This window comes from Serratia proteamaculans (assembly GCF_004684015.1).
GTDB lineage: Bacteria > Pseudomonadota > Gammaproteobacteria > Enterobacterales > Enterobacteriaceae > Serratia > Serratia proteamaculans_F.
Genome location: NZ_SRIA01000016.1, coordinates 171,988 through 402,673, shown reverse-complemented (window position 1 = coordinate 402,673; position 230,686 = coordinate 171,988). Strand labels below are relative to the sequence as shown.

The 230,686-nt window shown below is 54.6% G+C and carries 205 protein-coding genes (2 of these 205 running past the window's edge); 105 read left to right on the top strand and 100 right to left on the bottom strand.

Going from position 1 to position 230,686, the window contains the following annotated elements; genetic code table 11:
* The 4 genes from E5C26_RS12840 to E5C26_RS12825 all read left to right on the top strand — a co-directional run.
* On the top strand, nucleotides 1–119 hold the final stretch of the coding sequence (locus E5C26_RS12840) for a GGDEF domain-containing protein (RefSeq protein ID WP_206194270.1). Its footprint begins 1,324 nt before the window's first position; only the last 119 of its 1,443 coding nucleotides appear in the window; the start codon falls outside the window, past its left edge; it ends in the stop codon at nucleotides 117–119.
* Between the two features lie 114 nt (nucleotides 120–233).
* Nucleotides 234–587 carry a DUF1428 domain-containing protein gene (locus E5C26_RS12835; protein WP_135316652.1) on the top strand — a complete coding sequence of 118 codons (354 nt, stop codon included), beginning with the start codon at nucleotides 234–236 and terminating at the stop codon, nucleotides 585–587.
* 13 nt (nucleotides 588–600) lie between these two features.
* Nucleotides 601–1,071, top strand: a complete 471-nt coding sequence (locus tag E5C26_RS12830; RefSeq protein ID WP_135316651.1) for a VOC family protein — start codon at nucleotides 601–603, stop codon at nucleotides 1,069–1,071.
* A gap of 215 nt (nucleotides 1,072–1,286) precedes the next feature.
* On the top strand, nucleotides 1,287–2,624 hold the full coding sequence (locus tag E5C26_RS12825) for a D-serine ammonia-lyase (RefSeq protein ID WP_135316650.1): 1,338 nt from the start codon (nucleotides 1,287–1,289) through the stop codon (nucleotides 2,622–2,624).
* Here E5C26_RS12825 and E5C26_RS12820 read toward each other — a convergent pair.
* Together E5C26_RS12820 and E5C26_RS12815 are read right to left on the bottom strand one after the other, a co-directional pair.
* Nucleotides 2,621–3,454 (bottom strand): IclR family transcriptional regulator domain-containing protein, encoded by an 834-nt coding sequence (locus E5C26_RS12820; RefSeq protein ID WP_135316649.1) that lies wholly within the window; start codon nucleotides 3,452–3,454, stop codon nucleotides 2,621–2,623. The genes E5C26_RS12825 and E5C26_RS12820 overlap by 4 nt on opposite strands.
* A gap of 23 nt (nucleotides 3,455–3,477) precedes the next feature.
* A complete protein-coding gene (locus tag E5C26_RS12815) occupies nucleotides 3,478–4,122 on the bottom strand; it encodes a TetR family transcriptional regulator (RefSeq protein WP_135316648.1) in 645 nt (214 codons plus the stop codon).
* 416 nt (nucleotides 4,123–4,538) lie between these two features.
* On the opposite strand from E5C26_RS12815, the gene E5C26_RS12810 reads away from it, so the two are divergent.
* The gene (locus E5C26_RS12810) at nucleotides 4,539–5,900 is read left to right on the top strand and encodes an MFS transporter (protein ID WP_409513907.1); all 1,362 of its coding nucleotides are present in this window, start codon (nucleotides 4,539–4,541) and stop codon (nucleotides 5,898–5,900) included.
* Between the two features lie 2 nt (nucleotides 5,901–5,902).
* Here the strand turns inward: E5C26_RS12810 and E5C26_RS12805 are convergent, their stop codons facing one another.
* Genes E5C26_RS12805 through E5C26_RS12785 form a run of 5 tightly spaced genes read right to left on the bottom strand, consistent with a single transcriptional unit; the run spans nucleotide 5,903 to nucleotide 11,956 of the window.
* The gene (locus E5C26_RS12805) at nucleotides 5,903–7,021 is read right to left on the bottom strand and encodes a DUF4056 domain-containing protein (RefSeq protein WP_135316646.1); all 1,119 of its coding nucleotides are present in this window, start codon (nucleotides 7,019–7,021) and stop codon (nucleotides 5,903–5,905) included.
* Nucleotides 7,021–8,151: a BamA/TamA family outer membrane protein gene (locus E5C26_RS12800; RefSeq protein WP_135316645.1), complete on the bottom strand. Its 1,131-nt coding sequence runs from the start codon at nucleotides 8,149–8,151 to the stop codon at nucleotides 7,021–7,023. The genes E5C26_RS12805 and E5C26_RS12800 overlap by 1 nt, the downstream gene beginning before the upstream one ends.
* On the bottom strand, nucleotides 8,151–9,152 hold the full coding sequence (locus tag E5C26_RS12795) for a hypothetical protein (protein WP_167796646.1): 1,002 nt from the start codon (nucleotides 9,150–9,152) through the stop codon (nucleotides 8,151–8,153). Before E5C26_RS12795 ends, E5C26_RS12800 begins: the two co-directional genes overlap by 1 nt.
* 51 nt (nucleotides 9,153–9,203) lie before the next feature.
* Nucleotides 9,204–10,346, bottom strand: a complete 1,143-nt coding sequence (locus E5C26_RS12790; RefSeq protein WP_240776015.1) for a BamA/TamA family outer membrane protein — start codon at nucleotides 10,344–10,346, stop codon at nucleotides 9,204–9,206.
* A complete protein-coding gene (locus E5C26_RS12785) occupies nucleotides 10,343–11,956 on the bottom strand; it encodes a mechanosensitive ion channel family protein (protein WP_135316644.1) in 1,614 nt (537 codons plus the stop codon). Before E5C26_RS12785 ends, E5C26_RS12790 begins: the two co-directional genes overlap by 4 nt.
* A gap of 411 nt (nucleotides 11,957–12,367) precedes the next feature.
* Between E5C26_RS12785 and E5C26_RS12780 the strand changes: the two genes are divergently transcribed.
* The 4 genes from E5C26_RS12780 (at nucleotide 12,368) to pcaC (ending at nucleotide 16,792) form a co-directional block, all read left to right on the top strand.
* Nucleotides 12,368–13,723, top strand: coding sequence for an MFS transporter (locus E5C26_RS12780; protein ID WP_135316643.1), 1,356 nt, complete (start codon nucleotides 12,368–12,370; stop codon nucleotides 13,721–13,723).
* 10 nt (nucleotides 13,724–13,733) lie between these two features.
* Nucleotides 13,734–14,912 carry a 4-hydroxybenzoate 3-monooxygenase gene (locus E5C26_RS12775; RefSeq protein WP_135316642.1) on the top strand — a complete coding sequence of 393 codons (1,179 nt, stop codon included), beginning with the start codon at nucleotides 13,734–13,736 and terminating at the stop codon, nucleotides 14,910–14,912.
* A gap of 133 nt (nucleotides 14,913–15,045) precedes the next feature.
* The gene (locus tag E5C26_RS12770; RefSeq protein ID WP_135316641.1) at nucleotides 15,046–16,410 is read left to right on the top strand and encodes a 3-carboxy-cis,cis-muconate cycloisomerase; all 1,365 of its coding nucleotides are present in this window, start codon (nucleotides 15,046–15,048) and stop codon (nucleotides 16,408–16,410) included.
* Nucleotides 16,403–16,792 (top strand): 4-carboxymuconolactone decarboxylase, encoded by a 390-nt coding sequence (gene pcaC, locus E5C26_RS12765; RefSeq protein ID WP_135316640.1) that lies wholly within the window; start codon nucleotides 16,403–16,405, stop codon nucleotides 16,790–16,792. Before E5C26_RS12770 ends, pcaC begins: the two co-directional genes overlap by 8 nt.
* Here pcaC and E5C26_RS12760 read toward each other — a convergent pair.
* The 3 genes from E5C26_RS12760 to pcaH form a co-directional block, all read right to left on the bottom strand.
* On the bottom strand, nucleotides 16,789–17,724 hold the full coding sequence (locus E5C26_RS12760; RefSeq protein ID WP_135316639.1) for a LysR substrate-binding domain-containing protein: 936 nt from the start codon (nucleotides 17,722–17,724) through the stop codon (nucleotides 16,789–16,791). The genes pcaC and E5C26_RS12760 overlap by 4 nt on opposite strands.
* A gap of 94 nt (nucleotides 17,725–17,818) precedes the next feature.
* Nucleotides 17,819–18,442 carry a protocatechuate 3,4-dioxygenase subunit alpha gene (pcaG, locus tag E5C26_RS12755; protein ID WP_135316677.1) on the bottom strand — a complete coding sequence of 208 codons (624 nt, stop codon included), beginning with the start codon at nucleotides 18,440–18,442 and terminating at the stop codon, nucleotides 17,819–17,821.
* Entirely contained in the window at nucleotides 18,442–19,170 is a 729-nt protein-coding gene (gene pcaH, locus E5C26_RS12750) for a protocatechuate 3,4-dioxygenase subunit beta (protein ID WP_135316638.1), read from the bottom strand. Before pcaH ends, pcaG begins: the two co-directional genes overlap by 1 nt.
* A 702-nt stretch (nucleotides 19,171–19,872) precedes the next feature.
* Between pcaH and E5C26_RS12745 the strand changes: the two genes are divergently transcribed.
* Nucleotides 19,873–20,208: a hypothetical protein gene (locus E5C26_RS12745; RefSeq protein WP_135316637.1), complete on the top strand. Its 336-nt coding sequence runs from the start codon at nucleotides 19,873–19,875 to the stop codon at nucleotides 20,206–20,208.
* 77 nt (nucleotides 20,209–20,285) lie between these two features.
* Here E5C26_RS12745 and E5C26_RS12740 read toward each other — a convergent pair whose 3' ends face one another.
* The 4 genes from E5C26_RS12740 to E5C26_RS12725 all read right to left on the bottom strand — a co-directional run bounded on the left by E5C26_RS12740 (nucleotide 20,286) and on the right by E5C26_RS12725 (nucleotide 25,017).
* Nucleotides 20,286–21,722 (bottom strand): 6-phospho-beta-glucosidase, encoded by a 1,437-nt coding sequence (locus E5C26_RS12740; protein WP_135316636.1) that lies wholly within the window; start codon nucleotides 21,720–21,722, stop codon nucleotides 20,286–20,288.
* A gap of 119 nt (nucleotides 21,723–21,841) precedes the next feature.
* Complete coding sequence (locus E5C26_RS12735; RefSeq protein ID WP_135316635.1) at nucleotides 21,842–22,576, bottom strand: MurR/RpiR family transcriptional regulator; 735 nt, start codon at nucleotides 22,574–22,576, stop codon at nucleotides 21,842–21,844.
* Between the two features lie 88 nt (nucleotides 22,577–22,664).
* Complete coding sequence (locus E5C26_RS12730; RefSeq protein ID WP_135316634.1) at nucleotides 22,665–23,972, bottom strand: MFS transporter; 1,308 nt, start codon at nucleotides 23,970–23,972, stop codon at nucleotides 22,665–22,667.
* Between the two features lie 94 nt (nucleotides 23,973–24,066).
* Nucleotides 24,067–25,017: a 2-hydroxyacid dehydrogenase gene (locus tag E5C26_RS12725; protein ID WP_135316633.1), complete on the bottom strand. Its 951-nt coding sequence runs from the start codon at nucleotides 25,015–25,017 to the stop codon at nucleotides 24,067–24,069.
* Between the two features lie 373 nt (nucleotides 25,018–25,390).
* On the opposite strand from E5C26_RS12725, the gene E5C26_RS12720 reads away from it, so the two are divergent.
* The 4 genes from E5C26_RS12720 to E5C26_RS12705 all read left to right on the top strand — a co-directional run bounded on the left by E5C26_RS12720 (nucleotide 25,391) and on the right by E5C26_RS12705 (nucleotide 30,894).
* Nucleotides 25,391–25,864: a (2Fe-2S)-binding protein gene (locus E5C26_RS12720; protein WP_135316632.1), complete on the top strand. Its 474-nt coding sequence runs from the start codon at nucleotides 25,391–25,393 to the stop codon at nucleotides 25,862–25,864.
* Complete coding sequence (locus tag E5C26_RS12715; protein ID WP_135316631.1) at nucleotides 25,861–28,146, top strand: xanthine dehydrogenase family protein molybdopterin-binding subunit; 2,286 nt, start codon at nucleotides 25,861–25,863, stop codon at nucleotides 28,144–28,146. The genes E5C26_RS12720 and E5C26_RS12715 overlap by 4 nt, the downstream gene beginning before the upstream one ends.
* On the top strand, nucleotides 28,143–29,441 hold the full coding sequence (locus E5C26_RS12710; RefSeq protein ID WP_135316630.1) for a c-type cytochrome: 1,299 nt from the start codon (nucleotides 28,143–28,145) through the stop codon (nucleotides 29,439–29,441). Before E5C26_RS12715 ends, E5C26_RS12710 begins: the two co-directional genes overlap by 4 nt.
* A gap of 292 nt (nucleotides 29,442–29,733) precedes the next feature.
* Complete coding sequence (locus E5C26_RS12705) at nucleotides 29,734–30,894, top strand: RNA-guided endonuclease TnpB family protein (RefSeq protein ID WP_135316676.1); 1,161 nt, start codon at nucleotides 29,734–29,736, stop codon at nucleotides 30,892–30,894.
* 256 nt (nucleotides 30,895–31,150) lie between these two features.
* Here the strand turns inward: E5C26_RS12705 and E5C26_RS12700 are convergent, their stop codons facing one another.
* Nucleotides 31,151–32,056 (bottom strand): DMT family transporter, encoded by a 906-nt coding sequence (locus tag E5C26_RS12700; RefSeq protein WP_135316629.1) that lies wholly within the window; start codon nucleotides 32,054–32,056, stop codon nucleotides 31,151–31,153.
* Between the two features lie 129 nt (nucleotides 32,057–32,185).
* Here E5C26_RS12700 and E5C26_RS12695 point away from each other — a divergent pair, with 129 nt between their 5' ends.
* Nucleotides 32,186–32,755 carry a helix-turn-helix domain-containing protein gene (locus E5C26_RS12695; protein ID WP_135316628.1) on the top strand — a complete coding sequence of 190 codons (570 nt, stop codon included), beginning with the start codon at nucleotides 32,186–32,188 and terminating at the stop codon, nucleotides 32,753–32,755.
* Between the two features lie 10 nt (nucleotides 32,756–32,765).
* On the opposite strand, the gene E5C26_RS12690 is transcribed toward E5C26_RS12695, so the two are convergent.
* Nucleotides 32,766–33,323 (bottom strand): GNAT family N-acetyltransferase, encoded by a 558-nt coding sequence (locus tag E5C26_RS12690; protein ID WP_135316627.1) that lies wholly within the window; start codon nucleotides 33,321–33,323, stop codon nucleotides 32,766–32,768.
* A gap of 195 nt (nucleotides 33,324–33,518) precedes the next feature.
* Here E5C26_RS12690 and E5C26_RS12685 point away from each other — a divergent pair, with 195 nt between their 5' ends.
* Nucleotides 33,519–35,456: a DUF3857 domain-containing protein gene (locus E5C26_RS12685; protein WP_135316626.1), complete on the top strand. Its 1,938-nt coding sequence runs from the start codon at nucleotides 33,519–33,521 to the stop codon at nucleotides 35,454–35,456.
* A gap of 33 nt (nucleotides 35,457–35,489) precedes the next feature.
* Here the strand turns inward: E5C26_RS12685 and E5C26_RS12680 are convergent, their stop codons facing one another.
* A complete protein-coding gene (locus E5C26_RS12680; RefSeq protein WP_135316625.1) occupies nucleotides 35,490–36,404 on the bottom strand; it encodes a LysR family transcriptional regulator in 915 nt (304 codons plus the stop codon).
* Nucleotides 36,405–36,503: 99 nt separating this feature from the next.
* Between E5C26_RS12680 and E5C26_RS12675 the strand changes: the two genes are divergently transcribed.
* Nucleotides 36,504–36,902, top strand: coding sequence for a GlcG/HbpS family heme-binding protein (locus E5C26_RS12675; RefSeq protein WP_099063023.1), 399 nt, complete (start codon nucleotides 36,504–36,506; stop codon nucleotides 36,900–36,902).
* Nucleotides 36,903–36,988: 86 nt separating this feature from the next.
* On the top strand, nucleotides 36,989–37,885 hold the full coding sequence (locus tag E5C26_RS12670; RefSeq protein ID WP_206194269.1) for an SDR family oxidoreductase: 897 nt from the start codon (nucleotides 36,989–36,991) through the stop codon (nucleotides 37,883–37,885).
* Nucleotides 37,886–37,932: 47 nt separating this feature from the next.
* On the opposite strand, the gene ggt is transcribed toward E5C26_RS12670, so the two are convergent.
* Both ggt and E5C26_RS12660 read right to left on the bottom strand, forming a co-directional pair.
* The gene (gene ggt / locus E5C26_RS12665) at nucleotides 37,933–39,606 is read right to left on the bottom strand and encodes a gamma-glutamyltransferase (RefSeq protein ID WP_135316624.1); all 1,674 of its coding nucleotides are present in this window, start codon (nucleotides 39,604–39,606) and stop codon (nucleotides 37,933–37,935) included.
* Between the two features lie 152 nt (nucleotides 39,607–39,758).
* A complete protein-coding gene (locus tag E5C26_RS12660) occupies nucleotides 39,759–40,622 on the bottom strand; it encodes a LysR family transcriptional regulator (protein ID WP_135316623.1) in 864 nt (287 codons plus the stop codon).
* 148 nt (nucleotides 40,623–40,770) lie between these two features.
* On the opposite strand from E5C26_RS12660, the gene E5C26_RS12655 reads away from it, so the two are divergent.
* A complete protein-coding gene (locus E5C26_RS12655) occupies nucleotides 40,771–41,898 on the top strand; it encodes an agmatine deiminase family protein (protein WP_135316622.1) in 1,128 nt (375 codons plus the stop codon).
* A gap of 37 nt (nucleotides 41,899–41,935) precedes the next feature.
* Here E5C26_RS12655 and E5C26_RS12650 read toward each other — a convergent pair whose 3' ends face one another.
* Nucleotides 41,936–42,631 (bottom strand): TetR/AcrR family transcriptional regulator, encoded by a 696-nt coding sequence (locus tag E5C26_RS12650; protein WP_135316621.1) that lies wholly within the window; start codon nucleotides 42,629–42,631, stop codon nucleotides 41,936–41,938.
* Between the two features lie 43 nt (nucleotides 42,632–42,674).
* On the opposite strand from E5C26_RS12650, the gene E5C26_RS12645 reads away from it, so the two are divergent.
* The 5 genes from E5C26_RS12645 (at nucleotide 42,675) to E5C26_RS12625 (ending at nucleotide 50,666) form a co-directional block, all read left to right on the top strand.
* Nucleotides 42,675–44,189 (top strand): MDR family MFS transporter, encoded by a 1,515-nt coding sequence (locus tag E5C26_RS12645; protein WP_135316620.1) that lies wholly within the window; start codon nucleotides 42,675–42,677, stop codon nucleotides 44,187–44,189.
* A gap of 148 nt (nucleotides 44,190–44,337) precedes the next feature.
* Nucleotides 44,338–45,492 carry an efflux RND transporter periplasmic adaptor subunit gene (locus E5C26_RS12640; RefSeq protein WP_135316619.1) on the top strand — a complete coding sequence of 385 codons (1,155 nt, stop codon included), beginning with the start codon at nucleotides 44,338–44,340 and terminating at the stop codon, nucleotides 45,490–45,492.
* Nucleotides 45,493–45,494: 2 nt separating this feature from the next.
* Nucleotides 45,495–48,650 carry an efflux RND transporter permease subunit gene (locus E5C26_RS12635; RefSeq protein ID WP_135316618.1) on the top strand — a complete coding sequence of 1,052 codons (3,156 nt, stop codon included), beginning with the start codon at nucleotides 45,495–45,497 and terminating at the stop codon, nucleotides 48,648–48,650.
* 1 nt (nucleotide 48,651) lies between these two features.
* Complete coding sequence (locus E5C26_RS12630) at nucleotides 48,652–50,106, top strand: efflux transporter outer membrane subunit (protein WP_135316617.1); 1,455 nt, start codon at nucleotides 48,652–48,654, stop codon at nucleotides 50,104–50,106.
* Nucleotides 50,107–50,288: 182 nt separating this feature from the next.
* Nucleotides 50,289–50,666 (top strand): DUF1493 family protein, encoded by a 378-nt coding sequence (locus E5C26_RS12625; protein WP_135316674.1) that lies wholly within the window; start codon nucleotides 50,289–50,291, stop codon nucleotides 50,664–50,666.
* An 85-nt stretch (nucleotides 50,667–50,751) separates the two neighbouring features.
* Here the strand turns inward: E5C26_RS12625 and E5C26_RS12620 are convergent, their stop codons facing one another.
* Nucleotides 50,752–51,321 (bottom strand): DJ-1/PfpI family protein, encoded by a 570-nt coding sequence (locus tag E5C26_RS12620; protein WP_017892877.1) that lies wholly within the window; start codon nucleotides 51,319–51,321, stop codon nucleotides 50,752–50,754.
* A 213-nt stretch (nucleotides 51,322–51,534) separates the two neighbouring features.
* On the opposite strand from E5C26_RS12620, the gene E5C26_RS12615 reads away from it, so the two are divergent.
* Nucleotides 51,535–53,073 carry a long-chain-fatty-acid--CoA ligase gene (locus E5C26_RS12615; protein WP_135316616.1) on the top strand — a complete coding sequence of 513 codons (1,539 nt, stop codon included), beginning with the start codon at nucleotides 51,535–51,537 and terminating at the stop codon, nucleotides 53,071–53,073.
* A gap of 56 nt (nucleotides 53,074–53,129) precedes the next feature.
* On the opposite strand, the gene E5C26_RS12610 is transcribed toward E5C26_RS12615, so the two are convergent.
* The gene (locus E5C26_RS12610; RefSeq protein ID WP_135316615.1) at nucleotides 53,130–54,404 is read right to left on the bottom strand and encodes a Glu/Leu/Phe/Val family dehydrogenase; all 1,275 of its coding nucleotides are present in this window, start codon (nucleotides 54,402–54,404) and stop codon (nucleotides 53,130–53,132) included.
* A gap of 619 nt (nucleotides 54,405–55,023) precedes the next feature.
* Here E5C26_RS12610 and E5C26_RS12605 point away from each other — a divergent pair.
* Nucleotides 55,024–56,481 carry an amino acid permease gene (locus E5C26_RS12605; RefSeq protein WP_135316614.1) on the top strand — a complete coding sequence of 486 codons (1,458 nt, stop codon included), beginning with the start codon at nucleotides 55,024–55,026 and terminating at the stop codon, nucleotides 56,479–56,481.
* A gap of 141 nt (nucleotides 56,482–56,622) precedes the next feature.
* Nucleotides 56,623–57,588, top strand: coding sequence for a bifunctional helix-turn-helix transcriptional regulator/GNAT family N-acetyltransferase (locus E5C26_RS12600; RefSeq protein ID WP_135316613.1), 966 nt, complete (start codon nucleotides 56,623–56,625; stop codon nucleotides 57,586–57,588).
* On the opposite strand, the gene E5C26_RS12595 is transcribed toward E5C26_RS12600, so the two are convergent.
* Genes E5C26_RS12595 through E5C26_RS12580 form a run of 4 tightly spaced genes read right to left on the bottom strand, consistent with a single transcriptional unit; the run spans nucleotide 57,560 to nucleotide 61,960 of the window.
* The gene (locus E5C26_RS12595; RefSeq protein WP_135316612.1) at nucleotides 57,560–59,011 is read right to left on the bottom strand and encodes an NAD-dependent succinate-semialdehyde dehydrogenase; all 1,452 of its coding nucleotides are present in this window, start codon (nucleotides 59,009–59,011) and stop codon (nucleotides 57,560–57,562) included. The genes E5C26_RS12600 and E5C26_RS12595 overlap by 29 nt on opposite strands.
* Nucleotides 59,008–60,054: an aldo/keto reductase gene (locus E5C26_RS12590; protein ID WP_135316611.1), complete on the bottom strand. Its 1,047-nt coding sequence runs from the start codon at nucleotides 60,052–60,054 to the stop codon at nucleotides 59,008–59,010. The genes E5C26_RS12595 and E5C26_RS12590 overlap by 4 nt, the downstream gene beginning before the upstream one ends.
* 10 nt (nucleotides 60,055–60,064) lie before the next feature.
* Entirely contained in the window at nucleotides 60,065–60,568 is a 504-nt protein-coding gene (gene fae, locus E5C26_RS12585; protein ID WP_135316610.1) for a formaldehyde-activating enzyme, read from the bottom strand.
* 30 nt (nucleotides 60,569–60,598) lie between these two features.
* A complete protein-coding gene (locus E5C26_RS12580) occupies nucleotides 60,599–61,960 on the bottom strand; it encodes an MFS transporter (RefSeq protein ID WP_135316609.1) in 1,362 nt (453 codons plus the stop codon).
* Between the two features lie 240 nt (nucleotides 61,961–62,200).
* Here E5C26_RS12580 and E5C26_RS12575 point away from each other — a divergent pair, with 240 nt between their 5' ends.
* Nucleotides 62,201–63,118, top strand: a complete 918-nt coding sequence (locus E5C26_RS12575) for a LysR substrate-binding domain-containing protein (protein WP_135316608.1) — start codon at nucleotides 62,201–62,203, stop codon at nucleotides 63,116–63,118.
* A gap of 93 nt (nucleotides 63,119–63,211) precedes the next feature.
* Entirely contained in the window at nucleotides 63,212–63,781 is a 570-nt protein-coding gene (locus E5C26_RS12570; RefSeq protein ID WP_012145193.1) for a glycerol-3-phosphate responsive antiterminator, read from the top strand.
* On the opposite strand, the gene E5C26_RS12565 is transcribed toward E5C26_RS12570, so the two are convergent.
* Together E5C26_RS12565 and E5C26_RS12560 are read right to left on the bottom strand one after the other, a co-directional pair.
* Nucleotides 63,770–65,230, bottom strand: coding sequence for an FGGY-family carbohydrate kinase (locus E5C26_RS12565; protein ID WP_135316607.1), 1,461 nt, complete (start codon nucleotides 65,228–65,230; stop codon nucleotides 63,770–63,772). The genes E5C26_RS12570 and E5C26_RS12565 overlap by 12 nt on opposite strands.
* A 25-nt stretch (nucleotides 65,231–65,255) precedes the next feature.
* A complete protein-coding gene (locus E5C26_RS12560; RefSeq protein ID WP_135316606.1) occupies nucleotides 65,256–66,539 on the bottom strand; it encodes an MFS transporter in 1,284 nt (427 codons plus the stop codon).
* 373 nt (nucleotides 66,540–66,912) lie between these two features.
* On the opposite strand from E5C26_RS12560, the gene E5C26_RS12555 reads away from it, so the two are divergent.
* Together E5C26_RS12555 and E5C26_RS12550 are read left to right on the top strand one after the other, a co-directional pair.
* Nucleotides 66,913–67,698 (top strand): SDR family oxidoreductase, encoded by a 786-nt coding sequence (locus E5C26_RS12555; RefSeq protein WP_135316605.1) that lies wholly within the window; start codon nucleotides 66,913–66,915, stop codon nucleotides 67,696–67,698.
* Between the two features lie 68 nt (nucleotides 67,699–67,766).
* The gene (locus E5C26_RS12550; protein ID WP_135316604.1) at nucleotides 67,767–69,221 is read left to right on the top strand and encodes an FAD-binding oxidoreductase; all 1,455 of its coding nucleotides are present in this window, start codon (nucleotides 67,767–67,769) and stop codon (nucleotides 69,219–69,221) included.
* Nucleotides 69,222–69,239: 18 nt separating this feature from the next.
* Here the strand turns inward: E5C26_RS12550 and E5C26_RS12545 are convergent, their stop codons facing one another.
* Nucleotides 69,240–69,611, bottom strand: a complete 372-nt coding sequence (locus E5C26_RS12545; protein ID WP_135316603.1) for a winged helix-turn-helix transcriptional regulator — start codon at nucleotides 69,609–69,611, stop codon at nucleotides 69,240–69,242.
* A gap of 105 nt (nucleotides 69,612–69,716) precedes the next feature.
* Here E5C26_RS12545 and E5C26_RS12540 point away from each other — a divergent pair, with 105 nt between their 5' ends.
* The gene (locus tag E5C26_RS12540; RefSeq protein ID WP_135316602.1) at nucleotides 69,717–70,271 is read left to right on the top strand and encodes an NAD(P)H-dependent oxidoreductase; all 555 of its coding nucleotides are present in this window, start codon (nucleotides 69,717–69,719) and stop codon (nucleotides 70,269–70,271) included.
* A gap of 40 nt (nucleotides 70,272–70,311) precedes the next feature.
* Here E5C26_RS12540 and E5C26_RS12535 read toward each other — a convergent pair whose 3' ends face one another.
* Nucleotides 70,312–71,088 (bottom strand): NAD(P)H-dependent oxidoreductase, encoded by a 777-nt coding sequence (locus E5C26_RS12535; RefSeq protein ID WP_135316601.1) that lies wholly within the window; start codon nucleotides 71,086–71,088, stop codon nucleotides 70,312–70,314.
* An 86-nt stretch (nucleotides 71,089–71,174) separates the two neighbouring features.
* Here E5C26_RS12535 and E5C26_RS12530 point away from each other — a divergent pair, with 86 nt between their 5' ends.
* Nucleotides 71,175–72,071 (top strand): LysR family transcriptional regulator, encoded by an 897-nt coding sequence (locus E5C26_RS12530; protein ID WP_135316600.1) that lies wholly within the window; start codon nucleotides 71,175–71,177, stop codon nucleotides 72,069–72,071.
* Nucleotides 72,072–72,074: 3 nt separating this feature from the next.
* Here E5C26_RS12530 and tehA read toward each other — a convergent pair whose 3' ends face one another.
* The 4 genes from tehA to dsdC form a co-directional block, all read right to left on the bottom strand.
* Nucleotides 72,075–73,058 carry a dicarboxylate transporter/tellurite-resistance protein TehA gene (gene tehA / locus E5C26_RS12525; RefSeq protein ID WP_135316599.1) on the bottom strand — a complete coding sequence of 328 codons (984 nt, stop codon included), beginning with the start codon at nucleotides 73,056–73,058 and terminating at the stop codon, nucleotides 72,075–72,077.
* Between the two features lie 134 nt (nucleotides 73,059–73,192).
* Nucleotides 73,193–75,187, bottom strand: a complete 1,995-nt coding sequence (locus E5C26_RS12520; RefSeq protein WP_409513906.1) for a TonB-dependent copper receptor — start codon at nucleotides 75,185–75,187, stop codon at nucleotides 73,193–73,195.
* Between the two features lie 329 nt (nucleotides 75,188–75,516).
* Nucleotides 75,517–75,969, bottom strand: coding sequence for a DUF2946 domain-containing protein (locus E5C26_RS12515; protein ID WP_135316597.1), 453 nt, complete (start codon nucleotides 75,967–75,969; stop codon nucleotides 75,517–75,519).
* A 296-nt stretch (nucleotides 75,970–76,265) separates the two neighbouring features.
* Nucleotides 76,266–77,207: a DNA-binding transcriptional regulator DsdC gene (dsdC, locus tag E5C26_RS12510; protein ID WP_135316596.1), complete on the bottom strand. Its 942-nt coding sequence runs from the start codon at nucleotides 77,205–77,207 to the stop codon at nucleotides 76,266–76,268.
* A gap of 206 nt (nucleotides 77,208–77,413) precedes the next feature.
* On the opposite strand from dsdC, the gene dsdX reads away from it, so the two are divergent.
* Nucleotides 77,414–78,751, top strand: a complete 1,338-nt coding sequence (gene dsdX / locus E5C26_RS12505) for a D-serine transporter DsdX (protein ID WP_135316595.1) — start codon at nucleotides 77,414–77,416, stop codon at nucleotides 78,749–78,751.
* Between the two features lie 51 nt (nucleotides 78,752–78,802).
* On the opposite strand, the gene E5C26_RS12500 is transcribed toward dsdX, so the two are convergent.
* Nucleotides 78,803–79,858 carry an NAD(P)/FAD-dependent oxidoreductase gene (locus E5C26_RS12500; protein ID WP_135316594.1) on the bottom strand — a complete coding sequence of 352 codons (1,056 nt, stop codon included), beginning with the start codon at nucleotides 79,856–79,858 and terminating at the stop codon, nucleotides 78,803–78,805.
* A 124-nt stretch (nucleotides 79,859–79,982) separates the two neighbouring features.
* Between E5C26_RS12500 and E5C26_RS12495 the strand changes: the two genes are divergently transcribed.
* Nucleotides 79,983–80,423, top strand: a complete 441-nt coding sequence (locus E5C26_RS12495) for an NUDIX hydrolase (protein ID WP_135316593.1) — start codon at nucleotides 79,983–79,985, stop codon at nucleotides 80,421–80,423.
* A gap of 250 nt (nucleotides 80,424–80,673) precedes the next feature.
* On the opposite strand, the gene E5C26_RS12490 is transcribed toward E5C26_RS12495, so the two are convergent.
* Complete coding sequence (locus tag E5C26_RS12490) at nucleotides 80,674–81,063, bottom strand: nuclear transport factor 2 family protein (RefSeq protein ID WP_135316592.1); 390 nt, start codon at nucleotides 81,061–81,063, stop codon at nucleotides 80,674–80,676.
* A 101-nt stretch (nucleotides 81,064–81,164) separates the two neighbouring features.
* Complete coding sequence (locus tag E5C26_RS12485; RefSeq protein WP_240775992.1) at nucleotides 81,165–81,422, bottom strand: LysR substrate-binding domain-containing protein; 258 nt, start codon at nucleotides 81,420–81,422, stop codon at nucleotides 81,165–81,167.
* Between E5C26_RS12485 and E5C26_RS12480 the strand changes: the two genes are divergently transcribed.
* A complete protein-coding gene (locus tag E5C26_RS12480; protein ID WP_206194267.1) occupies nucleotides 81,321–81,719 on the top strand; it encodes a hypothetical protein in 399 nt (132 codons plus the stop codon). The two genes, E5C26_RS12485 and E5C26_RS12480, sit on opposite strands and share 102 nt — an antisense overlap.
* A 98-nt stretch (nucleotides 81,720–81,817) precedes the next feature.
* Here E5C26_RS12480 and E5C26_RS12475 read toward each other — a convergent pair whose 3' ends face one another.
* Both E5C26_RS12475 and E5C26_RS12470 read right to left on the bottom strand, forming a co-directional pair.
* The gene (locus E5C26_RS12475; protein WP_135316591.1) at nucleotides 81,818–82,750 is read right to left on the bottom strand and encodes an alpha/beta hydrolase; all 933 of its coding nucleotides are present in this window, start codon (nucleotides 82,748–82,750) and stop codon (nucleotides 81,818–81,820) included.
* A complete protein-coding gene (locus E5C26_RS12470; RefSeq protein WP_135316590.1) occupies nucleotides 82,750–83,670 on the bottom strand; it encodes an alpha/beta hydrolase in 921 nt (306 codons plus the stop codon). Before E5C26_RS12470 ends, E5C26_RS12475 begins: the two co-directional genes overlap by 1 nt.
* Before the next feature lie 135 nt (nucleotides 83,671–83,805).
* On the opposite strand from E5C26_RS12470, the gene E5C26_RS12465 reads away from it, so the two are divergent.
* The 5 genes from E5C26_RS12465 (at nucleotide 83,806) to E5C26_RS12445 (ending at nucleotide 88,308) form a co-directional block, all read left to right on the top strand.
* Entirely contained in the window at nucleotides 83,806–84,708 is a 903-nt protein-coding gene (locus E5C26_RS12465; RefSeq protein WP_135316589.1) for a LysR family transcriptional regulator, read from the top strand.
* Between the two features lie 101 nt (nucleotides 84,709–84,809).
* On the top strand, nucleotides 84,810–85,274 hold the full coding sequence (locus tag E5C26_RS12460) for a MarR family winged helix-turn-helix transcriptional regulator (RefSeq protein ID WP_135316588.1): 465 nt from the start codon (nucleotides 84,810–84,812) through the stop codon (nucleotides 85,272–85,274).
* Nucleotides 85,271–87,208 carry an FUSC family protein gene (locus E5C26_RS12455; RefSeq protein WP_135316587.1) on the top strand — a complete coding sequence of 646 codons (1,938 nt, stop codon included), beginning with the start codon at nucleotides 85,271–85,273 and terminating at the stop codon, nucleotides 87,206–87,208. Before E5C26_RS12460 ends, E5C26_RS12455 begins: the two co-directional genes overlap by 4 nt.
* Nucleotides 87,102–87,422 carry a DUF1656 domain-containing protein gene (locus E5C26_RS12450; RefSeq protein WP_312847928.1) on the top strand — a complete coding sequence of 107 codons (321 nt, stop codon included), beginning with the start codon at nucleotides 87,102–87,104 and terminating at the stop codon, nucleotides 87,420–87,422. The genes E5C26_RS12455 and E5C26_RS12450 overlap by 107 nt, the downstream gene beginning before the upstream one ends.
* 7 nt (nucleotides 87,423–87,429) lie before the next feature.
* A complete protein-coding gene (locus tag E5C26_RS12445; protein WP_135316585.1) occupies nucleotides 87,430–88,308 on the top strand; it encodes an efflux RND transporter periplasmic adaptor subunit in 879 nt (292 codons plus the stop codon).
* Nucleotides 88,309–88,450: 142 nt separating this feature from the next.
* On the opposite strand, the gene E5C26_RS12440 is transcribed toward E5C26_RS12445, so the two are convergent.
* The 7 genes from E5C26_RS12440 to E5C26_RS12410 form a co-directional block, all read right to left on the bottom strand.
* Nucleotides 88,451–89,281 carry an alpha/beta fold hydrolase gene (locus tag E5C26_RS12440; protein ID WP_135316584.1) on the bottom strand — a complete coding sequence of 277 codons (831 nt, stop codon included), beginning with the start codon at nucleotides 89,279–89,281 and terminating at the stop codon, nucleotides 88,451–88,453.
* Nucleotides 89,282–89,554: 273 nt separating this feature from the next.
* Nucleotides 89,555–91,216 (bottom strand): alpha-keto acid decarboxylase family protein, encoded by a 1,662-nt coding sequence (locus E5C26_RS12435; protein WP_135316583.1) that lies wholly within the window; start codon nucleotides 91,214–91,216, stop codon nucleotides 89,555–89,557.
* A 33-nt stretch (nucleotides 91,217–91,249) separates the two neighbouring features.
* Nucleotides 91,250–91,990, bottom strand: a complete 741-nt coding sequence (locus tag E5C26_RS12430; protein ID WP_135316582.1) for an SDR family oxidoreductase — start codon at nucleotides 91,988–91,990, stop codon at nucleotides 91,250–91,252.
* Between the two features lie 188 nt (nucleotides 91,991–92,178).
* Nucleotides 92,179–93,213, bottom strand: coding sequence for a methyltransferase (locus E5C26_RS12425; RefSeq protein ID WP_135316581.1), 1,035 nt, complete (start codon nucleotides 93,211–93,213; stop codon nucleotides 92,179–92,181).
* 679 nt (nucleotides 93,214–93,892) lie between these two features.
* Nucleotides 93,893–94,210, bottom strand: a complete 318-nt coding sequence (locus tag E5C26_RS12420; RefSeq protein ID WP_012145173.1) for a cupin domain-containing protein — start codon at nucleotides 94,208–94,210, stop codon at nucleotides 93,893–93,895.
* A 121-nt stretch (nucleotides 94,211–94,331) separates the two neighbouring features.
* Nucleotides 94,332–95,306: a Dyp-type peroxidase gene (locus E5C26_RS12415; protein ID WP_135316580.1), complete on the bottom strand. Its 975-nt coding sequence runs from the start codon at nucleotides 95,304–95,306 to the stop codon at nucleotides 94,332–94,334.
* A gap of 172 nt (nucleotides 95,307–95,478) precedes the next feature.
* Nucleotides 95,479–96,972, bottom strand: coding sequence for a PAS domain S-box protein (locus E5C26_RS12410; RefSeq protein WP_135316579.1), 1,494 nt, complete (start codon nucleotides 96,970–96,972; stop codon nucleotides 95,479–95,481).
* 238 nt (nucleotides 96,973–97,210) lie between these two features.
* Here E5C26_RS12410 and E5C26_RS12405 point away from each other — a divergent pair, with 238 nt between their 5' ends.
* Together E5C26_RS12405 and E5C26_RS12400 are read left to right on the top strand one after the other, a co-directional pair.
* A complete protein-coding gene (locus E5C26_RS12405) occupies nucleotides 97,211–98,185 on the top strand; it encodes a hypothetical protein (protein WP_135316578.1) in 975 nt (324 codons plus the stop codon).
* Complete coding sequence (locus E5C26_RS12400) at nucleotides 98,182–98,421, top strand: hypothetical protein (protein ID WP_135316577.1); 240 nt, start codon at nucleotides 98,182–98,184, stop codon at nucleotides 98,419–98,421. Before E5C26_RS12405 ends, E5C26_RS12400 begins: the two co-directional genes overlap by 4 nt.
* A gap of 64 nt (nucleotides 98,422–98,485) precedes the next feature.
* Here the strand turns inward: E5C26_RS12400 and flhA are convergent, their stop codons facing one another.
* The 6 genes from flhA to hypA all read right to left on the bottom strand — a co-directional run bounded on the left by flhA (nucleotide 98,486) and on the right by hypA (nucleotide 104,205).
* A complete protein-coding gene (gene flhA, locus E5C26_RS12395; RefSeq protein WP_135316576.1) occupies nucleotides 98,486–100,552 on the bottom strand; it encodes a formate hydrogenlyase transcriptional activator FlhA in 2,067 nt (688 codons plus the stop codon).
* 90 nt (nucleotides 100,553–100,642) lie between these two features.
* A complete protein-coding gene (gene hypE, locus E5C26_RS12390; protein ID WP_135316575.1) occupies nucleotides 100,643–101,656 on the bottom strand; it encodes a hydrogenase expression/formation protein HypE in 1,014 nt (337 codons plus the stop codon).
* Nucleotides 101,653–102,780 (bottom strand): hydrogenase formation protein HypD, encoded by a 1,128-nt coding sequence (gene hypD, locus E5C26_RS12385; protein WP_135316574.1) that lies wholly within the window; start codon nucleotides 102,778–102,780, stop codon nucleotides 101,653–101,655. Before hypD ends, hypE begins: the two co-directional genes overlap by 4 nt.
* Nucleotides 102,767–103,060 carry a HypC/HybG/HupF family hydrogenase formation chaperone gene (gene hypC / locus E5C26_RS12380; protein ID WP_135316573.1) on the bottom strand — a complete coding sequence of 98 codons (294 nt, stop codon included), beginning with the start codon at nucleotides 103,058–103,060 and terminating at the stop codon, nucleotides 102,767–102,769. Before hypC ends, hypD begins: the two co-directional genes overlap by 14 nt.
* Nucleotides 103,051–103,845, bottom strand: a complete 795-nt coding sequence (hypB, locus tag E5C26_RS12375) for a hydrogenase nickel incorporation protein HypB (RefSeq protein WP_135316572.1) — start codon at nucleotides 103,843–103,845, stop codon at nucleotides 103,051–103,053. Before hypB ends, hypC begins: the two co-directional genes overlap by 10 nt.
* A 15-nt stretch (nucleotides 103,846–103,860) precedes the next feature.
* A complete protein-coding gene (gene hypA, locus E5C26_RS12370) occupies nucleotides 103,861–104,205 on the bottom strand; it encodes a hydrogenase maturation nickel metallochaperone HypA (protein ID WP_135316571.1) in 345 nt (114 codons plus the stop codon).
* A 262-nt stretch (nucleotides 104,206–104,467) separates the two neighbouring features.
* On the opposite strand from hypA, the gene hycA reads away from it, so the two are divergent.
* From hycA to E5C26_RS12305, 13 genes are all read left to right on the top strand, one after another.
* Complete coding sequence (gene hycA, locus E5C26_RS12365) at nucleotides 104,468–104,935, top strand: formate hydrogenlyase regulator HycA (RefSeq protein WP_135316570.1); 468 nt, start codon at nucleotides 104,468–104,470, stop codon at nucleotides 104,933–104,935.
* A gap of 87 nt (nucleotides 104,936–105,022) precedes the next feature.
* Nucleotides 105,023–105,637, top strand: coding sequence for a 4Fe-4S dicluster domain-containing protein (locus E5C26_RS12360; protein ID WP_135316569.1), 615 nt, complete (start codon nucleotides 105,023–105,025; stop codon nucleotides 105,635–105,637).
* On the top strand, nucleotides 105,637–107,505 hold the full coding sequence (locus E5C26_RS12355; RefSeq protein ID WP_135316568.1) for a proton-conducting transporter transmembrane domain-containing protein: 1,869 nt from the start codon (nucleotides 105,637–105,639) through the stop codon (nucleotides 107,503–107,505). Before E5C26_RS12360 ends, E5C26_RS12355 begins: the two co-directional genes overlap by 1 nt.
* 10 nt (nucleotides 107,506–107,515) lie before the next feature.
* Nucleotides 107,516–108,451: a respiratory chain complex I subunit 1 family protein gene (locus E5C26_RS12350; RefSeq protein WP_135316567.1), complete on the top strand. Its 936-nt coding sequence runs from the start codon at nucleotides 107,516–107,518 to the stop codon at nucleotides 108,449–108,451.
* Between the two features lie 22 nt (nucleotides 108,452–108,473).
* Nucleotides 108,474–110,177: a hydrogenase large subunit gene (locus E5C26_RS12345; protein ID WP_135316566.1), complete on the top strand. Its 1,704-nt coding sequence runs from the start codon at nucleotides 108,474–108,476 to the stop codon at nucleotides 110,175–110,177.
* A gap of 12 nt (nucleotides 110,178–110,189) precedes the next feature.
* On the top strand, nucleotides 110,190–110,735 hold the full coding sequence (locus E5C26_RS12340) for a formate hydrogenlyase complex iron-sulfur subunit (RefSeq protein WP_135316565.1): 546 nt from the start codon (nucleotides 110,190–110,192) through the stop codon (nucleotides 110,733–110,735).
* Complete coding sequence (locus tag E5C26_RS12335) at nucleotides 110,732–111,529, top strand: NADH-quinone oxidoreductase subunit B family protein (protein WP_135316564.1); 798 nt, start codon at nucleotides 110,732–110,734, stop codon at nucleotides 111,527–111,529. The genes E5C26_RS12340 and E5C26_RS12335 overlap by 4 nt, the downstream gene beginning before the upstream one ends.
* A complete protein-coding gene (locus E5C26_RS12330) occupies nucleotides 111,526–111,942 on the top strand; it encodes a formate hydrogenlyase maturation HycH family protein (RefSeq protein ID WP_135316563.1) in 417 nt (138 codons plus the stop codon). Before E5C26_RS12335 ends, E5C26_RS12330 begins: the two co-directional genes overlap by 4 nt.
* Nucleotides 111,935–112,405 carry a hydrogenase maturation peptidase HycI gene (hycI, locus tag E5C26_RS12325; RefSeq protein ID WP_135316562.1) on the top strand — a complete coding sequence of 157 codons (471 nt, stop codon included), beginning with the start codon at nucleotides 111,935–111,937 and terminating at the stop codon, nucleotides 112,403–112,405. The genes E5C26_RS12330 and hycI overlap by 8 nt, the downstream gene beginning before the upstream one ends.
* Nucleotides 112,406–112,567: 162 nt before the next feature.
* Nucleotides 112,568–113,110: an electron transport protein HydN gene (gene hydN, locus E5C26_RS12320; protein ID WP_135316561.1), complete on the top strand. Its 543-nt coding sequence runs from the start codon at nucleotides 112,568–112,570 to the stop codon at nucleotides 113,108–113,110.
* Between the two features lie 11 nt (nucleotides 113,111–113,121).
* Nucleotides 113,122–115,278, top strand: coding sequence for a formate dehydrogenase subunit alpha (gene fdhF / locus E5C26_RS12315; protein ID WP_135316560.1), 2,157 nt, complete (start codon nucleotides 113,122–113,124; stop codon nucleotides 115,276–115,278).
* Nucleotides 115,279–115,346: 68 nt separating this feature from the next.
* Entirely contained in the window at nucleotides 115,347–117,644 is a 2,298-nt protein-coding gene (gene hypF / locus E5C26_RS12310) for a carbamoyltransferase HypF (protein WP_135316559.1), read from the top strand.
* A gap of 1 nt (nucleotide 117,645) precedes the next feature.
* Entirely contained in the window at nucleotides 117,646–118,689 is a 1,044-nt protein-coding gene (locus tag E5C26_RS12305; protein WP_135316558.1) for a HoxN/HupN/NixA family nickel/cobalt transporter, read from the top strand.
* A 22-nt stretch (nucleotides 118,690–118,711) separates the two neighbouring features.
* Here the strand turns inward: E5C26_RS12305 and E5C26_RS12300 are convergent, their stop codons facing one another.
* The 7 genes from E5C26_RS12300 to E5C26_RS12270 form a co-directional block, all read right to left on the bottom strand.
* On the bottom strand, nucleotides 118,712–120,586 hold the full coding sequence (locus tag E5C26_RS12300) for a diguanylate cyclase domain-containing protein (RefSeq protein ID WP_135316557.1): 1,875 nt from the start codon (nucleotides 120,584–120,586) through the stop codon (nucleotides 118,712–118,714).
* A 258-nt stretch (nucleotides 120,587–120,844) separates the two neighbouring features.
* Complete coding sequence (locus E5C26_RS12295; RefSeq protein ID WP_135316556.1) at nucleotides 120,845–121,675, bottom strand: phosphodiesterase; 831 nt, start codon at nucleotides 121,673–121,675, stop codon at nucleotides 120,845–120,847.
* Nucleotides 121,676–121,695: 20 nt separating this feature from the next.
* On the bottom strand, nucleotides 121,696–122,670 hold the full coding sequence (locus tag E5C26_RS12290; protein WP_135316555.1) for an ABC transporter ATP-binding protein: 975 nt from the start codon (nucleotides 122,668–122,670) through the stop codon (nucleotides 121,696–121,698).
* Nucleotides 122,667–123,464: an ABC transporter permease gene (locus tag E5C26_RS12285; RefSeq protein WP_135316554.1), complete on the bottom strand. Its 798-nt coding sequence runs from the start codon at nucleotides 123,462–123,464 to the stop codon at nucleotides 122,667–122,669. The genes E5C26_RS12290 and E5C26_RS12285 overlap by 4 nt, the downstream gene beginning before the upstream one ends.
* Nucleotides 123,461–124,345: an ABC transporter permease gene (locus E5C26_RS12280; protein WP_135316553.1), complete on the bottom strand. Its 885-nt coding sequence runs from the start codon at nucleotides 124,343–124,345 to the stop codon at nucleotides 123,461–123,463. The genes E5C26_RS12285 and E5C26_RS12280 overlap by 4 nt, the downstream gene beginning before the upstream one ends.
* The gene (locus tag E5C26_RS12275) at nucleotides 124,345–125,361 is read right to left on the bottom strand and encodes an ABC transporter substrate-binding protein (protein ID WP_135316552.1); all 1,017 of its coding nucleotides are present in this window, start codon (nucleotides 125,359–125,361) and stop codon (nucleotides 124,345–124,347) included. Before E5C26_RS12275 ends, E5C26_RS12280 begins: the two co-directional genes overlap by 1 nt.
* Before the next feature lie 31 nt (nucleotides 125,362–125,392).
* A complete protein-coding gene (locus tag E5C26_RS12270; RefSeq protein ID WP_135316551.1) occupies nucleotides 125,393–126,409 on the bottom strand; it encodes a substrate-binding domain-containing protein in 1,017 nt (338 codons plus the stop codon).
* A 496-nt stretch (nucleotides 126,410–126,905) separates the two neighbouring features.
* Between E5C26_RS12270 and E5C26_RS12265 the strand changes: the two genes are divergently transcribed.
* A complete protein-coding gene (locus E5C26_RS12265; protein ID WP_135316673.1) occupies nucleotides 126,906–128,297 on the top strand; it encodes a diaminobutyrate--2-oxoglutarate transaminase in 1,392 nt (463 codons plus the stop codon).
* A gap of 5 nt (nucleotides 128,298–128,302) precedes the next feature.
* The gene (locus E5C26_RS12260) at nucleotides 128,303–129,775 is read left to right on the top strand and encodes a pyridoxal phosphate-dependent decarboxylase family protein (protein ID WP_135316550.1); all 1,473 of its coding nucleotides are present in this window, start codon (nucleotides 128,303–128,305) and stop codon (nucleotides 129,773–129,775) included.
* 115 nt (nucleotides 129,776–129,890) lie between these two features.
* Here E5C26_RS12260 and E5C26_RS12255 read toward each other — a convergent pair whose 3' ends face one another.
* Both E5C26_RS12255 and E5C26_RS12250 read right to left on the bottom strand, forming a co-directional pair.
* The gene (locus E5C26_RS12255; protein ID WP_135316549.1) at nucleotides 129,891–130,787 is read right to left on the bottom strand and encodes a PhzF family phenazine biosynthesis protein; all 897 of its coding nucleotides are present in this window, start codon (nucleotides 130,785–130,787) and stop codon (nucleotides 129,891–129,893) included.
* A gap of 178 nt (nucleotides 130,788–130,965) precedes the next feature.
* Nucleotides 130,966–131,673: an SDR family NAD(P)-dependent oxidoreductase gene (locus E5C26_RS12250; protein ID WP_135316548.1), complete on the bottom strand. Its 708-nt coding sequence runs from the start codon at nucleotides 131,671–131,673 to the stop codon at nucleotides 130,966–130,968.
* Between the two features lie 137 nt (nucleotides 131,674–131,810).
* Here E5C26_RS12250 and E5C26_RS12245 point away from each other — a divergent pair, with 137 nt between their 5' ends.
* From E5C26_RS12245 to E5C26_RS12225, 5 genes are all read left to right on the top strand, one after another.
* Entirely contained in the window at nucleotides 131,811–132,743 is a 933-nt protein-coding gene (locus E5C26_RS12245; RefSeq protein ID WP_135316547.1) for a LysR family transcriptional regulator, read from the top strand.
* A gap of 745 nt (nucleotides 132,744–133,488) precedes the next feature.
* The gene (locus E5C26_RS12240; RefSeq protein WP_135316546.1) at nucleotides 133,489–135,924 is read left to right on the top strand and encodes a glucose/quinate/shikimate family membrane-bound PQQ-dependent dehydrogenase; all 2,436 of its coding nucleotides are present in this window, start codon (nucleotides 133,489–133,491) and stop codon (nucleotides 135,922–135,924) included.
* Nucleotides 135,925–136,206: 282 nt separating this feature from the next.
* Nucleotides 136,207–138,300 carry a bifunctional diguanylate cyclase/phosphodiesterase gene (locus tag E5C26_RS12235; protein ID WP_135316545.1) on the top strand — a complete coding sequence of 698 codons (2,094 nt, stop codon included), beginning with the start codon at nucleotides 136,207–136,209 and terminating at the stop codon, nucleotides 138,298–138,300.
* 60 nt (nucleotides 138,301–138,360) lie between these two features.
* Complete coding sequence (locus E5C26_RS12230; protein WP_135316544.1) at nucleotides 138,361–140,895, top strand: heavy metal translocating P-type ATPase; 2,535 nt, start codon at nucleotides 138,361–138,363, stop codon at nucleotides 140,893–140,895.
* 210 nt (nucleotides 140,896–141,105) lie between these two features.
* Complete coding sequence (locus tag E5C26_RS12225) at nucleotides 141,106–142,032, top strand: ABC transporter substrate-binding protein (RefSeq protein ID WP_135316543.1); 927 nt, start codon at nucleotides 141,106–141,108, stop codon at nucleotides 142,030–142,032.
* Between the two features lie 43 nt (nucleotides 142,033–142,075).
* On the opposite strand, the gene E5C26_RS12220 is transcribed toward E5C26_RS12225, so the two are convergent.
* Nucleotides 142,076–143,872, bottom strand: a complete 1,797-nt coding sequence (locus E5C26_RS12220; protein WP_135316542.1) for a sigma-54-dependent Fis family transcriptional regulator — start codon at nucleotides 143,870–143,872, stop codon at nucleotides 142,076–142,078.
* A 280-nt stretch (nucleotides 143,873–144,152) separates the two neighbouring features.
* Here E5C26_RS12220 and exaC point away from each other — a divergent pair, with 280 nt between their 5' ends.
* The gene (gene exaC, locus E5C26_RS12215) at nucleotides 144,153–145,673 is read left to right on the top strand and encodes an acetaldehyde dehydrogenase ExaC (protein WP_135316541.1); all 1,521 of its coding nucleotides are present in this window, start codon (nucleotides 144,153–144,155) and stop codon (nucleotides 145,671–145,673) included.
* Nucleotides 145,674–145,862: 189 nt separating this feature from the next.
* On the opposite strand, the gene adhP is transcribed toward exaC, so the two are convergent.
* Together adhP and E5C26_RS12205 are read right to left on the bottom strand one after the other, a co-directional pair.
* Nucleotides 145,863–146,876: an alcohol dehydrogenase AdhP gene (adhP, locus tag E5C26_RS12210; protein WP_135316540.1), complete on the bottom strand. Its 1,014-nt coding sequence runs from the start codon at nucleotides 146,874–146,876 to the stop codon at nucleotides 145,863–145,865.
* 152 nt (nucleotides 146,877–147,028) lie between these two features.
* Complete coding sequence (locus E5C26_RS12205; protein ID WP_017892824.1) at nucleotides 147,029–147,229, bottom strand: hypothetical protein; 201 nt, start codon at nucleotides 147,227–147,229, stop codon at nucleotides 147,029–147,031.
* Between the two features lie 226 nt (nucleotides 147,230–147,455).
* On the opposite strand from E5C26_RS12205, the gene E5C26_RS12200 reads away from it, so the two are divergent.
* The 5 genes from E5C26_RS12200 to E5C26_RS12180 are packed head-to-tail and all read left to right on the top strand — an operon-like array spanning nucleotide 147,456 to nucleotide 152,580.
* Nucleotides 147,456–148,559, top strand: coding sequence for an ABC transporter ATP-binding protein (locus tag E5C26_RS12200; protein ID WP_135316539.1), 1,104 nt, complete (start codon nucleotides 147,456–147,458; stop codon nucleotides 148,557–148,559).
* Nucleotides 148,560–148,593: 34 nt separating this feature from the next.
* On the top strand, nucleotides 148,594–149,880 hold the full coding sequence (locus E5C26_RS12195; RefSeq protein WP_135316538.1) for an ABC transporter substrate-binding protein: 1,287 nt from the start codon (nucleotides 148,594–148,596) through the stop codon (nucleotides 149,878–149,880).
* Between the two features lie 11 nt (nucleotides 149,881–149,891).
* Nucleotides 149,892–150,803 (top strand): carbohydrate ABC transporter permease, encoded by a 912-nt coding sequence (locus tag E5C26_RS12190; RefSeq protein ID WP_135316537.1) that lies wholly within the window; start codon nucleotides 149,892–149,894, stop codon nucleotides 150,801–150,803.
* Complete coding sequence (locus tag E5C26_RS12185; protein WP_135316536.1) at nucleotides 150,800–151,642, top strand: carbohydrate ABC transporter permease; 843 nt, start codon at nucleotides 150,800–150,802, stop codon at nucleotides 151,640–151,642. Before E5C26_RS12190 ends, E5C26_RS12185 begins: the two co-directional genes overlap by 4 nt.
* Before the next feature lie 17 nt (nucleotides 151,643–151,659).
* Entirely contained in the window at nucleotides 151,660–152,580 is a 921-nt protein-coding gene (locus E5C26_RS12180) for a metallophosphoesterase (protein ID WP_135316535.1), read from the top strand.
* A 56-nt stretch (nucleotides 152,581–152,636) separates the two neighbouring features.
* On the opposite strand, the gene E5C26_RS12175 is transcribed toward E5C26_RS12180, so the two are convergent.
* Nucleotides 152,637–153,230, bottom strand: a complete 594-nt coding sequence (locus E5C26_RS12175; RefSeq protein ID WP_135316534.1) for a hypothetical protein — start codon at nucleotides 153,228–153,230, stop codon at nucleotides 152,637–152,639.
* A gap of 86 nt (nucleotides 153,231–153,316) precedes the next feature.
* Here E5C26_RS12175 and E5C26_RS12170 point away from each other — a divergent pair, with 86 nt between their 5' ends.
* Entirely contained in the window at nucleotides 153,317–153,994 is a 678-nt protein-coding gene (locus tag E5C26_RS12170) for a helix-turn-helix transcriptional regulator (protein WP_135316533.1), read from the top strand.
* A 16-nt stretch (nucleotides 153,995–154,010) separates the two neighbouring features.
* On the opposite strand, the gene E5C26_RS12165 is transcribed toward E5C26_RS12170, so the two are convergent.
* Entirely contained in the window at nucleotides 154,011–155,117 is a 1,107-nt protein-coding gene (locus E5C26_RS12165; protein WP_135316532.1) for a succinylglutamate desuccinylase/aspartoacylase family protein, read from the bottom strand.
* A gap of 14 nt (nucleotides 155,118–155,131) precedes the next feature.
* On the opposite strand from E5C26_RS12165, the gene E5C26_RS12160 reads away from it, so the two are divergent.
* Nucleotides 155,132–155,587, top strand: coding sequence for an Lrp/AsnC family transcriptional regulator (locus tag E5C26_RS12160; RefSeq protein ID WP_085116755.1), 456 nt, complete (start codon nucleotides 155,132–155,134; stop codon nucleotides 155,585–155,587).
* 6 nt (nucleotides 155,588–155,593) lie between these two features.
* Here E5C26_RS12160 and E5C26_RS12155 read toward each other — a convergent pair whose 3' ends face one another.
* From E5C26_RS12155 to E5C26_RS12120, 8 genes are all read right to left on the bottom strand, one after another.
* The gene (locus E5C26_RS12155; RefSeq protein WP_135316531.1) at nucleotides 155,594–156,316 is read right to left on the bottom strand and encodes an ABC transporter permease; all 723 of its coding nucleotides are present in this window, start codon (nucleotides 156,314–156,316) and stop codon (nucleotides 155,594–155,596) included.
* Nucleotides 156,316–157,008, bottom strand: a complete 693-nt coding sequence (locus E5C26_RS12150) for an ABC transporter permease (RefSeq protein WP_135316530.1) — start codon at nucleotides 157,006–157,008, stop codon at nucleotides 156,316–156,318. Before E5C26_RS12150 ends, E5C26_RS12155 begins: the two co-directional genes overlap by 1 nt.
* Nucleotides 157,009–157,044: 36 nt before the next feature.
* Entirely contained in the window at nucleotides 157,045–157,818 is a 774-nt protein-coding gene (locus tag E5C26_RS12145; protein WP_135316529.1) for an ABC transporter substrate-binding protein, read from the bottom strand.
* A 27-nt stretch (nucleotides 157,819–157,845) separates the two neighbouring features.
* Entirely contained in the window at nucleotides 157,846–158,607 is a 762-nt protein-coding gene (locus E5C26_RS12140; protein ID WP_135316528.1) for a dimethylarginine dimethylaminohydrolase family protein, read from the bottom strand.
* A gap of 137 nt (nucleotides 158,608–158,744) precedes the next feature.
* A complete protein-coding gene (locus E5C26_RS12135; RefSeq protein WP_135316527.1) occupies nucleotides 158,745–159,938 on the bottom strand; it encodes an MFS transporter in 1,194 nt (397 codons plus the stop codon).
* Between the two features lie 200 nt (nucleotides 159,939–160,138).
* Nucleotides 160,139–161,062 (bottom strand): substrate-binding domain-containing protein, encoded by a 924-nt coding sequence (locus E5C26_RS12130; protein WP_135316526.1) that lies wholly within the window; start codon nucleotides 161,060–161,062, stop codon nucleotides 160,139–160,141.
* Between the two features lie 94 nt (nucleotides 161,063–161,156).
* Nucleotides 161,157–161,936 carry a TIM barrel protein gene (locus tag E5C26_RS12125; RefSeq protein WP_135316525.1) on the bottom strand — a complete coding sequence of 260 codons (780 nt, stop codon included), beginning with the start codon at nucleotides 161,934–161,936 and terminating at the stop codon, nucleotides 161,157–161,159.
* Nucleotides 161,936–162,952 (bottom strand): Gfo/Idh/MocA family oxidoreductase, encoded by a 1,017-nt coding sequence (locus tag E5C26_RS12120; protein WP_135316524.1) that lies wholly within the window; start codon nucleotides 162,950–162,952, stop codon nucleotides 161,936–161,938. The genes E5C26_RS12125 and E5C26_RS12120 overlap by 1 nt, the downstream gene beginning before the upstream one ends.
* Before the next feature lie 194 nt (nucleotides 162,953–163,146).
* On the opposite strand from E5C26_RS12120, the gene E5C26_RS12115 reads away from it, so the two are divergent.
* The gene (locus E5C26_RS12115; RefSeq protein ID WP_135316523.1) at nucleotides 163,147–165,105 is read left to right on the top strand and encodes a sigma-54-dependent Fis family transcriptional regulator; all 1,959 of its coding nucleotides are present in this window, start codon (nucleotides 163,147–163,149) and stop codon (nucleotides 165,103–165,105) included.
* 59 nt (nucleotides 165,106–165,164) lie between these two features.
* Here the strand turns inward: E5C26_RS12115 and E5C26_RS12110 are convergent, their stop codons facing one another.
* Nucleotides 165,165–167,522 carry a TonB-dependent receptor domain-containing protein gene (locus E5C26_RS12110; RefSeq protein WP_135316522.1) on the bottom strand — a complete coding sequence of 786 codons (2,358 nt, stop codon included), beginning with the start codon at nucleotides 167,520–167,522 and terminating at the stop codon, nucleotides 165,165–165,167.
* A gap of 320 nt (nucleotides 167,523–167,842) precedes the next feature.
* Nucleotides 167,843–169,315 (bottom strand): serralysin family metalloprotease, encoded by a 1,473-nt coding sequence (locus tag E5C26_RS12105; RefSeq protein ID WP_135316521.1) that lies wholly within the window; start codon nucleotides 169,313–169,315, stop codon nucleotides 167,843–167,845.
* A gap of 303 nt (nucleotides 169,316–169,618) precedes the next feature.
* Between E5C26_RS12105 and E5C26_RS12100 the strand changes: the two genes are divergently transcribed.
* The 14 genes from E5C26_RS12100 to E5C26_RS12035 all read left to right on the top strand — a co-directional run bounded on the left by E5C26_RS12100 (nucleotide 169,619) and on the right by E5C26_RS12035 (nucleotide 187,615).
* Nucleotides 169,619–170,113, top strand: a complete 495-nt coding sequence (locus tag E5C26_RS12100; protein WP_012145114.1) for a TIGR00645 family protein — start codon at nucleotides 169,619–169,621, stop codon at nucleotides 170,111–170,113.
* Nucleotides 170,114–170,365: 252 nt separating this feature from the next.
* Nucleotides 170,366–170,821 (top strand): 3-hydroxyacyl-ACP dehydratase FabZ, encoded by a 456-nt coding sequence (fabZ, locus tag E5C26_RS12095; protein WP_135316520.1) that lies wholly within the window; start codon nucleotides 170,366–170,368, stop codon nucleotides 170,819–170,821.
* A 37-nt stretch (nucleotides 170,822–170,858) separates the two neighbouring features.
* Nucleotides 170,859–171,647 carry a spermidine synthase gene (locus E5C26_RS12090; protein ID WP_135316519.1) on the top strand — a complete coding sequence of 263 codons (789 nt, stop codon included), beginning with the start codon at nucleotides 170,859–170,861 and terminating at the stop codon, nucleotides 171,645–171,647.
* 56 nt (nucleotides 171,648–171,703) lie between these two features.
* Nucleotides 171,704–171,898: a ribbon-helix-helix protein, CopG family gene (locus tag E5C26_RS12085; protein ID WP_037415083.1), complete on the top strand. Its 195-nt coding sequence runs from the start codon at nucleotides 171,704–171,706 to the stop codon at nucleotides 171,896–171,898.
* A gap of 601 nt (nucleotides 171,899–172,499) precedes the next feature.
* Nucleotides 172,500–173,024 carry a hypothetical protein gene (locus E5C26_RS12080; RefSeq protein ID WP_135316518.1) on the top strand — a complete coding sequence of 175 codons (525 nt, stop codon included), beginning with the start codon at nucleotides 172,500–172,502 and terminating at the stop codon, nucleotides 173,022–173,024.
* 89 nt (nucleotides 173,025–173,113) lie between these two features.
* A complete protein-coding gene (locus E5C26_RS12075) occupies nucleotides 173,114–174,715 on the top strand; it encodes a Hint domain-containing protein (RefSeq protein ID WP_135316517.1) in 1,602 nt (533 codons plus the stop codon).
* Between the two features lie 3 nt (nucleotides 174,716–174,718).
* Nucleotides 174,719–176,470, top strand: coding sequence for a hypothetical protein (locus E5C26_RS12070; RefSeq protein WP_135316516.1), 1,752 nt, complete (start codon nucleotides 174,719–174,721; stop codon nucleotides 176,468–176,470).
* Nucleotides 176,467–177,891 (top strand): hypothetical protein, encoded by a 1,425-nt coding sequence (locus tag E5C26_RS12065; protein WP_135316515.1) that lies wholly within the window; start codon nucleotides 176,467–176,469, stop codon nucleotides 177,889–177,891. The genes E5C26_RS12070 and E5C26_RS12065 overlap by 4 nt, the downstream gene beginning before the upstream one ends.
* A 21-nt stretch (nucleotides 177,892–177,912) precedes the next feature.
* Nucleotides 177,913–180,054, top strand: a complete 2,142-nt coding sequence (locus E5C26_RS12060) for a hypothetical protein (RefSeq protein WP_135316514.1) — start codon at nucleotides 177,913–177,915, stop codon at nucleotides 180,052–180,054.
* A 66-nt stretch (nucleotides 180,055–180,120) separates the two neighbouring features.
* On the top strand, nucleotides 180,121–181,956 hold the full coding sequence (locus E5C26_RS12055; RefSeq protein WP_135316513.1) for a hypothetical protein: 1,836 nt from the start codon (nucleotides 180,121–180,123) through the stop codon (nucleotides 181,954–181,956).
* Nucleotides 181,957–181,965: 9 nt separating this feature from the next.
* Nucleotides 181,966–183,627 (top strand): hypothetical protein, encoded by a 1,662-nt coding sequence (locus E5C26_RS12050; protein WP_135316512.1) that lies wholly within the window; start codon nucleotides 181,966–181,968, stop codon nucleotides 183,625–183,627.
* 10 nt (nucleotides 183,628–183,637) lie between these two features.
* On the top strand, nucleotides 183,638–185,551 hold the full coding sequence (locus E5C26_RS12045) for a hypothetical protein (RefSeq protein ID WP_135316511.1): 1,914 nt from the start codon (nucleotides 183,638–183,640) through the stop codon (nucleotides 185,549–185,551).
* Nucleotides 185,532–186,953: a hypothetical protein gene (locus E5C26_RS12040; protein ID WP_135316510.1), complete on the top strand. Its 1,422-nt coding sequence runs from the start codon at nucleotides 185,532–185,534 to the stop codon at nucleotides 186,951–186,953. The genes E5C26_RS12045 and E5C26_RS12040 overlap by 20 nt, the downstream gene beginning before the upstream one ends.
* Nucleotides 186,954–187,180: 227 nt before the next feature.
* A complete protein-coding gene (locus E5C26_RS12035; RefSeq protein WP_206194265.1) occupies nucleotides 187,181–187,615 on the top strand; it encodes a DUF3757 domain-containing protein in 435 nt (144 codons plus the stop codon).
* A gap of 100 nt (nucleotides 187,616–187,715) precedes the next feature.
* Here the strand turns inward: E5C26_RS12035 and E5C26_RS12030 are convergent, their stop codons facing one another.
* Complete coding sequence (locus E5C26_RS12030) at nucleotides 187,716–189,143, bottom strand: MFS transporter (protein WP_135316509.1); 1,428 nt, start codon at nucleotides 189,141–189,143, stop codon at nucleotides 187,716–187,718.
* 181 nt (nucleotides 189,144–189,324) lie between these two features.
* On the opposite strand from E5C26_RS12030, the gene E5C26_RS12025 reads away from it, so the two are divergent.
* The gene (locus tag E5C26_RS12025; protein WP_135316508.1) at nucleotides 189,325–190,188 is read left to right on the top strand and encodes an alpha/beta hydrolase; all 864 of its coding nucleotides are present in this window, start codon (nucleotides 189,325–189,327) and stop codon (nucleotides 190,186–190,188) included.
* Between the two features lie 57 nt (nucleotides 190,189–190,245).
* On the opposite strand, the gene E5C26_RS12020 is transcribed toward E5C26_RS12025, so the two are convergent.
* Complete coding sequence (locus E5C26_RS12020) at nucleotides 190,246–190,380, bottom strand: AcrZ family multidrug efflux pump-associated protein (RefSeq protein WP_017892788.1); 135 nt, start codon at nucleotides 190,378–190,380, stop codon at nucleotides 190,246–190,248.
* 548 nt (nucleotides 190,381–190,928) lie between these two features.
* Here E5C26_RS12020 and E5C26_RS12015 point away from each other — a divergent pair.
* From E5C26_RS12015 to E5C26_RS12005, 3 genes are all read left to right on the top strand, one after another.
* Complete coding sequence (locus E5C26_RS12015; RefSeq protein ID WP_135316507.1) at nucleotides 190,929–191,222, top strand: hypothetical protein; 294 nt, start codon at nucleotides 190,929–190,931, stop codon at nucleotides 191,220–191,222.
* A gap of 398 nt (nucleotides 191,223–191,620) precedes the next feature.
* A complete protein-coding gene (osmB, locus tag E5C26_RS12010; protein WP_135316506.1) occupies nucleotides 191,621–191,833 on the top strand; it encodes an osmotically-inducible lipoprotein OsmB in 213 nt (70 codons plus the stop codon).
* A gap of 438 nt (nucleotides 191,834–192,271) precedes the next feature.
* Complete coding sequence (locus E5C26_RS12005; RefSeq protein WP_135316505.1) at nucleotides 192,272–193,510, top strand: hypothetical protein; 1,239 nt, start codon at nucleotides 192,272–192,274, stop codon at nucleotides 193,508–193,510.
* A 32-nt stretch (nucleotides 193,511–193,542) separates the two neighbouring features.
* Here the strand turns inward: E5C26_RS12005 and E5C26_RS12000 are convergent, their stop codons facing one another.
* Nucleotides 193,543–195,261, bottom strand: a complete 1,719-nt coding sequence (locus tag E5C26_RS12000) for a penicillin-binding transpeptidase domain-containing protein (RefSeq protein ID WP_135316504.1) — start codon at nucleotides 195,259–195,261, stop codon at nucleotides 193,543–193,545.
* Between the two features lie 102 nt (nucleotides 195,262–195,363).
* Nucleotides 195,364–197,289, bottom strand: a complete 1,926-nt coding sequence (gene mrdA, locus E5C26_RS11995) for a penicillin-binding protein 2 (protein ID WP_167796645.1) — start codon at nucleotides 197,287–197,289, stop codon at nucleotides 195,364–195,366.
* A 283-nt stretch (nucleotides 197,290–197,572) separates the two neighbouring features.
* On the opposite strand from mrdA, the gene E5C26_RS11990 reads away from it, so the two are divergent.
* Nucleotides 197,573–197,854, top strand: coding sequence for a YjcB family protein (locus tag E5C26_RS11990; protein ID WP_012145083.1), 282 nt, complete (start codon nucleotides 197,573–197,575; stop codon nucleotides 197,852–197,854).
* Between the two features lie 51 nt (nucleotides 197,855–197,905).
* On the opposite strand, the gene E5C26_RS11985 is transcribed toward E5C26_RS11990, so the two are convergent.
* From E5C26_RS11985 to E5C26_RS11965, 5 genes are read right to left on the bottom strand one after another with little or no spacing between them, the layout of a single operon-like run.
* The gene (locus tag E5C26_RS11985; RefSeq protein ID WP_135316503.1) at nucleotides 197,906–198,853 is read right to left on the bottom strand and encodes an oligopeptide/dipeptide ABC transporter ATP-binding protein; all 948 of its coding nucleotides are present in this window, start codon (nucleotides 198,851–198,853) and stop codon (nucleotides 197,906–197,908) included.
* Nucleotides 198,843–199,847: an ABC transporter ATP-binding protein gene (locus E5C26_RS11980; RefSeq protein ID WP_135316502.1), complete on the bottom strand. Its 1,005-nt coding sequence runs from the start codon at nucleotides 199,845–199,847 to the stop codon at nucleotides 198,843–198,845. The genes E5C26_RS11985 and E5C26_RS11980 overlap by 11 nt, the downstream gene beginning before the upstream one ends.
* Entirely contained in the window at nucleotides 199,847–200,734 is an 888-nt protein-coding gene (gene ddpC, locus E5C26_RS11975) for a D,D-dipeptide ABC transporter permease (RefSeq protein WP_135316501.1), read from the bottom strand. Before ddpC ends, E5C26_RS11980 begins: the two co-directional genes overlap by 1 nt.
* A gap of 5 nt (nucleotides 200,735–200,739) precedes the next feature.
* Nucleotides 200,740–201,756 carry an ABC transporter permease gene (locus E5C26_RS11970; protein WP_135316500.1) on the bottom strand — a complete coding sequence of 339 codons (1,017 nt, stop codon included), beginning with the start codon at nucleotides 201,754–201,756 and terminating at the stop codon, nucleotides 200,740–200,742.
* A gap of 48 nt (nucleotides 201,757–201,804) precedes the next feature.
* Nucleotides 201,805–203,355, bottom strand: a complete 1,551-nt coding sequence (locus E5C26_RS11965; protein WP_135316499.1) for an ABC transporter substrate-binding protein — start codon at nucleotides 203,353–203,355, stop codon at nucleotides 201,805–201,807.
* Between the two features lie 106 nt (nucleotides 203,356–203,461).
* Here E5C26_RS11965 and E5C26_RS11960 point away from each other — a divergent pair, with 106 nt between their 5' ends.
* Nucleotides 203,462–204,592: an RNA-guided endonuclease InsQ/TnpB family protein gene (locus tag E5C26_RS11960; RefSeq protein WP_135316498.1), complete on the top strand. Its 1,131-nt coding sequence runs from the start codon at nucleotides 203,462–203,464 to the stop codon at nucleotides 204,590–204,592.
* Nucleotides 204,593–204,679: 87 nt separating this feature from the next.
* On the opposite strand, the gene ddpX is transcribed toward E5C26_RS11960, so the two are convergent.
* From ddpX to E5C26_RS11945, 3 genes are all read right to left on the bottom strand, one after another.
* On the bottom strand, nucleotides 204,680–205,243 hold the full coding sequence (gene ddpX / locus E5C26_RS11955) for a D-alanyl-D-alanine dipeptidase (RefSeq protein ID WP_135316497.1): 564 nt from the start codon (nucleotides 205,241–205,243) through the stop codon (nucleotides 204,680–204,682).
* Between the two features lie 18 nt (nucleotides 205,244–205,261).
* On the bottom strand, nucleotides 205,262–206,134 hold the full coding sequence (locus E5C26_RS11950; protein ID WP_135316496.1) for a MurR/RpiR family transcriptional regulator: 873 nt from the start codon (nucleotides 206,132–206,134) through the stop codon (nucleotides 205,262–205,264).
* Between the two features lie 246 nt (nucleotides 206,135–206,380).
* Nucleotides 206,381–207,244 carry a GNAT family N-acetyltransferase gene (locus E5C26_RS11945; RefSeq protein ID WP_135316495.1) on the bottom strand — a complete coding sequence of 288 codons (864 nt, stop codon included), beginning with the start codon at nucleotides 207,242–207,244 and terminating at the stop codon, nucleotides 206,381–206,383.
* 131 nt (nucleotides 207,245–207,375) lie between these two features.
* Between E5C26_RS11945 and E5C26_RS11940 the strand changes: the two genes are divergently transcribed.
* The 3 genes from E5C26_RS11940 to E5C26_RS11930 all read left to right on the top strand — a co-directional run bounded on the left by E5C26_RS11940 (nucleotide 207,376) and on the right by E5C26_RS11930 (nucleotide 209,304).
* Nucleotides 207,376–207,609: a type II toxin-antitoxin system Phd/YefM family antitoxin gene (locus tag E5C26_RS11940; protein WP_135316494.1), complete on the top strand. Its 234-nt coding sequence runs from the start codon at nucleotides 207,376–207,378 to the stop codon at nucleotides 207,607–207,609.
* A 21-nt stretch (nucleotides 207,610–207,630) separates the two neighbouring features.
* Nucleotides 207,631–207,963 (top strand): type II toxin-antitoxin system RelE/ParE family toxin, encoded by a 333-nt coding sequence (locus tag E5C26_RS11935; protein WP_135316493.1) that lies wholly within the window; start codon nucleotides 207,631–207,633, stop codon nucleotides 207,961–207,963.
* Nucleotides 207,964–208,083: 120 nt separating this feature from the next.
* Complete coding sequence (locus E5C26_RS11930) at nucleotides 208,084–209,304, top strand: multidrug efflux MFS transporter (protein ID WP_135316492.1); 1,221 nt, start codon at nucleotides 208,084–208,086, stop codon at nucleotides 209,302–209,304.
* A gap of 7 nt (nucleotides 209,305–209,311) precedes the next feature.
* Here the strand turns inward: E5C26_RS11930 and E5C26_RS11925 are convergent, their stop codons facing one another.
* Nucleotides 209,312–209,749, bottom strand: coding sequence for a glyoxalase (locus tag E5C26_RS11925; RefSeq protein WP_135316491.1), 438 nt, complete (start codon nucleotides 209,747–209,749; stop codon nucleotides 209,312–209,314).
* An 18-nt stretch (nucleotides 209,750–209,767) separates the two neighbouring features.
* Nucleotides 209,768–210,637 carry a helix-turn-helix domain-containing protein gene (locus E5C26_RS11920; protein ID WP_135316490.1) on the bottom strand — a complete coding sequence of 290 codons (870 nt, stop codon included), beginning with the start codon at nucleotides 210,635–210,637 and terminating at the stop codon, nucleotides 209,768–209,770.
* A gap of 179 nt (nucleotides 210,638–210,816) precedes the next feature.
* Here E5C26_RS11920 and E5C26_RS11915 point away from each other — a divergent pair, with 179 nt between their 5' ends.
* Nucleotides 210,817–211,731 carry a DMT family transporter gene (locus E5C26_RS11915; RefSeq protein WP_135316489.1) on the top strand — a complete coding sequence of 305 codons (915 nt, stop codon included), beginning with the start codon at nucleotides 210,817–210,819 and terminating at the stop codon, nucleotides 211,729–211,731.
* Here E5C26_RS11915 and E5C26_RS11910 read toward each other — a convergent pair.
* Entirely contained in the window at nucleotides 211,691–212,938 is a 1,248-nt protein-coding gene (locus E5C26_RS11910) for an alpha/beta fold hydrolase (RefSeq protein WP_135316488.1), read from the bottom strand. The genes E5C26_RS11915 and E5C26_RS11910 overlap by 41 nt on opposite strands.
* 126 nt (nucleotides 212,939–213,064) lie before the next feature.
* Between E5C26_RS11910 and E5C26_RS11905 the strand changes: the two genes are divergently transcribed.
* Nucleotides 213,065–213,940 carry a LysR family transcriptional regulator gene (locus E5C26_RS11905; protein WP_135316487.1) on the top strand — a complete coding sequence of 292 codons (876 nt, stop codon included), beginning with the start codon at nucleotides 213,065–213,067 and terminating at the stop codon, nucleotides 213,938–213,940.
* Between the two features lie 129 nt (nucleotides 213,941–214,069).
* Nucleotides 214,070–214,390 carry a hypothetical protein gene (locus E5C26_RS24795; protein ID WP_240775981.1) on the top strand — a complete coding sequence of 107 codons (321 nt, stop codon included), beginning with the start codon at nucleotides 214,070–214,072 and terminating at the stop codon, nucleotides 214,388–214,390.
* Here the strand turns inward: E5C26_RS24795 and E5C26_RS11895 are convergent.
* Nucleotides 214,331–215,389, bottom strand: a complete 1,059-nt coding sequence (locus tag E5C26_RS11895; protein WP_135316486.1) for a hypothetical protein — start codon at nucleotides 215,387–215,389, stop codon at nucleotides 214,331–214,333. The genes E5C26_RS24795 and E5C26_RS11895 overlap by 60 nt on opposite strands.
* A 228-nt stretch (nucleotides 215,390–215,617) precedes the next feature.
* On the opposite strand from E5C26_RS11895, the gene E5C26_RS11890 reads away from it, so the two are divergent.
* Nucleotides 215,618–216,625, top strand: coding sequence for an alpha/beta fold hydrolase (locus tag E5C26_RS11890; protein WP_135316485.1), 1,008 nt, complete (start codon nucleotides 215,618–215,620; stop codon nucleotides 216,623–216,625).
* Between the two features lie 28 nt (nucleotides 216,626–216,653).
* Nucleotides 216,654–217,154, top strand: a complete 501-nt coding sequence (locus E5C26_RS11885) for a GNAT family N-acetyltransferase (RefSeq protein ID WP_135316484.1) — start codon at nucleotides 216,654–216,656, stop codon at nucleotides 217,152–217,154.
* Here E5C26_RS11885 and E5C26_RS11880 read toward each other — a convergent pair.
* Nucleotides 217,138–217,860, bottom strand: a complete 723-nt coding sequence (locus E5C26_RS11880) for a 2-phosphosulfolactate phosphatase (protein ID WP_135316483.1) — start codon at nucleotides 217,858–217,860, stop codon at nucleotides 217,138–217,140. The genes E5C26_RS11885 and E5C26_RS11880 overlap by 17 nt on opposite strands.
* A 479-nt stretch (nucleotides 217,861–218,339) precedes the next feature.
* On the opposite strand from E5C26_RS11880, the gene E5C26_RS11870 reads away from it, so the two are divergent.
* Complete coding sequence (locus E5C26_RS11870) at nucleotides 218,340–218,699, top strand: AprI/Inh family metalloprotease inhibitor (protein ID WP_135316481.1); 360 nt, start codon at nucleotides 218,340–218,342, stop codon at nucleotides 218,697–218,699.
* A gap of 40 nt (nucleotides 218,700–218,739) precedes the next feature.
* Here the strand turns inward: E5C26_RS11870 and E5C26_RS11865 are convergent, their stop codons facing one another.
* Together E5C26_RS11865 and E5C26_RS11860 are read right to left on the bottom strand one after the other, a co-directional pair.
* Entirely contained in the window at nucleotides 218,740–219,261 is a 522-nt protein-coding gene (locus E5C26_RS11865) for a chromate transporter (RefSeq protein WP_135316480.1), read from the bottom strand.
* On the bottom strand, nucleotides 219,258–219,830 hold the full coding sequence (locus E5C26_RS11860; RefSeq protein ID WP_135316479.1) for a chromate transporter: 573 nt from the start codon (nucleotides 219,828–219,830) through the stop codon (nucleotides 219,258–219,260). The genes E5C26_RS11865 and E5C26_RS11860 overlap by 4 nt, the downstream gene beginning before the upstream one ends.
* A gap of 99 nt (nucleotides 219,831–219,929) precedes the next feature.
* Between E5C26_RS11860 and E5C26_RS11855 the strand changes: the two genes are divergently transcribed.
* Together E5C26_RS11855 and E5C26_RS11850 are read left to right on the top strand one after the other, a co-directional pair.
* Nucleotides 219,930–220,841: a LysR family transcriptional regulator gene (locus E5C26_RS11855; protein ID WP_135316478.1), complete on the top strand. Its 912-nt coding sequence runs from the start codon at nucleotides 219,930–219,932 to the stop codon at nucleotides 220,839–220,841.
* Nucleotides 220,842–221,185: 344 nt separating this feature from the next.
* Entirely contained in the window at nucleotides 221,186–222,355 is a 1,170-nt protein-coding gene (locus E5C26_RS11850; protein WP_135316477.1) for a cupin domain-containing protein, read from the top strand.
* 37 nt (nucleotides 222,356–222,392) lie between these two features.
* Here the strand turns inward: E5C26_RS11850 and E5C26_RS11845 are convergent, their stop codons facing one another.
* From E5C26_RS11845 to E5C26_RS11835, 3 genes are read right to left on the bottom strand one after another with little or no spacing between them, the layout of a single operon-like run.
* Nucleotides 222,393–223,697 carry a cytochrome c gene (locus E5C26_RS11845; protein WP_135316476.1) on the bottom strand — a complete coding sequence of 435 codons (1,305 nt, stop codon included), beginning with the start codon at nucleotides 223,695–223,697 and terminating at the stop codon, nucleotides 222,393–222,395.
* Between the two features lie 11 nt (nucleotides 223,698–223,708).
* Entirely contained in the window at nucleotides 223,709–224,167 is a 459-nt protein-coding gene (locus E5C26_RS11840) for a (2Fe-2S)-binding protein (RefSeq protein WP_135316475.1), read from the bottom strand.
* Between the two features lie 13 nt (nucleotides 224,168–224,180).
* The gene (locus E5C26_RS11835) at nucleotides 224,181–226,388 is read right to left on the bottom strand and encodes a xanthine dehydrogenase family protein molybdopterin-binding subunit (protein WP_135316474.1); all 2,208 of its coding nucleotides are present in this window, start codon (nucleotides 226,386–226,388) and stop codon (nucleotides 224,181–224,183) included.
* Nucleotides 226,389–226,626: 238 nt separating this feature from the next.
* On the opposite strand from E5C26_RS11835, the gene E5C26_RS11830 reads away from it, so the two are divergent.
* Both E5C26_RS11830 and hpxO read left to right on the top strand, forming a co-directional pair.
* Nucleotides 226,627–227,121, top strand: coding sequence for a DUF1003 domain-containing protein (locus tag E5C26_RS11830; RefSeq protein WP_135316473.1), 495 nt, complete (start codon nucleotides 226,627–226,629; stop codon nucleotides 227,119–227,121).
* Nucleotides 227,122–227,250: 129 nt separating this feature from the next.
* Nucleotides 227,251–228,408 (top strand): FAD-dependent urate hydroxylase HpxO, encoded by a 1,158-nt coding sequence (gene hpxO, locus E5C26_RS11825; RefSeq protein WP_135316472.1) that lies wholly within the window; start codon nucleotides 227,251–227,253, stop codon nucleotides 228,406–228,408.
* Between the two features lie 37 nt (nucleotides 228,409–228,445).
* On the opposite strand, the gene E5C26_RS11820 is transcribed toward hpxO, so the two are convergent.
* Nucleotides 228,446–230,581, bottom strand: coding sequence for a peptidase domain-containing ABC transporter (locus E5C26_RS11820; protein ID WP_135316670.1), 2,136 nt, complete (start codon nucleotides 230,579–230,581; stop codon nucleotides 228,446–228,448).
* A 2-nt stretch (nucleotides 230,582–230,583) separates the two neighbouring features.
* Nucleotides 230,584–230,686, bottom strand: partial view of an HlyD family secretion protein gene (locus E5C26_RS11815; protein ID WP_135316471.1) — the 3' portion only. It continues 1,166 nt past the right edge of the window; only the last 103 of its 1,269 coding nucleotides appear in the window; the start codon falls outside the window, past its right edge; the stop codon is at nucleotides 230,584–230,586.

The window sequence follows — 230,686 nt, the reverse complement described above, 5'->3', positions numbered from 1 at the left end:
GGCAGGATCTCGATAACTTGCTGAAAATCGCCGATCTGGCAGTCTATAAAGCCAAAAATAGCGGCCGCAACCGAGTCGCCACGCCAGAACTCCTGCCGCAGCATTCCCCCGAAATCTAAAACCCGGCCGCCCTCGTTAATGGTTGACCCCGCTAATGGGGTCTAAAATGGAAGAGGGCGTCGGCAGTTCCGCCGGTGCCAACCCGACTGTCTAATCGACAAGAGGACACTCCGATGAAATATGTTGATGGTTTTGTAGTGGCGGTGCCGGCCGCCAATAAGGAGGCGTATAAAAAACTGGCCGCCGCGGCTGCACCGCTGTTTAAAGAATTTGGGGCTACGCGGATCGTCGAATGCTGGGGCAATGATGTTCCCGAGGGAAAACTCACCGACTTTCGCGGTGCGGTTAAGGCTGAAGCCGACGAAGTGGTGGTATTCAGTTGGATCGAATATCCGTCAAAAGAGGTTCGCGATGAAGCCAACCAGAAGATGATGGCCGACCCGCGCATGAAAGCGCTCGGTGATCAAATGCCGTTTGACGGCAAACGAATGATCTTCGGCGGCTTCGAACCTATCCTGGACCAGTAGCGGAGGGGCGATTGTGAAAATAACCCAAAACCTGTGGTTTGAGAAAGATATGGAAGCGGCGTTGCGTTACTACATAGCGCTGATCCCGGGATCTTCCCTGAACTGGCAATCCACCTTGCCGGCCGATAGCCCCAGCGGTCCGGCCGGTAGCGTAAAACTGGCGTCTTTTACCCTTGGTGATCAGCGCTATGCGGCGTTCGAGGCTGGCCCATTGGATGCCTTTAATCACAGTTTTTCCATTATGGTCGAATGCGCCGATCAGGCAGAAGTCGACCGACTCTGGCAAGCGCTGAGTGACGGTGGCCAGGTTGAGCAGTGCGGTTGGCTGCGCGATCGCTGGGGACTGAGCTGGCAGATAGTGCCCAAGCGTTTGGCCGAGCTGATGAGTGATCCCGACAGTGCGAAGGTGCGCAGGGTCACTGAAGCGATGCTGCAGATGGTCAAACTGGATATCGCCGGGCTGGAGGCGGCGGCGCGCGATTAAGAATACGCGGGTTGATGCCCCGCAGTTTCTTCCTGGCTGCGGGGCGCTCTTAGGGTGATGCAGCATCACCCAAGACGTCGATGTAAGTGATAAATTGAAGTAAATCATATTTTTGAATCAATCCTGCTCACTCAAGGCTGAATTATTATCATTTGTCAGCCTGGGTAAATCGCTGCACCCTAGGCATAACCTTATATGCAGCGCAGAGAACAACCATGGAAAAGACACAGATTCAGCAGTTGGTTACGCAATTCCCGCTGGTGCAGGAACTGATCGAGTTAAAACCTGTGGCCTGGTTCAACCCACGCGCGACCACTTTGCAGGTCGGGCTGCCGTTTGTAGGGCTCGGTGCCGCAGACGTGACCGACGCAGAACAACGTCTGGCGCGTTTCGCCCCTTATCTGAGTGCCGCCTTTCCGGAAACCCGCGCCACAAATGGCGTGATTGAATCTGAAGTGGTCGCGCTTCACGCCATGCAAACTGCGCTCGACCAGCGTTATGGCTTGCCGCTAGCCGGGCGTTTGCTGTTGAAAAAAGACAGCCATTTGCCGATTTCCGGTTCGATCAAGGCGCGCGGCGGTATCTACGAGGTGCTGGCGCATGCGGAGAAACTGGCGCTGGAGGCCGGGCTGTTGCAACTGACGGACGACTACGCCAAGTTGTTCTCGGCGGAATTTCGCGAATTCTTCAGCGGTTACCGCATTGCCGTTGGATCTACCGGCAATCTGGGCATGTCGATTGGCATCATCAGCGCCCGGCTGGGGTTTAGTGTCAGCGTGCATATGTCAGCGGACGCACGCCAATGGAAAAAACAGAAGCTGCGCGAGAATGGCGTCAACGTGGTGGAGTACGAGCAGGACTATGGCGTTGCCGTTGAACAGGGCCGTTTGCAGGCGGCGAGCGATCCGCGCTGTTTCTTTATCGATGACGAGAACTCTCAGACGCTGTTCCTGGGCTATGCCGTGGCCGGTGGCCGCCTGAAACGTCAGTTTGCCGAAAGTGGTGTCCAGGTTGATGCTCAGCACCCGTTGTTTGTGTATCTGCCTTGTGGCGTTGGCGGTGGGCCTGGTGGGGTGGCCTTTGGGCTGAAACTGGCCTTTGGCGACCACGTGCACTGTATCTTTGCCGAACCGACGCATTCGCCTTGCATGTTGCTTGGCGTGCATACCGGCCTGCACGATGGTATCGCGGTACAGGATCTGGGCATTGATAACCAGACCGCGGCGGACGGGCTGGCGGTGGGGCGTGCATCCGGTTTTGTCGGCCGTGCTATGGAGCGTTTGCTCTCCGGCTTTTACACCCTTGGCGACCGCGAGATGTTTGCACTGTTGGGGCTGTTGGACAGTCATGAGCATATTCGGCTTGAGCCTTCAGCATTGGCAGGTATGCCAGGGCCGTGGCGGGTTACGGCGGCCAGTGAGTGGTTGGCGGCCCAGGGGCTGAATGCACAACAGATGAGCAATGCTACCCACCTGGTGTGGGCGACCGGTGGTGGCATGGTGCCCGAGACGGAAATGGCCAAGTATCTGGCCACCGCGCAGCAGTCGCTTTAATGGTTTAGCAGCGACAGCTCCTGCGCGCCTTCGAGCAGGATCGGCAGGATACGTTCGGTCAGTTCGCCAAGCGGAACATGACCTGCCTGCACCCCAACGTTTAACGCGGCAGTGACGCCGCCATTAGCCGAGGCAATCGGCACTGCGATGGAACGCAGGCCGATTTCCAATTCCTGATCGTTAATCGCGTAGCCCTGGGCGCGCACCTTATCGAGTTCCTCACGCAGTTTATCGACCGAACCAATGGTGTATTGCGTGTAGCGCATCAGGGTGATGCGTTGCAGGTAATCCTCCCGCTTATCAACCGGCAAATGGCTCAACAGCACCCGGCCCATTGAGGTCGCGAACGCCGGCAGGCGACTGCCAATATTCAGATCTATCGTCATGATGCGCTCGGCAGAGGCACGGGCAATATACAAAATATTGTCGCCGTCCAGCGTGGCGATAGAGCAGGACTCATTCAACAGCTGGCTGATATGTTTCAGTACCGGCTGGGTGGCTTTCGCCAGCGGCGTGGCACCGAGATAGGCATGGGCCAGCGTCAGGATCCGTGGGCGCAGTTCAAAGTTTTTGCCGTCCTGCGCGTAAACAAACCCCAGCTTGTTCAGGGTATACAGGCAACGACGCACCGCTGCGCGTGGAATGCCGGTTTTCTGGCTGATTTGTGAAATCGACATCAGACGACGCTGCGGAGTAAAAGCCTGGATCACCTCCAGGCCCCGGGCCAGCGAGGCCATAAAATTGGGGTCGCCCTTGAAGGGATCGCCGCTGGCGGCGGACACTAAGCTATCAGGTGCCGTCTTCTCTTCACCGACTGAGGTCTTGGTCATCGCAATCTCCCAAAAAGCCGTGTTTACCGCGCCAGATAGCGCAGCGTCGCCGCGACGGCCAACTGACGAATATGGCGAACCTGTTCTTCCGGTGTTTCATGGCTTTCAAACAGGGCATTGAAGGTGTACTGGTTGGCAACGTAGTGGAAACACAGGCTGCTGATCAAGCGATGCACGTCGGCGGCGCTGGCGTCCGGCGTGAACAGTTTTTCTTGCTTGCCGCGCTGCAATATCTCTTCCAGCAGGGTCAAGGCACTTTGATTTAACGCCTTAATACGCGACGACTGGCGGATATACTGGCCGCGCATCATGTTTTCCATGCAGATCACCCGAATGAAGTCGGGGTGCTCCGCATGGTAATTAAAGCTTTCCTCTACCAAATGAGTCATGGCGGCGACGGGCGCCAGGGCTTGCAGATCCAACCCGGTTTCGTGTGCGCGAATATGCTGATACACGTGTTCCAGCACCTCCAGGTACAGGGATTCCTTGGTTTTGAAATGATAAACCACCATGCGTTTGGTGGTGGCTGCGTGCTCGGCAATATTCTCCATGCGGGCACCTTTCAGACCGGCCTCGGCAAACTCGGTCAGCGCCGCAGCGAAAATACGTTGTTTCAGCCCGACAGGATCGTTTTTGCGTTTAGTCGCGGGGATATCATCATTGTTCAAAACATCAGTCACTTATCTTGGAGGAACACCGGTTAAGAGTAACTGGGGTCACCCGGTAATACAATCCGCTGCCGCTGCGCTTTTGTGAACGACGTCAAATTGCTCACATGTAAACCCTGACGGCGGTAATCGCAGGGTTGGGAAGATCCCTCTCACAATTTGACAACATTATTTTTCACGTGCCTGGGGGCTATTTCCGGGCAGTAAAGGGGATTTATGGCTCAATCTCAGCGTATTGTCTTGTCGGTAAAAGATGCAGTGGTTTTTTTGATGGTGAGAGAACGTACCATTGGGTTCAATGAGCGCCAGGTTATCGATAATCTCCGTTGCCGAGCCGCACGGGAGTTCTTACAGTAGAGCCACCTGTCAGTTCGTTCCTCGAACATTGGCTTTTTTGGCGTCGGTAGCAAGGAAAAATTGTGGCTTCAAACGAAATTGATGTTCGAACGCTGATCAACGATCGTCCCATCTGCGGTTATCAAAAACTGATTATTTTGCTCGGCTTTATCGTTATCGCGCTGGATGGTTTCGACATTACCCTGATGGGGTTTATCGCCCCTGAGCTGAAAAGCCAGTGGGGCGTCAGCAATCAGCAATTGGGCATGGTGATCAGTGCGGCGCTGGTCGGTCTGACGATAGGTGCACTGCTGGCCGGGCCGCTGGCGGACTGGCTCGGGCGTAAAGTGATCATTATTAACAGCGTGTTCTTTTTTGGCATCTGGACGCTGGTTACTGCGTTTTCGCACAATATTGATCAAATGATATTTTTCCGTTTTATGACCGGGTTGGGGCTGGGGGCGGCAATGCCGAACGTCGGCACTTTAATCTCCGAATATGCGCCGGAAAAGAAACGCTCCTTCATTATCACCGTGGTGTTTTGCGGTTTTACCTTCGGTGCTGCGCTGGGCGGGTTCGCGGCGTCATGGGTCATTCCGCAAATGGGTTGGCATGCGCTGCTGTTGCTCGGTGGCATATTGCCGCTGCTCAGTGTGCCGCTGTTGATGGCCAAACTGCCTGAATCGGTACGATTCTTGGTTACCAAACGCGCCAGCAATCAGCGTATTGGCAACATTGTGGAAAAGCTGGCACCGGGCAGTACCGATGCCAACACCCGTTATACCCTGCCGCCGCTGGTGGCTCCCGGTAAAGGGGCCATGCAGATTGTGATCTCGCGGCAGTACCGTTTTGGCAGCCTGATGCTGTGGCTGGGCTATTTTATGGCGCTGTTTCTGGTTTATCTGCTGGGTAGCTGGCTGCCGACGCTGGTGAAAGGCATTGGCATGAGCGTGGCGCAGGCGGCAGTGATCACCGCGCTGTACCAGGCGGGTGGCACCTTTGGCTCGCTGTTCGCCGGCTGGCTGATGGATCGGGTAAATCCACACCGGGCGCTGGGCATGATTTACCTGCTGGGGGCGGGGCTGACACTGCTGATCGGCCTGGCGTCCCACAGCAGCCTGATGCTCGGCGTATTGGCACTGGCCTGTGGTTTTTGCCTGAACGGTGCCAACACCGGCATGAACGCGCTATCGGCGCATTATTACCCGACCGAGGCGCGTGCCACCGGGTCTAGCTGGATGCACGGCGTTGGGCGTATTGGTGCCATCCTGAGTGCCTTCGCCGGGGCGGAAATGCTGGCGCTGGGCTGGGGATTCGACCGTATTTTTGCCATTATCGCCATTCCGGCGTTGATCACCGCCTGCGCCATCTTTATCAAAGGTGCCAGAGGGTATAACCGTCAGGCGCAGTTGGTCAGCCAGGAAACCGCCAAAGGCCTTTAAGCTCAATGGCTGAGGCGTTGCAATTGGACTTGATCGGCCTGCCGCGCCTGCTCTGCCAGTGAGGAAAACTGTGCCGGGCGATAGAATGTTTTGGGGGCCGGCAGGCGGCGCATATCGCTGCCCTTATGAATTTGCAGTTCTCCCAGATGGCTTAAGGTTAACCCCGCCACTTTCACCGGCATGGTCAAGCGGTACGGTATCGCTGTTTCAAAAGGCACTGGGGTAGGAATGCGGTTTTCACTGAGATCGTAATTACGATTAAGGACTAAGAATTTATCGGGCACCCGGCGTTTGCTATTCCACCAATCGCCGTCGACTTCGCGGAACTGGCGTTCGGTTTCGGCCTTATTGACGGCCTCAAGATTAATTAACGCCTGGGAAAGCGCCTGGTCCATCGCCAGATTGTAATTCTCCACAGAGCCGCCGTGGCCCTGCAAAATCACATTGACGGCGAGCCTGGCCCCCAGCAAATTGGCGTAGAGATCTTCCGGTGAGAAGGCGGAGATTTCCTCAGAAAAGCCAGGCACCGACTGAAAACCGTACCACTGGGCGATCTCATGCCACTGCGCCAGTTGAAATGCCACATGCCCGGCCAGCCACACCGCCAAATTGTACCTGTCCACCATCGAAGCCGGCAGGGTAAACGTATGGAACTGAGCGCGTCTTAACCCTAATTCTTCACTGTAAAACAGACGCCATTCCCGACCCAATTGCGGGTACAGCCGGGTGAAGAGGTAGAAGGTGTTATCGGCAGTATCGCGCACATGGGCGATATCAATAAACCCACCGCGTCGCGTATAGATAAGGCCGTTAGCTTCATCACTCAGGCCAATGATATTTTTTACCGCGCCCAGCGCACTGTCATTGTAATGATGGTGGCCTAGTGTGCTGAGTGAAAGCACGTTGCCAATTTGATACACGGGGATCGGAATGCCTGCCGCGCGCACCTGGAGGTTGTAGCCAAATGCACAGCAAGGGCGCAACGATTCAGGTGCGGCAAGGTTTTGCGCAACAGGCCAAACGCGTCTTGCCTGCTCAACCGGTAAAATATCGCCTTTACCCGATTGCGCATGGCTAAACGTGGTGACACCCAACAACAAGGCGAGAAGAAAACAACGCATTAAAAGGCCTCCGCGACCTGAAAATAAAACCCTGCGCTCTCGCGTCCAACGCCGAGATCGAGCCGCAGATTCATATCTGGTTTAATTTCAAAACGATACCCTATACCTACCGTGGGTAAAATAGGATGTTGCCCCATTTCATTCGGGTTGCCACCCAAGGTTCCCGCCCCTAACCAGAGCACATAGCCGTGCCGCCAGTTCAGTTTCTTGCGGTATTCAATTTGGGTGCTGATGACATCGTTGTCGCGGTAGCGTCCCTGAAAATAGCCGCGCAACCGCCGGTCGTCGCCGGCTTGTGAAAGACGATCCCAGGGTACCTCTCCCTGGGCAAAACGCCCCCAGGCATCAAACGCCAGCACGTCATGCTCGTTAAGCGGGAAGTAGTAATTGTATTGCAACTGCAGGGCGGTGAAATGGGTATCCGAACCCAGCGCCGGGTCAAAGACACTGTATTGTACGCTGGCATACTGCCCTTTTTTTGGCTGCGTGATGGCGTCGCGGGTGTCGTAATTGAGGGCGAAGGTTGCGCCAGAGCTCAGTGGCGACGTTGAGTCGGTATAGCGGGAAAACGTGTCGCCAGGCTGCGGATCATCAATTTTGGCATTCAACGTAGAAAAATCCCAGCCCACACCGGCATAAAGATTATCGACCAGCCGATAAAAGACCTGCGGATGAATGCTGAACGAATCCTGTGTATATTTCTGGCCGGAACCCTGCGCCGCGTCGTAGCCCACACCCCAAAATTCCGTTGGGACTTTCGTCACCGAGCCTTCAACAAACAGCCGCCACTGGTCGTCCTTAAAGAACGTGTAATTATTCAGGCCAAGACCCAAAGCGCCGCTGGTGCTGATAAAACCGGTAAAGGAGATGGAGGAGTTTTGCGTCAGCGTATCGTTGGGATCGACACGGTACAGCCCGGCGACTGCCGCCCCCAGGCCCAGCTTTAACTCCGGTGTATAAAAAGGCCCTGGCAACACCGTCCAGTTCACGCCTTTGCCCGCGTTGAATTGATCGTCAGCCCCCATGGTACCGAGAAACTGGTCGATGGATTCACGCGTGAGCAACTGCGCATCAACAGGGCCCGCCAACAGGCCCCATAGTCCGCCCAACAGCAGCACATGTCGCTTCATTAGAATCGATATTCACCCGCCAGGAAAAAACTGTTGCGCTCATTGAAACCGACTTCGGCCAACACGTTGAAGTTCTGCGTAAGTTCGTACTGCGCCCCAATCAGGGTATTCCACGGTGAAGAGAGGTGCTGTTTGACATCAAAGCGCCCGCCGTTGTCCTTATTCACTGAGTCAATCAGTGGCTGAAGATTCGCCGGCATATGCAAATCCGAAAGGTTGCCTTTAAATTCCTGATCCACATTTTGATACATGCTGCCTATCCACAGGCTCAGGTGAGAGGGGCCGGAGATGGCTGGCATGTCAAAGCGATAACCCACACGCGGCGAAACCGTGATGGCTGAAATTTTGCCATCCAGAATGTCAAAGTCCGTGCGGGTATAGTTGGTGTCGACCAGGGCAAACCATTTCTCATAACCCCCCGCAAGGGTAAACCCGGTGCCCCAGGTGGTGCCTTTAAAGTCGAGAGCAAAGTCAATATTTTGAAGATCGCCACTTTGATTAAGGTTATGTACCGCAGAGGCGATGATCCGGTCGATGCCGGTGTATTTAGACGGGTCGGCATCGACAGAAACCTGGGATAAAGATGACCCTCTGGTGTGCCCGACCAAACCATAGATGTTCAAAAACGGGAAGACCCACATATCCAGCCGAAGGTTCTCGCTTTTGCTGCGCTGGCGTGTCTTCCCGACATCAATATTGAACAGATCGCTGGGGATCGGGTGATCGCCGAGTTTCAGGCCGGAAAACGTAATGCTGTCGACGTCAATATTCTGGCGTATGTTCATGTAACTGAGATTGACGCCGAACGGCAGCGGAATGCTATAGCCGCGGGCGCGGGCTTCATCTCCCCAAATGGGAAAGGTACTGTCACTTTGGTTTGAGTCGTTAGTGGTGCCCCCGATGGCGGCGCCCGATAAAAACAGCAGGGAAAAAACCACTCGTTTAGCGTAACGAAGTGAGATGTTTTTGCCGCCTGCCGGGCAAAGCCCATGATTTTTCATTTTTTGGTTCTCCACGTTAGGCAAAGTGAGAGAAGGCCGGTTTAAACCGGCTTACAGCCCAGATCCAATATTAAAATAGAGCGCCTGATCGCTGCCGCTAAAGGCGACGTCAATCCCGGTATGCAAGCCAAACTTTCGCGCGATCAGATAGCGAAAGCCGCCGCCCCAGGCTATTTCGGTCTTGTCGAAAAGCGTTTGGCTATCGCGGCTGGCGCTGCCGGCTCCGACAAATCCTTGCACCACCCAACGCGGCGTCATTTGCCACTCTAATTGAGTTTGTCCAACAGCCACGTAGTCACCCTGATAGCGATAACTCGGGATGCCACGCAGTTTGATGTAGGGGCGCGCCAGCGGGGGTAAATGGCTTTCGTTATTTGATAATGACTGGTAGTTACCGGCGAGAGCCAGGGTGAAATCACGGCCCAGCGGATGGAAATATTTACCGTCCAAAGTCAGGGTGTCATAGCGGTAATTGCCGCCGAGAAAATCCGTGAAAAACTGGTATTCCGCCGAGGCGGATAAGCCATGACGGGGGTAAAAAAAGTTGTCTGTCGTGTCATATTCCAGCACCAGTCCCAGCGCGGAACTGGTGCTGGACTCCCCCAGCAGCTTATGCAACGCCTGATTGATGAAAGGTTTATCGGCAGAGATTGTGGTATTGGCGTAAAACTGTGAAGCGCCGACAAAGAACGGCGTATCGTCAAGGCGGAACAGCAGTTTCTGCATTCCGCCGTAGCCTTTGGTTTGAGTGCTGACTCCATGACCGCCGCCAAAACCGGCAATATCGCCGCTGTAAATATCCAGATTGATATCCGCATAACCGGCGGCCGCAAGATAACGAATGCTGTCGTTATTCCAGGTATGCCGATGCCCTCCACCGACAAACCAGGTGCCATTTTGCGTAGCGCCGCCACCAAAGGCGCTGATTGGCGGTGGCGCGCTGCGCCTTTCGGCACGGGGCGTGGCATTTTGTTGGCCGCTATCGTGCAAAAAAAGCCCAAACATGCCGCCGCCATAGCCCACGGCCGGTTCGGTGATCACCACCGGGACCGGCAAAAAACCGTAGTGGTTATCGCTCATGTTTTCGCCCATATCCAGCATGCCATCTTCCGCGTCTGTCATCCCTGCGGCCTGAACGGCAAAGGGGAAGGCAAGGCAGGAAGCCAGAGCCAGCAGGGCGCCCAATTTGGTCATGGCTGCTTATCCGGTTGCGCCGCCGGCGCGGTGTACCAGTTTTCTCGAGCGACCATCACGGCGTTTTCGGGCTGAAGAACGAAGTTCGGCGACATAATCTGGACGTTAAATTCGTTGAATACATCCTGAATATGGCTATGCAATTCGCTTTTGACGCTGGGCACCGATTCGCCGGCACCGAGCCTGACCTGCAATTCATAGGCGATGTACCAGTCCATTAAATTGAGCTGGCGAACCAACGGGCGAACCCGGTTGTCGATGCCCTTGGTACGATTGGCCGCCAGTTCCAGCATCGCGTGAACCTGCCGCCAGGGGGTGTCGTAACCAATCGTCACGCTGGTGGTGAGATTAATGCCATCACCGGGGTTAAGGGCGCTGAGATTGGTGATTTTACCGCTGACGACCACTGCATTGGGTACGGTGACAATGTAACTTTCACGTGTGAGGATTTTGGTCGCCAACATCCCGACTTCGCTGACCAGGCCTTCATTGTCCCCAATCCGGATAAAGTCACCTTTGCGCAACGCGCGTGAATAGGTCAGTACCAGCCCACTCATGGCGTGATTCATCAACCCCGCAGAGCCGAGAGTTAACATCAGCCCAAAGAAAACGCTGACGCCTTTAAATGCCAGAGAGTTGGCACCCGGTAAAAAGGGATAGGCGGCCGACAGGGCAAACAGCCAGACCATCACCGAAATCAGTTTACGCGTGGCACCTACCGTTTCAGGATGCAGGCCGGGCACCACCAATCTTCCACTTTCGACGCGTTTTAACAGCGCTTTGAGCAGCTTGAGAATGAAACTCGTCAGTAAAAAGATGATGGCGACAATCACCAGTCCAGGGAACGCGGAAACAATGGATAAGGTGACTTGCTGTATCACGCCGACGGACCAGTCACCCAAGGACTCGCCCCAAATGCGCGTCCACGGAAATAACCGAAACAGCCAGCTCAACCAAATATAAGAGGCGCCAATGCTCAGCAAAATCATCAGCAGGGCATACAAGCGGGATTCAAACGCGCCGAGCAGCACGCGCCAGCTTTGCGGAACCCAACCCTTTTTAAGGGCTATTCTGGTGGCATAAAACTTTTTAACGCGCTGCCAGGATTTGAATGCAGCGTAAAATACCAGCGCCAGTGCCAGGGTTCCGGCCAGACCTTTCACCACCGCAATGGCCAGATAAGAAGACGAATATTGTTCTATCAGCGCTGCGCGCTGGGTATTGAGTCTTGTCAGCACCCGAAGGGAAGCCTGATCGAGCGTGAGATCATCCCCTTCATCCAGATCCCCCTGCGTTAATAACATCAAGGGTTTACCGTTAATGGTAAACAGCCGTCCTTGTTGGTTATAGCGAGTTATCACATGGACTTGCACCGGTTGGCGAATGTCGTCCTCTGTGAGGGAGCGCAACATGCCACGGATACGCAGCACGCGTTCTTCCGGAGTGGTAAAACCGAATTTTGCCTGCAGCATGACGATCGGCTGATGAAAAATATAAAGCGTGCGCGCTTTTTCCTGGTCGGTAGCAAGTTGACGTGGTTCAGCGCCAAAGCACAGGGATGACATCAGAAATAATAGACAGCAAACAATACCACTCACGCTTTTGCTCATGGATACCTGCCCAGTCAGTAACTAATTGTTATTTTTACCCTCATCCGTTTCAGCTTAGCTGAGAAGACTGCGCTTTCAAGGGACTGTGACCGGGCAAATTCCGCTTCTGAGAATATCGGCAAGGTATGTTTCGTCAATGTTAGTCAGATCACAGAACCCCAACGGCACCATTTCACGTAAAAGCAAGCTATTAAACTGATAATAAAAGCCTTCCTGCAATATCGTAATTTTCTCGTTCGGTTATCGCACGCTAATTAATTTAACAATATTGAAACTTATTGTTGGCGATGCTTTGATGGAAAGGCGATTAACGAACCAAGTTTCGATAATCGCACAAATTGCGACTTTGCCAGCTAACGCCTGGCCGTTACCGCCGGGTTTATCTCGCCAGGCCAACCTAGGAAGCGCTCTATGACCCAGCAAAACACCATAGAAATTCAGTCGTTTATCAATAACAAACCTTTCTCGCGTTATCAGTGGCTGATCCTTGTCTTGTGTTTTCTCACCGTGGCGCTGGACGGTTTCGATACCGCAATCATCGGTTTTATCGCTACCTCACTGGTACAGGACTGGGGAATAGAGAAGACATCGTTGGGGCCGGTGATGAGTGCTGCTCTGGTGGGGCTTGCCGTTGGCGCACTGACGGCGGGCCCTCTGGCGGATCGCATTGGCCGTAAGAAGGTACTGGTGCTATCGCTGCTCCTGTTCGGTGGTTTCAGTCTGTTAACGGCGTTCGCCACCTCATTATCCATGTTGACGCTGTTGCGTTTTCTGACCGGTCTGGGTCTGGGGGCGGCGATGCCCAATGCGGCCACCCTGATGTCGGAATATGCGCCGGAACGTAAACGTGCGCTGTTGGTAAACCTGATGTTCTGCGGTTTTCCGCTCGGGTCGTCGATGGGCGGTTTCGTTTCCGCCTGGTTGATCCCGCATTTCGGCTGGCAGAGCGTGATGGTGCTGGGCGGCGTGATGCCGCTGCTATTGGCCGTAGTGCTGATTGTTGCACTACCGGAATCAGCACGTTTTATGGTGGTGCATGGGTACCCGGCGCAACGCATCGCCGCCGTGCTCAAACGCATTGCACCGCTCAATTTGGCCGAGCCGTTACGTTTTAGCCTGAACGAAGAAGGCCAGGTGAAGGCCAAATCGGCACTGGGGGTGATTTTCTCCCCGCGTTATCTGCTGGGCACCCTGATGCTGTGCCTGACCTATTTTATGGGCCTGATGATCTTCTATCTGCTGACCAGTTGGCTGCCGCTGTTAATTCGCGAAACGGGGGCTTCCATTCGTCAGGCTTCGTTGATTACCGCGCTATTTCCTCTGGGCGGTGGCATCGGCGTGTTGATCATCGGTTGGCTGATGGACCGCATGAATCCGCACAAGGTGGTGGCAGTGGGCTACCTGTTAACCGGGTTGTTCGTCTGCGCCATTGGCTATGTCTACAGCGACCCGATACTGATGGCGCTGACGGTATTTATCGCCGGTACCTGCATGAACGGCGCGCAGTCATCCATGCCCGCGTTGGCAGCCGGATTTTACCCTACCCAGGGACGGGCGACCGGCGTCGCCTGGATGCTCGGGTTGGGGCGCTTCGGCGGCATTCTGGGCGCGATGAGTGGCGGGGTGCTGATGCAAATGCAACTGTCTTTCAGCACCATTTTCACCCTGCTGGCGATCCCGGCGTTGGTGGCGGCGGTCGCGCTGATGGTCAAACACTTTTCTGCCAGGGCGGCGGCATTGTCCGGCCCGCTCAACAAAGCCCTATAAGGAGATAACCATGCGTACACAAATAGCGATTATTGGCGCCGGCCCGGCCGGATTGATGCTGTCACATCTGCTGCATCTGCAAGGCATTGAGTCGGTGGTATTGGAAACGCGTGGCCGGCAGGCCGTGGAGTCCACCATTCGCGCCGGCGTGCTGGAGCAAGGAACGGTCGATTTACTCAATCAAACCGGGCTGGGCGAACGCATGCGCAAAGAAGGGGTACAGCACCAGGGTATCCGACTGGCGTTTGGTGGTCAGCAGCACCGTATCGATCTGACCGAACTGACCGACCGGGCGATCACCGTTTATGCCCAGCATGAGGTGCTGAAAGATCTGATTGCCGCACGGCAGGCCGCGAACGGCCAACTGCATTTTGAGGTGGAACAGGTGGAACTCAAGGCGCTGGACAGCGAGCGGCCACAGGTGCATTACCGTCATCAGGGCGAACAACAGCGCATTGACTGCGATTTTGTCATTGGTTGCGACGGTTTTCACGGCATCAGTCGGGCGGCGATGCCCGGCGGGCTGCGTCAGGACTATACCCGGGTTTATCCTTTCGGTTGGTTCGGCATTCTGGTAGAGGCCCCGCCGTCCAGCGACGAATTAATCTACGCCCGGCACCCACGAGGGTTCGCGCTGATCAGCACCCGTTCACCGGGCGTACAGCGGATGTATTTCCAGTGCGACCCGAAGGAAAATGTCGACCAATGGTCGGACGATCGCATCTGGAACGAGCTGGAGAGCAGGCTGGAGAATCACGACGGTTGGTCGCTAAAAAAGGGCCGTATATTCCAAAAAAACGTGGTCGGCATGCGCAGCTTTGTCACCGAACCCATGCGCTGCAAACGCCTGTTGTTGGCGGGGGACTCAGCACACATTGTGCCGCCGACCGGGGCGAAGGGGCTGAATCTGGCGATGGCGGATGTTTGCCTGCTGTCGCAGGCACTGGAGGCGTTTTATCGCCACCAGCGCTGGCAGAGGCTGGACAGCTACAGTGACGACGCACTGCAACGCGTCTGGCGGGCGGAGCATTTCTCCTGGTGGATGACCAACATGCTGCATACTCATCATGACGACAGTGCCTTCCAGCAACGCTTACAGTTATCGGAGTTGCAATACACCGTGAAATCGCGCAGTGCCATGCGGGTACTGGCGGAAAACTATGTCGGCTCGCCGTTTTTGATGATGTAACCCCGGCGATATCACAGAAACCAACAAAATTGCTCTTTGTTTCGATAATCGGCCAAGCTCGCGGTTGTCGTTCTTGACGCTGCCGACCGCGTCGCGCCATCATCGGGAAATCGCCTTTTTGCCCGGAGGAACTATGGAATTACTGACGCCGCTGTTGCGATCTTCAGCGGTGACCCCTTGCTTTAGCGATTCCGCCACCCTGCAGGGGATGCTGGATTTCGAGGCGGCGCTGGCCGCCGCACAGGCCGGGTTGGGCATCATCCCCGTTGATGCCGCGCAGTACATTGGCGCGGCTTGCCACAGCCATATATTCGATGAGCCTGCTCTGGCGCGGGCGGCAGCGCAGGCCGGTAATCTGGCCATTCCGTTGGTGAAACAGCTAACCCATAATGTGGCACAGCATAATGCCGAAGCCGCGCGCTTCGTTCATTGGGGCGCGACCAGTCAGGATGCCATCGACACCGGGTTGATACTGCAACTGCGGCAAGCCATCGCGGTAACGCACCGTGACCTGAACCGGCTGATCGCCGCGTTGGTACCACAAATTACGCGTCATCAGGATTGTGTGCTGATCGGCCGCACCTGGATGCAGCACGCTTTGCCCACCACGCTGGGGTTAAAGCTGGCAGGCACGCTGGATGCCTTGTTGCGCTACCGGCAACGGCTGGAAGAAATGCGTCCCCGGGTGTTGGCGCTGCAATTAGGCGGGGCGGCCGGAACCCTGGCTTCGCTGGGTGAACAAGGCAGCCAACTGGTGGCTGCATTGGCCGCCAGGTTACAACTGACTGCCGCCGACACCCCCTGGCACAGCCAGCGCGATCGCCTGCTGGAGATTGCCGGCTGGTATGCCGGGTTATGCGGCACGCTGGGCAAACTGGCGCGCGATATCTCACTATTGACGCAAACCGAAGTGGCAGAGGTGGCTGAACCGACGGCGGCTGGGCGTGGCGGCTCCTCGACGATGCCACATAAACGCAATCCGGTAGCCTGCGCGGTGATCCTGGCTGCGGCCAATCGGGTACCTGCGCTGGTTGGCGGGCTGTATGCCGCCATGGTGCAGGAGCACGAACGCGGGTTGGGCGGTTGGCACGCCGAATGGGAAAGCCTGCCGGAACTGGTGATGTTGACGGCGGGTGCCTTGCACACCGCCGGTGATCTGATTGACGGGCTGCAGGTGTTTCCACCACAGATGGAATATAACCTGAAGTTAACTCACGGCCTGATCATGGCCGAGGCCGTCACCATGGCGCTGGGCGAAGCGATTGGCCGTCAGCAAGCGCATCAGCATATCGAAAAACAGTGCCATCAGGCGCTGGCGCAGCGGCTCACTTTACATGAGGTATTGCGGGATGACCCTGTCGTCATGGCGCATTTATCTGCTCAGCGGTTGGCTGAGCTGCTGGATCCCCGGCAGTATCTTGGCAGTGCCAGAACCTTTACCCAGCGGGTGTTGGAGCAAGCCACGACGGCAATTTCAGGAGTAAATCACCATGAATGACGAACAGCGTTATCAGCAGGGCATCGAAGTGCGCAGGGCGGTGCTGGGGGATAGTCACGTCGATCGCAGTCTCAGCCAACTCACCCCACTGAACGAAGAGTTCCAGGATTTTATCAGTCGCTATGCCTGGGGGGAGATCTGGACCCGGCCTGGGCTGGCACGTCATACCCGTAGTTTGATTACCATAGCGATGCTCATTGCCCTGAACCGTGAGGCCGAGTTGCGTATGCACCTGAAGGCGGCGGTAAACAATGGCGTAACTCGTGAAGAAATTAAAGAAGTGCTGATGCAAAGTGCGCTGTATTGTGGTTTGCCGGCGGCCAACTCGGCATTTCATCTGGCGGCGGCCGTGTTCGCCGAACAGGACAAGGAAGCTGACTAAGCGGAGCGTGCCGCACCGGCTATGCGGCGCACGGTGGCGATAAACGCCAGCACCGCCTCGCTCAACTCACCGTCGTTGCGGGTCAGAATGCCCACGGCTTCTTCCATGCCCTGGGTAGGCAGCGGCAGCGGGATCAACTGACCGCCTGCGATATCGGCCTTTACCGCGCTGGATGGCACAAACCAAAGGTAGTCAAACTGTAGTGTCATCTGGCGTGCCAGCGAGGCAGACAGCGTTTCAATTAACTGGCTGGGCAGGCTGAAGCCCTGAGTCGAAAGCAGACTCTCGGTGTTGTGGCGCGGCACTGTGCCCTTTGGCGAGACAATGGCCGGGTAATGTAGCGCGCGTTCCAGAGTGATGGTCTCACTCAACAGTGGATGGCCCGGTCGGGTCACCATTAATAGCGACTCCAACAGCAACAGTTCGAAAGCCAGCCCGCTCATCATTTCCGGGTCGGCCATGCGACCTATCGCCACATCTATTTCACCTGCCTTGAGCTGTGCCAGCAACTCGGTATTTTTGCCGGTGACCACCTGAATGCGAGAGTGAGGGTGCGCCTGCTGATATTGTCCGATCGACTGCGGCAACATGCCCAATGCAGTGGTCGGCAGTGCGCCGATACGCAACACCCGCGCAGGTTCATCGTCGAGACGCTCGAGCGCGTTGCCGGCTGCGGTCAACGCCTCCAGCACCCGCGTGGCATAGCCAAGAAACTGCTCACCCTGTTCGGTCAGCAGGGTACCCTGGCGGTTACGCACCAGCAGGCGGTTGCCGGTCAGCGCTTCCAGCTCGCTCAGCGTTTTTGACAGTGCAGGCTGACTTAGGCTCAGTTTATCGGCCGCACGGCTCAGCGAGCGTTCCTGTGCCACGGCGACAAAGCCGTTGATGTGGCGTAAACGCATGCGTTGGATAAATAAATTGGCTTTTTTCATCCCCCAGTGTAGGGAGTTTTCCCCAAGGGTCACAAGTGATGGCGGCCGCATATTTGCACTGGCGTACAGTTTTTGCGGCCGCAGGCAGGCGGGTTTACAGATCGAAGAATACGGTTTCGCCTTCGCCCTGGATAACAATGTCAAAGTGGTAGACCAACTCATCACCCCGGCGTTCTGGCTGGGCAATCAACGTTTTACGCCGCACCTCCAGTTCAATCAGATTCAGCACCGGATCCTGCTGATTGGCCGCCTCTTCATCGGCAAAGTACAGCCGGGTATGCAGGCCGATATTGATGCCGCGTGCGACAATCCACAGGTTAATGTGCGGTGCCATCATCCGGCCATCGCGGCCACAGACTGCGCCCGGCTTGATGGTTTCAAAACGATAGAGACCGGTTTCAAAATCGGAACAACTGCGCCCCCAACCCCGGAAGGCGGCATCCAGCGGCTTGTTTTGTTGCTGGTCGCCTGGGTGGTTGTAGCGACCGTGGCTGTTGGCCTGCCAGATTTCCAGCAGGACGTCGCGGATAAGGCTGCCGCTGCCGTCGAATACCCGGCCTTCCAGGGTGATGCGCTGGCCTTGCGTGTCCGGCTGGGTCAGCACCTGGCCGAAGTTATTTTCAAAAATCTCAAAACCGGCGGCCAGAGGAGCCAAACCAATATGGACGTAGGGGCCGGCGGTTTGCGACGGCGTTTCCGACAGGTAGTTGTGCGGCATCATGCTTTCCCCTGCAGACGGTTTTCAAACAAGGTGGCGCGGTGACCGCGTAACACCAGATCGAAACGGTAGGCCAGACTGTCCAGCTGTACTGCAGCAGTTTTGTCCAGTCCGGCGATCAGCGTGCGTACCGCATCGTCATTTTTGATGGCGCGAACTATGGGGCAGCTGGCAATCAACGGGTCGCCCTCAAAATACATTTGGGTGATCAGCCGTTGGGCGAAAGCGCTGCCGGACAGCGAAAAGTGAATATGCGCCGGTCGCCAGTCGTTGACCCGGTTGCGCCAGGGATAGGGGCCGGGCTTGATGGTGCGGAAGTAGTAATAGCCGTTGTCGTCGGTCAATACCCGACCACAGCCGCCAAAGTTGGGGTCTATCGGTGCCAGATACTGATCCTTCTTATGGCGATAACGGCCCCCGGCGTTGGCCTGCCATACTTCAACCAGTGCATTGCGCATCGGCAGGCCATTTTCATCGCGGACGTAGCCGTGCACGATAATTCGCTCGCCGATCGGCAAGCCTTGTTTGGCGTAATTAAGGATCAGGTCATTATCAAGGCGGCCGAGTTCATGCTGACCAAATACCGGGCCGGTGATCTCGGACAGTGAATTCTGCAGCGATATCAGCGCATTTTTCGGTGATCGCAGCACGCTGGTTTTATATTCCGGTGCCAGCACCGGCGGATGGCGATCGTAGTTACGTTGGTAAAGTTCATCTATCTGGCTCATGCGGAAATCCTCATGGCGTAGGCAGGGTGCAGAGGGCTGATCTGTTTTGATTTAATGTCAGCACGAAGGGGAGAATAGCTTTCCCTATCCCGAGTCTCGCAAGCCAGAGTGTTACGATAAAGTGAAATTTAGCGGTGTTTTACATAACCTGAGGTTATGAGGTGGGTGGTGTTTGCAAACGTTTATGGCTTTATAACCTGAGATACCTGCTCACTGTTCATCTTGCTATTCAAAGGAAAGCAAGTGATAGACTGGTTCAGTTCCTTTTTAGAATTCATACATATTATTAATGTGTGAAATACTAGATTTAAATTATTGACATTTTATTTGTGATAATCAATATTACAAAAAAATAGGGATGATAATCATTTCACCATCTGCGCATAGGAAAGTAATAAAGTACTTTAATCCTACGTGTAACTCACTTGTATAAATTCGACGTCATTCGTCAATAGAGAATCGATTATAAAATGAGGTAACTCATGACTAAAAGTCTTAAAGAAGTATTAAATTATGCTTATATAATGATTACATCCATATGTACCCTGAAATACATTAATTCCATGAATGGATTTGAAGGTTTTTTAGCGTTTTCAATAATGTGTTTATTTTCTCTTTTTATTGGTATTTGCGTTGTTTTTATTGAGCGAGTGAGAGTGTCAAAAAAAGGCGTTTGATTATCCAACAATATGGAGGTTTGAAATGAAGGAAATTAATACTAATGATTTAAAGTTTATTGGTGGAGCAGGTGGAAGAGATCTCGCTCAGTGGGGGGCTGGTGGTGCAGTTCTCGCCCTTACAAAAAATGGCCAGGCATCACTTGCCGCTGGTTATGTTGCGGGTGAACTTTATGATGGTATTTCAAATGGATACCAAACTGCACCAGGGGTAACTCAAGGCGTTGGTTCTTATAACCCTAATTATAACCCCAGTTTGCTCGGTCCATGGCAGCCATCTGGTGGAGCCAGTAGTTTTTCATTGGCGGATATCATAAGCATTGGTTGGAATAGATTTCAAAGAGATGTTTGGGGCATTTAACGTGCAGATGTTTTAACAATAACACCATAAAAATGAGCCACAGGAATGTGGCTCATAATGGATTATTGGGCAGATGATTAAAGCTGTTCGCCGTTGCTGGCGATCACGGTGCGGTACCAGTCGAAGCTTTTCTTGCGTGAACGTTCCAGCGTGCCGGTGCCGTCGTCGTGTTTGTCGACGTAGATAAAACCGTAGCGCTTGCCGTATTCACCGGTGGTGAAGGAAACGCAGTCGATGCAGCCCCACGGGGTGTAACCGATCAGATCCACGCCGTCTTCGATCACCGCTTTTTTCATCTGTTCGATATGCGCGCGCAGATAATCGATGCGGTAGTCATCGTTGATTTGACCGTCGGCCTCGACCTTGTCGAAGGCACCAAAGCCGTTCTCAACGATAAACAGCGGCTTCTGGTAGCGCTCGTACAGCACGTTCAACGAATAACGCAGGCCAACCGGGTCAATCTGCCAGCCCCAGTCGGAGGCTTTAACATGCGGGTTAGGCACATTGCCGGGGAAACCGAACATCGGGTCGCTGCTGCTCACCGCATCCGCCTGCAGGGCGTTACTCATGTAGTAGCTGAAACCGATGTAATCTGCGCAACCTTCACGCAGGGTTTGTTCGTCCTGTGGCTGCATTTCAATCTGCAAGCCCTTGCGCTGCCAGTCACGCAGCAGGTACGACGGATAGTAACCGCGTACCTGAACGTCGGTGTAGAGATAACGCTGGTGCATGGCTTCAACACTGTACATCACGTCATCGGGCTTGCAGGAGAACGGGTAGAAGGGCACGCAGGCCAGCATGCAACCGATTTTGAAGTCCGGGTTAATCTGGTGGCCGAGTTTTACCACTTTGGCGCTGGCGACGAACTGGTGGTGCAGTACCTGATACAGGGTTTGTTCCGGGTTTTGTTCTTCGCTGTAGACCACGCCGGAGCAGCAGTAACCGAACAGCGGGTACTGGTAGTTGCTCTGGTTGTTGATTTCGTTAAAGGTCATCCAGTATTTAACTTTGTGCTGATAGCGGCGCATTACCACTTCACTGAAACGCACAAAGAAATCGACAACCTGACGGTTTTTCCAGCCGCCATACTCTTTCACCAGGTGATAAGGCATTTCAAAGTGGGACAGGGTGATCACTGGCTGAATATTGTATTTCAGCAGTTCATCGAACAGATCGTCATAGAATTGCAGACCGGCCTCGTTTGGTTCCAGTTCATCACCCTTAGGGAAAATGCGCGTCCAGGCAATAGAAGTACGGAAGCATTTGAAGCCCATCTCGGCGAACAGCGCGATATCCTGCTTGTAGCGACCATAGAAATCCACGGCCTCATGGTTAGGATAACGATAACCCTCCAGTACGCCATCGGTCATGACGCGATCCACACCGTGCGCGCCGCCAGACAGTACGTCAGCAATGCTTGGGCCTTTACCGCCCTGATCCCAACCACCTTCAACCTGGTGCGCGGCGACTGCGCCACCCCACAGAAAATCTTTCGGTAACTGTTGCTGTTTCATCGTTGGTTTCTCATTCGCTTATTAAAGGTAATGAGAAGATACTAGCAAGCTGGAATAGAATGTCACGATATAACAAATTGCCGATCGGGTAACTTGTCACATTAAAAAAACAGCTTGTTTTATTCGCCGGCGTTTATATGGCTCAGGCGTTTGCCGATAGTTTCAATAATGTAAATAACCGGGATTTGGGTGGTGATATTATGTTGCCCGGCGATCAGCTGTGGGGGAACGTGATAGGAGAGGTTGAAGTCCGCCATACGTGCCAGCGACGAGGTTTCGTTGTTGGTGATGCTGACGATTTTGCAGTGGTGCAGGCTGAACTGGCTGGCCAGGCGCAGGATCTCTTCGGTCTCACCGGAAACCGAAAGTATAATTGCCACCGCGCTTTTATACATGTCGCTATTGATCGGATAATAAGGGTCATCAATATGGGTGCTGAACTTTCCCACGTTGGAAAAGAATCGCGCGCCATATTTACCCAATGTCCCCGAGGTACTGACACCGACAAAAATAATGCGCTCGGCGGCGGCAATATGTTGCACCGCCTGGTCAAGCAGCTGATTAAATTCGTCGTTGTTGATGCTCTTAAAGAAACTGATTATTTCGCTGGTACCAAAATCTACCGGCGGTGCTTCTTTTTGTTCAAGATATAACTTAAAGCGAATACGGAATTCGGAATAACCCGCGCAGCCCATTTTCTTGCAAAAACGCAGCACGGTGGTGGTGGAGACGCCGGCGGCTTCGGCCAGCTCGCGGATGGTCATATACATCACCGCGTTTTTGTTTTTGATGACGTAGTTATAAATCATCAACTCCAGCGAATTGAGTTCGGCAATGGCTTTATGGGTAAACATAGACCTATCCGGCGAGTAACAACAGACCTTAATCAGCGGGCTAACATAGCAAATTTTGCTGTTGCCCGCTCGTGGTTTTCGTTGTTATTCAGGCGCGTTTGGCCTTATCCAGCAGTGCATCATGCGCCGGCTCACTGCTGGTCAGGTCGCATTCCTTCGGCAAGCGCCAGGCGATGATGCCGGCGATGATCAGCGATACCGCTAACGCGCAAACTGCGATGTTTTGACCGTACAGGTAGATCATCACTCCCACCAGATAGGGCCCACAGAAACCGCCCAGATTGCCCAGGCCGTTAATCACGCCACGTGCGCCACCGGCCACCTCCGCCGAAGCGATACGGCCGGGCATTGACCAGAACGGGCTGGTTGCCGCCTTCAGGAAGAAGCCGCAAACCACCAAGGCGATATAGGCCGCTACCACGTTATGGCGCAACACCACCGAGGCCAACAGCGCGGCGGCAAAGCAGAATAGGGAAACCATCACCCACAGGCGACGCTTGCCGGTTTTATCGGTCAGCACCGAAATCAGGTAAATCCCCAGCAGGGTGGCGACGAATGGCAAAATGGCCAGGAAACCGACCGAGGCCATATTGCCACCGGTCAGGTTTTTCAGAATGGTCGGTAGCCACAGGGTGTAACCATAATCACCGGTCTGGTAGAAGAAATTCAGCAGTACCAGCTTCATCAACCCTTGGTTGCGGAACACGTCCCTCAGTGGCGCATTGCTGACCGGCTGGGTTCTGCTGCGAGCCTGACGTTCGCGTGTCAGTTCAGCTATCAGATACTCGCGCTCGCGGGCTGGTAACCAGCGCGCCTCCTGCGGACGATCGCTGATCAACAGCCACCAGACGGCCAATACCACCAGTGACAGCAAACCTTCGAGGATAAACAGCCAGCGCCAGTCAAGCTGGTTAATGATGGCGCCAGAAATGGGGGCGGTGAGCATGCCGCCCAGCGGGGCGAACATCATGACGAAGGCGTTGGCGCGGCCCAGTTCTTTTTCCGGGAACCAGTTGCTGATCATGGTCAGCACCACCGGCAACATCCCCCCTTCGGAAATACCCAACACAAAGCGCAAGATCAGCAGTTGATAGTGGTTAGTGACAAAACCGGTCGCCACCGAAACCACCGCCCAGGCACACAGCGACCAGGCGATAAAACGTTTGCCGCTGCCGTTAACCGCAATGCGCCCGCCGGGAACCTGCAAAAACAGATAGCCGATAAAGAAGATGCCGCTGGCCAAACCGGCCATCTGGCTGGTGATGCCCAAATCACTTTCCATCCCGCCGGGCAGGGCAAAACTGATATTGACCCGGTCCATAAAGGAAATAATGCAGGCGATCAGGATCGGGGCAATAACCCGCAGCCAGCGGGTGTTGGGTATTTTATTATCCATGGCGATCTCTCTTTATAAGGCGCAGGGAGAACCTCTCAATTCAATAAAGAGGTTCTGTGATACGGCGATAATAAATTCGAAAGAAACGGCTTAATTACTCAATGGCGTGGGGCAGCGGCGCCTGGTTAAAAAAGGCTTCAACATTGGTAAACACAATGTCGCTCATTTTCTGCCGGGTTTCCTGCGTGGCGCTGGCGATATGCGGCTGCAGCACGACATTATCCATGGCGATCAGCTCGGCAGGCACCTGTGGCTCGTGGGCATAAACGTCCAGCCCGGCACCGGCAATATCACCGTTTTGTAACGCGGCGATCAGGTCTTTTTCGTTGACGATGCTGCCACGGGCAATGTTGATCAGTAGTGCATGCGTCGGCAGTGCGTCGAACACCGTTTTGTCCACCAGGCCTGCGCTGTCCTTGCCACCGGAGATGGCGATCACCAGAAAATCGCTTTCCCGTGCCAGCGCCAACAAGTCCGGGTAATAAACATAGGGCAGCGTGGTGTCCTGATGATGGCTGGCATATTGGATACGCATGTTGAAACCGGCTGCGCGTTGGGCGATGGCGCGGCCGATGTTGCCCATGCCAAAAATCCCCAGTCGCTTACCGCTGACCTGCACCGACAAGCCCGGCGCCTGTTGCAGCCAGTGCCCGTCACGGACAAAGCGGTCATTGAGGCAAAGCTGGCGGGCGGTCGCCAGCAGTAAACCCAGCGCCATATCGGCCACGTCTTCGGTCAATGCGCCGGAGGTGATTGTGACCGCGATGTCGCGTTGACGGGTGTAGCTCAGGTCAATGGCGTCGGTCCCTACGCCGAATACCGCTATCAGGCCCAGCCGGGGCAGTTGTTCGAGAACCGGGGTGGCGACCCCGACATCCCCACGGGTGATAACTGCGCGGAGGGTCTCCCCCCTGGCGGCCAGAAAAGCGACCGGGTCAGCCTGCTCATACAGCCGATGTACCACAAAGTTGGCTTCCAGGCGGGCCTGCAGGTTTTCCATCACTGGGGCAATTAACAGCACTTCATTGGATATGGCGGTCGTCATGGTGTCACCTGTTTAAATAGCGTTGATGCGTTATGGCTATCAAAGCGGTTTTCCGCAGGTGGTTTTGCGACAGATATCACGCTGAAGGATGTTAAAAAAGGGTGTTACCCGGAATGTGATCGACGGGGGAAAAGCGGTAACAGCAAGCCGTAACATGCCGGAGCGAAAGGTAAAACTTTCGTATTCGGATTGGTGAATACGATTACGGACATCTATCAGAATTTAATAATAAATACCCACTTTTCGGTAAAGCAATTTGCGCTACATCACCTTAACATTGCTAAGTCTTTTAATGATTATAATTAGCAGGCTGTGAATTATTCATCGCAGTGATATTACGGAGAAATCCGTTTGGTTAAGGATATATTTCACCATGGAAATCAAAATAAACGGCCGGATGGTCGCCCTTGACGACGTCTCGCCCGAGACGCCTTTACTCTACGTGTTACGCAACGATCTTGGCCTAAACGGCCCCAAATACGGCTGTGGTTTGGGGGAGTGTGGTGCCTGTACCGTGTTGATTGATGGCATTGCTGCCCGTTCTTGTTCCATCCCGCTGAGCGGGGTGCTCAATAAATCCATTACTACGCTGGAAGGCCTCAGCGAAGCGGGGCAACTGCATCCGGTTCAGCAGGGGTTTATCGATGAACAGGCCGCGCAGTGCGGTTATTGCACCAACGGCATGATCATGACCCTGGTGGCGCTGTTTGAGCGCAACCCGCAGGCCGACGAGCAACAAATCAAAAGCGAACTGGCCTATAACCTGTGTCGCTGCGGCACCCATATTGAGATCTTGCGCGCCGCCGCCAAAGCCAGACAGCTGTTGGCTGAAAGGGGGCAGGCATGAACCACCTGGAAATAACCCGCCGCCGTTTGTTACAGGCTGGGGGCGTGGTGATGGTCAGCAGCTTGCTGCCGGTTTCACTTGATGCCCTTGCCGCCGCATCGGCCACCCAGGGCAACTTGCCACTGGATCGCGTGGACAGCTTTATCGGCCTGACCGCCGACGGCCGGGTTACCGCCTTTAACGGCCATGTGGATCTAGGTACCGGCATTCGCACGGCGTTGGCGCAAATCGTTGCCGATGAAATCAGCGTCCCTTTTGACCATGTTACGGTCATTCTGGGGGATACCCAGCGCACGCCGGATCAGGGCCCCACCATCGCCAGTGCCACCATTCAGGTGACCTCAATACCGTTGCGTCAAGCGGCGGCTCAGGTGCGGCAATTGCTGCTAGGGCTGGCCGCTCGCGCTTTCGCGTTGCCGGTGGATAAGTTGCGTGCAGAAAATGGCCGGGTGTTCGCGGTGGATAAACCCCATGTCAGCCTGAGTTATGGCGATCTGGCCAGCGGACAAAACTTACAGGTGGCGCTGGATAAAACGGTCAAGCTGAGAAGCGTGGCGGAGAGCCGTTACGTCGGCAAGGCAGTGCCACGGGTGGATATCCCGGCCAAGGTTACCGGCCAACTGACCTATGTGCACGACCTTCGCCTGCCGGGCATGCTGCACGGCAGAGTGGTGCGGCCGCCTTATACCGGGGCGGACAGCAGCGCCCCCCTGGGCAGCGGGCTGCTGTCGGTGGACAGAGCTTCTATCTCTCATCTGCCAGGCATCGTAAAACTGGTGGTGATTAACGATTTCATCGGCATCGTGGCCGAGCGCGAAGAGCAGGCGATCGACGCCATGCGCCAATTGAAGACCGTATGGCGACCCTGGTCCGGGCTGCCGGATCTCTCGGGGGATGGGCTGCATGCGGCGTTGGTGGCTAACCCGAAAACCGACCGCGTACTGCGTGACGATGCTGGCGTCGATGCCGCGTTGGCTTCGCTGCATACCGAGGTTAATGCCGATTACGTCTGGCCCTATCATCAGCATGCCTCCATCGGGCCTTCCTGTGCGGTGGCCGATGTCACCAGCGAACATGCAGAAATCTGGTCGGGCACGCAAAACCCTCATGACCTGCGTAAAGACATTGCCCATTTGCTCGACCGGCAACCGGAGCAGGTGCATATCCATCGCATGGAAGCTTCCGGCTGTTATGGCCGCAACTGTGCCGACGACGTGTCGGCAGACGCCGCGCTGTTATCGCAGGCGACCGGTAAACCGGTCAGGGTGCAGTTGATGCGTGAGCAGGAGTCGGGTTGGGAGCCCAAAGGTACCGGGCAGTTAATGCAGGTGCGCGGGGGGCTGGATCAGCACCGGCAGGTGGCGGCCTATGAGTTGAAAACCAGTTATCCCTCCAATAATGCAGTGACGTTGTCACTGGTGTTGACCGGCAAGGTAGCCAATCGGGCCGACGTACAGCAGATGGGCGACAGAACCGCCATTCCGCAGTATGAATATCCGAATATGCGGGTGATTTGTCAGGACGCTGCGCCGATCGTGCGGGCTTCCTGGATGCGAGGGGTTTCGGCGCTGCCCAACGTGTTCGCCCACGAGTCGTGGATTGATGAACTGGCATGGCATGCCGGGCAGGATCCGATCGCTTTCCGCCTGCAGTACCTGAAAGACCCGCGCGCGGTCGCGTTGATCAATGCGCTGAAGAAACAGGCTAACTGGCAAGAGGGTCCGTCGCATCGCAACCCGGCACCCGATACGCAGGCGTGGGTCAGTGGGCGTGGCTTTGCCTATGCGCGTTACTTCCACAGCAAATTCCCCGGTTTCGGCGCCGCCTGGGCGGCCTGGGTGTGTGACCTTAGCGTCAATCGCCACAGCGGCCAGATCAAGCTCGATAAAATCTTCGTTGCCCATGACTGCGGACGCATCATCAACCCGGCCGGAGTGCGCCATCAGGTGCATGGCAATATTCTGCAGTCCGCCAGCCGGGTGCTGAAAGAGTTTGTCACCTTTGACGCTTCGGCGGTGACGTCGCTGGACTGGGGCGGCTACCCGATCCTGCGTTTTGATGAATTGCCGCAGGTGGATGTTCAACTGCTGGATTACCCCGATGAGCCGCCGATGGGAGCGGGAGAATCGGCCTCGGTGCCGAGTGCAGCCGCCATCGCCAATGCATTATTCGATGCGTTGGGGGTACGTCTGAGGGAAGTGCCGTTTACTCCCGAGCAGGTGCTGAAAGCGTTAAAACAGCAGGCTCCCGGCAACGCAGCAACCAGGGATAAGTCATTATGAGCAAATTAAAAAAAGTCGCCGGATGGGGCAGCCTGGCCGTCATCGCCGTAGCGGTCGCCGGTGCTATTATCAGCTGGCAGCCGGAAATTGCGCCGCGTGATGCAAACGAGACCCACGTTTTTAATCAGCAACAGATTGCCCGTGGCAAAATGCTGGCCGATCTCGGCGACTGTTCGGTTTGCCATACCCGGCCGGGCGGTAAACGCAATACCGGTGGACTGGCGATGGAGATCCCCTTCGGCACCATTTACACCACCAACATTACCCCGGATAACGAAACCGGCATTGGCAAATGGTCGTATGCCGCCTTTGAACGGGCAATGCGGCATGGGGTCGATCGCCAGGGGCGCTATCTCTATCCTGCCTTCCCCTATACCGCCTTTACCCGTACCAGTGACGAAGATCTGCAGGCCTTATACGCCTACCTGATGTCACAACCGGCGGTGAGCTACCAGCCACCCGTTACCGCACTGAGTTTCCCGTTTAACATTCGCCAGGGCATAGTGACCTGGAACTGGCTGTTCCTGACGCCGGGCGCGATGAAAACCAACCCTGAGCAAAACGCCGAATGGAACCGGGGAGCCTATCTTACCGAAGGGCTCGGTCATTGCAGCGCCTGTCACTCACCGCGCAATCTGATGTTTGGCGAAAAAGGCGGCAGTGCGCACTTGACCGGCGGTGTGGCGGAGGGCTGGACTGCGCCCTCGCTTACCGGCAGTTCTGCGGCACCGCTGGATTGGACCCGGCAGGATTTGCTCAGCTTTATGCGCAGCGGATATTCGGCCAATCACGGCGTAGCGGCAGGGCCGATGGCACCGGTAATCGAAGAGGGGCTTTCACGCCTGCCGGAGCAGGACCTGCAGGCCATTGCCACCTATCTTCGCAGTTATCACCCGCAGCAACCCAGGGTCGCAGAGGCTCAACGGTTGAATGACTGGGCCGAGTTAAAAACGGAACCGTTAACCACCGAAGGGGCGCGTATTTTCTCCGGTGCCTGCATGGCTTGCCATGCTCAGGAAAAGGGCGCGCAAATGGCCGGGATCCGGCCTTCACTGGCGCTGAACACCAATCTGTTTGCCGATACGCCAGACAATGCGATACGGGTGGTGCTGGACGGGATCCAGCGGCCGGCCAATATCAATCTGGGATATATGCCGGCATTCCGCCATAACCTGAACGATGGGCAGATTGCGGCGTTGCTTGATTTCCTGCGGCAAAGTTACGCCGGGAAAGCGCCGTGGCCTGACCTGCAGGCGCAAGTCAGCCGCATACGCAGCGAAACTGAAGATAGATAAATTGGCGGGGGCCATTGCAAGCCCCCGATTTAGCATTTGCCCCGTAAACTCTCGCCCCCTCGGGCGGGGATATAAGGGGAGCTAATCAGGTATTTTCTGCGATGGTACATAGGTTTTCAGTGTTTCGATTGTTGCGCTGCAGTGAGATAAAAACTCGTCCAGAATGGACAACTCATTTGCTGCCCCAATGGCAACGGCGAAGATAACCGGTCAACTTATAGTGATGCACATTTTCTGGTCAAAGGCTTCCTAAGGTCATACAGTACAAGCTGATTATCGGTGAGCGTCCATGATGAAAAGAGCCACTAAAGTACGCCTGTACCCGACGACCGAACAGGAGGCATTCTTGAATGCTCAGTTCGGCGCGGTGCGTTTTGCGTACAACAAAGCTCTGCATATCAGCCGCCACAGGTACCAGCGGCACGGCGTATCGGTCAGTGTTAAGCGAGACCTGAAACCATTACTGGCGGTAGGAAAAAGATCCCGTCGTTACCATTGGCTGAAAGACTATGATTCACTGGCGTTACAGCAGGCGGTGATTAATCTTGATACCGCATTTGGACACTTTTTCAGGCAACGTGCTCGTTTCCCCACCTTTAAGCACAAGCATGGCAAACAATCCAGCTATCACCCCAACGGCAAAGTGTTAACTGATGCTATTCAGTTGCCAAAAATGGCACCGATTAAAGCCATCATTCATCGCGGTATTATCGGGAAGGTGTCCAGCATCACCGTCAGCCGTGGCACGACAGGAAAATATTACGCCGCCATACTCTGTGACGATGGGCTGGCCGCGCCAGCCAAACCCGCACTGATAACCAGCGTAACCGGTTGTGATTTGGGGCTGTCCCATTACCTCATTCAGTCTAATGGCGAAAAAACAGCCAACCCGCGTCCCCTGGTACGCGCCAGCCGTAATCTGCGGCGCAAACAAAAGTCGCTATCCCGGAAAATAAGAGGCAGTGCAAACCGGGCAAAAGCGCGTTTACTTGTGGCGAAATGCCACGAGCATGTGGCGAATGCCCGCGCTGACTTCCAGCATAAATTGTCTCGTACACTGGTTGACGAAAACCAAGCGGTCATTGTTGAGACACTGAAAGCAGCAAACATGATAAAAAATCACAAGCTGGCGCGGCACATTGCGGATGCGTCGTGGTCTGGGTTTGTGATGAAACTGGAATACAAAGCGGAGCAGGCTGGCAAACATCTGGTGAAAATCGATCAATGGTTTGCCAGCTCTAAAACCTGCCATTGTTGCGGTTATAAAATGGCGGAAATGCCGCTGAATAAACGTATCTGGCCATGCCCGGCGTGTGGTGTTGAGCATGACCGCGATATTAACGCGGCCATTAACATCCAACGCAAGGGTATAACGGATTTGCAGGCGGCGGGACTCGTCGTTTCTGCCCACGGAGGCCAGCGTAAATCTGTCATATCGACAGTAGTGGCCTGAGAAGTGGGAAGCCTCGCCGTTTACGGCGGGGAGCAGTCACTGAGTCACGCACAGCTCATTCCAGTAGCTGAAACGGACGCGCTGTTTCAGTCGGTTATTCCACAGATAAAGCGTCATCGTTTGTTCCTCCGCCATGTCTGTCTTAATAAATAACAGCTATTTCTGAACGGGGCGAATACGTTAATTTGCTGAGATTTTGATATTTCTGGGATAACCGTGCCTGGGTTTATCGGTGATAAATTCGGTTTAAGGCAGGTTAACTCTCGTCTGCCAGACAGGGCTTTTTCTTCGCCCGCATCAACCGCCAACCAAAGTTCATGCCCGCCGCCGCCAGCAAGATGGCCGCAGCGCCCAACAGTTGCATCAGGCTCAGGCGGTGGCCGAACACCGCCCAGTCGACGATAATTGCGACTATCGGATAGATAAACGACAAAGCCCCCACCAGGCTGGTCGGGATTTTCTGGATTGCGCTGTACAGCAGCGAGGACATCAACCCGGTATGTACCAGGCCAAGGGTTGCCAGCAGCAGCCAGGCATTGGCCGTTGACGGCAGGGCGCCGAGCCCGGCGAAGGGGGCCAACAGCACCACGCCCACGGTAAGCTGAATCAACACGATCAAATGCGGTGGCACCCCTTTTAACTGTTTGACGATCGCGGCCGCGACTGCATACATAAAAGCCGCGCCCAGCGCCAGCATCACACCGGTAAAGTAATGGGAACCGGGAGCACCGCCATTATGTTTACCGGTAATGATCAGCAGCATGCCGCCAAAGGCCAACAGCAGCCAGCCGATTTTGTTCGCCGTCAGTTTTTCACCAAAGAACAACACTCCCAGTCCGACCAACATAAAGGGCTGCACGTGGTAAGTGACCGTTGCCACGGCGATAGAGGCGTAAGAATAGGCAGCAAATAGCAGCGTCCAGTTCAACACCAGCGCGATCCCACCCAGTACCGCTATTGCGGCCTGTCGCCGGGTTAACCGGTCTTTTTTCAGCAGCCCGAGCAGGGCGCAGGCAACCAGCATTGCCAGTGCGCCAAAGGCACAACGCCAGAAGACCACCGTAGTAGCCGGTTGCCCCAGCATCACCACCGGCCAGCCTACGGTGCCGGAAATCATCATGGCGAGCGTCATCTGCCATACGCCGCTGGTTTTCACTTTCATTTACCCTATCTCCGTTTGCGCTCATCGCTTGCCGACACCGGCGGTTACCATTAAAATGAACAACTGAACATTATGATGAACAGGTTGCAATCGTTCGTCAAGTCGAACAATCGGATGATATGGTGAACAATGAGCGATAATACCGGCAGTAACCTCACCCCCATTGGCCTGCTTTCCAGCGCCATTCGTCGCGAACGTGAGCGGCTGGGGCTGTCGGTTACCGAGTTGGCCCGGCGGGCGGGTATAGCAAAATCGACGCTTTCGCAGCTGGAAACCGGCAACGGCAACCCCAGTCTGGAAACGCTGTGGGCGTTGGCGATGGCGCTGGATGTGCCGGTTAGCCGGTTAATCTCCCAGCCACGTCAGCACGTTCAGGTGATCCGCGCCAATGAAGGGGTGACCACCGTTTCCGAGCAGGCCAATTACGCCGCAACCTTGTTGGCAACCTGTCCGCCGGGCGCGCAGCGCGATATTTACCGCCTGAACGTGCAACCGGGCGAAGCACGCATTTCGCGCCCGCATATGCCGGGCACCATTGAGCACGTGATTATCAGTAGTGGCAGGGCGCTGGTCGGGCCGAAGGACCATGCGGTGGAGTTAAGTCCAGGGGATTACATCAGCTACTCCGCCGATAGGGAGCACATTTTCGAAGCCCTGGCAGCGGATACCACGGCGGTGATGCTGATAGAACAAGGCTAGTCCCATTGGCTCACTCAAGCGGGGGTTCTGTGTAAAAGGTCATCTTTTCGTAGTGGTCGTTGAGCAGATTAACCTCCGCCGTCACGTTGAACCCCAGCGTTTGATACATTTTGCCCAGATAGGGTTTGTTCTTGTCGGCCAGCAAGCCGACCTTTTGGAAACCCTGTTTTCTGGCTTCATCAGTGACCTGAACAATCAGCCGCTTTGCGATCCCCTTACCCCGGCATTCCGGTAACACCGCCAAAGAATCTATATAGATTTCATCCGGATCCGACTCATTTTCCATCTCGGGCAGAGATTCAGTGATGGACTCAAAGCCGGACTCATCTTCACCGCGAAAGTAGAGGATACAGCCCAGGATCCCGCTCTGGCTGCGGGCGACAAAGATGTTTCTGTAACTGAAGTAGATATCATCACGACTGAAATTTATTTCATACTGATGGAGGGCATCGTTAATATCATCCTTACCGGAAAGCGCCAGTACGGCATCTTTATCTGCCAGGGAGATGAGCCTTACAATTTCTGCGGCATCGGTTTTTTTCGCTTTTTCGATAATGATATTTTCCATAGATAGCCTTCCTTTTGAAACGTGGCCTTTGTATTTTGAAACTTGCAGCCCTGAATGATACCTCGGATCCTGTCAGGCGAACCGGCATTTTATTGAAAACGCTTCTCATTTATACTACTGTGCCCGCCCATTGCGACGGTGACCCACGCCTGATTAAGGCCATCGTCATGGTTTAAAAACCTTCAAGGAATGAAGATGAAAACTGTTATTCCCTCAATATTGTTACTTGCCGGTCTGACTGCCGCGCAACCGGCAACGCTGCTGGCCGCAGAGGCCACGACGACTACCGCGCAGGAAAACGCTGCCCGTAATGACTTTAGCTTTGTGCGTTACCGCGCCGATTATCAAGTGCGGGCCAACGCCAGCAACGTGAAGACCGAGAGCTACGAAGTCCTGCTCAAAACCAAAGCCGCGGTCGAAAAATTCAGCCAAATTCGCCTGAGTTACAGCGAGAAAATGGAAACGCTGGAGGTCGTCTCCGCCTATACACTGACTGCCGATGGCCAGCGGCATGATGTGGCCCCGGATCGTATCTATACCCAGGAAAGTTATTCCAGTGCCTCGGCTCCCTTGTATGCCGATCGCAAGGTGCGGGTCATCGTCTTCTCCAACCTGGCACCGGGTTCGCGCGTGGTGTATGAACTGCGTCGCACGCAAAACACGCCGTATTTCCCGGACTACTTCGGCCTGTGGGAAACCTTCAGCGTATTCGATCAATTTGATGACGCGGAAGTTAACCTGCAGGCGCCGGCAGATTTGCCAATGCATGTGTTTACCCGTGGCGTGGAAGGTGGCAATGCACCGCAGGTGCGCGATGGCCAGGCACACTGGCGTTGGCATTATCAGCGCAGCGATCCGCTGAAGGCCCAGAACTGGTCGGCGAACAGCTGGACGTTCAGCCCAACCATCATGGCCAGCACCTACCGCGAATGGCCACAGTTGGCCAAAGCCTACCAACTAAAGGCCAGCCAGGCGGCGAAAGTCACCCCGGCAGTGCAAACCCTGGCGGACAAAATCACCAGCGGTATCAGCGATCGTCGTGAGCAGACGGCGGCGATCTACCGCTGGGTGGCACAAAATATTCGCTACGTTGCCGTGTATTTGGGCAACGGCGGGCTGGAGCCCAATTCGGCGCAGAGCATCCTTGATAACCATTACGGGGACTGCAAGGATCACGTAGTGCTGCTGGAGGCATTGTTGGCGGCCAAGGGCATCGTCAGTTCGCCGGTGCTGATCGGCATGGATGAAGGGCCAACTCTGCCAACGGTGCCGCTATTGGGGCGCTTCAACCATGCGATCACCTACGTGCCGGAATTCAAGCTGTATCTGGATTCCACCAATCCCTGGGCCCGATTTGGTCAACTGCCGGGGGCTGACCTCGGGGCGCCGGTATTGCTCACGCGCGAAGCGAAATTAGCGCGCACCCCGGATAATGACGAACTGCGCAATAACACGTCACTCAGCGTGGACTTTGTTTTCGATAAAGCGGGCAATATGCGTGGGCAGACGGAGCGCAAACTGGGTGAGGTGGATGAGATTGACCTGAGGGGCTATTTTTCCCAACTCAACCAGCAAAACCAGGCGCGGGTAGAAGAAACCATTATGGCTTCCTCCGGTATTGATGGCCGTGGGGAAATTGCGTTACACGGCGATCCTTTCGATCTCAAAAAGCAGTTTGGTTACAGCTATCGTTTCAAGGCCGAGGATTATGTCGATTTTGGCGTGGTAGGCGGGATGACGGTGCCAACGCCGCCAGGGGGGAAATCTTTCCGTACCCTTTACTCCACGACGTCGGCACCGACCAACGAAACGCCGTTCTATTGCACCGCACAGCGCTATGACGAAACCTACCGGCTGAATTTACCCGCTGGCGTGCCGATCATTGCGGTTCCAAAGAACCAGCAGTTCAATAATACCGCCGGTGAATACCGGGTGACATGGCAGCTGGAAGGGCGACAGGTGGTGGTTAACCATCGGTTGCAGATGAATGCCATTCGCGGCAAGGATGCACTCTGCCAGCCGCAGGATTACCCGGCATTCCGCGAGCTGTTCCAGCAGGTACGGCGTGGTTTCCGTGGGCAGGTGGTTTATGGCGAATTGTCGAATGCTGCGCTGAATAAAGCCGGCGGATAACCCTGAGCATGCCCCGTCATGACGGGGCATGCTTCACCACGACAGCGTCTGACTGTGGCGTTTTAATTCATCAATAAAGACCCTGACTTTTTTTGGCACGTATTTACGGTTGGCGTAATAAACCCACATCGGTGGCAGTGGGCGACAATATCCCGACATTATTTCGATCAATGTTCCCGCCTCAAGCTCTTTTTTTATCCTGTGACGTAAAAATACATGAGCAATGCCAATTCCAGCTCGAGCGGCCTCGATAATAGCCTCGGTATTGTCGGTAATAAAAACTCCTGGCAGGTCAATATCATGATCTTGCTCACCATCGGTCAGCGACCATTTATGCAATATGCCACGATCGGGGAAACGAAAGCGTATGCAACGATGCTGTTGCAATTCCGAAATATTCGTCGGGGCCGCATGCTTTTCAATATAATCGCGTGAGGCGATAAGGGCACAAGGCAGTGCTGGAGTTATTTGTACGCCAACCATACCGGGCTGCAATTTATCTGCCAGCCGAATACCCACATCGATTCGTTCCTGAATAATGTCTATCAAATGGTCTTCGTAATTTATTTCCAGGGTGATTTGTGGAAAGCGCCGATTAAACTCGGCCAGCAAAGGTGCCTTAAGCAATTCTTTTGCCATTTGTACGGCGGTAATGCGCAGATGGCCAGAAGGCAGGTCCTGGCTCTGATGCAGGCCTTCGCGGGCATTAAGTATATGTTGATAAAAAGGCGCCACACTTTGATAGAACCACTCACCGGCTTCACTGAGACTAACGCTACGCGTCGAACGATGAAACAGCTTCACCGCCAGTTCGGTTTCCAGTTGCCCAATTCTCAAACTGACTGCGGCCGGCGTAACGCTGAGCATGGCAGCCGCTCTGGAAAAATTGCCGGCTTCGACCACGGTCAAAAACAGGTGAATGCCGTTAAGCGGATCTTGTCTATTCATAAGATAAACTAACAACTGTTGTCAGGTGAGTGGGTATTGTTCACATCCTAGCGCAACTTTATAGTTTTCCCCAGTTTCGTATTAACGGGGTTACTTGCCATGTCAGGATCGTTCTCGTTGGATTATGCCCGGCAAATTATTGCCAAAGGGATCAGCACCGCACAGCAGCAGGGGCTGGCGGTCTGTATTTGTGTCTATGATGACGGCGCCAATATGATCGCCTTTGCCCGCATGGATAATACCCCGCTGGGGGCCATTGATTTAGCCCAAAGGAAAGCGAAAACATCGGCACTATTTCGTATTCCCAGTGCCGATTTGGGTCGGCTCTCAGGTTCAGGACAAGAGTTGTGGTCGATTGAACACAGCAACCAGGGGCTGGCCTCTTTTGCCGGCGGACTGCCAGTCTATTCATCTGCGAATGAATTTATTGGCGCAATTGGCATTTCCGGCGCCAAATCCCATGAGGATGCTTATATTGCAGAGAGCTGTTTGAAATAAACGCAGTGCCCATATTTAACTGCATTCATTAAATCAAATGCTAATTAATAAAATAGACCATTCTGCCTCTGGCAGAAGGAGGCTGTATGCCTGAAATAACCCGCAGGAAATTTATCATCAGCAGCGGCGTGGTAGCGGCGTCGTCGGTATTACCCGCTATGACCGTGAGTGCCAACCCAATTAATGTGAACAAAGGAAATCATCAGATGGTTAATAAAACAATATTAGTGACAGGCGCAGGATCCGGCTTTGGCCGGGAAGTTTCGCTGGCGCTGGCGGCCCGTGGGCATAAGGTGATCGCCGGTGTCCAGCTCACGCCCCAGGTCACCCAGTTGCTTGAGGCCGCCAAACAGCGCGGCGTTACGCTGCAGGTTGAAAAGCTGGATATTTTAGACCGCCGGGATCGCGAGTTCGCGTGGAAATGGGATATTGACGTGTTGTTCAATAATGCCGGTATTGCCGAAGCGGGCGCGGTGGCAGAAATGCCTATCGACGTGCTGCGATCCCAGTTTGAGACCAACGTGTTTTCCAGCATGGCGCTGACTCAGGGCTTTATTAAACAAATGGTGGGGCGCAAGAGCGGCAAGATCGTGTTCGTTTCTTCCGTTGCCGGTTTACTGACCGGTGCTTTTACCGGCGCTTACTGTGCGTCCAAACATGCATTGGAAGCGATAGCCGAGTCTTTGCGTATGGAACTGGCCGATTTTGGCGTGAAGGTGGCTACGGTCAATCCCGGGCCTTATTTGACGGGTTTCAATGATCGCATGATGGAAAGCTTCAGAGTGTGGTACGACCCCAAGGTGAACTTTATTGATCACAGCAAGCTCAAGTTTCCTTTCGATCAGTTCGATCCGCAGGAGATGGTGGACAAAATGGTCAGCGTTATCGAAGAAGAGAACGGTTTATTCCGTAATCTGCTGCCTGAGTCCTTCATTGAAGTGGTGAAGAGTGACCAAAAGGACGGGTGGACGCGTAAGCAATAACAGCATGTTGGCCGGCCGGTTGTTGTCACCGGACCGGCCATTTTCAATTACTTTTTCACCACCAATCCCATCCCGCGGCCACGAGGATCAGACGCCGTCTCTGGCGTATCGCCGTTGACGCGGATCACCTGAATATCCCCCATATACCAGCCCTGATCTTCCAGCTTATAGCCCATGGCTTTCAGTTGTTCCGCCACTTTGCCGGTCAGTGGGGCAAAGCTGTCGAAGAAGATGGTGTCTTTTGGCAGCAGTTGGTGATGAACGCGCTGGGCAGCCACGGCCTTGTCCAATGGCAGTTGATAATCATAGATGTTGTTGATTACCTGGAAAATCGAGGTAAAAATACGCGATCCGCCGGGGGTACCAATCACCAGGCTGACCTTACCGTCACGGGTGATAATGGTCGGACTCATGGACGAAAGCATGCGTTTGCCCGGTTCAATGGCATTGGCATCGCTGCCGACCACGCCAAAAGCGTTGGCCACGCCCGGTTTGGCGCTGAAGTCATCCATCTCGTCATTCAGCAGGAAGCCGGCACCTTTCACCACCACGCCGCTGCCAAAGTCCCAGTTCAGCGTATAGGTGTTGCTGACCGCATTGCCCTGAGCGTCAACAATCGAGAAATGGGTCGTCTGGTGCGGTTCTAAGCCAGGACGCACTTTTTCGGTTGGTGAAATGGCGGTGGGGTTGATCTCCGCAGCGCGTTTTTGCAGGTAGTCCGGCGCGACCAGTTGAGCTACCGGGACCTTGGCGAAGTCCGGGTCGCCGAGATAATCGGCGCGATCGGCAAACACGCGTTTCTCAATTTCCGACAGCAGATGAATATAACGTGCCGAATTGAGTTCTACGCCTTTGAAGTCGGCGGCGCGGTCTTCTTTGATGCCCAGCAACTGAGCCAGCGCAATGCCACCAGAGCTGGGCAGCGGGGCGGTGTAAAGGGTGTTGCCGCGCCAGGAGATTTGCATTGGGTCACGCCATTTCACCCGGTAGTCAGTGAGATCGGCCTGGGTAATCAGGCCGCCATCGTGCTGCATCTGGGCCACCAGTAATTTGGCCGTTTCCCCCTGATAGAAGTCTTCGGCGCCCTTATTGGCGATACGCTCCAGCGTTTTAGCCAGCTCCGGTTGTTTAAACACCGCGCCGGGTTTCATACTGCCAAAATAATCACCAAAGTTGGTTTTTCCGGCAAACAGCTTGTTGGCGTCTTCACGGTACTGATATTGCTGGTCAGCGACCTTAAAACCCTGCTGCGCGTAACCGATGGCCGGGGTCAACAACTCCGCCCAGGGTAATTTACCAAAGCGTTTATGTGCCTCCCATAGTCCCAGCACCGTGCCCGGTACACCGGCGGCCTTGGTTCCCACCAGGCTGAGGTTTTCAATTACCTCGCCTTTATCGTTCAGGTACATGGTTTTGGTGGCCGCTTTGGGGGCGATTTCACGGTAGTCGAGGAAATAGGGCTTGCCGTCGACGTACAGCGTCATAAAGCCGCCGCCGCCAATGTTACCGGCTTCCGGGTAGGTCACCGCCAGGGTAAAAGCGGTGGCGACGGCCGCATCGACCGCGTTACCCCCGGCCTGCAAAATTTGAGCGGCCACTTTGGCACCGTATTGATCCGGTGCCGCTACGGCGCCGGCATTCAGATTTGCGGCCAACACCGAGGGGCTAAGGGTGGCAAGTGCCACGCTGAGTGCTAAGGTTTTCAATAAGCCAGAATGCATAGCGGTTCCTTTTCGAATTGAACGATGGCAGGTGACTTCAATCTCAACAATTACTTAGCGCCATTTTGTGCAGGTTTTCGGGCGCCTGATTGAAGGTAGCACCGCTCAATCCGCCATGCTTTATCCGCAGCATGGATCCGTGAGCTGGAACATTAAACGGTGGACGGTAATTGTGTTAGCAACCACTCACAAAACTGCCGGGTATGCGGGCTATGTTCACTGTCGCGATGAACCAGCCAGGCCCAGTTGGGGCCGCGCACGCTTTGTTCCGTCAGCGGTTGCAACACGCCTTTTGCCTGTGCCTGCTGTGCCAGCAATTGGCTGACCAGCGCGATACCCAGGCCATCGCAGGCGGCGTCCAGTAACAGGCCAGGGTCTGAGAAATTCAGTCCGTGGCTGCTTTGACCCACATTGACGCCGCCCTGAACGGCCCAATGGCTCCAGTCCATCTCGCGTTCACCGTGCAGGGTGGTACGTTGCTCAGCTGCCAGTTTCAGAAGGTCAGGATGGCAAGCCGGATAGAGTCTGTCCTGATGTAATACCTGGAGGCTGCATTCGGCTTGCGCGCTGAGATCGTCACGGATCGCCAGATCGACGGTTTCCGTCGCCATCTCCGGCGGCTCAAAGGTGGTGAACAGCCAAAGGTCGATAGCCGGGTGCTGCCGATGAAAGCTCTTCAGGTTCGGCACCAGCCAGTGGCGGGCAAACGCCGGAGTGGTATTGACGATCAGTTGGTTGGGTTTGCGGTATTGATCCAGACGGCGGATGCCGACCGCCAGTTGTTGCAGCATCACCTGGGCGGTGCTGTAGAGATCGTGTCCGGCGTCGGTCAGGCTGACGCTGCGACCACTGCGGAAAAATAGCGGTTGTTCCAGATAGGCTTCCAGGCTGCGTATTTGCTGGCTGATTGCCGACTGGGTGAGGTGCAGCTCGTCGGCGGCCTGGTGGAAACTGCCCAGGCGGGCAGCGGCTTCAAAACCACGTAACGCGTTCATCGGGGGCCAGTGTTTTAGCATTATCGATAAGCCTATCTAATCAGGTGTCTGCTAAATGTATCCTTTGTTATGGCAGTACTGGAAGCTTTAACATGTATTACATCGACATCACGCCGTCTTTCACTGAACAGAATATCTTATTTCAATGACGGCAATACAGGAGCAAACCATGTCAACGCGTCGTGAATTTATTAAGCAGGCATCCCTGATTGCCGGCATGAGCCTGACGGCATCCATGGGGCTGACATTACCGACCCATGCCGCACCAGCGGTGCGGGGGAAAGGCTGGCGCATGCCTGATGAAGGCGAAGAGCAGCAACGCGCTTTTATCGCCTTCGGGGCGCAGCGGGCCATTTGGGCTGATTATACCGCGGGTGTGCAGGATGCTTTGGGGCGCATCGCGCGTGCTATCGCTCAGTATCAACCGTTAACCGTATTTTGCCGTGAGAGTGAACGTCGGCTGGCGGAAGAGAAATGCGGTAGCCACAATGTGACCTTTATTGTCACCGAGCTGGATGATATTTGGATGCGTGACATTGGCGCCAATTTTGTCGTCAATCAGGCGGGCAAATTGGGGGCGGTGGACTTTAACTTTAACGGCTGGGGCAACAAACAGCAGCACAAATACGATGCGCGTTTGGCGGCGTTTGAAGCCAGTCATTACGGTGTGGCCAACATATGGCGTAGCGGACTGGTGGGGGAAGGCGGCGGCATCGAAGTGGATGGCCACGGCACCGGGATCATGACCGAGAGCAGTTGGGTCAACAAGAACCGTAACCCAGGCTGGAGCCGTGATCGTGTGGAGCAAGAGTTGAAAGAGATGCTCGGGCTGCGCAAAATTATCTGGTTGCCGGGGATTAAAGGGAAAGATATCACCGACGCCCACGTTGATTTTTACGCCCGTTTTGCCAGTCCGGGAGTCGTGGTGGCCAATTTGGACACCGATCCCGACTCTTACGACCATAAAGTGACCCAGGCGCATTTGGCGATCCTCAAACAGGCGACCGATGCCGATGGCCGCAAGTTGCAGGTACACACCATGTCGCCGCCGATGGATCCGCGCCGTAGCCGTTTCAGCAAGGGAAATCCGGATTTTGCCGCGGGTTATATCAATTACTTTGTGATCAACGGCGCGGTCATCGCCCCCGAATTTGGCGACCCGGAAGCGGATGGCGAAGTGTTGCGATTATTAACCGAGCTTTATCCGGATCGTGAAGTCGTGCAGTTGAATATCGACGCCATTGCCGCAGGCGGCGGGGGCATTCACTGTGTGACCAATCAACTGCCGGCGGTCTAAGTCAGGTAACCACGCAGGGCTGGTTCTGGCCCTGCAATCACACTTGTGGCCCCAGGCCGTGGGTCAGCAGCGTAATGGCGTGACGGGCGATAACATCGGCGCTCAGAGGATTACTGTCATCACGGTGCCATTTGGGTGCGGTGGCCAACGGCAGCAGCGTCATGCCAAACAGGGTGATAAACAGCAAAGAGGGTTCCAGTCCGGCATTCAATTTCCCTTCCGCCTGCCAACGGATGATCGATTGCAGCGCACCTTTGCGCTGGGTATCGCCAAAACGCTCGTTCATGCGCTGCTTCAGTACACCGTTATCACTCATCACCTCACGCAGCCACAGCGGGGGAAACCACGGATGCTCGCTGGAAATATCAATAAATCGCTGCGCCAATTGGGTAAATGCGGCCACCGGATCGTCGGCATTGGCGTCAAAAACGCTGCTGGCAGCGAGCCTCACCGGCAGAAAACGCTCGTCGATCAACACATCCAGTAACTGTTCACGGTTATGAAAGTAGTAGTGCAGCATGGCTGGGGTCACGCCGGCCTCACGGGCGATGGCGTTCAGTGAGGTTTCGGCAATGCCCTGACGGGCAAACATATTCAGCGCCGTGTTGAGCAGGTGTTCGCGCTTTTCTACGCCATTAGCGCTGCCGCTGGGGCGACCGGGGCGGCGTGGTTTTTGAACGTTTTGTGCTGTCATCGCGGTGAGATCCATTGACCGGGGAAAAGAATAACCCATATATTAATTACTCGATTAATTAATTACAAGCAGGCTCGGCTAAATGGGTATTGATAACGTAGCAGGCAACGAAGATAGCGGCAGGGCGTCTGAACAGGCGCCCTCAATCCGTTTGCTGTTCTCCGCTCTGCTGCTGGTTATGCTGCTGGCAGCACTCGATCAGACCATTGTGTCTACCGCATTACCAACCATCGTCGGTGAATTCGGCGGTCTGGAGAACCTGTCGTGGGTAGTGACCGCCTATCTGTTGGCATCCACCATCGTGGTGCCGCTGTATGGCAAGTTTGGCGATCTGTTCGGTCGCAAGATCGTGTTGCAGATCGCCATTGTGGTGTTCCTGCTCGGTTCGGTGCTGTGCGGGTTGGCGCAGAATATGACGGAACTTATCCTGATGCGTGCGCTGCAAGGGCTGGGCGGCGGGGGTTTGTTGGTGGTGACCATGGCGGTGGTTGGCGATGTGATCCCACCGGCCGACCGTGGACGCTATCAGGGGCTGTTTGGCGGGGTATTTGGCCTGGCGACGGTAGTCGGCCCGCTGATCGGCGGATTGCTGGTACAGCATTTCTCCTGGCGCTGGATTTTCTATATCAATCTGCCGCTGGGGATTTTCGCGCTGCTGGTGATTGGCGCGGTGTTCCAGTCGAAGGTCAATCGGGTAAAACATGAGATTGATTTTCTCGGGGCCAGTTATCTGGCGGCGGCACTGACCTGCATCATCCTGTTCACCAGCCAGGGCGGTACGGTGATGGCCTGGTCGGATGGCCAACTGTGGTGCATTCTGGCCTTTGGCCTGGTGTCGATAGGCGGGTTTATCTACGAAGAACGACTGGCGAGTGAGCCTATCATTCCGCTCGGTCTGTTCCGTAACCGCACCTTTGTCTTGTGCGCCCTGATCGGTTTTATCGTCGGGATGTCGCTGTTTGGATCGGTGACCTTCCTGCCGCTGTATCTGCAGGTAGTGAAGGATTCCACGCCTACCCAGGCCGGGATGCAGCTGCTGCCGCTGATGGGCGGGATTATGCTCAGCTCGATTATCAGCGGTCGGCTGATCAGCAAGCGCGGCAAATACCGCATTTTCCCGATTATCGGCACCCTGTGCGCCCTGGCAGGTATGGTGTTGCTGGGGACGTTGAAAAACTCGACCCCGGTGCATTTGCTGTACCTCTACATCAGCCTGCTGGGGTTGGGGCTGGGTATGGTGATGCAGGTGATGATCCTGGCGGCGCAAAACAGCGTAGAGCCAAAGCATATGGGGGTCGCGACCTCCAGTGCCACGCTGTTCCGCTCTATTGGCGGCTCTATCGGTGTGGCGGTGTTTGGCGCGATTTTTACCAATGTGCTGCACAGCCGCCTGGCTAGCTTACTGCCCGAGGGCGCAGAACTGCCGCGTTCACTGGGGGCTGATGCCGTGCACCATTTGCCGATGCAATTGCAAAACGACTACTTGCAGGCTTTCGGAGGTGCGATCCACTCGGTTTACCAGATTGCGGCGGGGGTGATGGCGCTGGCCTTTGCCTTGACCTGGCTGTTGAAAGACGTGCCTCTGCGCAAGAAATAAACCCTGAGCCGGTGCGTGAAATGCGTGCGCACCGGCTTTCCACATGCTCTGCGATGCACTTTTACTGAATCCTTACGTAACCCTGTCAGACTAAAAACGTCACTTTCTATATATTGAGAATAAACGTTCTCAATAGGATAGAAAGTCGATGCAAAGGAACAAGGTTTTACTGGTCAGTCTGTTGTTGCTGCTGGCTGGCTGTGATGGCCAGACCGGCAAAGCCCCCAGCGGGGCTGGCAACATACAGGAGGTTGGTGTGGCAACATTGCACAGCCAGCCGGTCACGCTGAGCAGTGACCTGACGGGTCGGGTCAATGCCACCATGACCTCGGATGTCCGTCCGCAGGTAGAAGGCATTATCAAAGCACGCCTGTTTACCGAAGGTGCGGAGGTCAAAGCCGGGCAGGTGCTGTATCAAATCGATCCCGCGACCTACCAGGCCAGTTACGATCAGGCCGCTGCCCAGTTGAAAAGTGCCCAGGCCACGGTGAAGTCCAGCCGCCTTAAGGCGCAGCGCTACGCCGCTCTGGTGAAGGAAAATGGCGTCTCCAAACAGGATGCAGATGATGCGATGGCAACCTATCTGGAGGCCGTTGCCGCCGTCGCGCAGTATCAGGCAGCGCTGGAGACCAGCAAAATCAATCTTGCCTATACCCAGGTACGCGCGCCGATTTCTGGCCGTATTGGTATTTCTTCGGTCACGCCGGGGGCGCTGGTCACCGCCAGCCAAACCGATGCACTGGCAACCATTCGCGCACTCGATCCTGTCTATGTCGATCTCACTCAGTCCAGCAGTCAACTGCTCAAATTGCGCAGGCAGCAGGCTTCATTGCAGCGTGACAATGTCACGCCTGTCGCGATCAAACTCGAAGATGGCACGCCCTACAGTCACCCCGGCAAGCTGGAACTGACGGAAGTGTCGGTGGATGAATCTACCGGTTCTGTCACCCTGCGTGCCGTGTTCCCTAACCCTGAGCACGAATTACTGCCAGGCATGTATGTTCATGCCACCCTGGACAACGGGGTCGATCCCAAAGGCATTCTGGCACCGCAACAGGGCATTACCCGCAATGCCAAGGGCGAGGCGACTGCGCTGGTAGTAAACGCGCAAAACAAAGTGGAACAACGCACCCTCACCACCGGACAGGTTATCGGTAGTAGTTGGCTGGTCAGCAAAGGGCTGAATGCCGGCGACCGACTGATCGTCGAAGGCACCAGCAAGGTGGCCGTTGGCGTTGAGGTCAAGGCAGTTGAAGTCCAACAGCAGGCAAATACGGCTGCGACTAACGGCGGGGACCAATAACCATGGCGCAGTTCTTTATTCGCCGTCCGGTATTTGCCTGGGTGATTGCGATCATCATCATGCTGTGTGGCCTGATGTCGATCAACTCGCTGCCCATCTCGCAGTATCCGGACGTCTCCCCACCACAGATCTCCATTTCCGCCACCTATCCGGGGGCCGATGCGGAAACCCTGGAAAACAGCGTTACTCAGGTGATTGAGCAGCAACTGACCGGCCTGGACGGGCTGCTTTATTTTTCAGCGACCAGCAGCTCCGACGGTTCGGTGAGCATTAATGTGACCTTTGATCAGGGCACTGACCCGGATATTGCTCAGGTGCAGGTGCAGAACAAGGTGCAGCAGGCGGAAAGTCGTTTGCCGACCGAGGTGACCGCGCAAGGGGTAACGGTCAAGAAATCCCAGAGCAGCTTCTTGCTGATCGTCGGGCTGTATGATGAAACCGACAAGGCCAGCATGGCGGACATTTCCGACTATCTGGTGAGCAACATTCAGGATCCGCTGTCGCGCATTGACGGCGTCGGCGACGTGCAGGTATTCGGGTCAGAATACGCGATGCGTATCTGGCTGAACCCGACCAAACTGGCGTCCTATTCGCTGATGCCGTCCGATGTGGAAACGGCGATTGAGGCGCAAAACACCCAGGTTTCTGCCGGTAAAGTCGGCGATTTGCCTTCCGGTGTCGATCAGCAACTGACCGCCACGGTGAAGGCGCAGTCGCGGCTGCAAACACCGGAGCAGTTCCGCAACATTATCCTGAAAAGCGACAGCAGCGGGGCGTTGGTTCGCCTGGGTGATGTGGCGCGGGTTGAGCTGGGCAACGAGGATTATTCCTCCAGCGCCCGCTTGAATGGCCACCCGGCCTCAGGGATTGCCGTCAAGCTGGCCGCCGGGGCCAATGCGCTCAATACCGCCAAACTGGTCAAGGCCAAGGTGGCGGAATACCAAACTTCGATGCCGAACGGCTACAAGGTGGCCTACCCAAAAGACAGCACCGACTTTATTAATATCTCGATCGAAGAAGTGGTGAAAACGCTGATCGAGGCGGTGGTGTTGGTGGTGATCGTGATGTTTGTCTTCCTGCAGAATTTGCGTACCACGCTGATCCCGACCATTACCGTGCCGGTGGTGCTGTTGGGCACCTTCGGCGTGCTGGCCGCCTTCGGCTATTCAATCAACACCCTGACGCTGTTTGGCATGGTGCTGGCAATCGGGCTATTGGTGGATGACGCCATCGTGGTGGTGGAGAACGTCGAGCGCGTAATGCGGGAAGAGAAACTGCCGCCGCGTGAGGCAACCGAAAAATCGATGAAGGAAATCACCGGCGCACTGGTCGGTATTGCCATGGTGCTGTCGGCGGTCTTCCTGCCGATGGCGTTTTTCGGCGGTTCCACCGGGGTGATCTACCGCCAGTTCTCGGTCACTATCGTGGCTTCTATGGTGCTGTCGGTGATCCTGGCGTTAACGCTGGCCCCGGCACTGTGCGCCACCTTGCTGAAACCTGCGCACGATGATCTGACCAACAAAGGGCTGCTGGGCAAATTTAACCGCGGCTATAACCGCCTGCAGGAGAAATATGCCGATAAGGTCGGCAGGGTGATCCACAGCCCAATGCGCTATCTGTTGCTGTACGGCTTGTTATTGATTGCCGCCGCTGTGATGTATATGCGGTTGCCGACCGGCTTTCTGCCCAATGAAGATCAGGGGGTGGTGATGGTGCAGTACACGCTGCCGGCCGGTGCCACCAATGCCCGTACCTCGGTGGTCAGCGATGAAGTAAAAGATTATTTCCTCAACAATGAGAAGGCCAACGTCAGCACCATTTTCACCATTAACGGTTTTGGTTTCAGCGGCAGTGGGCAAAACGCCGGTATGGCCTTTGTCAGCCTGAAAGACTGGAGTTTACGCTCCGGCAGTGCCAATACCGCCGATGCCATTGCCAAGCGTGCGATGGCGCACTTCGCCAGGATCCGTGACGCACAGGTGTTCTCGATGAGCCCGCCGGCGATTGACGGTTTTGGTCAGTCTGACGGGTTCACCTTTGAACTGCAGGCCAAAGGCGCAACGACCCGCGCAGAGCTGCAGGTGATGCGCGACCAGATAGTGGCAGCCGCGGGGAAAAACCCGAGTCTGAGCGCGGTACGCGCCAACACCCTGCCGGATACCCCGCAGCTGCAGGTGGAGATCGACAATGACAAACTGCAGGCGTTGGGGCTGAGCAATAGCGACGTCAGCAGCACGCTCACCAGCGCCTTCGGCAGCACCTATGTCAACGACTTTATCGACCGCAACCGGGTGAAAAAAGTCTATATGCAGGGGGATGTCGAGTACCGCTCAAAGCCGGAAGACCTCGATAAATGGTTTGTACGTGGCACTTCCAGCAGCGGTACCACCAGCATGACGCCGTTCTCGGCCTTTGCCGCGTCACACTGGATCTACGGGCCGGAAAACCTGTCGCGCTATAACGGCCTGTCGTCGTTTGAGATCACCGGCCAGGGCGCGCCTGGCACCAGTTCCGGCAGCGCAATGGATGAGATGGCAAAGCTGGCTGCGAAGTTCTCTTCTGCCAGCAGTTTTTCCTGGAGCGGTCTGTCTTATCAGGAGCGGTTGACCAGCGGACAGGCTGGATCCTTGTATGCCATTTCACTGGTGGTGGTGTTCCTGTGCCTCGCGGCCCTGTACGAAAGCTGGTCAATTCCGTTTGCCGTGATGATGGTAGTGCCGATGGGCGTGGTTGGCTCGTTGTTGGCGATCACGCTGCGTGGCCTGGAAAACGATATTTACTTCCAGGTGGCACTGTTGACCATCATTGGTTTGTCGGCCAAAAACGCCATTTTGATCGTCGAATTCGCCGAAGAGAAATACCAGCGGGGTGAAACCTTGATCGCTGCGGCGGTTGAGGCATCCCGCATGCGTTTGCGCCCGATTCTGATGACCTCTCTGGCGTTTACCGCAGGCGTGCTACCACTGGCCGTGTCCAGCGGTGCCGGCGCCAACAGCCGCATCGCCATCGGTACCGGGATCATTGGCGGCACCATCACGGCGACGTTACTGGCGATCTTCTTTGTTCCGTTGTTCTACGTTTTGGTGCGCCGGATGTTTTCACGCAAAACCATCGTCGCCAAACCGCTGGAAAGCACTGCGCCACAGGCAGGAGAGTAATGTGTTGCAACGTTTAATCATTCTGACATTCCCGCTGTTACTGGCGGGATGTATCTCGCTGGATCCGAACTATCAGCGCCCGCAGGCACCGGTACCCAGCACCCTGCCACAGGGGGCGGCTTATACTGCGCCTTCCGGTAAATTATCACTGAGCTATCCGGACATTGCGTGGCGTGACTATGTGGTCGACGCCAAACTGCGGCAGGTAGTAGAGATGGGGCTGAGCAGCAGCCGCGACTTGCGCGAAGCTATTGCCAATATTGAATCGGCGCGGGCGCTCTACGGCGAGCAACGCTCCGATTTGTTCCCGACCATTAACGCCGGTGTGGACGGCAGCCGTGGGCGGGCACTGACCGGTAACGGTAACGCCACCGCGATCAGCCAGAGCTATGAAGCCACGGCCGGCACCAGTGCATTTGAGTTGGATTTGTTCGGCAAGAACCGTAGTTTGTCACGCTCGACCTTTGAAACCTATCTGGCGGAGTCGGAGGCGGCCAAAAGCACCCGCCTGACGTTGATCGCCGATATCGTCACCGACTGGGTTAACGTAGCGGCTGAGCGCAGTAACCTTGCGGCCGCCAAAGGCACCATGGAAAGCGCCAAATTGTCGCTGGCGGTGACGCGCAAAAACCAACAAAACGGCATTCTGTCGATGGTTGATGTCGCTACTGCAGACACGGTGTATCAGCAGGCTCGCTCGGACGTGGCCAGCTACACCACCAGCGCCGCACAGGCGAAAAATGCTCTGGATCTGGTGGTGGGGCAAAGTGTACCTGAGAGCCTGTTGCCCACGGATATCGCAGCATTGTCCGGCATAATGAAAGATATCCCGGCGAATCTGTCATCCCAGGTATTGCTGAACCGCCCGGACGTGCTGGAGGCCGAGCATAACCTGAAGGCGGCCAACGCCAATATCGGTTCTGCCCGCGCGGCATTTTTCCCGTCTATCAGCCTGACGGCCAGCGGTGGCATAGGCAGCGGGGAATTGTCATCACTGTTCAGCAAGGGGGCGGGTGTCTGGTCATTTGCACCGAGTATCAGCCTGCCGATCTTCACCGGCGGCTATAACACCGCCCAGTTGAATTACACCAAGGCGCAGAAAGATCTGTACGTTGCCACCTACGAGAAAGCGGTACAGACGGCATTTCAGGAGACCGCCGATGCCCTGGCGCGTAAAGGCACTATTCAGGAACAGTTAGCGGCGCAAACCGGCTATGTGGCGGCTTCACAGGAATATTACCGCCTGGCAGAGCTGCGTTATCGCCACGGGGTGGATACCTATCTGACGATGCTCGACGCGCAGCGTACCTTATATAGCGCCCGTCAGTCGTTGATTACCACCCAGCAAACCGAATACCAAAACCTGATCACGCTGTATAAGGTGCTGGGCGGTGGTATTAGCGCAGAGAAGCAGGGCGATGGGGTTATTGCCAATAATGGCACCCTGATCCAATAAGATTTACTGCAAGCAACAAGGCTAATACGCAGGATGGTGACAACATTCTGCGTATTTTTATATTCACTCTGTGGTGAAAGTGTAAAGAAAAGGAAAATAACTTTCCCATGCAGAACTCGCCACATGAAGCAAGGTCTGAATATTATTGCATCATTCTCGCGGCCAAACAGTTTGAGGTTGAAATGGAAAGTGATATTCAGCAGCAGGTCATTTCAGTGGTCGACCGCTATAATGCACCGGGCCTCCTCAAAAGGGGCATAGACGTAACTCTCAATACCGAAATAAACAAAGAGCTAAACCTGTCTTTGCCGATGTCGGAGACGCTGATGCATGGCTACTTCGTTGCCTTCCAAATAGACAGCTGTAATTACAATCATGAGCTGTATTTTCGCCAGGAGCCTAAATCGGCGTTATTGTTTTCCTCCGCCAATCGGCGAAATAAGCATTGGGATCTTGAGATGGAAAGGATCCGACCCTTGTATGTTTATATGCTGGTGCGATCTGCCCGCGCAAAACGTTGGCTCTATGATATTCACTTTCTGATTGAACAATTAAAGTAAAACTGGGTGGTTGGCGGAATAATTAACCGCCGAACAGTCAACATAAAATATTGGCCCGCAGTTGATTACGGGCCTTTTTATTGCGTTACTCCGCCAGCAGTTCGGCAAATTTCGCCAGCCATTGCGGATGTGCCGGCCAGGCCGGGGCGGTCACCAGGTTGCCATCAACATGGGCCTGATCGATGCCAATGTCGGCAAAGTGTCCGCCAGCCAGTTGAACCTCGGGCGCACAAGCCGGGTAGGCGCTACAGGTTCTGCCTTTCAACACGCCAGCGGCGGCCAGCAGTTGCGGCCCATGGCAAACGGCAGCAATTGGCTTGCGTGCGGCGTCAAAGGCTTGCACCAGCTTGATGACCTGCGGGTTCAGTCGCAGATACTCTGGCGCTCGGCCTCCGGGGATCAACAAGGCGTCGTAGTCAGCTTCTTTGGCTGCCGAAAAATCGGCGTTCAGGGTGAAACGATGACCCGGTTTCTCACTGTAGGTTTGTGCGCCGTCAAAGTCATGGATCGCCGTCATGATGTAGTCGCCTATGGCCTTATCGGGGCATACGGCATCCACCTGGTGGCCAATCATTTGCAATGCCTGAAACGGCACCATGGTTTCATAGTCTTCGGCGTAATCGCCAACCAGCATCAGGATCTTTTTCTTGCTCATCAGAGGCTCTCCGGGAGGGAAACGATCCCTAACATATAGCCCATCGGGACGTGGAGCGCGAACCTTTACACTGGTGTGACCTCTTCTATACTCATTTTTGCCGTGGTCATTTTCGCCGCAGGCTGTTCAGGGAGAGCAACCTCAGCGAGGTAGCGCAGTATCTCATCCATTGATTCACCGGAGGCTTCCGGTTTCTGCTAACGAGATAATCACATGCTAAATTTGGCTACATTACTTGAAGAGAGTGCGCGCTCATTTCCCGACCGTTTGGCGCTGGTGCAGGAAGATATCCAGTTTAGCTATGCCACGTTGAATCAACGTGCCAATCAGGTCGCTAATTTGCTGATTGCCCGGGGCGTGCAGCCCGGAGAAAGGGTGGCGCTGGCTTGTCCGAACAGTTGGGAGTTCCCGGCTATCTATTATGGCATTCTCAAAGCCGGTGCCGTGGTGGTGCCGTTGAACACCTTGTTAAAAGCGGGGGAATTTGAGTATTACCTGCAAGATTCTCAGTCGGTGCTGTTCTTCTGTTTTGAGGGCGGTAATGGATTAACTCTGGGAGAAGAGGCGCGACGTGCGTTCGAGACCACAGAACATTGCCGTGATTTTATTATTATCGGCGACAGCCTGCCGCTGTCGGGTGATCGTTTCCGCCAGGCTATCAGTGCTCAATCCAGTGATTTTGATACGGCGGTCACGCTGGAATCCGATACCGCCGTCATCCTTTACACCAGTGGCACCACCGGCCGCGCTAAAGGGGCGGAATTGACCCATGCCAATCTGGTGTTGAATGCGTTGGGTTCGGTGCAGTTGTTCAACAGCTCGGTGGAACACCCCGATCGTCATTTGGTGACGCTGCCGCTATTTCATACTTTTGGTTCCACCGTACAGATGAATGCCGGTTTTGCTTTGGCGGCGACGCTGGTGCTGGTACCGCGTTTTGATGCCAAACAGGCCATTGCGCTGATGCAAAAGCATGCCATCACCTTTTTTGCCGGTGTTCCCACCATGTACTGGGCATTGCTGAATGCGCTGGACGAGACGGCGGATCTTGCCCTGTTACGTAAAAATCTGCGCATGGCGGTTTCCGGCGGTGCCAGTTTACCCGTACAAATCATCGAGGACTTTGCCCGGCGCTTCGGCGTCAATATTCTGGAGGGCTATGGTTTATCGGAAACCAGCCCGGTTGCCACCTTTAACCATCCGGGCCGGGTCAATAAAGTCGGCTCCATCGGCCAGCCTATCTGGGGCGTAGAAGTTCGCCTGGTTGATGTCACCGGTAAAACGGTAGCAGGCATCGATCAGGTTGGCGAGATTGCAGTGCGTGGCCATAACGTGATGAAGGGCTACCTTAACCGCCCTGAAGCCACGGCCGAGGTGCTGGAAAAGGGCTGGTTCAGAACCGGTGATCTGGCACGCCGTGATGCCGATGGCTTCTATTTTATCGTCGACCGGTCGAAAGATGTGATAATCCGTGGCGGATTTAACGTCTACCCGCGTGAAGTTGAAGAACTGATGATCCGCCATCCGGCGGTGTCATTGGTGGCGGTGATTGGTGTTCCGCATCCGTCACTCGGCGAAGAGATCAAAGCGGTGGTGGTGTTGAAGGATGTGGACGAGCCGGTGAGTGAAGAACAACTGATCGCCTGGACCAAAGAGCGGCTGGCGGCGTTCAAGTATCCGCGAATCGTTGAGTTTGTCGAACGGTTACCGATGACCAGTACCGGCAAGGTGATGAAGCGATTGCTGCGTTGAAGGGAAGCACTTTGAGATAATCCCGGCCTGCAGCGCAAGCCGGGAGAGATAACGCATTAACCTGGGTAAATGCCACGCTCTTTACGTGCGGTCAGAATACGTTCACAGGCGACGATATAGGCCGCTGTGCGCAGGCTGCATTTTTTCTCTTCTGACTTGTTCCAAACGTGGATCATGGCGTCGGTCATGATCTTGTCCATACGCTCGTTGATTTCGCTCTCGCTCCAGAAGTAGCTGGCCATGTCCTGCACCCATTCGAAGTAACTGACTGTTACGCCGCCGGCGTTACAGATAACGTCAGGTACCACGGTGATGTTGCGTGAACGCAGCACGTCGTCCGCATCCGGGTAGGTTGGGCCGTTAGCGCCTTCCAGAACCAGTTTGGCGCTGAGGATTTCTGCACGTTGACGGGTAATCTGACCTTCCAGCGCGGCCGGGATCAGGATGTCCATGTCAACCGACCAGAAAGCTTCGCTTTCGATTTCGCTGGCACCAGGGAAGCCGGCGATTTGCTTGTTCTTGGCCTGCCATTCGGTCAGCGCAGCCAGATCGATGCCGTTGGCGTTGAACAGGGTAGCGGAGTGGTCCTGAATCACTACCACACGCGCACCGATACCAACAAACAGGCGGGCCGCTTCGCTGCCCACGTTACCAAAGCCCTGAACCGCAACCTTGGCACCTTCGATTTGCACGCCCAGACGTTTCGCCACTTCACAGCCAGTAACGAACACGCCGCGACCGGTGGCTTTCTCACGACCCAGGGAACCGCCCAGGTGGATGGGCTTGCCGGTAACCACGCCGGTGATGGTAGTGCCCTGGTTCATGGAGTAGGTATCCATCATCCAGGCCATCACTTTGGCGTTGGTGCCGACGTCCGGTGCCGGGATATCTTTCTGTGGCCCGATGATAAAACCGATTTCGCTGGTGTAGCGGCGGGTCAATCTTTCCAGCTCGCCTTCAGACAGTTTGAAAGGATCGACGCGGATCCCCCCTTTGGCGCCACCGTAAGGCAGGTTGACTGCCGCACATTTGATGGTCATCCAGGCTGACAGCGCCATGACTTCATCGAGATCAACGTCTGGGTGATAACGGATACCGCCTTTACCCGGGCCGCGCGACAGGTTGTGCTGAACGCGGAAACCTTCGAAATGGCGGATTGAACCGTCGTCCATCTGCAGTGGGATATCAACGATCAGCGCACGCTTCGGGTGACGCAGGGTATCAACCCAACGCGACAGATCACCCAGGTAAGGCGCAACGCGGTCGATTTGTTGCAGATAGGTGGCCCAGGCCGTTGTGCTGCTTTCTGAAGCGTAGGATAGCTTTTCCATAACCAACCTTTTTTATATAGAGGTGTTTATTTTGTTTAACCGTGGATTACTAAGTGCATAACACTTTTGCGACGCCAAATTTACCATTAAAAACGCGGCTTGTTAGCCCCCCCATAGCGGGCTGCGGGCCGGTTTCCAGCGGGGTTTTCGACGCAAAAATGAATAGTTAATTACTTTTTCAGGAGGGGCTTGCTGACTACGCATACTTTATGCATAAAAAATGCATAAAATCCGTTTTTATCTATTTTTCAGAACCTTGAATGTGATCAAAAAGTTTCATTTTATTTAAGTGTCGTGTTGACAATGCCGTTTCCTGACGCCAGAGTTAAATTCATGTTAAATCTTGGTTGGTCGCGTTTTTTCCTTGAATGGGAATAATCACAACCCACTGATATCAAGGTCTTTATCCTCCATGCTCATGCTTCGCATGCTAAATGTGGGCTAGCGCTCAGTTCGAACAGTCGTTTTCTGAGAAGGACAGATATTTACTTCCCTTTAACAAAAGGGCAGGCAGCGTTTGACCTGAATTTCTTTTTTGCCGGTAGAACGCCAACGGCGTTTCACTCCTGCTGCAGCGGTGAAAGCTGCTTAATCGCCTTAATGACGGACAGGTAACACCATGACAAAAAGTAAGCAACATCGGTTGAATCCCCCTTCAACCGAGGGGCACGACTGCGCCCAAACATTGCAGCGAGGTCTGAGCGAACGTCATATTCAGCTTATTTCCATCGGCGGTGCCATTGGCACCGGGTTGTTTATGGGCTCGGGTAAAACCATCGCGCTTTCCGGCACTTCTATTGTTTTGACCTACGTCATTGTCGGCTTCTTTATGTTTATGGTGATGCGGGCGATGGGCGAGTTATTGCTGACCAAACTCGACTATCGCTCGTTTGCCGATTTCGTCTCCGACTACCTCGGGCCTAAAGCCAGCTTCTTCCTCGGTTGGTCTTACTGGTTGAGTTGGGTGGTAACCTGCATTGCCGACGTAGTGGTGTGCGGCGGTTACGTGCAGTACTGGTACCCGGAAGTTTCACCCTGGCTGCCAGCGTTGCTGACACTGGGTCTGCTGTGCCTGTTCAATATGCTGTCGGTGAAAATGTTCGGTGAAGCGGAGTTCTGGTTCGCCATCATCAAAGTGATTGCCATCATCGCGCTGATCCTGACCGGTGGCTGGATGGTGTTCATTGGCTGGACCTCGCCGGACGGGGTTAAAGCTTCGGTCAGTAATATCACCGACCCGAATATCTTTATGCCGCACGGCATATTCGGCTTCTTTGCCGGTTTCCAGATTGCCATCTTCTCCTGCACCGGCATTGAGCTGCTGGGCACCATGTCGGCTGAGACCAAGAACCCGCAAAAGGTGCTGCCCAAGGCAATCAACGTGATCCCGGTGCGGATCATCATTTTCTATGTGTTCTCAATGCTGGCGATTATCGCCGTGACCTCATGGAGCCACGTTTCGCCGGATAGCAGCCCGTTCGTGATGTTATTCGATCAGGCCGGTTTACCTGCGGCGGCGGCGGTGATTAACTTTGTGGCGCTGACCTCGGCCATGTCTTCGGCCAACAGCGGCGTTTATTCCAGTACCCGCATGCTGTATGGCCTGTCGATGGAGAAACACGCGCATGGACAGTTCAAAATACTGTCACGCACCACGGCTATTCCGATCCGCAGCCTGATGTTCTCCTGCTTCTGTATGGTGGTGGGCACCATGCTGTTGATCCTGATGCCGAATGTGATGACGCTGTTTACCATTGTTTCTACCGTGGCGGCGATACTGGTGGTTTACAGTTGGGGCATGATCCTGGTGGCCTATCTGGTTTATCGTAAACAACAACCCGAACTGCACGCCCGTTCTAGCTTCAAGATGCCGGGCGGGGTGATCATGACCTGGCTGACGTTGGCGTTCTTCGCTTTCACGCTGGTGCTGATGGTCTTTGACCGGGATACGCTGATAGCGCTGTGCAGTATGCCGCTGTGGTTTATTGCCCTGGGCATCGTTTGGCGCTTCAGAATCAAAAATAGTCTGGCCCAAGACGATTACGTTTATTACCAAAGTAGCCGCGAGGCCGAGTAATGAATAAGCCCAACGGGCATTGACCGATAATTGACCCGCGATGGCTATCGCGGGTCTTTTGCTGGCACGCCCCAAAGTTCGCTTGAACTCTTGGATTAATTCGATATAGTTGCAATATACAACCATATCAGAGCGCCCTGTATGCCAATAACCAAACCGAATCCGTATTTGCAACCTATCAGGGATGCCTCGCGCCATCTGGTGCGTGAGCTGGGCTTTATGGGCAATACCCTGGCCGGCACAGACTTGCCGCCGTCTGCGGTACACGCATTGATTGAAATCGGCGATCGACATGTCGATACCGCCGCCGATCTTTGCAACGTGCTTAATCTGGAAAAATCCAGCGTCAGCCGGATGCTGACCAAGCTGATCAACGCCGGAGAACTGGTGACTTTGCCCAGTGAACGCGATGCGCGGGAAAAAATCCTACGGTTAACGGATAAAGGGCGACAGACTCTGGCGGGGATTAACCGGTATGCCGATCATCAGGTGATTAACGCGCTGCACCAACTGCCGGTTAATGCCAGCGTCGGCATTGCCGAAGGGTTACAGAGCTATGCTGCGGCGCTACGCGCCCACCGTTTGGGTGAAGAGTCGATTTCTGCGCCGTCAATCGAGATTGTCAGCGGTTATCTGCCCGGATTTACCGGCAGAACGCTGGAAATGCACATGCAGTATTACTCGCGTACTGTGGGTTTCGGTGTTTTTTTTGAAGCTGCCGTTGGCGCGGCGCTGGCCGATCTCGCCGGGCGACTGTCCCATCCGCTAAACCAGACCTGGTCTGCATTGAGCGGTAAACGCATTGTCGGATCGGTTTCAATTGATGGGGAAACCCTGGGGGAAAATCGCGCCCACCTGCGTACCTTTATCATCGATGACAGCGTGCGTGGCAGCGGCGTCGGCCGCCAACTGTTGAACCGGGCGGTCGGTTTTTGCGATCAACAAGGCTTTGATGAAACCCATTTGTGGACCTTCAAAGGGCTAGATGCGGCCCGGCATCTGTATGAAAGCGTTGGTTTCACGCTGGCAGAAGAGCAGCCGGGCACACAATGGGGTCAATTGATGACCGAACAGCTATTTATTCGCCCTCAAGCTGCCCGAGGTTGACGTATTTGGTTTCGAGGTACTCATCAAGTCCGACAGCGGCGCCTTCCCGGCCCAGCCCAGACTCTTTGACGCCGCCAAACGGGGCGACTTCGGTCGAGATGATGCCTTCGTTGATGCCAACCATGCCGCTTTCGAGCTGGCGCGTCACACGGAATGCACGCGCCAGATCTCGGGTATACAGATATGCCGCCAGTCCAAAGGGCGTGTCATTGGCGCGGCGGATCGCCTCATCTTCATCGTGGAAGCGGAAGCAGGCGGCCAATGGGCCGAAGGTTTCCTCATGCGCCAACTGCATCCGTTCGTCGGCGTCGGCCAACACCGTTGGCTGAAAGAACGAGCTTCCCAACGGATGCCGTTCGCCACCACACATCAGACGTGCCCCCAGGTTTAAAGCGTCCTGCAGATGAGCCTCCACTTTTTCTACCGCTTTCAGGTGGATTAACGGGCCTTGCTGCGCGCCTGGCGTCATGCCGGGAGCCACTTTCAATGCCCGCGCGGCATCGGTCAGCCGCTGGACAAAGCGGTCGTAAATGCCGTCCTGAATGTAGAAGCGGTTGACGCATACGCAGGTTTGGCCGCTGTTACGGAATTTGGCCGCCATGGCGCCCGCTACCGCGGCATCCAGATCGGCATCGTCAAACACGATAAACGGCGCATTGCCGCCCAACTCCAGCGACAGTTTTTTCACCGTATCCGCCGCCTGGCGCATCAGCAGCTTTCCAACTGCCGTGGAGCCGGTAAAGGACAGTTTGCGCACCAGTGGGCTGGCCATCAGTGCGCTACCGATGGCCGGGGTATCACCGGATACTGCATTGATCACGCCTGGCGGAACCCCGGCCTGTTCGGCCAGTACGATCAGCGCAAAGGCGGAAAGTGGTGTTTCGTTAGCGGGCTTGATCACCGCGGTGCAACCGGCCGCCAGTGCGGGGCCTAATTTTCGCGTCAGCATTGCCAGCGGGAAATTCCACGGAGTGATGGCAGCAATCACGCCGACTGGCTCTTTAAAGGTGATGATTTGGTTACCGGCTTTGGTTGCCGGAATCGTCTGTCCATAAGCGCGTTTGGCTTCTTCGGCAAACCATTCGATAAAGCTGGCGGCATAGGCAACTTCACCCATCGCCTCACTCAATACCTTGCCTTGCTCGGTCACCATCAGCTCAGCCAGTGCCGCCTGATTTTCCATGATCAGTTGAAACCAGCGCTGCAGAATTTGCGCCCGTGCCTTGGCGGGCAAGGCACGCCATGCCGGCAGGGCCGCCGCAGCCGCAGCAATGGCGGCGTTGGTCTCGGTGCTGCCGACAGAGGCAACCTCGGCGACCGATTCACCGGTGGCAGGATTGCTGACCTGATAGTGCTGTGTACTGGTGCGCCATTGGCCGTCACAGTACCAACCGTTGCGCAGTAAAGAAGAATAGTCAGTCATGCAATGTTCCTTGTGTCGGTATTGTCCAGGGTAAATAGCCCGTTGGCTGGGCGGCTCTCACGCGCGATACGCTTGCCGGCGGTGTAATCATTGATGACATCGCAGGGGGTATAGTGGCGTTCCAGTTCGTAGCGCTCATCCTCACTGAGCGGGGTAGACAAGGCACTGACGGCGCTGTCTATTTGCTGCACCGTATCGGCCCCGACCAGCATGCAGTCGACCCCCGGGTGGCTGAGCACCCAGGCCTGGGCAACCTGCGCCGGCGGGATACCCCGTAGCGACGCCACCAGGCTGACCGATTGAGCGACATTGCGCGAAGTGGCGTCGGCATACATTTCCTGGGTGAAGAAATCCGTCTGGTTGCGCACCGAGTTGAAATCGCAGCTTAATAAACCGCGCGCCAGCGGGCTGAATACCGATACACCCAATCCCTGGTCACGACACAGGGGGATCATCTCCCGTTCCTCTTCGCGGTAGGCGCAGTTGAGCTGCAATTGCATGTTGATCGGTTTGACGAAGCCGTGGCGTTCGCAGATCCACAGAATTTTGGCCAACTGCCAGGCGTACATGGTCGATACGCCGACATATCGGGCTTTGCCGGAGCGGACGATATCGTTCATCGCCGCCCAGGTTTCTTCGATCGGCGTGTTTACATCAAAGTAATGCAGCATGTAAATGTCGACATAATCGGTCCCCAGGCGGCGCAGGCTGGCGTCGATACTCGCCATAATATGTTTGCGCGAATGCCCCTGATTATTGGAGCCACTCCCTATCGGATAACCGACCTTGGTGGCCAGCACCAGTTCGTCGCGCGGAGCCAAACGCGCAACGATATTGCCCACCACTTCTTCACCCGCGCCGCTGGAGTAGAAATCCGCCAGGTCAATAAAGTTGATGCCTTGTTCCAGTGCATGGCGGATCAGCGGTTCACTTTGCTGTTCGTCGAAGATCCAGGGTTTCCACTGTTTGCTGCCCATGTTCATGGTACCGAGACACAAACGGGAGACTTTCAGCCCGCAATTGCCAAGATTGATGTATTCCATGGGGTTCTCCTCAGGCACGTGGCGTATAGAAGGGGTTAGCCAATTGCGGCAGGGCGTCGGCCAACTGGCTGCGGTTGGGCAAGCGATTCATTGCGGCATGGATCGCCTGACGGCAAGCGCGGTAGTTATTGCGGTACACCTCGTCCAGATTGTCGCAGGCCGGGTTGACCCAGTTGGCGGTTACGATGCACCACTGGTCTTCGGCCTCCGGCGGCAAAATACCTTCCAGCAAGGCTTCGGCCACCGCTTTGGCGATCGCCGCCTGAGAGGCGCCCCAGGTGGCGTTGCCATGCAGTTCACCGCTGATTTCAGCCTTGTTGACATACAGGGTCATCGGCTTGGTCGGCACATTAGGCTTTACCACCACCATAAATGGGCAATGCCCCTGGCTGGGGGACGCCAGGCTGGAAGAGAATGCCTGGCCGACCACGCCATTACGCGGCCCGATCATAATATTGATATGCGAGGCGTTTATGCCATTTCCCTCAAACCCTTCACCGATATACATTTCCACGTCATTACTCCTGTTTTCAGTAAGATGGTGTTATTTAGCTGATGTCAGCAAAGCATTTTCTGCGCGCTGGGCTGGATCCTGGCTGGCATCAACCAGGGTTAACCCTTTGGTTTCCGGCGCCCAGGCAATGGAGACCAATGCGCCAATAATTAAAATTACCGCCAGAATGCCGGTGGTGGCGGGCATGCCATAGTGGACAATCGCCAGCGGCAACAGACCGGTGCCGATAGCCGATCCCAGGCGGCTCATTGAGGTGGCGAAGCCGACGCCCATCGAGCGCACTTCCGTCGGGAAGCTTTCCGCCGGGAAAACGCCGACCAGATTGCTGACTGCCGACATCACCAGTGTGAAGGCCGCAAACAGGGCAATCAGCCAGGCCGATTGGCTACCGGGAATAATACTCAGCAGCACCAGACAGGCAGCCAGGAACACGAAGGCGCCAATCAGGAAACCCCGTCGTGAGCAGAACATCGTCAACACAATGCCAAGCAGCGCGCCGACAATCAGCAGACCATTGAGCAGCAGGTCGGTAGAGAAGTTTTGATCCAGGCCCATCACCTGCAAAATGGACGGTAAGAAGGTATAAATCGCGAAGTACGGGATCACCAAACAGACAAAGAACAGGCTGTTGAACGCGGTGCGGCGACGATAAAGGGGGCCAAACAGCGACATAAAGCGCGGTTTGCTGAGGGTCGGCGCTTCACCGACCAGCATCACATTCGGGCCGAAATAGCGGTGAACAATCGCCATGGCCTGTTCGCGACGGCCTTTGCCCAGCAGCCAGCGGGGGGATTCCGGCGTGCCGATACGCATGATCAGGATGATGAATGCCGGCACAGCGGAGGAAGAAAGTAGCCAGCGCCAGGCATCCGGCCCCATTGCCGTCAAGAAGTGACCGGCAAATCCGGCCGCGACATAGCCGAAGGTCCAAATCACGCTAAAAGATCCCAGCAGTACGCCTCGATGTTTACGCGGGGAAAACTCGGCCAGCATGGTGTGGCCGACAGAGAAGTCTCCGCCCAATCCAATGCCCACCATGACCCGTAACAAGAACAGTTGCTCCGGCGTAGTGGCAAAGAACTGCAGCGCCGAGGCGAGGGTGATCACCACAAAGCTGAAGCAGAATATTTTTTGCCGTCCGATGTGATCGGCGATCCAGCCGAGGGCCAGGCTACCGATAAACAGCCCGATCAACGCTGAGCTACCGAGCATGCCTTCCCAAAAGGCGGAGATCCCCATTTGTGGCTTGATTTGTGCCAGAGCGAAACCAATGACGCCCAGTACATAACCGTCAGTGAAGTGGGCACCAAACGTCAGCCCGGCGATTTTGATATGGAATCGGTTTAAAGGGACGTCATCCATACGAATTTGTTGCGATGTCAGATTTTGCATTGACCTGTCCTCCGGTAGGAGCGGTGTAGGGTTATTGTTAGATTTTTGTTTTGAATGCGTGAACAATGTGGCAGCAGAACGGGGTATTCGGCGAGTGCGTTTTAGTCATACCCTCAGGTGGAAAATGCATGTGATCGGCTTCTGGTTTTACAGAAATAAGCGCCACAGAGGCTGGCGAATAACTGCAAATTAGCAACATATAGTTAACAGGCAGGTTGCTGAACAGAGGCGCTGTGGATTGTGAGAAAACTTCCGTCACTCAGTATGTTGCGTGTATTTGAAGAAACCTGCCGTACGCTGAGTTTCAGCAAGGCGGCAGAGGCGTTGTTTATTACTCAAAGTGCGGCCAGCCGTCAGATCAAACAGCTTGAGGCGTTTCTGGGGAAATTGCTGTTTATCCGCAGCTACAGCGGCCTGGCATTGACCCAGGATGCAATTTTGTTGTTGCCGCGGGTACGCCAATCGTTGGATATCCTCGAAGAAGGGATCCAACAGGTACAGTTGCACAATCCGTTGCAGCATCTGCGGTTACAGGTAGCGCCGACCTTCGCTACCCGCTGGTTGGCACCGCGACTGGTGGCGTTACGTCGTCGTAACAGTCAGTTGCAGATCGCCCTGATCAGCGAGACCCGACAAAAATACTGCGATTTTGACTGTGCCATTCGTTTTGGCGAACCGGCAGATTGCGCCACCAGTGGGGAATGGCTATGCCATGAACGCCTGGTGCTGGTTGGTAGCCCTTTATTGATGGTCAATGAGGTCTTCCCGCCGTTGCATACTCAGACGCAGTTGCACATTCTGAACGGCGATATCCGGCTGGATAACTGGGCGTGCTGGCTGGCGGCGGCGGGGCAAGTGATTGCCGGCCAGCAGAGCGGGCTGGAGTTCAGTACTCAGGATCAGGTGATTAACGCCTGTATTACCGGTGCTGGCTATGCGGTGCTGGATCGGTTAATGATCCGCAATGAGCTGCAAAGCGGGCTGTTGGTGTTACTGTCACCATTGGAGTTGAAAAGCCGTAACGGTTACTGGCTGGAAATTCCTGCCGGCAAGCGCGATTTGCCCCGTGTAGGTTACTTTCATGACTGGCTACAGGAGGAAATTGTGCAGTTATCACAGCTTCCTGAACCGATGGCAGGCATGATGGCGGTGGTATGAGCAGACGTGGGGATACCGGTGTGTGGGTGTGTTATCTTATTGTTAATGAACATTGCCCGTTACCACTCCTGACGGGCCTACCAGGGGAAAGACGTGTCTTCAATTGTTGAGTTGTTAAAACTGCATCCGGTGATTGCCGCAGTAAAAGATAATGAAAGCCTGCAGGCCGCAGTGAAGTCGGATTGCCGGATTATTTCGGTGCTCTACGGCAACATCTGCAATATCGGGCGCATCGTGCAGCAGATTAAAGAAGCTGGGAAATACGCCTTTGTGCACGTTGATCTGCTGGAAGGCAGTTCCAACAAAGAAATCGTGATTAACTTTCTGAAGATTGTGACGGCTGCCGACGGCATCATCAGCACCAAAACCTCAATGGTGAAAGCCGCGCGTCAGCAAGGGTTCTATGCCATTCACCGGTTGTTTATCCTCGACTCCATCTCCTTTAATAACGTCGACAAACAGGTGGCGCAGTCCACGCCGGACTGTATTGAGATCCTGCCGGGCTGTATGCCGAAAGTGTTGGGATGGGTGGCAGACAAGATTGATCTGCCGATCATTGCCGGTGGTTTGGTTTGTGATGAAGACGACGCCCAGACGGCATTAAAAGCCGGGGCGATTGCCGTCTCCACCACTAACCATGACGTGTGGAAATTAAAGCTTTAACTCATCAACCAAAGGGCTGAGCGCACGTAACAGGGGATCGAGCTGTGCGTTCACCCGCTGATAAACCTGCTGATTGAGTTGCTGGTAAAAACGGTGGTTGTGGGGATTCGGCGTAAAGCTCTCGCCTACCTTCACCAGAGTGTCGGTTGCCTGCTGATAGCTGTCGAATGCGCCTACCGCCATACCGGCGTTGATGGCGCAACCCACCGCGGCAGAACCGCTCATCAAATTACGCCTGGTCGGAATGCCAAATACGTCGGCAAAAATCTGCATAAACAGGTCGCTGTTGGCGCCGCCGCCGGAAATGATCAGGCTGCGGAACGGCGTATTCAGTTCCTGCGCCATCTTGTCCATGTGGTTTTTCATGGTGAAGGCAATGCCTTCCAGGATGGAACGATACATATGCGCCCGCGTGTGACGGCCGTCGAAACCGATCATCGCCCCTTTGCGGAATTCCGCTTCCGGCGGCGGAGCCCAGTCATGCACCGTGATTAAGCCTTCGCACCCGGCAGGCACCCGTTCTGCTTCATGGTTCAGCAACTCTTCGATGCTCACCCCGGCGTCATGAGCAGCAGAAAGCGCCGCAGCGCCAAACTGGTCGCGAAACCAGCTGACTGTCCACATACCACGCCGTACGCCCATGCATTCATACAAATAGCGACCGGGGATCGACGCCTGAAACGGCCAGAAATTCTGCGCATGCTTCACATTGGTTTGGCCGTGCACCATGGCGCCGATATAGGTGCCAAGAGAGATCAGTGCGACACCGGTATCCAGCGAGCCGGCCCCCAGCGCTTCTACGGCCTTATCGTGTGCGGTCGCTACCACCGGAATACCCGCCGGCAAGCCGATTTGTTGCGCCGCGCGTTCGCTGAGATGACCGAGAATTTCCCCCGGCTTCACCACATCAAAAACCTGATCGCGCGTCAGGTTGCAGCTTTGCCAGACTTGCGGGTCGGTGCTCCAGTCCAGTGTGTCATTGTCCATTGGCCACCAACCGATATAGTTGGCGCAGGTATCTTTAAACTTGCCGGTCAGGCGGTGCGTGATATAGCCGGAGGTGGTGGTGATATAGCGCACGCCACGGTAGGCATCAATATACTCATAGGGCTTGTTCAGGCGCTTATCCATCCAGTTGATGACCGGGTAGGCCAGTTCGCCGTTTTCTTTCAGCAACGCCCGGCAACAGCGAATGATGCAGACGCCCATCGACACAATGTCCTGCGGCTGACCGCCATAGTCGGCAAAACGCTGCATCACGCGGCGGAAAGCCACTTTTAACGCATTCCACAGGTCGTCATCAGGATGCTCCGCCAACAGCGGTGCGGGAATATCCAGTTTGCGCAGTTGCTGTTTGCCTTCGCAAATCACCTTGCCGTCCAAATCAAAAATCACCACTTTTGCGCTTTGGGTGCCAACATCCACACCCATCAGATACTTCTTCTTCATGCGATCGCTCCTTAAGAAAAATGCCTTACCCGACGGCCGGTTTTGGGGTTATGGTTTTAGCGTCGGCAGTTTTGATCTTGTTGAACAACAGATAAGTAAACACCACCACCAAACCGGTGGCGACCAGGCCCATCAGCCACATATTGCGGTAGGCCTCGGCGGCGGGCAGGGTGTCTTGCCAGTGCCCGACCAGCGGATAAACAAACACGTCAGGCAGGAAACCAATCACCGAGCAGATGCCGACGGTGGTGCCCATAATGAATTTGGGTGTGCGGGCTTCACCTATGCAGGCGAAATACAGCCCGCGTGAGGCATAACAGGTAAACGCCAACAGCAGGATCAGGCCGATACCGACGGCGACCGACGCGGGTTGCCGATTGGTGAGTAACAGGGCCACCAGAGTGATCAGGCTGACCAATGCCAGCAGCTGGATCACCCGGGTAGGCGATTTCAGCCGGCTGTGGCTGGTGATCAAACCGCCGAGTGGGCCGCACATGGCGCGGAAAATTTTATTGATGACAATGCCCATATAGCTGGCGGCCACCAACGTCATGCCATACATTTCGGTCAGATAATTGGTGGAGTAACTCAGGATGGCATAGATGGTGTAAACGCCGAAAATGATCATGCTGCAATACCAGGTGGTACTGACTTTCAGCACTCTGAGGATATCGCCAAGGTTAAATTGGCGCGAGGGTTCAGCGTTGTCCGCCGCATTGTTGATCCCGTCAGTGACAAAGAACCAACAAAGAATGCCGAGGAGAATATACACACCGCTGTAAATCAAAATCACCGCCTTGAGGCTGTTAGGATCTTCGGTGGCGAATAAAGAGAAGACCCACATGGTGAAGACGGCCAGCGCCATAACACCAACACCGCGCAAGCCCTCCATCCAGCCCATGATTTTCCCCTGTTCATCATGATCGCCCAGTAAAGACGCGGCCTTGATGGAAACGGACCACAACAGCAGAATAGTGGTAATGGCGAACGCCACCTGGATCAGGATCATCACCCAGAAGGGGGGGTATAATGCCATCAGCCCACCCAGTAATCCGGTGGCGACCATGGCGAAAGTCATTATTTTACGATGAGAGAATTTATCGGCGATAATACCACTGGGTGCATAGAGAATAATGGCGGCAATACCAAAGGTGCTCATTATTAACCCTATTTCGGTATTGGAAAAACCCATGAATTTCGCCATGGGTATTTGATAAATATAACGCAGGTAGGCCAAATCAAAACTTACACCGCCGCTAATACTTATTATCGCCAGCGTTAGCCAGCGGTGGAAATTGGATTTTTTCATGCGGCATTCCCGTGAAAATGTCAAACAAAAAAAGAGAAAAGCAAGCTTCCCGCATGACGGGAAGTTACTTTTCTCTTCGGCTCATTCAGTAACTGCACTAACAAATAGCATGCCGCTGATAATATTAACAGTGACTCCTATCACAAAAGGTTAAAATAACAACGGCGGGGCTAATTGTTAAAAATCGGGATTATTAGTGTATTTTTAGGCATGAAATGATTTTGTGAGGTAAGTCACGGAATGGCATTAGTACGGCATGTTAGCTTGCTTCTCAGTTACTAGAGCCGATGAGAAAAGTAACTTCTCTGCCACCCGCAGAGGAGCTTACTTTTCTCATTTTTTTTGCATTTTTTTCAGGCTAAGGAGTTAGCACATGTCACTAGATGCATTGAATGCGTTCTCACTGGATTTCTTTTCGCTGAAGGGCAAAACCGCCATTGTCACCGGTGGCAACAGCGGTCTGGGACAGGCGTTTGCCGTTGCCCTTGCCAAGGCCGGTGCCAACCTGTTTATTCCCAGCTTTGCGATGGACAAGGGGCAAACTCGCGAGATCATTGAGCAGCAGGGCGTTCGTGTTGAGTTTATGCAAGTGGATATCACCGAAAAAGGGGCACCGGCAAGGGTCATCGCGCAATGCATGGCGGACTTTGGCAGCGTAGATATCCTGGTTAACAACGCAGGGATCTGCAAACTGAACAAGGTACTGGATTTTGGCCGGGCGGACTGGGATCCGATGATCGACATCAACCTGACCGCCGCCTTTGAAATGAGCTACGAAGCCGCCAAGGTGATGATCCCCAACCAGCAGGGCAAGATCATTAATATTTGTTCACTTTTCTCCTATCTCGGCGGGCAATGGTCGCCGGCTTATTCCGCGACCAAACATGCGCTGGCTGGTTTTACTAAAGCTTATTGTGATGAACTGGGTCAATATAATATTCAGGTCAATGGTATTGCACCGGGTTATTACGCCACCGATATTACTGCAGAGACACGCAGTAATCCGGAAACCAATCGCCGCGTGCTGGAACATATTCCCGCCAACCGTTGGGGCGACACTCAGGATTTAATGGGGGCTATGGTTTTTTTAGCCAGTAAGGCATCAAATTATGTTAATGGCCACTTGCTGGTGGTCGATGGTGGTTATCTGGTTCGTTAAATAAACGGGGAAACCCCGTTTTATCTCAGGCAACAAATTTTATATTCTATTATCAGGAAGGAATAACCATGTCTCTGACTCGCGAAGCTATTGTCACTCATTTAAAAGAAATCGTTGGCCCGGCACGGGTTATTACTGATGAAGAGGTGCTGAAAAAAAACAGCGTGGATCGTTTCCGCAAATATGCCGATATCCACGGTGTCTTCACCCAGCCGTTACCTGCGGCGGTCGTCAAGCTGGAAAATACCCAGCAGGTGGCTGACGTATTGAAGTTTTTGAATGAAAATCACATCAACTGCGTACCCCGTACCGGCGCGTCTGCCACTGAGGGGGGGCTGGAGACGGTGGTGAAAAACTCGGTGGTGCTGGATGGTTCGGGATTGAACCAGGTGGTCAGCATCGATATCCGCAATATGCAGGCCACGGCCCAGTGCGGCGTGCCGCTGGAAGTACTGGAGAATCAATTGCGGGCTCAGGGTTACACCACCGGACATTCGCCACAGTCCAAACCGCTGGCACAAATGGGCGGGCTGGTGGCGACACGCAGCATCGGTCAGTTGTCCACCTTATACGGGGCAATTGAAGACATGGTGGTAGGGCTTGAAGCGGTGTTCCCTAACGGCACCATTACCCGGATCAAAAATGTGCCACGCCGCGCCGCCGGGCCGGATATTCGCCATGTGATTATCGGCAACGAAGGGGCGCTGTGTTACATCACCGAAGTGACGGTCAAAATCTTCAAATACACGCCGGAAAACAACCTGTTCTACGGTTATACCCTCGACAATATGCAAACCGGTTTCGACATCCTGCGTGAAGTGATGGTCGATGGTTATCGTCCCTCCATCGCCCGGCTGTATGACGCGGAAGACGGCACTCAGCACTTTACTCATTTTGCCAAAGGGAAATGCGTGCTGATCTTCATGGCTGAAGGGGCAAAAGGTATCGCACAGGCGACCGGTGCCGGTATTGAGGCGATCGTACAGCGCCATGCTGAATGTCGCAAAGTGGACAGCAAACTGATCGAAGAGTGGTTCAATAATCTGAACTGGGGGCCGGAGAAAGTAGAAGCCGAACGCGTACAGATTATGAAAACCAATAATATGGGGTTCACCACCGAGGTTTCTGGTGACTGGGCGAGTATCAACACCATCTATGAAAACGTGATCCACCGGATACGTACAGAATTCCCCCATGTTGCTGACATCACCATGCTGGGTGGCCACTCTTCCCACAGCTATATCAATGGCACCAATATGTATTTCGTTTACGACTACAACGTGGTGGGCTGCAAGCCAGAGGAAGAGATCGACAAGTACCACAATCCGTTGAACAAGATTATCGTCGAGGAAACCCTTAAACAGGGCGGATCTATGGTGCATCACCATGGTATCGGCAAGCACCGTACACACTGGACCAAAGACGAACACGGCAGTGCCTATTACATCCTGAAGGCGCTGAAAGAGGTTTACGATCCCAACGGCATTATGAACACCGGCACCATTTATCCGCTGGAGAAGTAATTTTGCAACTGGCCCGGTTTACCGGGCCTCCTCGGTGGTCTGCAAGTTCCCGCGATGTTTTTCCCCCCAGGCACACAGCATATCGATAATCGGGATCAGCGATCTCCCACGCTCTGAAAGACTGTACTCCACCTTCGGTGGGATCTGCGGGTATTCCTTTCTGATGATGATGCCGTCTCTTTCCAGCTCTTTTAGCGTCGAGCTGAGGGTCTTAAACGAGACAGTACCGATACAGCGTTGCAGCTCATTGAAGCGTAAAACCGGTTTATACTGCGCCAGCCAGTACATAATGATCATCTTATATTTCCCGCTGATCACCGACAGCGTATAGCCATATCCGGTGTCTTCAAGATTGATGCCAGTTGGGCTACATAATTCTTTATTGACCATTTGATACTTTCCTGAAGGTTAGTATATATCGTTTTGGTGCGTACTTTACATTTTAAAAGCATAACATATGATACGCCACTGAACTAATCGAAAGGGAAAGAGCAAATGAAAACACTGGTGATAGTGGCTCATCCGGATATAGAGACTTCGGTAATCAATAAAGCCTGGCTGGCGGAGTTAAGAAAATATCCTGAACTCTACACTGTTCATGAGTTATATAATGTTTATCCCGACTGGCAGATAGATGTGGCGCAGGAACAGAAACTGATCGAGGCACATGAAAAAATTGTGCTGCAGTTCCCGGTGTTCTGGTTCAGTTCACCGCCGCTACTGAAAAAATGGTTGGATGACGTCCTCACGTATGGCTGGGCCTACGGCTCTGGTAGCGGGTACAAGATGCAAAATCGCAAGGTGGCACTGGCCGTGACCGCCGGGATCAAAGAGCAGGACTACTCGAGCACCGGTCGTTATAAATACTCGCTGGATGAAATATTACTCCCCTTTGAAATAACTACTAACTATGTAAATGCAACCTATGGGTCTTATTATGCTTTCTACGGTACAGAGTCCGCTTCAGATGTGACAGCTGAACAGGTGAATAATAATGAAGTTGCCCGCAGCGTCGTGGAATATCGGTCCTTTATTGCTGCGCTGGATTAAAATACTGTGCACACCATAAATAATGGCGTGCACATATTAACTATTCGATATGTGCACCAAAACCACTCCGTCCGGGGGCTATATCGGCTTTCAGGGTTAATGCCGGAATTTCATAGTCCCCCGCATTCTGTCGGCGGAAGGGGATTGGTGCGGTATGCGCCAGGTCATCAAGCCGCTGACCGAAGCGGGCGCTGATTTCAGTAAATTTTGCTTCATCCACCCGTCCGGTACGATAGATGACGAAAGGCGGCAACACCTCAAAACCAGGGTAATGCAGGATGCCATGCTGGATAGGGAACAGAATGTCGTCGATCGGACCATTGATGCCGCGCGCAGCATAGTGTGATTCCCAGCCGCCGGTAGTGACCATCAGCATTGCCCGTTTCCCCGCCATATTGCCTTCGCCGTAACGGTCTCCCCAGCGTGAGTCGGAGTGTTCCCCGACACCATAGGCAAATCCGTAGGCATAGACGCGTTCTACCCAGCCTTTAAGGATCGCCGGCATCGAAAACCACCACAGTGGAAACTGCAGAATAACCGTATCGGCCCAGCGCAGCTTTTCCTGCTCCAATTCAATGTCCTGGCTTTGCAAACCGTTGGCGAACGCATGTTGGGAATCGAGTGATGGATCAAAACGCGTACCGATCGGCGGAACCTTGCTGTCATTGGCATCGAGCGTGGCTTTCCACTGCATGGCGTACAGGTCGGAAACCTGTACCTGATGCCCGGCAGCCTTCAAACGTTGGACTGAAAAATCCTTAAGTGAACCATTTAATGACTGCGGTTCAGGGTGAGCATAGACCAGTAAAACATTCATAGTGTGACCTCCATGGGTTAATGAAAGTCAGGGTAGGTGGTTCTCAGGTATACTAGAAATGAATTTCTAATATTGCAGGTATTACTTTGAATAATATCAGACGACTGGATCTCAATCTGCTGGTGACGCTGGACACCTTGCTGGCCGAGCACAATGTGACCCGGACGGCACAGCGCTTAAACCTGTCGCAGCCTGCGGTCAGTGTGCATCTGGCCAAACTCAGGGATATCTTTCACGACCCTTTGCTGATGCCGGGGCCACGCGGCATGCGACCGACCGCGCGGGGTGACGAGTTACGTGAACCCCTGCGTCTGGCACTCGAGGCGCTGGAGCGTGCGGTATCACCTTCAGAACCTTTTGATCCCAGGGTGGCGGATAATACCTGGCGAGTCGCGGCATTCGACTACGGTGAGTCGACCATTGTTCAACCGGCGCTGATGGGGTTACGGGCTGCGGCACCGCACAGCCGACTGGCCGTTATTGAAACGGTGCCTTCGCGCATCGCCAGACAGGCGGAACAGGGCGAGATCGACCTGGCTTTCCATACCCGTGAAGGTTCACCGGAAAACTTGCGTCAACGCACTCTGTTTAGTGAACGTTATGTGCTGGTTGGGCGGGCAGGACACCCAGGTTTGCAAAATCCGCCGTCGCTGAACCAGTTTTGCGAGCTGGAGCATGTGATTGTCTCGCCGGACGGCGGCGGTTTTTTCGGTATCACCGACAAAGTACTGGCAGAAGCCGGGTTAACCCGGCGCGTGGTGCTTTCGGTGCCGCACTTTTTATTTGTGATGTCGGTGCTGGCAAATTCAGATCTGGTGGCGATGCTGCCCTCACGGCTGGTACGCAACAACAGTACGCTGCAGGTGGTTGAACCACCGGTTGAGGTGCCGGGGTTCGAAATGACCATGTTGTGGCATGAACGCTCCCATCGTGACCCGGCACACCAATGGCTGCGTGAGCATATTGTTGCCTCGGTTGGCTGAGGCTTAGGGGTGGCTGCTGTATTTCAATAGTTTACCCTGAAGCAGCAACATCAACGTACGCACGAACAATAAGCCAATCAGCACATTACTGAAGACAAAAAGGGGTAATGCGAGCGCAGACAATATTCCTTCCTGGCTTGCATGTCCCAGATGCAGGGCGGTGGTCGCCAGGGCTGAAAGCCCGAATGAGAAGCTCCAGAACGAGACATTGAAGGGACCTTTCAGATACCAGGGAAGCAGACGCATGATAAACAACAGTTGCAGCAGACCATAGCCGAAAAGCATTTTGGCCAGTACGTCCGCTTCCCCCCCATTAATCGCCAGCCAGGCACTGCATGCCACCAGAGCCGGAGCCAACTGGATGCCGAGGGAAAGGCGAACCGGTGCCGGCATTTCGCCCTGATTACGCAACCGCTGCAAAATGGTCGGTTCCAGACTCAACCAGGAAAGGATCCCCGCCCCCAGAAACAGCAGGCCCAGATCCTGATAGCCCAATGCTCCGCAGGCCATGCAGCTGATGAAGTTGTTGGCAACCGTTGGCAAATAGAGCCCAGGCGTGGTGGCTTCAACAGGATGAACCCCGCGCCACAAACCGGCACTTTGCCAGGCGGCATAGCTCAGTTGTGCCACGGCCCCCAGGGTGAATATCGCGACGGCCAGTGAACGCCACCAGGGCGCAACACTTATGGCAACCAGAATAGTGGTGGCGGGGAACAAACTGATATAGCTGCTCATCAGTGGATGCTCTATTTCAGCTTTCACACTGTGCGGAAAACGCAGCAGGCGGTATAAAAATGCGCAGGCCAGCAAAAACCAAATAGTGATGGCGATAACGACCAGTGCCTCGCCAATCATTGAAGGAACAGGCAGGATAGTGGCCGCATAACGCCAACCAAAACCCGAGCCAATGATACCCAATACCATGCCAAAGTAGCCGGCAGGCAAATCGAGGAAACGCGGCGCATCCTTTACAATAGACTTGTTCATTTTGTTTATTTTTTCAAATATATTTTATGCAATCTTAGCGAGTTTGGCATGGGGAGGCAATAATACTGAGGGAGTGCGAACAGGCTCGAAAGGGGCTTTGCCGGGCGATGCTCATCACCACCCGGCTCCGTTAGTTAGAAGGTGACATTAACCTTGGCCCAGAGAGTGCGCCCCGGCTCATTCACCGAAGTATTGGATGAATAGCCGAAGGTGCTGTTGCCTGCCAGATTGAGATGCTCGCTGTAGGTTTTGTTGAGAATGTTATCCAAACCGGTACTGAGTTTGACATGCGGGTTCACCTTGTAGGCCACATTGGCGGAAAGCACACCGAAGCCCGGGCTGTCGGCAAAGTCTTTACCCACCACATTGCCCTGATTGATCGCCACACGATGCTGACTGCTGACCAGTCGCCAGAGGCCGGTACTGCTCCAGTCGCCACGCTCGTAAGTTAAGCCAAAGCGTGCTTCCAACGGGGGAATTTGTGGCAGCGGCTGGTTGTCTGTGGTGTTTTTACCCCAGGCATAGGCCAGACTGGCATCGGTTTTCCAGTGCTCGGCAAGCTGGTAACCCATCCCCATTTCACCGCCCATAATGGTGGCGTTGACGTTATCGGCCTGGCTGATACGTGCATGGTGTGGATCGTACTTGAACAGGATGAAATCATTCACATGACCCAGGTAGGCGGATACCCAGCTGTTAAAGCGCTTATCGGTATATTGTGCGCCGATATCGATCTGCGTGGTCTTTTCGCTCTTCACACTATCAAACGGGCTTTTACTGCCGTCCGGTCCGAATGTCGGGGAGAACAGCTCCCAGTAGTCAGGGAAACGTTCGGTATAGCCAATCCCGGCGTAAACCATTAGCGGCATGCCGACCAGGGTATGTTCAATGCGGGTGAAACCGCTCGGCAAGGTATCGGAACGTTCACGCTCATTAGCCGATTGATAGTTATCCACCAGGCTACGATCGAGACGCGCGCCGCTGATAACCTTACTTTGTTCGGTCGCGGTCCAGGTCAACTCGCCAAAGGCACCGTAGTTATGGAATTGCGCATCTTTCTGCCAGCCGTCACCCTGTTTATTGCGGTGAGTGTTGGTTTGCGTATCCATACCGCTTTCCAATTTGAAATCCTGCCATAGCCAGGTACCCATTACACGGCCGCCGACGGTGCGACGATCCAGCTGCATCGTCATTCCCATATTCATATGCCCCATGCCCATGTGTCCCATCGCCATGCCGCCCTGGCCAGGGGAGCGAAGGGTGGTGTTATCCATAATATGGTTGGCATAGTTGTAATAAACCTGAGCTTCAAGCTTGTCCCACACTTCGCCAATGTTGGATTTTTCAAACCGCATACCCAGGCTTTCACGTTTGAACTGTGAACCGTCCATGCCGCGCCCGGCATAGCGTGCTTCGCCATTACCCCGGCCCATGGTCACTTCCAGCAGGGTATCGCTGTCTGGCGTCCAGCCCAGCGCCAGATCGCCATTCCATTTGTCCCAGCGCGAAGGCACTCTGTCACTGTTGCCGTCCTGATAGTCGTTGGAACGTGACTTGTTGCCCATCAGGCGCAGATAGCCTTGCTCGCCCCCCAGGCTGGCATCAATATTTTCATCCCAGCGTCCGTTGGATCCGGCCAATACGCTGGCATTGCCTTTGATACCCGGCTGGTCAAAGCGTGGGCGCTCACGTTCGAAACGTACCGTTCCCGCCGATGATCCGGCCCCCCAGAGCACCGTCTGCGGCCCTTTGGTAATGGTCAGCAAGTCGTAACTTTCGGGTGAAATATAGGAAGTCGGGGCATCCATTCTTGAAGGACAGGCCCCCAACATTTCGCCTCCGTCGGTCAGGATTTTTAACCGCGAGCCAAACATGCCGCGAAACACTGGATCGCCATTGGTGCCGCCGTTACGGATCTGCGAGAAGCCCGGAATGGTTTTCAGATAATCCGAGCCGTCGCTGGCGGGCACCGGCTGACGCGGTGTTTTAGGTGACGTCACTATGGTCATTGGTGAATAGAGTGGTGCAGTTACGGTGATCACGTCACCGTCGTTAGCTTTGACGGCGACATCATGCTGGTGTTGTTCCGCAGCATGACTGTTGAAGGCCGCCAGGATAAACAGCGGCATCGCTGCGGTAATATGCAGAGGCAGAGGGCGCTTTTTATAATTCTTGGTTTTACCAGACATCATCGTTCCTTAATGCAAATTTTAACGCTAAACTTAATGCAAATTTTAACGCTAAACGTATTTTTATATCGCGACCGGTTATTATTTAGACGTGGTGGTGCCCGGAGCATCATGCCGCCGTAAATAGGGGGCGTCCTCGCCATAGCGGATTAATAACGCCAGTCGAGTTGCGATAAATAATGATCTGCAGCAGTAAATCTGACAGGCGTGCGTCAACCACCTGGTTGAATAATCCCACCAGGAATAATTTGGCTGCAGTCTATTAATTTTTAAATCAGAGGAAGTGATGCTGGTGGGGCACGAGGTTGTGCCTCAGAGTGGGCCACATAGGCGAATAACGGGAAGGTATAATGCGTTGGCGGGGCGCGGGACAGCAACGAGCCTGACCAGAATAATGGTGAATAGGCCAGATCCAACAACGGCACATGGATTAACAGCACGCAATAACCACAGGCGCTGTCATCCATCATCATCGCCATATTGTGGCTACCGGTCTGCATGCTCATAGGCATGCCGCCCTTGGCTGACGGCGCTGGCGGGTGGTGCATATGCGCCGACATATCCATGCCGCAGTCAGCCATGCTGGCGGTTTCAGACTGCCCGACGCGCGCATGCTCCAGCGATCGGGAGATCACCGGGGCAATGAACAACATCAGTATCGCAAAAATCCCCAGACAGGCGGGGAGACGGCTTCGCGATGTGGCAGTCCTAATTAACGACACAGAGACCCTAAAATAGTGCGAAATTAACGGACGGAATTGTACTGTTTTATCTGGCAAATGTTAAAACATTTTATCTGGGGTTAGCCTATTGATAAAGTGAATTGCCGTTTGTCTCACATTCTCAACCAATTTAACCATTGTGATATATCTTGGATCTGACGATAAATAATACTGGCAGTGACGAAGTGGGTATATCTGGTTCATCATTTACCCTGCGGTAAATATCGTCCATGAAACAGAAAGACAGTTGAGTGATATTACCTGCCTGCATCCACATTCCCGTGAGAGTTCGATGCTTACACAGGGGGTTCACCCAGGGCTTTTAACCAAACAATGAAGGCGTCAATCTTCGGCCACTGGCGATCGGAAAGTGTCGATACATAGTAGTGCTGGTCGCATTTGAGCTCCATTTTCGGGAAGGGGGCGACCAGTTCACCGGAGCTAAGTCGTTTGTGGATCAACCGTTTGCGGCCCATGGCCACGCCAACATGATTGATGGCTGCGGTTACGGCCAGATCGGAACGATCAAAACCTATACCCGGTGACGTATCCAGATTGATATCGAAATGCTGAGCCCAACTGTGCCACTCATCGGTACCGGAATCATAGCTCCAGGCTTGTCGATCGTGGAGCAGGGTGCAATGGGAGAGGTTGCCGGGAAAATTGGCCAGCTCAAATTGACTGGCGTACTCCGGGCTGCATACCGGAATGATCGCTTCATCCATCAGGTATTGATAATGAAGCTGTGATGATGGCGTGGCATCGAAGTAAACCGCCAAATCAATGCCGGCACGTTGGAAGTTCACATATTCGTTGCCGGTCAGAATGGTCAGATTAATGGCGGGGTATCGGCGGGAGAAATCCGCCAACGCCGGCACAATCCAGCACTGAGCAATTGAGGGACGGGAGTAAACCGTTAACGAACCTGATAGCGCCTGATTTTTGATATCCAGAATTTCCTGGTTCAGGGTGCCGAGTGAGGATTTTAGCGCCCAAAAAACCCGTTTGCCTTCTGTCGTGAGTTCCACCTTGCGGTGAGAGCGGACAAACAGCTGGATACCCAGATTGGCCTCAAGCTGGTTAATATTATGGCTGACGGCGCTGGGGCTGACAGAAAGCTCGTCGGCCGCCATGGCGAAAGATTCATGCCGCGCAGCCACTTCAAAGGTAAATAGCCGCGATAACTGCCAGCCATTCAGTGACCGATGCGGCCCCGTTGGCAAATGATTTACCGTCATAATCCCCCCTGGAAATTTAAAAACGCCCACGATTTACACACCGATTTGATGAGTAAAGTTGACCCATATCGCTAAATTGCCTCATTTTCTGGCAGAAGTCACTCGTTTGATTCTGTTTCACTCATGTGAGGGCGGATTTTTATCGTTTGTCACCGATCGTCGTTTTCCTGTCCAATGACAGTCAGTTAATGACGGGGGTAAGGGCTATGAATTCGCAAGTTTGGGTTGCCGGCACGCTGATCGCCAGTATCGCGATCATCATTTTGACCATCGTGAAGTTTAAGTTTCACCCTTTTTTGGCGTTATTGCTGGCGAGCTTCTTTGTCGGCGGCATGATGGGTATGGGCCCAATTGATATGGTCAATGCCATTGAAAATGGCATCGGCAGTACGCTAGGTTTTTTGGCTGCGGTTATTGGGCTGGGGACCATTCTGGGCAAGATGATGGAAGTATCCGGCGCGGCAGAGCGTATTGGCATTGCGTTGCAGCGCTGCCGCTGGCTGTCTGTTGACGTGATTATGGTGTTGGTCGGCCTGGTTTGCGGTATCACGCTGTTTGTTGAAGTGGGCGTAGTGCTATTGATCCCATTGGCTTTTTCCATCGCCAGAAAAACCGGGACTTCATTGCTCAAGCTGGCCATTCCTCTGTGTACCGCATTGATGGCGGTGCACTGTGTGGTTCCTCCCCATCCGGCGGCGTTGTTTGTTACCAACAAGCTGGGAGCCGATGTGGGCACGGTGATTGTTTATGGCCTGTTGGTCGGGCTGACGGCATCGTTGGTAGGCGGCCCATTGTTCCTGAAATTGTTGGGTAAACGCTTGCCGTTCAAAGCGGTACCGCCGGAGTTTTCCAACCTGGCCGTGCGGGAAGAACATTCACTGCCATCACTGGGGGCAACGCTGTTTACGGTTTTGCTGCCTATAGTGCTGATGCTGGTCAAAACGGTCGCCGAGCTGAATCTGAGTAAAGAAGGGCACTTGTTTGCCGCTATGGAGTTTATCGGTAACCCGATCATTGCCATGTTTATTGCGGTATTCGTGGCTTACTACGTTCTCGGGATCCGTCGTCATATGGGGATGAGCGCGCTGTTGAGCCATACTGAGTCCGGTTTCTCCTCCATCGCCAATATCTTGTTGATCATCGGTGCAGGTGGGGCATTTAACAGTATTTTGAAGACCAGCGGCCTGGCCGATACTCTGGCGCTGATGCTGTCAAATCTGCATATGCATCCTATTCTGTTAGCCTGGCTGGTCGCCCTTATTCTGCATGCCGCCGTGGGTTCCGCCACCGTAGCCATGATGGGCGCCACGGCGATAGTCGCGCCGATGTTGTCGCTTTATCCCAATGTTAGCCCGGAGATCGTGACCATTGCCATCGGTTCTGGCGCTATTGGCTGCACCATAGTGACGGATTCACTGTTCTGGTTGGTCAGGCAATATTGTGGGGCAACGCTGAATGAAACCTTCAAGTATTACACTACGGCCACCTTTATCGCATCGGTATTGGCGCTGGGCATGACCTTCCTGCTTTCATACATTATTTGAGGATGCCGTCGGCAATCGTCATCAGGCACTGTCCTGCGACGATTGCCGTTATTAAGATTGTTTTTGATCAGCAGTGAAGCGTGCAGGACGATAAATTGCAGGTATTTCCGGGTTATTACCGCTGATCAGCTCTTCACTAACCATTCGGCCCAGGGTAGCCGCACAGGTTACCGCCGGATGCATGACGGCAACATAAACGCCAGGCACCTCGTCGATAAATCCGATGACCGGACATCCATCTTCCGGCACTGGGCGCTGTCCCACCGATTGACTCAGTAAGTGCACCGAAGCTGCGCCATTCAATCCTGTCTTCATCGCTGCCAATGTCTCTGCAGCGACATTATCGGTATTACCCGATAGCGGATAGTCTTCCGCAGCCAAGATATCACCATTACGGGCATGCCGGGCTTCTACATCATGACCAGAAATCAGGGTGTTAATTAAATGCTTTTCGGTACTGAACCGTAGCAAAATTGCCGGTGACGCCAGGATCGGCAACGGGATCCCAAGGGTATCAAGTAGGGGAGTTATACCCGTTCCGCAGGCGAGGATAACAGCATCCGCATTTAATACGCCTTCCGGGGTTTGGATGCCTGTAACATGGTTGCCATTTTGGATAAAACCAATGACCGGCGTTTGACTTTTCAGCGTAGCTCCCAGGCTACAAGCCTTTTCCAGCAAGGCGTGCGTGGCATCTATAGGGTCGACAGCACCATCATAAACCGCATAATATGCACGCTGTGGCGGGTTGTTAAACGCGGGTTCAAGCTGGGATATCTCAGGCTGTCGAAGCAGGTTTTCATCAGGCTGACTTTTCAGCGATTCATCGTCATAACTCAGTGCACCAGTCCAGTTCACCCAAAGTTCAGGGATTTCTTTTTCCAGCCGTTGCCAATCGGCCACCGATGCGCGGCGAAGGAAAGCATCGGGTGCGTCATCACTAACAGTCGTGTGGATCCAGCCAAAAGAGCTGCCGGTAGCGCCAGAAGAAGGTTGGTCTTTATCGATGACCGTCACTTTTATCCCGCGACTTGCCAAATGATAGGCGATGGATGCACCCATAATTCCCGAGCCGATAACAATCATGTGTTTCTCTGTGGTACACATACTGAGTTCCTTGTGTGAAAACTGGCCTGACTATCCCATAGAATGGCCAAAGCGTGCAGAGGTATTTTGTCCATGGTAATGGCTCAAGCTTCAGAGCTCTGTTCGGTAAAAGGTGGGAAATGATATGCGATCGCGACCCGCATCCAGGCTTTTGATTATTGAACCGACAGGAAAGGTTTTATTGCTTAAATTTACGCACAGCTCTGGCGCGTTGGCGGGAAAATCATATTGGGCAACACCAGGCGGCGGTGTTGAACAAGGTGAGTCCTATAAGCAAGCCGCTGTCAGAGAGTTGCAGGAAGAAACGGGCATTGTGTGCAATGAAGTTGGTCAGTGTGTAGCGCAAAGAAACTTTGAGATGATGTTGCCGAATGGCGAGATGGTTGAAGCGCAGGAAAATTTTTACGTTGTGCGAGTGAGACATCGCGAGATCAACACTGACCGTTGGAGCGGTGAAGAAAAGCGTGTTATCAGCGAGCATCACTGGTGGAGTATCGAAGAGTTAAGAACAACGTATGAGATTGTCTACCCACAAAACATAGCTGAGATACTCGAGTCGATTTAGCCATAGAAATTCATCAGGTGGGCTGGCTGGCTGCCAACTTAGAGATATCCTGATAAGGGCCATGATAAAGCCCAGAACCTCAGATTCTACGTATATCCACCTAGGTGCGCATAATGTATATTATGTTAAATTGCATTTATGACTCCGCACCAGGCTGTCCAACCTGGCCATAGCTCACCTCGCCTTTCTCCTTACAGGTTCTTTCAGCAGCTAATGCCTGTTCATTGATGGTGACTCAACATCCTCTGTGTCAACAATTGGTCGGTGTGCCCTGATGAAAACGCATCTGCCATTGACCACCATTGTCGTTTGCAGATAACAACCAGATTGACGATCGCAATGTGCACTGAGTAACACCATCATCATTACTGCGATTAAAACTACGGTATGTCAGCAACACCGCACCTTCGGCAATGATGGCCAGCTTAAACCCTTCGGAGAAAATCGATGCCTGACCACTTTCTATTTGAAGTGCCGCCAGGGTTTGCTGTTTATCATAGTAGTTACCTGAACGCCCAATCTCTTCAAAGTCGTCATGCAGCAACTCACTGACCACAGCAATGTTGTTTCGCGTTGCCGGCTGATGCAGTTTAACTTCCAGGGATTGGATTAATGCCAATAGTGGTATCGAATCGGTCAAAACGCCCTCCTTTTTTGATCGCGCTACGTGAAATCTGAAATGAATTGGCTGCCATGACCTTGCAGATTTCGTCAAAATGCACCGTTAATACATCCTAAAGATTACTGCCCATTATCATCTGGCTGTTCCTGATACCTTCTTGCAAAGTGAGCCGAGTGATCGAAATGCTCGATCAGGATTTCGGTCAGCACTCGTATCCTTCGTGCAGGATACCGCCCTGGTGGACGGATGATATAGGCGCCCGCCGGCGGAGGTGAATGACGCGCCATGAGGGGGATGAGCTTTCCCGAGGTTATATGTTCATGGGTAAGGCAATCAGGCAGATAAGCAATGCCGATCCCTGCGAGTGCCGCTTCCACCAAGGCTATCCCGTTATCCGCCTTGTGACCGTCGTTACCGACGCCTCAGGCGGCGTGTCCGTCGAGGCTCATGAAGTTGCTATTCAGCGCATGATCGCTGCCGGCGCGAACATCATGACCTGGCTGGCTGTTGCTTCCGAATGGCAGCGCGACTGGGCCCGCACAGAGCATGCAGCTGCTCTGGCGGACATACTGAAATATCATGTAGGTGGCAGCGGCATCGCCTTAATGTGGGAACAACAGCTGCTCAACACCCCAATTCCTGGCGTCGCTGGTGATGTCGGTCGACAAGTCTGATACGAAACGCCCTGCCTCCATGCCACGCAGCAAAACGATAAACTGCTAAGCTACGCTCTATATGGAGGAAGACATTTCTTCCTCCACTTTTAACGGTGTCAGGCCAGCTGTGTGCTCAGAAATGGGATCACCTTCTCCAATGCCGCGCGTACCGCTTCCGGTTTGTCGTACAGTTCGTAATGGGAAAAGTCAGGCAATGAAACCAACTCGCGGTGCGTCGATGCCGTTGCCCGGCCATACACTTCCATGCCATCACGGAATGCACCAAAGGCACCGACTTTCTCGCCAACAACAACCATCATTGGCTGATTGAGCAACGTTTCTGCGAACGCAAAAGCATCCCAAGCCAGCGTTTTCTGCGCATGAGAAAACAGCATGCGGGTGGCTCCACCAGGCTGTTGCCCGCGCGGCGTCTTGTAATAATCCGTGGCTTCAAAAACATCACGTTCGGTCAGGCCGTGCGCTTTGGCCGCTTCTGGGCTGGCAGGCAACAATTCATTGACCTGGAGCTCACCACCTCGTGATTCAGCCGTGCGTTGTGCTGCCATGGCCTGTAACGCGCCGAGCGGATCGTAATTACTGAAGCCTTCACGGAACAGCCGACCTACGTTGACCCCCGTGATGCTCACTACAGCCTTGATGCGTTTTTCCGTCAAGGTGGCATTGATTGCATAGCCGCCCCCACCACAAATCCCCAATACACCGATACGTTCAGCATCAACATAGGGCAGAGTCACGGCATAGTCGATAACCCTGCTGATATCTTCTACACGCTGGGTCGGATCTTCTACCCAACGTGGAGAACCACCGGATGCTCCCTGGAAACTGGCGTCGTAAGCAATGACCACGTAGCCGGCTTCAGCTAATGCTCTGCCGTAAACATTGCCGGAAGTCTGCTCTTTGCAACTGCCGAAAGGATGAACGCTCACCATCGTTGGGTACTTTTTCGTTTCATCAAAGCCCGCCGGAAACTGAATGTTGGCCGCAATATGCCAGGCCATATCCGCGTTTTGGATTTGAACATTTTTCATTACAGTGTCTCCTTAAAGAAAGGTGCCAGGACTGAAACGGCTTCTGCGATATAACCTTCGCCATCGTACATATCCATATGGTTCGCGCCTTCAACAATGTGGTAACGCTTGTCATCGCTGGCTGCACGATCGTAGATATCGTCGCTCATCCATTTACTGCCGGCCGCACTGCCGGCCACGATCTGTATCGGTTGGGTCAGATAGATTTCTGCCATGTGATAAGCGTCATAGGTGATGATTTGGTTCAGACTACGCAAGGTGGCAAAACCCGGCGCGGTCGGATACTGCGCACGCGGCGTGTGGTAATACTCCCAGGCCTGACGCAGCTCTTCGTTCGGTGCATCAGACTCCTTCATCGGTGCCAGAGGCATGGTACCCATTTCGTTGCTGTTGGCATCTTGGGTACGTGCATTGGAGCCTGCTTCTACCAGTGGCAACGCGTCAATGGATTTAACGTTGTTTTCCCAGCCGTTGCGGAACATGGAACCGATATTCACCGCGCTGACGGTACCGATCGCCTTAATGCGGCGATCCTGTATCGCAGCATTAGCGGTATAACCGGCCCCTGCACAGATCCCCATGGCGCCGATGCGCGCGTTGTCGACATAAGGCAGCGTAGTCAGATAGTCAATCACCGCACTGACGTCTTCGGTACGGATGTAAGGATTCTCCAGCTGACGTGGTTCACCACTGCTTTCGCCCTGATAAGAGGCGTCATAAGCAATGGCGACAAATCCCTGTTCCGCTAATTTATTGGCGTACGTGCCGGCGGTTTGCTCTTTAACACCACCACCAGGATGTGAAACGACGATCGCCGGATACTGACGATTCTCGTCAAAATCAGTTGGGAAATAGATAACGGCGGATAAAGAGATCGCCGGATTGTTGGTATTACTGAAGCTAATCTTCTTGTTCATCATCAAATTCCTCATCAGTGTGGTTCTGTCGGTAGTCGTGCTGGAGATATCACTATAGACGCTGTCGATTAAGATGATTAGACTCAAAATCGTGATTGGTCTTATCATTTAAATGATTAATTGGGAGAGAGATCGGCAATGAAACGCGATGAGATAGCGGACTTGGTGGCGTTCGTGACGGTCGCTGAAGAGCGGAGTTTCACCCGTGCCGCAGCACGGCTGGGAATGGCTCAGTCAGCGTTGAGTCAAATAGTTCGCCGTATAGAAGAGCGCCTTGGGTTGCGTTTGTTAACGCGAACAACACGCAGCGTGGTGCCTACTGAAGCCGGTGAACATTTACTCTCGACTCTCGGCCCCATGCTTCACGATATGGACTCGGCAATGACTTCATTGGGCGATCTACGCGATCGCCCTTCTGGCCGGGTACGCATTACTACCGTTGAGCATGCTGCAAAGACGATTTTGCTGCCAGCCATGCGGACGCTGCTGAGTACCCATCCTGAGATCAACGTAGAAATCATTATCGATTATGGTCTGACCGATGTTGTGTCCGAGCGTTTCGACGCCGGCGTTCGCCTGGGCGGTGAAATGGATAAGGACATGATCGCCGTGCGCATCGGCCCAGACATTCCAATGGCAATCGTTGGAGCACCAAACTATCTCGCAAAGCGTGGCGTACCGACTTCAGTAGCCCAACTTATCGATCATCAGGCAATTAACCTGTACCTGCCCACCTCCGGCACCGCTAACCGCTGGAGATTAATCCGTGGCGGACGGGAAGTCCGTGTTCGTATGGACGGACAGCTTTTGCTCAATACCATAGACCTGATCCTGGATGCAGCCATCGATGGGCACGGGCTGGCTTATTTGCCGTATGACCAGGTACAGGCCGCAATAGCTGACAAACGACTGGTGCGAGTCCTGGACAAGTTCACTCCCGACTTGCCGGGATACCATCTTTACTATCCACACCGACGCCATGCGGGATCTGCCTTTTCTCTACTTATTGATAATCTTAGGTATATGAAACCTATAAAGTAAATACTATTACGGTCTTTATCTCCTGCCTGCGATGATACAAAATCAATTGCCAAAGCAACTATTGCCATTTAACCTATGTGCACTATTTGCCGAGGTAATCCATGTCTTCTAAAGAAAAATCCCTCTATGCCCTCACCAACGCCTTGCAACCGGTTCGCCGAGTATGGAAGCAGGCCGCGACGTTGGTGATAGCCAAATCCGGCATCTCCATGTCGCTGGCTACGGTCGTGGTATGGGTACACCGCAATCCTCAGGGTATTAATCAACGTGATTTGGCGGAAGAAGTCGGTGTCAATCCCGGCGCGCTGGTGCGCCTGCTGGATCAGGCGTCAGCGTTAGGTTTTCTCGAGCGGCAGGAGTCAGCGGGCGATCGCCGGTTTAAAACCCTGCGAATCCTGCCCCCCGGTGCCGAACTGGCCAAAAAGATCGAAGCTGCAGCAGACAAACTGCGGGTCGAACTGATGCACGACGTGCCGTTGGAAGATATAGAAACCGCTACGCGCGTTCTGCGCCTGTTCGAAGAGCGCGCCAGTCAATACTTGCAACAGGCTGGCAATGAGCCATGAAGGTGGGCAAACCGCAGTTGTTGCATGCGACAAAGCTGTTTATCTCCGCCATGCTGGCTTTTGCGCTGGCGGAAAACATCGGGCTACAGAACCCTTATTGGGCAATGGTGACCTGCTGTGTGCTGAGCAATCCGGTCAGCGGCGCCGTGCGCGCCCGTGCTACTTACCGTTTTTGCGGCACCCTATTTGCCGGCGTGTTGACGCTGGCGATCTCGGCATTTCTCAGCAATACCCCGGTGCTGTTGATCGCTGTTGCCGGTTTGTCCTCTTCGGTGATGCTGGGTATTTCTTACCTCGACCGCACGCCACGCGCTTACTTCTTTCAGTTGGGCGCCATCACCATGATGTTGGTCGCTATCGCCTACATTAATCATCCGGACACCATGTTCACGATGGTGATAACCCGGGTGACGGAGATCTGTCTGGGGATCCTGTCAGTGACGCTGGTAGACAGCGTGCTGTTCCCCTCATCTCTGGCGCCGGTCTTGCGCACCCGGTTAACGGGCTGGTTGTCTGATCTTGCGCGCTGGCAAGAAGACAGTCTCGACGGCAAGGCCGGTGATGCGCAGGCCGAAGCGGATCGCATTCGCTTGTTGAGCGACATCGCCTCGTTCAATCAGATGATGACTACCCTCGGCTATGACAGTTCGGTCGATAAAAGCACCCGGCAGGCGGCCATATCGGTACAGCAGCGAGTATTGCAGATCGTACCGCTACTCTCTTCTATTGGCAGCAGCATCGCCGCCTTGCCGACAAGCCTGCGCCCCGCTTTGCAGCCCTGGCTGGATGAAGTACGCCGGCAAGCCGGTGAAAATACGCTGCATCATGCGCGCTTGACTGCCCTGATGCCGCCAGACGAGTCGCTTTCGCCGTGGGAAAAACTGATCGTCGACGAACTGTCGGAACAGATTGAGCAGTGGCTGACCCTGTGGACCGAGGTTCAACAATTGAATGCTTTCCTGGAAGGCGAGCATTTGCCTGCGGCGCTGCAGGCGCAGATGATGCGCAGCCGCGTATTCTCGCCACCGCCGGACACGGGCACGGCGGTGCGCATGTTCGCCGGTATTTTGACGACCTACGTCCTGCTGTGTGGCTTGTGGTATTTCACCGGTTGGGAACAGGGCGCCAACATGGTGCTGATGGGGATCGTGGCCATCGCTTTCTTCGGTGCCGGCGACAACCCCGGTACCACTATCGCCACCTTTGGCCGTTTCGCCACCATCGCCATGGCTCTTGGTGCCCTGCTCAGCTACGTGCTGTTGCCAATGGCTGGAGATTTCGGCAGCTTCCTGATCGTGATGGGCCTCTTTTTGCTGCCGTTAGGCGTTTGGGCAGCGAGCAATCCGCTGGCTACGCTGGCGATTGCGCTGTCGCTCAGTAACGTCAACTTTCAGGGGCATTACGCGCCGAATAATATGGGGCTATATCTGGAAAGTACCACTGCCACGCTGACCGGTGTTTATGTTGCTTTCTTGTGTGCCGCGCTGTTCCGGCGCTGGGGCACCGACCAGGTGGTGGTGCGGCTAATACGACAGGATGCGCAAGAGATGTTAGCTATCAACCGGCACCTATCCGAACGAGACTTGCAACGTTATCAGGCACGAGTGTTAGACCGCATTACCGCCCTGGGCAGCCGCCTGGCCAGCGTTGGTCAGGCCGATCGCAGCCCGCAGTTGTTGTTGCGATTAAAAACCGGCATCAACCTTATTCGGTTGCAGCAGGCCGGCGAATTGAACAGCGGTGCTGTGCGAATGCCCGCGTTACTGGCGGCATTCCGTCAACTCTCCCTGACTGCGGAGACACCACCGGCACTGCTGGGCCAGCTGGATGCCAGTCTGCAACAGGCCTGGCGGCAGAACGATCGGCGCATATTACGGCCGCTCACTCGGTTACGGCTGCTCCATTTCCCTGCGGCTTTGCACTGGAACCCATAACATGATCGGTGAAATCAATATTGATGGCGTTTTCATTTCGCCGTTGCTGCTGTGTCTGATATGCGCGTTTTTCCTGCGCATAGCACTTTCCAGGATGTTGAATAAGGTGGGCTTTTACCCTTTGGTGGCACAGCGCCCGTTATTCGACACCGCCCTGTTTCTTATTTTGGCCGGACTGTTTTTCCATGGCCTGAAATTGTTAACCACCCCCTGAGGACGCCATGTTTCGTGAACGTACCCTTGCCCTGCTGCGCCCATTGCTGACCTTTGTTGCCGTGCTGGCCGCGATATGGGTGCTGTGGCAGCTTTATCTCTATTACACCTACGCACCGCAAACCCGCGACGGCAAGATCCGCGCTGACGTTGTGCCATTGGCCACAGATGTCTCCGGTAAGGTGGACGCCGTGCATATCCACGATAATCAGATAGTGCATAAAGGACAGCTTCTGCTCAGTCTGGATAAAGAGCGTCTGCGTAACGCGCTGGAACAGGCTGACGCAGCCGTGGAGCGTGCCAATGTGCAGTTGGCCTCCTCGCGGCGTGAAAACCAGCGCTATCAGGCGTTGCAATCGGCTATTTCCCAGCAGGAGCGCGATAACCACCGCGACGCCCAGTCGTTGGCCAAAGCCAATCTTGATCAGGCGCTGGCCGATCAGGCACTGGCGCGTATCAACCTGCAACGCGCCGATCTCTATGCGCCGGTGGATGGCGTAGTGACCAACTTCTCCTTACGGCCTGGTGCCTACGCGACCGCCGGCCAGCCAATCATGGCGTTGGTGGATTCCAACAGTTTCTATATCGCCGGCTATTTTGAGGAAACCAAACTGGGCCAGATTCAAAACGGCGATAAGGTCATTATCCGCATCATGGGTGAACAGCAGCCACTGTATGGCCACGTCGACGGGCTTTCCGCGGGTATCAACGACAGCGAACGTACCACGGCCACCGGCAATCTCCTCGCCAACGTCAACCCGACGTTCAGTTGGATCCGTTTGGCCCAGCGCATTCCGGTACGAGTCGCTATTGACCAGGTACCCAGCGGTGTCACCTTAATCGCCGGACGTACGGCGACAGTCAGCCTGAGTGAAAATGGAAGGTAGGCTGATGTAATAGATAGAAGTGAAACGGGATTGAGAGAAAGAATACCTTGCGGATCTAAATAGTTGACTCAGCCAATTCAAACCCCAGCCCTGTGGCGAGATCCACGGGTGCTGGGGTCTGCTTTGGTTGTTTTGGCATCAATCAGCTATTTATGAATGCCAATAGATCTGCGTTTACCTGGTCGGCGTGAGTGGTCGGAATGCCGTGCGGAGCCCCTTTATAAGTATTAAGCTTGCCGTTTTTGAGCAGTTTGGCCGACAACACACCTGAGTCCTGGTAAGGGACCACCTGGTCGTCATCGCCATGGATCACCAACACCGGGATGGAAATACGTTTAAGATCCTCGGTGAAGTCCGTTTGCGAGAAGGCAATGATCCCTTCGTAATGCGCCTTGGCCCCTCCCATCATGCCTTGCCGCCACCAGTTCCAGATAACAGCCTCCAGGGGTTTGGCACCAGGCCGGTTGTATCCGTAGAAAGGGCCGGCGGGGACATCGTAATAGAATTGGGGTCGATTGGCGGCCAGCTGCGCCTGGAAATCATCAAATACCGCTTTTGGCGTGCCTTGCGGATTGCTGTCGGTTTTCACCATCAACGGTGGCACTGCGCTTATCAGCACGGCCTTGGACACTTTATCCTCGCCATGGCGCACGATATAGCGCACAACCTCCCCGCCACCAGTCGAGTGGCCCACATGCATGGCACCCTGTACGCCCAAATGTTTCACTACCGCTGCCACGTCGTCGGCGTAGTGATCCATGTCATGGCCGTCCCACACCTGGCTGGAACGACCATGGCCGCGTCTGTCATGCGCGACAACCCGGAACCCTTTACTGACGAAGAACAGCATCTGGATGTCCCAGTCATCACTAGACAGAGGCCAACCATGGTGGAAGAAAATCACCTTCCCCTCTTTTGGCCCCCAGTCTTTATAGAAAATATCGACGCCATCACCAGTCGTTACGTAACCCATGTTGTTTCTCCAACTCAGTTAATTGTCAGGGCGATGTGTGTTTGCACACCGCCGGGATGGCCGGCTCCCTGAACGCAGGGGGAACCCTGGAGCCTGAGTAACGGCTCGCCGACGGTCTCATTTCGGCCGTTTAGGAAGTATAGGTTTAGTTGGGAGAACAGCATGCCGTGGGTAATGGATTTATTGCGGGAGCCGGGAGTTTTACCTCCATCAACGTGACCCTTTTCCCGCACCATCAAAAGTTGAAAGCCTTTTCGACAATAGCGCAACAGCTTAGCCCGCCGCGTTATTACGATGAAGGGCGCACGAGACGGCGTTCAGCAACTCCGGAATGTCCATCTTGGGCAGTACGACTTCTATAAAGGCCAATTGGCGACTGTTGGCCACCTCAAGCAGCGCCTGCTGTAACTGTTCCGGTTCAGTGACGCGCAGCGCCTGCATCGAATGTCTCTCAGCCAGTGCTTGTGGCAACAATGTCCAATTCCACTGCGCGATATCGTTGTAGCATTGCTCAGGGCCGTGAATCGCTCGTTCAATGGTGTATCCTTCGTTGTTCAACAAGAAGATGACCGGTTTCAACCCATCGCGCAGCATCGATCCCAACTCCTGCGCGGTAAACTGTGCAGAACCGTCGCCGATAAGTAAGATTACCCGCCGCTCCGGCTCAGCGGTTTGAGCACCATAAGCTGCCGCTAACGTATAGCCCACCGAGCCCCACAACGACTGAACGATAAATTTGCAGCCCTGCGGCAAATTCAGCGCTGCCGCACCAAAGCAAGCCGTCCCTTGATCTGCAAAAATAATATCGCCGGGTCGCAAAAAACCTTGAATCTGTTGCCAGAAAACCTGTTGATCAAGCCGACTATGGGTAGCATTCGGCTGCACCGGGCGATGAATTACCGGCGGCAGCCACTGTTTTACCAGAGATAAACTGAGCTGGTGCAACGCCTTAACCGCTTCCTGCATCGGGATCTGGCTGAACACTTGTTGCCCAACCCTGGCTTCGAACGGATGAATACTGATGCATTTTTCCGCCGGTAACTGGTGGCTGAATCCGGCCGTGACGATATCGGAGAACACCGCACCGACGTTGATCACCACATCCGCCTGTTCTATCGCTTGTCTAACCTGCGGGTCACTGGCAGCACCGGCATAGGTGCCGGTAAAACCGTGGCGGGTTTCGTCCATCACACTCTTGCCCAGCAGCAAGGTAGAATGCGGTAAATGAACCTCACTCATCCATTGATCCAATGCCACATCAACATTGAAGCGCTCCGCCAACAACCCCGCCAATACCGAAACCCGGTGAGCCGCTTGCAGTTTCTCACCTGCCGCCACGATAAAACTCTGTAGCGACGCTTCCGACAGGCAGGGCTGACGCAGTTTCAATGATAAGGGCCGTGAAGCCAACGGGGTTTCTGCCACATCGCAGGGCAGCAGCAAATACACAGGACGACGTTCAAAGAGTGCCGTGGTCAGCAGGCGATCGATTTCTGCCTCCGCATTGTCTGCGGTGAGACAAGCCTGGGCAATGGTCACTTCTTTTGCCATACGGGCAAAGTGACCGAAATCACCATCGCCCAGCGAATGATGCAGTAAACGGCCGCCTTGCTGTGCACGCAGGGCCGGCGCGCCGACCACGTGGATCACCGGTACATATTCGGCATAGCTACCGGCGATGCCGTTCACGGCACTCAGTTCCCCCACGCCGAAGGTCGTCAGCAGTGCTGCCGCCGTATTGCAACGCGCGTAACCATCAGCAGCATAGGCCGCATTAAGTTCGTTGGCACAGCCAACCCAGGTGACATGTTGATGAGCGATCACATGATCGAGAAACTGTAGCGTGTAATCACCAGGTACCCCGAAAAAATGACGAATGCCGATCTGAGCCAATCGGTCGAGGAGATAATCTGCAACGGTATAGTTGTTAGTCATGACGACTCTCTGCCTTTAAAAGAAAAAGCACGGTTAAAAAACCTGTTGCGTTGGACGCAACACGATTTCATTGATATCCACGTCGGCAGGTTGCTCAATTGCATAGGCGATGGCGCGTGCCACCGAATCCGCCGGAATGGCCTGTTTATAAAAGTCCTGCACGAACTGCACACTCTCGGCGTCCGAGCTGCCAAGCTTCAATTCTGAATCCACCGCTCCCGGACAAATGGTTGTGGTTCGGATATTCGCCCCAACCTCATGCCGCAACCCCTCAGAAATCGCCCGCACCGCGTACTTGGTCCCGCTATAAACTGTCCCACCCGGGCTAAAAACCTTTACCCCCGCTACCGAAGAAATGTTGACGAAGTGCCCGTCATTTTGTTGCTCGAACACCGGTAAGACTGCGGCGATACCGTACAGTACCCCCTTGATGTTGATGTCTATCATTCGTTCCCATTCATCAACTTTTGTCATAGTGATCGGCGCAATCGCCATCAATCCGGCATTATTGATAAAGACGTCTATCCGACCAAATTGCGCCACGGCGGCGGCGACCATGGCCTTAACCTCTTCACGCTCAGTGACATCGACCTTGATCGCCAGCGCTTTACCGCCGGCGGCGATGCATTCGTCCACCAGCAGATCAAGGCGTTCCTTACGGCGGGCAGCCAACACCAGCGTGGCTCCAAGGGTGGCCAAATGGCGTGCGGTTGCCTCGCCCAGTCCACTGCTCGCGCCCGTAATCACAACGACTTTGCCTGAAATTTGGCCCATACTGTGCTCCTGATAGCTAATCACCGGTTTATTTAGCGGCTAATCAGCATGTTAGAAATGACTCAAAATGAGGGGAAGGATCCGCACCATGACGAATATCAAGCGGCGAGTCGGCGATATCTATATGGATATCACCGGAATAACTCTATTATTACCGCTGATATATCAAGTCATTAATGAATGCGAATTTAAGCAATAACGACCTCAACGATAGAGACGTAACAGTCGGTATCAATGATGCGATTTAATTTTAAATCGACACTGGCCAACATCGAACGCAATTTATCCTCAGTGCGTGTTTGCCCACCGTCGAAACTCGCCAGCAGTAATAAGTCAATTTCATTACCGCCATGCCAGCTATTACCTTTCGGGATCACCGGCTCCATAATCAACAGTTTTGAATTCTCATGCATGGCATTTCGACAGCAGCGTAATATGGCTTTTGCCTGATCGTCAGGCCAGTCCATAGTGATATATTTTAACAAGTAAAAATCTGCTGTTGGACAGGACTCAAAGAAACTCCCTGCTTGAGTTTTCCAGCGCGAATCATCGCCCAACTCCCCAAGGCGGTTTCTGGCCAATATCTCCGGACGATCAAATAGAATACCGTGCAGCGTTGGGTTACTGCGTAAAACGTTCAGCAGCAGTCCGCCCATGCCGCCGGCAATATCGACGACGGTTGCATTTTCAGGGAAGGTATAGCGGCGTGTTAAGAATATGTTTTCCACTGCTGACATGGAAGACATACCGGTATGAAAATCATACCCTTCTTCCCTTTGATTACTGGCCTTCGACCAATATTCATAGAAGGACAAGCCGTATAGATTTTTAAAGGAAGATTCGTGGCGCAAGCTATCGACGAGGTTACCCAGCGGCAACCAAAATGTCTCATCAGTCAGCATCATGACCGCAGAGCGCAATGAGTTAGGGACATCGGAACGCAGAAACTCTGCGGCAGGCGTCAGTGCGAACTGGCCACCTTCGGTTTCTTCAAATATTTTTTTCGATGCGAGCATGCGCAGAACACGGTACAACTTCTGCCCGTCGACATTGACAATTTTCCCTAGCTCATCTGCGCTCTTTGCGCCTTCCTTGAGACAATCGGCGATGCCTAAGACCGCTGCAGCCCTAAGCGCCCCCTGATAAGTAAAAGCCATTGATTGCTCTAATAAATATACCGCGGCATCGGCATGCTCAGATATACAATTGGAATCATTCACCATGATATTATTTCCTCGATTTAACTATTCGTTAAAATAAATTAAAAAAAGAACTTATCAAATAACAGCACTGCTTAAGATGATTATCGTACAAATAACATTGTACGCAAACCAACCTGGGCCGCCTGGTGAAGTGTAATTAACTCAATGATGTGATTCCAAAAAATCATAATCATTAGCTCGTTACAAAGATTGGTTTAAAGATCTCACGTGCTCGTTTAAAAATGAGATAACCACGCACTGCAACTATTTCATAAGAACGACATGGTATCTCCGTGAGGGAATTAATGCCGTTGAATTAATTGCAACGCTAATCAATGAACAAGTCAGTATTAAGAAATGGTTTTAATATTGATATTTTATTGTGGAGTGAAGTTTGGACGCTTTATAAATAAAGTCAAACTTATTTTAAGTAAAAAATCCTAACCAGAAGATAATTTGGAAATTATTTGATGGCAATCATGACAAAAACAAAGATGGGATGGGATGGGATGGGATGGGGAGTATATATTACTCAATCGCCCTAATCTCTTTTATCAGCACGTTTTTACTTATGAGGGGAAAGGTTCCCAAAAGGTTACAGCGTCACGATAAAATCAAGAATATGTTTTGAATCAGAACTCCCCGTGGAGAACGGGGAATTCCACCAGATAAGCCAGTGTGGCTCATCTGCTGTACTCACCTAGCGGGCCAGTTCCACTCCATCGAGTTCAGAGATGGCCAGACAGAAAACTTCCGTGATAGCGTCGACCGTGTAGGCAGTTTTAGCCGGGATCATCAACATCTCATGAGCCTGCAACGTCTGGTCCCCGATTTTAAGTTCACCGGACAGGACCATCAGTTTGACCCAGCCCGGATGCATTCTGGCTGACTGATGACTGCCAGCATCAAGTTTCAACAGCGCCGTGTGCCCTTGCGCCTCACGTTTCAAGATATGGTAATACACTCCATCGTAAGGCATTTTCTCGTAGTGCAGTGTCGCCAGTGTTCTTTTATGCATGATAGCTTCCTAGTAATCGGTGATTAGTTGGATCAAGTATCACAATTCCCTAACGGCCTATCGGCCTGTTAATAAATATATAGGACGTATGCCTCATACGCAAAAACTCACTTTTGAGAACTCAATCAGCCAGATCGCTTAAGAATTTCCGGGCAGGAACAAAGAAGTTAACGCCGGCTACGGCCGTGGAGAAATCAAGGATCCGGTCATGCAATGGGGCCGGATTGCCGATAAACATTCGCTCAAGCATCTTCTCAATCACCCAGAGGTGACGTGAATAGCCGATAAAATAGGTGCCATATTCGCCGCGCCCCGGAGAGGCAAAGGGCATGTTATCGCGCAAAATGTCGTGTTCACCCTGCTCGTCTTCAATGGTGCACAGAGTCTTATGTGATTTTTGTCCCTCTGTCGCATCCGGCAGCTCGACGTTATCAAACTTGGTGCGTCCGATAATGGCCTCCTGGGTTTCCACCTTCTGTGCACGCCAGGCGGCCATATTGTGCAAGTATTTTTGTATCACCACATAGCTGCCACCCGCGTAGTCAGGATCCTCATCACCCACGATAGTCGCCTGTGGCAAGGCCAGACCCACCGGGTTCGCGGTACCATCGACAAACTCCAGCAGATCGCGTCCGTCAAAATAACGGAATCCCGCGACCTCATCGACGACAGTGATCGAATCACCAAAAGCTTCCAGCAACATTTTCTCGAACTCAATGATCAAGTCTGTCGCGCCTGCACGGACGTGGTACAGCAAATCGCCGGAGGTGGCCACGGCCGTATGTTTGGCGCCTTTGATTTCCTTAAACGGTGTCAGCTCTTTGGGGGCGGGTTTTCCGCTAAGGCTCTCCCAGACACGATGCGCAATGCCGACGTTACAGGTGAAGCTGACATCAATGGATCGTATCTGGACATTTTTAATCAGATCTTCGGTACTGGCGATCACGGCTCGGGCGGTGGCGAGTGATGCACTATCGTCTTTGATCTTGAGGATAAGAAAGGCGGCAGCGGCCGTCATGGGTGCATCAATGTATTGGGGTTCGGTCTCCAGCGCACGTTGCGCCAACGACAGTGGTGAAGTTGATTCCTGGTTCACGAAAATCTCCCCTAATGGGTGAGTAATCAAGGATTTTTATCTTAGCGTCGATGACGTCGCATAGCCAAGCTATATCCCTGCAGATGCCATTGACATGGAGTAACAAAGTGATTGGCGGGAATAGCAAAAGCGCCCGCAGAATGCGGGCGATATCCAGTACATTGGTATCCTGTTAGCCTTTTTTAGGCTGCCGCTCACCGGCAAACAGCCCTCGTTCCCTGGCCCAGACAATGGCTTCGCTGCGGCTGTGTACGTCGAGTTTTGAGTACACCATAGCCACATGATTACGCACGGTATTGGGGGCAAGATTGAGTCGCGTGGCGATTTTCTTGTCGGGAAGCCCCTCGCAGATCAACCCCAACACATCGCGCTCACGGGCGGTAAGATCGGTGAAGGAAAATCCGGACAGGTTGGGCTTATTGATGCTTTTCACATTGGCCAGTTTTTCGAGCAGCGTCTGACTGAACCAGGAAGCGTCCTGCATCACTTCCTCAATGGCGGAAACCAACTCCAGCTCCGAACGTTTGCGCTCGGTAATGTCCATCATGACCAGCAGGTAACAGGGAGCGTCATGAATACTGACGGCATCAGCAGATACCACACAGTCGATCACTTCGTTACCCTTCTTGCGGAGTTTAAGATCCTGACTTTCTACGTTGCCGGTTTTTCCCAGCAAGGTAAACAAGCGCCGGCATTCCCCTTGCCCGTCGATGAAATTGATATCCTCGACCCTCTTGCCAATCAGCTCCTCAGCGACATAGCCGGTGGTTTTCATAAAGGCTTCGTTAATATCCAGCACCTGCTGCTTGTCCGCCGTGCACACCAGCGTGGGAACCGGGCTCAAACGAAAGGCCTTGGCGAACCGCTCTTCACTCTCGCGCAACGCCGACTCGGCCTTACGGCGAGGTTCAAGATCGGTGAAGGTAAACAGCATGCAATCGACTTCGTTAATATCCAGCGGCTGACCGGCAACGATCACCAGTTTGGTTCCTCCGGCTGGCAATTTTAACTCGGCCTGCATTTGCGGAATGGTTGCCCCTTCACTCAGGCGTTGCACCGCCAGCTCCTTATGCTCCGCTTGCTCCAGCACATCCAACGCGTACACCGAGTTACCCATTACCTGTTCGCGGCTATAGCCGGTCATATCGAGGAACCCCTGATTAACCTTGATGTAACGCAGGTCGCTCAGGCTACAGATCACCGCAGGTGCCGGATTGGCATTGAAGGTTTTTTCAAAGCGCTCCTCGGCGCTGGCCCACTCGGTAGCGTCACTCAGGATCAATACCAGCAGCTCGGGTTGCCCTTTGGCATCAGTGATAATCAGGCTGCGTAAACGCTGAACCCAGAGAAAGTCCGGCTCGCCGGCGGGCCGGACCTCGATCAGCACGTCGCTGAACTCCTCGCCGGCAGCCACCCGGTTAAGCGGATATTGCTCTGAGCTCAAAGGATGATTATTGCGATAACGCAAGGCAAAGCGTTCTTCATACTCCTGGGCATTGGCACCCAGCTCACTCAGGCTGGTCAGCCCATGCATGCTCAGTGCAGCCTCATTGGCCCACAGAATGGTCCGGTCGACTTCGGTCAGGATCACCCCTTCGGTCAGTCCTGAGATGATCTGTTGTAGTTGGCTACGGTTGGTTTCGCTGGCAAGAACGGACTGGCTCATTATTTCTCCACAAGACAAAAGGTCTCAGGCCACCGGGCGGCGATCGGCACTCCTGACAATGACACGACTTCCCCACCAGCATAGTGCTTAAGTAGTTCATTCGCGGGGTGTGAATGCACTAGCTCCATGGGTGCAAATGAACCGGGACGTTCAGTGGTGCACAGCGGCAGACTGATTCTGTCGGCGCAGCGGAGTGCTGCGCGTACAACCACTTGTCCAGTAAATATAAGGAATAACAATGACCACTGTCTATGAATCCAATCGCCTGGCGTTTAATGTTTCATGGGGCTCAATATTGGCCGGGAGTGCCATGGCGCTGGTGACCTATCTGATATTGAGTGTACTGGGTACTGCTGTCGGCGCATCGGCCGTGGATCCGCTGCACGCAGGCAATCCCCTGAGTGGCTTCGGTGTGGGGACCGGCATCTGGCTGTTTGTCACCACCTTGCTTTCACTGGCCGCAGGTGCCTTTGTCGCTGGCCGAACGGCCCCCAACCGCGGTGGCTTGCATGGCCTGTTGAGCTGGGCAGTCACTACCTTGCTGACCACCTGGCTGGTTATTTCCTTGGCGAGCGGCGTGGTCGGTCTGGCCGGCAGTGCGGTTGGCAAAGGGTTGTCTCTGGCGGGCAACGGTGTGGCGGCGGCAGCGCCGGGCATTGGTGACAGCGTGAAACAGCAACTTGATAAGAAAGGCATCAGCCTGAATTGGGATGACCTGCAAAATCAGTTGGCTACCACGCTCAAGCAAACCGGCAAGGCTGAATTGGATCCGTCCAACCTGCAACAAAAAACCGAGCAGGCCGGTGCAGATGGCAAGCAATCGGCGACCGATGCCGCCAGCGACCCGGCACAGGCGGCAGCAGAGCTTAAGCAATGGTTCGAACGCGTTAAACAATCCGGTGAACCTACCCTGAATGCCGCTGATAAAGACGCGCTGGTGAACATCGTCGCTGCACGTACCGGCAAGAGCCACGCTGAGGCGACCCAAATTGTCGACAATTATGCGCAGGCTTATCAGCAGGCGGTACAAAAAGTGGAACAACTTAAGGCTCAGGCCGAGCAGAAAGCGCGTGAAGCGGCTGACGTTGCGGCCAAACAGGTATCCCGTGCCGCCTGGGGCTCCTTGCTGATGCTGCTGTTGGGTGCCGGGCTGAGTTTTGCTATCGGGCGTATTGCGGTATCAACGCGTCGTACCCTGGTTGTGAGCGAATGAAGATGGACCTTTCCACCAAGCGGGAGTTGTCATCCATCTCATTAAACTATCGTAAAGTTGTCGGGGCCTCTGTACCGGTGCTTACCCTCGATTTCTACAATGAAAAAAACGAGCGCTATACCCTGCGTTATAACTTGCCGCCGGACACGCCGGAGCGGACAGAGCGACGGGTGTCTTTGCTGCTGCATCTGCTGAGCAAGCAAAAGCCGCTGGAGATGGATGACGCCATAACTTAATTCAAATTAAGTAACCTGCCAGGCCCGAGCCGGATACACCACCGGACTCGGGCCTTTTAATGCTCTACTTGACCACAATCCCCCACTTCTTCATGCGCGACAGCAGCGTAGTGCGTTTGATACCCAGACGCTGCGCGGCACCGCGTGGGCCGGCAACCACCCCGTTGGTTTCTTTCAGTACGCGAATAATCCGCTGACGATCGTCTTCACCCGCCTGCACAGGCTCTGCCGTGGGCAAGGGTAAAGCCATCGACGGCACCGGATAGCGCAGTTCCGGCAATTCCAGGTTAAGCACCGTACCACGCGTCAGCAAGACTGCCCGCTCGATGACATTCTCCAGCTCACGCACGTTGCCCGGCCAGGGCATCTGGCTCAGCAGGCGCAGGGTCTCCGCCGGAATACTGTCGATGGTGCGTTTCATCCGGCGCGCGATTTTGTAGGTGAGAAACTTCACCAATTGCGGGATGTCTTCCGGACGTTCACGCAATGGCGGGATGACGATTGGGAACACGTTCAGCCGGTAAAAAAGGTCACTGCGAAACTCCCGGTCGGCCACCATTTGCTGCAGGTCACGGTTGGTAGCGGCAATCAGGCGTACATCCACCGAAATCACCTTGTTACCGCCTACCCGTTCAAACTCCCTTTCCTGTAAGACCCGCAACAGCTTGGGCTGCAGTTCTACCGGGATTTCACCCACCTCGTCCAGAAACAGTGTGCCTTTATCCGCCAGCTCAAAGCGCCCCATCCGCTGGTTGGTTGCGCCGGTGAAAGAGCCTTTTTCATGACCAAACAAATCGCTTTCCAACAGCCCGGTCGGCATCACCGCACAGTTCATTTTCACCATGCGCTGGTCACGTCGTTCGCTCAGGTTGTGGATAGCGCGGGCAATCAACTCTTTACCGGTACCGGTTTCGCCGAGGATCAACACCGAACAGTCGCTTTTCGCCACCATTTCAACCTGTTTGAGTACCGCAGACATCACCACGCTACGTCCGACAATCTCGCCGAAATCCGGATTGTTGCCGTTGATTTGCTCAGTCAGATAGAGGTTTTCATGCACCAGGCTCTCTTTGAGTCGGCTGATTTCCTGGTAGGCCAACGCGTTGTCCACCGCAATGGCGATACGCTCGGCGATCTGCTGCAACACCCGCAGATTGGCGGCATTGAAGTTGTCCGGCTGGCATTGCGCCAGCTTTAATACGCCCAGGGTCTTGTTGCCAAACACCAGCGGCAACACGCACAGCGTTTGGATCTGATCATGCCAAAGGTCAAACAGCTGGCGTTCATAAGCCGCCAGACGATCGGAATGTTTCAGATTGAGCAGCAGCATTTCCCCGCTCTGCATCACCTGCTCGGATAAGGTGCCGGCCAGCGCTACGCTGTACTGCTGACGTTCTACCACGTCGTCTTGCAAATAATGGGTGGAATAGATGGTCACCTGATCGGTTTTATCGACGCATAACACCATGCTGATGGCATCGATCTTGAAGAAACGGTGGATCTCGGTGGATATTTCGCCGATCAAATCATCAAGATCGAGTTTCGATAACACCGCGTTGGTGACGTCAACCAAGACGCGGAAATCGTCGCGCTCATGGCATAACTGACGCTGGCGGTTTTCCGCCTGCTCACGCAACCTGATCTGTTCCACCGCCAGCGCAACCAATTCCATCAGCGTCTGCAACTGCACCAGATTGGCATCACTGAAGGGTTGCGGGCTACTGCGTAACAGCTCACAACCGCCGATCAAGCTACCGCCAGCGTGCAACGGCATCAGGCAATATTGGTTAAACGGCAGATACAGCGCCAGGGCATTGATTTGCGGGTAACGCGCATGCAGATCTTCGCTCTGCCAGCGCTGCGGCAACGGGCTTTGTCGCAGTCGGCTCACCGGCCCGTTAGCCAGCAGAGTTTCATCCTGATAGATGACCGGCTGCCGCTGCGCATCCAGCCCATGAAAGCTGACCCGCTCACTGTGCAAATCAAACAGCACCAGCGTTACCTGGTCTGCCAGTTGCTGACGTTGCAGCACCTGGCGCAGTTGCCGTAACAGGTCGGCAAAGCTGTGCTGACTGAGCAGCATGCGGGTGGTTTCCAGTAATTCTTGTTTTTCTAATTGTGCATTCGACATTGTTTATCACTTGCCTGAGTCGCGATGATGATTTTAGTGAGTCACGTCACAAAGTGTAACGCTGGGCGACAAGGTTCTCCCCCGACAGGATCAACAAATGCGCGGCAAAGGCTCGGCATGCGGTAAATCCAGCAGGCGACTGATGCCATAAGTGCCCTGCAGTCTCACTTGCCGCCCGGCAGTCACCCGGCCAATCAGCGTAGCGGCCTTGCCCAGCGGATGCGCCTGTAACGCAGCCAGTACCGCCTGTTCGGCTTCCGGCGCGGCCACCACCACCAGTTTGCCCTCGTTGGCAAAGTTGATGGCATCCAGCCCCAGCAACTCGCAAATGCCTCGCACTGCCGGTGCTATCGGTAACAGGTTCTCTTCAACTTCAATCCCCACAGCCGCCGCACGAGCAAACTCATGCAAAATGGCGTTCACCCCGCCACGGGTCGCGTCGCGTAATGCCCGCACGCCGTTAATGGCACGCAATGGTGCGATTAACGGTGCCAACACCGCGCAATCACTGGTCACGTCCAGCGACATTCCCAGCTTTTCCCGCAGGTTGAGGATAGTCGCCCCGTGATCGCCGAGCATACCGCTGACAATAACAGCGTCACCGGCGCGGATATGGGTCGCCGCCCAATCCAGTTCCGTTGGGATCACCCCAATACCGGCAGTATTGATAAACATTTTGTCGGCCGCACCGCGCTGCACCACCTTGGTATCCCCGGTGACGATGCGAATACCGGCCTGCTGCGCGGTAGCGGCCATCGAAGCCACCACCCGCTGTAAATCGGCCAGTGGTAAACCTTCTTCAAGGATGAAACCGCAGGAAAGATAACGCGGTAACGCGCCACTGACCGCCAGATCGTTAGCCGTACCGCAGACCGCCAGCTTGCCTATATCACCGCCCGGAAAGAAAATCGGGTCAATCACATAACTGTCGGTGGTAAAGGCCAACCGATCGCCCAGTTGGGTTAATTCGGCCAAATTCAGTCGGGCCTGGTCTTCACGCTGATCCAGCAGCGGATTGGCAAAGGCCGGTAAGAAAATCTCATCCAACAGTTGCTGCATCGCGGTGCCGCCGCTGCCGTGCGCCATAGTAATCACGTTATTCATGCCGGGGTTTCCTCTGTTTCACGGCGGTATTGGTACCAGGCGGCGCAGGCACCTTCCGAAGACACCATCAGCGCGCCAAAAGCGTTCTGCGGCGTACAACCACCACCGAATAGCGGGCAATCACGCGGTTTGCAGCGTCCGGTCAGCACCTCCCCACAGCGGGCACGAGGATCGTCAGCCACCTGCCGGTGCTGCGGGCGGAAACGCCGCTCTGCATCGAAGACGCTATAGGCCGGGGTTAAGGCAATGCCCGAATCGGCAATGGTGCCAAGGCCGCGCCATTCGCTGCCGCCGCCCAACACAAAGACTTCACTCATTGCCTGCTGTGCCAGCAGGTTGCCCTGTTCCGGCACCACCCGGCGGTATTGGTTTTCGGTTTGGCTCTGCCGGCCCACAAACTGCTCAACCAGCATCATCACCCCTTGCAGGATATCCAGCGGTTCAAAGCCGGTTACCACCAGGGGTTTATGGTATTGCCGGCTGATAAAGTCATAAGGTTGGGTACCGATCACCATGCTGACATGGCCAGGTGCCAAAAAGCCGTCGATGCGCACGTCCGGCTGTTGCAACAGGCTGCGCAAGGTGGGGATCAGACTGATGTGCTGACAAAACACGCTGAAGTTATTCAACCCTTCCAGCCGGGCCTGTTGCAGGGTAATGGCGGTGACCGGCATGGTGGTTTCAAACCCCAGGGCAAAGAACACCACCTGGCGCTGCGGGCTTTGCCGCGCCAGCATCAAAGCATCGAGCGGTGAGTAAACCACCCGCACGTCGGCCCCGCGCTCGCGGGCCTGCAGTAACGAGCCTTGTTTGCCCGGTACCCGTAGCGCATCGCCGAAGGTGCAAAAAATCACCTCCGGGTGAGCGGCGATTTCACAGCAGGCATCGATACGCCCCATGGGCAACACACATACCGGGCAGCCCGGACCATGAATAAATTCAATCTGCGGCGGCAGCAATTTATCCAGGCCAAAGCGGAAAATGGCATGGGTATGACCGCCGCAAACCTCCATGATTTGCAACGGCCGCTCTGCGGTAAACGGCAACTGTGTGGCGCGCTGCCGGATATGCTGCAACAGGTTTTTTACCCGTTGCGGATCGCGGAACTCATCAACGTAATGCATGGTTGCCTTCCCCCGCCAAAAACAGCGCCACGTCCTGTTCCACTTCTCCCATCGCCTGTAATGCCGAAAGCATCTCCTCGGCCTCTTGCCTGTCGAGGCGACTCATGGCGAAGCCCACGTGGATCAGCACCCAGCAGCCGAGCATTGCTTCCCTTGGCTCACCTTCCTGTCGCACCAGCGCAATATTCACTTCCCGTTGCACACCACAGACTTCGGCCCAGGCGTGCTGGGGCTGTTTTTCATCCAGCGCCACGATCTGCCCTGGAACGCCTATACACATAATTGTTTCTCCAGCCAGGCCAGCCACTGTTCCATGCCTTCACCGCTGGTCGCCGAAAGGGTAATCACCTCAATGGCCGGGTTCACCTTGCGGGCATTGTCGATACAGGTCGCCAGATCGAAGTTCAAATACGGCAGCAGGTCGATTTTGTTCAGCAGCATTACCCGTGCGGCGGCAAACATATGCGGGTACTTGAGTGGCTTGTCTTCCCCTTCGGTAACCGACAGCACGGCTACCTTATGGCGTTCCCCCAGATCAAAACTGGCCGGGCAAACCAGATTACCGACGTTCTCGATGAACAACAGGCTGTGGGGTTTGAGTTCCAGACGCCGGGCGGCCTCGTGAACCATTTGCGCATCCAGATGGCAGCCTTTACCGGTATTGACCTGTATCGCCGGCACGCCGGTGGCGCGGATACGTTCCGCGTCATTGGTGGTTTGCTGGTCACCTTCCACCACTGCGCACGGGTGTTGCCCCCGCAGCCGCAGCAGCGTTTCCGTCAGCAGCGTGGTTTTGCCGGAGCCGGGGCTGGAAACCAGATTCAGCGCCAGAATATGTTGCTCGGCGAAATACTGGCGATTACCTTCCGCCAGACGATCGTTCTTATCCAGCACCCGGGTTTCAATTTCCAGCATCCGGCGCTGGCTGATACCCGGTGCATGGGTGCCTGCCAGCCCCAAACCGTAATGCAGATCGCCCTTAATATTGCGTTGTGGGCGGAATGGCACCTTCACGTCCCCTTCAATGGTTAATTCACCCTGGGCACAACCGCAGGTACTGCACATATTCATTCCCCTCTGTTATTCAATTTCCAGGCGTTTTATTTGCAAGCCGTCATCGGCCTGTACCCGCAGGTTTCGTCCGCTACAGCGCGGACAAACCAGCACCTGGGGTATCAGCAGCTCGACATCGCTCTGGCAGTCATGGCACCAACACTGCGCCTTCTGTTCCACCAGATGCAGTTCGCAGCCTTCGGCCAGCGTGTCGCGGCACACCATGTCAAAACAGAACCTCAGCGATTCGGCCTCGACGCAGGAAAATGCGCCAATCTCGAACCACACCGCGGTAATACGTTGCGCATGATATTGGCGGGCCTGTTGCTGCATTATTTCCATCGCATGTTGGCACAAGGTTATTTCGTGCATCCGGCCTCCGATAATGGCGATAAACGCGTTATTCCCCTCACATTGCAAATATGATGCCAAGCCGCCAATGACATATTTGTCGAAGCGGCTGTCATCGTCAGTCATTAAATCAGTCATTCCCAAGCGGATTGGCAGATCAATTTAACGCTGACTATTGAATTGAAAGGAAATAATGAAATTTACCGGAATTTGGCACGCTTTATGCTTTAACTCGCTGACCCGGAGCTATTTCGACAACGACCATCAATTTTGAGTGAGGACAATGAGTACAATCAGTGAAGTAACCAGTCAGGCCGATTATATCGCCAACAAAAGCAATCGTCTGATGGCGCAGTGGCAGACCTACCACAGCACGCTGGTCAAAGCAGTCACCACCACCAAAAAGAAGATTAATCATCAATTTACCTACGGCCAGGAAAGCGATCTGCGCTTTGTGCTGTTCAACCACTTTACGGTTAGCATCCAGTTGAGCGAAGGGTTTTACAGCCAGGATATTTGCTACCGGATTAATTTGGCCACAGCCCATGAGCCGGAAAATTTTGTCCCTTTCGCCCATGCCACGCTGGATGAAAACGGCAATATCGACGAAGTAATAAATAACCGCGACATGCAGGCGGTATTTGAACATTACCTGGAAAAGATCGCCGTTATTTATCAATGCCTGTTTGATTCCATGCATGATGGCCACGCCATTCATGACGCACTGAAAAAAATAACCTTACCCGTCTGACCGTCGGCGTTAATCACCGACAGAAATCTGTCGAAGCGTCATTTTTTACTGACGATTTCGTCATAAATGACGAAGCAAGGAGTGTGCATGAACAGCTTTATTATTGCGGACCCTAAATTGTGTATTGGTTGCAATACCTGTATGGCGAGCTGTTCCGCGGAGCACCGGCAACAGGGATTACAGGCATTACCCCGCTTGCAGGTGATCCGCAACGCCCGCGACTCTGCGCCGGCGATGTGCCACCAGTGTGAAGATGCCCCCTGCGCGCAGGTGTGTCCGGTCAATGCCATTCGCCATCAGGATGACGCCATCGTACTGAATGAAAGCCTGTGCATCAGTTGCAAGCTGTGTGGCATTGCCTGCCCGTTCGGTGCCATTGGTTTCGGCGGCAGCAGCCCACTGGCGATCCCTGCGGACTGCAACACACCGCTGGCATTGCCTGCGCCCAAAGTACCGCGCCCAATCAGCCCCTTCCTGGATTGTGTACCCGGCGTCCGTGCCGTGGCGGTGAAGTGCGATCTCTGCGACTTCAGCCCCGAAGGCCCCGCCTGTATCCGTACCTGTCCGACCCAGGCAATCCGGCTGGTGACCGACCAAGACGTGCGCAATGCCAGCGAACAGAAAAGGCGCAATGCGATGCAGGCGCTCAGCGCCGAGTTGCCGTTTGCGGCCGTCCCTGGATCCCACAAGGAGCCAAATTGATGATCTATGCCCTTTTGCCCGCCCCTTTGTTGCTGCTGACATCAGCCCTGGTCGGGTATTTACTCTGCGCCCTGTTGGGCTGGTTACTGGCCCCCTGGTCGCGTGTCAGCACTCTGCTGAGCGGCGGCACCTTGCTCTGTGCTGTCGCTTCGCTGTTGGCCGCGGTACAAATGCTGTTTGCGCCACTGCACAGCGCCCGTTTGCCGTGGCTGCATTACGCGGTGGAAATCAGTGGCATCAACGCCCTGTTACTGCTGGTGATGGCTCTTTGCGGAGTCTTTGCCGCGCTGTATCACGCAGGCAGCTTATCCCGGCTGAACCCGCGCGCTCGTGGCCGGTTGGCAGGGCTAAGCAATCTGATGCTGGCGGCATTAAGCGCCGCAGTCATGGCCGATAACGCCCTGGCTTTGCTGTTGCTGCTGGAGTTGGCGGCGCTGTGCGGCTATTTCCTGATAGTCCATGCCCCGAGCGCTAAAAGCCTGCGCGCCGGGCATAGCCAATTTTTGCTGATGCGCTTGGGCACCCTGCTGTTGGTTGCCGCCTTCGCGCTGATCTATTGCCATAGCCACAGCCTGCAGTTCAGCGTGATCCGCGCTACGCCATTACCGGATGCCTTGCGTAACGCGGTATTCCTGCTGGCGCTGGCCGGGTTTGGCATTTTTGCCGGGCTGATGCCGTTACATGCCTGGGTGCCACAGTCCCACAGCAGTGCGCCCGCTTCCGCGACCATGTTGTTTTCCAGCGCGCTGATGAAGGTCGGCCTGCTGGGCATCCTGAAGATAGGGTTGGATCTGCTGGGTACGCCGCCGCTGTGGTGGGGATTACTGGTGCTGCTGTTGGCTGCCGGTACGGCTTTTTTCGGTGGGCTATATGCGTTGATGGAACACGACCTGCGCCGCTTGCTGGCTTATCACACGCTGGAGAATATCGGCATCATTTTGCTGGGTATCGGCGGCGCGATGGTCGGCATGGCGCTGCAACAACCGCTATTGACGGCATTTGCCCTGATCGGTGGCCTGTTCCATCTGTTGAACCACAGCCTGTTTAAAAGCGCATTGCTACTGGCAGCCGGCGCCATTGAGCAACAGACCGGGCTGAAGGACATGGAAAAAATGGGCGGTCTGGCACGGCTGATGCCCTGGACCGCCGTTTCGCTGCTGATTGGCCTGGTGGCGATGGCCGCACTGCCACCGCTCAACGGTTTTGCCAGTGAATGGCTGATTTACCAGGGGCTGTTCCGCTTTAGCGCAGCACCCGGTTTTATTGGCCACCTGTTTGGCCCACTGCTGGCCGTGGCTCTCGCCCTGACCGGTGCGCTGGCGGTGATGTGCGTCAGCAAGGTTTTTGGCGTTGCCTGTCTGGGTGCGCCACGCTGCAGCGCCGCGGCGAATGCCGTACAGGCCAATGTTTGGCTGACGCTGAGCCATGCGCTGCCCGCCTTGTTGTGCCTGGTTTGCGGCCTGGGAGCGCCCTGGGCAATCCCGCTGTTTGCCCGCCTGATTGGCGTCACGCCAGAACATACCCTTTCTGTCAGCGGCTCAATGGTTTCTACCCCACTGATCGCCATTTTATTGCTGGCGATGCCGTTGCTGCCGCTGTTAATCGCAGCGCGCTATCAAACACACCGCCAACCGCATCGGGTGCAAGGCAGCGCCTGGGCCTGCGGTTACGGCCATGAAGACGCGATGGTGATCACCGCCACCGGCTTTGCTCAGCCGTTGCGAGTGATGTTTGCCCCGCTGTATCAACTGCGCCGCTGGCTGCCTGCAAGGGTCAGTGATGGGTTACACCGTAACGCATTCGTTGCCTTCTGCCGCGGCCTGGCCGCCGTAGAGTTGGCGGTGCTGCTGGTCGTGGCTTTTGCCTGAGGAGATAACGATGACCTATCCCTATGTGTTACTCGGTTTGGCGCAGGCCCTGCTGTTACTGGCCGTTGCCCCGCTGTTTGCCGGCATCAGCCGGATGCTGCGTGCCCGCATCCATACCCGACGCGGCCCCGGCGTATTACAGGAATACCGAGATATCGCCAAACTGCTTAAGCGCCAAAGCGTGGCTCCGGGTGCTTCCAGTCTGGCCTTTCGCGCCATGCCTTACTTACTGACCGGCACCTTGCTGGCCATCGCCTGCGCGCTGCCGATGCTGACCACCGCCTCCCCGCTGCCCGCCATCGGCGATGTGATCACCCTGATCTATCTGTTCGCCGTGGTGCGCTTTGTGTTCGCCATTGCCGGGCTGGATACCGGAAGCCCTTTCACCGCTATCGGTGCCAGTCGCGAGGCGGTGCTGGGCATTTTGGTTGAACCGATCCTGCTGCTGGGGCTTTGGGTAACGGCTCTGGTCGCCGGCTCGACTCAACTGAGTGCCATGGTGCAAAGCCTGCTGGGTTTACCGCATCAGGCCTGGCTGCCACTGCTGTTGGCCGGTTTGGCCTGCGCGTTCGCCACCTATATCGAGATGGGCAAGCTGCCGTTCGACATGGCGGAAGCCGAGCAAGAACTGCAGGAAGGCCCGCTGACGGAATACTCCGGAGCCGAACTCGGCATCATCAAATGGGGTATCAGCCTCAAACAACTGGTGGTGTTGCAACTGTTCCTCGGTGTGTTCCTGCCCTGGGGGCAAGCGGCACAGCTCACCGCCCCGCAGCTGTTGACTGGACTGGTGCTGGCGCTGTTCAAGCTGTTGTGTGCGGTGGTGCTGATCGCGGTTCTCGAAAACAGCGTGGCACGTTTGCGCTTCCTCAAGACGGGCCGCACCACCTGGGCCGGTTTTGGGCTGGCTTTTCTGGCGCTGGTTTCCTGGCTGGTCGTCGGCTGAACAATGATTAAGGCAATCAATAATGACTAACGAACATCAAGGCCAGCACTATCTGGCGGCATTGCAGCAACAATTCCCCGCTGCCATGCTGGCAGCAGAATGGCAAACGGCCGACCAACTGACGGTGACCGTTAAACTCAACGCGCTGCCGGAAGTGGTGGAATGGCTGTATTACCAACAGGGCGGCTGGCTGTCGGTGCTGTTTGGTAACGACGAACGCACGCTGTGCGGCAATTACGCGCTGTATTACGTGCTGTCGATGGAGCAAGGCACCAAATGCTGGATCACGGTACGCGCCGAAGTTGACGCCCAAACGCTGGAGTTCCCTTCCGTTACGCCACGGGTACCTGCTGCGGTCTGGGGTGAACGTGAAGTGCGCGATATGTATGGCCTGCGCCCGATTGGTTTGCCGGATGAACGCCGACTGGTACTGCCGGACGACTGGCCGGATGACCTCCACCCGTTGCGTAAAGACGCCATGGATTATCGCCAACGGCCCGCGCCAACCACCGATGTGGAAACCTATCCGTTCCAGAGCCTGGCCGGTAGCAAAGCCAACGTGGTGCCGATCGGCCCCTTGCATATCACCTCGGATGAACCCGGGCATTTCCGCCTGTTCGTCGACGGCGAAGACATCATCGATGCCGACTACCGGCTGTTCTATGTGCACCGTGGCATGGAAAAGCTGGCCGAAACCCGCATGGGCTATAACGAAGTGACCTTCCTGTCCGACCGGGTGTGTGGCATTTGCGGTTTTACCCACAGCGTGGCGTACACCAGTTCGGTGGAGAACGCGATGGGCATTCAGGTTCCGGAACGCGCCCAGATGATCCGCTCAATCCTGCTGGAAGTAGAGCGCCTGCACAGCCACCTGCTGAATCTGGGGCTGGCCTGCCATTTCGTCGGTTTTGACTCCGGTTTTATGCAGTTCTTCCGGGTGCGTGAACAGTCGATGAAGATGGCGGAGATCCTGACCGGCGCGCGCAAAACCTATGGTCTGAACCTGATTGGCGGCATCCGCCGCGACATTATGAAAGACGACATGCTGCAAACCCTGCGACTGGCGGCGCAAATGCGCAGTGAGTTGGTGGATCTGGTCGATATCTTGCTCAGTACTCCCAATACCGAACAGCGCAGCGTCGGGGTTGGCCGTCTCGATCCGCAGGTGGCTCGTGACTACAGCAACGTCGGTCCGATGATCCGCGGCAGCGGCCACCGCCGCGATACCCGTCTCGATCACCCCTTTGCCGGTTACGCCAAACTGCCGGTGGAACTTTGTGTGGAAGACGGCTGCGACGTCTATTCGCGGCTTAAAGTGCGCATTCACGAAGTGTTCAACTCGCTCGGCATCATCGAGTTCGGCCTGCAAAGCCTGCCAAGCGGGCCGCTGGCGGTGGACGGTTTCACCTATCTCCCGCATCGCTTTGCCCTGGGCTTTGCCGAAGCCCCGCGCGGGGACGATATCCACTGGAGCATGACCGGCGACAACCAGAAACTGTTCCGCTGGCGCTGCCGGGCTGCGACCTACGCCAATTGGCCAACCCTGCGTTACATGCTGCGCGGCAACACGGTTTCCGACGCTCCGCTGATCATCGGTAGCCTGGATCCCTGCTACTCCTGTACCGACCGCATGACCATCGTCGACGTGCGCAAGCGCCAGTCCATCATAGTGCCGTACAAAGAGATTGAGCGTTATGGCATCGAACGGAAAAACAAACCGTTCTAACCGGAGCCCATCATGCTGAAACTGATTAAAAAAGTGCTGAAAACCGGGCCGGCCACCGTCGCCTATCCGGCCCAGCCGTTGGTTGTCGACCCGAACTTTCGTGGCAAACCCGAATACAACCCGCAGCAGTGTATTGCCTGCGGCGCCTGTGCCAACGCTTGCCCGTCCAATGCCCTGAGCATGACGACCGACCTGACCAGCGGCACGGTGCGCTGGCAGCTGTTTCTCGGGCGCTGCATCTTCTGCGCCCGCTGCGAAGAGGTTTGCCCTACCGCCGCCATCCGGCTTTCACAGCAGTTCGAACTGGCGGTGTGGCGCAAAGAAGATTTGTACGAGCAAGCCGACTTTGCCATCTGCCATTGCCGCCAGTGTGGCAAAGCCTATGCATCGCAGAAGGAAATTGACTATGCCATTGCGCTGCTTGGGCTGAGCAGTACAGAAACCGCCGCGCGCCGCACGCAGTTTGAAACCTGCCCGGCCTGCAAACAGCAGCAAAACCTGACCCAGGCTGACCGCATTGACGTTGGCCGCCATCTGACCCGGGAGGTCATCTTATGAATCCGCCACTGATTGGCCCGCGCGACGAAAATGGCCTGCCGGTGCCGATTACCCTCGACGACAGTATTGCCAAGCTGAAAACCACCTTGCTGAAAGATATCCGCCGCTCGGCCTATGTTTACCGGGTGGACTGCGGCGGGTGCAACGGCTGCGAAATTGAAATTTTCGCCGCTATTTCCCCGCTGTTCGACGCCGAACGCTTCGGTATCAAAGTGGTTCCCTCACCCCGTCACGCCGATATCTTGCTGTTTACCGGGGCAGTCACCCGCGCCATGCGTATCCCGGCGATCCGCGCCTGGCAGGCCTCGCCCGATCCGAAAATCAGCATCTCTTACGGTGCCTGTGGCAACAGTGGCGGCATCTTCCACGATCTCTACTGCGTCTGGGGCGGCACCGATCGCATTGTACCGGTTGATGTCTATATTCCCGGCTGCCCGCCGACGCCGGCCGCCACTATTTATGGCTTTGCCATGGCACTCGGCCTGTTGGATCAGAAAATCAAAGGTCGCCAGCATGACGAAACCCAGGGCGAAGCCACCCAACTGTTACACCCGGCACTGCCCCAGTCGCTGCGAGTGTTGCTGGATCGCGAAGCCCGGCGGATGGCCGGTTATCGCTATGGCCGCCAGATAGCTGACCAGTTTATGCAACTGTTGGCCGCAGACAGCCCATTGCCGGTCGAACAGCGCATTAGCGCTTACCTGCAACAGCAGGACGATATGCGTCTGAGCGAAATTGTCGGCAACTTGCAGGGGATCTATCAGCGGGTACTGCGGGGGGAGTTGCGACTATGAGCCACTCCCATGCCCAGGTGGTGTTCTACTCCCTGAGCCGCAAATTCGTGCAAGAGAAAAAGGCCCCGCCCAAAGCCCAGGAGGTGATCTATTACAGCCTGGCGATTGGCCACCATCTGGGGGTGATCGACTGCCTGGAGGCCAAACTCAGCTGTCCATTGGCCGGGTTCCGCGCCTGGGTAGCCCAACTGCCCGCAGACAGCACCGCCCGGCGCAAGCTGGAAGGGGTCGATCGCTTTGGTGAAATCTGTATCGACAGTAGCCACACCCACCTGCTGGCCAGCGCGTTGAGCGCTGCCGCCCCGCAAATGAACCCCCAGCAGCAAGACTGGAGCCAACAGTTGATCGCCCTGCTGCAGTCGATTGAAAACGAACCCGCCATTTATCTGATGGTCCGGAGGCATGATGACTGACGTTTTATTGTGTGTGGGCAACTGCATGATGGGCGATGACGGCGCCGGCCCGCTGTTGGCGGAGCTCTGTGCCGGCAATCCCCCCGCCGGCTGGACGGTGATTGACGGCGGTGCCGCACCGGAAAATGACATCGGTCATATTCGCGAACTGCATCCTGCGCGTCTGGTGATTGTCGATGCCACCGACATGGGGCTGGCCGCGGGTGAAACCCGGGTGATCGATGAAAAAGACATTGCCGACATGTTCATCATGACTACCCATAACCTGCCGCTCAATTTCCTGATCGACCAACTGCGCGAAACGGTGCCGGATATTACCTTTATCGGCATTCAGCCGGAGGTGGTGGCGTTTTACTACCCGATCGGCGCGGCAGTAAGGCAGGCGGTGACCACCCTGCATCAGCGGCTGCATGACTGGCCAATCAATGGCGGTTACCCGCCACTGGTGGTGACGAATGTCTGACGCGGCATCGTCATTTGTGTCGACATGCCGTCGGTCATTTCGTCACCGTTAACCTAAGCCTCTGCTTTTACTTGATTTTAAGGGTTGGCACGCTTTATGCCTAACCCAGGGCACAACCTATCCATAGTCATACCCGGATGAAGGGTAACTCAGGAGTTATTGATGAACCGGTTTATCATCGCCGATCCCAAGAAATGCATCGGCTGCCGTACCTGTGAAATCGCCTGTGTGATGGCACACAGCGAAAGCCAGGATATTTCAGCGCTCAACGCCGCCAGCTTCGCCCCGCGCCTGCATGTGATCAAAGGCGTTAACGTCAGCACCGCCGTGCTGTGTCGCCAGTGTGAGGACGCGCCTTGCTCTAACGTTTGCCCCAATGGCGCGATTAGCCGCACCAACGGCATGGTACTGGTGATGCAGGAACGCTGCATCGGCTGCAAAACCTGCGTGGTGGCCTGTCCTTACGGCGCGATGGAAGTGATCACCCGCCCGGTTATCCGCCAGAACGGCGCCGTGATGAGCGCCACCACCGAGAAAGCCGAAGCCCATAAATGCGACCTGTGCATCGGCCGTGATAGCGGCCCGGCCTGCATGCAAACCTGCCCAACCAATGCACTGCACTGTGTGGATCGCAACATGCTGCAGGAAATGAACGCCGAGAAACGTCGTCGCGCCGCGCTCGACACCCTGTCGTCACTGTTTTAGGAACTGAACCGATGAAAAAAATCACAACCGTCTGCCCTTACTGCGGTGCAGGCTGCAAAATGAAACTGGTGGTCGACAACGGCAAAATCATTCGCGCCGAGGCGGCTGATGGCGTGACCAATCAGGGTGAACTGTGCCTGAAAGGCTATTACGGCTGGGACTTTCTTAACGATACCAAGCTGCTGACCCCGCGTCTGAGCCAGCCGCTGATCCGCCGTGAAAAAGGCGGCAAATTTGAGGCCGTCAGCTGGGACGAGGCCATTAGCTACACCGCGCAGCGGCTACAGCAGATCAAGGATAAGCACGGCGCCAGCGCCATCATGCACACCGGCTCTTCACGCGGTACCGGCAATGAAACCAACTACGTAATGCAGAAGTTTGCCCGTGCGGTAGTCGGTACCAACAACGTCGACTGCTGCGCCCGCGTCTGCCACGGCCCGTCGGTGGCGGGTTTGCAGGCCACGCTGGGCAACGGCGCGATGAGCAACTCGATTGGCGATATCGAAAACTCCAAATGCCTGCTGGTCATCGGTTATAACTGTGCCGATTCGCACCCTATTGTGGCTCGCCGGGTGCTGAAGGCCAAAGAGAAAGGCGCACAAATTATCGTCTGCGACCCGCGCCGTATCGAAACCGCGCGCATTGCCGACCAGCATTTGCAGATCAAAAACGGCTGTAACATGGCGCTGGTCAATGCCTTCGCCTATACGCTGATTGAAGAAAATCTGTATGACTGCGACTACGTGGCGAAATACACCGAAGGGTTCGAGGCCTACCGCCAGCAGTTAGCGGATTACGCCCCGGAAGCGGTAGAACCGTTGACCGGCGTCAGCGCCCAGCAAATTCGCCAGGCGATGCGTACTTACGCCAGCGCCCCTTCTGCCACCATCATGTGGGGCATGGGCGTCACCCAGTTCGGCCAGGCGGTCGACGTGGTCAAAGGGCTCGCCAGCCTGGCCTTGCTGACCGGTAACCTGGGTCGGGCCAACGTGGGGGTTGGCCCGGTGCGTGGACAAAACAACGTTCAGGGTGCCTGTGACATGGGCGTGCTGCCCAATGAGTTCCCAGGCTATCAGGCGGTCACCGACGCCGCGGTACGCGCCAAGTTCGCCGCCGCCTGGGGCATCGACGCCGCCAAGATGGACCCGGAAGTCGGTTACCGCATCACCGAGATCCCACATTTGGTGCATGAGGGCAAAGTAAAAGCCTACTACATCATGGGGGAAGATCCGTTACAGACCGAGGCTGACCTGAGCCTGGTGCGCGGCGCGTTCGAAGCACTGGACTTTGTGGTGGTGCAAGACATCTTTATGACCAAAACCGCCGAACAGGCCGATGTGATCCTGCCTGCCACCTCCTGGGGTGAGCATGGTGGCGTGTTCTCCTGTGCCGATCGCGGGTTCCAGCGTTTCGAGAAGGCCATTGAGCCGCAGTACAACGTTAAGCGCGACTGGGAGATCATCAGCCTGCTGGCCACCGAGATGGGTTATCCGATGCATTACGACGATAACCAGCAAATCTGGGATGAAATGCGTGAGCTTTGCCCGCTGTTCTATGGTGCCACCTACGAAAAAATGGGTGAACTGGGCCATGTGCAATGGCCTTGCACCACGCTGGAAAGTCAGGGCACCCCTTACCTGTATCAGGGCAACCAATTCACCACCCCGACCGGTAAAGGCCAGCTGTTCGCCACCACCTGGCGTGCTCCGGCGGAAGTGCCGGATGCAGATTACCCGCTGGTGCTCTGTACCGTGCGTGAGGTCGGCCACTACTCCTGCCGTTCGATGACCGGCAACTGCGCCGCGCTGCAAACCCTGGCGGATGAGCCTGGGTTCGTGCAAGTCAATCCACAGGACGCCGAAGCGCTGGGCATTGCCGATCAGCAACTGGTGTGGGTCAGTTCGCGCCGCGGCAAAGTGATCAGCCGTGCCAACTATAACGAGCGTATTAATCTGGGCGCGGTGTATATGACCTACCAGTGGTGGATTGGTGCCTGTAACGAACTGACTCAGGAGAATTTGGACCCGATCTCCAAAACGCCGGAAACCAAATACTGCGCGGTAAAACTGGCAGCAATTGCCGATCAGCACTGGGCGGAAAACTATGCGCAGCAGAGCTACAGCGAGATGAAGGCCCGCCTGCGTCGCGCGGCTGAAGATGTGATGTAAAGTTGCACTGTCACTTTATAGAGGGGCGAATAAATTCGCCCCGATTCACCCACAGAGAGTAATAAAAAGTGTCCCATTCAGGATTACTGCTGCGCATCAGCGGCAAGGTACAGGGCGTCGGCTTCCGGCCTTTTGTCTGGCAACTGGCCGAACAGCTCAACCTGCGTGGTGAAGTCTGGAACGACAGCGCCGGGGTGGAAATTCGCCTGGTACAACCGGTCGATCTTGAAGTGTTCCTGCACGTGTTACACCAACAGGCCCCCCCGTTGGCACAAATCGACCGCATTGGGCAGTGTGCGTTTACCTGGCTACAAGCCCCCACCGATTTCAGTATCCGCCCCAGTCAAAACGGCGCTATGGCGACCCAGATCGTGCCGGATGCCGCGACCTGCCCACAATGCCTGCAGGAAATGAACGATCCACAGGATCGTCGCTACCGTTATCCCTTTATCAACTGCACTCATTGCGGTCCGCGCTTTACCATTATTCGCGCCATGCCTTACGATCGCCCGGCGACCAGCATGGCGCCCTTCACCCTCTGTCCGCACTGCGCCTGGGAATACCATTCTGCGCAGGACCGACGTTTTCATGCCCAACCAGTGGCCTGCAGCGATTGCGGCCCACAGTTGTTTAGCTGTCTGGCGCCAGGGCCAGCGCAACATCAGGGGGATGAAGCGCTACAACAGGCGGCGGCGGCGTTGGCCGCCGGGCAGATTGTGGCGATCAAGGGCCTGGGGGGCTTTCATCTGGCTTGCGATGCTACCAATACCCAGGCCGTCGAGCGTCTGCGGCTGCGTAAACGGCGGCCCAGCAAACCGCTGGCGGTGATGTTACCGGGCACGGATTGGCTGGTACGCTGCGCCAATGGCGTTGATCAGGCGCAATTACAGGCATTGTTAACTTCGCCCACCGCGCCTGTGGTACTGATCCCCCAATCCCCTTATTCGCCGCTGTCTGCCGCCGTGGCTCCGGGGCTGGATGAAGTCGGTTTGATGTTGCCGGCCAACCCGGTTCAACATTTACTGATGCAGGCGATACCGCGCCCGCTGGTGATGACCTCAGGCAATGCCAGTGGCCGGGCCCCGGCGTTAACCAATGACCAGGCATTGGCTGATTTGGTCGAGATTGCCGATCTGTGGCTGATGCACGATCGCGAGATCCTGCAACGCGCTGACGACTCGCTGGTGCGTTTGCTGCCCGAAGGCCATGAGATGCTGCGCCGGGCGCGCGGGTTCGTTCCCGACGCCCTGCCGCTGCCACCCGGCTTCCCTGCTCAGCAGGCGCTGCTGGCGGTAGGTGGCGATCGCAAAAATACCTTTTGCCTGGTGCAAGGCCATCAGGCCCTGCTCAGCGCGCATTTTGGCGATTTGGAGCAAGAGGATATTCAGCAACAGTGGCAACAGGCCATCGAGCACTTCACCGGTTTGTACCATTGTCAGCCACAACGGCTGGCCAGCGATGCCCATCCTCATTATGTCAGTCATCAATGGGCGGCCCGGCAGTCACTGCCGGTGACCCCGGTGCTGCATCATCATGCACATCTGGCCGCTTGTCTGGCCGAACATCAATGGCCACTGGAGGGTGGCGCCGTGATCGGCCTGGCGCTGGATGGTCTCGGCTACGGCCAGGACGGTGCCCTGTGGGGCGGCGAGTGTCTGCTGGTTGATTATCGTCGCTGTCGCCACCTGGGGGGATTACCCGCCGTGGCGTTGCCCGGCGGCGACCTTGCGGCACAGCAACCCTGGCGTAATCAGTTGGCGCACTTCGCGCGTTTTGTACCGGACTGGCAAAGTTATCCTCAGGCCGAACGGCTGTTGATACAGCCCTGGCAACCGCTGCTGCAAGCGATTAACGCCGGTATTAATGCCCCACTGGCCTCCTCCTGTGGCCGTTTGTTTGACGCCGCCGCCGCCAGCCTGGGCTGTGCCCCGGCACAGCAAAGCTGGGAGGGAGAAGCCGCCAGCCGGTTTGAAGCACTGGCGCACCAAAGTGGGCCTTGCCCACATCCTGTGACATTGTCACTGATAGACGGACAATTTGATTTGGCCGCATTCTGGCAACGGTGGCTGACCTGGCAAGCGCCCGCCCCACAACAGGCCTGGGCATTTCACGATGCGCTGGCACAGGGTTTTGCCAGTCTGGCCAGGTATTTTGCCCTGCAGTATGGCATTGAGCATGTGGCGTTAAGCGGTGGCGTGCTGCATAACCGCTTGCTGCGTCAACGCCTGCAGCACCATCTGGCCCCCTTGCAGGTGTTGCTGCCACAACAACTGCCTGCGGGTGACGGCGGGCTGGCGTTGGGCCAGGCGCTGGTCGCCTGCGCCCAACACTCTCCGGCTTCTTCTTCTACCTTTGACAGGACCTGATATGTTAAACCGCGAGTTTTTCCGCACTAATACCCGCGCCTTTTGGTTATTACTGGCGCTGGTGGCGTTAAATCTGTTGGCCTGGGGAGCCGCTTTTACCGCCTTTCATCGCTACCCGGCGTTAATCGCTGCCGCTTTACTGGCTTATGGCTACGGGCTGCGTCATGCGGTGGATGCTGACCATATCGCCGCTATCGATAACGTCACCCGCAAGCTGATGCAACAAGGCCAGCGACCGGTTTCCGTTGGGGCATTCTTTTCGCTGGGTCACTCCAGCATCGTGATCCTGGCGTGTATTGCCATTGCCGCCACTTCATTGGCATTTGGCGATCGCATTGGCTGGCTGCATCAGTACGGCGCGACACTGGGCACGCTGATCTCCTCGCTGTTCCTGTTGGCCATGGCGCTATTGAACTGGCTGATTTTCCGCGATGTTTACCGAATTTTCCGCCAGGTGAAACGCGGGGAAAAACTGGTGGAACAAGATGTGGCCCTGCTGGTTAACGGCAGCGGCGGCGTGATGACGCGCCTGTATCGCTTCGCTTTTAATCTGGTGAATAAAAGCTGGCATATGTATCTGGTCGGTTTTTTGTTTGGTCTGGGTTTTGACACCGCCACCGAGGTCGGCCTGTTGGGGATCTCTGCAGCGGGTGCCACTTCCGGCCTGTCGGTCTGGTCGATCATGCTGTTCCCATTGCTGTTCGCCAGCGGCATGGCGCTGATTGACTCGCTGGATAATTTCGTGATGGTCGGCGCTTATGGCTGGGCCTTCAATAAGCCGATCCGCAAGCTGTATTACAACATGACTATTACCGCCGCCAGCGTGGCCATTGCGCTGGTGATCGGCGGCCTGGAAGGTTTGGGGTTACTCGCCGACAAACTGGGGTTACAAGGCGGCCTGTGGCGCGGCGTTGAAACCCTCAATGACAACATGGGCAGCGTCGGCTACGCCGCCATCGTGCTGTTTGTGGTGTTGTGGGCATTGTCCGAGCTTAATTACCGGCGCAAGAACTATGATTCGCTGACGCCGATCCCCAAGCGGTGATGCCATGGTCAACGCCCCATCATCAACAGATGGTGTAGGTTCTTTTCCCTGCGGATTTCGCCAGATACATGGCATTGTCCGCTTTTGTCAGCAACGCCTCGGCCGTAGTATTGGCATCACAGGCGATCGCCGCGCCGATACTGGCAGACAGGTTCACACTTTGATTGCCTATCTGCCCTATTGCCGCTAGTTGCGCCAACAGCTTTTCACAGAAAGCACTGACCTGCTGGTGCGGATCCGTCAGCGGCCACATGATCACCGTAAATTCATCTCCGGCGAGGCGCGACACGCTGTGATGGGTACCGGCACAGAAACTGAGCAAGCGGGCAAAGGTTTTCAGGATCTGGTCACCAAAGTCATGACCAAAGCTGTCATTCATCGCTTTGAAACCATCGAGGTCGATAAACAGCAACGCCATTGGATGTTGAGGACAACAGGCCTGCAATGTGCCCGCCAGCCGCTGCAGGAAGGCACGGCGGTTGGTTAACCCGGTCAACATGTCATGACTGACATCGTACTCCAGCCGCCGCTGTAAACGTTTAAGCTCGGTGATATCCATGGAAAGAATATAGAACCCGCCGGTGTCACTGGGCACCAGAGTGGTGTGGATCATCAATAAGCCCTGCCGCGTTTGGAATTCATTCTCAAAGCTGACGGTTTCGCCTGCCAGCGCCCGCAGGATCATCGGTTTGGCCATGGCATAGGCCTCCTCCCCCATAAATGCCTGGACGGTCATTTCGCTGAGGTGTTCTTCATCCAGACCAAACCAGGTTTTGTAGGCGCTGTTGGCAAACAGATAACGCTCGTCCGCATCAATCTGACTGATCAGCGCCGGCATGTTGTCGGTAATCGCACGCAGACGCTCTTTTTCCGTGCTGAGTTGATGCTCGGTGAGTACCCGGCTTTTAATTTCCTGGTTAAGTTTGTTAACCACGAAATTCAACTCACGGGTACGGGCCTCTACCCTATCTTCGAGCTCATGTTGCAATGTGTAGAGGTCGGCCTCGGCCGCTTTACGCTCGCTGATATCGACAATAACTGAGATGAAATGGTGAGGCTCCCCGTTGGGCAAACGGTTGAGTGCCACGGTAAGCTGAACCCAAATCATGGAGCCGTCGGCGCGTATATAGCGTTTCTCCATCGAATAGGTGTCGATTTCGTTGGCCAGGAGCTGTTGCAACAGCCCAAGGTCGGCGTGCAGATCCTCCGCAAAGGTGATGTCCTGGAAGGTGCACTCCAGCAATTCTCGCTCAGAGTACTGCAACATCTCGCAAATACGCGGGTTGACGCGCAGCCAATAACCGCCCAGTGAGACCAGGGCCATACCCACCGCCGCCTGAGAGAAGGTTTGCTCAAATAAGGCTTCGGTGCGCTGCAGGTTGGATCTGAGCTTTTCGGTATGGATACCCCGTTCAATACTGTGCAAATACTCTTCGATAATGGCGGCAAAATCATGTAAGTCACTCACCTTCTCGGCAGCGAACGGCTGCGGATGACTGTCGATGATGCACAGAGTACCGAGCGGCAGACCATCCAGAGAGAACAAGGGTTGCCCGGCATAGAAACCGATCCTTGGTCCACCGGTCACCAGCGGGTTATCAAAGAACCGCGGGTCAGCGGCCGTGTCCGGCACCACTAACACGTCGCGTTGTAAAATGGCGTGGCCACAAAACGAAATGTTGCGCGGGGTTTCTCGCACATCCAGGCCAAAACGTGACAGGAACCACTGACGCTCACGGTCAATTAACGAGATCAAGGCAATGTTGACCCCAAAATACTTTGCGGCTAACCGTGTGATACGGTCGAGTTTTTCTATCGAACGCGTATCCAGTACGTTCAGCGAGTTCAAAACCGACAGGCGTTCGGTTTCATTTTCTGCAAAACAGGGTTCGAGCATGTGCACTCCGGCTTGGGATCTCTGCGCGACATTGGGTTCATTGTTGTAACCGCGCGTCATAAATGACTTATTTGCTTTCAGCTTAGTCGTTTTCTTGCCTCAATTGGATCCCAGTAGCAAAAACTCATGGGTTGAGCACAAAACACCTTAGCTGACGCCGGCATCACCCTGGAGTGCCTCTCTGGATTGTTTCAATGCAAATCGGTATTGCAGAAAACCGCGGGAGAGCGAAATTACCGCCCCGCGGCCAGCGCCGGATCAGTCAATCAGCCCCTGTTCGTCGTAAAACGGGTACGGCCCGTCATACTCCCCCAACACACAGTGGTGAGTGGTCATCTCTTGTCCTGCAGCCCAACGGTGCAGCAAAAAACCGGCAGGTTCGAGCACGAAATTGGCCGGCCCATCCTGACGTAAATCCAACGCCACCTGGTGCGATAACCCCGGCGCGCTGCATGCCAGTGTCCCGGCAAACAGGCTCTGGATACTGCGGTGCAAATGGCCGCATAACAAACGGACCACCTGCGGATGGCGGCGTAGCACCACAGCCAACGCTTCCGGGTTGGCCAGCCTTTGGCGGTCCATATGCGTGATACCGCTGATAAACGGCGGATGATGCAACATCACCACCGTCGGACGCTCTGTGGCCAGGGCCAACTGCGCATCCAGCCACGCCAGACGCTGTTCACAAAGCCGTCCACCGGGTAAACCCGGCTCGGTCGAGTCCAGACCAATCAGCCGTACCGGATAGTCATCGCACACCCACTGGATAAACTCATCCTGAAGGTGCAAATACGGGTGATCTGCGAATGCGCGCCGCAGGGCCGGACGATCGTCATGATTCCCCGGGATGACAAAATAGGGGATCGTCAATGTTGCCAGTGCCTGACGCAATTGTTGATATTCATCGTCGCGCCCGAAATCTACCAAATCGCCGGTAATCACTACCGCATCCGGGCGGGGTTCCAGTTGATTGAGCCGCTGGATACCCACGTGCAATGCCGCAAACGTATCCACTTTCTTATAAGACAGGCGGCCGCCTGCCTTGATGTGCAAATCGCTTATTTGAGCCAGTAAAAAAGAGCGGGTCATATTAACCATTTCCTGATGTTTTAAAGGGTAAACCAGGCTTGCGGAGCCACCTGCACGCCGACCTGTTGGCCAGGCTGCCAATGCTGACGCGCATTGCAATCTGCCAGTAAGGGGACGGCGGTACCAATATCGACCAATACACGCTGGTTCTGTCCCAAAAACACGCTGTGGAGCACCGTGCCGCGCAGCGTCGACAGCTCATGGCTGCCCAGGACAATATCTTCCGGCCGACAATAGCGTTCTGTCCCATCGGCCCCGCGCACGCAGTTAACCGAGCCGATAAAATCCGCCACAAAGGCGTTCGCCGGTTGATGGTAAATTTCACGCGGGGTGGCAATCTGCACAATGCGTCCCTGGTGCAGCACCGCGATCCGATCGCCCAACGCCATGGCTTCTTGTTGATCATGAGTAACGTAGACGGCGGTGATCCCCAGCGTATCCAGCAGGCGACCGATATCTACCCGCAGCCGTTCCCGCAGCTTGGCGTCCAATGCCGCCAAAGGCTCATCGAACAACAGTACTTTGGGCTGTGCCGCCATCGCACGCGCCAGTGAAACGCGTTGCTTTTGCCCACCAGACAACGCCTGAATAGAGCGGTCGGCAAACGCGGATAAGTCGACCATCTCCAACATTTCCGCCACCCGATGGCGAATTTGCGCGGCGGGCATCCGCAGGATCTTCAGCCCATAAGCGACGTTCTGCGCGACATTCAGGTTGGGAAACAGCGCATAGTTTTGGAACACCATCCCGACATTGCGCTTTTCGATCGGCAAGCGAGTCACGTTGCGTTCGTCAAACCAGACCTCGCCGCCGTTATCCGGCGTTTCCAGTCCGCTGATAATGCGCAACGTGGTGGTTTTACCGCAGCCCGACGGCCCCAGGAGCACCAGGGTCTCACCTGGCTTCACCTCTAAATCCAGCGGATGCAGTGCGGTATTGCCATCGGCAAAAGTTCGCGAGCAGTGGCGCAGATGTATAGCTACAGGTTGTGTCATGACAATTTCTCTTTGGTCTTTTGTGGCTTGCCGATCCATTGCAACGCCAGCAGCAACGGAACAATCATCAGCAGGAAAATCAGGGTGTATGCGGAACCGACTTCCAGCCGCATGGAGGCATAACTGTCCGCCAAACCCACCGGCAGTGTTTTAGTCAGGGGCGTGTGCAGCATCCAGGTAATGTTGAATTCCCCCATCGACAGCGTCAGCACCATAAAGGCCCCTGCCAGGATCCCACTGGTGCAGTTCGGCACCACCACCGTAATAAAACGCCGCAGGAAACCGGCACCCAGACTGGCCGCCGCTTCTTCCAGGCGCAGCAGATCCATGGCGCGCATCACCGATAACACCGGGCGGATCATAAACGGCAAGGTAAACAGCACATGACCAATCAGAATAAACACCCAACTGCCGCGTAACGCTTGAAATTGCCCGTAGACCAATAACAACCCCAACGCGGTTGCCAACCCAGGAATGGCGACCGGCATCAACAGGCACTCTTCAATGAAATGCGCCCAACGCCGGGATGATCTCAGCAGGCCATAGGCCGCCGGTACTCCCAGCAGCAAGGTACAAAGCAGACAGGCCAGCGCCAAATAGAACGAAAGCCATAGCGTATCGCCGTACATCTGCCATACCTGAACCAGCCAACGTGTCGTCAGGCCACTGCGCAAACCGATAAAATAGTTTTCCGTGATCCCCGCCAGCATCGACAGCAATACCGGCACAATCATGAACAGGCATACCAGCAGGGTAAACGCCAACTGGCTGTAAAACAGAATCGGGCGTTTCATACTGCCGCCCCCATGCTGCCACTGGACAGACGACGTGCCAGCGCCAATGCCAGCCAGGTCACCACGCCGAGCAGCACCGACAGCGCCGCGGCAGTGGCAAAGTTGGCGTAATTGGTAAACTCGCCGTAAATCCCAATCGGCAACACATTCAAACGCGTCCCCAGCGTAAAAGCGGTACCGAAGGCCCCCATACTGGTGGCAAAACAGATGGCGCCGGTGGAGATCAGCGCAGGGCCGATGCCGGGCACGATCACGTCCCAAACGATGCGCCAGGTACCGGCCCCGAGAGAGCGAGCCGCCTCCTCCAGGCTGGTGTCGAGTTTTTCGCAGGCGGCGACAATGGTCATAATGACCCTGGGAATGGAGAAGTAGAGATAGCCGATAAACAGCCCGCTCAGCGAGTAGGCGAACATCCAGCGCTCACCGAACAATGACAGCCCTATTTGCGCCAGCAACCCTTGGCGACCGGCCAACATCACCACCAGAAAACCGACCACCACGCCGGGAAACGCCAGTGGAAAGGTCAGGACCGCCAGTAACAATGCCTTTCCGGGAAAAGCGTTGCGCGCCAAAAAACAACCGCTGACAGCGGCGATAGCCACCGCGCAGACGGCCACCATCAGTGACAATGTCACTGTGACGGCAAAACTGCTGAGATATTGCGGCCGGCTGAGTACCGTCCAGTAGGCATTAATACCGGTGCTGTTATCCGGCCCAGCTCCCATCACCACCAGATAGCCAAACGGCAGCAGCCAAAAAGCGCTGAAAAATGCCAGCGCCGGTGCCAGTGATATCGTCAGCAGCGGAGAAATACGCCCTCTCCGTCTGGGCGACGAAACAGCCCCCCTCCGGGGGCTTGATGTCAGATTCGGCGAAGACATTATTTCACCTCGCTGAGGTACCGTGCAGAGAAGGCTTTTTGCGCATCGGCCATTTGCTGATAATCCACGGTTTTCGCCCGTGCATAATCGCTGTCCGGCAGGAAACGTGACCCTGCCTCAGCCGAGATAACCCCACTACGTACCGGTCGCAAGTAGGCATTGGCCCAGATTGACTGGCCTTTATCAGAGAGCACGTAGTCGATCACTTTCTTGCCGTTATCTGCATGTGGCGCGCCTTTCACCAGGCTGATCACGTAAGGAACGGTCACGCTGCCCTCGTTTGGGATCACGAAGGCAACATTGACATGGTCTTTATAACGCGCACGATAGGCATTGAAGTCATAGTCGAGCAGGATGGGGATTTCACCGGACAAGACACGCGCGTAGGCGGTTTGTTTAGGTACGATTGGCGCATTATTGGCCAACTTTTTGAAATAGTTAATTGCCGGGGTGAAGTCATTGAGATTGCCGCCCTCCGCCAGATTAATCGCTACCGCACCGACGTAGCCCACGAAGGCGCTGGACGGGTCAAGATAACCGACCATTCCTTTATACTCGGGTTTTAGCAGGTCGTTCCACGACTGAGGTATCGGCAAGCCACCCAGTGCATCGACGTTCACCATCAACCCCATGGTGCCCGAATGCAGCGCCACCCACTTGCCTTGCGGATCCTTCATACCCTCGGGGATCTGATCCCAGTGAGCCGGTTTGTAATCGGTAACCACCCCGGATTTGGCGGCCTGAATGCCGAAGCTCACACCGTAGTACACCACGTCCGCCACCGGATTGTTTTTCTCGGCAACCAATTGCGCCAATGACTGGCCGGAGTTCTTGTTATCTTGCGGCACCTGAATACCGGTATCTTTGGCTATCGCTTGCAGTTGGGTGCCCCAGTCGGCCCACTCCGGCGGGCAATTATAACAAACCGCCTCTGCCGCCAGTGCGGTGTGGGCGGTCAGCGAGGCACCAAGCAGCAGCGTAGCTGTCGCCAGACGAGTCAGGGTAATGTTTTGCATGAGAGTTCCTGGTGTTGTGTGTATGGAAAAGTTAACGATCGTCACCGGTCTGCGCCGGAGGACGACCCAGGCTTTCACCCAGCCGCAAGTGATGAGGGATCACCGCATTACCGGGTGGATCGCCGGCTAACAGCGCCAGCATGTTTGTGATGGCAGTCCGACCCAGTTCGTCCTGCGGTTGCACCACCGAGCACAACGAGGGGAACAGCGACTGCCCCAATGCAATACCGTCAAATCCGACGACCGAAACCTGATCCGGCACCCGGTATCCCGCGCGCATCAACCCGCCAATGGTGCTCAATGCCAGCAAGTCGTTGGAGCACAGCAAGGCGGTCAACGCCTGCGGGCCTTGCAGATAAGGTTCAAGCCGGCTGAAATGGCTGCGGGTATGCCCCGGCATTTCAATCACCGGCAACGAGGCCAGCCCGCCATCGCGCATCGCCTGCTGATGTCCCTGGTAACGCAAGCGAGCGCGGTCCGACTGCCACATCGGGCCGGTCAACATGCCAATATGATGATGCCCAAGCTGCAGCAAATGCGTGGTGACGTCATACATGGCGCGATAGTTATCGACACAGACCGAAGGCACGCCGGCACTCACTGCCGGGTTGTGCACCAGCACCACGGGAATATCCTCTTGTTCCAGCAGCGTCAGTACCCGACTGTTTTCGGCATCCGCCACGGTCAGGATCAGTCCATCGACGCGCTGACGTAGCAGGCTTTCGACAATGCGCACTTCGTTTTCCGGCTGGTAATCGGTGGTGGCGACCAATAGCGAATAGCCTTGTTGCTGGGCGATCACTTCCATTGCCTGGAGCTGTTCGGCAAACACCGGGTTGCTGAAGGTCGGCACAACGACGCCCAGAATGCGAGTGGACTGAGTGCGCAACTGTTGCGCCACCCTGTTGGGCCGAAAACCAAGCTGACGAGATGCTGCCAACACTTTGCTGAGGGTTTCCGGACGCAGTAAGGATGGAGCAGAAAATGCCCGCGCAGCGGTAGCGCGTGACACCCCCGCCAGTTTTGCGACACTGATTAAATCCGACATAACACCTCTCTGATTGGCAATGAGATCGATCTCATTGCGCAAAATTAACAATGGCAGATGACGCTCGGATGACAGGGTAATGACGGTTAGAAGGCGGGAACTTCCCGGTATTCCGGCGATGGCAAAGGAAAATGGTGGAAAAAAGCCTGGCTTATTGAAACAGCATGTTGCAATCCGCTGCCATTGGCTTATTTCCCTGATATCGCGGAAATTGTCCAAAAAACAAACAGATTGAACAGGTACCCATACTTTTTCTGAGGGGGTTTTTCGTGCCTTGTCAAGCCCCCTGTTACGGCCATGTGATGGCATTATTGGCCAATAAATCACCAATTTATTGTTTTTAATAGAAAAAACAATAAATTCCCTTGGGCTAAATAACTATTGAGCCGGGGGGTAAAAAGCCATATATTGGGCGCGTTTTTTCACGGTAGTTACCTATTCGATTTAATAATTCAACTAGGGCGTTATTAATACCCCCAGTTGTAGGAGAGATATGATGACGGATAAAGTCCGTATTGATAATTTCGGTGTGAGTTTAGAAAATGTAAACAACGAAACATATTTGGCGAGACAAGCCGAATTTGAATCGAATGTCAGGAGTTACCCCCGTAAATTGCCGCTGGCAATTGCGAAAGCCCAAGGCGTGTGGATCACCGATGTTGAGAATAATCAATATCTTGATTGCCTGGCTGGTGCGGGTACGCTGGCTCTGGGTCATAACCATCCTGACATCCTCCAAAGCATCCAAAATGTCATTACCAGCGGCTTGCCGTTACATACCCTCGATCTTACAACACCGTTGAAAGATCAGTTCTCAGAGTATTTGCTCTCATTATTGCCGGGACAAGGCCAGGAATACTGCCTGCAGTTCTGTGGCCCGTCGGGCGCAGATGCGGTCGAAGCCGCACTGAAACTGGCGAAAAAACACACCGGTCGTTCTGGCGTGATCAGCTTCTCCGGCGGTTATCATGGCATGACCCATGGCGCGCTGGCGGTCACAGGCAACCTGTCACCGAAAGAAGCCATTAACGGCATGATGCCGGAAGTCCAGTTTATGCCTTACCCGCATGAATACCGCTGCCCACTGGGCATCGGCGGCGAAGCCGGCGTCAAGGCACTGACCTACTATTTTGAAAACCTGATTAACGACGTCGAAAGCGGCGTGCGCAAACCTGCGGCAGTGATCCTGGAAGCGGTTCAGGGTGAAGGCGGCGTTAACCCGGCTCCGGCCGAGTGGTTGCAGCGCATTCGCAAAGTCACTCAGGAACACGGCATTCTGCTGATTATCGACGAAGTTCAGGCCGGTTTTGCCCGTACGGGTAAACTGTTCGCCTTCGAACACGCCGGTATTGAGCCGGACATCATCGTGATGTCCAAAGCGGTCGGTGGCGGCTTGCCGTTGGCAGTTCTGGGTATCAAAAAAGAATTTGACGCCTGGGAGCCTGGCCACCATACCGGTACCTTCCGTGGTAACCAACTGGCGATGGCCACCGGCCTGACCACCCTGCAGCACCTTAAAGATAACAACGTGGCCGCTAAGGTCGCCGCACAAGGCGAATGGCTGAAAGCCAAACTGGCCGAGCTGCAAAAACGTTATCCGGCCATTGGCCACGTGCGCGGCCTGGGCTTGATGATTGGCATGGAAATCGTTAAACCGGACGAAGCGCAAGATCATATGGGTTGTTACCCGGCTGACGGCGCATTATCTGCACTGTTGCAGAAGAAATGCTTCGACGCCGGCTTGATCCTGGAGCGTGGCGGCCGTAATGGTAACGTACTGCGTCTGCTGCCTTCCCTGCTGATCACCAACGACGAACTGGGCATTTTCCTGGATAAGTTTGAACAGGCCCTGTTAGCCGCCGGCGTCAAGCCTGTAGGTATGGAGTGAATTCGATGTCCCGGTTAAACCCGATTCTGGCCGCTTCGGCGCAAAGCACCGAAGCCTACCAGCAAGCAATCGAGCAAAGCAGCCAGGCAGTAGTGCAGTGGCTGCAACAACCCGAGATGTATCAGGGGAAAACCGTTGCCGAACTGCGTGAACGCATTACGCTTGATTTTAATCCTCAGGGCCTGGGCAACCAGGCCGCAATCGAACGCGCGATTGAGTACTTTTTAAAAGACAGCCTGTCGGTGCATCACCCACAGTGTGTCGCGCATTTGCATTGCCCAAGCCTGGTGATTAGCCAAGCCGCGGAAGTGCTGATCAACGCTACCAACCAGAGCATGGACTCCTGGGACCAAAGCCCGTCAGCCACCATCATCGAGATGAAGCTGATCGAGTGGTTGCGTACCCAGGTCGGTTATCAGCCAGGCGATGCCGGTGTGTTTACCAGCGGCGGTACCCAGAGCAATCTGATGGGGCTGATGCTGGCACGCGATGCCTTCTTCGCCAAGCAGGGCCACTCTGTGCAACAGGATGGCCTGGTCGGTAACCTGCGCAAGATTAAAGTCTTGTGTTCTGAAAACGCCCATTTCTCGGTGCAAAAGAATATGGCGTTGCTCGGCCTGGGTTACCAATCCGTCACGCTGGTGAAAACCGATCAATTTGCACGGATGGATGTGAACGACCTGGCCGAAAAACTGGCGCAAGCCAAGGCCAATGACGAGCAGATCCTGGCGATTGTCGCTACCGCAGGCACTACCGATGCCGGTGCTATCGACCCACTGCGTGCGATTGCGCAGTTGGCGGCAGAACACCAAATTTGGGTGCATGTGGATGCGGCCTGGGGCGGTGCGTTGCTGCTTTCCGAGAAGTACCGTGACTATCTGGACGGCATTGAATTAGTGGATTCCATTACCCTGGACTTCCATAAACAATTCTTCCAGACCATCAGCTGCGGTGCCTTCCTGTTGAAAGAGGCACGTCACTATGAGCTGATGCGCTATCAGGCGGCCTACCTGAACTCCGAGTTCGACGAAGCTCAGGGCGTGCCTAACCTGGTGTCCAAATCCTTGCAGACCACTCGCCGTTTTGATGCGTTAAAACTGTGGATGGGGTTGGAGGCGTTGGGTCAACAGCAATACGCCGCGATCATCGATCACGGCGTGACGCTGGCGCAACAGGTGGCCCACTATATCGGCGACCAACCGGCGCTGGAACTGGTGATGCAGCCACAGTTGGCCAGCGTGCTGTTCCGCTACCGTCCGCAGTCATTAGCGACCAGCGGCGATGCCGCAGTGGCACTGTTGAACCAACGAATTGGTGATGCATTGCTGGAGTCAGGACGTGCCAACGTCGGGGTGACCGAATTTAATGGCGTAACCTGCCTGAAAATGACGTTGTTAAACCCAACGGTCAGCCTGGACGATATCAAAGTCCTGCTGGCACTGGTGGAAAAAACCGCGCAGCAATTGCCTGCCGCCTAATCCACCTGCCCTGACCAAGCGAAAAGCCGATAACCTTTGCGGGTTATCGGCTTTTTATTTATTGATGAACACCCACTGTGAAATCAATGATGCCTATCAGTGAATTACTCTACGCCTAAATGTTCAACCAGCCATTAATCAGCGTGCAACTCTGCCCGCCAATCCATGGCTCATCGTGAATAAAATGAACGCTAACCCGGCCTTCTCTATGTAGTTGGGTACCTTGTCGAACCTGATACCCCTGTGCTGTCTGGCCACCGTCGGGGAAGTTGGTCGCCTTCAACAAACGGGCCAGGCACGCATTAGCACTGCCAGTCACTGGATCTTCTACCAACTTATCCCATTCAACCAGAAACGCGCGCATTTCGTAATCGGCTGGACTACCAGATGAATAGGCACCATAAATCACCACGCCATCAACATTACAATCAATTTGCAGCTTTTTAATCATGGCTTGATCCGGCGTCATTGTCAGGCAGGATTGAGCGTTTGGCATACGTACCATAAGCCAGCGAATGCCCATATCGGCAATCACCGGTATCAGGTCTGTATCAATAACCGCAGGCTGAAAAGCCGCTATTAGCCGTTCCCTTTCTTCAATAGCCAGCGTTCGAAACGTGACTTCAGGTGCGGCAAACGCCAGTGTTCCTTCAGGGAAGATATTAATCGCAACCAGTCCAATTCCGCACTCTTGCATAATAACCCCCGGCTGTTTGGTCACCAGGCCAGCTTCCAATAATGCATGAGCCGTACCCAATGTCGGATGTCCGGCAAAGGGCAACTCTTTTTCGGGGGTAAAAATACGCACTTGATAATCTGCAGCCGGATTAACCGGCTTGAAAACAAACGTCGTTTCCGAAAGGTTGGTCCAGCGGGCTAATGAAAGCATCTGCATTTCATTCAACCCTTCCGCCTCCAGGATCACCGCCAAGGGATTCCCCTGCAAGGGTGAAGTGGTAAATACATCCACCTGTTTGTAGGCCCGTGGTATCACATCATCTCTTCTGAGCATTTGCCATAATCCGTTATATATAATGCTTGATGATAGCTCTACCAAATGACATACATCAATTTATCAATCTGCGGTTTTTGACCCGCACTTGCCGGCGAAAACATGGGCCTTTATCGATTTTCTGGTTAAAGCGCTTCAGTAGCGCTGGCAAACTGACCTGTCTCATGCGTCAGTGCTATTACCAAGGCACGACTTTACCCAGATAGTCGAGGTAATGCAGTCCCGGACGTCCGGCATATGCCGCAATGGTGTTAAGCAGGTTCGGAATGCTCTCGTCGATACTCAGACGCCCTTCTGACCCGCCCAACTCGGTCCGCACCCAGCCAGGTGCCATCAACAGCAAGGTTCGCGGATCATCGCTATTACGCGCGGCGTAACTACGCATCAACATATTTAGTGCGGCTTTACTGGCCCGATAAACCTCGAACTTGCCATTGGTGTTGTTAGTCAGGCTACCTTGCCCGGATGACATCACGCCGATGGTCCCGGTCGGTGTTACCCGATCCTTAAAGGTTTCTATCACCCGCATCGGGCTGAGCGCGTTAGTGACCATCACCCGGTTGAACTCTTCGGTCGAAACGTCCGCGATGGTCTCACGATCGTCATTTTTGACCCCGGCGTTAACAAACAACAGATCAAAACGTCTGCCGGCAAGTCGCTGATGCAAACTATTAACCTGCTCGGGCACGGTGATATCGGCAGTCTCCACCTCAAGGCTGTCAGGGTATTTTCCCGCCAGACGATAAAGTGACTCTTTAGATGATTCGCGGCCAGTGGCGACCACTTTATCGCCGCGTTTCAGCAGTTCTTCTGCCATCGCAAAGCCCAGCCCCCGGGATGCGCCGATCAGCAGAATGGTCTTGGGTGATAAAGGAGATGTTGGCATGGATTATTTCCTCAGCATTTCAGTTGTGTTGTGATTCAGAAAATATAACTATGCAGAATAGATTGCGGAAGACGCAGCATTTGCACTTATAACATGCAGCAAACGCCTGCTTTCATTGACCGTTCAGGATGCTCGACATGACAGAACCCGATCTCAATTTACTGATTGCTCTCGATGCCTTGCTTACCCTGGGCAGCGTGGCGGGGGCTGCCCGTCGCCTTAAGCTAAGTGCCTCTGCGATGAGTCGCACGTTGAGCCGCCTGCGAGCGGTCACCGGGGATCCTTTATTGGTCCGTGCCGGCCGCAAGATGGTGTTGACACCCTATGCCGAAGAGATACGCGAGCGAACGCAAAGCGCCGTGTTCGAAGCCCGTGCGGTGCTTCGCCCTGCGCTATCAGATCTGAGTTTATCCAGCCTGGAGCGAACCTTTACCCTGCGCGCCAACGAAGGTTTTGTCGAGGCCTTTGGCGCCGTGCTGATCGCGGCGGCTGCACAGGAAGCCCCTTTGGTACGCCTGTGTTTTGCCCCCAAGCCAGAGAAAAGCTCAACCCATTTGCGCGAAGGTCTGGTCGATCTTGAGATTGGCGTGCTGGGGGTCATGGGGCCGGAGATTCGATTGCAAGCCCTGTTCCGTGACCGATTTGTCGCGGTAGTGCGCAAAGGCCATCCGTTTGAACAACAACCCGAGATTACGGCCCAACAGTATGCCGCCTGTGGTCATGTGGTTGCCTCACGCCGTGGGCTATTAACCGGGCCGGTAGACCAGGCGCTGACCGAATTGGGACTGGAGCGCAAGGTTGCCGCCGTGGTGCCTGGCTTCCCCGCCGCGCTGGCGGTGGCTCAGGCCTCTGATTTGGTGGCGCTGGTCCCGGCCTCTTTCCTGATCAATCACCCCGTAGGCAATGACGATGCTTCCACACTTTATGCTTTTGAACTGCCGGTCAAAACTCAGGGCATTACCGTTTCGCAAATGTGGCATCCCCGTTTGGAAGCCGATGCGGCTCATCGCTGGCTGCGGCAGTTGGTTTTGCGTGTGGTTAAACAGCGCTTTGAAATTCGGAAGTTTTAAGGATTCGATATCGGGCGCATTCATTAATGCCGGAGGGAACGTTGAGCTTATTGGTTAACAATGGGAGAGAGGAAAATACTTATTAAACCTACCCCAAGATTTTTCACCTTTAGCTTTAAAGGGGGGTGAATCAGGTTAGCGTCCACTATGCAGTGCAGGTAAAACGATGACGCCCAATCAATCGAAACACTGCAAAGTGGAACGCGAATATTAACGTACTGAATTAAAATCCCTAACCTTATGTAACTAAAGAAATCGAAAAGGTGACAATTAATTCACTCGGAATAACAGCCACTCAAAATATAAACACGGATCCGGCTATTCTCTGCGCATAAAAGTTAGCAACCCTTATTATCCCTAAATACATCAGGGTTTAAGCCCGATATTAATAGTGCAGTCCTGTACCCAGTCCGTGTGTCATAACAAATAATATTGAGGTTTTCGTTAATGGCTTCCGTCGCCATGGGAACCCCTATTCCTGGCAAGCTATTCAAGATTCGGTCAACGGCATAGTTTTACTGCCCGCTCATAGCATAGATACCGACAGGGCGTTTTGAGCGCACTCCATACTGACAATTACCGCCAAAAAGCAACATATCCTTAACTTGCTAACGAATCAAATGGTACAATATGTTCATTCCGTCGTTTGATCCTCGCTTTGCAACTCCGTTTTGATCGGGAGGACGCATGATCGTGGTCATCGAGGTAAACATGAAGAAAAACATTATTTTGGAGTCTATCAGCCATGCCTGAATCAAATGCCCGCCCGGGTATAAAACTTAAACTATGGTGTTGTTTATTAGGGATAATCCTTACTCTGGTCGGCTTATTCTTTGCCATTGCCGGTGGCAAGCTGGTCTCGCTCGGGGGCAGCAGCTACTTCCTGATTGCCGGGATCGTCACCCTGCTTAGTGCAGTGCAATTCTTCCGTCGTAAATCTTCAGCGGTACTGTTGTTCCTGCTGGTGTTTATCGGCACGCTGATTTGGTCGGTGTACGATGCCGGTTTCGATTTCTGGCCACTGGTTTCACGGTTAATGGTCCCTGCCGGTTTGATGCTGCTGGCCTTTCTTGGTTGGCCCACGCTGCGTAAATCGGAAGGCAAAGCGCCGCTGGCAAAGCTGTCCTACCTGCTCAGCGCGGTACTGGTGGTGGGCATGGTTGGCACCTTTGTGCAGATGTTCCAGCCACACCCTACCGTTGCTTTCAGCGGAAAACCCTTGCCGTTGATCCCGGTGGATAAAGCCAAACAGCAAAAAGACTGGGACAACTACGGCAACACCCCAGGCGGTAGCCGCTTCGTGGCATTGGACCAAATCACCCGCGACAACGTTAAAGAGCTGAAAGTCGCCTGGACCTTCCACACTGGCGATACTCCGCTAAGCCCGGACGGCAACGGTGCCGAAGATCAACAAACGCCGCTGCAAGTCGGTAACCGCGTCTTCCTGTGTACGCCGCATAACAATGTCATCGCCGTCGATGCCGACAGTGGTAAAGAGATTTGGAAGCGTGAGATCAACGCGAAATCTCAGGTCTGGAACCGTTGTCGCGGCCTGGCCTACTTTGATGTCACCAAGCCACTACCGGCACCGACAGTGCCGGGTTCAACCCCTGCCATACCTGCTGCTTTGGCGGCCGGTGACCATTGCCAGCGCCGTATTCTGATGAATACCATCGATGCGCGTCTGGTGGCGATCAATGCCGATAACGGCGAGTTCTGTCAGAACTTTGGCCAGCAGGGTGTGGTCGATCTTAAGGCCGGTCTGGGGGATGCTGCAGATCCCAAATACCAACTGACCTCTGCCCCTACACTGGCCGGTACCACCATCGTGGTCGGCGGCCGCGTAGCCGACAACGTGCAAACCGATATGCCTGGCGGCGTACTGCGTGGTTTCGACGTGATCACCGGTGAAATGCGCTGGGCGTTCGACCCAGGTAATCAAGATCCGAATTCAGCTTTGAAACCGGGGCAGACCTTCGTGCGCAGTACGCCGAATTCCTGGGCGCCGATGTCCTACGACCCGGCAATGAATACCGTGTTCCTGCCAATGGGCAGCTCATCGGTTGACCTGTGGGGGGCTAACCGTAACGCACTGGATCACAAATACGGCGCCTCTATCCTGGCGCTGGACGCCACCACCGGTAAAGAAAAATGGGTCTATCAAACCGTTCATAACGACCTGTGGGACTTCGATCTGCCCATGCAGCCGAGCCTGATCGATTTCCCAATGAAGGATGGCACCAGCAAACCGGCGCTGGTGATTGGTGCCAAAACCGGTCAGCTCTTCGTGCTGGATCGCCATACCGGTAAACCTTTGACCGAAGTTAAAGAACTGCCGGTGAAAACCCGCACCATCCCTGGCGAGCAATACTCGGCCACTCAACCCTTCTCTGTCGGCATGCCGCAGATCGGCAATCAGAAACTGACTGAGTCCGATATGTGGGGCGCAACGCCGTTCGATCAACTGATGTGCCGCATCAGCTTTAAGTCGATGCGTTATGACGGGCTGTTCACCGCGCCAGACACCGATATCTCACTCAGCTTCCCCGGTTCGCTGGGTGGCATGAACTGGGGTGGTCTGTCGACCGATCCCAACAACCACTATATCTTTGCCAATGATATGCGTCTGGGGCTGTGGGTACAGATGATCCCGCAGAAAACCGATGCCAACGCGCCAGCCAGCAACGGCGGTGAGTCGGTCAACACCGGGATGGGTGCCGTGCCGCTGAAAGGAACCCCTTACGGCGTGAACAAGAACCGCTTTATGTCACCGTTGGGCATTCCCTGCCAGAAACCGCCTTTCGGCACCCTGTCCGCTATCGATCTGAAAACGCAGAAAGTAGTGTGGCAAGTCCCGGCTGGTACGGTGCAGGATACCGGGCCATTCGGCATCAAAATGCGCGCACCAATGCCGGTGGGCATGCCAACGCTGGGCGGTACGTTAGCCACTCAGGGCGGCCTGGTGTTCATTGCGGGCACTCAGGATTACTACCTGCGAGCCTTTGATTCTTCCACCGGTGAAGAAGTCTGGAAAGCACGTTTGCCTGTCGGCAGCGGCGGCACGCCAATGAGCTATGTTTCGCCGGTTACCGGCAAACAGTACATTGTGATCTCCGCCGGTGGCGCACGCCAGTCGCCAGACCGCGGCGACTACGTCATTGCTTATGCGCTTGATAAATAAATCCTCCCATAAGCTATAATTACACCAGCCCCCGCTTAATCACGGGGGCTTTTTTATATCTGTCGATATAACGGTTTAATGATATTTAACAGTGAAAACAGCCGGAGAAAATTGGATGAGTAAAAAAACATAAATACGAGAGTATTCCTAATGTGTTGCCCGGGATTATATCTCATTCTCTCTGGTGGTTTTTTTATTGCACAGGCCAGGCTACATAATGATTTCCGCTGGCAAAAAATATTTTTGGCGTGAATGCCGAGCGGTTTTCAGAGGAAATGACAAATGAGTGTTTTACCCGAGCACAGTGATGACAATCATCCTGTTGATATGGCTAATGAAATATTTGACGGCTTGCCGAATCTCATTGGCGTAGGTAATAGCCTCGGGGGACATTTCAATAGGTTATGGTGTGAATATACCGGCCTTGCTTCATTTGATAACCAGGACGCCTGCTGGTTGAAAGCTCTGCATCCGGATGACTATGCGCATATCAACTCGTTGTGGCAACGGTCGATAACCGCCATCACCTCGTTCGTTTATCAGGCCCGTCTGCGCCATTGCAGTGGTGAGTATCGTTGGTTTTTACTGTCGTTCGGCACAAAAAAAGCCCCGAATTCCGCGCAACACCATTGGTTTCTCAGCTGTACCGACATCCATCAGCAAATGCTGGAAAAACAAATCATTGCCGAGAAGCTGGCAGCGCAGAAAAATATGCTTGATGCCAGCGTCGACTGTATCAAAGTGATTAATAATGACGGTTCATTACTGCATATGAACAAAGCCGGCAACATCGCTTTGGGCGTAGATGAGAACCAGCAACAGTTTGGCATGCCCTGGTTGGGTCTGCTGCAGCCGGAAGTTCGCCAGCGTGGCCAAAAAGCGCTACGCAAGGTGTTAAGCGGAAGAAATGCCAGATTCGCCGGTCTTAGCGCCAAGGCGGATGGTTCCTTGCAGCACTGGGATAATATCCTCACTCCGGTGATCGACAGGGACTCCCGGATACAAAATATATTGTGCGTTTCGCGCGATGTCACCTCTCAACGGATAGCTGAAAAACGCTTACTGATCGCCAGTGAATATGACGAATTGACCGGTCTGCCCAACCGACGGTTATTCAAGAAAAGATTAAAACAGGAAATGAAACGCTCGCTGGCCAATAATAAATCGCTTGGGCTGATTTTGCTGGATCTCGACCACTTTAAGCTGGTGAACGACACCCTGGGGCACGATGCCGGCGATCATCTGTTGCGTGTATTGGCCCGGCGACTCAAGTCTGATTTGAACCCCAACTCATTTGTCTCCCGATTGGGTGGCGATGAGTTTGCGGTGGTGATCAGCGACGTAGAAAACGAGCAGGATATTTTCAAAATCGCCAATAACTTTCTGCTGCAGCTTGAAACACCGGTCACCCATGGCGGTAAAGCGCTTCATTGTGGCATGAGTATTGGCGGAGCCCTCTACCCGCAGGATGCCCGTGACGCGTCAGAATTGATGAAATGTGCCGATACCGCCCTGTACGAACTCAAAGACGGCGGCCGTGGCGGCGTTTATATGTTTAATCCGCAGATGATGGATAAAGCCAGAGAACGTGCGACACAGCTTAATCACGCCCGTCAGATTGTGCGTAACAACCAGATCCGCCCCAGCTATCAGCCCAAGGTCAATCTGGCAACCGGTACCCTTGTCGGCTTTGAGGCTCTGCTGCGCTGGTATTGCCCGCAAAACGGCATCCAGACGCCGGATAGCGTCTGCGAAGCGTTTAACGACTACGAGTTGGCAACCAAAATCGGCGAAACCATGCAGATGAAGGTGTTTGCCGATATCTCGGCCTGGCTGGCTTCTGGCGCCGAAGTTTTGCCCGTGTCACTGAATGCTTCCCCTATCGAATTTTTACGCGATAGCTACGCCGAAACATTCCTGCAGCGCTTGCAGATGTTTAACATCCCTCACCATCTGATTGAGCTGGAAGTGACCGAGCACGCCTTCAATAAGCATGGTTCGAAGTATGTGCTGCGTGCTTTGCAAATGCTCAAGGAAATGGGGATCCGAATTGCGCTCGATGATTTTGGCACTGGGCACTCTTCCTTAACCCACCTGATGAACTACCCACTGGACTGCATAAAACTCGATCGCGACTTTATCCGCCGCATGAACAACGAAGCAGCTATTTTGGGCATCGTGGAAAGTATGGGTATTCTGGGGCAAAAGTTATCCATCGATATCATTGCCGAAGGGATTGAAACCGAACAGCAGCGGCAAACGCTGCGCAACTCCGGATATCATTTGGGCCAGGGTTTTCTTTTTAGCCAGGCCGTTGAGGCGCCCCTTGCGCTCAGTATGTTGTTAAAGAGCCCCTCCTCCAAAATAACCGCTTGACCTTCCCGTGGTGGGAAGCTTTAAGCTTTCCACCAACAGACAGCATAAAGGGACAGCTCAATGACTTCCGTTTCTCTCAAACCCGACTCCACCCCGGCGATGTCTCAGGTCAGCCGACTGAGCCTGCCGGTCGATGGCATGACCTGCGCTTCGTGCGTAGGCCGTGTCGAACGTGCGCTGAAGGCCGTACCCGGTGTGGATAGCGCTTCGGTCAATCTGGCCACCGAACGCGCCGACCTCACCTTCAGCGGCGCGGCTGACCCACAGGCGGCGGTTCGCGCCATTGAGAACGCCGGATATAACGTGCGTGAAGAGACCACCGAGCTGGCAATAGAAGAAATGACCTGTGCGTCCTGCGTCGGCCGGGTAGAAAAAGCGCTGAACCAAATACCCGGCGTGCTTGAGGCCAATGTCAATCTGGCGACTGAGCGTGCACGGGTGCGTCACCTGGCCGGTGTCGTCTCTATGACAGACCTTGAGGCCGCCGCTGAAAAAGCCGGCTACCAGCCGCGACGCCTGTCCACCGCCAGCGTCAACACAGAGGATCAGGATACCGAGCGACGTGAGCATGAGGCCCGTGGGCTACGGCGCTCGTTGCTTATTGCCGCCATTCTCACCTTGCCGGTGTTCATTCTCGAGATGGGGTCGCACCTGATCCCCGCCATGCATCACTGGGTACTGGGCGTGCTGGGTGAACAAACCAGCTGGTATCTGCAATTTGTTCTCACCACCCTGGTGCTGTTTGGGCCGGGGCTGCGTTTCTTCCGCAAAGGGATCCCGGCACTGTTGCGCGGCGCTCCCGACATGAACTCGCTGGTGTCGGTCGGCACGGTGGCGGCGTACGGCTATTCGGTGGTGACGACTTTCATTCCCGAGGTGCTGCCGCAGGGGACCGCCAACGTCTATTATGAAGCTGCTGCGGTCATCGTCACCCTGATCCTGCTTGGCCGGACTTTAGAGGCTCGCGCCAAGGGGCGGACCTCACAGGCCATCAAGCGGCTGGTCGGCCTGCAGGCCAAGACTGCCCGCGTCGAGCGTAATGGCGAAACCGTTGAAATCCCGCTCGATCAAGTGGCCCTCGGTGACATCGTGCTGGTTCGTCCAGGCGAAAAGGTGCCGGTTGACGGCGAAGTCGTCGAAGGAACCTCTTATGTAGACGAAAGCATGATCACCGGCGAACCGGTGCCGGTACAAAAAGGCGTGGGTGCCGATGTTGTCGGTGGCACTATCAACAAAACCGGGGCTTTCAGTTTCCGCGTTACCAAAATCGGTGCCAATACGGTGCTTGCGCAGATCATTCGTCTGGTCGAAGAGGCTCAGGGTTCCAAACTGCCGATCCAGGCGCTGGTTGACAAGGTCACCATGTGGTTCGTGCCGGCAGTGATGGCCGCCGCCGCGCTGACGTTCCTGGTTTGGCTGGTGTTCGGCCCCTCCCCGGCACTGACCTTTGCGCTGATTAATGCGGTGGCAGTACTGATTATCGCCTGCCCTTGTGCCATGGGATTGGCTACACCCACCTCCATCATGGTCGGGACCGGCCGCGCCGCCGAGCTTGGCGTGTTGTTCCGTAAGGGCGAGGCCTTGCAGGCCCTGCGCGATGTCAGCGTTATTGCGCTCGACAAGACCGGCACCCTGACCAAGGGTCGCCCTGAACTGACGGACCTGATCCCCGCAGAAGGCTTTGAATACGATGAGGTTCTGGCTCTGGTGGCGGCGGTGGAGACTCGTTCCGAACACCCGATTGCCGAAGCGATTGTGGCGGCAGCCAGGCAGCAGAACATGACGCTCGCCGCGATAGAAAGCTTTGAGGCTACTCCGGGCTTCGGCGTCTCTGCCCGCGTCGCCGGACGCACTATCGCCGTCGGGGCAGACCGCTTTATGACCCAGCTTGGTCTTGATGTCAGTAGCTTCCAGCAGTCGGCTCAGCATCTCGGTGAACAGGGTAAAAGCCCACTTTATGCGGCCATCGACGGCCGTCTGGCGGCGGTGATCGCGGTCGCTGACCCGATTAAGGAAAGCACACCAGAAGCCATCAAGGCACTGCATGCGCTTGGCCTTAAGGTGGCGATGATCACCGGCGACAACGCGGCCACCGCTGCGGCGATCGCCAAACAGCTGGGTATTGATGAAGTCGCCGCCGAGGTTCTGCCCGACGGCAAGGTCGCGGCGCTGAAGAAATTCCGCAGTGGCGGTGCCCGGGTAGCCTTTGTGGGCGATGGCATTAACGATGCACCGGCACTTGCCGAAGCCGACGTTGGCCTGGCCATCGGCACCGGAACCGATGTGGCCATTGAGGCCGCTGACGTGGTGCTGATGTCGGGCGACCTGCGCGGCGTCCCCAATGCCATTGCACTCAGCCAGGCGACGATCCGCAACATCAAGCAGAACCTGTTCTGGGCCTTCGCCTACAACGCAGTGCTGATCCCGGTCGCGGCCGGCGCGCTCTACCCGCTGAACGGCACATTGCTTTCACCGATCTTCGCGGCGGCGGCCATGGCGCTCTCCAGCGTCTTCGTGCTCGGCAACGCGCTGCGTCTCAGGGGCTTTCAGGCCCCGATGGCGGTTGAAGAAAAGATAAGCGCTGACACTCACTAATCCCCCATAACCGACCGCCCGGCGATGCTGCCGGCGGTCGGTTTTTTATTTCAGCATTTCTTCTTCAGACACTCAATCACCTGCCACGCCAACCCCCACGCAATCTGACATTTCTAAAATTACTTAGCCAATTTTGTTCGTTCACAGATTTAGCGGCATAAAGGATAGTGAGTCGACCGCCCCAACCACCTAATAATGCAGGTAATAATAATGATGTATAGCGCAAAACTCACCGCAGCGGCGGCACTCTTTAGTCTTTCTGCTCTGGCCCATGCCGCACCGGGTATAGACCTGGTTGCCAACGAAACGCCGATCCATACGCAAAAAAGCCCTGAAGCGGCGGCCAGGATCCCGGCCGGATTTAAATTTGTCGAGCCGGGCACGCTGACCGTGGCCGTGTCGATACTGGGCAGTGGCCCGCCGTTTGGGCTGTACGCCCGTGATAATAAAACGGTGATTGGCAGTGAGTCGGATATTGCCCGCCTGGTGGCCGATGGTCTGGGGCTGAAACTCAAGCTGGTACCAACCTCGTGGGAGGACTGGCCGTTGGGCGTCACTTCCGGCAAATACGACGCGGCGATTTATAACATTACCGTCACCCGGGAGCGTAAGACCAAATTCGACTTCGCCACTTATCGCCAGGATACGCTGGGGTTCTACGTCAAGAGCGGCAGTAAAATCACCTCGATAAAATCGGCCCCGGATATTGCCGGCAAGAAGATTATCGTCGACTCCGGCACCAATCAGGAAGCCGTGCTGCTTGCCTGGGATAAAGAGAATCAGGCCAAAGGGCTACCTGCCCTCCAGCCGATCTACGTGACCGACAAGGCGGCCGCCACCCTGGCGATTCAGTCAGGCCGGGCTGATGCCACCTTTGGGCCGAACGTCTCCGGCGCCTATCAGGCAAAACTGAACGGAAAAACCACCTTGGTCGGCATCGTGCCGGGCGGCTGGCCACGCAGCGCCAACATTGCCGTTACGGTGAAAAAAGGCAATGGCCTGGTGGATGCGGTGCAGGCTTCGCTCAATAGCGCTATCGGCAATGGCAGCTATCTGAAGGTGTTGGATCGTTGGGCGGAAAGTGACGAGAAAATCGAACATTCTGAAATTAACCCACAGGGACTGGGCGACAACTGACCCAATAGCCAAGGCCCTGAAATGGGCCTTGGCTATTGGGCGGTCATTCTACCGCCCGCCCCCGGCTTTTCTCCATCTTGCGATAAAGCGTACTGCGTGAAACACCCAGCCGTTTCGCCGCCAGGCTGATATTGCCATTAGCGTGGCGGATAGCGTCCAGCATCTCCTGCGGCGCGGCGTGGAGATCGGAGGGCACCGATAAGACGCCAAACTGTTCGGGCAGTGCGTCAGGCGTAATCAGTTCGCCATCATCCGCCAGGGCCAACAACACCTTCAGCGTGCTCAACAACTGCCGAACGTTACCGGGCCACGGATAGCGAGCCAACGCTGCGACGGTCTCAGGCGCCAGCCGGATACTCCGAGGCTCGGCACCCAATTCACGCCACAGATTAAGGATAAAACCATCGACGTGCGCTCGCTGACGAAGCGGTAAAATGCGCAGGTTAAACTCCTGGATCCGGTACATCAAATCCTCACGGAACGCCCCCGCCGCCACCTGCTGCGCCAAATCCTGATGGGTGGCGCAGATCAACGAAAAGTCGACGGCATAGCTGATACGGCTGCCGAGTGGCGTGACCGTTTTTTCCTGCAACACCCGCAGCAGCCGGGTCTGTAAACTCAATGGCATATCGCCGATCTCATCCAGGAACAATACGCCACCATCGGCCTCTCGGATCTTGCCGAGGTACCCTTTTGGGTTGGCGCCGGTAAAAGCGCCGGGCGCATAGCCAAAAAGCTCAGACTCGATCAGGTTCTCGGGCAAGGCAGCACAGTTGATAGCCACAAAGTTGCCCTGCCGCCGGTGACTTTCTTCAAACAATCGTTGGCTAAAGTACTCCTTGCCGCAGCCGGTTTCCCCGCTAATGCACAGCGCCAGTCCGGCATTCAAAATACGCAGCGCTTTTTGTCTGTCGGCACCGTCACGATCAACGGGAGACAGCAGCGGCCGCATCGCCTGCGAATGCCGTTTCGGCATCTGCAACTGCGAATAGTAGTGGCGATTATTAACTGCCAGCGTTTGACGTGGCGCGTTAAGCGTCTGGCGCTGCATTTCCGGGAACAGGCTGGCGAAATTCAGAGAACCAAAGCAGGCGGCGGTAAGATTAAACTCCTGCATTGCCAGCCGGTTGGCGGCGGTGAGAACTTCGTCGCGAAATACCAGTATCAGCTCATGGGCGCTGCCGAGCACCCGCGCATCACTGTGCAGGCGCAGCGTCCAGTGTTGAGCGGTCACACACCCCATCACCCACTGATGCTCTATGTGCCTGACAGCCTGCAGAATCAAGGATCGTGCGTTATCAAAAGGGCGTTGCGCCGGCGTAGAGATGTCCAGCACCCCGGCAATCAGGCCGTCGGGCCGGTAAATCGGCGCCGCCGCGCAGTAAAGCCCGGTGTTTTGATTAAGAAAATGCTCGTCGCCATTGACCTCGCACAGAGCACCGAGCGCCAGCGCAGTACCTATAGCGTTGGTGCCACGTTCCTGCTCACCCCATAAATTGCCCGGAGCCAGCGAGATACGCGACGCCTTACGCAAAAAATGGCTATTGCCGCAGGTTTCCAGCACCATCCCCCTGGCATCAGAGATCACCACTATTGAGGGTTGTCGGTTAATTTCGCCGCCCAGACGCTCGATCAGCGGCTGCGCCAGTTGTGCCACCCAGCCATTTTGCCCACGCACTTCATTGAGCAATGTCGGTCGGATAAAGGGAACCAAATCGTCGGCCCGGTTAAGGCCATAACCTTGACAGCGTAACCAGGATTCTGACAGTGGGCTGGATGCAGACAGGTTATCGCTCTCAGAGGCAAACCCGGCTTGGGTGGTCTGGTCTTTATGCAACATCCCCAACTCCCGCCAATAAAGTGTTGCGATTTTGTATCATAAATGTGTCTCACGCGTTGCGACATGGGACACAAAAAATAATAGAAATGAATAGTAAGCCCTCGGTTTTATTGCTGCTGAAAGAGTTTTTCATTATTCAATGCACTGATATTAATCATTTTTTATTTTTACACCTCCGTCATCGCCGCAATGTGGCACAGGCAATGCTTAGGGTTAGGGTGATGGCGTCACTCAGTCAGGCGTCAACCCTACACAGTCTGTTCCCATAAGAGGTGTTTACATGAAATACGTTCATCCCGGTTTACCTGGCTCGCTGGTTTCATTCAAGCAACGTTATGGCAATTACATTGGCGGTAAATTTGTCGAACCCGTTTCAGGCAACTACTTCACCGACACCTCCCCGATGACTGGCCAGACGGTGGCCGAGTTTCCACGATCCGACGCGAAAGACATCGAGCTGGCATTGGATGCCGCCCATGTCGCAGCCGAAACCTGGGGCAAGGCCAGCGTGCAGGAACGCTCCAACGTGTTACTGGCTATTGCCGACCGTATGGAGTCAAAGCTGGAGTTGCTGGCGCTGACTGAAAGCTGGGACAACGGTAAGCCGATCCGCGAAACGCTGAACGCGGATATCCCACTGGCGATTGACCACTTCCGCTACTTTGCCGGTTGTCTGCGTGCACAGGAAGGCACCGCCGCAGAGATCGACCAAAACACCGTCGCCTACCATATTTACGAGCCGCTGGGCGTGGTTGGGCAGATTATCCCCTGGAACTTCCCGCTGTTGATGGCGGCCTGGAAACTGGCTCCGGCGCTGGCAGCCGGTAACTGCGTAGTGCTCAAACCGGCGGAACAAACCCCGCTCAGCATCTGTGTGCTACTGGAAATGATTGGTGACCTGTTGCCACCTGGGGTACTCAATGTGGTGCAGGGCTTTGGTAAAGAGGCCGGTGAGGCACTGGCGACCAGCAAGCGCATTGATAAAATTGCCTTTACCGGCTCCACCCCGGTAGGCCGACATATCCTCGCCTGTGCAGCGGAAAATATTATTCCCAGTACCGTCGAGCTGGGAGGCAAGTCACCGAATATCTTCTTTGAAGACATCATGCAGGCCGAACCGGAGTTTATCGACAAGGCGGTTGAAGGCCTGATCCTCGGCTTCTTCAACCAGGGTGAAGTCTGTACCTGCCCTTCACGCGCCCTGATCCAGGAATCTATCTATCCGCAATTTATGGAAAAAGTGCTGGCGCGCATCACCACCATTCGCCAGGGCGACCCGTTTGATACAGACACCATGATCGGCGCACAGGCCTCCCAGCAGCAGTTCGACAAGATCCTGTCTTATATCGAGATCGCCAAGAACGAAGGCGGGAAAATTATCGCCGGCGGCGAGCGTGCCAGCCATCAGCAGACGTTGCAGAGCGGTTTCTATCTCCAGCCCACGCTGATCACCGGTAATAACAGCATGCGTTTTTTCCGCGAAGAGATCTTCGGGCCAGTGATTGGCGTCACCACCTTCAAAGACGAAGCTGAGGCGCTGGCGTTGGCCAACGACAGTGAGTTCGGGCTGGGTGCCGGTCTGTGGACCCGCGACGTCAACCGCGCTTACCGCATGGGCCGCGCCATCAAGGCCGGACGCGTGTGGACCAACTGTTACCATCTCTACCCGGCGCATGCCGCCTTCGGCGGTTATAAAAACTCCGGCGTCGGCCGCGAAACCCACAAGGTGGCGCTGTCGCATTATCAGCAGGTGAAAAACCTGTTGGTCAGCTACGATGCCAAACCGCTTGGACTGTTCTGATTTGGTGGTCTTCAGATTGCTGACAAACCCGCGAAAGGGCTAAATCGGTAGGGGTCGAACATGTTCGACCCGATGTAACCCATTGATTATGCAAATGGGCGCAGCATGCAGCGCCCCTACCATTGAACAACAGAGCTCTTGACCAACGGCCTCAAGGCCACCTATAGATGGCTTTATTTTTTGGCGGGATTAAGAGTTGGTCAGATCGATAACCATACGGCCACGGATGGTGCCTGACTTCATCTCTTCAAAGATATCGTTGATATCCCCCAGCGGTCTTTTGGTCACTTTCGGCGTCACTTTGCCTTCGGCGGCAAACTGGAAGGCTTCTTTCAGATCTTCCCGGGTACCGACCAGCGACCCCACCACCTGAATACCGTCCAGCACCAGACGTGGAATGCTCAGATCCATGCTCTCTGGCGGCAGCCCCACGGCCACCACTTTGCCCCCGGCGCGAACCGCATTCACCGCAGAGTTAAAGGCCGAACGCGCTACCGCAGTGACCACGGCGGCATGAGCGCCGCCGACTTTCTGCTGGATAATTTCTTCGGCGTTCTCGGTTTTGGAATTGATAACCAGATCCGCACCAATCTCTTTGGCAAAATCCAGCTGGCCCTGATTAACGTCAATGGCGATCACTTTGGCGTTGAACACGTTCTTGGCATACTGCAGCGCCAGATTGCCCAATCCGCCCAGCCCATAAATCGCGATCCACTGTCCCGGTTTGATGTCGGAAATTTTCACCGCTTTATAGGTGGTAACCCCGGCGCAGGTAATGCTGCTGGCGGCAAAAGGATCCAGGCCATCAGGCACCTTGACCGCATAGTCCGCCACCACGATACACTCTTCGGCCATGCCGCCATCAACACTGAAACCGGCGTTTTTGACCGAGCGACACAGGGTTTCGTTACCGTTGACGCAGTATTCACAGTGGCCACAGCCCTGATAGAACCAGGCGACGCTGGTACGGTCTCCGACTTTTAACGAGGTCACCCCCTCGCCGACGGCGGTAACGACCCCAACCCCTTCATGTCCCAGGGTGATACCGGGAACTTCGCCGAAATCGCCATTTTTGACGTGAAGATCGGTATGACAAACCCCACAACACTCCATCTTGAGCGCCGCTTCGCCATATTTCAGTGGGCGAAGCTGCTTTTCCTGGATATCTACACTGTGGTTTTTGGTGACTACGGCAGCTTTCATAGGATACATCTCCTCAGGTGAGTTGAAGTGCAGTTGTTAATGTAGTTACTGTACTCTCGGAGGGCAAGGCGCACGACGTTTGTTTTAAAAACAGAGGGTTAAATATCACTTCAGCAACAGGGATAAATAAGGTTATTAAGCGGATTTTATGATTAGCGCTTGGTTTTAGTGATTTTTGTCGCTTTGGCAGGGTTACCGGCAACAAATTCCAGAGTGGGCGAGTAGTAAAACGGCAACCAGGCGTGGTAACTGCTTTCCCACTCCCATTTGACCGGGCAAGGCCACAGGATATCCTCATGCAGAATGTAGTAGACCCAGCGTCCGTGCGGACGGCGGGGTTTGGCTGTGCGCATAGACCCTGACTTCTTTGGCACAGGTAGCCGTTGTTCCATATGAAATTCTCTTTGTCATCAGGGGCTACGGAGTGGCAAAGGTCAAATTTAACATGGACGGCGGTCGGCAAGCCATCTTTCCCGCAGGGACATTCGTCCGGTACGACATACAACTGTCATTAATTATTCATACCAGATAAATACGTGCCAGCTAGGGTGGGCAGAACACGCCAATTCAAGAAGCGCCATGAGCTATTTATCACTTTGTAACATCAAGAAAACCTGGGGCGATAAATCCGCCCTGGATGGCGTCAGTTTTGACGTAAAAGAAGGTGATTTTGTTGCGCTGCTGGGGCCTTCCGGCTGTGGTAAGTCTACCCTGCTACGCACCCTGGCCGGGCTGGAGTCCGCTGACAGCGGCACAATTGAGATCCAGCAAAGGGACGTGACCGCCCTGCCGCCATCGCAACGTAAGTTATCGATGGTTTTCCAGTCTTACGCGTTATTCCCCCACCTCAGCGTGCGTGAAAATCTGTTGTTTGGCCTGCGAGCCAGAGGGGAAGACAAGCAACACTTTGCCGCCCGGTTAGCCGATATCAGCAAGCTGATGGAGCTGGAGCCGCTGTTGGATCGCTTGCCGGCGCAACTTTCCGGCGGGCAGCAACAGCGTGTGGCGCTGGGCCGTGCGGTGATCGCCCAGAACAAACTGTGCCTTATGGATGAGCCCTTATCCAACCTGGACGCCAAGCTGCGCCAGAGCATGCGTCGGGAAATCCGTGCGCTACAGCGTAAGCTGGGATTGACCATGCTGTATGTCACCCATGATCAAACCGAAGCCATGAGCATGGCGGACAAAATCATTCTGCTGAATGATGGTCGCATTGAGCAGCACGACACCCCAGACAACTTGTATAACAACCCTGCCAGCATTTTTGCCGCGCAATTTATCGGAGCGCCACCGATGAACATCATCCCGTTAACGCGCAAAAGTGATGGGTTTCATATTGGTAACGCCCCGCTGCCGGTCGTCTTTGGCAGCCAGGAGATGGCGCTGAGTCTGGGGATCCGCGCCGAAGAGATTAACCTGTGTGCTCCGGGCAGCGGCAATCTTACCTGCCAGGTGCTCAGCTATGAATATATGGGGTCCGATACCCTCGTCGTTTGTCATCTGCCGGCGGTTCAGGGGCAAATCACGGTCAAAACTCCCGGCATGCAACACTTTACCGAAGGCAGCCTGGTCGGTCTGCAATGGGCCGGATACGCGCAGTACCTGTTTTCCTCCAGTGGTGAGCGTTGTCACGCCATGGAGCAGGCTTTTCAGCCAGTGACTCATCAATACGCCGTTCAATAATCAAAAAAACATCATTTTATTTCAGGGGAATACCATGTCCGTCTCGATCCGTTTATCCAGGTTAAGCGCTGTCGCCCTGTTGCTGACCGGTGTGACTCTTTCTGCCCAGGCGGCGGATGCCGTAAAACTGCAAATGTACTATCCGATCGCCGTTGGCGGCAAAATCAGCCATACCGTTGAAGGCCTGGTGGCAGATTTCGAAAAATTGCACCCGGATATCAGTATTCAGCCGGTCTATACCGGTGACTATGCCACCACGGTGACCAAGGCATTAACCGCATTCCGTGGCGGCAACGCCCCGCAAATCGCCGTGATTGGCGATATAGAAGCCTATTCACTGATCGACGCCGGGGCCATTTTACCGGTCAGCGATCTGGCCAAAGATCAGGCCGGCAAAGCCTGGATCGACGGCTTCTACCCGGCATTTATTCGCAAAATCCAGGGTAAGGTTTGGGGCATTCCGTTCCAGCGTTCTACCGTGGTGCTGTACTGGAATAAACAGGCGTTCCAGCAAGCCGGACTGAATGGTGAAACCCCACCGGCCAACTGGCAGCAGGTGGTCGATTTTGGCCAGAAACTGGTCGTTCGCAACGGCAACGAAGTTAAACAATGGGGGATCGAGATCCCTTCCACCCCGATTGGCTATTGGACTTTCCAGGGCATTGCCGCCACCAATGGCAGCCATTTGGATAACGGCAAGGGTACGGCGGTGACCTTCAACACCCCGGCCAACGTTGAGGCGTTGACCTGGCTGACCGATTTGGCGCAGAAATATCAAGTCTCGCCAAAAGGTGCCATTACCTGGAGCACCACGCCGCAGGACTTTATCGACGGCAAAACCGCCATGATGGTGACCACCACCGGTAACCTGACCACGGTGCGTGAAAACGCCAAGTTCCCATTTGGCGTCGCCATGCTGCCGGAGAAAACCCAGCGCGGCAGCCCGACCGGCGGTGGCAACCTGTACCTGTTCAAAGGCACCAGCCCGGCACAACAACAAGCCGCCGTGACCTTTATGCGCTGGCTCTCTGCACCGGAACAGGCCGCCCGCTGGAGCATCGCCACCGGCTATGTCGCCACCTCACCGGCCGCCTGGGAAACCGCGACCATGAAAGAATATGCCGTCAAAGTGCCGCAGGCGACTGTGGCGCGTGAACAGTTGAAATATTCGCAGCCCGAGCTTTCAACCTATAACAGCGTACAAATTCAGGAGTTGCTCAACCGTGCGGTGGAAGCCGCAGTGACGCAGGGCAAAACGCCTGAGCAAGCGCTGGAAAGTGCGCAGAAACAGGCTGACCGCCTGCTGCAACGCTACCAATAACCGGAGCCGGCATGACCCAAGCACATTCTGCCGCACCCGCCGCTGCCCATAGGCGCTTTTCTTTGCAGCTTTATGGTTATCTGCTGGTCCTGCCGGCGTTGGTTTTTCTGATCACCTTTACCCATTACCCGGCTTTGGCCACGGTGTGGGAAAGCCTGTTCAACGCGGCGCACAATAACCGACCGGCCCAATTCGTTGGGCTGGAAAACTACCGTGCCCTGCTGGACGACGAAACCTTCATCCTGGCGCTGCGCAACAACCTGCTGTATGCGGCCGTCACCATTCCCCTGGCGGTAGGATTGGCACTGCTGATGGCGCTGGCGGTAAACCGGCGTATGCGCGGTACGGCTTTTGCCCGCGCCGCCTTCTTCATTCCTTCGCTGCTGCCGATGGTGGCCATCGCCAATCTGTGGCTGTTCTTTTATACCCCACAGGTAGGGTTGCTGAATCAGTTGTTGGCCATGTTTTCTCTGCCTGCGGTCAACTGGCTGGGGGATCCCCAATCCGCGTTGTATTGCCTGATGGCGGTGTCGGTATGGCGTGAGGCCGGTTTCTTTATGATCTTTTATCTGGCGGCCCTACAGCAGATTGATCCCAAACTGGCCGAGGCAGCCGAGATAGAGGGGGCTTCGCGCAGCTACTTCTTTCGCCGCATCCAGTGGCCATTGCTGATGCCGACCACGCTATTTATTCTGATCAATGCTTCGATGAATGCTTTCCGCATTGTCGATCAGGTGATTGCCATGACCAACGGCGGGCCGGACAACAGCACCAGTCTGCTGCTGTTCTACATCTACCGCACGGCATTCAGCTATTGGGATTTGCCCTACGCCTCGGCGATGACCGTGGTGCTGTTGGTCATTTTAGCCAGCATTGCGTTAATCAAATTCAATCTGCTGGATAAGCGAGCCCACTACCAATGAGCCTTTCCATCACGTCCTCGCCGCCGCGCAGTATTTCCCTGCGCCGCCTTTGTTGGTGGCTGCTTACCTGGGGGGCCGCAATCTTGTGGGTCTTCCCGATCCTGGTCGCCACCTGGGTGGCCATTCATCCCGCTGCTGAACAGGGCGATTTTTCCTTGTTTTCGCCGTTGACTGCCCAGAACTTTATCAATGCCTGGCAGGCCGCGCCTTTCGGCCGTTATTTCCTCAACACCATCATGCTGGTGCTGCTGATTGTGTTCTGCCAACTGATATTGGCCACCATGGCCGCCTACGCGCTGGTGCGATTCAGGCTAAAGGGGGCGGGCATACTGTTTGCTTTGGTGCTGCTGCAGTTGATGATCAGCCCCGATGTGTTGATCCTGAATAACTACCAGACCATTGGCGCGCTGGGGCTACGCGATACGCTACTGGGGATCGCCCTGCCTTACTTTGCCTCGGCATTTGCCATTTTCCTGCTGCGACAGACCTTCAAAAGTATCCCGCTGGTGTTGGAGGAAGCGGCCATTGTCGAAGGTGCCAGCCGGTTTTACATCCTGCGCCGCATCTATATCCCGCTGGCGAAACCGGTGTATGTCGCTTTTGCGCTGGTTTCAGTCAGTTTCCACTGGAATGATTTTCTCTGGCCGTTGGTGATCACCGACTCGGTTAACGTACGGCCGCTGACCGTCGGGCTGCAGCTATTTTCAGCGCCAGAGCAAGGTGTGCAATGGGCGTTGATCGGTGCGGCGACGCTGATGACCTCCCTACCTTTGCTGGTGCTGTTTCTGGTGTTTCAGCGTCAGTTTGTTCAATCCTTTATGCGCGCCGGCATTCGCTAGCGCTGAGTGGGTAACCCATGACTTCAAATCTCACCGCAGCACAGTCTCTGGCCCTGGGCCAGGTCAGTTCGCTTTACCAGCACCCAGCACTTTCCGGGCAATCACAACCGCCAGGAACCCTTCGCTTCGGGCTAATTGCCGATCCGCAATATGCTGATGCCGATCCCAATATGGAATATAACCGTTACTACCGTAACAGCCTGGGTAAGCTGAGCCAGGCGATTACCGAACTGAATGATTTGCCGCTGGCCTTTGTTGCCACGCTCGGGGATTTGGTTGACGATAACTGGAGCAGCTACGCCGAGTTATTGCCGGTATACGGGCAGTTGCTACATCCCCATGCGGTGGTGTTGGGCAACCATGACGCCGACGTCATTTCCCGTCACCTGGCGGCTCAGTCCCCTGCGCTGGCGTTGCCCAAGCACTATTATCAATTCAGCCTGAACGGCTACCGTTTTATCGTGATTGACGGTAACGATCTGAGTCTGTATTGCAATCAGGCTAACGGTGATGAGCGCGCGCAGGCACAGCAGCTGCTGGCCCGCATCCGTGCCGAGCATCAACCACAAGCACAAAGCTGGAACGGCGCCGTTGGCGATGAACAACTACGTTGGCTGGAATGCAGCCTGGCGGATGCACAAAGCAAAGGCGAAACCGTTATTGTGTTCGGCCACTATCCGCTGGCACCGGCCAATGAACACAACCTGTGGAACTGCGATGCGCTGGTGGCCCTGCTGTGCCGTTATCAGGTTCGCGCCTACTTTGCCGGCCACTATCATTTGGGGGATTACGTGCGGGTGGAAAACACCGACTTTATCACCCTAAAGGGCATGGTCGATGGCGACGACCTGCTGCCGTTCGCTATGGTTGAACTGGCAGGCGAGACACTTTCGGTCACCGGCTATGGCCCGGAAATCAGCCGGGTGCTGGTGCGATAAACACCAGCCAGGGCCCCCCTATAACACGGCGAGTAGCCTGCCGTGTTATAGGGCATTTATAGCGAACCAAATTCCATACTCACCGGTTCGATCAGGTCCAAAAATGCCTCGCAGGCAGTTTGCCCTTGCCAGGACGCACAGATGGCTTCCGCATGCTGTTGATCATCGGCAAATGCAAGATCGACAAACACTCCGTTGCCCAAACTGACCAGATGCTGACTCTTCCACCCCTGCTGAAGAGAAAGATGGGTTCCCACCATCAGGTTATAGGCGCTGCGCATTTCGCTCTCATCAACCCCAGGCTTCAGCCGAAACCGCCCTATTTCAATGCCACATCCTGTTCCCATTCGCGCGGCTTGAGCCAAGGGGGCCGTATAATGCCCCATGTTTACCAAACTTTTGACGGAAGACCTAAAACTGGAGAATTCAGGTTGGCTCTCGACGGCTTTTGCAGCAGCCAGCGCGTCCTTATGGCTATTCCACATAACCAGATCGACACGCTCAGTTGGGCTATCCATGCCTGAAAATGCAACCCAATCTATAAATCCTGGGAAATGCTTCAGCATATTTTGTGCAATAGCTCTTGCTGAATCAGCTTGCTGCGGGTCTTTTACCTTGTAGGTGACTATCTCGTAACATGGGGTGGTCATGTAAACTCCGTTATCATCTTGATATGAAGTCTTAATCGTATGACACTACCCTGACAGTTTTTGTCAGGGTAGTGTCACCTCAAACTATGAAAACTATTCGGTTATTCGCGTTACTCGATAATCTCCGTTGTCGCGTACATCCTGTCTCAGCAGAAGTTTTGGCCCAGGCTTTGAATGTCTCGGTGAGAACAATATACAGAGACATGGCAACGCTTCAGGCCATCGGGGCCCCCATTCGTGGTGAGTCTGGCTTGGGTTACTTGCTTGAAAAAGGCCATTTTCTCCCGCCGCTGAGTTTTGACCCCGATGAATTGGACGCGATTATGCTGGGAATGAGGCTGATTGCGGCTCGCGGTGATGATGCGCTCTCTGCTGCCGCGAACCGGGTTTCGGCCAAAATCAGCGCGGTGATTGATGTCAAAAAGACAGATATCTACAAAAGGCTCCCTCTCAGGGCCGTATCTCGGCAAACAGAAGAAAGCGCAAAGGCCAATAAACATCTGGCTTTCCTGCGCCTTGCGATAAGACAACGTCTCCAACTGAATATGACTTATCTGGATCTTAAAGGGGCAAAGAGTCACCGAATCGCCCGCCCCCTTGGTTTGACAATTTTTGATGCGGTGTGGTTGCTGACGATATGGTGCGAAACCCGTTCAGATTTTCGTAATCTGAGGGTCGATAACATCATCTCTGCCGCGGGTACCGGCCTGCATTTCAGACCTGAGAGTGGCAAATTGTTTGAAGATTACCTCAAGACACTTTAGAACCACTTAAGGCACATCAGGACGCCAACCCGCCGCCACCTGCGTAGGGGGTTTTACCGGCAATCTTCATCACCTCGGCCCCAAAGATGACAAAAGGCGTCTGGCGGCTGGCATAAATCAGTCCCCCCGCTTTAGCACGTACCGCTTTTACCGTATCGGTGATCGGGTCAACAATTTCAGCTACCGCCTCATCCGCTTCCACCCACTCCCCCGGCTGGCGCAGTAACAACAGAATGCCGCTGGCGGGGGCGATAACAATCTCCCCCGCAGTAAAGGGCAACATGGCGACCTCAAGCTGCGGTATCACCGGGGAAGCACCGGCAACGGCACCGCGGTGCTGTAAGTATCGATAGAGGCGTTCGGCATCGCCGCTGGCCAACGGGTGGCTGATATCCCGCTGGCCGCGTAATTCCAGCGTGACCGCCATGCAACCCGGTGTCATCCCATCAAGGGCGGGATGCTGCGTTGCCAGCCGGTGCCATGGCAGGCCGCAGGCTTCATCAAAGGAGCCGCCACCGCTGTCTTGCGAAAGCAGCACCGCGCCCATGCCCATAAAACGAGCCAATACTTCCGCCTGTTCGCTCCAGGCCGGATCGGCGTACATATGCAGGATCGCGCGGTCGTCGCAGTGCAGATCCAGCACCACATCCGCATCACAAGCCAACAGCAGCAATTGTCTGCGCAGCGCCGTGACCTCACTGGTGTCTGGCACCGCCTGTAAAACATGGCGCATTGCGGCGCGCACCTGCTGATGCGCAGGTTCTGTGGTATTGAAATCCTGTTGCTGCAACAAGCGGGCTAAATCAGGAAAGTCACGGTTAAAATTGCGGCCACTGACCAGATCAAAGCGCCCTATACCCGTGTTGAGCAGCACCTGCGCCAGCCCCGACGGGTTGGCTACCGGGACAAGAATTATTTCACTTTGCAGTTCACCACGCCGTTCCGCCTGGCTGAGCAATCTTTTAAGATAGTGCAGCACCAGCATGCCGGGCAGTTCATCGGCATGCAGACCGGCCTGCAGGTAAATTTTTTCGCCTTTGCCCGGCTGGCCGAAATGAAAACTGGTGAATTGGCGCTGCCCACCCAGGGCATGTTCAGGTAACTTATGATGTTTAGTTTTCATTGGACGCCCTATCTGTGGAAAAGAAAGCCCGGCTTGATCGCATCGACAAAAAAATCCTTGAAATACTGTGCCGGGATGGCCGCATTTCGTATCAGAAACTGTCCGAACAGGTCAATCTGACCGCCCGCCCTTGCCTTGAGCGGGTTCGCGGGCTGGAGCGCGACGGAATTATTCGTGGCTACAGCGCCATTATCGAATTGCCGGAGCCGGAGCATGCTTTTGTGATCCAGGCGCAGATCGCGTTGGCCGACCACGGCCACTCCCAACCGGCCTTCGAGCAGGAAATGCGCAATACCCCAGAGGTATTGGACTGCTGGCTGGTCAGCGGCAACTTCGATTTTCTGGTGCGTATCGGCTGCCGCAGCATGGAAAACTATCGGCTGCTGGCCGACACCTGGCTGACCAGTAAAAAGTTTCGGGTGGATAAAATCGTCACCCTGACTGAGCTGCAGTCGATCAAACGATCCTGAAGCGCCTCAATCGCGGCGGATAAAGGCCAGCCAGCGACGCTCCGCCCGTGAGAACATGAAGATCAGCAGGAAAGTACACAGCAGGTATAGCGCTGCCGCCATCAGAAACGGAATAAAGGGTGAATAGGTAGCGGCATAAAAGGCGCGAGCCACGCCGGTGATATCCAGCAGCGTGACGGTGCTGGCCAGCGAGGTGGCATGCAGCAGGAAGACCATCTCGTTATTCAGTGCCGGAATGCCGCGGCGCAGCGTTGCCGGCAGCACCAGACGGCGGATGATCTGCCACTGGCTCATGCCATAGGCCTCACCGGCAATCCACTCCTGACGCGGGAAGGTCTCCATCATGCCTGCCAACAGCTGGGCAACATAAGCACTGGTATTGAGTACCAACGCCAGCGTGGCGCAGAAAGTGGCGTCGCGAAACAGCAGCCAGAAAGGCTGGTCGTTCTGCCAGCCCAGTTGCACCACGTCAAACTGTGACAGGCCGTAGTAAATCAGCATCAACTGCAGGTAGAGCGGCGTGCTACGGAAAAAGTAAGTCACGCTGCGGATAATCCACGACAACGGGCGCGGGCCATAGACCTGACCGATCGCCATTAGCGCTGCCAACAGTAATCCCGGCACCACCGACAGCAAGAACAGCCTGGCGGTCATCGCCAGCCCGGTCACGTCGGAACCGTCGCTCCACAAAAAGCTCGGTGCTGCCTCCAGCATATTTTGCAGATTCATCAGCGTGCTCCTGCCGAATGTGAGGAAGCCAACGCGTAGCGCCGTGCCAGTCGGCTAAAGCCCCAACTGGAGACAGCGGTAATCGTCATATAAATCAGCGCCACCAGGAAATAGAACAGGAAAGGCTTTTGCGTGGCCCGCCCTGCCTGCTCCGCCAGCCACACCATGTCCTCCAGCCCGAGAATTGACACCAACGCCGAGGCTTTCATCAGCCCAAGCCAGTTGTTGTTGATACCGGGAATGGCGAAGCTCAGCATCTGCGGCAACAGTACGCGGCGAAAAACCTGGCCCGGCCGCATGCCATAGGCCATTGCCGCCTCGAGTTGACCCCGTTCCACGGTAAGAAAGGCGCCGCGAAAAGTTTCGGTGTAGTAAGCGCCAAACACAAAGCCAATGGCCAGCACGCCAGAGATGAAGGTGTTGAAACGTAGCGGCCCCAATCCCACCAGGCCAAGTATGCCATTGACCAGCATTTCGCCGCCAAAGAACAGCAACAGCATGATCACCAACTCGGGGATGCCACGCACCAACGTGGTGTAGCCAGTCGATACCCAACGCAACCAGCGCGGACCAAAGAGTTTGATCAGCGCATTGATCATGCCGAGCGTCAACGCCACCGCCAGTGAAACCAGCATCACGCACAGCGACAGTAACGCGCCATGTGCCAGCAACGGTAAATACTCTGCGACCATTTATGGCCTCCCCTGGATGACTGGATCCGAGCCGGTTTAGTTGCCGTAAATGTCGAAGCTAAAATATTTTTTCTGGATCGCCTGATAAGTCCCGTCGGCGCGGATCGCCTTGATAGCCCCGTTTAGCGCATCGCGCAGCGCCGGATTGTCTTTACCCACTGCAATGCCAACGTCAGAAGAGATAGTGCTGTCTTTAATGACCGGCCCGGCGAAGGCAAATTTCTGCCCGCGTGGGGTATCGATAAAGCTGCTGGCAGCCTGGGTGTTGTCCTGCAATGACGCATTGATGCGCCCGGACATCAGATCCAGATAGACATTATCCTGGTTGGCGTAAGAGACAATTTTCACCCCTTTTCCGCCCCAGTGCTGTTTGGCATAGGCCTCATGAATTGAACCGGTCTGCACGCCAACGGTTTTGCCTTTCAGGCTGGCGACGTCCGGCAACAGTGCGCTACCTTTACGCGCCACCAACTGGGCAGAACTGCGGTAATAACGGTCGGTAAAATCCACCTCTTTCTTGCGTTCATCGGTAATGGTTAACGACGCGATAATGGCATCGAACTTATGGGCATTGAGCGCGGCAATCATGCTTTCAAAGGGTTGTTTGACGAACACGCATTTGGCATGCAGCTGGGTACACAACGCATTGGCGATATCGATATCGAAACCGGTGATCTCACCGCTGGGTGCCAACACGTCAAACGGCGGATAACCGCCGTCAACGCCAAAGCTGATGGTGTCGAAGGTCTGAGCCGCGGCTGGGCCGCCCAATGCCAGACTGGTCAGTAAAACTGCGAATGTTTTTTTCATGGCTGAGATCCCCGGTAAAAGAAAGTGTCAGAAACGCAGTGACAGGCAGGTCAGGCCGCCGTCCATTTTTTTAAATTCGCTGGTGTCGAGTTGAACGATGGGCATGCCGAGTTTTTCGATTTGCGCCAGCGTTTGTGGGTAACCTTGCGGGGTGATCAGCGTATCGTTGATCCACAACGTATTGCCGGCGTAGGACTCCGCTTCAGGAATGACGATGCTGTTAAAACCGCTAAAGGCAGCATGGTGCTGGTAGTCTCCGGTCAGCAACAGGGTATTGCGGCCCACGTAGTTTACGATTGATTTCAGGTGCAGCCCGGCGCTGACCTCAATGGCCGTGACCCGGTAGCCATAGGGCTCTACCGCCGCAGCAAATTCGCTGATACCGGCCTCATCGGTGCGAGACGTCAGACCGACAAAAAACTGACGATCGACCAGCAGCACGTCCCCACCATCAAGATGGCCGCGCTGGCTCATCCGCACTACCGGGCGTTCCCCTTCGAACAGCGGTGCAATGGTGGTCACTTCGCCCTGGCGGCTTGGCGCACCCGGATGGGTGATCACCGCCAGCTCCGGCATCACGACCGCAGTATCCTCAACAAAGTGGGCGTCAGGAAATGCCGGGGCAGCCGGTAACACTGTCACTTTTAGCCCCAGACGGAGCAAAGTGTCCATATAGGCCAAAAACTGGCGGCCGGTGGCGGCAATATCCGGCGTCCCCAACTGGGCGGTGGTCTGGCCGCTGGCGCAGCTATCGGCAGGGAGTCTGGCAATGGCTTGAGTAAAGTGCATGGGCGATTCTCTCTGTTGAAGGAACGGTCACTGTTGCTCCGATTATCAAACAGATAGCGTCGTCAAACAGGCTGAATCTGCCCGTTGGCACTCTGGATTTACGCTGTTTATGATCCCAGCGGCGACGTAATCCGCTGTCAGGCGTTCTTGTACACCACAGGTGCCAGACGCATGCCCACCAGGGTGATCACACAGATGGCAGCACCGGCGTAAAAGGTCGAGGCCGCGCCCCAGATTTGCCACAATAAACCGGCACCGAGACTCGCCAGCAGCAACGCCACCCCGCTCATCAGGTTGAACATTCCGTAGGCCGTTCCGCGCAGGTCGGCTGGGGCAGTGTTGGCAATCATGGCGGCCAGCAGGCCTTGGGTCATCCCCATATGTACCCCCCACAACGCCACACCGATCAGGATACCTATCCAATGGTGACTGACGGCCAATACGATATCTGCCACTATCAACACCACTAAACCGGCTTGCAGCATACTGCTGTGGCTCATACGATCAGAAAGTTTGCCAAAGGGATAGGCAGATAATGCATAAAGTACATTCATCGCCACCATCACCAGAGGGATTAAGGCCAGAGGAATATCCATTTGCTGCGCACGTAATACCAGAAATGCCTCACTGAATCGGGCCAGCGTAAATACCGCCCCCAGACCGACCACCCACCAATAGGCTTTCCCCAGCCGCCGCAGATTTTCACGCTTAATCGGATTGGTGCGTTTATGCTCAATCGGTGATTTAGGCTCTTGAAGGCCGAAAAACAGCAGGGCGATAGCTAAAACACCCGGGATCACCGCAACCCAAAAAATGGCCCTGAAGTCATCGTGCCACAGCAACATTAACCCAACGGCCAATAGCGGCCCCAAAAAAGCCCCTATGGTATCCAGCGATTGGCGTAACCCAAAAGCAGCACCGCGGATCTCTGCAGGTGTGACATCAGCCACTAAAGCATCACGGGGCGCACCACGGATCCCCTTGCCCACCCGGTCTAACAAACGGGCACCAAGAATGACGCCGGATGAGCTGGCAACAGCAAACAAAGGCTTGCTGACGGCACCCAACCCATACCCCAGCAGCGCCAGCCCTTTCCGCTTGCCCAGATAGTCACTGAGTACGCCAGAAAATACCTTGATGATTAGCGCGGTGGCTTCGGCCAGCCCTTCAATCAAGCCAATCACCACCACACTGACCCCCAGGGTGGTCACCATAAACAAAGGCAGCAGGCTGTGGATCATTTCCGAAGAGACATCCATTAACAAACTGACGCCACCCAGTACCCAAACCCCCTTGGGGATACGGCTTAACGTTGAAAAACGTGAGAACATCTTGTTACTCCGCCAACCACGAACCTGAATTTAGTTCATCATTAAAGCAGTCGTTTAGGTCATTGATAAGATGTAAAAGAAAATAATTATCAATCAATTTTTCGAGGAGAGATGACGGGCATTATTTTGACAATGGCATAACGGCCGATAAATGAAATAGCAACGCTTAATCACTCTACCGGCCGCCAGGATTTCTTCGCTTACTTCGAGTTGCCCGCCATAAATTGGGCCAGATTATCCCGGGTGATGATTTTATAAGGCACCCAGTTGTACGGCTCGGTTTTTTGCTTTTCCAGCAGCGCTTTGGTCACCTGCACCGCCCCGATGGCCTGCCCCTTGGCGTCCTGGAAGATGGTCAGGGTCATACCGCCATTTTTGATAAACTGCTGGCCGTCCGGGGTACCGTCAATGCCCGCCACCAAAATGGTTTTATTTTTAGCCTGGTTCAACGCCATGATGGCACCAATCGCCATTTCGTCATTGTTGGCGGCAATGGCGTCAATCGGACGGCCATTTAGCAACCAACCGGACACCACATCCACCGCCTCATTGCGCTGCCATTTGGCGGTCTGTTTTTCCAGCACCTTCATATCTTTATACTTGGCGATCACCGCTTCCACCGCACGCGTGCGTTCGCGAGCCTCTTCGTTGGACAGCGCCCCCATCAGGATCGCCACGTTACCGCGATAGTTCATCTGTTTCGCCAGGGCTTCCATCTGCATCTCACCGCCCGCCGCCGAGTCAGAGCCAACGTACGCCATCGCTTTGCCCAGTTTTACCTCTGGTTTGCGGTTGACAAAAATCAGTGGAATGTTGGCACGTTCGGCCGCATCCATCATCGGCTTAACGCCCTGGGTATCGACCGGATTGAGGATAATCGCGTCCACCCCGAGGTTGATAAAGTCATCCACCTGCTGCACCTGTAACGCCACGTCCCCTTTGGCATCGACAAACTGTCCGTCCATATTCAACTGCTTGAGTTCACTGACCATCTGCGAACGCAAGATAGAGACAAAGTTAAGATCGAAATTGGCCAGCGCTACGCCGACCTTATAGGTTTTCGCCTGGGCGCTGAAGGCCATGACCATGCTCAGCAGTATCAACAACAAGGTTTTGGTTTTCATGGTGACATCCTGTAGGTTGAGGTTTGTTTTTTTATTTAAATCAACGCATCACTGTTTATTCCGGGCAACAGGCCAATACCCGGTTTGCTTCGGTTTATAGGGTGAAATGGTCGCGGAACTGGTGCAGCGCCTCGGTGCTGTCACCGGATGCCCAGCCTTCCATCGCTACCACCCCCTGATAGCCGATTTCGTCCAACGCACGGGCGATGGCGCGGTAATTAATTTCGCCGGTACCGGGTTGTTTTCGCCCCGGCACGTCAGCCACCTGAATTTCACCGATTGCCGGGCCGCAGCGACGGATCAGCTCGATCAGGTTGCCTTCGCCAATTTGCGCATGGTAAAGATCGAGGTTCATCTTCAGCCCCGGTCGATTAACTGCCTCCACCAAGGCCAAAGTATCGTCAGCTTTGGCAAAAGGCGTACCCGGGTGATCCAACGGCAGGTTGAGGTTTTCCAGCGTGAAAACTTTACCGGCCTGTTCCCCCATTTGTGCCAATCGGTTTAACGTATTGGCCGCCTTCAGCCACATCGCGCCCGTCACCACCGCCACCGGTTTCACCGGCAGCCCCTGCGAGTCCAGGCCGGTGCCGTGCAGATTCAGGCTAGGGCAGTTCAAGCGTTGCGCCACCGCCAGCGACTGCTCAGCGCTTTGCAGCAGTTGAGCGATTTCCTCTTCGTCGGTCAGGTTGCCGCTGAGATAACCGGTCATCGAAGTAAAGCGCGCTCCGGTAGCCACCAAGGCATCAAGGTCTTTATTGGCCCAGTTCCAGATTTCAACGCCGAAACCCAGCGCATCAATACGCACCACGCGTTCGACAAACGGCAAGTCGAGAAACACCATTTCTGCGCAAACGGACAGCTGAAAACTCGCCATTATTGATCCCCCAACCTGATCGGTTTGCCCTGCTGTACCGACGCTATACAGGCCAGTGCGATTTCCAATGCATTGCGCGCATCCTGCCCCGTCGCCCGTGGCTTTTGTCCTTGTTGAATGCATTGAGCGAATTCGGTCAGCTCCGCCACGTAGGCGTCGTGCAGCAAATCGGTATCCTGGCGCGAAGTCTCAATGGCGATACCCCCGGCGTGATAACGCACGCAGTTGTTTAAATTGATATTGCCCGCCTGCAACATGCCTTGACTGCCAAACACTTCACCGCGTACGTCATAACCGTAAACCGCCTGGAAATTAGCCTCGGCAGTGGCGATAGCGCCGTTATCAAAGCGAATGGTAACCACTGCCGTATCCAGCAACCCCTTGTCCTTGAAGTCAGGACGCACCAGCGCATCCGCCAGGGCGTAAACCTCTACGGGTCTGGCTCCGGGGTTGAAATGCAGCAAGGTGTCAAAATCATGGATCAGGGTTTCCAGAAAGATGGTCCACGCAGGGATCGGTGCCGGATCGCGCAACTGCGGATCTCGCGTTACCGAGCGGGACAACTGGGTGGTGCCATTTTCGCCCGACTTGACGGCAGCAATGGCCGCGGCAAAACCGGTAACAAAACGGCGGTTAAAGCCTACCTGCAGCACCACACCCGCCTGATTGGCGGCGGCGATGGCGCAATCTGCCTCCTCCAGCGTGACGGCCATCGGTTTTTCACAGAATACGTGCTTACCCGCCCCGGCCGCCGCTATCACCCATTGTGCATGGGTCCGCGCCGGAGAAGCGATAACTACGGCATCAATGGTCGGGTCATCCAGCATCGCCTGCAAATCGCTATGGGCCTTAACACCCAGACGTTCCGCCAGCCGCTGCGCGGCCCCTGGTAACGGATCGGCTACCGCGACCAGCACCGCGCCCGGCACACGCCGCGCCAGCGACTCTGCATGGAAACTGCCCATGCGGCCTGCACCAATCAGACCAACACGCAGGGTTTGGGGTAAATGACTCATCTTGATTCCTTATGTGGGTAACGCCCTCACGGGCAACAGAGTTCACCAGGGGTATTGCAAAGGGGATGCCAGCTTAAAACCCGGGGAATTTGTGAGGCGTTGCACAGATAGCCATAACAAAGTGACAACTAAATTGACATGTCAATTTCACATGTCAATAAAATGGACATTACATTCCAACACGGAGTTGCCCGATGCACACCGCCGCCGGCCTGCTGCCAATCAAAGATGAGAGCGACCCGATCTTCAGTCTGCCCGAAGGGCCGGAGGCCAGTGAATGGGACAGCCTGTTTTGGCAAGGCTGGCAAGCATTTAACGAAGGGGGGCAGCCGGGCTGGATCCGCAAGTCAATCTTGCAATCATGGCGGCGCTCGCGCGAGTACGGTATTGACCCCGATGAGTTTGTCTATCACGCACCGCCGGCAGAGCAACTACAGGCCATCCTATTGCACAACGCCGGGCTGATTGGCGTGGCACGCAGCATCATGGAAAATCTGTTGGCCTACAACCCCGACGGACACATCAATCTGACCGATGCCAACGGCGTCACCCTCCACTACTGCGGTGCGGACATGACGCCGGTCGGCAGTATTCTGCGTGAAGAGGTTCAGGGCACCAACTGCACTGCGCGCTGCTTGCTGGAACAGCGCCTGGTGTATGTGTTAAGCGGCGAAAACTGGAAGATGGGTCTGCGGCAACGCCATCGCCAGTGCGCCGCCGCACCGGTACGTGACGCCGAGGGAACGATGATTGGCGTGCTGACGCTCACCGCTACGCCGGATAACTTCAATGCCCACACGCTGGGCACCGTGCAGGCAGCGGCGGAGGCCGTCGGTCAACAGCTCAAGCTGCAGCGACTGTTGGCCGAACAGCAGTCCATTCTGGAAACCCTGAATGAAGGCGTGATGGTTTGCGATCGCCAGGGCCGCCTGAAAACCGTCAATCGCTATGCCCGCCAGATTTTTGACGCTCTGGAGCCGGGCAACGAATCGATCGATGACCTGCTGCGCCCGCAGTCCGGCTCGCTGCTGACCATGCCATTTTGTAACGATCGTGAAATGGTGTTTATGCCAGCCGGTAAACCGGCCCTCTCCTGCGTGATTTCATTGATGCCCGCGCCGGATGAGGGTCGGGTGCTTTCAGTACGTGAAAATCAGCGTATCCGTGCCATTACTCGCCGCGTAATGGGGGTTAGCGCCAGCTATACCTTTGAGATGATATATGGCCATTCCAGCCGTATGCGTGAGGCCATCATGCAGGCGCGCACCTGCAGTCGCAGTGACAGCACGGTACTGCTGACCGGCGAAAGCGGCACCGGCAAGGAGTTGTTCGCCCAGGCGATCCACAATGCCGGCGGGCGTTGCAACGAACCCTTTGTCGCCGTCAACTGCGGTGCCTTACCGCGCGATTTGGTGCAGAGCGAACTCTTTGGTTATGTGGACGGTGCCTTTACCGGATCGCGCCGTGGTGGCTCTGCCGGCAAGTTCGAACTGGCGGACGGGGGCACCCTGCTGCTCGATGAAATTGGTGAAATGCCGCTGGAAGCGCAAACCAGTCTGTTGCGGGTGCTGCAGGAAAGCGAAGTGCTACGCATTGGGGCGGCGCAGCCGGTAAAAGTGAATGTGCGCATCATTGCCGCCACCCATTGCGACCTGGTGCAAGCGGTGGAGACAGGCGCCTTTCGCCGCGATCTCTATTACCGTTTGAACGTGCTCTCGATCCCGGTTCCGCCGCTGCGTGAACGCCGGGACGACATCGCCGGACTGGTCAACGGCTTTATTCACAAACTCAGTACGCGGCTGAAAAAAGTCCCGCCGCAGGTTTCACCCCCAGCGATGGCCTGCCTCAACGCCTGGCATTGGCCGGGCAACGTGCGCGAACTGGAGAACCTGGTGGAGCGGATGGTAAACCTGTGTGAAGGATTACTGATTGACGTAGGTGACCTGCCCGAGGATATCCGCCGCATTGCCCCTGAACCGGCTCCTATTCCCTCAAGCCGGCTGGAAGACAATGAACGCGCTCATATCATTCAGGTGATTGAAGCCAATGGCGGCAATTTGAGGCAGGCCGCCCAGATACTCGGGCTGTCACGCACTACGCTGTACAACAAAATCAATAAGTGGCAGATCGATTTGACGCGGCTTCGCCCCTGAGTGCAGCAATGATATTGCCGCCCTTCGGATGAAAGACGGCGTTGGCATTAAGTTTAAGCTTAGAAATCGACGTTGACACCTAGCTGGAAGGTTTTTCCCGGCATCACAGCCAACGCATTATCATAAGCATCCTGATTGGTTGAGTCCGTGAGTTCACGACTGCTCAGGTAATCGCGGTATTTTCTGTCGGTGATGTTATACATGCCGCCACTCAGCTTCACATTGCGGGCTACCTGCCAGTAGGCAGACATGTCCACCAGACCGTAACCCGGCACGCGCAGATACTCGGTCGTCGCGTCGGTGAGTGTGCTGCCGCTGGCGTTGCTATAGCTTTCACGATTGGTGGCCGTCGCCTGCTTGCCTTTAACAAAGGTCGCGGTAACTGCCGCCCCGTAACGTTTCGCCGGATCATCCCACGCCACGCCCACAATCGCCTTCATTGGCGCTACGCTATCGATATCGACATATTTATCGCCGGAGTAGCTGGACTTGGATTTACCTTGGTTATACCCCAGCGCAAAATTCGCGCTCAGCCCGTTAACCTGCTCAAACCAGGTGCCAAAATTCAGACGGGTGCTGACTTCACCTCCGTAGATGTAGGCCTTGTCGCGGTTTTCTGCCTGATAAATCGTGTAAATATTGGCCGGCACATTGCTGAATTTTCCCGGACTGGTGGCTCGCTGGTAGCGAGTATAGGCAATGAAGTTTTTATAGGTGTTGTAGAACAGTGACGTACGCATCGTTACGCCTTCCACCACTTCGCCCTTTACACCCCATTCCAGGTTGTTGCTGGTCTCGGTTTTCAGATCGGCACTACCGATCAACGCATACTGAGCCGTACCCGCATAGCTGGAACCGAGGTTCCAGGAGCCATAAAGCTGGCTGGCATTCGGGAATTGCGCCCCGCGCTTGTACTGCAGATAAGTCATTAACGCCGGGGTGATATCGTATTGGAAGCTCAGTGACGGCAATACCTGGGTGTCGGTGTTGCTTTTGCCGTACAGCGTTTCCAACTCGGACTCCGTCAGCACCGTGCTGCCGGTGGTCAGGCTGCTCAGATCCTGCGGTTTCGTACTCTGGTGAGCCACGCGTACACCCGGCACCACGGTAAAAGCGTGACTGTCGAGATCAAACTGGATCCGGTCTTGCACAAAGCCACCCAACACGTAGCTACGGCTGTTTGATTCCGGCTGCATAATGGCGCTGAATGCACTGGGGGCAGGTTCTTCACGGAATGGCCGCTTGGTATCGGTAACTCGCCCATTGAGTCCACCACTCAGCGTATGCCGGCCCAATGTTTTGGCGACCTGTGTTTCAAAACCGTAGGTATTGACGTTGTAGTCGGAGTAAACCCGCTCCATGCTGCCGGTACTGGTCGGCATGTAGGTGTTGTCATGCGCCTGGGTTTGCTGGTAGTAGGCTTTCGATGTCAGGGTGTCGATGAAATCATTGTACGGTGTCCATTCGTCTTTCAGGCTGACACCCCAACGACGCGTATTACTCTGCTGCTGTGCGGTACCCAGGATGGTGCTGCCAGCCGAGTTCCAACTGTCGTAATGGGTATGGTTGGTTTTGTCGTAATAATCCACCGTACCGGTGAACTTATGTTCGTCGTTCGGCTGCCAGATACCAGAGGCCATTAGCGCATTTGAATGCCAGTTAGCCGGATAAGCGTCGTGAGTACCGCTGTTGTTACGCGTTTCCTGACCGTCACGACGGCTATAAACAAACACCCCACGCAGTTGCTCGTCCCCTGCGGCGGCGGTAATACCGTTATGCCAACTGCGATTGGCAGAGTCGTAATCGCTTTGGTAACCAAAGTAAGTCGGTTTGGTCGGTGACAGATACTGATCCGCCGACTTCGGTGAGAACGACACCGCACCACCGATTGAGGTATTACTGCGTTCGGTGGCGGTGGCCCCCGACTCGATATCCACCTGGCCGTATATGTAAGGATCAAGATAGTCGCGACCAATGCCAAAAGTATTGAGGCCGGCACGACTGACATAACTGCGTCCGGTGGCATCCGGTTGCGGAATACCGTCGACATCCAACCCGACGCGGTTGCTCTCTAACCCACGGATGTTATAACCGGTGTAGCCACTGCGATCAAACCCGCTTTTGCCTGAAGAGGAGCCTCCGCTGACGCCGGTGGCACTAATCAGCGGTTCATAACGCATAATCGAACCGAAATCATTGCCCCCTTTCTTTTGCATATCTTGCGCAGTGATCGTGGTTATTGTTCCGGCTTTCTTCTCAATGACGGGGGTAACGACCGTTATTTCCTCCTCATTTTGCGTGTTTTTTTCTATTAAGGTTTTATTTACTTCGGCATTGGCATTAAAACCGGTGGCGAACAACGTCCCCCACAGGACTGACCGCCCGATAATCCCCTGATAATTAAAAGCTCTGCACATGTGTAAACCCTGCATTAATTATTAGTATTCGCTCGCAGTTGCTTCTCCCCTCGATACATAACCAAGGGCAATAATATTAATAAAATGTAACAATGCTAGAATGAGGGTCTTTCTACGTAGACCTTACGCCACGAATGATAATGATAACGCTTATCACAAGCAATGCTATTGTGGTGATATTGAATATATTCCCGACAAATCCCCTGTTATTTACCAAATCCTTACAACGCAGCGCAGACACTGGGACAGAGAGAAGAGGCTCAGGAGGGATGACGAATGAAGACCTTAAAAAACGGTGGGCGTAACCCACCGTGACTGATTTAAACAATAAAGTCGGTGGCAGTATTCGCTTGCCCGACAATATTAATCAGGAAGTCCGGAGTGGCCTGGCCATTTATATTTATAGCCAACTCACTTAAATCACTTTGTGAATTATAGGTTAGCAATGCCTCTCCCGCCTGGCCGCTAAAAGCGTCGACGAAATGAATAAACCCTGCGCCATTATCACCATGATTAAAGAAGGACAGATCGATTTTGTCGATGCCGGTTTCAAAATCCAGAATTTTATCTGGGGATTTGAACGGCGAATCACTCACCGCAGAGAAAACAAAGATATCTTTGCCGCTGCCGCCGAATAGCTGATCTTGCCCGCCGCCACCGTAAATAACGTCATTACCCGCACCACCATGGAGAATATTGGCCGCATCATTGCCGACAATTACATCATTACCTGAACCACCAATGGCATTTTCAATCACAGCACCAACGGCGATGGAAACATTGCCCTTCAACCCGCCAACGTCAGAGAAGGATCCTTCCGTCAGATTGATGCGTTGGTTCTGCGTATAGCCAGAGAAATCAAGCGTGTCGTTACCGCCTGCATCCCAGACAGAGAACACCAGCTTCTGGTTGCTGTCCGTCAGCGTGTAGAAATCCCGCCCGGTATTGGAATTGAATCCGTACACCGTGTCCCCGGTGCGCGTAGTGGTATTGGCGCCATAGAGATACTGAATCGCGGCAATATCGTCAACCAGCGGCGCGGCAGCAAAATGACCACCGTTATCACCGCCGGTGAGTGACTCGTTCCAATAGCTCATTACGCTGAATTGACGCGTGTCCTCGGCATAATTCGCCATGCTGTAGTTGGGTGGATTATTTTCATCGGCATTATATTTTCCAGGATGATCCAGACCCAGCGTATGCCCCAGTTCATGGGTAATGCTCAGGCGGCCATAGTTACCCAATTCAGGATGCAGGTTGGCGTAAACCCCATCACGGGGATCTGCATAATCGTAATTGATGTTGAACCAGCTTTGACCATCGGTATTATGTCCACGATAGTCGTTACCCGCCCCGCTGAATGGCTTAATTGCATAAGCCTGGCCAGAACCCTCATAATTTCCGAAGGTTATATTGGACTTTTGAACCGGGGCAACTTCAACAAACTTAAGGTTAGCTACATCAGCCCAGGATTGCAGCGACAGCTTGGCCTGAGCTTTTTGCTCTGCGGTAAAGGCGCTAAGGCCGGTATCTTGATTATTGGTGCCAAATCGGAAATTTAAATTACTCTGATTATAGTCCCAGTCAGGGAACGAATAAGTGACGGTGGCACCTTTGCCGGTGACATGAATGCCATTCCAGGTCTGCTCACTACGCGCTATTTGTTTCCCAGCCTCTTCCACGCCAAAAGAAGGCTTATTATTGATGATTAAATCATTTCCTCTATTATGATAATTCAGCAAATCATTAACATCATCCCAACCGCTGGTCTTTCCATTTAGGGAATTGTCCATGTCCATCTCCAGTAGGTTAATTCATTTCCGTTATATAGAAATAAAATTTCGATATATAGAATTACCGCAACATCATATCGCAGCATTTAAATGCTAGTATGATTCTCAGATACCTCAATATATTTTGATGAAATAATTCATCGCGGCGTAATCATCTTTTTAATATCCAATTATTAGTGCGAATAACCCAACGCCGCCGACCAGGGATAATCCAGGGCGTTGCCCCTCAATCGCGCCACTTGCCAGTTGCCAGGCCTGTTGCGCTATACTGTGGCCCACTTTTTGTAACGAACTCAGAAGACTATGGAACGCTTTCTAGAAAATGCCATGTACGCCTCTCGCTGGCTACTTGCCCCGGTTTACTTCGGCCTGTCGCTGGCCTTGCTGGCGCTGTCGATAAAATTCTTCCAGGAGATCATCCACGTTCTGCCAAACATTTTCGCCATAGCCGAGGCGGATCTGGTTCTGACGCTACTGTCGCTGATAGACATGGCACTGGTAGGCGGATTACTGGTGATGGTGATGTTCTCGGGCTACGAGAACTTTGTTTCGCAACTGGATATCAGCGACGACAAAGAAAAGCTGAGCTGGTTGGGCAAAATGGACTCCACTTCGCTAAAGAGCAAAGTGGCCGCATCCATTGTTGCCATTTCATCCATCCACCTGCTGCGGGTGTTTATGGATGCCAAGAACGTGCCGGACAATAAGCTGATGTGGTATGTAATCATCCACCTCACCTTTGTGCTTTCCGCCTTTGTGATGGGCTATCTCGATAAACTGACACGCGACAAAAAATGATCCCCCATTAGCCGTCACCCTTTGCTGACGGCTAATCCCTTCCTGTTTAAACTTAATATTAATCAATGGATTGAGTCGAATTTTAAAATCTTCTTTTTAGTGACATTGTCACCAATAAACCTTTATCCACTTATAGGCCTAATTTCACTTGGTGCATCAGATGATAATAACATTATAATGTTATTACACTTCGACAGGCACAGACACCAGCACAAGCTGAGCTTTGTCCCGCTGACAGGACCCTAATCAATCATGCCGCTCAATGGTAAACCACTACAGTTTCAGGATGTTCAATCTATCCTGCCGCACCGCTTCCCCTGTCTGCTGGTTGACCGCATTGTGCCTGACGGCACTGCCGTTGCCGAAGGCCGCTTGAGTGCCATTAAAAATATCACTGCCAATGAACCAACCTTCTGGACTGGCCACCACCAGACCACGGTGTTTCCCGGCATATTAATGGTGGAGGCGCTGGCACAGACCACTGGCTTGTTGGCTCATTACTTCCTCAGCCCGCTATTACCCGGTGAACATTACTATTTTGCCGCCATTCATCACGCTCGTTTCTATCGCTCGGCGCGGCCTGGCGATCAGCTCCGTATGGATGTCGCCTTTGTCCGACAGCGCTCCGGCCTTGCCCGCTTTACCGGGCGTGCCACGGTAAATGGCCGCCGTATCTGTACCGCCGAGTTTATGTGCGCTCGTAAGTAGCACCACCGTTTTTTGATGGAGGCTTAAAGAAATTACTATGTCTATGGTTGATAAGCTGCTCAATAGCCTGGATTTTTCTCCTCGCGGTCAGGTGATTGCCCGCGAGCAAGACCACTGCGGTGAAATTATTGTCTCTGACCACAAGGGCTACCGAACCCTGCGTTTTGACGGTATCTGCGAGCAGAGCAAAATGTGTATCGACGCGCCACAGGTACCGGTTCACAACTACATCAAAACCATGCTGATGGCGGTGGCCTGGCAGCCACCTTCGGCAGCGCTGATCCTGGGATTGGGTGGCGGCGGTCTGGTGCGGGCATTGCATGCCTATGACCCCAGTATGCTGCTGGAAGTGGTAGAACTGCGCGAGGCGGTGGTTTCTGTTGCGCAAAGTTACTTCACCTTACCCACCGACGAAACGGTTGTCTTGCGCATTGCTGATGCGGGCGATTTTTTACGAGCCCCGGTAACCCGGCTGTATGATTTGATCTTTTCCGATCTCTACAGCGCTTTCAGCATGGATCCGCAACAGGGTACGCAAAGCTTTCTTCAGCGCTGTGCCGGACGGCTTTCACCACAAGGTTGGCTGGTGCTGAACTACCATGAAGTGCCCGATGAAGACTCACTGCTGTACCACAGTTTGCACCGGGTATTTAACAGCGTGTTGTACTGTGTTGCGCCCAGCGGCAACGTGATTATCTATGCCACATTGGCTGAAATCGAGACGCCGCTAAACCTGCTGCGCCAGCTTAGTGCTGAAGTCGGGCCGAGTTTTAACTGTGACCTCGGCTACCTGTCACGCAAGATTGAACGCTTGCACTTTAGCTAAGTCGGTACTGCCCTTTTACTGTTGTCATTTGATTATTATTCTCTGGAGCCACCATCATGGAAAAGAAAACGGCACGTCTGACCGTACTCATTGATCCTGATAAGAAAAAAGCGTTGGAAGAGCTGTGTTTGCAGCAGGACGTCACCCCCTCCCAGGTGATCCGCCAGCTGATACGCGACTATCTGCATAAACACCAGGTGGAGTATCCGAGCCAGCCGACCCACTCGAATCCGCGCGTGGATAACGTCTGACACGCCAAAAGCGCTGCGCCAACCCACCACTGTTCCCAGTGGGACACCCAGCGACAGCACTATTGGCGCTCCAACCGTACCTGATGGCATCGACGCTAAAGTGTTCACCGGAACAATCTGGCGAACACTTTGGCAAATCATCGCCCTTCCATATCATTAGCAAAGTATAAATATCATTACCCAACTAATATGATGACTATTTCAACTGTTTAATTAACTATTCACAACCTTTATGATTAAAGAAATTCCTATCACACAATTAATTGCTTAGCTAAGTGTCATGAATTATTTTAACAACTCTAAAAAGACTTTATCACCCTTGCCGTTCAATTCATTGATTTAATGAAATTAAAGATCGGAAGTCGCGAAACAAAAACAAAACCCTCCTGTTTATTTGATTCTTTAAATAAATTTTTCTTTATTTTTTTAACGCTGTGATTTGCTTGGTTATCTCAATGCAAACAAAAAAATACTTCATTTATTTTTAAGTGTCAGTTGATTTTTTAGTCGCCATTGCTATTGTTGAAGTTGAGTAATTCATCGCTCCCGACCCGAAAAATAAATTCTATTTTTATACTCACCAATGTATAAGGACCAGACCATGCCGATTAAAAAATACGTCATTCTTGACAGCAATCCGGCTGCTGTTGGGAATGATGACTTTATTCTATTAGGTTTGAAAAATGAAGGTTTTGCCAGAGGTTGCCCAATGTTATTTGGCGGAACTGCTGATGCCAAAGACGGCCCGGTTGACGGCAAGAACTTTGCCTTAAACGTTATCAAAAGAGAGACCTGGGAAGAAACCCTGCATAATATTGAAGTTCAGCAAGTTGTTCGCTATAAAGTTTTTCCCAATGATATTACTTTCTATACCAGCAAGGTATTTACCTTCACTGGTACAGTAGCGCTTGGCGGCGAGTTCGCCTGGATACGTAAAGTCAGCAAGGGAAAATTAAAAACCTATTTTAAAAACAAGCCCTCTGCCACCAAAGATATGTTTGCTCAAGAACTGTATGCCATGACGCAGGACCCTCATATAGATCCTACCGATGGTCAATTCGGAGAATACCTTGGTTCCGACACGCTGAGTGCCATTTACGCTTATTGCAAAGAAACCTGTAAATAAATTATTAATCGTTTAATTAGCTATGGTTTTATTCATTGCCACCATCGCTTACGCACGTTTATGTCTGAAACTTATTGGGTGCTGATATTATGATCACACAAGGTTATACGTCAGATGAGAAGACTATTGTTAAAAATGTCATCAGCAAGTATAGCAATGCCGGTTTGTTTATTATTGAGCCCGGCGATCCTTTGCTGGTCAGCTTTTACGATATTCAATTAAAACTTGCCGGTCTTACCACGGGCAATACTCCGCAGTTTACTCAATGCTGGCAACAGACAAAACGGCTTAAACTCAGTACCGGCCGGTTGAGCGATGCCGGTAATGGCTCCGCTCAACCGGTTTACAGTATCGTCAGGCTGGACTCTACCGACGGTCGAACTTATCGCGCCAATGCCATAGGTTCCCTGCCTGTCTCGGCGACTAACGTCACGCAGACCCTTGGGTTGTTTGACGGTGAAGCCGGCAATGTCGGGCAGGTTAACTACAACCAGGCCTATGTCTACGCCGCAGACTGCACCCTGAGTGCCGACGGGGTTTATCCGGGTAGCCAGATTTCTGCAGATTATCCGGTCACGGTGATTTATACCTTTGCTCAGACTATCGGTAACCAGACGGTGTACGGGGCAGAAATCATTACCAGCCAGAGTTATCCGAAAATTATCTATAATGAATCACCGCGGAGTCTTATTAATACAAATGAAATCAAGATCTGCCTAACCCGCGATGAGGCCGACTGTGATTACCGCAATAATTATGACGGTTCGGTCAGGGTACCTATTAAAGGCAATATTACCTACCTGGGGAAAATTGAGCTCAACGGGGGGCAGCCTGTTAAAGCCAGTAATACCATTTATTTGATACGTACTCGTGCCGGCGGCGATCCTGTCACCCCTTTCGCCAACTACAATATTTTCAATTCAGCCAACACCAGAATTAATGGTGACAATATCTCCTGGGATCTGGACTGGCTAAGATTCAATCAGGTTGACTTTGAATCCGGCGAATGGGTTTATTATGTTTTCAAAGTCATTCTCAATGTCGACGGAAAAAGCATTGCGACCTTTATCACCAACGCTCCTAAAAGCCTTGAGCCTGACCAACGTTTTCTAAACACAGAATCATTAAAACCAATGCGTATTGTTTATGGTTGTCTGGCTGAGAACACAAAAATCCTGATGCAGGATGGCAGGGAAAAAATGATTTCCGAGCTTGCTGTCGGTGAGTCCGTATTATCGAAAAACAATATACCGCTCAGAATTGAAGCCATCACTACTGGCCAGGAACGTAATTTCATCGAAATAACCGTAAAAAACAACAAAGGTGAAATAAAAAACATTACCTCCAGTCTTGGCCACCCGTTTATTACTTCAGCCGGCGTGGTGATTGCTCGTGAATTAAACCATTCAACCAAATTAATCACTTTGGATAGTGAGTGCGAAATTATAAGCCTCGTGCAACAGCAAGGCGACCTGAAGGTGTATAACCTGCAACTAACGGCTGTGACTCCCGCTGAGCAGGATCAGTACGACGACAACACCCTGTATGCCAACGGCATATTGGTCGGTGACCTCCAGATGCAACGTATCTATGAGGATGAATATTACCAGCGCCCGGCGAATATCCTGAGCAAACTGCCAAAAGAATGGCATCAGGATTATCACAACCATCTCAACGCGGCGGGTAAATAACTCATGTATCAGGGCTACCCGGATTTTCAGCAGATTATCATTAGCGATCAACTTAGGTTTATCGCTACCTACCAACAGAATGATGGCTATTTCTTATACCCGGACTCCGTCAGTATTCTGGTTGCGGATCCACTGGCTTTCTCGCTTGATATTGTTCGCAGCCCCAGCACCGACAGTATTTACGGTTGGCTGAATTTCACTACCGAACTGCAGTATGCCGCAGGCCAAAGTCTGGTGAATTTCAAGCAGCAACACCCGGATAAAGCGGTGAAGGTGTTGCCGGTGTTACCCGGCAGCCTGGGCTTTGACGTGCCGATTGAGTATCACAGCGCCCTTCGCGGGCAAAGCTATGACGCCACCTGGTATTCGGCTCAGTGTATCCAGTTTATTATTTTGCTGAACTCGGCCAGTACCCAGCTGATTGAGAAAACCCTGCTCGACGATACCCTCGGTTTTAATGCCCGGCTGGACGGCTTTGTTGAGGGGGTATCGCCGCGCCTGGCGTATTCCGTCGAGTTTGATCCCCGCGCGCTGATGCTGCTCCTGACCGACGGAGCCAAAGGCACACCTCTGGTTAACGATGACCGGGTAGCCTTTGACTATGGCCTGCTGACGCAATATATCTACCAAAATCTGGCGTTGCTGCCGCTGCAAATCAGCCCCCCCTTGCCGGAGAACCAGCCCGAGGAAAATCTGCTTTTCAGCCAGACGTTCCTTGACCGACTCTACAATCTGTTGGGCTCTGCCTACGCAGGTCCCGCATCCAGCAATACGGCGATGATCACCCTGCGGGTACCGGCTCAAGGCGGCCGGGTGATCTTTAAACTCGACTCGGTGGTGCTGAGCCAGCGCCCGCTGTGCTTTATTTTGGATCCTTTCGCCGCCGCACAGCAAATTGCCAAAGTCTCGCCCGAGACCATTATTCACCGCACTACCGCCCCGCCAATTCCACAGGGTGAACGGGAGATAGACGTTTTCTACGCCTTCCCGCTGGGGCTGAAAAGCAACGTCACTATAGATATTCAACTTACCGTGCCACCGGGGGATATTTACCCGCTGGAACAGAGCCAAACCCAGGTGTTGCGCTCCGATCAGAGCCGGTTGAGCTTCCGTTTTTTTACCAGCTCACTGGAGACCGAACCCTTCTTCTACCAAATCCGGGTTAATTATCCGCAGGATGGCGACTGGCGCACGCTAAGCGGTGAACGACAATCGTGCGAACAACAGGCTCTGGTGCTCGATTACGCCGCGTTACCCTGCCAGTTCCTGACCATCAATATTGATCCGGGTTTTGCCCGGGAAAGCCGAATTAGCGGGCTTTATCATTCTGCCGGCTGGCAGCAGGATTTGGCCTTGACCGCCGCCGCCCCCTACTTCAGCTGCCCGATCCTCGGTGAAGAAACCTACGCCGAAGCAACCGCCTATCAGCTTGCCGGCAGCGGCGTCGTGCCGCTGCCGATGCCGATGACCCAGCCCACCACCATCGGGGCTTACAGCTTCCCGCAGTTTGGCTCACAACGAGCGCGGATCACCGTCATTCTGCCCACTAAAATGCTCAAAGCCACGGTGCTCTTTCAAGCCCAGGGCACCGACCGCACTACGGAGCATACCTTCACCCACCAACAGAACAGTTTCGATTACCTGTGGACGGTCACTTCTATCTTTGCCTGCGGATTCCGCTACCAGCCCCCTTCGGGCCAATGGTCGGCGTATGTGACCGGCGATCAATCGATTGATATCAAAGGTGAAAAATGAACGCTGAAGATTTGAATCCTCAACAAACGCTACAGAACTTTTTCCTGCTTGGCCGAGCTTTCGCTTTCCACGACCAAACACAGCCGCCGGAATGTTACACCTATGGCAGCTTTACCCCGCAGGTGGTGCTGGAAGGCAAGGTCAGCGCGCTGCATTTGCTGACCAGCCCCGGTGGCGGCCTGGCGACCTTTATCGCGCCCAATCTGCCGGTGGATACCGCAGCAATTGAAGCCTATATCCGCCAGCATTTCATCCCTGCGCCAGGGAAAATCAGCCTGCAACAGGGCGACATCCGTCAGTCGTTGTTTTTGCGCTTTGTCCACCAGCCGGAGTCAGGCAGTTATAACGTTGAATTCGAACAGTCAAAAATGCCGCTAACCCATGCCGAAGCCGCCCTGCTGGACAACGCCATTCGCGGAGCAAAAAACCAGGTTTATCTGGCGACTCACAGCCGGTTTAGCGTTAGCAGCCGCGTTGCTGCCAGGTTGGAAACCGACTGGGTGGCATTTCTAACCCTGGCCTTCGAACAGCAGGCACGCCAGCCGGAAGCCATTGCCATTTTGCTTAATCAGCAAATTGACGCCGGAGTGATCATCCTGCTGGAACAGTTCGATAACGATCCTTCGCAACAGACCCGCGAACTGGTCAGAAACGCACTGGTGAATACCGCAGCACTGCTGGTCAGCAATACGCTGCGTAACATCCATTCCATCGATGAGATCCCCAGCAAGATCAACTACGACGTCAGCTACAGCAATAGCGTGCCGCAACGCTATTTGCTGGCTCAGCAGCAGGATATTGCCGCCTTGCTTGGCCAACTGCCCGCCGACAGCATTATCACTTTTACGCCGACGCCGTTGCCCGAACCTACCCGGCCGGACAAGCCGATAAAACACCGCGAATGCGTGGTGAGTCTGGGGTTCAATCCCAAGAGTTTTAACATCATGTCGATCGAGCTGCGTTATGCCCAGTCGCAAACGCCGATGCAGTGGCCCAGCTTCCCCCCGGTCACCTTGAAAACCACTGAGGAGGTCAGCGTTATCACCCTCAAAGTGACGTTTTCCGACTACACCAGCTATGAAAGCCAACTCGGCTGGCAAGACAGCCTGGCGCTCACCCCGCAGGACCTGGGGTTCTATAGCCTGCTGTTTGAGGCCGAACAGCTGAAGGCGAAATTTAAGTCGATTAGCGGCACCGCCACTTATCAGCCGGCAGGTCAGGCAAAAAAACAAAACTTCAGCTTTTCATTTGCCGCCCAGCAGTGGCAGGCCAACTGGTGGATTAATGCCCATGCCGCCGGTTTAAACGGCCGCGTTGACTACCAATGGCAAGGCAAACTCGACTCGATATTCCCCAAAACCTACGACTCTGGCCCGCTACAGGCCAGCGCCAGCCCCGTCAAACTGCAATACAACAAGTGACATAAACAAGAGGAACACCCTATGTTAACCACCGCTTTGCAGCAATCGGTCAAGATCGCCACGGATAAATATCTGGGCATTAAGGAATATGCCTTTACCTGCTATGGCGACAGTATTGATAAGAATACTTTCTATGTGGTGCCCGAGATCCCGGTGTTTGTCGCCAGGGATGCCAAAAGCCCCTATTTCATGTTCTACAAGTACCGGGGTGAAGACAACCAGGGTGGCTATGCGCAATTTACCGTGATGCTGCCACAGCCTGATTCGGAGATGAAAAGCAAGATAGCTATCGAGTTGCTCGGCAAGCTAAAAGATCCGCTGATCGCGAAATCCACCCTGATCGTCAAGTATGTTCAAGCCGAGCAGGCCTCGGTGGCCGACCCCGAAAATGCGACCAAAAAAGCAGCTATGGATACCGCGTTGCGCAATACCGGTTTAAATGACGATCAGGCTGCCAGGTTTGTCGCGTTATATGACAGCAACAAAGGCAATGACCAATTCGTGCTGGAATTGACGCCGACAGAAATCAAGCTGCAAGTCCCGAGACTCACCTCGGCACAGGCTTCATTGATTCTGGACAGCAACGAGAAATTCTACCGTCAAATCCCCACCACGCTGTCGCCATCAGGCCTGGGTGATAACAATACCGTTTTCAGCCTGTCGTTAACCGGCGAAGGTGCCACCCTGTTCGAGCAGGTATTGAAAGGCACCGATAAAAACTCCAGCGTTGGCATTCGTTTCGACTTCAACCTGGATGCTTCCCTGCCGGCGGCCAAAGTTACGGTCAGCTACGACAGTGAAATCACCAAATCGGTGACGCAAAGCATCACCTACCACACCTGGTCGGCCGATGAGAAAAAAATTGAGCGCGAATATATCGAAAAAGGCGCGATCAAGATCGATGTTCAGGTCGGGCTGACCGCCGCAGAAATGGGCATGACAGCGGATCAATACATTAAATGGAAGGACGGACTGACCGCCTGGGGGCAAAAACAGGTAGAGCAAATTTTAAGCAGCCAAACCGGGTTGGACATGAGCCTGGAATTGCTTAATGAAGCCGACGGTTTTGATAAATTCAAGTCCAGCCTCAGCGAAACCAAAAGCTTTACCCGCGTTTATGATGAAAACTCGGTGGTCTCTTTCTCCATCGCCCCTCAGACTCAGTTGCCGTCTATTCAGTCCATCGTCGGCGAAGCCAATCTGAAAGACTATTTTAAAGAGTACGATCTCAACGATCCTTTCTACCAATACATACAGCCCAAGTTCTATGTCACACAGGATTTGGCACAATATAACGTCGCCAATATCGTGGTGACCGCCGTCTACGACAAAGACAACCAGAGCACGCTGCAGTTTTCCCCAGGCGACAGCGAGCCGAAAGAAACCGGCAAATGGTTTATCAACCCCGAATTGGGCCGGGCATTTAAATACTCCTACACCGTCAACTTCACCGGCATGCAGGCCAAGCCCTATCACTCTGGCGAACTTCAGAGCGATCAGGATCTGGTTATCTCCATCAACGTGGCCGAATGCGGCATCGTTTATGCCGACATTTCTACGCTGCTCGATCCTATGGGCTGGAAAGTCTTCAGCCAGGTGGTGATTAAAACGCAATATTCCGATCCCGATAAGGGCGTCAAACTCAAGACTGACAGCCAGATAGTCAGGGAGTCGATGCCTCCTCACCCTTTTATTTACCCGATTGGCATTGATGTGGATAAACCGATTTATTTCTCCACCGATTACCAGACCCTGGATGGGGACAGCCTGACCTATATCCCCAGCGGCGTTGAGACCAACCCACAACTACCGGGTTATGGGCTGATCCGTGGCCACCAGATCCTGGTCGCCAATGCCCTGCCAAAAGTGCAGAAGTACACCATTATCTTCAAGCCAAGCCAGAAGGATATCTCGCTGATCACCTATGAAATGGTGGTGTATTACCCGAAATGGGACTTTACGCAATCCCAATCCCTCGCCCTGACCGAGTTTGATTCTACATCACTCACCAAGTATCTGACCTTCGACCTGATGCAGGCGGAAAAAGACAACGAGGTGAAGATCCATTACGTCGCTACGGTGTATTACGGGGCTGACAATCTGGAAAAAACCGTCGAGAAGGAAGTGACAGGAACCAGCACCATTGTGGTGGTGACTTTCTGATGCGTTGAGCCCTCCAGGGCAAAGTTTCTTTGCCCTGATTCACCTTCATAAAATGGAATGGTCGCTATGAACACTCAGGTCGTAGTGCAAAACATCTGTTTTATCCGAGCCGACCCGGACAGGCCGATTTATTATTATTGCGCGGCGGCGCCGGGCATTAGCGTTATTGACGGCAATCAGCCCGCCGTCCAGCTACAGATATTCAGGAACAGCAGCCAACCGGCCACGGTTTACTATGCCATGCTGTCGTTGCAAACCCAGTTAACCAGCAGCCCCGAGGCGGCGCGGCTGGCGGCAGCGGCCAGCCCGGACATGCCGCGCGACGCGGTGTTATTACCCATGCAGGCGATCGCTTGCAGCGCCACGCTGAACATTCCCGGCTTTATCGACGGCCAAACCAGCAAGACTTCACTGAGCGACCAACAAAACTGCTATCTGTTGGCCAAATTACCGGCTGACGCAGATATCGCTCTGCTGGCCAGCCTGATGGCGACCCCCGCCACGGCGCCCATCGCCATCAGCTACAAAATTGACTATCTGCTGCAGTTGCCGCCAGCCACTTTTGAACTGGAAGCCCGTTGGGATCAGGTTTACCAATTTCTGCAACAGTCGGTCGGTTTCAACCTGCTGTTTTTTTCCGTCGATATCGAAGAAACCTCATCGCAGTTAATCAGCAAAAAAGTGGTGACCATCAAAGTCAGGGATACCGATCCCGATGGGCATTTCAAGCAGGCGGTAGCTGAGTTGACGCAGATCCTGACCGGCGAGTTCTTTACCCCGGTGTTTGCCGAAGTACCGCAGCAACCCAAGCCCAGCGCCGGTTTTTATCTGCAAAGACTGTCGGTAGAAGATATTGATCAGCGGCGTTTAAGCGGCAAGCTGAGCGAAACCACGGTGGTCAAACGCTCGCTTTATCCGCAGGCACTGTTTGCCGAACTGGTCGCCGGCACCGACTATCAGGCCGAGCGGGTGATCAGCCGAACTGACCTGCAGGATGACTTCTTCGCTCACCGTGAAGTTCGGGTCAGCCTGCTGTCCGACGAGCTGGACGTTAACGTTCAACTGGTGATGGTGCGCCTGCGTTATGGCTCGAACAACAAGCAATACACCTTCCGCCTGGGCGATATCGGGCCGAAGTTGTTCAGGTCACCGAGCATTATCGATCCGCAAACCGGCAAAATGCTGTGGCCCGTCGAGTATGACTTCACCGTCTATCTCAACCAGGCGGTGGGCGGCGTGAGGTCGGTCAGCTCCGGCGCGCTGCAAACCGAATTGAACGATGTCTATCTGGATATTGAATCCGTCTACGGCCGCTACGATTTTGTCATTGAGGCCGCCAGCCTGTTTGACTGGCGCTGGTACCAGTCGGTCCTGGTCACCCTGCGTTGCCGCCATAGCGGACAGCCGGTAGCCAGCCTGTCGAAAAGCTTTCAGATTAGCCAGACGACGCAGCAGGACAGCTATCCGGTGATGCTGCCCAACCCGGATCAGTATTTGTTTGAGGTCACCAAGGAATACAACAGCGCCGTTAACTCGCCCCATATCTCTGCGCTGTTAAACGAACCGACCAGCCAGGATGTGTACCTGGTCTCCAGCCTGTATCACCAGCGGGTGTTAATGATTGCCGCCAACATGGACTGGCTACAGGTTGCATCGGTGCTGGTTTCTGCCAGCTATGCCTATTTGCCCGGCGATGACGCCCCGCCTTTGCAGCAAATTTTTCAGTTTACCGCCGACGATCCCGCCCCTCAGCGTTTTAGTGCCGACCAAATCGACCCCGAACGACTTAACGTCGATCTGGAAATTTGGTTTACCTACCAACCGGACCAAGGCGGGGATAAGCCCGATTACGTCCAAACCGCAACCGTTCAAGACGATATCGATATCGCCAACCTCATTTAAGGAACCATCATGTTATTACTCAGAGCAAGAACTGCCACGATCAACAACATCACCTTCTTTGCCGACGACTCCGATGACAAGCAGTTCTGGTATTTGCCCGGTGATATCCATATCGCAGAAAAAGACGGGAGACCGGTTTTTTCATTGATCAAATACATCGGTGACGGCAGCGGTCAGCAAGGGGGTTACATCAACTTCGAGGTCAATACCTCGATCGATGCCAACGAGCTGGACGCCGCATTTAACGAGTACTTGCGTAAACTCAAAGTTGATCCGAAGACCGCCCGCAAGGCCCAGGTGCCCTATGACAAAGGCACGGTAAATTTCTTCGTGCTCGATGTCGGCAGCAATGCCAACGGTGAGTTGATCAGCGCGCAGTGCCCCAGCCTGTTTGGCAACAATAGTGCCATCTTCAGCGCCAAACTGACGCCGCAGCAGGCGGTGATCCTGGAAGCGGCCTTTAACAAAGCGCAGGCACCGGCGGCCGTGGCCTATAACCTCAGCTTTACCGGCATCACCCCGGCTTTAAAGGTCGAGGTGGAAGCCAAATTTGAAAGCATCTACAAAGAGTTCGATGTTAAATTTGGCGCCAATATCCCGATCCCGGTGGAAACCCCGGCCAGTTTTTGGTTGGGCTTTGACAGCGTGATAAAAAAACTGCAGCAGGATCAGAAGTTGATCATCAAGGTCACCGAGAGCATGCCAAGTGAGGAGGAAGCCAAAGAGAAAGAATGGGCGCTGCAGTTTGTCAAAGAGGAGATCCTGAAAAGCTTCTTCACCGCGTCGCTCAAACCCAATGATGACAGCAATACCCAGGCCAAATCGGCCAGCGACTCCATCCTGGAATCTCTGCTCGCCAGCGGCAAAGAAGACGGCGAAGAAGGCGGCAAAGGCGGGCTGTTCCCCAGCGCCTCACTGGAAATAAAACTGGTACGCATCGAAGAAACCAAAACCCTGAACTTCAACTACACCTCATCAAAAGCCCTCAGCCAGTCGGCGGTGCCGCAAAACTTTATCGGCAGCGACATTCTGCGCGCCAAAAAAGAGCCACCTTACTTTATTGAAGTTAACGTTAACGATCCCTTCTTCCAGAAAATCGACTTTACCGTTCTGGGGCCGGACGGTTTTGCCGAATACGGCATTAAGGCCGCAACCTTCAAAATCGAATATAACAAACAGGTTTATACCGCCGAGCCGTTTGTCACCGACGACGGTAAATGGAGCAAGACCATTTCGCGCAGCCCTGACAGAAATGAGCTGTTTGTGATCAACAGCGAATATGCCTTCAAGTCTGCCGCCACCACCGGCTGGGAAGGTAGCACCAGCTACAAGCAGCCGTCGACTTCAGCTTCGACCCTGCTGAATTTGGATCCTGGAGCGGTGCTGACCTTCAACGAGATCTCCATCTTCCTCGACCGGAAATTCTCTTGGGAGAATTACAATCAGGTGATCGTCGAACTGACGTACCTGGACGACAAACAAAGTCGCAAAACCAAGAAGTACCAGTTTAATCCGGATAAAACCGAGGAGCAGACCTTTAAGTATCGCTGCCTGACCGAGAAGCCCTGGGCGGTCGACTACAAAATCACTTACCTGCTGGTCGGTGGTGACAGCGTCACGCGTGATGGCAGCGAGAATCCGCCGGCCATTGTTATTCCGGCCGTGGCATAGGTCATTGACGATGGCCGAACGCAATACGGTATTACCAGCGGCATGGAACGCCCTGGTAAGCGCCTTGTGTCAGGAGGCGCCCTATTTACACCGCTCACTGGAGCCCGAAATCGCCCGCTTTAGCCAGGTGCGCCAGGCTTCAGGCTGCTTGTCTGCGGCCTTTAACACCAGCCTGCTGGGGTATAACGGCTGTCCACTGGAGTTCACCGTCTCGTCGTCAAAACCGCAGGCCCTTTCCTGTACGCTGGACCCTTTTTTGCCACGCTATGCTGAAAATCGTGGGCTCGAGGCTTTTTATCGGCACTATCAACAGATCACAGATTCACCCGCACAGGACAATGTAGAGGCCTGTTTGGCCAGTGTCAGCCAGATGCAGCGCCAGGCGGCCCACCCCCTGCGGTTTGGCTCCTGGCTGGGACGCAAATATAGCCCGGAGACGGTTAAAACCAAGATCTACTCCGAGGTCCCACCCGACAGTGCGGTGGAGCTCGTCTGGTCTGATTACCCGGCCGCTGCCTGCCAACAGGCCGGTTTGTCACTGCTGATGGTCGGTTATTACCCACAACAGATCGACTCGCCGCGAGAATATTACTTTCAGTGGCACAGTGCGCTAATCACTGAAGCTGATATTGCGGCAGTCATGGCCTTTTTTGACTGTGAACGGCTATTTCCGGCATTGGCACCGCTGCTGGAACGCGCCCGGCAACAAACCCTGTGTCGCGAAGGTTTTCCACCCACCACCTATGGTTTTAGCCTGGTCTACGGCCCCGGTGGCGAACTGGAAAGCTTCACGCTGTTCACCATGGCGGCCAGTTTCTTTGGTGGAAACCCGCGAGTGTTCCCTGCGCTGCAAGCCTTGTTGACCCAAAGCCAACAAGCCATGCCCTTGTTGCAATCTGTCATGACCGCGCAGGTTCCCCTGCAGTTCAACGTGGTGGGGTTTTCTGTCGATACCCAGGGGCGTCATGCCATCAGCAGTACTTTCAGCCCGCAAAATACCCACTTCGAAGTGCAGTCACAAAATTGGGTGCCTCCCGTCGTCAGTACTGTCCTATCCCATTTACCGACGTTGCTTGAACAACAATGCGCCAGCGGTGCCTTTATCGCCCATGTCAGAACCCCGGACGGACGCTGGCATCAGGATGAAAACGCCTTTGTGACCGCGCAGGTGCTACGCACTCTGGATCACACCCCGCAGACCGAGCCTTATATCGAGAAGGCGCTCGATTTTTTAATCGCCTGTGAAACCCGCCCGTGCCATTTCAGCTTTTGGCCGCCCACTGCCCATCCGCCATGGATGGCGAACCAGAGTATCTGCGCCGACATTGACGACACCGCGATTATCACCGAATTGCTGTACAAGTTTGGTCGCATTTCACTGACACAGGTCGGGGAGACGATTTCGCACATGAACGGCTATCAGCTACGCCGGGTCGATCCGCGTCAGGCCGCCGATCAGCACCAATGGGCGGAGTGCCAAAGTTTTCACACCTGGATGAAAGATGACAATGACATCCGCCAGTTAGATTGCTGCGTGAACACCAACGCGCTGATCCTGCTCCACGCCCTGGTGAGCGGCAGCGACGCCGTGTTACCGGCTTGCCGACGCATTATTCAGATGCTGAATCAGGCGGTGCTATGGAGTGACAACCGTTACGATCGGCTCAGTTCGCTAACGCCCTATTACGCTCACCCCAACGAATGGCGCATTGCCCTGGAGTACGCCAGGCAGGCGGGGATCCCGCAACTCACGCCGCTGATTGATGCATTGGCCCACTGGCAGTGGCCCGGCGGCCGGTTGGAAAGCCCGCTCTACCGCCGGCACGACGGGCACTTTCTCTGGACCTCGTCCTGCCTGAACCAATTCAGATCTCTGGCCCAAACTGAATGCACTGAGGATAACCATGAATACCTTTCTCAATGACCTGGTGGCACTGAACCAAATTATTCTGCTCAATGCCCGTGAGCAGTTTCCTGACGTTGAGGGTAAAAAGCTGCGCTACCGGGCGGCAGCGCCAATGCGGGAAGACGACCTGACCGCCGAGGTCTGCACCGAAATCGTTTCAGGGGAAACCCGCTACCAGATCGCCACCAGCACCGACGGCAGCAGTTGGCGCATGCAACTGGACTTTGCCCTGAATCACAGCATCCCGCAAATTCCCTATGTGGTGCTGAGTTACACCCGCTTTGGCAGCGTCGAAGAGATGATTTTTGACCAGGTCCTGCTGACACCACAGGAAAATCGCTATCAGGCACAGCTGGATCTGTACAAGCTGGAGCAACGCGACGCCTTGCTGCAGGCCTTGTCGGATTACGATGCGCAAACCACGCTGGTGGTGGCAGTCAAAACCGAGCACGGCCTCACCAACACCGTCACCGACCCTAAAGTTTTCTACTTTGCCGAAAACTATTATCCGTATATCTATCAGGGTATTGTGCCGCCACCGCCGCGCCTGCAGCTGATCCTCACGCCATTGCAGTATCAGCAACTCTGGTATAACTACTATCAGGACTATGTGCGCAAGAATTACCTTTATTACCTGCCGGATACCTTCCTGCTGGGTACGGATACCGATGGCAAGCCGATGCTGTCGATATCCTTCTCCGCCGGCGAGCACGCTACCTCGCTGGGGGAGATCAAAGTGACCTTTGACTACTTCCTGTCGCCCAAGGTGAACCAGGGCCGCATTGCCGATGCCACGGCACAGTTTTCACAAATGCAGCAGGACGCCCGGCTGGCGCCCTTCGCCAATGCAGACTCATTGGTGTTGCAGTTGGCATTGCCCGAAGGTAAAACCGAGGAGAAAAATGCGCTGATCAACCTGCAAAGCGGCATTGTCGATTCATTCACGCTGCCCGCCCAGCAGTTCGCGCTGATCTGGGACGCGCTATTCGATCGCTCACCGCAAAACCTGTTGCTGAAAGGCTATCTGGCGGTGCAGTTTATCGGTTTTAACCCGGATAACCTACCGGTGGTACTGGCGCTGGATGCCAAATATCAGAGTAAGGTACGTGACTTTATCAAACAGACGGCACCGGTCGACATCTACAAAACCATTGAATTCAGAAGCGACAGTGGAGCTTACGATCCCTCTGGGCCACGACCGATCAAACGCATTTTGGTGAATATCGATAACCAAACCGTCGAATTGAATAAAGATCACCCCAACCATGACGTCACGGTCAAAGTCTCTGCATTGGATCTGATCCTCAACCCGGATAAAAAGCTGATTTATCATTATGACCTGCAGGTTTTTTACGTCGATGGCGGCATGACGCCCTACAACGATAAAACCTCCAGCTTTGAGATCATTTACGTGCCCTGAAGGGTTGCGCAGTATTGGCGAGCGGGGCAATCACCGCTCGCGCCTTAACACGCTAATATTTCACACGTCTGTAAAAAATAAAAATATAATATAGCGCCATGATTAACACCCTAGAGATAAGCAATAATTAGAACGTCGTAGCAATATATTTAAAGGGAAATTAATAGTTGCGGTGAATATATTTTTAATGCACCATTCAAACTCAATATAAATAAGGAATATTTATCGTGAGAAAATTAATCGCTTTCACTATTACCGCATCGCTTATGAGCTTCTCCGTTGCCTCTCAGGCGATGGAAAACTGCCCTCAATTGAAAAACATTGAAGAGATTGGCAGTGGGGTTTACCGCGCAGATGGAGAGAATGGTGAGTGGCAAGGCGTGGTGCAAGGCGTTGTCGATGATAAAACGCCAGTAAAATCGTTTGACATGGCACTGGCTATAAAAGAAGAAGCCTCTGCACCACTCAAACTCCAATATTGCGCCTATAGCCTTGGAAACCGTGGCGTTCTGGATATGCGTTTCATTGCAAAGAATGAAAAAGATTTCACTATTCAGACCGAGGGTGATGCATGGAAAGAAGAGGAAGGCGCTTTCGGAATGATTAATAGCGTTTGCGAGAAGACCGCCCCTGAGAACTGTAAGTTCACCGTTATTCAGTAAGCCGTAAATAATAATCCGTTCCTTAACCGGCTGTAAGACTGAGGCGTTAAGGAACGGATTGGCTGCCCGAGATAATGATTTTTCCCCAGCCATTCATTTGCTAGCGGCTGTAATCAGCATCCGGTTTAACGGTGTCATGACTCCTGATGGTTATCAGCAGCGCCATCGCCGCCAGCACGGCGGCAGCCAGATAAGTCACACGCATACCGGTTAACACCGCGTCCGCCGTCGCCAACTTGATATCACCGCTATTGGCCGCCAACATAAACAAGGCACCCATGGCAGAAGCACCGGTTATCAGGCCCAGATTACGCGAGAGGTTGATCATGCCGGAAATCACGCCACGCTGCTCTGGCGGCGCATGTTTCATCAGCGCGGTATTATTGGCAACCTGAAACAGCGCATAACCCAAAGTAATAAAGCAAACAGGCGCCACATAGCCGAAGGCCCCCTGCCTCAACGACATCATCGACAGTGTGCCGGCACCAAGAGTCATCACCACCAGGCCCACTGCGGCTATCTTGTGCGCTCCCAACCGATCCACCCAGCGACCGGCAGGTACGCCAAGCAAAGCGGCGACCAGCGGCCCAGCCGACATTGCCAGCCCGGCCTGTCCCACCGTCAACCCCAAGCCGCGCGTCAGGTAAAACGGCCCCACTACCAGCGACGTCATCATCACCGTCATCACTAACGCGCTCATCATTAACCCGGCGCTCAGCCCTGGTTGGCGGAACAGCGCCAGTTGTATCAAGGGCGATGTCGTGCGCTTTTCTCTACGCACAAACAGAGCAATGCCTAACGCAGCGCACAGCAATAACAGCAAATTAATGACACCGAACTCTCCCTGTCCCAGCGTCATCGACAAGGCATAGCAGGCCAGAGTAAAACCGAGCAGCAAACCGCCGGGCAGATCAAAGCGAGCGCGACCCTGTTGCACAGATAGTTGAACCCGTGGCAGAAAACGGTATGCCAGCATAAAGGCCAGCAGGCTCAGCGGAAGGTTAACCAAAAACATCGCCCTCCAGCCAAAAGCAAAAATCAAAGCGCCGCCCAGCGAAGGACCAAGCGCCGTGCCAATGGCCGACATGCTGCCAAGCAGCCCCATGGCGCGGCCGGTGTTCTCTTTGCCGATGCTCTCACCCACCAACGCCATGGTCATCGACATCATCACTGCCGCCCCCACCCCCTGGGCAACCCGCGCCGCTAACAACGACCAGATCCCCGGAGCAATGGCACACCCACCAGACGCGACGGAAAATAGCGCAATCCCCACCAACAGTAAGCGACGGCGGCCGACCCTGTCCCCCAAATAGCCCGAGGCGATAACGGAGCTGGTAATGGCCAGCAGATAGACAATGACCACCCACTGTACCGCCTGAAACGAGGTGTTAAATGTCTGCGCCAGCGTGGGCAAACCAATGTTGGTGATACTGGCACCCAGTGATGAAACCAGCATCGACAAGGAAAGACTAATGAGGATCCAGCGCGGATCCGCTCTGACGGTGGTTTGTTCGGCGCTAAGCTTCATATTTACTGACTCCTGAAAGAACCTGTCAGTAGCCTATGCCAGCCAATAACCTGGCGGAAGACGCAGCAGATGCAGTTTATCAATGCATCTGACGCCATATCATGGCGATAGTGACCCGCATTTAGCAGCAAACATCAAAACCACTTCAGGCAGATGATGAGGAACTACTCAAGGAGGAAAAATGAAAATCGACCTGCTGTTTGATGACCTGTCAGTACGCGCGGTGCAATACAATGCCCGCGATTCGGTTGAAGATTTTGACGCCTGTATGGCGCAATACTCGGCGCTGGCCAGCCAGGCCAAAGCCAAAACGCCGGGGATTTATGACATCCACTATGGCATGGGCGTTGCCGAACGCCTGGATCTGTTCCCGGCCGCCAACCAGCCTGCGCCACTGTTGGTCTTTATTCACGGTGGATATTGGCACTCCCAACGCAAGGAAGAAGCCTGCGCTATGGCCGCCAGCTTCACCCGCCATGGCGTAGCGGTGGCCACGCTGGAGTATACCCTGCAGCCAGAAGCCACACTGGCGGAGATCGTCCGCGAAGTGCGCAGCGCGATAGCCTGGCTTTACCATCATGCCGCTCAATATGGCATCGATCCCGAGCGTATTTTTGTCAGTGGCAGCTCAGCCGGTGGCCACCTGAGCGGAATGTTGATTGCCGATGACTGGCAGCATCTGTATCAGTTGCCGGTCAATGTGATTAAAGGGGCGCTGGCGCTCAGTGGCTTGTACGATATTCGCCCGCTGTGTGATATCTACGTGAATGGCTGGATGCGTCTGACGCCAGAACAGGCGACAACGCTCAGCCCGCTGTTTATGCTGCCGGAAAAAGCCAATGCACCGCAGATCCTGCTCGACGTAGGTGCCAAAGAAACCCAGGGCTTTAAAAACCAGACGCTGGCTTATTACGCCGCCTGCCGTGAAAAAGGGCTTAATGTCACGCTGCTGGAAGACCGGCACTGCAACCATTTCACTCTGGTCAACGAACTGGCCAATCCCGACAGCAGCATGTTCAAACAGGTCATGGCAATGATGATGTGACGCCGTTGCAGGTTCAAGATGTGCATCGGGGGGCATTGCGCCCCCCGACAATTAAATTCAGTCTTTTTTTCGGCCAATGGCAGAGAAAAGATTACACAGCTCACCCAGGCCATAAATCGAACCGAGCAATACGGCTATCATTACCGGCACCAGGATCACCACGGTTGCCAAACTCTCAATCATTTCTAACATCGTCGTTTCCTGGTTTTAAACAGAGAACCCTCTTCCGAATCCGAGGCTTTTCCCTTGTATATCCTAAGGTTATTTTTTTGCTGGTTTCAATATGTGATGCAGATCACAACCAACTTCGCTAATGTAACTTACACAGTTGCATTACCACAATACAAAAAAATGCTCTCTTCCCGTGCTCCTGGCAGTCTCCCTGCCGCGCTCACACAACCCCTTCTGCAGACTGGCGAACGCCCCTCTGTTTGATAGCGGTCAGATATCAATTTTCAAACAAGCATTGAGCCAACTAATAGAATAAAAATATTTATTTACTCAGAAATTATTTTTGTTTCAATCGAAACCGAGCGCCACATCCTGTTGTTTATAATATAAATATCTCGAATTACTCTTTCCAGCTCGCAATTATCATAAATAAACAGCAAGAATGAAGTAGTTCATGGCAAGCTGAATATGCAAAAATAATAGACATGACTTATCGTTATCCCGATAAGCATTAATAAAAACAAAGGCAGAACGCTATATTGTTACATATTTGTTTCAGGGAGAGACAGGTGAAATTAAAATCAAATAAACGTCTGGGTGCTTCACTAACAAAAGCCTCACCCATCAATATCAATGAAATACAAACAGTTAGCCGTTACAACCGTTCACTCAAGCAAAAATCCGGATCCATCAAAAAGTTGACGTCACTGACCGTTAGCAAGAGTTTGTCGTCGTCACCGGATAAATTAAAAAGAACTACCATTCAGTGGATGGAGCGTTATGCCTGGCATGGGGTATTCATCATTAGCGGATTATTTTGGTTGGTGGTGTGTGGGCTTATTTGGTTTGTCAGCTCCCTGTAAGGAGATTATTTCATCGTTGACGTCAGTGGTGAAAGTTCAAATTACCCGATACCTTCTGTCTGCCAACAACCTGTTAGTTATCTCCCGCTCAGTCCATTGTTTTCCAGAAGAGTCTGCCGTTGTGCACTGGGTTGGCAACTGGTGAGAGCGACTAACCGACGTAGCGGTAACGGTATACCCGCGATAGGTCGCTCATCTTGGTTGGTCAGGCAGACAAACTGTCTGTTTTATCGCCAACCCAGAGCATGGCAAGCGCGAAATAAAATCTGACCGAACAAAATTAAGAATATTTACCTATTCTAATTTCCTGCGCAGGAATACATTCATCTCAACTTTTACCGGCCGATTAACCCGTGCTTTATTTGTCCGTTAATTAGGCAATTTACCAGGAAACTCTTATGAACTTTAAACGTGCCGCAGGTGTGATGGTGGTTGTTATCGCTACCCTTTCCGTAACTGCATGTGGGAATATGTCTCACCGCGATCGCAACACCGCGATCGGTGCAGGTGTCGGTGCCCTGGGTGGTGCAGTATTGACCGACGGCAGCACGCTGGGCACCTTGGGCGGCGCAGCGTTGGGCGGCATTATCGGTCACCAGACCAGTCGCTGATCCCAGCAGTAAAAAATATCAGTCTCAGATCGGTTATTGCCTATTAAAAAATAGCTGATCTGAAATTTACCCCACTTTATTATTCCCCTCATGATAAGACTTAATATTATCAACCTATTTTCACCCCAATAAAATACCCATCACTTATAATAGTAACCCTGGCATTACCACCGCTCCCCTGCACTTTTCAACAACGCCACAACGGATGTCACTGCTGTTCTTACCCGGCTGTTTTTTATTTCTTGACTTACAAAACTTCAGGATTATAGTTTTCAAATAAAACGTGAAACAGAGTTTCATATTTGAAACTTTATCAAACTTAAAATAATAAACACTTAACTAAAACTTGTCTCATATATAAAACTCAACGAGCACTTCCATTATTTATGGCGGAATTCGCTCGCCTTTTTAAACATCAGGTGTCATCAGGGGAAAGTCATGCGCAGAGCCATAATCATAACTTTACTATTATCACCAATGAGTTACGCGAATACGCCCACATCCGCCAATGATAAGTCCGTCACAAAACCTGAGGTAAAAAAGAGCAATTCGGCATTCCCTCATCTGCATTGGCAAAGTGAGGACAATAATAAAAACATTGATATCGGTGGTGCATTGCGTGCCAATTATCGTTATGAAGACTGGGGCAGCAGTAATTACCGCAACCCGCCCCACCTACGTTTTGATACCTTCCGCATCGATGCCAGTGGCAACTATAATGACGCTTTCTTTGATTCCGGCTTTTGGTTTCAGGATCACCGAAAATACGCCATCGACCGTGCCTATGTCGGCTATCACCTGAGCGGGAACTCTGACCTGCAGCTGGGCGCACCTTTCAAACCCTTTGGTTTGCAGCCTTATCCCCAGTTCGGCTGGTCCTATGGCATCCCGTTTTATCTCGGTTTCGGGGTCAATAACGGGTTAGGTGCCAAATACCAATTCCATGATAATGGCTGGGCGCTGGATGCCGCCTATTTCCCCCGCATGATGCCGGCAGATGTGCGCTACGCGCCGGAAGTAGGCAATTTCGACGATCTGAAAAATACCAACTACGGTTCGCAACATTTACAGGCCAACGAGAAGCGCGACCAGGTGAACCTGCGCCTGGCGCGTGAATTCCATCAGGGCGACTGGAACAACGAACTCGGCGGCTCGCTGGCAGTCTCCCGGCTCTATAATCATGACACCGGGGATAATGGCACTTACTGGGCGACGGGCCTGCATGCTTTGGTGAACTACGATCCATGGCATCTGTCGACGCAGGTTATTCGTTATTCTTATGACGCCAAGGGGCCTGAGGGCGCAAACAATTCGGTGATTCTAATGGGCGGTAACGGCCTGACCCCAGCTTATTTAATCCCGGCGCAGGCCACTACGGCGTCCATTAATCTGGCGCGTGATGTCGAAGTGCCCTGGGGGCCGGTGAAAAAGCTGCGTTTTTATAACGACTACAGTGTGTTGTGGAAGGATAAGGACGGCGGTTCTGACTCGAAAATGAATACCCTTGGGGTACAGGTCTTTGCCCTGCCGGTCATGCTTTGGGTTGATCTGACCTGGGCGCAAAATGCCAACCCCTGGGGCGGCGCTGAAAATGCCACCGGCTGGACCAGCACCCAGTCCTCCGGCAGCAATAAATGGTATTTCCGCACTAACCTGAACATTGGCTACTACTTCTGATCTGACGCCCCCTCAGCAGAGGGGGCAGACTGCTACCCCTTAACCTGAGACACCACGTTCAACGGCTGAGCATCAGGAAGGATGTTCATATGTTCCAGCACCTGAGCCATAATTTTGCCAAACACCGGGCCGGCCACCGAGCCGCCGAAGTGTTTGCCGGCTTTCGGGTTATTAACCATCACTACCAGCGCTACCTGCGGATCGCTGGCCGGGGCGACACCGGCGGTATAGTTGATGTAACCACCGTCGTATTTGCCATTAGGCCCCATCTTTTCTGCGGTACCGGTTTTAATCGCCAGCCGGTAGCCCGGCACGGCAGCGCTTAGCCCGCTGCCGCCCGGTAAGGCATCGCTTTCCATCATATGCACTACGGTTTTTACTGTATCTTCCGGCAGGATCCGTTGCCCCATTACCGGTGGTGTGACTTTGGTTATCGACAATGGCCGATAAACGCCGTAGGAACCGATGGTGGCATATTCACGCGCCATCTGTAGCGGCGTAACCCGCAGGCCATAACCGAAGGAGAAGGTCGCCCGTTCGATATCCGCCCAGCGCTCACGGTGTTGTGGCAAATAGCCGCTACTTTCGTTACCGATGCCCAGGTCGGTCGGCAGCCCCAGACCAAAGCTTTTGTAAACGGCCGGCAACACGGTGGCAGGCAGTGCCAACGCGATGTGCGAAACGGCGATGTCACTGGATTTTTGCAGTACTCCGGTAATAGTCAGTTTCGACCAGTGGCCCACGTCCTTGATTAAATGACCATTGACCCGGTAAGGCGTGGTATCCAGCACGGTATCCGGCCTGATTAAGTGGTGCTCCAACCCGACCATCACCACCACGGGTTTCACCGTCGAACCTGGCTCGAAACTGTCGCTGCTGCATACGTTGCGAATATCCTTTGAGGGCGTATCCGCATAGTTGTTTGGGTTAAACGACGGATAGCTGGCCATGCCCAGCACCTCGCCAGTATTCACCTTCACCAGCACCGCACAACCGGAATCTGCCTGGTTAGCGACTACGCCATCGCGGATCTGCGCATACAGCACGTACTGGATAAATTTGTCGATGCTCAAAGTGACGTTCGGCGGAGGCACAGGATCGACGTTTTTAATCACACCAATCACCGCCCCGCTGCCATCTTTCTGGTAGACGCGCAGCCCGTTCTTGCCTTGCAGCAGGTGGTTAAAGCCCAGTTCAATGCCTTCAAGCCCCTGGTTATCCTGGCCGACAATACCGATCAGTCCGGCGGCATCCTGACTCATCGGGTAAAAGCGGCTGAAGTCCTGCTCGGTGCTGACGCCAGTCAAATGCAGCTTGCTGATATAGCTGGCATTATCATCTTCAACCTTGCGGGCCAGATAGACAAAACGCTTATGGGCATTGGTCTGGATCTGTTTTTGCACCTCGGTCAGCGGCATTTTCAGCACGTTGGCCAGGCTCTGCCAACGTTCATTGGTGATATCGGTATGGGTGTCGAGAATATGTTTGGGATCCAGCACGATATCGCGTGACGACACGCTCACGGCCAGCGCTTCACCATTGCGGTCGGTGATCATTCCCCGGTTGGTTGGCAACACCTGGGTGCGGATCGAACGCTGATCCGCCTGGTCGGTCAGCTGTTGATGCTCCAACAGCTGTAAATAGCCCACCCGAAACGCCAGCAGGAAAAAGCAAACCAGTATCCCGGCGCAGATCCAGCCAAAGCGAAGGGTTGAATAATTTTTACCGCTTTTTTTTATTAATGGCGCCACTGTTAACCCTGCGTTTTTATTAAAGTTATGTAATGATTTCAGTCTACCCTGACGAAAATCTTTAGAAGATTGCAGTTTGTAAGAAAGTAAAAACAAACGCGTTTACTGTTGCACATCCGCGCTGTCGTTTAGCTCCGGTTTAACTTCTTGCCCCTTGTCAGGCTGCGGGGCGTTGGCCGGGTCAAAAATATGATCGAGGATCGCCCGCGCCGTTGGCCCTGCCACCACACCGTCACCACCGCCGTTTTCCAAAATAAGCGCCATCGCCACCCGTGGATTTTTATAAGGGGCAAACAGCGTATAGAAAATGTGGTCACGCAAGCGTACCGGGATCATTTTGGCGTTATAAGTCTGATTTTCTTTCAACCCAAACACCTGCGAAGTCCCGGACTTGGCGGCAATTTGGTACGGCGCGGTGTGGAACAGCTTGTAGCCGGTCCCGTTTGGCAGGTTGGCCATGCCATACATACCGTTGCGCACAATGCCCCAATACGGCGATTTGGCATCACCAATCTGTGCGGCCTGCTTCGGTGGTTGGTAGAGGTCCACCTGGCGACCCTGACGCAGGGAATACAGCAAATGCGGAGTTTTCACCTTGCCGTTATTGATAAGCGTAGTGAGTGCCTTCACCATCTGGATTGGCGTGGCGACCCAATATCCCTGGCCGATGCCCACCGAGATAGTGTCCCCCTGATACCAGGTTTTTTTATGCACCCGCTGCTTCCATTCGCGGCTTGGCAAGACACCGCGATATTCTTCGTTAAGATCAATCCCGGTAGCCTGACCGTAACCAAACTTGCTCAGCCAGCTATGAATGCGGTCAATGCCCATTTCATACGCCACCTGATAGAAGAAGGTGTCGGCAGACTCTTCAATCGCCTTGGTCACATTCAGCATCCCATGGCCACTTTTCAGCCAGTCGCGGTAGCGGCGCTGAGTCCCCGGCAACGTCCAGGTCGGTGCGCCAAAGAAGGTGGTATTGGGCGTGATCACCCCGGCAAACAGAGCAGAAGTCGCCATGTAGGGCTTCACGGTAGAGGCCGGTGGATACAGCCCCTGGGTTACGCGGTTTATCAGCGGCAAATCGGGGTTGGCCAACAGAGCTTTATAAGCCGGATAACTGATGCCCTTCACGAAAGGATTGGGATCGTAACTGGGGCTGGAGACCATCGCCAGAATACCGCCGTCACGCGGGTCCTCGACCACCACGGCTGCTCTTTGCCCCTTCAACACCGACTCGATATATTGCTGCAGCGACAGGTCGAGCGTCAGATAGATATTCTTGCCCGCCTGCGGCGGTTGCTCCTTCAGCAGACGGATTACCCGACCGTGGTTGTCCACCTCCACTTCCTGATAGCCGGTGGTGCCGTGCAGTTCGGACTCATAATAGGCTTCGATGCCCTGCTTGCCGATATTGTGGTCGGCGGCATAGTTCTCGCTAAGACCGGCTTTATCCAGTCGCTTCAAATCGCTGTCATTGATTTTCGATACATAACCCACCACATGGGCCAACTCGGCACCGTACGGATATTCACGTTGCTGGTAGGTATCGATGGTTACCCCATCAAAGCGGTACTGGTTAACCGCAAAGCGCGCCACCTCCGTCTCGGTCAGCCCGCTTTTCAGCGTCACCGGCTTGTAGCGACCGTTATGGTGCATATCATCGCGAAAGGCGGTGATGTCTTCGGGGGTCAGATCGACAATCGGCGTCAGCTGTTGCAGCAGCGCGGCCATGTTGTCGATTTTGCTTGGGATGATTTGGATTTGGTAAAGCGTAATATTACGCACCAACGGGATGCCGTTGCGGTCGAAGATCAGCCCCCGACTCGGAGCAATCGGCACCATTTTAATGTCGTTCTGATTGGAGCGAGTTTGGTAGAACCCATGCTGTTTGACCTGCAATCGATACAGGTTGGCGACCAGTACGCCAAAACAGGCGACAACCAGCACCATTGCCACGCCGGCACGGCGAATAAACAGCATTTCCTCGGCGGAATGGTCACGAATTTTATCTTTTAATAGGGCCATGCGTGGCGAGTTACCTGTCTGACGTCACAATTTCCCAAGATAAATCAGGGTCGTGAAAAGTCGGCAAGCATAGCGTTATTGGTAAAGGCGCCCCATTAAAAGGTTGCTAATGAAATGGCATAAATGTTTCAGCATGTTGGAATGTTACCAAATGCCGATTTTTCTGCCGGTCAGGGATTGAGCCATGATTTATGCCAGTGCTACAATGTGACGCAGATCACATTAATTCATTCTTGCCCGCACCGCCCCCGCCGGTTGCGGCTTTTTCCAAGGACCATGTTCGATGAGTGCCATTGCCACAGGTTTTATCATGATGCGCTGGGAGTTACTGAGCGCCGTTATGATGTTTATGTCCAGCCAGCTAAACGTCGTTTGCCGTAAGACCAGCCGCAACGGTATGGCATTTATGTTCAGCAGCCTGGGGCTGTTCACCACCTGCTGGTTCGTCATGGGCCTGATGGGCATCAGTTTCAGCCAGGAAGGTTTTACGCAGTTCTGGTCACACGCCTGGGATATGTATGTCGAAGTAGTCAGTAATACACCGACCGACTGGCCACTGCCGTAAATACCGCTGACCGGCAGTTGAACTCAACCGCCGGGCCAGAAATAACTACCACTAGGCCACCTTATGGCAACGCACCGCGGTTCCCCCCAGATTGACCCGTAAGTTTTGCGGCAGTTGGCAGCCTTCTCCGGCATAAGGGCAACGCTCTCGAAAAAAGCAGCCCTGCGGTAACTGTCGGTTGCCCGGCAGCTCACCCTTGCGATCCTCAATAGTGCTGTCGGTCAATGAGCGACCTGCGCGAGGCACCGAGTCCAGCAGCAATCGGGTATAAGGGTGCTGCGGCTGGCGCAGGACCTGCGCGGTCGGCCCCAGTTCCACAATTTGCCCCAGATACATCACCGCCACCCGATCGCTCATGTGCTGAACCACAGAAACATTATGTGAGATCAGTACGTAAGTCAGGTTGCGCTGGCGCTGCAGTTCCACCAGCAGGTTGAGGATTTGCGCCTGTACCGAGATATCCAGCGCCGAGGTGGGTTCATCGAGCACGATGATATCCGGTTGTGAAGATAGCGCGCGTGCAATCGAGATGCGCTGCCGCTGCCCACCGGAAAACTCGTGTGGCAAGCGGTCAATCGCCTCCGGCCGCAGCCCGACCTGTTGCGCCAGTTCCGTCGCCAGTGCCCGCCGCTCAGCCACGCTACTACGCTGCTGCACATACACCGGCTCGGTGATAATGCGCCACACCGGCAGGCGGGGGTCGAGCGACGACTGAGGATCCTGAAACACCATCTGCATACCGCTGCCAAACCAGGATCCATCGTTGCGCGCCCGTAGCAACTCACCGCTACTCGGTTTCAACAAGCCCATCAGCAACTGTGCCAGCGTACTCTTGCCGCAGCCGGATTCGCCAACGATACCCAGGGTTTCCCCGCGCATGATATTGAGATCCAACCCGTTGAGCGCATGGACGTATTCACGCGGCTTGCCACGCCAATTATAGCTGGCAGGAAAGCGTAGCCGCACGTCGCGCAGTTCCAGCAGCGCTTCAAGGTTCATTTCGCACCTCCAAATCAATAGACTGCGGATGCCAGCAGGCCACCCGCTGGGCTGGGTCTGCGGCTAAGGGCATTAACGGCGGTGTTTGTCGGCACTGGCCGTCGGCGTGGCTGCAACGGTTGCTGAAGGCGCAGCCCGGCGGCAGCGCACTCAGATTAGGCACCGTGCCGGGAATGGCCCGAAGTCGGCTGCGCGGCGCAGCGCGTTCCGGTGCCGCCAGCAACAGGCCTATGGAATACGGGTGGCTTGGGTGTTCGATCACCCGCTCTGTCGTACCGCTTTCAATCACGTGCCCGGCATACATCACATACACCCGGTCGCAAAGCTGCGAGACCACCGCCATATCATGGGTGATAAACAGCACCGCCGTGCCGCTGGCGCGGGCTTTTTGTTGCAACAATCTCAGCACCTGGCGCTGTACCGTAACGTCCAGCGCGGTGGTCGGTTCATCGGCGATAATCAGCTCCGGCTCGCAGGAAAACGCCATGGCGATCAACACCCGCTGGCGCATGCCACCTGACAGCTCGAACGGATAACGCTCCATCACTCGCTCCGCATCGGCAATTTGCATCTCCCGCAGCAGTTGGGCAGCCTTGTCACGCGCCGCCCGAGCCGAGAGCCGCTGATGCAGACGGATCACTTCACACATCTGGCGACCAATCTTGCGCGTCGGATTCAGTGCGCTCATTGGCTCCTGGAAAATCATCGATACCCGCGCACCACGCAATTGACGCATTTGCCGCTCACTGGCATTGAGGACGTCGGTGCCCAGCATCTGCAACGCACCGCCGGTCACGCTGTAGCCGTCCTCCGCCAGCAGCCGCAGGGTCATCATCGCTGTCACCGACTTGCCGGAACCGGACTCACCCACCACACCGACAATCTCACCGGCCTTCACCTGCAGCGAAACCCGGTTAAGGGCCTTGACGCTGCCGCCGTAGACCGGGAATTCCAGTTGCAGCTCTTCAATAGATAAAACGGTAGCTTCACTCATCAGCGCCCCCGGGTTTTAGGATCCAGCAGGTCGCGCAGACCGTCGCCGAACAGGTTAAAGCCGGTGGCGGTGATCAGGATCGCCGTACCGGGAAAGGCCGAATACCACCACTGGTCGAGTACATAGTTACGGCCGTTGGCCACCATCGCCCCCCACTCGGCGGTCGGCTGCTGGGCGCCCAGACCGATAAAGCCCAGCGTGGCCGCCATCAGGATCGCGGTGCCAATATCCAGCGACGCCTGCACCACCAACGGTGGCATCACGTTACGCAGCACATGCCAACCGATCAGATGCCAGCGGGAAGCGCCAAAGGTACGCGCTGCCTGCATGTAGGCCTGGTGGCGCAGCGTCAAGGTTTGGCCTCGCGCCAGCCGCACATAAAACGGAATGCGCACCACCGCGATAGCCAACATGGCATTGAACAGGCTGGGCCCGAGCGCCGCCGCCAGCGCCATGGTCAGCACCAGAGAAGGCACCGACAGCATAATGTCCATGCAGCGCATAATCAGCGCATCCACCGTGCCGCCCATCACACCGGAGAAACAGCCCAGCAGCGAGCCAATGCCCCCTGCCAGCACCACCACCGCCAGCCCGGCGGCCACCGACTGACGGCTGCCGACCAGTACCCGACTGAACAAATCACGGCCTACCTCATCGGTACCGAACCAGTGTTCTGCCGAAGGCGGCAGCAGGCGTGCGGTAAGGTCAATGGCATCCGGGTTGTGCGGGACCAGCCACGGCGAGAACAGCATCAGGAACAGCACGACAATCATGATAGCGGCACCCAGCAACGTCAGCGGACTACGCCGCACCCGGTACCAGGCACGGCGTAGGCTGACAAAGCGCAAGGTCGGTTGCGCCGCCGGCGGTTGTTCGATTTGAGTCATTGTCATTATCCCTCGCGCCCCATTCGCGGGTCGATCCACAGATAAAGCAGATCGACGATCAAGTTAACCATCACATAGGCGAAGGAGACCACCACCGCAAACCCCATCACCGCCGGGAAGTCCAGCGCCTGAATGGAGTCCACCACATAGGCCCCCATGCCCGGCCAGGCGAATACCGTTTCTGTCAGTACCGCGCCATACAGCAAATCCCCCAGCGCCAACCCCAACACCGTTACCGACGGGATCAGGGCATTAGGTAATGCATGGCCGAGCACCACGCGCCAGTGCGAAAGGCCGTTGGCGCGCGCAGTACGGATATAGTCTTCCCCCAGCTGCTCCAGCATCGCCGATCGGATTTGCCGCGCCACCACCCCGAGATGAACAAACGCCAGGGTCAGCGCCGGTAAGATCAGGTGCTGCAGGCTGTTCCAGAAGGCTTCGCCGTTGCCGGTCAGCAGGGAATCGAGCAGGTAGAAACCGGTGATATGGGTCGGTGGATCCAGCCAGTCGTCCAGCCTGCCGCCACCGGGTAATAGATTGAGTTGGCCGTAAAACAGAATAATCACTCCCAGCCCCAGCCAAAACGCCGGGGTGGAGATACCGGTTACCGACAGTAACCGCACCAGGTGATCGGGCCATTTATTGCGATAAACCGCCGACACCACGCCAAGCGGCACACCCAGCGCTATTGCCAGCAGCAAGGCGCAAAAAGCCAGCTCCAGCGTGGCGGGAAAGAAGGCACGCAGATCTTCCAGTACCGGTCGCCCGGTGCGAATGGAAGTTCCCAGATCGCCATGCAGCAGATCCAGCACGTAGCGGCTAAATTGCACATATAACGGCTGATCCAGCCCCAGTTGCTGGCGAATATGCTGGACAATTTCTTCGCTGGCGCGGTCACCGGCCAACAACCGCGCCGGATCGCCGGGGATCAGGTGAGAAATGGTAAAGGTGATAACGCACACTCCGAACATCACCAGCACCAACCCCCAGCAACGCTGACGGATAAGGCTCCAAACGTTCATAGCGATTTCCCATGGTGCAGGGGCAGCCAAAAGGCTGCCCGAAGAAGATTACTTGCTCATCTGCCCAACGTTGAACACCTGCTCCAGCATCGGGTTATATACAAAGCCCTTCACCTCTTTGTTCATCGCCACCTGGTAGTTTTTCTGGAACAGATAAACATAGGCCGCCTGGTCGATGACGATTTTCTGCGCCGCCTGGTAATCGCCAGTACGCACCTGCTGATCGGACACCGATACCGCTTTCTTCAGCAGCGCATCCACCTGCGGATCGCTGTAGAACGAACGGTTGCCCGGCAGCCCTTTCTTGTCGGATTCGAACCAGTAGTTCATGAACATGTAGGGGTCGGCAAAGTCCGGGCTCCAGTTGCCGATGGCGATGTCGTAGTTACCCTGGCCAATACGGTCACGCATGGTGGCATTAGCCAGTTTCTCCAGTTTGACGTTGATGCCCACCGTCGCCAGGCTGGCCTGTACCGAGAGTGCTATCGCTTCCCAGTTGGGGTCGCTGACCGAATACAGGAAATTGAGCGAAGCCGGTTTGTCCTTCACCGCTGCCAGTGCGGCCTTGGCCTTGTCCGCATTCTGGCTGTATTGCTGCGCATTGGCGTCGTATCCCCACATGCCTTCCGGGATCGGGCCACGCATCTGTTTGCCGTTACCGCCGAGAATGCCCTTCACCATGCCCTGGTAATCCACTGCGTAAGAAATGGCGCGGCGCAGATCAACCTGATTCAGCGGCGCTTTGCCGTTGTTGAGATACAGATAGGTCACCCGTAGCGATGGGTACTCATTGACCGCTACCTTGTTTTCGCTCTTCAGTGCCGTCAGTTGGTCGATCGGCAAGGATTCGGCAATATCCAGGTCGCCGCGGGTCAGTTGCAGGCGTCGGGTCGCGCTTTCCCCGATGATTTTCACCGTTACGCGCTTAAATGCCGGTTTGGCGCCGCTGTAATGCGGATTCGGCACCAGCACCAGTTGCTGGCCTTTTTGCCAACGATCCAATTTGTATGGGCCGGAACCGGCGCTGTGGTTCGCCAGCCAGGCTTTACCTTCATCAGCCGGATTGGCCTTGGCGATGGCCGGGTTAACGATACCGGCCCCGTCGTTGGCCAGGGTGTACAGGAACGGCGCAAATGGGGTTTTCAGGGTAAAACGCACCGTCAACGGATCTACCGCCGTCACCTGCAAATCTTTCGGGAAGGCTTCGGAAGGCCCCTGACCAATCTTCATCAGGCGTTCGAACGACCACTTCACCGCCTCGGCATTGACGTCAGAACCATCATCAAATTTGTTGCCGGGTTTGAGTTTAAAGGTCCACACCAGTTGATCGTCGGAAGCCGTCCAGCTCTCGGCCAGTTCGCCTTCCACCTGCGTCGAACCCTTGCCACCTTCGGTCTTGTACTGCACCAACCGCTGGTAAGCCGGATAGGTCACCGTCCAGTCGTTGTTATCTATGGTCACCGCCGGATCCAAGGTTTGCGGATCGGCCGCCTTGCCAATCACCAACATGTCTTTGGGAACCGCCGCCTGTGCCTGACCCATTACCGTCAGGCCCAACGTCACTGCCGCCGCCAGAGCGGCGTATTTGATCTGTTTCATCAGAATATCTCCGGGAAATCTTGGCCTTCAGGCCGGGGAGGAAAGGGGGCGGTTTTCAGGCTAACGTTATTTTGCATTTCACATATTCTCCTTTAAAGTGTGGTACATGAAGCGGGCATATAAATACCGGTTTTACCCAACACCTCAACAGTCTGCGCTTTTAGCTCAGACATTCGGCTGTGTGCGTTTCGTCTACAATTCAATCCTCCGCTGGCGCACCGATGCGTACGACGAGCGAAAGGAAAAAATCGGTTATCTGCAGGCTAACGCTCGCCTTACGGCTCTTAAAAAAAAGCCTGAATACACGTGGCTTAACGAGGTTTCCTGCGTCCCCCTGCAGCAGTCTCTGCGCCACCAACAATCTGCTTTTACGAACTTTTTCGCGGGTCGTGCTGCGTATCCCGCATTCAAACGCAAGCGCCATAAGCAGACCGCAGAATTGACCTCCAGCGCGTTCAAATATCGTGACGGCAATTTGTACATGGCAAAGAGCAAAGTGCCGTTAAACATCCGCTGGAGCCGTGAATTACCCTCTATGCCGTCAACCATTACCCTTTCCAGAGACGCTGCAGGACGATTTTTTGTGTCCTGCCTTTGCGAGTTTGAACCGGTATCACTGCCGATTAGTGCTAAAACAGTCGGCATTGATGTGGGCTTAAAAGATTTGTTCGTCACCGATAGCGGATTCAAGTCCGACAATCCTCGCCACACGGCTAAATACGCGGCACGCCTGGCGCTACTCCAGCGCCGTTTAAGAAAAAAGGCCAAAGGCTCAAAGAATCGCGCCAAAGCCCGTTTAAAGGTCGCTCGACTCCACGCGAAAATCGCCGATTGCCGGAGGGATAACTTGCACAAGTTGTCCCGCAAACTGATCAACGAAAACCAAGTTGTTTGCGTCGAATCCCTCAAGGTGAAAAACATGATCCGCAACCCGAAGCTATCTAAAGCGATAGCTGACGCAGGGTGGAGCGAACTTGTTCGCCAGCTACAGTACAAAGGAGAATGGGCAGGCCGTAGCGTTGTCGCTACCGACCGGTATTTTCCTTCCTCCAAACGCTGTAGCTGTTGCGGCTTCACCATGAAAAAAATGTCCCTTGATGTTCGTAAATGGACTTGCTCTGAGTGCGGAGTAGCCCATGATCGTGACATTAACGCGGCCAGAAATATCAAAGCTGCCGGGCTGGCAGTGTTAGCCCACGGAGAACCTGTAAATCCTGAGTCGCATTACGCGGCTTAGGTTCGGCTCGTTGAAGTGGGAATCCCCATCCTTCAGGGCGGGGAGCAGTCAAAAACAAAGCTCCTGATGCGTTGAATGTGTGTTGTTTTAATCGTAAGAAAAACAGCCGAAGCGATCGGCCAACAGCGGATACTCACCAGCGTTGGGCAGTTCGAAATGCCACCATTCGCTGGCGATAGCGCGAAAACCTCCGGCGGCCATTACCGCATTCAGCAGTAGCCGGTTGCGTTGTACCTCCGGGGGGAAATCAAGGTAGAACGGGTGGGATCTTTCGCTCATCTCATCAAAAGCGGTCCCCATATCCAGTGCCATGCCGCCGGCGTCCAACAGCGTCACGTCGATCGCCACGCCCCGACTGTGGTGCGAACCGGTAAGCGTGCTGGTGACATATTGCGGATCCGGACAGGCCTGCCACAGCAGCGCCTGTGCCTGCTGTGGCCGATAAGCGTCGAACACCTGCAGGGAGAAACCGGCCAGCCTCGCCGCCAGCAAACAGCGCCGTAACCCCTGCACCGCGTCGGGATGCAGCAGGCAGAGGCTCTCAAGATAAATCGCCCGGCCGGTCAGGTTGTCGGCGCTAGCATATTTCAAGTCGATCGGCAGCTCGGGAAAGGCTTCGGCCAGGTCGATTAACGTTACATTGTCACTCATTGCGTTTTCCCATAGTGATTAAGATTCGAATTGCCCCAGCTCTTTTTGCAGCATGCGGTTATTGGCCAGTCGTTGCTCCACCGCCGCGCCGCCTTGTTCCAGCACCGAAGACAGCAGCAGATTGAACAGACAACTGAATGGCGCCAGCGAATCCCAAAACTGGCCGGTGTCGGTTTTCACCTGCAGCAGGTCAATCGGGTAATCCCTTGCCCACGGACAGTAAATATCGGTGATCAACGCCAATCGCAGCCCACGGGCACAGGCGGCCTGGCAGTATTTTTGGGCAATAGTGGAATAGGCGCGGGTATCGGTCAGCACCAAATAAGGCACGCTGAATTCCGAATTGAGTGATTCCACATAGGTGCCGGACAGCCCGTCGGCGTAATAGACTTTGGGCCGCAGATATTCCAGATGGCTGTAGAAAGCGTTGGCGATGCCGCGCGTGGACTGAATACCAACCACAAACACCGCTTCCGCCTGTGCCAACTGTCGGCTGACCTGGGCAAAGGCATCACCGCTGGCTAATTGATAAACATGCTCGATCGCCTCCAGCTCCAGTGTTAACGACTGGCGCAGTTTTTGCGGCTGTGGCTGTGCGCGCCGTTGGCGGTAAGCGCCCAGACGATCGGTCACCCCCCAGGGCTGATACAGCGCGGTTCCCTGTTCACGCAGCGTGCGTTTCAAATCGTCAAGATTGCGATAACCCAGGCTGCGCAGATAACGCCCCACCGATATGCCACTGGTGGCGGTGCTGCGGGCGATGCTGTCTGCCGTTTCAAACGGCACCTGCGCCAAATTGGCCAGCAGATATCCGGCGATACGTTTCCCGGTTGGGGTCTGTACCGCAAATGACGCTTCTATTTGTGCGATTACATCTGGGTGTTCAGCCATAGTTCGCCCACTGTTGTTGAGTTGTCATCACGCCACCCTCTGTTACTCAGGTAACAAAGACTGATGATGACAATGCATGGCCCGTGCCAATGGCGAACTGCTGGGGAAAAATTATCGCGTGGCGGCGTATGGCGCCGCAGGAACGGCAGCGCCTGCGGTTACAACATAGTCATCAGTTGATAACTATTGCACAACATTTGGGCAATGCATCTGGCAATGCACCGCCGTGAACCTTTAATTTCAATTCTATGACCACGCTTGCGAAACCAGTGCAAAAGTCCGTGCAAGATGACAATCCGGGCTATGAGGTGTGTCACGAACCATGATGGTGGGCGTATCAACACAGGGTAATCCCCGCCCAATCAACCATTCGCCAAGACCGGTGTCCAGCGGTGTATCCACCCGCACGAACTGGCCGCTGCAAGGCTGACACAAGGCATCAATCAGGATAACCGCGTCGGCAAGTTCAGGGGCAACTACCGGGCCGATCACGCTGCCATAACCAAAACGCCGTCGCAGGGCAAAACCCACAGCAATACCCTGTCGTTCCAGCACCAACGCCTGCCCGGCATTTGCCAGCAATGCCACCCACAACGGCTGACGTTGCAGGCCACTGGCGGCATAATCCAATTCAGTCAGTAAGGCAATATCCGCTGGCGATGCCGGGCGCAGGGTTAAACCTGGCGGCAAAGGCTCGGCGTTGCGCATTGGCAGCTCCCGGCATTGATGTTGCGCCAAGAGTCCATTATCGATAAACCCCAACTGCCGATATAGCGGTTTGCCTTGATCGCTGGCCACCAGGTGAAGCTGATAATCCCCCAATGGTGTCATCAGTCTCTGCATCACCGCCCTGGCGATGCCTTGCCCGCGGTGCTGCTCGGCAACAATCACCAACCCCAGCGTGGCACGCTGTTCACCCCACAGCCAACGCAGCGCACAGCCCACCACCTTACCTTCGGCCTCGGCTATCACACCGGCCCCCAATGACCACGCCAGTTGCCAATCTTCCCGCCGATGGGGCCACTGCGCCTGCTGTGACAGTCCGAACGTGGCCGGAAGATCCGTTTCAAGCATTGGGCGCAGGCTAATTGTCTGCTTTTCCTGGGGCACCTTTATCTCCTGATTCATTTAGCGGCGAAAATCGCCCTGGCACAAAGTAGCAGATTCGCTTCTGTCTGGCGCATTGCTTATGGTCTGAATATGAACTAAATTTGACACATTCGACCTGCGAGGACACCTGCATGAAAGTTGAAACTATAAGCTACGTAAAGAAACACGCCGCCGCACTCGATTTATCTGAGCCCATTCTGGTGACGCAAAATGGCACACCGGCTTATGTGATCGAGTCTTATGAAGAGCGCAAGCAACGGGATGATGCTATTGCCCTGCTTAAATTGCTAACGCTGTCTGAAAAAGACAAAAAGGAAGGCAAAGTTTATTCCCGCGACCAGTTACTGGCTGATATAGATAACTAATGCGGGCAAAGGAGATGTCGTATGAAGGAACAGCCTGGTATTGAGTATACCGCAACGGCAAAAGGCACCCTGGTCGAGATTATCCGTCATCTTAAAGCTAATAATGTCCCTCCGATGCCTATCGTGGATGACATCATCAACGCGTTTGAAGCAAGGGTCAGTCAGTTCTCCGTCGGTTGTCAGATTTGCCCTGAACTTTTAAAGATTGGCTGCGATAAATACCGTGAATGTAATACGCCAAACGGCTACCGCGTCATCTATTCACTCGAAGATTCTCTGATTACCGTGCACGCTTTTCTTGCACAAAAGCAGGATATCCAGCAGCTGTTGTTTAATCGACTGATAGCCCCCTAAGCCCACCGCCCGGCAGATTTTTCTTTTATTCACCGATTTCGCCCAGCAGCCTCTGATAACCGGTGTTATTATTACTCTGCTCAATAAATCCCTCCCAATTCAAAGTGGTACGACAAGCTGATGGAAGCGTGGAAACTCAATCTGATCTCGGTCTGGCTCGGCTGTTTCTTTACCGGGCTGGCGATGAGCCAAATCCTGCCTTTTCTGCCTTTGTATGTCGAACAACTTGGCGTCAGCGGCCACCAGTCACTGAGTATCTGGTCCGGTCTGGTGTTCAGTGGCACGTTTTTGGTCTCGGCGCTGGTATCACCGCTGTGGGGTAGCCTGGCAGACCGCAAGGGCCGCAAGCTAATGCTGCTGCGTGCTTCGTTGGGCATGGCCGTCGTGATTGCGCTGCAGGGTATGGTCACCAACGTTTATCAGCTGTTTGCGTTGCGCGCGCTGATGGGGCTGACCTCCGGCTATATCCCCAATGCCATGGCGCTGGTCGCCTCGCAGGTGCCGCGAGAGAAAAGCGGCTGGGCTTTGGGTACTCTGTCTACCGGTCCGGTGACCGGGGTGATCGTTGGCCCACTGCTGGGGGGGCTGATGGCCGACCATCTGGGGCTGCGCGTGGTGTTCTTCGTCACCGCCGTGCTGATGTTTGTCAGCTTCCTGATTACCCTGTTCCTGATAAAAGAACGCCACATCGAGGTCAAAAAGGCAGACCGGTTAAGCGGTAAAGCGGTATTCCGTTCGCTGCCCTATCCGGCGTTGATTGTGACCCTGTTTGTCAGCACCCTGATGATACAATTGGCCAACTCATCGATCAGTCCGATACTGACGCTGTTTATCAAGGATTTATCCGGGAATAGCGGCAATATTGCCTTTATTAGCGGCATGATCGCCGCCGTTCCTGGCGTGGCCGCGTTAATGTCCGCCCCGCGCCTCGGCCGGCTTGGCGACCGTATCGGCACCGCACGTATTTTGTTGGCCGCATTGGGATTGACTACGGTGTTATTTGCCATCATGGCCTGGGTGGAAACGCCGCTCCAGTTGGGAATATTGCGCTTTCTGTTGGGGTTTGCCGATGGTGCCTTGATGCCTGCCGTGCAGACATTGCTGCTGAAGTACTCTTCCGATCAGGTCACCGGGCGCATCTTCGGCTATAACCAGTCGTTTATGTATCTCGGTAACGTAGTGGGTCCGCTGATTGGCTCTGGTGTTTCGGCGGTGCTGGGCTTTCGCTGGGTGTTTGTGGTCACGGCGGTGCTGGTGCTGATTAACTGCCTGCAACTGCGCAGCCAGTTTAACAAGGTCGAAGCAAAGTCATCCCCCTCCGGCGGAGAGGGAGAACGTTGATCAACGGTTAGTCACGCAACCAGGGGGTAAAGGTCACGCCAATCAGCAGGCCTTCCGGGCTGAGCAAGCGGGTGACGCTCTGACCCCAGGGTTCTGCACGGTTGGCTACCAGCAAACGATAACCGCGATCAATCAATCCCTGAGTTGCCAGTGCCATATCGGCAACGTCAAACTCCATCCAGGCCTGTGGTACCGGCAAATCGGCCGGCCATTGATCGCTGCCAAAGCAGGACTGCGCAGCCTGCGCCAACGGCCACAGGGCGAAGTGTTTAACCCCCTCCAGTACGCCATGCTCAGTCAGCAAATAATCGGCATTGCCGTCCATCGGCTTCAGCGGCAGCCCCAACGCGTCAGCGTAGAACGCCTTGCTGTGTTCCGTCTGCCGGGTAATCGGCCCAAATCCGGCGATAAACAACACGCCCAGTCCTGCGAACTGCTGTTCCATGTTCTCTCCTGTTGGCTATCAACGTCCCTGACGCATTTGCGTTGGGGCAAATCCATAGGCCGCCTTGAAGCGGTTGCTGAAATGGCTGGAGGAGCTAAAACCGCACTCCAGCGCAATCTGCGTCAGTGGTAGCAGGCTGTGACACAGCAGTTTTTCCGCCAGTTGCAACCGCGCACGCATCACAAACTGGTGTGGTGCCAGGCCGGTGTCATGTTTGAACATGCGAGCAAAATGGAATTCACTCAGTCCCGCCTGCGCCGCCAGGTCTGCCAGCAACAATGGCTGGTCTAGATGCTGCTCAATATATTCTTTCACCCGTCTGGCGACCGCTGGAGCCAGCCCGCCGCGGACCTGCGGCAACGCCCATTGCAGTTGGCTGTAGCGCTGGATCAGGTGCGACATCAGCAGGGTTGTGGCACTGCTGAGTGCCAGTTGGTTGCTGCGCTCCTGCCAGTTGCAGTTAAGTAAAAACTGGCGATACAGCAGTGTGATCTGCGGGTCTTCACCAAAGGCGCATTGTTCGAGATTAATCGCCGCCGGGCTGCGATCCCAGGTTTGCTCTGCCACCTGACGCAAATGCCGATCGGTGCAGTAGAGGTGCACGAAAGACAGATCGCTGCGTACGTCCCAGGTAGATTCATACTGACGCGGCATAATACAAAAGCGATCCGGCCCGCCGCCATTCTTCCAGCCACCTGGGACTTTTTGATAACACTCATAGCCGTCGGCAACATACAGACTCAGAGTATGGTGATTGGCGCTTTCCTGGGTAATACGATCGTTGCAGTTGGACCAGGCGGCCAGTTCCACGCCGGAACCCAGCCGCACGCTGTTGTGCAACCGCGCTTTATGTTCCCGCAGTGTTTCAAACGCCTTGTAGCCGGACATCGCCGCCCCCCTTTTCACCCATCCATCCAGTGTAGAGAGTGGCGCAGCACCACACCAGCCGTCAGTCCGCGCTTTTGCCAAAAAAAGCGCAAGAATATGCAATTGTACGCAAAGCACTGAAAGCACGCTGGTGTACAGCAGCGGATACTGCCTCTCTCTATTTTCTGCCGGAGTTTATTATGAACACGCTGCTGTATCTTGCCGTGGTGCTGATTTGGGGCACTACCTGGATTGCGATTACCCTGCAACAGGAAGGGCCGGTGGCCATACCCGTATCCATCAGTTACCGCTTTGTGGTCGCCGCGCTGGTGATGTTGGTCATTCTGCTACTGGCACGTCGCCTGCGCCGCATTGCTCTGGGCGACCATCTGTTTTGCCTCCTGCAAGGCTGCTGCGTGTTCGGGTTTAACTTCTATTGCTTCTACCATGCTGCGGCCTATATCAGCAGTGGGCTGGAATCGGTGATTTTCTCAATGGCGGTGCTGTTCAACGCGGTCAACGGGATGATTTTCTTCCGGCAACGCCCCAGCCCAAACCTGCTGCCGGCGGCGGTGCTGGGTATCACCGGGATCGTCGCCCTGTTCTGGCAAGATCTGGTCGCCACGCAACTGGCCCCGGAGCTGTTGAAAGGCATTGGGTTGAGCACGCTCGGGACTTTCGGTTTTTCACTGGGCAATATGATCAGTTCCCGGCACCAGCGGCGCGGGCTGGATATTCTGTCCACCAACACCTATGCCATGAGCTACGGCGCAGTCCTGATGGCGCTGATCGCCCTGGCCCAGGGCGCGTCGTTTCAAATTGAATTCAGCAGCCGTTATATCGGTTCGCTGCTGTACCTGGCGATTTTCGGTTCGGTGATCGCCTTCGCCGCCTATTTCAGCCTGCTGGGCCGTATTGGTGCCGGTGCAGCGGCCTATAGCACCCTATTGTTCCCACTGGTGGCGCTGAGCATTTCGACAATCTATGAAGGCTATCAATGGCACCTGAATGCGGTGATTGGCCTGTGTCTGATCCTGCTGGGTAATTTGGTGATGTTCGCCAAACCGGGCCGGTTCACGGCTTCATGGCGACGCCGGGTGACAACGTTACCCTAATAAAATGCTCCATGGCGACCGCCAGTTCGCTGGCGGCCTCCAATGGAGGATGATGCCCTACGCCATCCATCATTAATAAACTGGCATGAGTAATACCGGCCACTATCTCTTCACTAAGCTCCGGTGGCGTGGCAAGATCTTGCGTCCCGCAAATAACCAGTGTAGGGGCAGATATCAATGGCAACAGGGCGCGGGAATCTGTACGCGTAATCACCGCAGCATCAATCGCGAGTGTTAAACCTTTGCGATCGTGTCGTAGCATCACCGCCCGCGCGCTCGCTATAGCCTGCGGATGATTGAGTTGCCAATCGGGAGCATTAACCTGTTGCTGCACATTCAGGAAGGCAGCCTCACAATCTTCATCGCTACCCTGCAAGGTCGTCTTTAAACGTACCCAATCAGCCTTGCGTTGCGGGAATTCCTCACGCGCACTGGTCCCAATCAATATCAACCCGGACAACAGTTGCTGATGCCGTGCAGCCAAGCGGATCCCAACCATCCCTCCCTGGCTTTGCCCAATGAATATCACCGGGCCAAGGGAAAGCTCGTTAATCATTAACGCTAAATCTTCTGCAATATCATCCAGCGACCACCCCAGATGATTAAAACGGCTTTCCCCGTGGCCCGGCATATCAAGGACAATGCAGCGATAATGCCTTTCAAGCACGGCAACCTGCTCGGCAAAAATATCGCGATCGACAAACAGACCATGGGCAAAAATAAGCACGGGTCCCTCCCCACGATCCGAATAGGCGTACTCGGTGTTATTGAGGCGGATCCTCTGCCGTTCCCAATCGTGGGTAGAATCAAAAGCGCGCGCCAACAACGCTGAGTCTTCGAAAATCTGATAACGTGCTATCAAACCATCACGGATCCGGAAATAAAGCATAAAATCGCTGCCTACACTGTGACCGGTAGAAATCACATGGTGGCGGAAATATCCGCTCACCATGACGCTATCATTCGACGCCAACCAGTTATCCAACCGGAACACCCGCGGTTGAAAACGCTCAGGGAATGACTGGAGCCACTCGCGCACACATTCACACCCTTTGAGTAATCCAACGGTTGAAACCTGGGTGACACCGTCAACATGCCACACCACATCGTCGGTCATCAGTCGCAACGCCCCATCAACATCCCCTTTCCCAAATGCGCTGATATAGCGCTGCACAACCCCGATATTGGCTGAGGTAAGGTTTGTCATGTGATACTCCTTTTGCAAAATAAAAAGACTCGCCATTAAAGGCTCGATCAATCCACGTCTGGGTTTTATTATTGGCTTTCTTTTTTTGCATAACTATAGAAATAACCACCAATTGGTTTTCTAAAAATGAAAAATATGGATTGGAACGATCTGCGTTATTTCCTTTGTGTCGCAAGGCACGCCAGCCTGACCGGTGCAGCACAAAAGCTGGGTGTCAGCCAATCCACAGTCGCGAGGCGGGTTGCAGCACTGGAGGAAAGCCTTGGTACTGCGTTATTTGTACGCCATGCCACGGGCTATTATCTGACGGACAATGGGCACGACGTTCTGGCACGAGCCGAACAGGTTGAAGTGCGGATCTTTGAACTGGAAAAGGGCTCATCCAGCCTGGACGCTACCGTTGCTGGCGTTGTCCGACTGGCAACTGCCGAAACTATAGCCACCCGGATTATCATTCCTGCTCTACCGTTATTGGCCGCACGCTATCCCAGGTTACGGCTGGAGTTGATCACCGGTATCGGAATGGTTGATCTACCGCGCTATCAGGCCGATTTGGCTTTGCGTCTTGTGCGCCCCGAACATGGCAATTTAGTGATCCAAAAACTGGGGAATATGGCCTCTGCGGTGTATGCCAATCAGGATTACCTTACCCGGTACTCGCCCGAGGAAAGGCGCTTCATCTGCTGGGATAAAACCTATGCACATCTACCCGCCGCACAGTGGATGGAAAAGCATGGACATAACCAGGATCCGGTATTAACCACTAACAGTGTCGCGACACAATATGCAGCAGCCAAAATGGGTATCGGTTTAGCCGTCTTACCCTGCTTTATGGTGAGGAATGATGATCGACTGGTTCAAACGCAAATACCTAAGGATGTATTTACAGAAGAATTGTGGCTGGTTGCGCATGCCGACGTCCGTGCCTCGGCGCGCGTTCGAGCAATAAGCGAATTTTTGCAGGATATTTTTAGAAAAGAAGACGCTGAATGGCATAAGTAAAAGCGTGTCACTTTGCAATTATTGACTTACGCTGGTGTACTATTGTGCACTAGCTAATTTTAACCTATTAAAATCAATACATTAAATAACGACACTTCATGCCAGATCCTGCTGGATGCATTAATAGCGTTGAAAATTCCCTATCTGCCGTCCGCCGAAGGCAGTTTTGTTTTTCACCAGCTCAGCGTGCCGCTGAAAGAGTTCCAGCAGCACATGAAGCAAGCCGGTGTATTGATTGAGCGCGCCTTCCCACCGACGGATGCCTGGTATCGCATCTCGCTCGGCACACCGCAGGAAATGACCTTTGTCGCTAAAACCCTGCACGAGTTCTGTACTAAGGGCTGGCATAATATTAGTCTTAAGACTGCCGTGACTATAATGGCAATCCTTTTATGCTTCGGCAGTACTTATAGCAATTTTCAGGTGTGGGAAGTGACTAGCCAATGTTGACATACTATCAACCGTACCTACACCCCATTGATTACTCAATGCGAACGTTTTCCCTTGCCAATAGAATAACTCTTCATCCCGTGTAAAAAATCGCTTGGCCCGGGGAACGGTGGTATTACTGTCCTCTCCAGAGATTCGTATGCATACTTCATCAGACTTCAGCTCCCCATCCAGAACTTCAAATAATCGCTCACCTCTTTCTGGAACAAGGGCCATAATTTCTGCCGGTGTAACACCACTACTAAAAACTGCTTTAACAGTATGGAAAACCAACCAACGTTTACTCAGTGCAGAAAATGTAACATCACCGATTGTTAGATCATATTTAGTGATGTCACGGTTTAACGTTCTAGCCTCGCGCTCTTTTTGTTTCTTTTCACGAATTTTAATTTGATAATCCGCAGCCTCCGGTATTGGTATGACCGTTTGAATGTCAATTAAAACTTGGTCATCATTTAAATATGGACGCATTCTTACGCAACGAATATCCAACCCATAATCATTTAGCCAGATGACGGTCGTAGTAAGTTCTTTTGAAAACTCAGCTGATGCCAGAATAATTTTTACCTCTTGAGCAAACTCATCTTCATCAGGACTCTCCCATTCGAGAAAATCCAACAGCGTTTGGCGAGGTTCTTTATCACTATCATTATCTTGTAGATATTTCGCGAAAATATTGACCAATTTATCAAAAGTAATAGTGGAAATCATGGCGGCATAGCGAAGCGCCTGTAATTCCATATGCCCACCATCCTCAGTGCGTTTCAATTCAATGACAACCAAGTTTGCACTTTTGTCTATACCGAGCAGATCTATTCGACGCCGGCTGTCTTCCCATTCTCCAAACTCCTCAGCCACAACCATAATATTGGGCGAAAGAACCTGGATTTTTCTTTTCAACATAGATTGTAAATCCTGCCTTTCCCGCACGCCCAGTCGATCAAACGTTGTACGCTCGACCGCGATAATTTCATTGTCATTTACTCGATAAATCGCCACAATTAATCCTTTGCCTTGTAGGTGGAAAAATAAAGATAATCTTAATGCATGATTTTTAGTAAAACTATAAAGTCGTAACTCAAAGCTCGCTTTATCCTAGCAACCTGATGCTATCTCCCCATATCAAAGATAATATACCGGCTTGATGCGCCTGTTTCCATTCTGAAAGCCAATGTAATGTAATGCAACTATACTCAGACCTTGTCGATTATTCATAAGGACATCAGAATGCTGAGATTTTCCCGTGGTTGGCTGTTATCCGTCGCCCTCACCGCCTTTGCCGCTAGCGCCGCTACCGAAACGCCAAAATACGGTCAGGAACTGCAGGGTTTTCACTACCCTTACCCCTTGCAGCAATTTAGCTTCACCTCTCAGGGGCAGACGTTAAGTATGGGGTATATGGATGTGACGCCAGAAGGCAATGCCAATGGCCACACGGTGGTGCTGATGCATGGCAAAAATTTCTGTGCCGCCACCTGGCAGGACAGTATTAAGGCCTTGAGCAAAGCCGGCTACCGGGTGATCGCACCGGATCAAATCGGTTTCTGCAGCTCGACCAAACCGCAACATTACCAATACAGCTTCCAGCAGTTGGCGCAAAACACCCATGCATTGCTCAATAACCTGAAAATCAGTAAAGCGACGATCGTCGGCCACTCCACCGGCGGCATGTTGGCCACGCGTTACAGCCTGATGTATCCGCAAGCCGTAGAACAACTGGTGATGGTAAACCCGATTGGGCTGGAAGACTGGAAGGCCAAGGGCGTGCCGTGGCGCAGCGTCGATCAATGGCTTGAGCGTGAACTGAAAACTTCCGCTGCCGGAATTCGCCAATATGAGTTGAATACCTACTATGTCGGCCGCTGGAAACCCGAGTACGACCGCTGGGTTGATATGCTCGCCGGGCTGAACAACGGGCCGGGCCATCGGCTGGTGGCCTGGAATTCAGCGTTGATTTACGACATGATTTTCACCCAGCCGGTGTACTACGAGTTCAAGGATCTGCAAACACCCACCACGCTGATGATTGGTACCGCCGACACCACCGCCATCGGCAGCGACATTGCTCCGCCAGCGATCAAAGCCAAGCTCGGTCATTACAATCTGCTGGGCAAACAGGTGGCTAAATTGATCCCGCACGCCCGTCTGATCGAGTTTCCGGGGCTGGGCCATGCGCCGCAAATGGAGGAGCCCGCGCAGTTTAATCAGGCGCTGATTAAGGCATTGCGACCATAACGATTCGATACAAGACAGGAAACCATCAATGCTTGATATTAAAATTCGCCGGCTCCAGGCAGAAGACGTGGAGGATTTCCGGGTTATTCGGCTTGCCGCCTTAAAAAAATCCCCCGAAATGTTCGGCTCCTTTTACGCGCTTGAAGTTGAGAAAACGCTACAATTTTTTGCGGACAGGCTCACCCGTTGTGCCGTATTCGGCGCCTATTCAGACGGCAGGATCGTTGGGGTCATGGTATTCAAGCAGGCCGAGGGCATTAAAGATGCGCATAAGGCTTCGCTGACCGGGGTATTTGTTGAACCCGAATTCAGAGGCCAGGGGATCGCCAATGCGCTGCTAAAAGCGGTTATTGACCATGGCTCCAACCAGGTTGAGCAGATACTGCTTACCGTTGTGGCAGACAACAATGCCGCAATCAGTCTCTATAAGCGGTTCGGTTTCGAACCTTATGGCGTGGAGCCTCGTGCGTTGAAAACCGAACAGGGCTATCTCGACGAAATGCTTATGGTGCTTATTTTTCGCCGGTAAAGTGATCGTTGTGCAACCAGCAGGCCTTATCGTCGACATCGGTTGTCAGACAGAGATCAACGTCGGCGGCAAACCCACGTTCAATCAACTCACAGGCTGAACTGCTCTGGCGTAATGCAGTCGCAGGTAATGCCTGAAAAGTCGCTGCTGCAGCCTGCGCCTCCGGTGACAGATTTCGCTTTGGCAGGCGGGAAATTATCGCGCCCGCCGTTAGCCAGTCTTCAAGTGCCGGCCGCAAACTGCCATCCGGCCATTTTTCGCCACAGGGAACCACCAAAATACGGTGATATGCCGCGCAGGCGATGGCAGTCGCCTCAAGGTTTCTCAAACTGCCACAGAACACAGCACATCCGGAGTCCCTGGCCTTAAAAGCCAACGCTGAACCATTGGGCGACGGAAGTACCAGTTTGGTTTCAGGAGGGATATCAACCAGCGAAACCGGTGAAAGTGAGTATCCCTCGCCCTCAAAACGACGGCTAGTGTTGGCTGTAACAGCCCCTAAGTTATTGCCGTACTCTGTCGCGGTATCATCTTTCCAGGGATAAGGGTAAACCCTGGCCCCTTTTCCGACAGCAATGCTGACACAGGTTGAAAAAGACATCACATCAACAATGATCACACAGTCAACATCGCCAGCCATTTGTTCTATGGCGTTTTCCCCCCATTCAAGACGGATATCGAACTGAGATTGCGAGAAATAACCCATCTACGACTCCATTGAAAAGAAAGAGCCAAATGGCCCTTTGAGCTTGATGACAAAGTGGTCTTTTAACCCGAGATACCCGGGCCTAGCGTACCGTGGGGCGCTCCGGCGGACAAGCCGCTACGACCCCATCGGCACGCTCTCCCTAATAACAGGCTTTGTCAGCAGTCTGAAAAGACAAAATGGCCCCTTGAGGCGGTTAACAACCAGTTCTGCTGTTTATGGTAGGGGCGCTGCATGCTGCGCCCAATCACCCAACCAACAGGTAAAATCGGGGTGAATGTGAGAACAAGTCGCTCACATAGGTAACCCTTTTAACCCATCACGAAAGCTCAGTATAAATGAGCTTTAAAATCGCTTAGCCTTCGCGGCCCAATACCGGTGATCGTGCTATGGTATTAACGGATTTCAGTAAGGAGTGGCCGATGTCGAGATTTCTCTCTTTGCGCGCAGTACGGCACGTTGCCCTGACAGGAGTTGTTATGAGTCTTATGTTAAGCAGCACGACCTTCGCCAGTTCACTGCCCCTGCTGGCTCCTTCAGCTTTGAAAGGGCATTGGCAGTTAAACGATGCCGAAGGCAAAACCGCCGCCTGCGAGGTTGAGTTAAGCGATGAATTGATCGAAGGCACCAACGCCTACCGTTTTACCGCCTCTGCCCAATGTCTGCAGCCGCTGGCCCTGGCCGAATTGCCGGTCGCCTGGCGCCCAACGCCGGACGGCATGACGCTGACCAACGCCGACGGGGGCATGGTGGCATTTTTGGCGCTGACCGCCCCCAAACACTACGAAGTGATGAATCATAACGGCAAGCCGCGCTTTACGCTGACGCCACGCCAGTAACCGGCTTTTTTGGCATGACGGCAGCGTAAAAAACCTGTCGTCACGCCACCAACAATCCCATTAACGCACCGCCCGCCAAAACCCACAGCGGATGAATACGCTTGCTCATGCTCACGACCGTGGCCAGCAAAATAATTGCTGCCAACGGCCAGCTTGGCGCGGAAGCTTCGGCGATCAGCACCCCACTCGCCGCGACCAAACCGACGGTCACCGGTACCAGGCCGCTCTGCACTCTGCGCCGCCAGGGTTTGTCCTTGAAGCGTCGCCAGGCCCCCATCACCAGCAGGGTGACGATTGACGATGGGCCGAACTTGGCAACCGAAGAGACCAGCAGCCCGGCCCAACCGGCCACGTGCCAGCCAATCAGCGGTACGATCATCATATTCGGCCCCGGTGCGGCCTGTGCCATGGCGAACAGCGCACTGAACTCCTGCGCGCTCATCCAGTGATGAACCTCCACCACCTGCCGCTGCATCTCCGGCAGAATGGTCATGCCGCCACCGAACGCCAGTAGCGACAATTCGGTGAAAATTAATGCCAGTGAGATCAAAATGGCGATCATGATGGGCTCCTCCACCACAGCAACAGAATGCTCAAGGGGGCCAGTACCAGCATGGTCGGTAATAACGGCAAACGCAGCCAGGCAATGGCGATCAGGCTTAGCGCCACAATCGCCAGCGACAGCCATTTACCGCGCAGCGGTAACAGCATTTTTATCCCGGTGGACAACAGCAAACCGGCCGCCGCCGCGGCCAGCCCGGCAAACACGTGCTGCACATGAGCATCATTCTGGAAGCGGGCGTAGACCATGCCCAATCCCACCACAATCGCCGTTGGCGCGCTGATCAGCCCCAGCAGCGCGCACAAGGCACCGCGTACCCCGCGAAACTCCATGCCCACCGCCACCGAAAGGTTGATCACATTGCCGCCCGGCAAAAACTGACACAGGCCCAGCAGTTCGGTGAACTGTTCACCGCTCAACCAGCGACGATCTTCCACCAGCATGTTACGTGCCAGCGGCAGCACGCCGCCAAAACCGATCAGCCCCAGCATCAGAAAACCCAAAAATAGCTCACCCTTGCCTGGAGGGGACGCTAGTTGGCTGTTTTTTACTGCATCAGATTCAGACATTGCCGCTTCCACATTGCTTTTTATGATGGCTGGTATGATGCGCGTCGCCATGTCATGCTGTCTAATGCATTTCATAAGTAACAAAGATACCTTTGAGGTATGGATATGATCGAACTTCGTCGCCTGCGGGCGTTTGTTATCGTAGTAGAAGAAGGCAATATTACCCGCGCCGCCGAACGACTGTTTATTCAGCAGCCGCCGTTAACCCGTCTGTTGCAGGGACTGGAAGATGAGCTGGGGGTAAAACTGTTGCAGCGCCTGCCACGCGGCGTGCGCGTCACCGAAGCCGGCAATGTACTGTTTAATGAAGCCCGTGCTCTGTTGGCGCGGGCAGAGCATCTGACCGAGGCGGTGCACCGTGCCGCACGGGGTGAACAAGGGCATATTGCCATCGGCTTCACCAGTTCGGCTGCTCTGCACCCGTTTGTGCCCAATTTGCTGCGCCGCTACCGCGAGATCCTCCCGGGCATTACCACCCAGTTGGAAGAGGCCGGCAGCGGTGAGCTATTGGAGGCATTGGTGGATGAGCGCCTTGACGTGGCCTTTGTGCGCTCACCGGTGGGCGGCATTCCCGGGTTGACGATTGAACCGGTGCTGCGTGAATCGATGTTGGTCGCCCTGCCTGTCGGCCACCCTCTGGCCGTCAACAGTGAGCAGCCTCTGCCGCTGGAGGCATTAACCCATGAAGCCTTTATCCTTTATCGTCGGCCTGCGGGTCAGGGTCTATACGACGCCATTCTGGCGGCCTGCCACCGTGCTGGTTTCAGCCCACGCGTGGTTCAGGAAGCCCCGCGCCTGCCCGCCACCCTCAGTTTGGTCGGTGCCGGTTTGGGGCTGTCCATCGTGCCTGCCTCGATGCGGCGATTGGGAGGCGACGGCATTGTCTACCGGGCGATTGGCGAGCATGCCCAGCTCAGCGCGCCGCTTTATCTGGCGCTGCGCAACAACCGAACATCGGCCATCATCACACGCTTTCGCGATTTGGTGACCGAAGCGGTCAGTGAACAGTAGCCCAGAGACATACGGCCAGAGACAAATTAATTAACCGGTCAAAATAGCACTAATGAAAAAATGGCTCTGGAAGTAAATAAAATCCGTTTAGGGTTTATTTACACAAAGCCATAAATTAAGTGATACCGAAAGATTATTATTTGAAAGTAAAATTAATAATTACAACCACACTCAATTAGTAACATAAATAAATATATTATTCCCAGCAAAGGAAACGTTAGCCACTATGATTTAACCGTCGCCAAACATTTTCAGTGCGGCAATAACCTCCCTATAGCCAATAAAATAAACAGATAAATCCTGCCGTCCTTGCGACAGGTTTTCTATATATTGGAGAAAGCTATATGTTATCGCGTCGTGATATATTAAAAGCCTCTGCGGTCAGCGCCGCAGCCGCCAGCGTAATGGGCAGCATGATTAAATCCGCCAGCGCCGACGAACATCGCAATATTGTCCCGCCCACTACTTTCCAACCCACCGCCGATGCACAAAACCTTTATAAATATGTCTTTGCCAACAGCAAAAAACGCAGTCTGCCCAGCGGGTGGGCCAGAGAGGCTACCGTCGAACAATTCCCGATTTCGGAAGGCGTTGCCGGGGTGGATATGACCCTGGAGCCGGGCGGCGTACGCGAGCTGCATTGGCACGCCATTGCCGCCGAATGGGCATTTATGCTGGAAGGCCATGCCCGTATCACCATCATCGACCCGGAGGGAAAGTGCGAAGTGGCGGACTTCGCCGCCGGGGACGTTTGGTATTTCCCCAAAGGCTACGGGCACTCGATCCAGGCGCTGGACGACGGCGCGCACTTTGTGTTGACCTTTGATAACGGCCATTTTTCCGAGTTTGGTACTTTCAGCATTACCGACTGGGTGGCGCACATGCCCAAAGAAGTGTTGGAAAAAAGCGTCAATATGCCGGCATCGGTATTTTCCAAAGCCAAACAGGGTGAGGCCTATATTGTCGGTGGTGCAGTCCCCCCGGCTCTGCCCCTGCCCAGCAATGATGGCGGCTTGAATAATGCCCCGCTGGCCCACCGTTATGAATTAATGAAACAAAAACCGTTTTTTGAAAATGATGCAGGCAGCGTTCACTTGGTATCGTCAAAAGAATTCCCTATTTCAACCACCATGACCGGCATTATCGAAATCGTCAAACCCGGTGCCGTGCGGGAATTGCACTGGCATCCCAACGCCAATGAGTGGCAATACTATATTTCCGGAAAGGGTCGCATGACGGTATTCAGTTCACACGGCCATGCGCAGACATCAGAATATGCACCGACAGACGTCGGTTATGTCCCGCAGGGGTTTGGTCATTACATTGAGAATATGGGTGATGAGGATCTCAAGGTGTTAATCGTACTGGACAACGGTATTTACCAGGATATTTCACTGTCTGACTGGTTGGCGAAAACCCCGGCCTATCTGTTGGCGGATAACTTCAATAATCAGATTGCCGACTGGCAGAATCGTCCCAAGGATAAACTGGTGATGTCCCGTCGCAGAAGTTGATGGGTATAGCGAGGGGGTGTTACCCCCTCGCCAAGGGTTACTGCTTACGCTGCTCCGCCACCTGTTTGGCGGTCACCTTGCCTTGTTTCTCACCAAACTGGCCCACCACGTAGTTGGCTACGGCGGCCACTTCTTCGTCCGAATATTGGGCGCCGAAGTCCGGCATAATCTCGTGCTGCTCACCAATGCTGATACGCGTACCTTTGAGGATGGCCTGCACCACGCTACGGCCCTGTGGATCGTTAACCGCGGTGCTGCCAACCAGGGAAGCATATTTGCTCTGCCGCCCCACACCATTCCACTGGTGACAACCGCTACAGTCCCCGGCGAACAACCTGCGGCCGAGTGAATCTTCCTGCCCGCCCGGCAAGACTGCGCTGGACGAGGCTGCGCCTTTCGGTTGCTGGTTCACCGTGCTGGCACTGTCGGTGGCGATGGGGTCGATATTACGCAGATATTTCACCAGCGCCTGATTGTCCTCCGGTGTCAGGTATTGCAGGCTGTTTTCCACCGCTTCCGCCATCGGCCCGGAAGCACTGCTGCGCCCTTCCGCATGGCCGGTGGCCAGATATTGCGACAGTTGCTGCTCGCTCCAGCTACCAATGCCGGTGTGCGGGTCCGGGGTAATATTGCCGGCGAACCAACCCTGGATCACTTCACCGCTGAGGTTTTTGCTCTGATTAATGCCAAAGCCCAAATTGCGCGGGGTATGGCATTCGCTGCAGTGACCCAGCGCGGTCGCCAGATAAGCCCCGCGGTTCCACTGCTCATCCTGGTTGAGGTTCGGCTCGAAGCGTTTTTCAGTGAAGAATGCCAAATTCCAGAACTTCATGCCCCAGCGCTGGTTAAACGGGAACGACAGGCCGTTTTCAGGATTGGCCTGCTTCACCGGCGGCAGGCTGAACAGATAGGCCTTGATCGCCAGCACGTCGTCGCGGCTTAACGCCGTGTAGGAAGTATAAGGCATCGCCGGGTACAGGTTGCCCTGTGGGCCGACGCCCTCACGCACCGCTTGCACAAACTGATCGTCACTCCAGCCACCGATACCGGTTTCCGGATCGGCGGTAATGTTGGTGCCGTAAATGGTACCGAATGGCAGTTTAAAGGCAAAACCCCCGGCGAAAGGTTTACCGCCAGGTGCCGTGTGGCAAGCCACACAGTCGGCGGCACGGGTTAAATATTCGCCACGTGCCAGTTTGTCGCTAATGCTTGCCGGCGCACCGGCGATAGGGGCAGCAGGCTCCGGGCCGACCGGACGCAACAGGGTATAGAGCGCGTAACCTCCCGCGACCACCACTATTGCGACAATCAGCCATAACAGCCATCTCAGGGCGTTGCTCATGGGTTTCTCCCTTAATCCAACGCCTTGGCGGCCTGGTGGATGGCGGCGCGAATGCGCACGTAGGTAGCGCAGCGGCAAACGTTGCCACTCATCGCCGCGTCGATATCTGCATCGCTCGGATCTTTGCTCTGGGCCAGCAGTGCGCTGGCGCTCATGATCTGGCCGGACTGGCAGTAGCCGCATTGCACCACGTCCAGATTGACCCAGGCCGCCTGCACCGCCTTACCCGCCGGCGTCTCGCCAATCGCTTCAATGGTGGTGATTTTCTTGCCCTCGGCGGCAGAGACCGGCGTCATGCAAGAACGCACCGGCACGCCATCCAGATGGACGGTACAAGCACCGCACATGGCGATACCGCAGCCAAATTTGGTGCCGGTCAGCCCGGCTTCATCACGCAGGAACCACAGCAACGGCATATGCGGGTCGCCATCAAACGTCAGCGGTTGGTCGTTCACGGTTAAAGTTATCATGCTGTTCTCCTTGTCAGACGCTGGCGTCACTGTTGGGACGGTGTAAAGGCAGGCTCAGTGAGCTGCGCGGGCGCCCGAGCAGCGCCAGAGCATTACCGACCGCCGGAGCAATGGTCGGCACACCCAGTTCACCCACGCCGGTCGGGGCCTCGGTGGAAGGTACGATAATCACCTCTATTTCCGGCATTTCATCGATACGCAGCGGACGGAAATTGTTGAAGTTGGACTGCTCAACCACCCCGTCTTTTAGCGTAATGTTGCCGTACAGGGCGATGCTCAGCCCGTAGCCGATACCCCCTTCAATCTGCGCGCGGATCACATCCGGATTGACCGCCACACCGCAGTCCACCGCACACCACACCTTGTGCACCCGTGGAATGCCCCCTTCGCCGATCGATACCTCGGCGATCTGCGCCACCCGGGTATTAAACGCCTTGGCGACGCCAACACCCCGTGCCCGGCCATCCACCACCTTCACGCCCTGCCAGTTAGCGGCTTTCGCCACCGCCCGTAATACGCCGGCCTCACGCGGCGCATCCCCCATCAGGGCCAATCGCCCTTCTACCGGATCCTGCCCGGTTTCCTGCAACAGTTGGTCGATAAAGCTTTCCACCGCGTGGCCGGTGTGGGTACTGGCTACCGACCTCAGTGAAGTGGTGGGCACCTTGCCCGGCACGATATGGGCGTCACAGCGGAAACTTTCAAAGGTATAAGGGACTTCGCTGGCACCTTCGACCATCATCTGGTCGAGGCCGTTAACCACCAGCGCGGTCATCGCACTGTTGAGCGTCCAGGAGTGACCGACGACGGTATCGCTCCAGCCCACCACCTTGCCGCCGCGGATCGCCCCGCGCAGCCGGTGCAGGATCATCGGGCGATACCAGCCGTTACGGATATCGTCTTCGCGCGTCCACACCACCTTTACCCCGTGGCCAGGACCGATGGCCTTGGCTGCCGCTGCCATGTCTGCGGCCAGGTCCGGCCCCAGCTTCGGGTTGCCCAGATCGATACGGCGACCAAAGCTGCCACCGGCTAAAATGGTTTCAATTTCTACCTTCTCCGGCGGCAACTGGAACAGGTCACACAGTTGCTTATGGTCGAGGGTCTGGATCTGGCAGCCATAACGCGCCTTGACGCTTTCACCGTCCCAGAACAGGTAGCCGTCCAACGGCTCCATCGGCGCATGGGCCACATACGGGAAGGTGTATTCCGCTTCGATCACTTTGTCGGCTTTATCAAAAACCTCGTCCGGCTGGCCGTGACTTTTCGCCACCACACCGGGCTTTTGCGCCACCTGGCGAAACTCGGTGAAAATTTGCTCGGTGTTACGCCGCTCAGCCTGCGAGTCGTCCCACTCCACCTGTAATTTTTCACGTCCCTGGATCGCCGCCCAGGTATTTTTGGCGTATACCGCCACGCCGGTATCGGTCTGCTTCACCGCCACCACACCCGGCACCGCCAGCGCCCGGCTGGCATCAAACGACGCCACCTTGCCGCCGAAACGCGGCGGCTTTTTGATGGTCACGGTCAGCATATCCGGCTCATGAATGTCCTGAGTGAATTGCGCCGAACCGTTGGTCTTTGCCTGTGAATCGACCCGGTGCAGGCCGCTGGCCTTACCGATCAGCGTAAAATTGGTGGGATCTTTCAGTGTCAGGGTGGCGGGATCGGGCGGCGGCAGCTGACTGGCCAACACGGCAAACTCGCCGAAACCCGCTTCTCGCCCACTGGCGGCATGGCGGATTTTACCCGCCTGCACGGTAATTTCCTGCGCCGAGGTTTTCCAGCTTTGCGCAGCAGCCTGAACCAGCATCGCACGCGCCATCGCCCCCATGCGGCGCATCTGCTCATAGGCATTGGCCACCGAACTGGAACCCCCGGTGCCCTGGAAACCGAACGACAGGTTTTTATAGACGTTGGTATCAACCGGCGCGGCAATCACCCGCACCTGCGACCAATCGGCGTCCAGCTCTTCGGCGACCAACGTCGCCATGCCGGTATACACCCCCTGGCCCACCTCGGTGTGTTTACTGATAACGGTGACAATGCCTTCTGCGTCAATCTGCACAAAAGCATTGGCTTCATGAGGGGCGTTCTCTGGTGCGGTGGCAGAGTTTGCGCGGGCCAGCGCACCGGTGGACGGCAGATAGGCACCGATCACCAACGCACTGGCGCCGACGATAAAACGCCGCCGGGTAAGCGGGACTTCGGGTAGATTCATTGCTCATCGCTCCAAAATGCCGATCAACCTTAATCAATGCGGCGAAATCATTCTTTTTATGCGCGCCGTCTGCATACACCAGCGCGACGGGCTAATAGTTAGCGTAGTTCATTATTTTGTCTATCTGGTATTCAGGCGAGGTTTTCTATGGTGGATTTGTGCTGTGTACTGCGCGGGGATTTCAGCCCTCATGCTATAAATTAGCTATATCTTCATTACCCTCACGAGTGTGAAAGTCATGTCGCAACCCAATAAAAAGTTTCGTTTTTATCGCCCGCTAAAAAGCCTAACCCATACCTTTGGTGACCAATGGTTTGCCCTGAAGGCAGAAGCCTTTGCCCGCTTTTTCGGCACACCGACGTTTTTGGTGGGGCAAACAGTAGTGGTGGCCGTCTGGATCTATCTCAATCTGGCAGGCTTGACCAAATTTGATCCTTACCCTTTTATTCTGTTGAACCTGGCTTTCAGCTTGCAGGCCGCTTATGCCGCCCCACTGATCCTGCTGGCGCAAACCCGTCAGGCCGAGCGCGATCAGGCGCACGCACTGACCGATGCTCAGCATCGTGAGGATTTGGATGAGGCAATGGCACAACGGCAAACCCTTGCCGCGCAACAGTCTGAACAATTGCTGGCACTGTTGAAACAAAACACTGAATTAACCAACCTGACCAAACAAATGGCGGAGCGCATTGAAAGCCTGGCTATCCAGTTGGCAAACCGGGATCGCGCGTGAATTTGCTTCGTCACGGGTCATGGATTGCACCAAATTGCATCAGGCGCCTGCCTGAACCCGCATCAGCGCCCGGTTTGCGGACTGGTATGGAAATTGCTTCTTCCGATCATGGCTATAAGGGAGAAGCAGATGAAAGCAATTATTATTGGTGGCGGCATCGGCGGTCTGTGTACCGCCATCGCATTGCAGCGTGTCGGTATCGACACCGAAGTTTTTGAAGCGGTCAAAGAAATCAAACCGGTCGGGGCCGCCATTTCCATCTGGCCCAACGGCGTCAAATGCCTTAATTATCTGGGAATGAAAGAACCGCTGCGCGCGCTCGGCGGCCCAATGCACTACATGGCCTATCAGGAGTATCTGCACGGCCAGACCCTGACACGTTTTAGCCTGGATCCGTTGATTGCCAGCGTCGGCGAGAGGCCTTACCCGGTGGCCCGTGCCGAACTGCAGGCGATGCTGCTGGACACCTATGGCCGCGACCGGGTGCGCTTTGGCAAACGCGTCAGCGGCATTGAAGAAACTCCGCAAGGCGTGGCCGCCTGGTTTGAAGACGGCAGCCAGGCCAGCAGTGATTTTCTGATCGCCGCCGACGGCACTCATTCCGCCATTCGCCCTTATGTGCTGGGCCACGGGGTAGATCGTCGCTACGCCGGTTATGTCAACTGGAACGGGCTGGTAACCATTGATGAGTCCATCGCCCCCGCCGATCAGTGGACGACCTTTGTGGGTGAAGGCAAGCGGGTGTCGTTGATGCCGGTTTCCGACAACCGCTTCTACTTTTTCTTCGATGTCCCGCTGCCCACTGGGCTGGCGGAAGACCGCAGCAGCGCCCGAGCCGATCTGCAGCGTTACTTTGCCGGCTGGGCCGAACCGGTGCAAAAACTGATTGCCGCACTCGATCCCGAAACCATCAACCGCATTGAGATCCACGATATCGAACCTTTCGAACAGCTGGTGCGTGGGCGCGTGGCATTACTGGGCGACGCCGGGCACAGCACCACGCCGGATATTGGCCAGGGCGGCTGTGCGGCAATGGAGGACGCGGTAGTGCTGGCGATTGCCCTGCAAACCAACTCGCTCGGCATAGAAGACGCGCTGTTGCGCTATCAGGAAAAACGCAGCTATCGGGTGAAAGATTTGGTGCTGAAGGCGCGCAAGCGCTGTGATGTCACCCACGGTAAAGAGATGGCGATCACCCATGGCTGGTACGAGGAACTGAAAAGCGAAACCGGCGAGCGAATTCTCTCCGGCATGAAAGAAACCATTATGGGCGGGCCGCTGGCCTGACTCTGCCCTTCCTCTGCGGCAAGGCCAGGCTTTGCCGTCAAACCGGCAAGGTACGGATGCGCCCCGCCGCCAGTTCGATCACCCGGTCCGCCGTGGCGATCGTTTCCGGCCGGTGGGCGATCAGCAAAATGGGTAACCCAAGCTGACGTAAAGTCTGGCCAATCAGCGTTTCGTTATTAACGTCCAAATGGCTGGTAGCTTCATCGAGGATCAGCAACTGTGGCTGCTTGTACAACGCCCGCGCCAACAGTAAACGCTGTTTTTGCCCGGCGGACAGGGTGCCGCCCATTTCGCCGATTAACGTCTGATAACCCATCGGCAGCTGTTCGATATCCTGTTCCAACTGGGCCAAACGGGCACATTCGCCAAGCTTTTGCTTATCAATCCGGGGGGAGAAAAACGTCATGTTTTCGGCAATGGAGCCGCGAAACAGTTGGTCCTCCTGCAACACCACACCGATATGCTGGCGAACCTGTTGATAATTCCCCTGCCGATGCTCAATGCCCAACGTGCGGATCACCCCGGCGGTCGGCGGATACAGGCCCAGCACCAGCTTGGCCAGTGTGGTCTTGCCACAACCGGAGGCCCCGACCAACGCCAGCACTTCGCCGGGCATGATTTGCAACGAGACCTGTGACAGGATCTCCCGTTCGGTTCCGGCGTATTTGAAACTGACCTGCTCCAGGCTTAACGCAGGGCGATCGCTTGGCCAGACACAGGCCGCTGATTGCCCTGTCGCACCACCCGCTACCTGCGACGCCGCATCCTCACGCGCCGCCAGCACAATATCTGCCAGCCGTTGGTTATAGACATCCAGCATTCGGTACGCGACCAGTTTGTCGATCAACCCATTGATGCTGGACGAGAAGCGCCCCTGAAAGGACATATAAGCCACCAGCATGCCCACCGAAAACTGACCGGCCAGCACCGCACTGGCTCCCAACCACAGCACCGCCGCCCCCACCACGCTGCCAATAACGGTCTGCATAATGCCGTAGACCATCATCAGTTTGCTTTCGCGCAGTTGAGCATTGCGGCGGGCGACATTCAGATTACGCCAGACCGATTCGCGCGGCGTCAGCGCCCCATTGACCCGCAGGCTCAACACCCCGCGCAGGCTCTCCAGAAAGTGGCTGGATTCCTGGGTACCGGCGACCCAGCTGTCATCTGCCGCTTTGCGCAGAGTACTGAACCAAAACAGCCGCAGCAGACCATAAACCAGAGCAGCGGCCAACGCGACCAGGGTTAATTTGACACTGTAGAAAAACATCATGGTCAGCGTGCCCACCACCAGTAACACATCCAGAAAGGCTTCGAGCAGCGTAGTGGTCAGCGTGTCCTGAATGGTGTCGACGGCATCGAATTTGGCACTGATATCCCCCATATTGCGCGCCTCAAACCAGCTAATCGGCAGCCGCAGCAGGTGATGAAACACGTTCGCCGTCCACTGCATGTTGAAGTTGACCGCCATGGTGAGGGTCGCCCATTGTCGGGCCAGTTCCAGTAGCGTCTGGGTGGCGGCCATCAGCAACATGGCGATAACCACCAGCGTCAGCAGGCTGGCGTCCAGCGCCACCAACACTTCATCAATCACCAGTTGGTTGATCAGCGGGCCAATCAGCGCAAGCACTTCGAGTACCAGAGCGAAGCAGAAGATCCTGCCCAGCGCGGCCTTCAAACCCTGGGTTTTACCAATAAGATCGAACAGGCGGATCTTTTTACGCTGGTCTTTGACCGCAAACTGGTGAGTGGGCGTCAGTTCCATGGCGACGCCGGTAAAGTGACGGTTCGCTTCCCGCAGGCTCATGGTTACCGCACCGCGAGCCGGATCGTGCAATTCCAGCCTCTGCCCTCGTACCCGTTTGAGTACCGTAAAGTGATTCATATCCCAGTACAAAATGCAGGGAACCGACAGCAGGTGCAATTCTTCAAGCTCCAACTGCACGGCGCGGCCGCTTAAGTGCAGCTGCTCGGCACAGCTCATCAACTGCGAAAATGTCATACCGAGCTGCGAAACGTTAAAGCGTGCTCGCAGCGTGGGCAGATCAACCCGATGCCCATGCCAGCCGGCAATCATTGCCAGACAGGCCACGCCGCATTCCGCCGATTCTGTCTGACGGATCAACGGCAGGCGCTTGCGCCATCCCCAGTTAATCACTTCGGTAACGTCCATGTTCAGATCCTCCCCTGCAGACTCCATAACGGCTCCAGCAACCACTCGTACAGTCGGCGACTGTCCAGCTCCACATCTGCGGAAACGGTCATGCCGACGCGCAAT

Bases quoted from the DNA above. Each gene is read 5' to 3' on its own strand.
- E5C26_RS12205 (WP_017892824.1), bottom strand. From the start codon at position 147,229: ATGCGCACAGCCAAACCCCGCCGTCCGCACGGACGCTGGGTCTACTAC.
- E5C26_RS12615 (WP_135316616.1), top strand. From the start codon at position 51,535: ATGCTAAATTTGGCTACATTACTTGAAGAGAGTGCGCGCTCATTTCCC.
- E5C26_RS11835 (WP_135316474.1), bottom strand. From the start codon at position 226,388: ATGAATCTACCCGAAGTCCCGCTTACCCGGCGGCGTTTTATCGTCGGC.
- E5C26_RS12450 (WP_312847928.1), top strand. From the start codon at position 87,102: ATGCCAGTCTGCAACAGGCCTGGCGGCAGAACGATCGGCGCATATTAC.
- E5C26_RS12410 (WP_135316579.1), bottom strand. From the start codon at position 96,972: ATGAGCCAGTCCGTTCTTGCCAGCGAAACCAACCGTAGCCAACTACAA.
- E5C26_RS12195 (WP_135316538.1), top strand. From the start codon at position 148,594: ATGTCCGTCTCGATCCGTTTATCCAGGTTAAGCGCTGTCGCCCTGTTG.
- E5C26_RS12280 (WP_135316553.1), bottom strand. From the start codon at position 124,345: ATGTCTTCGCCGAATCTGACATCAAGCCCCCGGAGGGGGGCTGTTTCG.
- E5C26_RS12800 (WP_135316645.1), bottom strand. From the start codon at position 8,151: ATGAAGCGACATGTGCTGCTGTTGGGCGGACTATGGGGCCTGTTGGCG.
- E5C26_RS12050 (WP_135316512.1), top strand. From the start codon at position 181,966: ATGTTATTACTCAGAGCAAGAACTGCCACGATCAACAACATCACCTTC.
- E5C26_RS12400 (WP_135316577.1), top strand. From the start codon at position 98,182: ATGAAGATGGACCTTTCCACCAAGCGGGAGTTGTCATCCATCTCATTA.
- E5C26_RS12105 (WP_135316521.1), bottom strand. From the start codon at position 169,315: ATGGACAATTCCCTAAATGGAAAGACCAGCGGTTGGGATGATGTTAAT.
- E5C26_RS12070 (WP_135316516.1), top strand. From the start codon at position 174,719: ATGTATCAGGGCTACCCGGATTTTCAGCAGATTATCATTAGCGATCAA.
- E5C26_RS12640 (WP_135316619.1), top strand. From the start codon at position 44,338: ATGCAAAGGAACAAGGTTTTACTGGTCAGTCTGTTGTTGCTGCTGGCT.
- E5C26_RS12295 (WP_135316556.1), bottom strand. From the start codon at position 121,675: ATGACCCGCTCTTTTTTACTGGCTCAAATAAGCGATTTGCACATCAAG.
- dsdX (WP_135316595.1), top strand. From the start codon at position 77,414: ATGAATTCGCAAGTTTGGGTTGCCGGCACGCTGATCGCCAGTATCGCG.
- E5C26_RS12590 (WP_135316611.1), bottom strand. From the start codon at position 60,054: ATGGAATACATCAATCTTGGCAATTGCGGGCTGAAAGTCTCCCGTTTG.
- E5C26_RS12305 (WP_135316558.1), top strand. From the start codon at position 117,646: ATGTTAAACCGCGAGTTTTTCCGCACTAATACCCGCGCCTTTTGGTTA.
- E5C26_RS12775 (WP_135316642.1), top strand. From the start codon at position 13,734: ATGCGTACACAAATAGCGATTATTGGCGCCGGCCCGGCCGGATTGATG.
- E5C26_RS12090 (WP_135316519.1), top strand. From the start codon at position 170,859: ATGTCTATGGTTGATAAGCTGCTCAATAGCCTGGATTTTTCTCCTCGC.
- E5C26_RS12445 (WP_135316585.1), top strand. From the start codon at position 87,430: ATGTTTCGTGAACGTACCCTTGCCCTGCTGCGCCCATTGCTGACCTTT.
- E5C26_RS12240 (WP_135316546.1), top strand. From the start codon at position 133,489: ATGCCTGAATCAAATGCCCGCCCGGGTATAAAACTTAAACTATGGTGT.
- E5C26_RS11935 (WP_135316493.1), top strand. From the start codon at position 207,631: ATGAAGGAACAGCCTGGTATTGAGTATACCGCAACGGCAAAAGGCACC.
- E5C26_RS12610 (WP_135316615.1), bottom strand. From the start codon at position 54,404: ATGGAAAAGCTATCCTACGCTTCAGAAAGCAGCACAACGGCCTGGGCC.
- E5C26_RS12335 (WP_135316564.1), top strand. From the start codon at position 110,732: ATGAATCCGCCACTGATTGGCCCGCGCGACGAAAATGGCCTGCCGGTG.
- E5C26_RS11830 (WP_135316473.1), top strand. From the start codon at position 226,627: ATGTCGCAACCCAATAAAAAGTTTCGTTTTTATCGCCCGCTAAAAAGC.
- E5C26_RS12220 (WP_135316542.1), bottom strand. From the start codon at position 143,872: ATGTTGCATAAAGACCAGACCACCCAAGCCGGGTTTGCCTCTGAGAGC.
- E5C26_RS11850 (WP_135316477.1), top strand. From the start codon at position 221,186: ATGTTATCGCGTCGTGATATATTAAAAGCCTCTGCGGTCAGCGCCGCA.
- mrdA (WP_167796645.1), bottom strand. From the start codon at position 197,289: ATGGCCCTATTAAAAGATAAAATTCGTGACCATTCCGCCGAGGAAATG.
- ggt (WP_135316624.1), bottom strand. From the start codon at position 39,606: ATGCATTCTGGCTTATTGAAAACCTTAGCACTCAGCGTGGCACTTGCC.
- E5C26_RS12250 (WP_135316548.1), bottom strand. From the start codon at position 131,673: ATGCCAACATCTCCTTTATCACCCAAGACCATTCTGCTGATCGGCGCA.
- E5C26_RS12700 (WP_135316629.1), bottom strand. From the start codon at position 32,056: ATGAAAGTGAAAACCAGCGGCGTATGGCAGATGACGCTCGCCATGATG.
- dsdC (WP_135316596.1), bottom strand. From the start codon at position 77,207: ATGACGGTAAATCATTTGCCAACGGGGCCGCATCGGTCACTGAATGGC.
- E5C26_RS11985 (WP_135316503.1), bottom strand. From the start codon at position 198,853: ATGAACCTTGAAGCGCTGCTGGAACTGCGCGACGTGCGGCTACGCTTT.
- E5C26_RS11930 (WP_135316492.1), top strand. From the start codon at position 208,084: ATGGAAGCGTGGAAACTCAATCTGATCTCGGTCTGGCTCGGCTGTTTC.
- E5C26_RS12180 (WP_135316535.1), top strand. From the start codon at position 151,660: ATGACTTCAAATCTCACCGCAGCACAGTCTCTGGCCCTGGGCCAGGTC.
- E5C26_RS12115 (WP_135316523.1), top strand. From the start codon at position 163,147: ATGCACACCGCCGCCGGCCTGCTGCCAATCAAAGATGAGAGCGACCCG.
- hpxO (WP_135316472.1), top strand. From the start codon at position 227,251: ATGAAAGCAATTATTATTGGTGGCGGCATCGGCGGTCTGTGTACCGCC.
- E5C26_RS12055 (WP_135316513.1), top strand. From the start codon at position 180,121: ATGAACACTCAGGTCGTAGTGCAAAACATCTGTTTTATCCGAGCCGAC.
- E5C26_RS12735 (WP_135316635.1), bottom strand. From the start codon at position 22,576: ATGTTTACCCATAAAGCCATTGCCGAACTCAATTCGCTGGAGTTGATG.
- E5C26_RS12080 (WP_135316518.1), top strand. From the start codon at position 172,500: ATGCCGATTAAAAAATACGTCATTCTTGACAGCAATCCGGCTGCTGTT.
- E5C26_RS12540 (WP_135316602.1), top strand. From the start codon at position 69,717: ATGAAAACACTGGTGATAGTGGCTCATCCGGATATAGAGACTTCGGTA.
- E5C26_RS11990 (WP_012145083.1), top strand. From the start codon at position 197,573: ATGAGTGCCATTGCCACAGGTTTTATCATGATGCGCTGGGAGTTACTG.
- E5C26_RS11910 (WP_135316488.1), bottom strand. From the start codon at position 212,938: ATGACAAACCTTACCTCAGCCAATATCGGGGTTGTGCAGCGCTATATC.
- E5C26_RS12165 (WP_135316532.1), bottom strand. From the start codon at position 155,117: ATGAAAACTAAACATCATAAGTTACCTGAACATGCCCTGGGTGGGCAG.
- E5C26_RS12355 (WP_135316568.1), top strand. From the start codon at position 105,637: ATGATCTATGCCCTTTTGCCCGCCCCTTTGTTGCTGCTGACATCAGCC.
- E5C26_RS12465 (WP_135316589.1), top strand. From the start codon at position 83,806: ATGAAACGCGATGAGATAGCGGACTTGGTGGCGTTCGTGACGGTCGCT.
- E5C26_RS11890 (WP_135316485.1), top strand. From the start codon at position 215,618: ATGCTGAGATTTTCCCGTGGTTGGCTGTTATCCGTCGCCCTCACCGCC.
- E5C26_RS11965 (WP_135316499.1), bottom strand. From the start codon at position 203,355: ATGAAACAGATCAAATACGCCGCTCTGGCGGCGGCAGTGACGTTGGGC.
- E5C26_RS12340 (WP_135316565.1), top strand. From the start codon at position 110,190: ATGCTGAAACTGATTAAAAAAGTGCTGAAAACCGGGCCGGCCACCGTC.
- E5C26_RS12725 (WP_135316633.1), bottom strand. From the start codon at position 25,017: ATGACGACCGCCATATCCAATGAAGTGCTGTTAATTGCCCCAGTGATG.
- E5C26_RS12645 (WP_135316620.1), top strand. From the start codon at position 42,675: ATGGGTATTGATAACGTAGCAGGCAACGAAGATAGCGGCAGGGCGTCT.
- E5C26_RS11865 (WP_135316480.1), bottom strand. From the start codon at position 219,261: ATGATCGCCATTTTGATCTCACTGGCATTAATTTTCACCGAATTGTCG.
- E5C26_RS12595 (WP_135316612.1), bottom strand. From the start codon at position 59,011: ATGACTGACTATTCTTCTTTACTGCGCAACGGTTGGTACTGTGACGGC.
- E5C26_RS12780 (WP_135316643.1), top strand. From the start codon at position 12,368: ATGACCCAGCAAAACACCATAGAAATTCAGTCGTTTATCAATAACAAA.
- E5C26_RS12785 (WP_135316644.1), bottom strand. From the start codon at position 11,956: ATGAGCAAAAGCGTGAGTGGTATTGTTTGCTGTCTATTATTTCTGATG.
- E5C26_RS12110 (WP_135316522.1), bottom strand. From the start codon at position 167,522: ATGTGCAGAGCTTTTAATTATCAGGGGATTATCGGGCGGTCAGTCCTG.
- E5C26_RS12245 (WP_135316547.1), top strand. From the start codon at position 131,811: ATGACAGAACCCGATCTCAATTTACTGATTGCTCTCGATGCCTTGCTT.
- E5C26_RS12360 (WP_135316569.1), top strand. From the start codon at position 105,023: ATGAACAGCTTTATTATTGCGGACCCTAAATTGTGTATTGGTTGCAAT.
- ddpX (WP_135316497.1), bottom strand. From the start codon at position 205,243: ATGAGTGACAATGTAACGTTAATCGACCTGGCCGAAGCCTTTCCCGAG.
- E5C26_RS12745 (WP_135316637.1), top strand. From the start codon at position 19,873: ATGAAGGAAATTAATACTAATGATTTAAAGTTTATTGGTGGAGCAGGT.
- E5C26_RS11880 (WP_135316483.1), bottom strand. From the start codon at position 217,860: ATGGGTTATTTCTCGCAATCTCAGTTCGATATCCGTCTTGAATGGGGG.
- E5C26_RS12620 (WP_017892877.1), bottom strand. From the start codon at position 51,321: ATGAGCAAGAAAAAGATCCTGATGCTGGTTGGCGATTACGCCGAAGAC.
- E5C26_RS12650 (WP_135316621.1), bottom strand. From the start codon at position 42,631: ATGGGTTATTCTTTTCCCCGGTCAATGGATCTCACCGCGATGACAGCA.
- E5C26_RS12805 (WP_135316646.1), bottom strand. From the start codon at position 7,021: ATGCGTTGTTTTCTTCTCGCCTTGTTGTTGGGTGTCACCACGTTTAGC.
- E5C26_RS12150 (WP_135316530.1), bottom strand. From the start codon at position 157,008: ATGGTCGCAGAGTATTTACCGTTGCTGGCACATGGCGCGTTACTGTCG.
- E5C26_RS11905 (WP_135316487.1), top strand. From the start codon at position 213,065: ATGAAAAATATGGATTGGAACGATCTGCGTTATTTCCTTTGTGTCGCA.
- E5C26_RS12835 (WP_135316652.1), top strand. From the start codon at position 234: ATGAAATATGTTGATGGTTTTGTAGTGGCGGTGCCGGCCGCCAATAAG.
- E5C26_RS12600 (WP_135316613.1), top strand. From the start codon at position 56,623: ATGCCAATAACCAAACCGAATCCGTATTTGCAACCTATCAGGGATGCC.
- E5C26_RS12705 (WP_135316676.1), top strand. From the start codon at position 29,734: ATGAAAAGAGCCACTAAAGTACGCCTGTACCCGACGACCGAACAGGAG.
- hypE (WP_135316575.1), bottom strand. From the start codon at position 101,656: ATGAATAACGTGATTACTATGGCGCACGGCAGCGGCGGCACCGCGATG.
- E5C26_RS12820 (WP_135316649.1), bottom strand. From the start codon at position 3,454: ATGACCAAGACCTCAGTCGGTGAAGAGAAGACGGCACCTGATAGCTTA.
- E5C26_RS11950 (WP_135316496.1), bottom strand. From the start codon at position 206,134: ATGGCTGAACACCCAGATGTAATCGCACAAATAGAAGCGTCATTTGCG.
- E5C26_RS12270 (WP_135316551.1), bottom strand. From the start codon at position 126,409: ATGTCGGATTTAATCAGTGTCGCAAAACTGGCGGGGGTGTCACGCGCT.
- E5C26_RS12170 (WP_135316533.1), top strand. From the start codon at position 153,317: ATGAAAACTATTCGGTTATTCGCGTTACTCGATAATCTCCGTTGTCGC.
- E5C26_RS12695 (WP_135316628.1), top strand. From the start codon at position 32,186: ATGAGCGATAATACCGGCAGTAACCTCACCCCCATTGGCCTGCTTTCC.
- E5C26_RS12345 (WP_135316566.1), top strand. From the start codon at position 108,474: ATGACTAACGAACATCAAGGCCAGCACTATCTGGCGGCATTGCAGCAA.
- osmB (WP_135316506.1), top strand. From the start codon at position 191,621: ATGAACTTTAAACGTGCCGCAGGTGTGATGGTGGTTGTTATCGCTACC.
- E5C26_RS12720 (WP_135316632.1), top strand. From the start codon at position 25,391: ATGGAAATCAAAATAAACGGCCGGATGGTCGCCCTTGACGACGTCTCG.
- E5C26_RS12300 (WP_135316557.1), bottom strand. From the start codon at position 120,586: ATGCTCGAACCCTGTTTTGCAGAAAATGAAACCGAACGCCTGTCGGTT.
- E5C26_RS12740 (WP_135316636.1), bottom strand. From the start codon at position 21,722: ATGAAACAGCAACAGTTACCGAAAGATTTTCTGTGGGGTGGCGCAGTC.
- E5C26_RS12675 (WP_099063023.1), top strand. From the start codon at position 36,504: ATGTCAGGATCGTTCTCGTTGGATTATGCCCGGCAAATTATTGCCAAA.
- E5C26_RS12460 (WP_135316588.1), top strand. From the start codon at position 84,810: ATGTCTTCTAAAGAAAAATCCCTCTATGCCCTCACCAACGCCTTGCAA.
- E5C26_RS12225 (WP_135316543.1), top strand. From the start codon at position 141,106: ATGATGTATAGCGCAAAACTCACCGCAGCGGCGGCACTCTTTAGTCTT.
- hycA (WP_135316570.1), top strand. From the start codon at position 104,468: ATGAGTACAATCAGTGAAGTAACCAGTCAGGCCGATTATATCGCCAAC.
- E5C26_RS12020 (WP_017892788.1), bottom strand. From the start codon at position 190,380: ATGTTAGAAATGATTGAGAGTTTGGCAACCGTGGTGATCCTGGTGCCG.
- E5C26_RS11820 (WP_135316670.1), bottom strand. From the start codon at position 230,581: ATGGACGTTACCGAAGTGATTAACTGGGGATGGCGCAAGCGCCTGCCG.
- hydN (WP_135316561.1), top strand. From the start codon at position 112,568: ATGAACCGGTTTATCATCGCCGATCCCAAGAAATGCATCGGCTGCCGT.
- E5C26_RS12075 (WP_135316517.1), top strand. From the start codon at position 173,114: ATGATCACACAAGGTTATACGTCAGATGAGAAGACTATTGTTAAAAAT.
- E5C26_RS12255 (WP_135316549.1), bottom strand. From the start codon at position 130,787: ATGCTCAGAAGAGATGATGTGATACCACGGGCCTACAAACAGGTGGAT.
- E5C26_RS12200 (WP_135316539.1), top strand. From the start codon at position 147,456: ATGAGCTATTTATCACTTTGTAACATCAAGAAAACCTGGGGCGATAAA.
- E5C26_RS12475 (WP_135316591.1), bottom strand. From the start codon at position 82,750: ATGAAAAATGTTCAAATCCAAAACGCGGATATGGCCTGGCATATTGCG.
- E5C26_RS12660 (WP_135316623.1), bottom strand. From the start codon at position 40,622: ATGCTAAAACACTGGCCCCCGATGAACGCGTTACGTGGTTTTGAAGCC.
- E5C26_RS12230 (WP_135316544.1), top strand. From the start codon at position 138,361: ATGACTTCCGTTTCTCTCAAACCCGACTCCACCCCGGCGATGTCTCAG.
- E5C26_RS11920 (WP_135316490.1), bottom strand. From the start codon at position 210,637: ATGTCCGGCTACAAGGCGTTTGAAACACTGCGGGAACATAAAGCGCGG.
- E5C26_RS12405 (WP_135316578.1), top strand. From the start codon at position 97,211: ATGACCACTGTCTATGAATCCAATCGCCTGGCGTTTAATGTTTCATGG.
- E5C26_RS12520 (WP_409513906.1), bottom strand. From the start codon at position 75,187: ATGCCGCTGTTTATCCTGGCGGCCTTCAACAGTCATGCTGCGGAACAA.
- adhP (WP_135316540.1), bottom strand. From the start codon at position 146,876: ATGAAAGCTGCCGTAGTCACCAAAAACCACAGTGTAGATATCCAGGAA.
- E5C26_RS12825 (WP_135316650.1), top strand. From the start codon at position 1,287: ATGGAAAAGACACAGATTCAGCAGTTGGTTACGCAATTCCCGCTGGTG.
- ddpC (WP_135316501.1), bottom strand. From the start codon at position 200,734: ATGACTCAAATCGAACAACCGCCGGCGGCGCAACCGACCTTGCGCTTT.
- E5C26_RS12685 (WP_135316626.1), top strand. From the start codon at position 33,519: ATGAAAACTGTTATTCCCTCAATATTGTTACTTGCCGGTCTGACTGCC.
- E5C26_RS12030 (WP_135316509.1), bottom strand. From the start codon at position 189,143: ATGAAGCTTAGCGCCGAACAAACCACCGTCAGAGCGGATCCGCGCTGG.
- E5C26_RS12580 (WP_135316609.1), bottom strand. From the start codon at position 61,960: ATGCAAAATCTGACATCGCAACAAATTCGTATGGATGACGTCCCTTTA.
- E5C26_RS12350 (WP_135316567.1), top strand. From the start codon at position 107,516: ATGACCTATCCCTATGTGTTACTCGGTTTGGCGCAGGCCCTGCTGTTA.
- E5C26_RS12420 (WP_012145173.1), bottom strand. From the start codon at position 94,210: ATGCATAAAAGAACACTGGCGACACTGCACTACGAGAAAATGCCTTAC.
- E5C26_RS11845 (WP_135316476.1), bottom strand. From the start codon at position 223,697: ATGAGCAACGCCCTGAGATGGCTGTTATGGCTGATTGTCGCAATAGTG.
- E5C26_RS12005 (WP_135316505.1), top strand. From the start codon at position 192,272: ATGCGCAGAGCCATAATCATAACTTTACTATTATCACCAATGAGTTAC.
- E5C26_RS12275 (WP_135316552.1), bottom strand. From the start codon at position 125,361: ATGCAAAACATTACCCTGACTCGTCTGGCGACAGCTACGCTGCTGCTT.
- E5C26_RS12545 (WP_135316603.1), bottom strand. From the start codon at position 69,611: ATGGTCAATAAAGAATTATGTAGCCCAACTGGCATCAATCTTGAAGAC.
- E5C26_RS12045 (WP_135316511.1), top strand. From the start codon at position 183,638: ATGGCCGAACGCAATACGGTATTACCAGCGGCATGGAACGCCCTGGTA.
- E5C26_RS12140 (WP_135316528.1), bottom strand. From the start codon at position 158,607: ATGCACTTTACTCAAGCCATTGCCAGACTCCCTGCCGATAGCTGCGCC.
- E5C26_RS12330 (WP_135316563.1), top strand. From the start codon at position 111,526: ATGAGCCACTCCCATGCCCAGGTGGTGTTCTACTCCCTGAGCCGCAAA.
- hypA (WP_135316571.1), bottom strand. From the start codon at position 104,205: ATGCACGAAATAACCTTGTGCCAACATGCGATGGAAATAATGCAGCAA.
- E5C26_RS12130 (WP_135316526.1), bottom strand. From the start codon at position 161,062: ATGAAAACCAAAACCTTGTTGTTGATACTGCTGAGCATGGTCATGGCC.
- hycI (WP_135316562.1), top strand. From the start codon at position 111,935: ATGACTGACGTTTTATTGTGTGTGGGCAACTGCATGATGGGCGATGAC.
- E5C26_RS12085 (WP_037415083.1), top strand. From the start codon at position 171,704: ATGGAAAAGAAAACGGCACGTCTGACCGTACTCATTGATCCTGATAAG.
- E5C26_RS11860 (WP_135316479.1), bottom strand. From the start codon at position 219,830: ATGTCTGAATCTGATGCAGTAAAAAACAGCCAACTAGCGTCCCCTCCA.
- E5C26_RS12120 (WP_135316524.1), bottom strand. From the start codon at position 162,952: ATGAGTCATTTACCCCAAACCCTGCGTGTTGGTCTGATTGGTGCAGGC.
- E5C26_RS12565 (WP_135316607.1), bottom strand. From the start codon at position 65,230: ATGAAGAAGAAGTATCTGATGGGTGTGGATGTTGGCACCCAAAGCGCA.
- E5C26_RS11885 (WP_135316484.1), top strand. From the start codon at position 216,654: ATGCTTGATATTAAAATTCGCCGGCTCCAGGCAGAAGACGTGGAGGAT.
- E5C26_RS12100 (WP_012145114.1), top strand. From the start codon at position 169,619: ATGGAACGCTTTCTAGAAAATGCCATGTACGCCTCTCGCTGGCTACTT.
- E5C26_RS12135 (WP_135316527.1), bottom strand. From the start codon at position 159,938: ATGTTCTCACGTTTTTCAACGTTAAGCCGTATCCCCAAGGGGGTTTGG.
- E5C26_RS11855 (WP_135316478.1), top strand. From the start codon at position 219,930: ATGGATATGATCGAACTTCGTCGCCTGCGGGCGTTTGTTATCGTAGTA.
- E5C26_RS12560 (WP_135316606.1), bottom strand. From the start codon at position 66,539: ATGAAAAAATCCAATTTCCACCGCTGGCTAACGCTGGCGATAATAAGT.
- E5C26_RS12770 (WP_135316641.1), top strand. From the start codon at position 15,046: ATGGAATTACTGACGCCGCTGTTGCGATCTTCAGCGGTGACCCCTTGC.
- E5C26_RS12470 (WP_135316590.1), bottom strand. From the start codon at position 83,670: ATGATGAACAAGAAGATTAGCTTCAGTAATACCAACAATCCGGCGATC.
- E5C26_RS12125 (WP_135316525.1), bottom strand. From the start codon at position 161,936: ATGGCGAGTTTTCAGCTGTCCGTTTGCGCAGAAATGGTGTTTCTCGAC.
- hypD (WP_135316574.1), bottom strand. From the start codon at position 102,780: ATGCATTACGTTGATGAGTTCCGCGATCCGCAACGGGTAAAAAACCTG.
- E5C26_RS12145 (WP_135316529.1), bottom strand. From the start codon at position 157,818: ATGAAAAAAACATTCGCAGTTTTACTGACCAGTCTGGCATTGGGCGGC.
- E5C26_RS11980 (WP_135316502.1), bottom strand. From the start codon at position 199,847: ATGAGTGAAGCTACCGTTTTATCTATTGAAGAGCTGCAACTGGAATTC.
- E5C26_RS12690 (WP_135316627.1), bottom strand. From the start codon at position 33,323: ATGGAAAATATCATTATCGAAAAAGCGAAAAAAACCGATGCCGCAGAA.
- E5C26_RS12500 (WP_135316594.1), bottom strand. From the start codon at position 79,858: ATGTGTACCACAGAGAAACACATGATTGTTATCGGCTCGGGAATTATG.
- E5C26_RS11915 (WP_135316489.1), top strand. From the start codon at position 210,817: ATGAACACGCTGCTGTATCTTGCCGTGGTGCTGATTTGGGGCACTACC.
- E5C26_RS12440 (WP_135316584.1), bottom strand. From the start codon at position 89,281: ATGGGTTACGTAACGACTGGTGATGGCGTCGATATTTTCTATAAAGAC.
- E5C26_RS12605 (WP_135316614.1), top strand. From the start codon at position 55,024: ATGACAAAAAGTAAGCAACATCGGTTGAATCCCCCTTCAACCGAGGGG.
- E5C26_RS12790 (WP_240776015.1), bottom strand. From the start codon at position 10,346: ATGACCAAATTGGGCGCCCTGCTGGCTCTGGCTTCCTGCCTTGCCTTC.
- E5C26_RS12235 (WP_135316545.1), top strand. From the start codon at position 136,207: ATGAGTGTTTTACCCGAGCACAGTGATGACAATCATCCTGTTGATATG.
- E5C26_RS12495 (WP_135316593.1), top strand. From the start codon at position 79,983: ATGCGATCGCGACCCGCATCCAGGCTTTTGATTATTGAACCGACAGGA.
- exaC (WP_135316541.1), top strand. From the start codon at position 144,153: ATGAAATACGTTCATCCCGGTTTACCTGGCTCGCTGGTTTCATTCAAG.
- E5C26_RS11870 (WP_135316481.1), top strand. From the start codon at position 218,340: ATGAGTCTTATGTTAAGCAGCACGACCTTCGCCAGTTCACTGCCCCTG.
- E5C26_RS12625 (WP_135316674.1), top strand. From the start codon at position 50,289: ATGGAAAGTGATATTCAGCAGCAGGTCATTTCAGTGGTCGACCGCTAT.
- E5C26_RS12550 (WP_135316604.1), top strand. From the start codon at position 67,767: ATGTCTCTGACTCGCGAAGCTATTGTCACTCATTTAAAAGAAATCGTT.
- pcaH (WP_135316638.1), bottom strand. From the start codon at position 19,170: ATGAGCCAGATAGATGAACTTTACCAACGTAACTACGATCGCCATCCG.
- E5C26_RS12730 (WP_135316634.1), bottom strand. From the start codon at position 23,972: ATGGATAATAAAATACCCAACACCCGCTGGCTGCGGGTTATTGCCCCG.
- E5C26_RS12065 (WP_135316515.1), top strand. From the start codon at position 176,467: ATGAACGCTGAAGATTTGAATCCTCAACAAACGCTACAGAACTTTTTC.
- E5C26_RS12455 (WP_135316587.1), top strand. From the start codon at position 85,271: ATGAAGGTGGGCAAACCGCAGTTGTTGCATGCGACAAAGCTGTTTATC.
- E5C26_RS12260 (WP_135316550.1), top strand. From the start codon at position 128,303: ATGTCCCGGTTAAACCCGATTCTGGCCGCTTCGGCGCAAAGCACCGAA.
- E5C26_RS12155 (WP_135316531.1), bottom strand. From the start codon at position 156,316: ATGAATCTGCAAAATATGCTGGAGGCAGCACCGAGCTTTTTGTGGAGC.
- E5C26_RS12025 (WP_135316508.1), top strand. From the start codon at position 189,325: ATGAAAATCGACCTGCTGTTTGATGACCTGTCAGTACGCGCGGTGCAA.
- E5C26_RS12480 (WP_206194267.1), top strand. From the start codon at position 81,321: ATGACGCGCCATGAGGGGGATGAGCTTTCCCGAGGTTATATGTTCATG.
- fdhF (WP_135316560.1), top strand. From the start codon at position 113,122: ATGAAAAAAATCACAACCGTCTGCCCTTACTGCGGTGCAGGCTGCAAA.
- E5C26_RS12290 (WP_135316555.1), bottom strand. From the start codon at position 122,670: ATGACACAACCTGTAGCTATACATCTGCGCCACTGCTCGCGAACTTTT.
- E5C26_RS12060 (WP_135316514.1), top strand. From the start codon at position 177,913: ATGTTAACCACCGCTTTGCAGCAATCGGTCAAGATCGCCACGGATAAA.
- E5C26_RS12635 (WP_135316618.1), top strand. From the start codon at position 45,495: ATGGCGCAGTTCTTTATTCGCCGTCCGGTATTTGCCTGGGTGATTGCG.
- E5C26_RS12535 (WP_135316601.1), bottom strand. From the start codon at position 71,088: ATGAATGTTTTACTGGTCTATGCTCACCCTGAACCGCAGTCATTAAAT.
- tehA (WP_135316599.1), bottom strand. From the start codon at position 73,058: ATGAACAAGTCTATTGTAAAGGATGCGCCGCGTTTCCTCGATTTGCCT.
- flhA (WP_135316576.1), bottom strand. From the start codon at position 100,552: ATGTCGAATGCACAATTAGAAAAACAAGAATTACTGGAAACCACCCGC.
- hypC (WP_135316573.1), bottom strand. From the start codon at position 103,060: ATGTGTATAGGCGTTCCAGGGCAGATCGTGGCGCTGGATGAAAAACAG.
- E5C26_RS12190 (WP_135316537.1), top strand. From the start codon at position 149,892: ATGACCCAAGCACATTCTGCCGCACCCGCCGCTGCCCATAGGCGCTTT.
- E5C26_RS11970 (WP_135316500.1), bottom strand. From the start codon at position 201,756: ATGAACGTTTGGAGCCTTATCCGTCAGCGTTGCTGGGGGTTGGTGCTG.
- E5C26_RS12040 (WP_135316510.1), top strand. From the start codon at position 185,532: ATGAATACCTTTCTCAATGACCTGGTGGCACTGAACCAAATTATTCTG.
- E5C26_RS11940 (WP_135316494.1), top strand. From the start codon at position 207,376: ATGAAAGTTGAAACTATAAGCTACGTAAAGAAACACGCCGCCGCACTC.
- E5C26_RS12655 (WP_135316622.1), top strand. From the start codon at position 40,771: ATGTCAACGCGTCGTGAATTTATTAAGCAGGCATCCCTGATTGCCGGC.
- hypB (WP_135316572.1), bottom strand. From the start codon at position 103,845: ATGTGCAGTACCTGCGGTTGTGCCCAGGGTGAATTAACCATTGAAGGG.
- E5C26_RS12430 (WP_135316582.1), bottom strand. From the start codon at position 91,990: ATGGGCCAAATTTCAGGCAAAGTCGTTGTGATTACGGGCGCGAGCAGT.
- E5C26_RS12185 (WP_135316536.1), top strand. From the start codon at position 150,800: ATGAGCCTTTCCATCACGTCCTCGCCGCCGCGCAGTATTTCCCTGCGC.
- E5C26_RS12760 (WP_135316639.1), bottom strand. From the start codon at position 17,724: ATGAAAAAAGCCAATTTATTTATCCAACGCATGCGTTTACGCCACATC.
- E5C26_RS12425 (WP_135316581.1), bottom strand. From the start codon at position 93,213: ATGGTGAATGATTCCAATTGTATATCTGAGCATGCCGATGCCGCGGTA.
- E5C26_RS12680 (WP_135316625.1), bottom strand. From the start codon at position 36,404: ATGAATAGACAAGATCCGCTTAACGGCATTCACCTGTTTTTGACCGTG.
- E5C26_RS12285 (WP_135316554.1), bottom strand. From the start codon at position 123,464: ATGAAACGCCCGATTCTGTTTTACAGCCAGTTGGCGTTTACCCTGCTG.
- E5C26_RS12710 (WP_135316630.1), top strand. From the start codon at position 28,143: ATGAGCAAATTAAAAAAAGTCGCCGGATGGGGCAGCCTGGCCGTCATC.
- E5C26_RS12175 (WP_135316534.1), bottom strand. From the start codon at position 153,230: ATGACCACCCCATGTTACGAGATAGTCACCTACAAGGTAAAAGACCCG.
- pcaG (WP_135316677.1), bottom strand. From the start codon at position 18,442: ATGCCGCACAACTACCTGTCGGAAACGCCGTCGCAAACCGCCGGCCCC.
- E5C26_RS12795 (WP_167796646.1), bottom strand. From the start codon at position 9,152: ATGAAAAATCATGGGCTTTGCCCGGCAGGCGGCAAAAACATCTCACTT.
- E5C26_RS12715 (WP_135316631.1), top strand. From the start codon at position 25,861: ATGAACCACCTGGAAATAACCCGCCGCCGTTTGTTACAGGCTGGGGGC.
- E5C26_RS12555 (WP_135316605.1), top strand. From the start codon at position 66,913: ATGTCACTAGATGCATTGAATGCGTTCTCACTGGATTTCTTTTCGCTG.
- E5C26_RS12435 (WP_135316583.1), bottom strand. From the start codon at position 91,216: ATGACTAACAACTATACCGTTGCAGATTATCTCCTCGACCGATTGGCT.
- E5C26_RS12670 (WP_206194269.1), top strand. From the start codon at position 36,989: ATGCCTGAAATAACCCGCAGGAAATTTATCATCAGCAGCGGCGTGGTA.
- pcaC (WP_135316640.1), top strand. From the start codon at position 16,403: ATGAATGACGAACAGCGTTATCAGCAGGGCATCGAAGTGCGCAGGGCG.
- E5C26_RS11840 (WP_135316475.1), bottom strand. From the start codon at position 224,167: ATGATAACTTTAACCGTGAACGACCAACCGCTGACGTTTGATGGCGAC.
- E5C26_RS11960 (WP_135316498.1), top strand. From the start codon at position 203,462: ATGAAGCGGGCATATAAATACCGGTTTTACCCAACACCTCAACAGTCT.
- E5C26_RS11925 (WP_135316491.1), bottom strand. From the start codon at position 209,749: ATGGAACAGCAGTTCGCAGGACTGGGCGTGTTGTTTATCGCCGGATTT.
- E5C26_RS12265 (WP_135316673.1), top strand. From the start codon at position 126,906: ATGACGGATAAAGTCCGTATTGATAATTTCGGTGTGAGTTTAGAAAAT.
- fabZ (WP_135316520.1), top strand. From the start codon at position 170,366: ATGCCGCTCAATGGTAAACCACTACAGTTTCAGGATGTTCAATCTATC.